This is a genomic window from Teredinibacter sp. KSP-S5-2 (assembly GCF_032773895.1).
Lineage (GTDB): Bacteria > Pseudomonadota > Gammaproteobacteria > Pseudomonadales > Cellvibrionaceae.
This window is the reverse complement of sequence record NZ_CP120416.1, coordinates 4,410,759-4,641,444: the sequence shown is the minus strand read 5'-3', so window position 1 is coordinate 4,641,444 and position 230,686 is coordinate 4,410,759. Positions and strand designations below refer to the sequence as shown.

212 protein-coding genes and 1 tRNA gene (1 of these 213 running past the window's edge) are annotated in these 230,686 nt (G+C 44.3%); 108 read left to right on the top strand and 105 right to left on the bottom strand.

Features of this window, described 5'->3' with window-relative positions; all coding sequences use genetic code 11:
• Positions 1–235: 235 nt before the first annotated feature.
• Positions 236–853, bottom strand: a complete 618-nt coding sequence (locus tag P5V12_RS19845) for a YceI family protein (RefSeq protein WP_316954817.1) — start codon at positions 851–853, stop codon at positions 236–238.
• A gap of 277 nt (positions 854–1,130) precedes the next feature.
• Between P5V12_RS19845 and P5V12_RS19840 the strand changes: the two genes are divergently transcribed.
• A complete protein-coding gene (locus P5V12_RS19840; protein WP_316954816.1) occupies positions 1,131–1,496 on the top strand; it encodes a hemerythrin family protein in 366 nt (121 codons plus the stop codon).
• A gap of 26 nt (positions 1,497–1,522) precedes the next feature.
• Here P5V12_RS19840 and P5V12_RS19835 read toward each other — a convergent pair whose 3' ends face one another.
• The 5 genes from P5V12_RS19835 to P5V12_RS19815 are packed head-to-tail and all read right to left on the bottom strand — an operon-like array spanning position 1,523 to position 5,669.
• On the bottom strand, positions 1,523–2,191 hold the full coding sequence (locus P5V12_RS19835; protein ID WP_316954815.1) for an SCO family protein: 669 nt from the start codon (positions 2,189–2,191) through the stop codon (positions 1,523–1,525).
• A gap of 10 nt (positions 2,192–2,201) precedes the next feature.
• Complete coding sequence (gene cyoE / locus P5V12_RS19830; protein ID WP_316954814.1) at positions 2,202–3,101, bottom strand: heme o synthase; 900 nt, start codon at positions 3,099–3,101, stop codon at positions 2,202–2,204.
• 29 nt (positions 3,102–3,130) lie between these two features.
• Positions 3,131–4,300, bottom strand: a complete 1,170-nt coding sequence (locus tag P5V12_RS19825; RefSeq protein ID WP_316954813.1) for a COX15/CtaA family protein — start codon at positions 4,298–4,300, stop codon at positions 3,131–3,133.
• A gap of 1 nt (position 4,301) precedes the next feature.
• Positions 4,302–4,907, bottom strand: coding sequence for a hypothetical protein (locus tag P5V12_RS19820; protein WP_316954812.1), 606 nt, complete (start codon positions 4,905–4,907; stop codon positions 4,302–4,304).
• Positions 4,908–4,934: 27 nt separating this feature from the next.
• Positions 4,935–5,669, bottom strand: coding sequence for an SURF1 family protein (locus tag P5V12_RS19815; RefSeq protein ID WP_316954811.1), 735 nt, complete (start codon positions 5,667–5,669; stop codon positions 4,935–4,937).
• Between the two features lie 33 nt (positions 5,670–5,702).
• Between P5V12_RS19815 and P5V12_RS19810 the strand changes: the two genes are divergently transcribed.
• Positions 5,703–5,957 carry a DUF2909 domain-containing protein gene (locus tag P5V12_RS19810; protein WP_316954810.1) on the top strand — a complete coding sequence of 85 codons (255 nt, stop codon included), beginning with the start codon at positions 5,703–5,705 and terminating at the stop codon, positions 5,955–5,957.
• A 179-nt stretch (positions 5,958–6,136) separates the two neighbouring features.
• On the opposite strand, the gene P5V12_RS19805 is transcribed toward P5V12_RS19810, so the two are convergent.
• The 4 genes from P5V12_RS19805 to coxB are packed head-to-tail and all read right to left on the bottom strand — an operon-like array spanning position 6,137 to position 10,504.
• Positions 6,137–7,060, bottom strand: a complete 924-nt coding sequence (locus tag P5V12_RS19805; protein WP_316954809.1) for a cytochrome c oxidase subunit 3 — start codon at positions 7,058–7,060, stop codon at positions 6,137–6,139.
• A 22-nt stretch (positions 7,061–7,082) separates the two neighbouring features.
• Positions 7,083–7,745 (bottom strand): cytochrome c oxidase assembly protein, encoded by a 663-nt coding sequence (locus P5V12_RS19800; RefSeq protein WP_316954808.1) that lies wholly within the window; start codon positions 7,743–7,745, stop codon positions 7,083–7,085.
• Between the two features lie 40 nt (positions 7,746–7,785).
• The gene (gene ctaD, locus P5V12_RS19795; RefSeq protein ID WP_316954807.1) at positions 7,786–9,354 is read right to left on the bottom strand and encodes a cytochrome c oxidase subunit I; all 1,569 of its coding nucleotides are present in this window, start codon (positions 9,352–9,354) and stop codon (positions 7,786–7,788) included.
• A gap of 13 nt (positions 9,355–9,367) precedes the next feature.
• Positions 9,368–10,504 (bottom strand): cytochrome c oxidase subunit II, encoded by a 1,137-nt coding sequence (gene coxB / locus P5V12_RS19790; RefSeq protein WP_316954806.1) that lies wholly within the window; start codon positions 10,502–10,504, stop codon positions 9,368–9,370.
• A gap of 497 nt (positions 10,505–11,001) precedes the next feature.
• Between coxB and P5V12_RS19785 the strand changes: the two genes are divergently transcribed.
• The 6 genes from P5V12_RS19785 to P5V12_RS19760 all read left to right on the top strand — a co-directional run bounded on the left by P5V12_RS19785 (position 11,002) and on the right by P5V12_RS19760 (position 17,326).
• Positions 11,002–11,472, top strand: a complete 471-nt coding sequence (locus tag P5V12_RS19785) for a Dps family protein (RefSeq protein WP_316954805.1) — start codon at positions 11,002–11,004, stop codon at positions 11,470–11,472.
• A gap of 212 nt (positions 11,473–11,684) precedes the next feature.
• Positions 11,685–11,894: a DUF2061 domain-containing protein gene (locus P5V12_RS19780; protein ID WP_316954804.1), complete on the top strand. Its 210-nt coding sequence runs from the start codon at positions 11,685–11,687 to the stop codon at positions 11,892–11,894.
• The gene (locus P5V12_RS19775; RefSeq protein WP_316954803.1) at positions 11,887–12,579 is read left to right on the top strand and encodes a 2,3-bisphosphoglycerate-dependent phosphoglycerate mutase; all 693 of its coding nucleotides are present in this window, start codon (positions 11,887–11,889) and stop codon (positions 12,577–12,579) included. The genes P5V12_RS19780 and P5V12_RS19775 overlap by 8 nt, the downstream gene beginning before the upstream one ends.
• A gap of 127 nt (positions 12,580–12,706) precedes the next feature.
• The gene (locus P5V12_RS19770) at positions 12,707–14,041 is read left to right on the top strand and encodes an MATE family efflux transporter (RefSeq protein WP_316954802.1); all 1,335 of its coding nucleotides are present in this window, start codon (positions 12,707–12,709) and stop codon (positions 14,039–14,041) included.
• A 302-nt stretch (positions 14,042–14,343) separates the two neighbouring features.
• On the top strand, positions 14,344–15,003 hold the full coding sequence (locus tag P5V12_RS19765; RefSeq protein WP_316954801.1) for a hypothetical protein: 660 nt from the start codon (positions 14,344–14,346) through the stop codon (positions 15,001–15,003).
• Positions 15,004–15,232: 229 nt separating this feature from the next.
• Entirely contained in the window at positions 15,233–17,326 is a 2,094-nt protein-coding gene (locus P5V12_RS19760; protein WP_316954800.1) for a M4 family metallopeptidase, read from the top strand.
• Positions 17,327–17,388: 62 nt separating this feature from the next.
• Here the strand turns inward: P5V12_RS19760 and nhaA are convergent, their stop codons facing one another.
• From nhaA to P5V12_RS19730, 6 genes are all read right to left on the bottom strand, one after another.
• Positions 17,389–18,576 carry a Na+/H+ antiporter NhaA gene (nhaA, locus tag P5V12_RS19755; RefSeq protein WP_410483305.1) on the bottom strand — a complete coding sequence of 396 codons (1,188 nt, stop codon included), beginning with the start codon at positions 18,574–18,576 and terminating at the stop codon, positions 17,389–17,391.
• A 158-nt stretch (positions 18,577–18,734) separates the two neighbouring features.
• Positions 18,735–19,175: a YtoQ family protein gene (locus P5V12_RS19750; RefSeq protein WP_316954799.1), complete on the bottom strand. Its 441-nt coding sequence runs from the start codon at positions 19,173–19,175 to the stop codon at positions 18,735–18,737.
• A gap of 133 nt (positions 19,176–19,308) precedes the next feature.
• Positions 19,309–19,845 carry a hypothetical protein gene (locus tag P5V12_RS19745; RefSeq protein ID WP_316954798.1) on the bottom strand — a complete coding sequence of 179 codons (537 nt, stop codon included), beginning with the start codon at positions 19,843–19,845 and terminating at the stop codon, positions 19,309–19,311.
• A 107-nt stretch (positions 19,846–19,952) separates the two neighbouring features.
• A complete protein-coding gene (locus P5V12_RS19740; RefSeq protein WP_316954797.1) occupies positions 19,953–20,444 on the bottom strand; it encodes a hypothetical protein in 492 nt (163 codons plus the stop codon).
• Positions 20,445–20,454: 10 nt separating this feature from the next.
• The gene (locus P5V12_RS19735) at positions 20,455–20,685 is read right to left on the bottom strand and encodes a YheV family putative zinc ribbon protein (protein WP_316954796.1); all 231 of its coding nucleotides are present in this window, start codon (positions 20,683–20,685) and stop codon (positions 20,455–20,457) included.
• Between the two features lie 3 nt (positions 20,686–20,688).
• Entirely contained in the window at positions 20,689–22,749 is a 2,061-nt protein-coding gene (locus P5V12_RS19730) for a M3 family metallopeptidase (protein WP_316954795.1), read from the bottom strand.
• Between the two features lie 70 nt (positions 22,750–22,819).
• On the opposite strand from P5V12_RS19730, the gene P5V12_RS19725 reads away from it, so the two are divergent.
• Positions 22,820–23,365: a gamma carbonic anhydrase family protein gene (locus P5V12_RS19725; RefSeq protein WP_316954794.1), complete on the top strand. Its 546-nt coding sequence runs from the start codon at positions 22,820–22,822 to the stop codon at positions 23,363–23,365.
• 71 nt (positions 23,366–23,436) lie between these two features.
• Here the strand turns inward: P5V12_RS19725 and P5V12_RS19720 are convergent, their stop codons facing one another.
• Positions 23,437–24,312 carry a transglutaminase-like domain-containing protein gene (locus P5V12_RS19720; protein WP_316954793.1) on the bottom strand — a complete coding sequence of 292 codons (876 nt, stop codon included), beginning with the start codon at positions 24,310–24,312 and terminating at the stop codon, positions 23,437–23,439.
• A gap of 125 nt (positions 24,313–24,437) precedes the next feature.
• Positions 24,438–25,355, bottom strand: coding sequence for a redoxin family protein (locus P5V12_RS19715; protein ID WP_316954792.1), 918 nt, complete (start codon positions 25,353–25,355; stop codon positions 24,438–24,440).
• Positions 25,356–25,436: 81 nt separating this feature from the next.
• On the opposite strand from P5V12_RS19715, the gene P5V12_RS19710 reads away from it, so the two are divergent.
• Positions 25,437–26,294, top strand: coding sequence for an AraC family transcriptional regulator (locus P5V12_RS19710; protein WP_316954791.1), 858 nt, complete (start codon positions 25,437–25,439; stop codon positions 26,292–26,294).
• Between the two features lie 13 nt (positions 26,295–26,307).
• On the opposite strand, the gene P5V12_RS19705 is transcribed toward P5V12_RS19710, so the two are convergent.
• The 7 genes from P5V12_RS19705 to P5V12_RS19675 all read right to left on the bottom strand — a co-directional run bounded on the left by P5V12_RS19705 (position 26,308) and on the right by P5V12_RS19675 (position 32,243).
• Positions 26,308–26,856: a hypothetical protein gene (locus tag P5V12_RS19705; protein ID WP_316954790.1), complete on the bottom strand. Its 549-nt coding sequence runs from the start codon at positions 26,854–26,856 to the stop codon at positions 26,308–26,310.
• A complete protein-coding gene (locus P5V12_RS19700; RefSeq protein WP_316954789.1) occupies positions 26,853–27,218 on the bottom strand; it encodes a L,D-transpeptidase family protein in 366 nt (121 codons plus the stop codon). Before P5V12_RS19700 ends, P5V12_RS19705 begins: the two co-directional genes overlap by 4 nt.
• 86 nt (positions 27,219–27,304) lie before the next feature.
• Entirely contained in the window at positions 27,305–28,135 is an 831-nt protein-coding gene (gene aroE, locus P5V12_RS19695; protein ID WP_316954788.1) for a shikimate dehydrogenase, read from the bottom strand.
• On the bottom strand, positions 28,135–29,043 hold the full coding sequence (gene hemF, locus P5V12_RS19690) for an oxygen-dependent coproporphyrinogen oxidase (protein ID WP_316954787.1): 909 nt from the start codon (positions 29,041–29,043) through the stop codon (positions 28,135–28,137). The genes aroE and hemF overlap by 1 nt, the downstream gene beginning before the upstream one ends.
• Before the next feature lie 21 nt (positions 29,044–29,064).
• Entirely contained in the window at positions 29,065–29,628 is a 564-nt protein-coding gene (locus P5V12_RS19685; protein WP_316954786.1) for an L-threonylcarbamoyladenylate synthase, read from the bottom strand.
• A 252-nt stretch (positions 29,629–29,880) separates the two neighbouring features.
• Positions 29,881–31,065, bottom strand: a complete 1,185-nt coding sequence (dprA, locus tag P5V12_RS19680) for a DNA-processing protein DprA (protein ID WP_316954785.1) — start codon at positions 31,063–31,065, stop codon at positions 29,881–29,883.
• A 152-nt stretch (positions 31,066–31,217) separates the two neighbouring features.
• Positions 31,218–32,243 (bottom strand): LysM peptidoglycan-binding domain-containing protein, encoded by a 1,026-nt coding sequence (locus tag P5V12_RS19675; RefSeq protein WP_316954784.1) that lies wholly within the window; start codon positions 32,241–32,243, stop codon positions 31,218–31,220.
• A gap of 199 nt (positions 32,244–32,442) precedes the next feature.
• Between P5V12_RS19675 and def the strand changes: the two genes are divergently transcribed.
• From def to P5V12_RS19650, 5 genes are read left to right on the top strand one after another with little or no spacing between them, the layout of a single operon-like run.
• Positions 32,443–32,952, top strand: coding sequence for a peptide deformylase (gene def / locus P5V12_RS19670; RefSeq protein ID WP_316954783.1), 510 nt, complete (start codon positions 32,443–32,445; stop codon positions 32,950–32,952).
• Between the two features lie 24 nt (positions 32,953–32,976).
• Entirely contained in the window at positions 32,977–33,945 is a 969-nt protein-coding gene (gene fmt / locus P5V12_RS19665; protein ID WP_316954782.1) for a methionyl-tRNA formyltransferase, read from the top strand.
• Between the two features lie 3 nt (positions 33,946–33,948).
• Positions 33,949–35,286 carry a 16S rRNA (cytosine(967)-C(5))-methyltransferase RsmB gene (gene rsmB / locus P5V12_RS19660; protein WP_316954781.1) on the top strand — a complete coding sequence of 446 codons (1,338 nt, stop codon included), beginning with the start codon at positions 33,949–33,951 and terminating at the stop codon, positions 35,284–35,286.
• 40 nt (positions 35,287–35,326) lie between these two features.
• The gene (gene trkA / locus P5V12_RS19655) at positions 35,327–36,799 is read left to right on the top strand and encodes a Trk system potassium transporter TrkA (protein WP_316954780.1); all 1,473 of its coding nucleotides are present in this window, start codon (positions 35,327–35,329) and stop codon (positions 36,797–36,799) included.
• Positions 36,800–36,832: 33 nt separating this feature from the next.
• Positions 36,833–38,281 carry a TrkH family potassium uptake protein gene (locus P5V12_RS19650; RefSeq protein WP_316954779.1) on the top strand — a complete coding sequence of 483 codons (1,449 nt, stop codon included), beginning with the start codon at positions 36,833–36,835 and terminating at the stop codon, positions 38,279–38,281.
• A 12-nt stretch (positions 38,282–38,293) separates the two neighbouring features.
• On the opposite strand, the gene P5V12_RS19645 is transcribed toward P5V12_RS19650, so the two are convergent.
• The 3 genes from P5V12_RS19645 to P5V12_RS19635 all read right to left on the bottom strand — a co-directional run bounded on the left by P5V12_RS19645 (position 38,294) and on the right by P5V12_RS19635 (position 42,303).
• Positions 38,294–39,796 carry a hypothetical protein gene (locus tag P5V12_RS19645; RefSeq protein WP_316954778.1) on the bottom strand — a complete coding sequence of 501 codons (1,503 nt, stop codon included), beginning with the start codon at positions 39,794–39,796 and terminating at the stop codon, positions 38,294–38,296.
• On the bottom strand, positions 39,783–41,243 hold the full coding sequence (locus P5V12_RS19640; RefSeq protein WP_316954777.1) for a rhomboid family intramembrane serine protease: 1,461 nt from the start codon (positions 41,241–41,243) through the stop codon (positions 39,783–39,785). Before P5V12_RS19640 ends, P5V12_RS19645 begins: the two co-directional genes overlap by 14 nt.
• Before the next feature lie 172 nt (positions 41,244–41,415).
• Positions 41,416–42,303 (bottom strand): lysophospholipid acyltransferase family protein, encoded by an 888-nt coding sequence (locus tag P5V12_RS19635; RefSeq protein ID WP_316954776.1) that lies wholly within the window; start codon positions 42,301–42,303, stop codon positions 41,416–41,418.
• A 222-nt stretch (positions 42,304–42,525) separates the two neighbouring features.
• On the opposite strand from P5V12_RS19635, the gene glyQ reads away from it, so the two are divergent.
• Genes glyQ through P5V12_RS19610 form a run of 5 tightly spaced genes read left to right on the top strand, consistent with a single transcriptional unit; the run spans position 42,526 to position 47,296 of the window.
• Positions 42,526–43,491, top strand: coding sequence for a glycine--tRNA ligase subunit alpha (gene glyQ, locus P5V12_RS19630; RefSeq protein ID WP_316954775.1), 966 nt, complete (start codon positions 42,526–42,528; stop codon positions 43,489–43,491).
• Complete coding sequence (glyS, locus tag P5V12_RS19625) at positions 43,491–45,566, top strand: glycine--tRNA ligase subunit beta (RefSeq protein ID WP_316954774.1); 2,076 nt, start codon at positions 43,491–43,493, stop codon at positions 45,564–45,566. The genes glyQ and glyS overlap by 1 nt, the downstream gene beginning before the upstream one ends.
• Before the next feature lie 3 nt (positions 45,567–45,569).
• Positions 45,570–46,133, top strand: a complete 564-nt coding sequence (gene gmhB, locus P5V12_RS19620; protein ID WP_316954773.1) for a D-glycero-beta-D-manno-heptose 1,7-bisphosphate 7-phosphatase — start codon at positions 45,570–45,572, stop codon at positions 46,131–46,133.
• 13 nt (positions 46,134–46,146) lie between these two features.
• Positions 46,147–46,878, top strand: a complete 732-nt coding sequence (locus P5V12_RS19615; protein WP_316954772.1) for a lysophospholipid acyltransferase family protein — start codon at positions 46,147–46,149, stop codon at positions 46,876–46,878.
• 4 nt (positions 46,879–46,882) lie between these two features.
• A complete protein-coding gene (locus P5V12_RS19610) occupies positions 46,883–47,296 on the top strand; it encodes a DUF6524 family protein (RefSeq protein WP_316954771.1) in 414 nt (137 codons plus the stop codon).
• On the opposite strand, the gene P5V12_RS19605 is transcribed toward P5V12_RS19610, so the two are convergent.
• The 4 genes from P5V12_RS19605 to P5V12_RS19590 all read right to left on the bottom strand — a co-directional run bounded on the left by P5V12_RS19605 (position 47,293) and on the right by P5V12_RS19590 (position 51,477).
• Positions 47,293–49,221 carry an acetoacetate--CoA ligase gene (locus P5V12_RS19605; protein ID WP_316954770.1) on the bottom strand — a complete coding sequence of 643 codons (1,929 nt, stop codon included), beginning with the start codon at positions 49,219–49,221 and terminating at the stop codon, positions 47,293–47,295. The two genes, P5V12_RS19610 and P5V12_RS19605, sit on opposite strands and share 4 nt — an antisense overlap.
• A 580-nt stretch (positions 49,222–49,801) precedes the next feature.
• The gene (locus tag P5V12_RS19600; protein WP_316954769.1) at positions 49,802–50,125 is read right to left on the bottom strand and encodes a hypothetical protein; all 324 of its coding nucleotides are present in this window, start codon (positions 50,123–50,125) and stop codon (positions 49,802–49,804) included.
• A 113-nt stretch (positions 50,126–50,238) separates the two neighbouring features.
• Positions 50,239–50,628 (bottom strand): hypothetical protein, encoded by a 390-nt coding sequence (locus P5V12_RS19595; protein WP_316954768.1) that lies wholly within the window; start codon positions 50,626–50,628, stop codon positions 50,239–50,241.
• A gap of 300 nt (positions 50,629–50,928) precedes the next feature.
• The gene (locus P5V12_RS19590; RefSeq protein ID WP_316954767.1) at positions 50,929–51,477 is read right to left on the bottom strand and encodes a hypothetical protein; all 549 of its coding nucleotides are present in this window, start codon (positions 51,475–51,477) and stop codon (positions 50,929–50,931) included.
• A gap of 365 nt (positions 51,478–51,842) precedes the next feature.
• Here P5V12_RS19590 and P5V12_RS19585 point away from each other — a divergent pair, with 365 nt between their 5' ends.
• Positions 51,843–52,889, top strand: a complete 1,047-nt coding sequence (locus P5V12_RS19585; protein WP_316954766.1) for an IS110 family transposase — start codon at positions 51,843–51,845, stop codon at positions 52,887–52,889.
• 464 nt (positions 52,890–53,353) lie between these two features.
• On the opposite strand, the gene P5V12_RS19580 is transcribed toward P5V12_RS19585, so the two are convergent.
• From P5V12_RS19580 to P5V12_RS19570, 3 genes are all read right to left on the bottom strand, one after another.
• On the bottom strand, positions 53,354–53,764 hold the full coding sequence (locus P5V12_RS19580; RefSeq protein WP_316954765.1) for a hypothetical protein: 411 nt from the start codon (positions 53,762–53,764) through the stop codon (positions 53,354–53,356).
• Positions 53,765–54,051: 287 nt separating this feature from the next.
• A complete protein-coding gene (locus P5V12_RS19575; protein ID WP_316954764.1) occupies positions 54,052–54,582 on the bottom strand; it encodes a hypothetical protein in 531 nt (176 codons plus the stop codon).
• 107 nt (positions 54,583–54,689) lie between these two features.
• Complete coding sequence (locus P5V12_RS19570) at positions 54,690–54,989, bottom strand: hypothetical protein (RefSeq protein WP_316954763.1); 300 nt, start codon at positions 54,987–54,989, stop codon at positions 54,690–54,692.
• Between the two features lie 562 nt (positions 54,990–55,551).
• Between P5V12_RS19570 and P5V12_RS19565 the strand changes: the two genes are divergently transcribed.
• Positions 55,552–56,154, top strand: coding sequence for a phage integrase N-terminal SAM-like domain-containing protein (locus P5V12_RS19565; RefSeq protein WP_316954762.1), 603 nt, complete (start codon positions 55,552–55,554; stop codon positions 56,152–56,154).
• A 79-nt stretch (positions 56,155–56,233) separates the two neighbouring features.
• Here the strand turns inward: P5V12_RS19565 and P5V12_RS19560 are convergent, their stop codons facing one another.
• From P5V12_RS19560 to dnaA, 13 genes are all read right to left on the bottom strand, one after another.
• Entirely contained in the window at positions 56,234–56,470 is a 237-nt protein-coding gene (locus tag P5V12_RS19560) for a hypothetical protein (RefSeq protein WP_316954761.1), read from the bottom strand.
• Positions 56,471–56,501: 31 nt separating this feature from the next.
• Positions 56,502–57,035 (bottom strand): hypothetical protein, encoded by a 534-nt coding sequence (locus P5V12_RS19555; protein ID WP_316954760.1) that lies wholly within the window; start codon positions 57,033–57,035, stop codon positions 56,502–56,504.
• Positions 57,036–57,050: 15 nt separating this feature from the next.
• A complete protein-coding gene (locus P5V12_RS19550; RefSeq protein WP_316954759.1) occupies positions 57,051–57,890 on the bottom strand; it encodes a zinc-dependent peptidase in 840 nt (279 codons plus the stop codon).
• Entirely contained in the window at positions 57,887–58,456 is a 570-nt protein-coding gene (locus P5V12_RS19545) for a rhomboid family intramembrane serine protease (protein WP_316954758.1), read from the bottom strand. Before P5V12_RS19545 ends, P5V12_RS19550 begins: the two co-directional genes overlap by 4 nt.
• Before the next feature lie 9 nt (positions 58,457–58,465).
• Positions 58,466–63,757 (bottom strand): DNA repair ATPase, encoded by a 5,292-nt coding sequence (locus tag P5V12_RS19540; protein WP_316954757.1) that lies wholly within the window; start codon positions 63,755–63,757, stop codon positions 58,466–58,468.
• A gap of 69 nt (positions 63,758–63,826) precedes the next feature.
• Positions 63,827–65,791: a hypothetical protein gene (locus P5V12_RS19535; protein ID WP_316954756.1), complete on the bottom strand. Its 1,965-nt coding sequence runs from the start codon at positions 65,789–65,791 to the stop codon at positions 63,827–63,829.
• Positions 65,792–65,828: 37 nt separating this feature from the next.
• Positions 65,829–66,518: a DUF1449 domain-containing protein gene (locus P5V12_RS19530; protein WP_316954755.1), complete on the bottom strand. Its 690-nt coding sequence runs from the start codon at positions 66,516–66,518 to the stop codon at positions 65,829–65,831.
• Positions 66,519–66,577: 59 nt separating this feature from the next.
• Complete coding sequence (locus P5V12_RS19525) at positions 66,578–67,261, bottom strand: PspA/IM30 family protein (protein ID WP_316954754.1); 684 nt, start codon at positions 67,259–67,261, stop codon at positions 66,578–66,580.
• Between the two features lie 14 nt (positions 67,262–67,275).
• Positions 67,276–67,737, bottom strand: a complete 462-nt coding sequence (locus P5V12_RS19520; RefSeq protein ID WP_316954753.1) for a YjfI family protein — start codon at positions 67,735–67,737, stop codon at positions 67,276–67,278.
• 531 nt (positions 67,738–68,268) lie between these two features.
• Positions 68,269–70,695, bottom strand: a complete 2,427-nt coding sequence (gene gyrB, locus P5V12_RS19515) for a DNA topoisomerase (ATP-hydrolyzing) subunit B (RefSeq protein ID WP_316954752.1) — start codon at positions 70,693–70,695, stop codon at positions 68,269–68,271.
• A gap of 54 nt (positions 70,696–70,749) precedes the next feature.
• A complete protein-coding gene (gene recF, locus P5V12_RS19510) occupies positions 70,750–71,883 on the bottom strand; it encodes a DNA replication/repair protein RecF (protein ID WP_316954751.1) in 1,134 nt (377 codons plus the stop codon).
• Positions 71,884–71,940: 57 nt separating this feature from the next.
• Entirely contained in the window at positions 71,941–73,044 is a 1,104-nt protein-coding gene (gene dnaN / locus P5V12_RS19505; RefSeq protein ID WP_316954750.1) for a DNA polymerase III subunit beta, read from the bottom strand.
• A 52-nt stretch (positions 73,045–73,096) separates the two neighbouring features.
• Positions 73,097–74,707 (bottom strand): chromosomal replication initiator protein DnaA, encoded by a 1,611-nt coding sequence (gene dnaA, locus P5V12_RS19500; RefSeq protein WP_410483304.1) that lies wholly within the window; start codon positions 74,705–74,707, stop codon positions 73,097–73,099.
• 569 nt (positions 74,708–75,276) lie between these two features.
• Here dnaA and rpmH point away from each other — a divergent pair.
• From rpmH to P5V12_RS19450, 10 genes are all read left to right on the top strand, one after another.
• Positions 75,277–75,411: a 50S ribosomal protein L34 gene (gene rpmH, locus P5V12_RS19495; RefSeq protein ID WP_316954749.1), complete on the top strand. Its 135-nt coding sequence runs from the start codon at positions 75,277–75,279 to the stop codon at positions 75,409–75,411.
• A 26-nt stretch (positions 75,412–75,437) separates the two neighbouring features.
• The gene (gene rnpA, locus P5V12_RS19490; RefSeq protein WP_316954748.1) at positions 75,438–75,902 is read left to right on the top strand and encodes a ribonuclease P protein component; all 465 of its coding nucleotides are present in this window, start codon (positions 75,438–75,440) and stop codon (positions 75,900–75,902) included.
• Positions 75,848–76,135: a membrane protein insertion efficiency factor YidD gene (gene yidD, locus P5V12_RS19485; RefSeq protein ID WP_316954747.1), complete on the top strand. Its 288-nt coding sequence runs from the start codon at positions 75,848–75,850 to the stop codon at positions 76,133–76,135. Before rnpA ends, yidD begins: the two co-directional genes overlap by 55 nt.
• Positions 76,136–76,158: 23 nt before the next feature.
• Complete coding sequence (gene yidC / locus P5V12_RS19480; RefSeq protein WP_316954746.1) at positions 76,159–77,847, top strand: membrane protein insertase YidC; 1,689 nt, start codon at positions 76,159–76,161, stop codon at positions 77,845–77,847.
• The gene (gene mnmE, locus P5V12_RS19475; RefSeq protein WP_316954745.1) at positions 77,840–79,213 is read left to right on the top strand and encodes a tRNA uridine-5-carboxymethylaminomethyl(34) synthesis GTPase MnmE; all 1,374 of its coding nucleotides are present in this window, start codon (positions 77,840–77,842) and stop codon (positions 79,211–79,213) included. The genes yidC and mnmE overlap by 8 nt, the downstream gene beginning before the upstream one ends.
• Before the next feature lie 667 nt (positions 79,214–79,880).
• Entirely contained in the window at positions 79,881–81,800 is a 1,920-nt protein-coding gene (gene mnmG, locus P5V12_RS19470; RefSeq protein WP_316954744.1) for a tRNA uridine-5-carboxymethylaminomethyl(34) synthesis enzyme MnmG, read from the top strand.
• Between the two features lie 65 nt (positions 81,801–81,865).
• Positions 81,866–82,468, top strand: a complete 603-nt coding sequence (gene rsmG, locus P5V12_RS19465) for a 16S rRNA (guanine(527)-N(7))-methyltransferase RsmG (RefSeq protein WP_316957455.1) — start codon at positions 81,866–81,868, stop codon at positions 82,466–82,468.
• A gap of 23 nt (positions 82,469–82,491) precedes the next feature.
• Positions 82,492–83,286 carry a ParA family protein gene (locus tag P5V12_RS19460; RefSeq protein WP_316954743.1) on the top strand — a complete coding sequence of 265 codons (795 nt, stop codon included), beginning with the start codon at positions 82,492–82,494 and terminating at the stop codon, positions 83,284–83,286.
• Positions 83,287–83,362: 76 nt separating this feature from the next.
• Positions 83,363–84,286: a ParB/RepB/Spo0J family partition protein gene (locus P5V12_RS19455; protein WP_316954742.1), complete on the top strand. Its 924-nt coding sequence runs from the start codon at positions 83,363–83,365 to the stop codon at positions 84,284–84,286.
• 23 nt (positions 84,287–84,309) lie between these two features.
• Complete coding sequence (locus P5V12_RS19450) at positions 84,310–85,332, top strand: hypothetical protein (protein ID WP_316954741.1); 1,023 nt, start codon at positions 84,310–84,312, stop codon at positions 85,330–85,332.
• Positions 85,333–85,360: 28 nt separating this feature from the next.
• On the opposite strand, the gene P5V12_RS19445 is transcribed toward P5V12_RS19450, so the two are convergent.
• On the bottom strand, positions 85,361–86,410 hold the full coding sequence (locus P5V12_RS19445) for an AraC family transcriptional regulator (RefSeq protein ID WP_316954740.1): 1,050 nt from the start codon (positions 86,408–86,410) through the stop codon (positions 85,361–85,363).
• Positions 86,410–87,372 (bottom strand): GGDEF domain-containing protein, encoded by a 963-nt coding sequence (locus P5V12_RS19440; RefSeq protein ID WP_316954739.1) that lies wholly within the window; start codon positions 87,370–87,372, stop codon positions 86,410–86,412. The genes P5V12_RS19445 and P5V12_RS19440 overlap by 1 nt, the downstream gene beginning before the upstream one ends.
• A gap of 309 nt (positions 87,373–87,681) precedes the next feature.
• Here P5V12_RS19440 and P5V12_RS19435 point away from each other — a divergent pair, with 309 nt between their 5' ends.
• The 19 genes from P5V12_RS19435 (at position 87,682) to P5V12_RS19345 (ending at position 111,396) form a co-directional block, all read left to right on the top strand.
• On the top strand, positions 87,682–90,537 hold the full coding sequence (locus P5V12_RS19435) for a TonB-dependent receptor (protein ID WP_316954738.1): 2,856 nt from the start codon (positions 87,682–87,684) through the stop codon (positions 90,535–90,537).
• 26 nt (positions 90,538–90,563) lie between these two features.
• Complete coding sequence (locus P5V12_RS19430) at positions 90,564–92,504, top strand: phytase (RefSeq protein WP_316954737.1); 1,941 nt, start codon at positions 90,564–90,566, stop codon at positions 92,502–92,504.
• Between the two features lie 414 nt (positions 92,505–92,918).
• Positions 92,919–93,302, top strand: a complete 384-nt coding sequence (locus P5V12_RS19425; RefSeq protein WP_316954736.1) for an ATP synthase subunit I — start codon at positions 92,919–92,921, stop codon at positions 93,300–93,302.
• A 41-nt stretch (positions 93,303–93,343) separates the two neighbouring features.
• Positions 93,344–94,270 (top strand): F0F1 ATP synthase subunit A, encoded by a 927-nt coding sequence (gene atpB, locus P5V12_RS19420; RefSeq protein WP_316954735.1) that lies wholly within the window; start codon positions 93,344–93,346, stop codon positions 94,268–94,270.
• A gap of 45 nt (positions 94,271–94,315) precedes the next feature.
• On the top strand, positions 94,316–94,555 hold the full coding sequence (gene atpE, locus P5V12_RS19415; protein ID WP_316954734.1) for a F0F1 ATP synthase subunit C: 240 nt from the start codon (positions 94,316–94,318) through the stop codon (positions 94,553–94,555).
• 46 nt (positions 94,556–94,601) lie between these two features.
• On the top strand, positions 94,602–95,072 hold the full coding sequence (locus P5V12_RS19410; protein ID WP_316954733.1) for a F0F1 ATP synthase subunit B: 471 nt from the start codon (positions 94,602–94,604) through the stop codon (positions 95,070–95,072).
• Between the two features lie 11 nt (positions 95,073–95,083).
• Positions 95,084–95,620: a F0F1 ATP synthase subunit delta gene (locus P5V12_RS19405; RefSeq protein ID WP_316954732.1), complete on the top strand. Its 537-nt coding sequence runs from the start codon at positions 95,084–95,086 to the stop codon at positions 95,618–95,620.
• Positions 95,621–95,766: 146 nt separating this feature from the next.
• Positions 95,767–97,311, top strand: coding sequence for a F0F1 ATP synthase subunit alpha (atpA, locus tag P5V12_RS19400; protein ID WP_316954731.1), 1,545 nt, complete (start codon positions 95,767–95,769; stop codon positions 97,309–97,311).
• Positions 97,312–97,380: 69 nt separating this feature from the next.
• The gene (gene atpG / locus P5V12_RS19395) at positions 97,381–98,244 is read left to right on the top strand and encodes a F0F1 ATP synthase subunit gamma (protein ID WP_316954730.1); all 864 of its coding nucleotides are present in this window, start codon (positions 97,381–97,383) and stop codon (positions 98,242–98,244) included.
• Positions 98,245–98,307: 63 nt separating this feature from the next.
• Entirely contained in the window at positions 98,308–99,720 is a 1,413-nt protein-coding gene (gene atpD / locus P5V12_RS19390) for a F0F1 ATP synthase subunit beta (protein WP_316954729.1), read from the top strand.
• 60 nt (positions 99,721–99,780) lie between these two features.
• A complete protein-coding gene (locus P5V12_RS19385) occupies positions 99,781–100,203 on the top strand; it encodes a F0F1 ATP synthase subunit epsilon (protein ID WP_316954728.1) in 423 nt (140 codons plus the stop codon).
• Between the two features lie 148 nt (positions 100,204–100,351).
• Positions 100,352–101,710, top strand: coding sequence for a bifunctional UDP-N-acetylglucosamine diphosphorylase/glucosamine-1-phosphate N-acetyltransferase GlmU (gene glmU / locus P5V12_RS19380; protein WP_316954727.1), 1,359 nt, complete (start codon positions 100,352–100,354; stop codon positions 101,708–101,710).
• Between the two features lie 226 nt (positions 101,711–101,936).
• Entirely contained in the window at positions 101,937–103,184 is a 1,248-nt protein-coding gene (locus P5V12_RS19375) for an HD-GYP domain-containing protein (RefSeq protein ID WP_316954726.1), read from the top strand.
• Positions 103,185–103,189: 5 nt separating this feature from the next.
• Entirely contained in the window at positions 103,190–104,620 is a 1,431-nt protein-coding gene (locus P5V12_RS19370) for an ATP-binding protein (protein WP_316954725.1), read from the top strand.
• A 9-nt stretch (positions 104,621–104,629) separates the two neighbouring features.
• Positions 104,630–105,391, top strand: coding sequence for a TlyA family RNA methyltransferase (locus P5V12_RS19365; RefSeq protein ID WP_316954724.1), 762 nt, complete (start codon positions 104,630–104,632; stop codon positions 105,389–105,391).
• Between the two features lie 105 nt (positions 105,392–105,496).
• Positions 105,497–107,239, top strand: a complete 1,743-nt coding sequence (locus P5V12_RS19360) for a hypothetical protein (RefSeq protein ID WP_316954723.1) — start codon at positions 105,497–105,499, stop codon at positions 107,237–107,239.
• Between the two features lie 20 nt (positions 107,240–107,259).
• Entirely contained in the window at positions 107,260–107,790 is a 531-nt protein-coding gene (locus tag P5V12_RS19355) for a hypothetical protein (protein ID WP_316954722.1), read from the top strand.
• 81 nt (positions 107,791–107,871) lie between these two features.
• Positions 107,872–110,052 (top strand): DNA helicase II, encoded by a 2,181-nt coding sequence (gene uvrD / locus P5V12_RS19350; RefSeq protein WP_316954721.1) that lies wholly within the window; start codon positions 107,872–107,874, stop codon positions 110,050–110,052.
• A gap of 315 nt (positions 110,053–110,367) precedes the next feature.
• Positions 110,368–111,396 carry a sugar-transfer associated ATP-grasp domain-containing protein gene (locus tag P5V12_RS19345; RefSeq protein WP_316954720.1) on the top strand — a complete coding sequence of 343 codons (1,029 nt, stop codon included), beginning with the start codon at positions 110,368–110,370 and terminating at the stop codon, positions 111,394–111,396.
• Here the strand turns inward: P5V12_RS19345 and P5V12_RS19340 are convergent, their stop codons facing one another.
• The 5 genes from P5V12_RS19340 to P5V12_RS19320 all read right to left on the bottom strand — a co-directional run bounded on the left by P5V12_RS19340 (position 111,397) and on the right by P5V12_RS19320 (position 116,246).
• Positions 111,397–111,906: a porin family protein gene (locus P5V12_RS19340; RefSeq protein WP_316954719.1), complete on the bottom strand. Its 510-nt coding sequence runs from the start codon at positions 111,904–111,906 to the stop codon at positions 111,397–111,399.
• Between the two features lie 9 nt (positions 111,907–111,915).
• Positions 111,916–112,839, bottom strand: a complete 924-nt coding sequence (locus P5V12_RS19335; protein WP_316954718.1) for a sulfotransferase domain-containing protein — start codon at positions 112,837–112,839, stop codon at positions 111,916–111,918.
• A complete protein-coding gene (locus tag P5V12_RS19330) occupies positions 112,839–113,744 on the bottom strand; it encodes a hypothetical protein (protein WP_316954717.1) in 906 nt (301 codons plus the stop codon). Before P5V12_RS19330 ends, P5V12_RS19335 begins: the two co-directional genes overlap by 1 nt.
• A gap of 232 nt (positions 113,745–113,976) precedes the next feature.
• Positions 113,977–114,150: a hypothetical protein gene (locus tag P5V12_RS19325; RefSeq protein WP_316954716.1), complete on the bottom strand. Its 174-nt coding sequence runs from the start codon at positions 114,148–114,150 to the stop codon at positions 113,977–113,979.
• A gap of 191 nt (positions 114,151–114,341) precedes the next feature.
• Positions 114,342–116,246, bottom strand: a complete 1,905-nt coding sequence (locus P5V12_RS19320) for an asparagine synthase-related protein (RefSeq protein WP_316954715.1) — start codon at positions 116,244–116,246, stop codon at positions 114,342–114,344.
• A gap of 122 nt (positions 116,247–116,368) precedes the next feature.
• On the opposite strand from P5V12_RS19320, the gene P5V12_RS19315 reads away from it, so the two are divergent.
• The 5 genes from P5V12_RS19315 (at position 116,369) to P5V12_RS19300 (ending at position 119,954) form a co-directional block, all read left to right on the top strand.
• Positions 116,369–116,650 carry a lasso peptide biosynthesis PqqD family chaperone gene (locus P5V12_RS19315; protein WP_316954714.1) on the top strand — a complete coding sequence of 94 codons (282 nt, stop codon included), beginning with the start codon at positions 116,369–116,371 and terminating at the stop codon, positions 116,648–116,650.
• Between the two features lie 68 nt (positions 116,651–116,718).
• Positions 116,719–117,174 carry a lasso peptide biosynthesis B2 protein gene (locus P5V12_RS21820; RefSeq protein ID WP_410483303.1) on the top strand — a complete coding sequence of 152 codons (456 nt, stop codon included), beginning with the start codon at positions 116,719–116,721 and terminating at the stop codon, positions 117,172–117,174.
• The gene (locus P5V12_RS19310) at positions 117,066–118,931 is read left to right on the top strand and encodes an ABC transporter ATP-binding protein (protein WP_316954713.1); all 1,866 of its coding nucleotides are present in this window, start codon (positions 117,066–117,068) and stop codon (positions 118,929–118,931) included. The genes P5V12_RS21820 and P5V12_RS19310 overlap by 109 nt, the downstream gene beginning before the upstream one ends.
• Entirely contained in the window at positions 118,870–119,505 is a 636-nt protein-coding gene (locus P5V12_RS19305) for an aspartyl/asparaginyl beta-hydroxylase domain-containing protein (protein ID WP_316954712.1), read from the top strand. Before P5V12_RS19310 ends, P5V12_RS19305 begins: the two co-directional genes overlap by 62 nt.
• A 146-nt stretch (positions 119,506–119,651) precedes the next feature.
• Positions 119,652–119,954 carry a DUF6916 family protein gene (locus P5V12_RS19300; RefSeq protein WP_316954711.1) on the top strand — a complete coding sequence of 101 codons (303 nt, stop codon included), beginning with the start codon at positions 119,652–119,654 and terminating at the stop codon, positions 119,952–119,954.
• An 8-nt stretch (positions 119,955–119,962) separates the two neighbouring features.
• Here the strand turns inward: P5V12_RS19300 and P5V12_RS19295 are convergent, their stop codons facing one another.
• Entirely contained in the window at positions 119,963–120,457 is a 495-nt protein-coding gene (locus P5V12_RS19295) for a GNAT family N-acetyltransferase (protein WP_316954710.1), read from the bottom strand.
• A gap of 73 nt (positions 120,458–120,530) precedes the next feature.
• On the opposite strand from P5V12_RS19295, the gene P5V12_RS19290 reads away from it, so the two are divergent.
• From P5V12_RS19290 to P5V12_RS19280, 3 genes are read left to right on the top strand one after another with little or no spacing between them, the layout of a single operon-like run.
• A complete protein-coding gene (locus P5V12_RS19290) occupies positions 120,531–121,067 on the top strand; it encodes a phage tail protein (protein WP_316954709.1) in 537 nt (178 codons plus the stop codon).
• A gap of 18 nt (positions 121,068–121,085) precedes the next feature.
• The gene (locus P5V12_RS19285) at positions 121,086–121,619 is read left to right on the top strand and encodes a phage tail protein (RefSeq protein ID WP_316954708.1); all 534 of its coding nucleotides are present in this window, start codon (positions 121,086–121,088) and stop codon (positions 121,617–121,619) included.
• Positions 121,620–121,630: 11 nt separating this feature from the next.
• Positions 121,631–122,170 (top strand): phage tail protein, encoded by a 540-nt coding sequence (locus P5V12_RS19280; RefSeq protein ID WP_316954707.1) that lies wholly within the window; start codon positions 121,631–121,633, stop codon positions 122,168–122,170.
• Here the strand turns inward: P5V12_RS19280 and P5V12_RS19275 are convergent.
• The 3 genes from P5V12_RS19275 to P5V12_RS19265 all read right to left on the bottom strand — a co-directional run bounded on the left by P5V12_RS19275 (position 122,167) and on the right by P5V12_RS19265 (position 125,658).
• Positions 122,167–123,156 (bottom strand): hypothetical protein, encoded by a 990-nt coding sequence (locus P5V12_RS19275; RefSeq protein ID WP_316954706.1) that lies wholly within the window; start codon positions 123,154–123,156, stop codon positions 122,167–122,169. The two genes, P5V12_RS19280 and P5V12_RS19275, sit on opposite strands and share 4 nt — an antisense overlap.
• Entirely contained in the window at positions 123,156–124,316 is a 1,161-nt protein-coding gene (locus tag P5V12_RS19270; protein ID WP_316954705.1) for a nucleotidyltransferase family protein, read from the bottom strand. The genes P5V12_RS19275 and P5V12_RS19270 overlap by 1 nt, the downstream gene beginning before the upstream one ends.
• Before the next feature lie 196 nt (positions 124,317–124,512).
• Positions 124,513–125,658 carry a poly-beta-1,6-N-acetyl-D-glucosamine N-deacetylase PgaB gene (locus P5V12_RS19265; RefSeq protein WP_316954704.1) on the bottom strand — a complete coding sequence of 382 codons (1,146 nt, stop codon included), beginning with the start codon at positions 125,656–125,658 and terminating at the stop codon, positions 124,513–124,515.
• 178 nt (positions 125,659–125,836) lie between these two features.
• On the opposite strand from P5V12_RS19265, the gene P5V12_RS19260 reads away from it, so the two are divergent.
• Positions 125,837–126,976: a TRAP transporter substrate-binding protein gene (locus tag P5V12_RS19260; RefSeq protein ID WP_316954703.1), complete on the top strand. Its 1,140-nt coding sequence runs from the start codon at positions 125,837–125,839 to the stop codon at positions 126,974–126,976.
• Positions 126,977–127,146: 170 nt separating this feature from the next.
• Positions 127,147–127,791, top strand: a complete 645-nt coding sequence (locus P5V12_RS19255) for a hypothetical protein (RefSeq protein WP_316954702.1) — start codon at positions 127,147–127,149, stop codon at positions 127,789–127,791.
• A gap of 10 nt (positions 127,792–127,801) precedes the next feature.
• Here the strand turns inward: P5V12_RS19255 and P5V12_RS19250 are convergent, their stop codons facing one another.
• From P5V12_RS19250 to P5V12_RS19240, 3 genes are read right to left on the bottom strand one after another with little or no spacing between them, the layout of a single operon-like run.
• Entirely contained in the window at positions 127,802–128,206 is a 405-nt protein-coding gene (locus P5V12_RS19250) for an acyl-CoA thioesterase (protein WP_316954701.1), read from the bottom strand.
• A 16-nt stretch (positions 128,207–128,222) separates the two neighbouring features.
• Complete coding sequence (locus tag P5V12_RS19245; protein ID WP_316954700.1) at positions 128,223–129,593, bottom strand: TRAP transporter large permease subunit; 1,371 nt, start codon at positions 129,591–129,593, stop codon at positions 128,223–128,225.
• A complete protein-coding gene (locus P5V12_RS19240; protein ID WP_316954699.1) occupies positions 129,590–130,171 on the bottom strand; it encodes a TRAP transporter small permease subunit in 582 nt (193 codons plus the stop codon). Before P5V12_RS19240 ends, P5V12_RS19245 begins: the two co-directional genes overlap by 4 nt.
• A 278-nt stretch (positions 130,172–130,449) precedes the next feature.
• On the opposite strand from P5V12_RS19240, the gene P5V12_RS19235 reads away from it, so the two are divergent.
• From P5V12_RS19235 to P5V12_RS19210, 6 genes are all read left to right on the top strand, one after another.
• Positions 130,450–131,490, top strand: coding sequence for a substrate-binding domain-containing protein (locus P5V12_RS19235; protein WP_316954698.1), 1,041 nt, complete (start codon positions 130,450–130,452; stop codon positions 131,488–131,490).
• A gap of 99 nt (positions 131,491–131,589) precedes the next feature.
• Positions 131,590–132,975, top strand: coding sequence for a phosphate ABC transporter permease subunit PstC (pstC, locus tag P5V12_RS19230; protein WP_316954697.1), 1,386 nt, complete (start codon positions 131,590–131,592; stop codon positions 132,973–132,975).
• Positions 132,968–134,281, top strand: coding sequence for a phosphate ABC transporter permease PstA (gene pstA, locus P5V12_RS19225; RefSeq protein WP_316954696.1), 1,314 nt, complete (start codon positions 132,968–132,970; stop codon positions 134,279–134,281). The genes pstC and pstA overlap by 8 nt, the downstream gene beginning before the upstream one ends.
• A 27-nt stretch (positions 134,282–134,308) precedes the next feature.
• On the top strand, positions 134,309–135,169 hold the full coding sequence (pstB, locus tag P5V12_RS19220) for a phosphate ABC transporter ATP-binding protein PstB (protein ID WP_316954695.1): 861 nt from the start codon (positions 134,309–134,311) through the stop codon (positions 135,167–135,169).
• A gap of 23 nt (positions 135,170–135,192) precedes the next feature.
• Positions 135,193–135,939 carry a phosphate signaling complex protein PhoU gene (gene phoU / locus P5V12_RS19215; RefSeq protein ID WP_316957454.1) on the top strand — a complete coding sequence of 249 codons (747 nt, stop codon included), beginning with the start codon at positions 135,193–135,195 and terminating at the stop codon, positions 135,937–135,939.
• A 111-nt stretch (positions 135,940–136,050) separates the two neighbouring features.
• Entirely contained in the window at positions 136,051–136,272 is a 222-nt protein-coding gene (locus P5V12_RS19210; RefSeq protein WP_316954694.1) for a hypothetical protein, read from the top strand.
• 81 nt (positions 136,273–136,353) lie between these two features.
• On the opposite strand, the gene P5V12_RS19205 is transcribed toward P5V12_RS19210, so the two are convergent.
• Positions 136,354–137,634, bottom strand: coding sequence for a M48 family metalloprotease (locus P5V12_RS19205; RefSeq protein WP_316954693.1), 1,281 nt, complete (start codon positions 137,632–137,634; stop codon positions 136,354–136,356).
• A gap of 70 nt (positions 137,635–137,704) precedes the next feature.
• On the opposite strand from P5V12_RS19205, the gene P5V12_RS19200 reads away from it, so the two are divergent.
• The 7 genes from P5V12_RS19200 to P5V12_RS19175 all read left to right on the top strand — a co-directional run bounded on the left by P5V12_RS19200 (position 137,705) and on the right by P5V12_RS19175 (position 142,570).
• Positions 137,705–138,187, top strand: a complete 483-nt coding sequence (locus tag P5V12_RS19200; protein WP_316954692.1) for a DUF4265 domain-containing protein — start codon at positions 137,705–137,707, stop codon at positions 138,185–138,187.
• 7 nt (positions 138,188–138,194) lie between these two features.
• Positions 138,195–138,452 (top strand): YkgJ family cysteine cluster protein, encoded by a 258-nt coding sequence (locus P5V12_RS21815; RefSeq protein ID WP_410483302.1) that lies wholly within the window; start codon positions 138,195–138,197, stop codon positions 138,450–138,452.
• Between the two features lie 70 nt (positions 138,453–138,522).
• Positions 138,523–139,695 (top strand): permease, encoded by a 1,173-nt coding sequence (locus P5V12_RS19195; RefSeq protein WP_316954691.1) that lies wholly within the window; start codon positions 138,523–138,525, stop codon positions 139,693–139,695.
• 30 nt (positions 139,696–139,725) lie between these two features.
• Positions 139,726–140,454: a GDSL-type esterase/lipase family protein gene (locus tag P5V12_RS19190; RefSeq protein ID WP_316954690.1), complete on the top strand. Its 729-nt coding sequence runs from the start codon at positions 139,726–139,728 to the stop codon at positions 140,452–140,454.
• Between the two features lie 17 nt (positions 140,455–140,471).
• Entirely contained in the window at positions 140,472–141,554 is a 1,083-nt protein-coding gene (locus tag P5V12_RS19185) for an acyltransferase (RefSeq protein ID WP_316954689.1), read from the top strand.
• A gap of 229 nt (positions 141,555–141,783) precedes the next feature.
• Positions 141,784–142,317 (top strand): hypothetical protein, encoded by a 534-nt coding sequence (locus P5V12_RS19180; protein WP_316954688.1) that lies wholly within the window; start codon positions 141,784–141,786, stop codon positions 142,315–142,317.
• A gap of 13 nt (positions 142,318–142,330) precedes the next feature.
• Positions 142,331–142,570: a hypothetical protein gene (locus P5V12_RS19175; protein ID WP_316954687.1), complete on the top strand. Its 240-nt coding sequence runs from the start codon at positions 142,331–142,333 to the stop codon at positions 142,568–142,570.
• A 13-nt stretch (positions 142,571–142,583) separates the two neighbouring features.
• Here the strand turns inward: P5V12_RS19175 and P5V12_RS19170 are convergent, their stop codons facing one another.
• Complete coding sequence (locus tag P5V12_RS19170; RefSeq protein ID WP_316954686.1) at positions 142,584–143,171, bottom strand: DUF3501 family protein; 588 nt, start codon at positions 143,169–143,171, stop codon at positions 142,584–142,586.
• Between the two features lie 859 nt (positions 143,172–144,030).
• On the opposite strand from P5V12_RS19170, the gene P5V12_RS19165 reads away from it, so the two are divergent.
• Positions 144,031–145,203, top strand: coding sequence for an NAD(P)/FAD-dependent oxidoreductase (locus P5V12_RS19165; protein ID WP_316957453.1), 1,173 nt, complete (start codon positions 144,031–144,033; stop codon positions 145,201–145,203).
• On the opposite strand, the gene P5V12_RS19160 is transcribed toward P5V12_RS19165, so the two are convergent.
• Genes P5V12_RS19160 through P5V12_RS19150 form a run of 3 tightly spaced genes read right to left on the bottom strand, consistent with a single transcriptional unit; the run spans position 145,200 to position 147,189 of the window.
• Positions 145,200–146,021, bottom strand: a complete 822-nt coding sequence (locus P5V12_RS19160; protein ID WP_316954685.1) for a glycosyltransferase family 2 protein — start codon at positions 146,019–146,021, stop codon at positions 145,200–145,202. The genes P5V12_RS19165 and P5V12_RS19160 overlap by 4 nt on opposite strands.
• Positions 146,022–146,050: 29 nt before the next feature.
• Positions 146,051–146,875: a patatin-like phospholipase family protein gene (locus tag P5V12_RS19155; RefSeq protein ID WP_316954684.1), complete on the bottom strand. Its 825-nt coding sequence runs from the start codon at positions 146,873–146,875 to the stop codon at positions 146,051–146,053.
• The gene (locus tag P5V12_RS19150) at positions 146,872–147,189 is read right to left on the bottom strand and encodes a hypothetical protein (protein WP_316954683.1); all 318 of its coding nucleotides are present in this window, start codon (positions 147,187–147,189) and stop codon (positions 146,872–146,874) included. Before P5V12_RS19150 ends, P5V12_RS19155 begins: the two co-directional genes overlap by 4 nt.
• Positions 147,190–147,265: 76 nt before the next feature.
• On the opposite strand from P5V12_RS19150, the gene P5V12_RS19145 reads away from it, so the two are divergent.
• Together P5V12_RS19145 and P5V12_RS19140 are read left to right on the top strand one after the other, a co-directional pair.
• Positions 147,266–148,402 carry a class I SAM-dependent RNA methyltransferase gene (locus P5V12_RS19145; RefSeq protein ID WP_316954682.1) on the top strand — a complete coding sequence of 379 codons (1,137 nt, stop codon included), beginning with the start codon at positions 147,266–147,268 and terminating at the stop codon, positions 148,400–148,402.
• 150 nt (positions 148,403–148,552) lie between these two features.
• Positions 148,553–148,876 carry a hypothetical protein gene (locus P5V12_RS19140; protein WP_316954681.1) on the top strand — a complete coding sequence of 108 codons (324 nt, stop codon included), beginning with the start codon at positions 148,553–148,555 and terminating at the stop codon, positions 148,874–148,876.
• An 18-nt stretch (positions 148,877–148,894) separates the two neighbouring features.
• Here the strand turns inward: P5V12_RS19140 and P5V12_RS19135 are convergent, their stop codons facing one another.
• Positions 148,895–151,261 carry a TonB-dependent receptor gene (locus P5V12_RS19135; RefSeq protein WP_316954680.1) on the bottom strand — a complete coding sequence of 789 codons (2,367 nt, stop codon included), beginning with the start codon at positions 151,259–151,261 and terminating at the stop codon, positions 148,895–148,897.
• 312 nt (positions 151,262–151,573) lie between these two features.
• On the opposite strand from P5V12_RS19135, the gene P5V12_RS19130 reads away from it, so the two are divergent.
• A complete protein-coding gene (locus P5V12_RS19130) occupies positions 151,574–152,809 on the top strand; it encodes a retropepsin-like aspartic protease (protein WP_316954679.1) in 1,236 nt (411 codons plus the stop codon).
• Here P5V12_RS19130 and P5V12_RS19125 read toward each other — a convergent pair.
• On the bottom strand, positions 152,786–154,531 hold the full coding sequence (locus tag P5V12_RS19125) for a serine/threonine-protein kinase (RefSeq protein ID WP_316954678.1): 1,746 nt from the start codon (positions 154,529–154,531) through the stop codon (positions 152,786–152,788). The genes P5V12_RS19130 and P5V12_RS19125 overlap by 24 nt on opposite strands.
• Before the next feature lie 167 nt (positions 154,532–154,698).
• Between P5V12_RS19125 and P5V12_RS19120 the strand changes: the two genes are divergently transcribed.
• Positions 154,699–155,196 carry a SixA phosphatase family protein gene (locus P5V12_RS19120; RefSeq protein ID WP_316954677.1) on the top strand — a complete coding sequence of 166 codons (498 nt, stop codon included), beginning with the start codon at positions 154,699–154,701 and terminating at the stop codon, positions 155,194–155,196.
• A 22-nt stretch (positions 155,197–155,218) separates the two neighbouring features.
• Here P5V12_RS19120 and hemH read toward each other — a convergent pair whose 3' ends face one another.
• Both hemH and P5V12_RS19110 read right to left on the bottom strand, forming a co-directional pair.
• Complete coding sequence (gene hemH / locus P5V12_RS19115) at positions 155,219–156,319, bottom strand: ferrochelatase (protein ID WP_316954676.1); 1,101 nt, start codon at positions 156,317–156,319, stop codon at positions 155,219–155,221.
• A 141-nt stretch (positions 156,320–156,460) separates the two neighbouring features.
• A complete protein-coding gene (locus P5V12_RS19110) occupies positions 156,461–156,670 on the bottom strand; it encodes a hypothetical protein (protein ID WP_316954675.1) in 210 nt (69 codons plus the stop codon).
• Between the two features lie 410 nt (positions 156,671–157,080).
• On the opposite strand from P5V12_RS19110, the gene P5V12_RS19105 reads away from it, so the two are divergent.
• The 6 genes from P5V12_RS19105 (at position 157,081) to P5V12_RS19080 (ending at position 164,219) form a co-directional block, all read left to right on the top strand.
• Positions 157,081–157,470: a fibronectin type III domain-containing protein gene (locus tag P5V12_RS19105; protein ID WP_316954674.1), complete on the top strand. Its 390-nt coding sequence runs from the start codon at positions 157,081–157,083 to the stop codon at positions 157,468–157,470.
• A gap of 292 nt (positions 157,471–157,762) precedes the next feature.
• Positions 157,763–159,181, top strand: a complete 1,419-nt coding sequence (locus tag P5V12_RS19100; protein ID WP_316954673.1) for a hypothetical protein — start codon at positions 157,763–157,765, stop codon at positions 159,179–159,181.
• Positions 159,182–159,236: 55 nt separating this feature from the next.
• A complete protein-coding gene (locus tag P5V12_RS19095) occupies positions 159,237–160,358 on the top strand; it encodes a GNAT family N-acetyltransferase (RefSeq protein WP_316954672.1) in 1,122 nt (373 codons plus the stop codon).
• A 4-nt stretch (positions 160,359–160,362) separates the two neighbouring features.
• On the top strand, positions 160,363–161,385 hold the full coding sequence (locus P5V12_RS19090) for a polysaccharide deacetylase family protein (RefSeq protein ID WP_316954671.1): 1,023 nt from the start codon (positions 160,363–160,365) through the stop codon (positions 161,383–161,385).
• Positions 161,386–161,409: 24 nt separating this feature from the next.
• Positions 161,410–162,690: an O-antigen ligase family protein gene (locus P5V12_RS19085; protein ID WP_316954670.1), complete on the top strand. Its 1,281-nt coding sequence runs from the start codon at positions 161,410–161,412 to the stop codon at positions 162,688–162,690.
• Positions 162,691–162,692: 2 nt separating this feature from the next.
• Positions 162,693–164,219 (top strand): oligosaccharide flippase family protein, encoded by a 1,527-nt coding sequence (locus P5V12_RS19080; RefSeq protein WP_316954669.1) that lies wholly within the window; start codon positions 162,693–162,695, stop codon positions 164,217–164,219.
• A gap of 109 nt (positions 164,220–164,328) precedes the next feature.
• Here the strand turns inward: P5V12_RS19080 and P5V12_RS19075 are convergent, their stop codons facing one another.
• The 5 genes from P5V12_RS19075 to P5V12_RS19055 are packed head-to-tail and all read right to left on the bottom strand — an operon-like array spanning position 164,329 to position 169,819.
• Positions 164,329–165,495, bottom strand: coding sequence for a hypothetical protein (locus P5V12_RS19075; protein WP_316954668.1), 1,167 nt, complete (start codon positions 165,493–165,495; stop codon positions 164,329–164,331).
• 22 nt (positions 165,496–165,517) lie between these two features.
• The gene (locus tag P5V12_RS19070; RefSeq protein ID WP_316954667.1) at positions 165,518–166,684 is read right to left on the bottom strand and encodes a glycosyltransferase family 2 protein; all 1,167 of its coding nucleotides are present in this window, start codon (positions 166,682–166,684) and stop codon (positions 165,518–165,520) included.
• Entirely contained in the window at positions 166,677–167,327 is a 651-nt protein-coding gene (locus P5V12_RS19065; RefSeq protein WP_316954666.1) for a polysaccharide deacetylase family protein, read from the bottom strand. Before P5V12_RS19065 ends, P5V12_RS19070 begins: the two co-directional genes overlap by 8 nt.
• A gap of 12 nt (positions 167,328–167,339) precedes the next feature.
• Complete coding sequence (locus tag P5V12_RS19060) at positions 167,340–168,473, bottom strand: glycosyltransferase (RefSeq protein WP_316954665.1); 1,134 nt, start codon at positions 168,471–168,473, stop codon at positions 167,340–167,342.
• Positions 168,473–169,819, bottom strand: coding sequence for a hypothetical protein (locus P5V12_RS19055; protein ID WP_316954664.1), 1,347 nt, complete (start codon positions 169,817–169,819; stop codon positions 168,473–168,475). Before P5V12_RS19055 ends, P5V12_RS19060 begins: the two co-directional genes overlap by 1 nt.
• Before the next feature lie 500 nt (positions 169,820–170,319).
• Here P5V12_RS19055 and P5V12_RS19050 point away from each other — a divergent pair, with 500 nt between their 5' ends.
• The gene (locus P5V12_RS19050; protein WP_316954663.1) at positions 170,320–173,874 is read left to right on the top strand and encodes a VCBS repeat-containing protein; all 3,555 of its coding nucleotides are present in this window, start codon (positions 170,320–170,322) and stop codon (positions 173,872–173,874) included.
• Between the two features lie 213 nt (positions 173,875–174,087).
• Entirely contained in the window at positions 174,088–174,921 is an 834-nt protein-coding gene (locus tag P5V12_RS19045; protein WP_316954662.1) for a glycosyltransferase family A protein, read from the top strand.
• A gap of 3 nt (positions 174,922–174,924) precedes the next feature.
• On the opposite strand, the gene P5V12_RS19040 is transcribed toward P5V12_RS19045, so the two are convergent.
• From P5V12_RS19040 to P5V12_RS19025, 4 genes are all read right to left on the bottom strand, one after another.
• A complete protein-coding gene (locus P5V12_RS19040; protein ID WP_316954661.1) occupies positions 174,925–175,446 on the bottom strand; it encodes a hypothetical protein in 522 nt (173 codons plus the stop codon).
• Complete coding sequence (locus tag P5V12_RS19035; protein ID WP_316954660.1) at positions 175,439–176,623, bottom strand: glycosyltransferase family 4 protein; 1,185 nt, start codon at positions 176,621–176,623, stop codon at positions 175,439–175,441. The genes P5V12_RS19040 and P5V12_RS19035 overlap by 8 nt, the downstream gene beginning before the upstream one ends.
• A 124-nt stretch (positions 176,624–176,747) precedes the next feature.
• Positions 176,748–177,848 (bottom strand): glycosyltransferase family 4 protein, encoded by a 1,101-nt coding sequence (locus tag P5V12_RS19030; RefSeq protein ID WP_316954659.1) that lies wholly within the window; start codon positions 177,846–177,848, stop codon positions 176,748–176,750.
• 16 nt (positions 177,849–177,864) lie between these two features.
• Positions 177,865–178,905, bottom strand: coding sequence for a glycosyltransferase family 2 protein (locus P5V12_RS19025; protein ID WP_316954658.1), 1,041 nt, complete (start codon positions 178,903–178,905; stop codon positions 177,865–177,867).
• Between the two features lie 143 nt (positions 178,906–179,048).
• Here P5V12_RS19025 and P5V12_RS19020 point away from each other — a divergent pair, with 143 nt between their 5' ends.
• Positions 179,049–180,122, top strand: a complete 1,074-nt coding sequence (locus tag P5V12_RS19020) for a glycosyltransferase family 4 protein (RefSeq protein ID WP_316954657.1) — start codon at positions 179,049–179,051, stop codon at positions 180,120–180,122.
• Here the strand turns inward: P5V12_RS19020 and P5V12_RS19015 are convergent.
• The 5 genes from P5V12_RS19015 to P5V12_RS18995 form a co-directional block, all read right to left on the bottom strand.
• Positions 180,119–181,621 carry an exosortase/archaeosortase family protein gene (locus P5V12_RS19015; protein ID WP_316954656.1) on the bottom strand — a complete coding sequence of 501 codons (1,503 nt, stop codon included), beginning with the start codon at positions 181,619–181,621 and terminating at the stop codon, positions 180,119–180,121. The genes P5V12_RS19020 and P5V12_RS19015 overlap by 4 nt on opposite strands.
• A gap of 49 nt (positions 181,622–181,670) precedes the next feature.
• Positions 181,671–183,197: an XrtA system polysaccharide chain length determinant gene (locus P5V12_RS19010; protein WP_316954655.1), complete on the bottom strand. Its 1,527-nt coding sequence runs from the start codon at positions 183,195–183,197 to the stop codon at positions 181,671–181,673.
• Positions 183,198–183,200: 3 nt separating this feature from the next.
• Positions 183,201–183,827 (bottom strand): XrtA/PEP-CTERM system exopolysaccharide export protein, encoded by a 627-nt coding sequence (locus P5V12_RS19005; protein ID WP_316954654.1) that lies wholly within the window; start codon positions 183,825–183,827, stop codon positions 183,201–183,203.
• A 55-nt stretch (positions 183,828–183,882) separates the two neighbouring features.
• Entirely contained in the window at positions 183,883–185,304 is a 1,422-nt protein-coding gene (locus tag P5V12_RS19000) for a TIGR03013 family XrtA/PEP-CTERM system glycosyltransferase (RefSeq protein WP_316954653.1), read from the bottom strand.
• Between the two features lie 402 nt (positions 185,305–185,706).
• Positions 185,707–186,294 carry a helix-turn-helix domain-containing protein gene (locus tag P5V12_RS18995; RefSeq protein WP_316954652.1) on the bottom strand — a complete coding sequence of 196 codons (588 nt, stop codon included), beginning with the start codon at positions 186,292–186,294 and terminating at the stop codon, positions 185,707–185,709.
• Positions 186,295–186,496: 202 nt separating this feature from the next.
• On the opposite strand from P5V12_RS18995, the gene P5V12_RS18990 reads away from it, so the two are divergent.
• The 5 genes from P5V12_RS18990 (at position 186,497) to P5V12_RS18970 (ending at position 193,904) form a co-directional block, all read left to right on the top strand.
• On the top strand, positions 186,497–187,879 hold the full coding sequence (locus tag P5V12_RS18990; RefSeq protein WP_316954651.1) for a TolC family protein: 1,383 nt from the start codon (positions 186,497–186,499) through the stop codon (positions 187,877–187,879).
• Complete coding sequence (locus tag P5V12_RS18985; protein WP_316954650.1) at positions 187,866–189,053, top strand: efflux RND transporter periplasmic adaptor subunit; 1,188 nt, start codon at positions 187,866–187,868, stop codon at positions 189,051–189,053. The genes P5V12_RS18990 and P5V12_RS18985 overlap by 14 nt, the downstream gene beginning before the upstream one ends.
• A 2-nt stretch (positions 189,054–189,055) precedes the next feature.
• Positions 189,056–192,187 (top strand): efflux RND transporter permease subunit, encoded by a 3,132-nt coding sequence (locus P5V12_RS18980; RefSeq protein WP_316954649.1) that lies wholly within the window; start codon positions 189,056–189,058, stop codon positions 192,185–192,187.
• A 62-nt stretch (positions 192,188–192,249) separates the two neighbouring features.
• Entirely contained in the window at positions 192,250–193,056 is an 807-nt protein-coding gene (locus P5V12_RS18975; protein ID WP_316954648.1) for a hypothetical protein, read from the top strand.
• 14 nt (positions 193,057–193,070) lie between these two features.
• Complete coding sequence (locus tag P5V12_RS18970) at positions 193,071–193,904, top strand: MipA/OmpV family protein (RefSeq protein WP_316954647.1); 834 nt, start codon at positions 193,071–193,073, stop codon at positions 193,902–193,904.
• Positions 193,905–194,000: 96 nt separating this feature from the next.
• On the opposite strand, the gene P5V12_RS18965 is transcribed toward P5V12_RS18970, so the two are convergent.
• The 3 genes from P5V12_RS18965 to P5V12_RS18955 all read right to left on the bottom strand — a co-directional run bounded on the left by P5V12_RS18965 (position 194,001) and on the right by P5V12_RS18955 (position 197,365).
• A complete protein-coding gene (locus tag P5V12_RS18965; RefSeq protein WP_316954646.1) occupies positions 194,001–194,822 on the bottom strand; it encodes a hypothetical protein in 822 nt (273 codons plus the stop codon).
• Between the two features lie 19 nt (positions 194,823–194,841).
• Positions 194,842–195,333: a hypothetical protein gene (locus tag P5V12_RS18960; RefSeq protein WP_316954645.1), complete on the bottom strand. Its 492-nt coding sequence runs from the start codon at positions 195,331–195,333 to the stop codon at positions 194,842–194,844.
• Positions 195,334–195,529: 196 nt separating this feature from the next.
• Positions 195,530–197,365, bottom strand: coding sequence for a 5'-nucleotidase C-terminal domain-containing protein (locus tag P5V12_RS18955; protein ID WP_316954644.1), 1,836 nt, complete (start codon positions 197,363–197,365; stop codon positions 195,530–195,532).
• 205 nt (positions 197,366–197,570) lie between these two features.
• Here P5V12_RS18955 and P5V12_RS18950 point away from each other — a divergent pair, with 205 nt between their 5' ends.
• The 5 genes from P5V12_RS18950 (at position 197,571) to P5V12_RS18930 (ending at position 202,394) form a co-directional block, all read left to right on the top strand.
• On the top strand, positions 197,571–198,125 hold the full coding sequence (locus P5V12_RS18950) for a hypothetical protein (RefSeq protein ID WP_316954643.1): 555 nt from the start codon (positions 197,571–197,573) through the stop codon (positions 198,123–198,125).
• 161 nt (positions 198,126–198,286) lie between these two features.
• Entirely contained in the window at positions 198,287–200,371 is a 2,085-nt protein-coding gene (locus tag P5V12_RS18945; protein WP_316954642.1) for a PKD domain-containing protein, read from the top strand.
• A gap of 196 nt (positions 200,372–200,567) precedes the next feature.
• Positions 200,568–200,834, top strand: coding sequence for a hypothetical protein (locus P5V12_RS18940; protein WP_316954641.1), 267 nt, complete (start codon positions 200,568–200,570; stop codon positions 200,832–200,834).
• Between the two features lie 182 nt (positions 200,835–201,016).
• Positions 201,017–202,054, top strand: coding sequence for a hypothetical protein (locus tag P5V12_RS18935; RefSeq protein ID WP_316954640.1), 1,038 nt, complete (start codon positions 201,017–201,019; stop codon positions 202,052–202,054).
• A gap of 142 nt (positions 202,055–202,196) precedes the next feature.
• Entirely contained in the window at positions 202,197–202,394 is a 198-nt protein-coding gene (locus tag P5V12_RS18930) for a hypothetical protein (RefSeq protein ID WP_316954639.1), read from the top strand.
• A gap of 218 nt (positions 202,395–202,612) precedes the next feature.
• On the opposite strand, the gene P5V12_RS18925 is transcribed toward P5V12_RS18930, so the two are convergent.
• The gene (locus tag P5V12_RS18925) at positions 202,613–202,741 is read right to left on the bottom strand and encodes a hypothetical protein (RefSeq protein ID WP_316954638.1); all 129 of its coding nucleotides are present in this window, start codon (positions 202,739–202,741) and stop codon (positions 202,613–202,615) included.
• Between the two features lie 312 nt (positions 202,742–203,053).
• Between P5V12_RS18925 and P5V12_RS18920 the strand changes: the two genes are divergently transcribed.
• Complete coding sequence (locus P5V12_RS18920; RefSeq protein ID WP_316954637.1) at positions 203,054–205,294, top strand: cellulose-binding domain-containing protein; 2,241 nt, start codon at positions 203,054–203,056, stop codon at positions 205,292–205,294.
• A 445-nt stretch (positions 205,295–205,739) separates the two neighbouring features.
• Here P5V12_RS18920 and P5V12_RS18915 read toward each other — a convergent pair whose 3' ends face one another.
• Together P5V12_RS18915 and P5V12_RS18910 are read right to left on the bottom strand one after the other, a co-directional pair.
• Positions 205,740–206,843: a glycoside hydrolase family 5 protein gene (locus P5V12_RS18915; protein WP_316954636.1), complete on the bottom strand. Its 1,104-nt coding sequence runs from the start codon at positions 206,841–206,843 to the stop codon at positions 205,740–205,742.
• A 538-nt stretch (positions 206,844–207,381) separates the two neighbouring features.
• Positions 207,382–207,458, bottom strand: a tRNA-Arg gene (locus P5V12_RS18910).
• Positions 207,459–207,981: 523 nt separating this feature from the next.
• On the opposite strand from P5V12_RS18910, the gene P5V12_RS18905 reads away from it, so the two are divergent.
• Positions 207,982–208,392 carry a c-type cytochrome gene (locus P5V12_RS18905; protein ID WP_410483347.1) on the top strand — a complete coding sequence of 137 codons (411 nt, stop codon included), beginning with the start codon at positions 207,982–207,984 and terminating at the stop codon, positions 208,390–208,392.
• 69 nt (positions 208,393–208,461) lie between these two features.
• On the opposite strand, the gene leuA is transcribed toward P5V12_RS18905, so the two are convergent.
• Complete coding sequence (gene leuA / locus P5V12_RS18900; RefSeq protein ID WP_316954634.1) at positions 208,462–210,168, bottom strand: 2-isopropylmalate synthase; 1,707 nt, start codon at positions 210,166–210,168, stop codon at positions 208,462–208,464.
• A 200-nt stretch (positions 210,169–210,368) separates the two neighbouring features.
• On the opposite strand from leuA, the gene P5V12_RS18895 reads away from it, so the two are divergent.
• Positions 210,369–210,833: an Lrp/AsnC family transcriptional regulator gene (locus tag P5V12_RS18895; RefSeq protein ID WP_316954633.1), complete on the top strand. Its 465-nt coding sequence runs from the start codon at positions 210,369–210,371 to the stop codon at positions 210,831–210,833.
• Between the two features lie 38 nt (positions 210,834–210,871).
• Here the strand turns inward: P5V12_RS18895 and rep are convergent, their stop codons facing one another.
• Together rep and P5V12_RS18885 are read right to left on the bottom strand one after the other, a co-directional pair.
• Entirely contained in the window at positions 210,872–212,890 is a 2,019-nt protein-coding gene (gene rep, locus P5V12_RS18890; protein ID WP_316954632.1) for a DNA helicase Rep, read from the bottom strand.
• A gap of 167 nt (positions 212,891–213,057) precedes the next feature.
• The gene (locus tag P5V12_RS18885) at positions 213,058–214,581 is read right to left on the bottom strand and encodes a YifB family Mg chelatase-like AAA ATPase (protein WP_316954631.1); all 1,524 of its coding nucleotides are present in this window, start codon (positions 214,579–214,581) and stop codon (positions 213,058–213,060) included.
• Positions 214,582–214,866: 285 nt separating this feature from the next.
• Here P5V12_RS18885 and P5V12_RS18880 point away from each other — a divergent pair, with 285 nt between their 5' ends.
• A complete protein-coding gene (locus tag P5V12_RS18880; RefSeq protein ID WP_316954630.1) occupies positions 214,867–215,850 on the top strand; it encodes an ABC transporter substrate-binding protein in 984 nt (327 codons plus the stop codon).
• Positions 215,851–215,915: 65 nt separating this feature from the next.
• Here the strand turns inward: P5V12_RS18880 and P5V12_RS18875 are convergent, their stop codons facing one another.
• A complete protein-coding gene (locus tag P5V12_RS18875; RefSeq protein WP_316954629.1) occupies positions 215,916–216,161 on the bottom strand; it encodes an accessory factor UbiK family protein in 246 nt (81 codons plus the stop codon).
• Positions 216,162–216,421: 260 nt separating this feature from the next.
• Between P5V12_RS18875 and P5V12_RS18870 the strand changes: the two genes are divergently transcribed.
• The 4 genes from P5V12_RS18870 to P5V12_RS18855 all read left to right on the top strand — a co-directional run bounded on the left by P5V12_RS18870 (position 216,422) and on the right by P5V12_RS18855 (position 219,260).
• Positions 216,422–217,060: a TorF family putative porin gene (locus P5V12_RS18870; RefSeq protein WP_316954628.1), complete on the top strand. Its 639-nt coding sequence runs from the start codon at positions 216,422–216,424 to the stop codon at positions 217,058–217,060.
• 32 nt (positions 217,061–217,092) lie between these two features.
• A complete protein-coding gene (locus tag P5V12_RS18865) occupies positions 217,093–217,431 on the top strand; it encodes a P-II family nitrogen regulator (protein ID WP_316954627.1) in 339 nt (112 codons plus the stop codon).
• 33 nt (positions 217,432–217,464) lie between these two features.
• The gene (locus P5V12_RS18860; protein WP_316954626.1) at positions 217,465–218,700 is read left to right on the top strand and encodes an ammonium transporter; all 1,236 of its coding nucleotides are present in this window, start codon (positions 217,465–217,467) and stop codon (positions 218,698–218,700) included.
• Positions 218,701–218,921: 221 nt separating this feature from the next.
• Entirely contained in the window at positions 218,922–219,260 is a 339-nt protein-coding gene (locus P5V12_RS18855) for a P-II family nitrogen regulator (protein ID WP_316954625.1), read from the top strand.
• Positions 219,261–219,416: 156 nt separating this feature from the next.
• Here the strand turns inward: P5V12_RS18855 and P5V12_RS18850 are convergent, their stop codons facing one another.
• Positions 219,417–220,076: a DUF523 domain-containing protein gene (locus P5V12_RS18850; RefSeq protein ID WP_316954624.1), complete on the bottom strand. Its 660-nt coding sequence runs from the start codon at positions 220,074–220,076 to the stop codon at positions 219,417–219,419.
• A gap of 458 nt (positions 220,077–220,534) precedes the next feature.
• On the opposite strand from P5V12_RS18850, the gene P5V12_RS18845 reads away from it, so the two are divergent.
• The gene (locus P5V12_RS18845) at positions 220,535–220,777 is read left to right on the top strand and encodes a hypothetical protein (protein WP_316954623.1); all 243 of its coding nucleotides are present in this window, start codon (positions 220,535–220,537) and stop codon (positions 220,775–220,777) included.
• Positions 220,778–220,800: 23 nt separating this feature from the next.
• Here P5V12_RS18845 and P5V12_RS18840 read toward each other — a convergent pair whose 3' ends face one another.
• The 9 genes from P5V12_RS18840 to rsmD all read right to left on the bottom strand — a co-directional run bounded on the left by P5V12_RS18840 (position 220,801) and on the right by rsmD (position 229,914).
• Positions 220,801–221,340: a hypothetical protein gene (locus P5V12_RS18840; protein ID WP_316954622.1), complete on the bottom strand. Its 540-nt coding sequence runs from the start codon at positions 221,338–221,340 to the stop codon at positions 220,801–220,803.
• 2 nt (positions 221,341–221,342) lie between these two features.
• Complete coding sequence (gene xerC, locus P5V12_RS18835; protein ID WP_316957452.1) at positions 221,343–222,233, bottom strand: tyrosine recombinase XerC; 891 nt, start codon at positions 222,231–222,233, stop codon at positions 221,343–221,345.
• Between the two features lie 53 nt (positions 222,234–222,286).
• Positions 222,287–222,973 (bottom strand): DUF484 family protein, encoded by a 687-nt coding sequence (locus tag P5V12_RS18830; RefSeq protein WP_316954621.1) that lies wholly within the window; start codon positions 222,971–222,973, stop codon positions 222,287–222,289.
• The gene (gene dapF, locus P5V12_RS18825; protein ID WP_316954620.1) at positions 222,970–223,800 is read right to left on the bottom strand and encodes a diaminopimelate epimerase; all 831 of its coding nucleotides are present in this window, start codon (positions 223,798–223,800) and stop codon (positions 222,970–222,972) included. The genes P5V12_RS18830 and dapF overlap by 4 nt, the downstream gene beginning before the upstream one ends.
• Positions 223,801–223,938: 138 nt before the next feature.
• Complete coding sequence (gene lysA, locus P5V12_RS18820; protein ID WP_316954619.1) at positions 223,939–225,183, bottom strand: diaminopimelate decarboxylase; 1,245 nt, start codon at positions 225,181–225,183, stop codon at positions 223,939–223,941.
• 27 nt (positions 225,184–225,210) lie between these two features.
• A complete protein-coding gene (gene lptM, locus P5V12_RS21810; RefSeq protein WP_410483301.1) occupies positions 225,211–225,357 on the bottom strand; it encodes an LPS translocon maturation chaperone LptM in 147 nt (48 codons plus the stop codon).
• Between the two features lie 96 nt (positions 225,358–225,453).
• Positions 225,454–228,354, bottom strand: a complete 2,901-nt coding sequence (locus P5V12_RS18815; RefSeq protein WP_316954618.1) for a class I adenylate cyclase — start codon at positions 228,352–228,354, stop codon at positions 225,454–225,456.
• A 375-nt stretch (positions 228,355–228,729) separates the two neighbouring features.
• A complete protein-coding gene (gene coaD / locus P5V12_RS18810; RefSeq protein WP_316957451.1) occupies positions 228,730–229,221 on the bottom strand; it encodes a pantetheine-phosphate adenylyltransferase in 492 nt (163 codons plus the stop codon).
• A gap of 84 nt (positions 229,222–229,305) precedes the next feature.
• Positions 229,306–229,914 (bottom strand): 16S rRNA (guanine(966)-N(2))-methyltransferase RsmD, encoded by a 609-nt coding sequence (gene rsmD, locus P5V12_RS18805; RefSeq protein WP_316957450.1) that lies wholly within the window; start codon positions 229,912–229,914, stop codon positions 229,306–229,308.
• A gap of 117 nt (positions 229,915–230,031) precedes the next feature.
• Between rsmD and ftsY the strand changes: the two genes are divergently transcribed.
• Positions 230,032–230,686, top strand: partial view of a signal recognition particle-docking protein FtsY gene (gene ftsY, locus P5V12_RS18800; protein WP_316954617.1) — the 5' portion only. The gene runs 362 nt beyond the window's last position; 655 of the gene's 1,017 nt are visible here — the first part of the coding sequence; its start codon is at positions 230,032–230,034; its stop codon lies beyond the right edge, outside the window.

Below are 230,686 nucleotides of genomic sequence, written 5' to 3'. Positions count from 1 at the left end.
AGTATTAAAAAGATGAGTCATGCGATCCGCTCAAAGGAATAACAATAGTTACTATTTAGATTAGTAATTTTTTAGTCTTAATTGCCGTCACATCAGAAGCCACACATAAAAGATGCGTTTTATGACAACACTATTACAATCGTTATCCTAAAAGCCGCAGCACATCTAGATAGCGAGGGAGGTAACCAGGGCAAATTGCCCTGGTGAAATATTTTTAGAATCGCCTAGCAGGGTTTTATTTGGTTGGAGATTTAAGCTTTTTATCAACCTTGTTAAACACAAAGTGGCCTGTCACCGGAACAGAGTAGTTGATGTTATCCAAGCCTGCGATTTTTCTGAGACGCTCGATACCCGTATCCATCTGAAAGTCGCCGGCTTTTATAATGATTGGTTTGTGTAGGGAAACACCCAACGTTTTTTCATCCACTTTATACACCAGCATACTGGCTTTTTGTGTCTGGGAAATGCCATGCATATCAATTGTCAGGTCAACATCAAACGGCGCTGTGCGGATCACACCCGCTTTCATATCATCCGCGCTGAAGTAATCCACTTTACCACTAATGGTGATAAAAGGATAAAGTCCTGATTCAAACAGTAAGCTTGCCATACGCTCATCCCTGATCTGGATCCCGGTGTTGACGGAGCGAGTATCCAAAGTAATGTTGAAGCTCCCGTCAGAAAGTAGCTCACCTTTCAAGTCACGAATGTCATGTACTTCGGCGATATTTTGGTTTTTGGTAGAGATAAAATGCAAACTCGTTCCTGCATCCGACAACACCCAATCTGCGGAAGCCTGACTCCCAACAATGATGGACCACAGTAGCAAGGCAATTGTTATTGAACACTTCATTGCATCCTCCTCTATTACATTTAATATTCTTTTGAGTTATTAAGCAGACCTCTATTAATATAAAAATCTGCCTTGAAAGGGGCTTGAGTACTAATAGTAGATCTAATACGCAATTTTACTCAGTTTTTCACATGCTGGCGCGGGACAGCGCCATAAAACACGTTAACAAGTATTCATACCCTCTTTATGGGAGTAGTATTAACTGTAACGAGCTAATTCGCCTCTTTAGTTCTGTCGCCTATAATTGTATGTATTAGACAATAAATTTATTCCATATATGAAAAAGACCAGCGAGCTCATATGGCAAGATCATCAGCATCAAATGTTGTTTGAGCTTATTGATCAGATCAATAATAGTGCTGATGAAGCTGATGTTTTCGAACGTCTCGTGGCCTATGCTGAACATCATTTCGCGCTGGAAGAGGCCTACATGGAAAAACTTAATTACCCCCACAAAGCGCAACACATAAAGGCACACAACCGATTCCGTGAAGAGCTTTCTGAAATGGTTGCCAACCAGGCCTTCCTTGACGATAGTTTAAGGAAGTCCCTTTCTACTTTTCTTTCCGAATGGCTCAAACGCCATGTGTTTGGTATTGATAAGGACTTCGAACAGTTCGTTTTACAATCAAAATCCAAGTAATCAATTGAGCACATCTCGCCGCCCAATTAATCGAATGTTTTTACCATTGACGTATACGTGAGTTTCAATTTGGCTAACTCATGAGGCGCTTTAAAGAAACCGTGGTAATCACCATAGGGATTAAATAAGACAATATTACTGCTGTGATCAACGGTGTAATCATCGCCTTGTACTACTTTTTTGAACGCGATATTTGTATCTCTGGTGAACTTCATGATTTCCATAAAGTCACCGGTCACACCAACAAAATCCGGGTTAAAAAAGGACACATATTCTTTTAGTTTCTCTGGCGTATCGCGAGCTGGATCCAGGCTTATAAGGATAACCTGAGTTTGCTTCGCCACATCACTATCAAGCTTTTTATAGACCTGATTCAATTTGGCCATTGTCGTGGGACATATATCCGGGCAATGCGTAAAACCAAAAAACACGATACTCCATTTACCCTTCAAGTTTTCTTTGGTAAATGGTTGGTTGTTTTGATCGAGTAACTGAAAGTCTCGAACAATTCTTGGTTTTTCAAATTGTATAGCGCCGTTTAAGCGAAGCTCCGTATCAGACAGCACGCGTGGTGACAGCATTTTATGTAGGAAACCCGCCAGTAATACACTAACAATAGCGAGTAAAATAAAGACCGTTTTTAGAATCCCTTTCTTTTGTTGAGCATTTGCTTGTGAATTAATAAAGGCGGCCAAAATAATTCCTCTAGGCGACGTTAATGGGCAGAAGATAATGGTCAAACAGCATAATTGCAAAAAGTGCCATCAGGTAAATTATGGAGTACTTAAACGCGTCCATGCCTGCATTCGCTTTTTTGCCGAACATTAACACCAGAACGTAATACAAGTATCCAATACCCAAGACAACCGCACCCAATAAGTACAACCAATTCAACATATGCGTAGCAAAAGGCAGTAGGGTTATTGCGATCAACATAAATGTATAAAGCACAATATGCAATTTGGTATAGCTTTCTCCATGGGTCACCGGCAACATTGGAATTTCTGCATTGGCATATTCTTTCTGTCTATGAACAGCCAGCGCCCAGAAATGCGGCGGTGTCCAGGCAAAGATAATTAACACCAGTAGAAGCGCATGCCCGTGGATTTCACCGGTAACAGCAACCCAACCGAGTAGCGGCGGCGCAGCACCAGCCAAACCACCGATCACAATGTTTTGGGGTGTCGCGCGCTTTAAATACAGTGTGTAAATAAACGCATAACCAATTAGTGAGGCTAGCGTTAGCCATGCGGTAAGCGGGTTAACCCAGACCATAAGAATGGTCATGCCTAATAAGCCCAACACAAATGCAAAAATAATCGCGTTGGCAGGAGTCACTCGCCCCTTGGCTACAGGCCGGTTAAATGTTCTTGCCATTTTGGTATCGACATGTCGATCCACAAGGTGGTTTACAGCTGCAGCGGAACCTGCACATAACGCAATGCCCACATTTCCCCACAAAAGAATATCTAGCGGCACAACACCCGGCACAGCGAGCAGCATTCCAATTAAGGATGTTAAGAGCATTAACGCAACCACACTGGGTTTTGTCATTTCCAGGTAGTCTCGCCAGTTTGTGTTTTCGATTACGCTCACATCAGACATAGTAATCACTCAAAATCAGTTGTAGATGGTTATGTTGTTTTTACGGAATGAATTCTGTGATTCACCGTAACCAAGATAATTAGCAGTAATGCCCCGCCAGCGTTGTGAAGTACTGCAACAGAAAGCGGCAAAGAAAATAGGATATTGCTCAAGCCCAGGGCGATTTGAATAATCAAGGCGCAAGCCAGGATGATTCCCCATTTTTTGACAATTCCCGCGCTATTTGACAGAAGTTTAAACGCGAGTAGGCCAACAAAAAACGTAACCAGCAATGCGCCTAATCGGTGGGAGAAATGGATAGCTGTGCGCGCGTCATTGTCTAATAATCCACCCAGATAATTTGGCCCGACACTCTGCAGAAAGTTAAAGCCCTGCTTAAAATCGGAGTCCGGTATAATCTGGTTTTGACAAAGCGGTAAATCCGGGCAGGCCAACGCCGCGTAGTTTGAACTTGTCCAACCACCCAAAGCAATTTGCACAACCACAACCACCATTGCAATTAACGCCAGTCGTTTTATATTGAGCAAATCCACAACGCTGCCCGCATCTAACTGCCAATGCCATCCGATAGATCGATTTAACATTAACCACAGAAGACTCAATGTTGCAAAGCCGCCGAGCAAATGCGCCGTAACCACTTGGGGCCATAGCTTAAGTGTTACAGTCCACATACCGAACAAGCCTTGTAACACCACCAACCCGGCCAGAAATCCTGCAAGCTTGATAGGTACTTCGGAGCGACCGTTCACCAGTGCACAACGAACAATGTTGGCAAAATAGAAACCAATAACAACCAACATAATGACATCCAGCGAGTGACCGACAAATGCTCGCGCTATGGTGCCCGCAATGATTACGGCAAGGAAAACTGCAATCGAAACCGGCCTGTCCTGACTTTGCTTACGCAAGGCAACGAAGAATAATGCAAAAACAATTAAACCAAGTGATGAAGCAAAAATGCGATGTATTTGTTCCGGCCAGGTTTTATCGGTTTCTACTGGAGTTTCTTCAAAGCGTAGATTCGCCTGTTCAATTTCATGGGCTTCGTTCGGCACCCAAAGATGACCATAGCAAGTAGGCCAATCTGGACAGCCTAAGCCAGCATGAGCCAAACGAGTAAAAGCGCCGAGTACGACAACCACAGAGGCAACAAATACTGCCAGAATAGATAATTTAATCAGTGTTGAATTATTGTTCATGTTATTGATAATCAATCGAATGCTTTAATGCGCGTTTAATATCTTTTAACAAATCATTTCCATGTTGTTTGTTGGTATACGCCATCATGGCAAAACTTTGTTGATCAACCAGAAAGTAATAGTGCTCTTGCTGCATATCCAGTGCTAAGCCAGATTGTTTTACCCAATCGTTCCAGATTTGTTTATCAACCGTAAAGGTTTTTAATTTTGGGTGTTCAGATTGAATACTAGCCAAATAAGCTTCGCCTTCAATACCGTTTAAATTCGCCGCAATTCTTTCTAACCTCAGGCCTTTTTCGCCCAAACGAATATGTACCTGACGGGTTGTATAGAGATTCTTTTGACACTGTTCTGTACATTGTGCTGGAACAGGCAGTAAGAGTCGCCACTTTTTATTTTGATTAAGTTCGTTAGAGAACTCGGTATCAACAATTTCTTCCAATGGAATTGCCTTAGGCAAGAGTAACCCTTTATTCACCGTATGATCCGGCACACCAATACCGGTAAAAAACATAAAATAGGCTGCCGCAATCGGCAATACAGAAACCACGATAATGGCAACAAGCGTTAGTTTCGCTTTTTTGTTTTTAACTTGGTCGCTACTCATTTCAGCTTTCTCAATTACAACATTATTTTATTTTCGACGCCCAAGAAGGCTCGAAATATTACTATTGGCAAATAGCCATAAAATACATAAAGCAACCGCCATGGCAAACCATTGCACCGCATAACCGTAATGTTTCGCCGGCGAGGTATTCACGGTTATCCAATTTACCGCTAATGCTGAGGCATTATCCTCATCGACCAGCAATATCCGATTTTCCAGATTCGAATGCAGTTGTTTAGACATTAACTCGGTATCCACTTCCAAAACTTTCTTTGGCCATGTTTGAGTCAAGTCTGTCACTTCATCAACCAGTGTCAGGTCACTTGGAATAGACCACTGTCCTGAAATACTCAGTATTCCGCTGGGCGTGGTAAATTCAGGCAACTGTTCTCTATATTGCCCAGCAGGTAACCACCCCCGATTCACTAAAATCCAATTGTCGCTATCTTTAATGCGAAAGGGCATAACCACATCAAAGCCTAATTTTCCGTTTAGATGTTTCCCTTCGATCAGCCAGTATCGGCTCGCATCAAATTCACCCGTCGTTCGAATCCGTCGGTATTTGTTTTGTTCATCCATCCCCAAACGCCACTCAATTGCAGGTAGCGCTTGCTGTTCAGCCCAAACTTCGAGTAATGTTTCTTTTTCTTCAGCTCGACTGAGCTGCCAAAAACCCAAACGAATGAGAATGGGTAACATGCAAATGGCAAATACTGTGATTTTCCAATTAAACACAAACTGAAATGTTTGTTTGCTAGTCACATTCATAATCAAGCATTGTAAAGGGCATCCAACATGTGGATAAAAATCACCATCGTGGTACTGTTTATCGGCTTACTCGTTAGCTTAAGTAGTGGTCTGGTATACCTAATGAAAGACATTGGTATTCCAGAATCAAAACGAACGCTTTATGCGTTAGGCGCCCGAATTACCATCGCTACACTTCTGCTTGGTTTTATCGGTTTTCATATCTATTCCGGCAATCTTAAGAACACAGCCCCGTGGGATCAAACTCGTCCTGCAGCGAATTCATCTACTACCAACAACTAACAAAACCTATTTTCTAAAACACAAAAGGGCAAGAGGTTAGCGGCCCCTTGCCCAGCATTTGTAACACCTTTTATCTTTTTTACTATTCAAGCCCACCCGTTCGCGGGGCGGTATTACCGATCCCTTCTCTGAGTTGCGAATATTCGATCCCTTACGCAACTCAGATATCGGCAATACGATTAACCAAGAATGTAGACAAAGATAAATAGTCCAACCCATACCACATCAACAAAGTGCCAGTACCAACTGGAAGCTTCAAAACCGAAGCAATCATCGTGTTTGAAATGGCCTTTCAATACCGAGCGCAACCATTGTACCAATAACATGAAGGTACCCATTGTTACGTGCAAACCGTGAAACCCGGTCAACAGGAAGAAGGTTGTTCCGTAAATACCAGACTCAAGTGTCAAACCTAACTCGTGATAAGCATGTATATACTCATAAGCTTGAACAACAAGGAAGATCATACCCAATGCTACGGTTAAGCCTAACCATAGATTGAAAGCAGATTTTTTGTCATTTTTAAGCGCAACGTGAGCCATATGCACAGTCACTGACGACGTCATTAGGATGACGGTATTCCAGAACGGCAACCAACTACCCCAATTTCCGATACCAGGGTTACTCATGTTTTGCTCTGGGCCTAGAACATTAGCATTAGCGCCATTGACAGCCATGTCAGGTGTTGTCATTACTGGCCAGCTACCTTCGAACCCTTTCCATAGAAGTTCATTGGTTGGACCTTCAGATAACCAGGGAAGCGCGAAGTGGCGGATGTAAAACAATGCACCGAAAAACGCTGCAAAGAACATAACTTCGGAGAAAATAAACCAGCCCATGCCCCAAACGTAAGAGCGTTTTAACTGAGCGCTATTTAAGCCACGAATGTTTTCATCGATGGCAGCACCGAACCATTTGAATAAAATAAGACAAAAGAACGCGAGGCCGAGGAAAAAAATCGTCATGCCGCTGCCATCTTTGTCGTGAGTCATTTCGTTCAGCCACGAGCCCAAACCAAAGACCGTAAGAAATAAACCTAAAGAAGCAAAAAGCGGAAATTTGCTTTGCTCCGGTACGTAATAGGTTTCGTGTTGTTGTTCCATTAGTTGCTACCCCGCCTTATTCTTAAATTTGTACTGTTAGTGCGGTTAATTTGTCAGTGAGTTCTTCTTCATCAGAAAGGGGGTCTGATTCTTCTGCTCGACCCTCTTTTCTTTCAAGTTCCAGTTTTTTTGATGCTACGTAATCGGGAGATTCTTTGGTGACGTCAAACAAGGTATAGCTCAAGGTAATCACATTCACGCCCTTGGGCAGTTCCTGATCAACAATAAATCGCAACCCCAACTTTGCCTCTTCCCCCGGCCCCAGTGCCTGCCGGTTAAAACAAAAACACTCTGTCTTATGGAAGTAATCCGTCGCATTGCTGGGAACCAGACTAGGTACAGCCTGACCAACCATAATTTGTCCGGTCGGGTTCTGCGCGATGAAGTTAGTTGTCACCGCTTCGCCTGGATGCGCCTTTACGGAAAATACCTCGGGTTTAAAGCCCCAAGGCATGTTTTCGTTGTTGGTTCCAACAAACTGAACGGTAACGTATCTATTGGTATCGACTTTGACTTCGACCGCCTCGTATTTCCCTTTTGTTTTACCGTTTAAACCGGCGATATCACAAAAGAGGTTGTACAGAGGCGGCATGACCCACATGGCAAAAACAAACATCGCAATAACCAACCCCAACATCTTTAATGAGGTTAAAAGAACCGCTTTGTTTTCCTGTGAGCTAGCCATTTCGAAACTCCGCCCTCTACGTGCTCAAAATGCGCCGGATTTAACCGTGCGCATCTTCGTCTTTAATAACTGGAGGTGTGCTGAAGGTGTGGTATGGCGCTGGTGATGGTACCGTCCACTCCAAACCATGGGACCCTTCCCAGACGCGATCTGTCGCTTGTTTACCACTTACGATGGTGCGAATAACGATATACAGGAACAGTACCTGTGCCGCACCAAACAGGAAGGCACCCACAGATGAAATCATGTTCCAGTCTGCCCATAGCGGATTGTAGTCAGGAATACGACGAGGCATGCCCGCCAAGCCCGAGAAGTGCATGGGGAAGAAGGTGATATTCAAACCTGCAAACGCCAACCAGAAGTGGGTTTTTGCCAGTGTTTCGTCGTACATCTTGCCTGACCACTTGGGCAGCCAGTAGTACACGGCAGCTGTAATCGAGAAGATAGCACCCGGCACCAATACATAGTGGAAGTGAGCCACTACGAAATAGGTATCGTGGTATTGGAAATCCGCTGGCGCGATAGAAAGCATCAAACCAGAGAACCCACCAATTGTGAACAAAATAACGAAGGCGATGGAAAACATCATCGGCGCTTCAAATGTCATTGAGCCTTTGAACATGGTAGTTACCCAGTTAAAGACTTTTACACCAGTCGGTACAGCAATCAACATGGTTGCATACATGAACACCAGCTCGCCAAACAACGGCATGCCAACAGTGAACATGTGGTGAGCCCATACAATGAAGCTGAGGAATGCAATTGATGCTGTCGCGTATACCATTGAGGAGTAACCAAACAACGGCTTACGTGCGAAGGTTGGGATGATTGCACTGACCACACCAAACGCTGGCAGGATCATGATGTATACCTCAGGGTGACCAAAGAACCAGAACACGTGCTGGAACAATACCGGGTCACCACCACCCGCCGCGTCAAAGAAGCTGGTACCAAAGTGGATATCCATCAACATCATGGTTACTACACCCGCAAGTACAGGCATTACAGCAATCAACAGGTAAGCAGTAATCAACCATGTCCAGACAAACAGTGGCATTTTCATCAAAGTCATACCAGGAGCACGCATGTTCAGTATGGTTGCAACAATGTTAATTGCACCCATGATCGAACTGGCACCCATGATGTGAACCGCAAAGATGAAGAAAGTTACTGATGGTGGAGCATAAGTGGTAGATAGAGGAGCGTAGAATGTCCACCCGAAGTTAGGTGCACCGCCTTCCATGAATAGCGTTGAAGCCATCATGGCGAAAGCAAATGGAAGAATCCAGAAGCTCCAGTTGTTCATCCGCGGTAGCGCCATATCCGGAGCCCCAATCATCATTGGAATCATCCAGTTTGCCAGACCAACAAAGGCCGGCATCACCGCACCAAACACCATCACCAGGCCGTGCATGGTGGTCATTTGGTTGAAGAAGTTAGGCTCAACAATTTGCAATCCGGGCTGGAATAGTTCCGCACGGATCACAAGAGCAAAAACACCGCCAAGAAAAAACATGGCGAAACTAAACCATAGGTACATGCTACCTATGTCTTTGTGGTTGGTTGTGTATAACCAACGACCTATTCCTTTCGCAGGACCATGTGCCATAGTTACGACCCCCCTATTGGCCTTGCTTGGCGTTAACAATATCAATAGGCTGAACCAAGTCACCCATGTTATTGCCGAACGCGTTACGTTGGTAAGTGATTACTGCGGCTGCTTCAACTGGTGTTAACTGCTCGGCAAAGGCTTGCATCGCTGTTCCAGCAACACCTTTCAACACCACATTCAAATGGCCGGCAAGTTCACCCGTAGCGACTTTGCTGCCATTCATTGCCGGACCAACACCACCTTCACCATTTGCACCATGACACGCCGCACACTTGGCCGCATAGACTGATTCGCCTTCGGCAATCAGCTGATCAAAGGTAAGGGTTTGTTTGGCTGCCTCAGCAATTTCCAACGCTTTTTGTCTTTTTTCACCAATCCAACTATCGAATTCGGCTTGGGAGACAACGTGGACTTCAATAGGCATATATCCGTGATCTTTACCGCACAGTTCCGCACATTGACCGCGATAAACACCAGGTTCATCAACCTTGGTCCAGGCGGCATTAACGTAACCGGGAATCGCATCGCGCTTAACGGCAAGTTTGGGTACCCACCAGCTGTGGATAACATCAGCAGCGGTTACCAAAAAACGTACTTTTACGCCGGCAGGAATGACTAGAGGCTCGTCCACTTCCAATAGGTAGTTTTGGGACTTGTCGCCTTTAGCATAGATTTGATCTTTTGAATTCTTCGCCAAGTTCGAGAAGAAACTGACTTCTTGACCAAGATATTCGTATTTCCACTTCCACTGATAACCCGTGACAAGAACCTCTAGTTCTGCGTCTTCATGGTCATATATCTGTTTTAGTGTACTGGTAGCTGGTATAGCCATAGCGACCAGAATAATGACTGGAACAATTGTCCAGGCAAATTCGAGCGTTAAACTTTCGTGGAAGTTACTCGCTTGGGCACCGCGAGATTTCCTATGCATAAACATGCTGTAAAACATTGCGCCGAACACCAACACGCCGATTACACAACAGATAATCAGAATCAGCATATGCAGGTCATAAACGTTTTTACTTACAGATGTTACGCCCTCGGTCATATTTAGCTGCCACTCGTTACTTCCGGCAAACGACGGCAACGCCATCATCATCCCAGTAACAAACAGCAGAGCGAGCGACCGCTTGGAAGTACTTAACATCGCCCCGTCTCCGTTAGTTAGCCTATTTCTATTTTTATACTTCTTAAATCACGAGCTGTGGTATCGCGCATAAGCACATACCAAATACAACTGTGGGCCCTTTATCTGGTCGGGAAAACCAGTGTGTACAGAAAGCACACAAAAAGGGTGCGACAATTTGTCGCCGGCGGGTATTATAGGCGGGTTTTTGGAGAAAGTAAGTGTTTTTAAGCCATGCAGGGATCAAAATTAAGCCACATATAGCAAATCAATTCTTTTATTTAGATCAAAATACCCTTCAATTCACTACAAAAAATGAGGTTTTTCGCCTAATTCATCACCTGTTTGATGGTTTTTGTAGCGCCAGTTTTTTTTCGCTCTCCAATTAAGCTCATCTGAATTCTCTCTCATGCAGCCTAAGCTATTGAAAATATAAATAAAAACTAAGAGAAATTTACACATCAGTTTCTTACACTATGCCCGTCCAACCAACTCATCATTAGTAAAAAGGGCATAACATGACCAGCATTGATATAGGTATTAATGAACAGGATCGCTTAAGTATTGCCGAGGGACTAAAAAAGCTTCTAGCAGACTCCTACACACTCTATCTGCAAACACATAACTTCCACTGGAATGTCACTGGACCACAGTTTCGTGAAATGCACTTGATGTTTGAAGAGCATTACACCGAGTTAGCCGTAGCGGTGGACGATATCGCCGAGCGTATTCGCACTTTGGATGTACCAGCACCAGGCACCTATAAGGCGTTTGCCAAGTTAACGTCGATTAAAGAGATTGAAGGCGTGCCCAGCGCAGAGGAAATGGTGGACTACCTCACTCAAGGACACGAGCAAGTGGTTAAAACCGCTCGTGAAGTATTGAAGCTTGCACAGGATGCGAACGATGAATCAACTTCGGCGCTGGTTTCAGACAGAATGCGCATCCACGAAAAGACAGCCTGGATGCTCAGAGCAACTCGCAAATAGCATACCTTCATAAGCCCACGAAAGTGGGCTTTCTCTTATCTCTTCCTCCCGCCTCCAACCTTCGTACACCTTTAATCGATTTAAGTTTCGATACATCTCTTATTGATCGATTTGATTGATTGTAATCATTGATTTAATGACATTTATTTGAGAATGATTCTCATTATAATATAATTCAAAGAGACAGCTAATCAATCACAGGAGTACATAACATGGTTAAAACACTTTCATTTGCGTCACTGCATTTCAGTATCGCGTTTATCGTGACCTGGGTACTCACTGGCGATGTTCTAGTCGGCGGTCTGGTTGCTCTAGTCGAGCCAGCAATTAACAGCGTTGCATACTTCTTTCACGAAAAAGCCTGGAACTCCGCCAAAAAATCACAAACCAGTACAGACTTTGGGAGACTACAAAATGCCTAATGACATCATTATGATTCGTCACGCGCAAAGCACCTGGAACGCACAATCCAAGTTCACAGGCTGGGCCGATCCACCATTAACTACTCTCGGCGAAAGCGAAGCCGAAAGAGCCGCAGCCACTCTGGGAAGAGCGGGATACGTTTTTGACGTTGTATATACCTCAGTCCTGCAGCGAGCGCAGAAAACGGCCGATATTATTCTCGACGAACTTCAGCTAAACGATATACCCGTTCATTCTGACTGGCGACTAAACGAGAGACATTACGGTGGTTTGCAGGGGCTTGATAAGGTAGCAATGGCGAAAGATGTTGGCGAGAAACAGGTTCTTCGCTGGCGTAGAGGTTTTCTGGACATGCCACCAGCGCTCGAAGCAGAAGACGAACGCCACCCCCGCTTTGATGCTCGATATCAACACATTCCTTCGGAGAAACTACCATCCAGAGAAAATCTTCTGGACACGCAAAATCGCGCCAAGAGTTTCTGGCAAGACCGAATACCCTCGCATCTTGCGGCTGGGGATAAAGTACTTATCTCCTCTCACGGCAACACTCTGAGAGCACTGATAATGTTCTTAAGCGGAATGAGTGAAAAGGAAGTAGAGACATTCGAAATACCAACAGGTGTTCCCATCGTTTATCGCTTTGATAAAAACGGGCAGCCGGAGAGCTGGCACTATTTGGATTAACACTCATACGCTAGCACGCATCAATCGAAAGCCATTCATAAGCGGCTGGCTACATGACAAGGCTTAACTTTTATCTGCTGTTGGCGATCGATATACTTGCCCTCCCTCGCCAATAATAATGCATCACATGGCCCTAACTAATCTGAGCAACCTGCCCCATCGACAGGCATATAACCTGGCGTGGCCAATGATCGTCAGCAATCTTTCTATTCCCCTGCTTGGCTTGGTAGATACCGCAATGTTGGGCCATCTGGATAATCCACAGTTTCTCGGTGCAGTTGCTGTAGGCACGAATATCCTGGCCTTTGTTTATTGGGTTTTTTCTTTTCTACGCATGGGAACAACCAGCATTATCGGGCGGGCGCTCGGTGCCGGAAATACCCAGTTAATCAGTGATCAAGCCACCAATTACGGCCTTTTCGCGATGACCATTGGCCTGCTTCTGGTTTTATTTCAGGGCGTGGTTTTACCACTTGGGGTATGGTTGGTTGTCAAGGATTCCGCTATCTCGGAGATTGCTCTCAGTTATTGCCAAATACGCATTATTGGGGCTCCTGCGGTGATGCTCACCTATGTAATCGTGGGCTTGTTTATTGGCTTGCACAATACCAAAGTCCCGTTGCTCATCACTGTCACCGCCAACGTTACCAATATTGTGTTGGACTACCTGTTTATTGTGGTTTTAGGCAAAGCCGCGGTTGGAGCCGCAATCGCAACAGTGGTGGCAGAGTACCTCGGGCTATTGATTGCCGTGACTCTCTGCCTACGTCATTTTAGGGTATTGAATCTGCCCAAACCCCGTTTTGAGGGCATCTTCGCTTTCCAGCGCTGGAAAGACCTTATTGCCTATAACCGAGACCTGTTTATTCGTACCAGCGCTTTGCTATTCGCATTTAACTTTTTCACAGCACAGGGCGCAGCACAGGGGGCCGATGTTCTGGCGGCCAACGCGGTACTGATGCAACTGATGCTGTTCGTCGCTTTCGGCCTGGATGGCTATGCTCACGCCGCCGAAGCCATGGCAGCAAAAGCACTGGGTCAACAGAACCTTGAGGCATTTTTTCGTGCTTGCTGGGCAACCCTACTATCAGCGAGCGTTATTGCTTTTGGTTATACAGCATTTTTTATTTTTAGTAGAAACTGGCTTATTGCGCTACTTACCGATATTCCTAGCGTCACCGTACTCGCAAAAACCTATTACCTTTGGATTATTCTCATTCCATTAGCCAGTGTCTGGTGCTATTTGTTGGATGGCATTTTTATTGGTGCAGGTAAAACAGGCACAATGCGCAATTGGATGTTAATCGCAGTATTCGGAGTATTCTTACCTTTATGGGCGGTATTTGGACAAGACTCGAATCACGGCCTCTGGTTGAGTTTCGTCATGTTCAATTTTTTTCGGGGAGCCTCCCTCGCTGTTTCATTTTTATTGATGACAAAACATAACAAATGGTATGCCTGAAAACAGGAAAACCCATAACTTATGCACTATATTTATAGAAGCCAGCTATTTGATAACCATTGTATTAGAGCTTTTATTTTTTTGCGTGCACATACTATAAAGAATAACTTATTTAGTTTTTTGTATTCTATCGCCTTGTAATTACAGCAAAATTGTATAATTTGTTGTCCAGGGCCCTGCAGAAGTATCGAACATAAGGGCTAACATCCAGAAATCGATAATATTCCTGCAGGTAAGGTAATAAGCCTATGCACATGTTGGCATATGTAAATTGCCTTTGAACTATGACTGAGAAACGAATCTTGCACATCCGAGACTCTATAGCGATTGCTCGACAGAGGGAAAACGAGACCAACGCACTACAGAATTTTCTCAAAGCTCGAATCGATGCTTTGCATCACCTTATATCCTTACCTGAAGAAAATGCCTCTCAGGCGCTGCTTAACTTCGTAACCAGTTATATAGAACACGTTCCAGACTTTGTTGAAGCTTTGGAAGATATCACCAAGTCAGCAGGTATTTACCAATACACACAGCACTTTATACATATTGCTGAAGATTATTTTATTCAGCCACCTGAACTGGTAACTCACCACTCAGGGATGCACGCATTAATCGATGAGGCCTATCTGGCTCACAGGTTAATGGAAGAAGTGAATGATCGGATTATGATGGCTTGCGGTGTTCCACTTTCCCCCATGGACATGACGCTTTCTAATATCGTCGTTCACGACTTGCTCGGCGATGACTTCGCAAACCAGTTGGACTTAGCTGTGCACTATTCCATTGAAGCACTTTTTCAAACGGACGACTTTTTAAAAGACACCGCTTTCCAAAAGTATGTCACTCAACATAAAAGCCAGGGTTGGAGGTATGAACTGGATAAGTGGCCGTGTCTTGCTGGTGATTCACTGATTACACTTAATTTAACCAGTACCATAGCATCAGAGTCTTACCATTAAATCTGTAGTAAAACGATATAAGACTCTGCCGGGCCCTCTTGTCACATTCCGTTAATAAATAACTTTTCTTCTCATTTTTTGTGTCAGTACAAAAATCCTCAAATCATCCGTTGAGGTATTTCATTATTAACCCGTTAAATTAATGCAGTCTGCTCATGCTCTGGGATCCTCATCATCAAAAAAGGAAATGAGAAAGCTGCACAATTATTCAAACCTAAGGGGAAAAATAATGATAATACCGAATAGGCTCCAAAAACTGAGCGCAGTGATACCTCTCATTGTATTTTCTGCCGCAGCAAACTCGGCCGACCTTGTAGATTTACGTAATGACTACACACTTCTTCAGCGAGCCCAACAAGCCATTCAAGGCCCAACGGTCAGAAGCGTAACCAGTAATATCAGCCAGGCTATTGGATTAAGTAACGATGAAAACCTGGTACTGGAACGATCCCGCTTTGATGCAGATACAGGACTTACTCACCAAAGATATATTCAAACCTATAAAACAATTCCCGTTTGGGGAACACGTGTTATTACAACACAAGGCTCAAACCGATCGATATCTCAATTACATGGCAATGCCGTACTCGGTGTTGATGCGGAAGTTCAGGATACACAACCCGCTTTTTCGGCCGACACGGTATTAAATGATGTAAAGAAAAATCATACCCAAAAAATTGACCCTCAGGGTGCCTGGGAATTTCATTCCGAATCCAGCGACTTGGTGATTTATGTCGACGATCAAGACACATCACACCTTGCATATGCGGTTTCATTTTTTGCTGATGTAAACGGCGGTGGTCATCCTACACGTCCAACGTACATCATTGATGCAAAGAGTGGAGACACGCTCTTTACTTTCGAAGGTCTCGCCCATGTTAAACAAGGCACAGGCCCAGGAGGTAATCAAAAAATCGGCCGTTATTATTACGGAACGGATTACGACAAGCTTGATGTTACCGTGAGTGGCAGCACCTATATCATGGAAAACACCAATGTTAAAACTGTTAACTTAAACCACGGCACAACGGGTACCCAGGCCTATTCTTTTCAGGGGCCGGAAAATACGGTAAAGGAAATTAACGGCGCCTATTCACCACTGAACGATGCACACTATTTTGGTGGTGTTGTTTTCGATATGTATCAAAATTGGTACAACACGCGTCCACTGTCATTCAAGCTCACCATGCGTGTGCATTACAGCAGCAATTATGACAACGCGTTTTGGAACGGACGTGAAATGACGTTTGGTGATGGCGGTTCGTTATTTTATCCACTTACCAGCCTCGATGTTTCTTCTCACGAAGTCAGCCATGGTTTTACCGAACAAAACGCCGGATTAATTTATGAAAACCAATCCGGTGGTATTAACGAATCTTTTTCCGATATGGCTGGCGAAGCTGCAGAATTCTATATGCGTGGCACTAATGATTGGTTAGTCGGATATGAGTTGCGTAAATCTGGCACCGCTCTGCGTTATTTTGAAGATCCAACCCGAGACGGCAGTTCCATTGGTCATGTCAGCAATTACTATCCAGGCATGGATGTTCACCACAGTAGCGGCGTATTTAATAAAGCCTTCTATCACTTGGCGACTACTCCCGGTTGGGATACACGCAAAGCTTTTGAAATTTTTGTCAAAGCCAATCAAAGCTATTGGGGGCCAAGCACCAACTATCAACAGGGTGCTCAAGGCGCTCGCGACGCTGCACAAAGCCTCGGCTATAATCTGGACGATGTGGCAGCGGCATTTGCCAAAGTAGGTATCACCGTTGCTGGCGGCGGTAGCAGTAGCTCATCCAGTTCGAGCAGTAGCAGCTCCTCCTCATCGTCATCCAGCTCGTCTTCCAGTTCTGGCGGTGGACAATGTACAGCACCACAATATTCAGCCGGTACGGCATATTCCGTTGGACAACAAGTCTCAAACCAAAACAACCAGTATCGCTGTGATGTTTCTGGCTGGTGTTCGTCATCTTCTGCGTGGGCCTATGAACCCGGTGTTGGCCTCTATTGGAACACCGCGTGGACACAAACCGGTAGTTGCTCCGGCTCTTCTACCTCGTCGTCCAGTTCGAGCGGTTCGTCGTCGACCTCATCAAGTTCTTCATCGTCATCCAGCTCCAGTAGTTCATCAAGTTCCAGCTCTAGCGGAGGAAATATTTGTACTAGCCCAACATGGAATGCGGCTGATGTGTACTTAAATGGTGACAAGGTGAGCCTGAATAATGTCGAGTATCAAGCGCAATGGTGGAATCAGGGTGCCAACCCTGAACAAAATTCAGGACCTTGGCAGGTATGGGAAGTAATCGGTTCTTGCATGTAAGATAAGATTAGCCAAAAAAAAGCCCAGTTTTTACTGGGCTTTTTTATCGTGAAAATAAAACGTTAACTTTCTGCTTTTTTACGCAAAGCGAATTTAAGTACCATAGTACCGAAAATACCGGAAACCAATGACCCTAGAACAATCCCCAAACGCTCGTCAAATAATCTATCCACACCCGATTCTTCAAACGCAAGTGAACCAATAAACAAGCTCATAGTGAAACCAATACCGCAGAGTATGGAAACACCGTATAAGGACATCCAGTTTGTTTGTTTCGGCAGTTTCGCCCAACCCATTTTGATACCGAACCAACAAAACGCAAAGACACCAAATTGTTTACCAAGAAACAGTCCCAAAACAATGCCGAGTGTTACGTCGTGTGTAAGCTGATCAATACCAACCGTTGAGAAGTTAATTCCCGAGTTACAAAAAGCAAAAACCGGAAGAATAAAAAAGGATACTGTTGAATGCAGATCATGTTCCAAGCGTCTAACGGGTGACACTGTCGGGTCATCTTCCGAACGCATCGGAATAAACATTGCCAAAAGCACACCGGTTAAGGTTGCATGCACGCCAGACTTCAACATAGCGATCCACATAATTATACCCAGTACCGCGTACAAACCTTTTTCACATACGCATCGACGGTTAAGAATAAAAAGTATCGCCGTACACACAGCGACAATAATTAACGCTGTGATGGAAATTTTACTGGTATAAAACAATGCGATGATAACAATCGCGCCAACATCATCAAAGATAGCCAGGGAAGTCAAAAACACCTTCAAACTCAATGGCACTCTGCTACCTAATAAAGCCAAAACGCCCAAGGCAAAAGCGATATCCGTCGCTGCTGGAATCGCCCAGCCACTCACAGATGACGGGTTGTTATAGTTGAATGCAACGTATATAAGCGCAGGAATCGCCATACCACCCAAGGCTCCCAGGCCAGGGAGAATGATATTGCGTTTATCCTTTAACTCACCTTCCAGAAACTCTCGCTTCAGCTCCAGCCCTACATGAAGGAAAAATACCGCCATCAAACCGTCGTTCACCCACAACAGTAATGGCTTGGCAATATCCAAAGCACCAACCCGCACTTGAACGGGAATATCAATAAGCAGCGTGTAATACACTTTAAGGGGGCTGTTTGCCGCGATAACCGCAACCACCGCGGCTATCATCAACAGGATCCCCGGAGCGGATTCCTTTTTAAAGAAACGATCAATAGCACTCATTTTGTGCGTCATATAAGTACAGCCTCAATCTCAGTCGATCAATTTTAATAGTCAGGATTTGATATCCGGATCAAACAAACTGCGGTGCATTGTATAACAAATGTCCGCGAGAATAAGGTCATTCGAACCGAGATTTAGGACGATAATCTGTCCCGGGTCATAGCAAAAGGCTACTTCTGTACCACATAGCGTAATATTTCTACAACTTGTTGCGGTGTTTGGGCCCACGCCATTGCAGCACCATCCACTTCTTTCAGAGGATGAACGATATCGTCATTATGCAAGGTGATGAAAGGCTTTGCCAAAGCGGCACAATAACCCGCATCAAATGCGGCATTCCACTGCTTATACTTATCACCAAAGCGGATAACCGCTAAATCGCAACGCTCAATAAGACTCTTAGTTCGAATCCCATTCACCTTGGCAGACTTATGATCGCGCCAAAAACTATTTGCTTCTTCGCCAAGTACATCACCCGCCGCATCACTCGCCTCGTGATTGGTTACTGCAGAAGTAAAATGAATAGGCAAGGATAACTGCTGACAACCCGCAATAATCTGTTCTCGCCAATCCGTGTGAATTTCTCCGGATAAATATACTTCCCATTCCACAGGGCACCTCCTCATTGGTAAACGGTTTTTCCCGCTTTTCCCGTCATTCCATAAAAATAATTGTAGTCATACAAAAAAAGCGACGGCACTGATTGCACATCGCTTTTCATAATAACACTATGAGTGTGAGAAATTAAAAACGGAACCGGGCAATAATACGTGTCTCGGTACCCGTTTGGGATGAGTCTTGAGTCGTTTCGTTTTCGTTGTTGTCGGTTTCTGTCGATTGATAATACCATTCGGCCTCACCGCCAACAGAAAACTTTTCCGTTAAAAAGTATTCAAAACCAAGAGTCGGTGCAATACGATATCCAGACGTATCGTATTTAACCGAAGACGATTCCAACTCTCTGGAGATATAACTCAAGCGCGCGCCGTAGTATCCACTCACATTACTCACAACAGACGCCCGCCCGAATAAACCCACTCCCAATTCATAATTGGTAGATTCGATTTTATCATTCGCTACAAATTCAGTGTTGTAGTCGGTTTCAGTTTCTGAATACCCGTAACGGAATAAAGGCTCAATGCGAAAGTGTTTACCTGCATCAATAGGCACATAGATTGTCACATCATCACTTGTAGCAGACATACCAACGCCGGCACCGGCAAAAGCGGTAGATGACAAACATACAGCAGAAAAAGCGATGGCTTTTAATGTGTTTTTCATAAAATTTCCTTTTCACTATACATGGAGTTACTGATTAAAAATCGCTCGAATGTGATTTCGATTTTTAATCGCCAATTTTGTCTCAGCAAAATTGGCGGCCGAGTATATTAAAAAGAAAGTTGTGGGTCAGTAAGAATGCGCACACTTGCGCCATGATTCTTGGGTTTACCAGGATTTCTGGCATCCCAATCTACCAAACCCTGTCTTGCGCCGTTTTGACTCCATTTAAGTAAGTGCGAACGCGGCGGCTCCTGCAGCTCACCCTCGTCTAAAAAAATCTCTCTTAGCGATAACAATGCAAATACTCGACGTTGAATATGCGCCGTATTTGGATTTGTATCAGCGATAGGATCACCAGTAATTCCCGTTAATAATCGCGCATAGATGTAATACTCTGCTGCGGCAAAATCAAAATTCGTCGGGTCGTTAATTCGTCTATGAGCGTAAATTTTACAAAATAAACTCGCGACCTTTTGCGTTATAGTTGCTCCGCTTTCTTCAATGATCGAACTATCAATAAAACGGGTTACGTCATAGTCATTGATTAACTGTTCAGTTCGAACAACTTCGTTTTCTTCTTCCTTTTCGTTTTCATTCATAACATCAAATTCATTCTTGGGGAGGAAAATTCAAAACTTGTACTTCAGCTTGTTTTTCCTCTTCTGTTTTATTCACTCTGGTTTCTAGTTCTCTAGGTTGTTGTTGGATATGCATCACATCCTTAAAACCACATGCCACACATTCACGGACGTTTTTATCACTCTCCATGTAGAGCACTAATTTATCCATCTCCCCACAGGAAGGGCACACCGCGCCCGCAATAAATCGTTTTTTACTCATAACTTAACTCACTATACCACCGTGACGAAGTAATGGCTCAACACTGGGTTTTCTACCTCGGAAATTAATAAACAGTTCCATCGCATCCCGCGAACCGCCCTGTTGCAAAATTTCCTGTAAAAATTTATTACCCGTCGCATTGTCGAAAATGCCGTTTGCTTCAAATAGTGAAAATGCATCGGCAGATAACACTTCCGCCCATTTATAACTGTAGTAACCCGCCGCGTAACCTCCGGCAAAAATATGGCTAAAACTATTTTGAAACCGGTTGTATGAAGGGGGAGTTAACACCGAGACCTGTTGACGAACATCATTCAGCACCTGCTGTACGCCTTGATACCCTTCGGTATCAAATTCCATATGCAGTCGAAAATCAAACAATGCAAATTCCAATTGCCTCATTAAAAACATAGCAGAGTGAAAGTTCTTAGCCGCCAGAAGGCTATTCAATTTTTCTTCAGGTAATGGCTCTCCAGTTTCGTAATGACCAGAAAGAAACTCCAGCACTTCTTTTTCCCAACACCAGTTTTCTAAAAACTGGCTGGGTAGTTCCACTGCATCCCAGGCGACTCCGTTAATTCCACTTACCGCTGCAACATCTATTTCGGATAACATGTGGTGTAAACCATGACCAAACTCATGGAAGAGCGTCACCACATCATCATGTTTTAACAATGCAGGCTTACCATCAATTGCAGGGCTAAAATTGCAAACTAAAAACGCAACAGGATGTTGAACACCATTCCCAGTATTTCTTCGAACCCGGCAATCGGCCATCCATGCACCACCTCGCTTTTTCTCTCGTGCGAATAAGTCCAGATAAAAGCTTGCCACTTTCTTCCCTTCTTTTTTGATATCGAAAAAGTGAACATCCTGATGCCAGGTTTCCACTTCACTGTTTTCAACGATATCAATAGCAAATAGTTTCTTGGCTACGGTAAATAACCCCGAGAGCACTTTCTCCACAGGAAAGTATGGGCGTAACTCCTCCTGAGAAATATTGTAGCGAGATTCTTTTAATCGCTCGGCGTAGAATGCAAGATCCCAGGCTTCGAGATTGTCGAGTTGATAAGTATCTCGTGCAAACTCTTTTAGTTCAGCTATTTCTTTTTCCGCAACTGGTTTTCCTTTATTCGCCAAGTCAGTGAGAAAATCAATTACTTCGCTGGTTGTCTCTGCCATTTTTGGTGCAATGGATTTTTCAGCAAAGTTTTTAAAGCCGAGCAATTCTGCTAACTCTTTACGTAGCTCCAATATCTTGTCAATGATCTGGTCGTTATTCCATTTGTCTCGCCCCTCTTCCGCGAATGGGCCAAGGTTGGAAGCACGAGTACAAAACGCCTGGTACATCGTCTTGCGCAGTTCTCTGGATTTGGCCTGAGTGAGTACCGCGTGATAAACCGGTACATCCAATGTCAATACATAACCGGATATTTGCTTGCTCTCTGCACGCTGCTTAGCCGCCTGGATATCCATGTCGGATAAACCATCAAGCTCGCTCACATCTTCTGCAACATAGAACCAACCATGCGTCGCATCCAACACGTTGTTCGCAAACTGCGTCATCAGTTTGGACAGCTCACTGCGTATTTCTCCGTAGCGTTCTTTTTCTTTGCCTTCTAACGCCACACCGGCCAATTTAAAATCACGAACGGCGTTTTCGATGGTTTTTTTCTGTGGTTGTGAAAGTGCATTAAACCCTGCCGATTCCTTTAACTGAACATACGCTTGGTATAGCGTTTTGTTTTGCCCCATCTTGGTATTGTAAGCGGTAAGAAGTTGCTCCGCTTCTTCGTAGGCTGTCCGTAAGTCATCAGAATTCATCACCGCATTAAGCAGGCTTACCGGCGACCAGGCCTTCTCTAAGTTATCGTCCCACTCTTCGATGGGGCTCACCAGATTTTCCCAAGTTACCTGGCCATCATTGAGATCATTCAACAACTGCTCCAGGTTTTTTTCCGATTGTTCAATTAATGTTTTTATCGCCGGAACGATATGCTCAGTTTTTATGCGGGAGAATTCCGGTAAGCTGGCACCAGCCAGAAGAGGATTGGTCGAATTCATAGAACTTCTCTGCAACCTTTTAGTCAGTATTTGGGTATTATTACTACTTGGTGTAGTTATGGAGGCAAAAATGTCAGAAAGCAAGGCTATCCGAGCCTATAAAGGGGTTCAGCCACAACTTGGTGACCGAGTATACATAGATGAAGCCGGCGTCGTCATTGGCGATGTGGTACTCGGCGACGATGTATCCGTTTGGCCTTGCGCCGTCATCCGTGGTGATATGCATAAAATTCGAGTGGGCGCTAGAACCAGCGTGCAGGATAACGCCGTGCTGCACATTACCCACGCCAGCAACTATAACCCCGATGGTTATCCACTACATATTGGTGAAGATGTCACTATTGGCCACGGCGCATGTTTACATGGTTGCACTATAGGTAATCGAGTCCTGGTCGGTATTGGCTCGACCGTATTAGACGGCGCGATCGTTGAAGACGAGGTTGTTATCGGTGCAGGAACTCTGGTTCCACCGGGTAAAACCCTGGAAAGCGGCTTTTTGTATGTCGGTAGCCCCTGCAAAAAAGCTCGACCATTAAAGCCCGAGGAAAAAACGTTTTTCACTTATTCAGCACAAAACTACGTGAAATTAAAAAATGAATACCTGGCTGATGATTGATCAGCCAATTCAAACTCTTGAGCAAGCCTGAGTTTGAATATACAGATCAGAACACTAAGAAGGGATTTCTCTTATATTTCAATACCAGGAAAATGCGTTTTAAAATATGCGCTGATATCCGCAAAATGCTGATCTGGAGTCGATACTAATTCAGCAAGTTGGTTTAATTCATTGACGTCCTCATCCTCCACCGGCTTGTCTTTTCCACCCTGTATTTCTTCAGTGTCCCACGGCAAAATCTCCAGTTTATTTAGACAAAACAAATCTCGGAGCATATTGTCACGAACGAACCAATCACCGTTTAACTCTTTTTCATAGGTACCATAATGCTTTGGGTTTTCACCTTTGATGTAACAATTTAACCACGCCTCACCCCCCGATATAAAATCTTTACTTTCCACATCCAGAGGGTTGTATTTCAAACGATTGAGCAGAAATCGAAATATAAAATTTAGTCGGTGTTTATTGCAGATAATTTGATACATCCATGTGTCGACTTTCACCCACCGTTGTTCCTCTTCTTGCCAATACTCGCATAGCCAATGGTCAAATTTTTTCTTTTTACTAAAGAATGTGGCGAATCCGGACCGAACTCGTGCGGGCACGCCGTGATATCTAAGAAACGCACAGAGTAATAATGATGTGTCCCGACAGTTACCCAGGATTTTTTCTTGATCTACCCTTTCCTGTTGAAGATCACTGGTGTTCAGTTTGTGAAAGTTAGCCAGTTTTTCATGAATACTGCGCAGGCTAAGGTCACTTTCCCTGGAAGGATTGAGCTTGGTAATTCTCATATTGTGCCAAAAGTCTATCAGCACAATATTATTGACCAGGTCGCACAGAGCTTCGATTCCGTTAACTGGTTTAGTGTCCTGCTGAAATAAAGTTAACTCCGTATTGGGACCAGGAAGAGAATAAAATTGATATAAGCTTTGAGCTAAAGCCATTATGACACCCAGTAGATAATAAGAACGCTATTTGGCGGATAGATTCTACTGATGGTAAGTCAGATGGAGGGTTGAAACCATACTCAAAAAACGCAAATCGGTGTTTCAACCCGCTACAAAAACGGTTATTTCAACGCCGCCTGAACCATTTTTTCTACCTGTTTTTTATCGGCAAACTGTGTGACTCTCAACTTCTCAATTCCATCGTCCAATACGATCAATGTCGGTGCCACTTTAATTTTGTAATGCTGAAATAGCGTGTTTTCAGTGTCCATTTTCATTGGCGCTGCAATAGTATATTTCTTTTGGTAAGCGTCGATATCTTCTTGTTTAGTCCAAATTCGATTGATCAGGATTTGCCAATTTTCGTTTTGTGTTTTTGCGTACAACGAATTCACCATTTCTTGGCCATCGACACAGTTTTTGGATACTTCTGGCCGGGTTTCCTGAAGGTACCAGTCACACCATGCCATTGTAAAAAACAACACACGTTTTCCCTGCTCCTGGATAACTTCTGGTTTTGTGGTTTTTTTTGCCACCGAACCTTCTGCAGCATCAATGTCTTTTTTGGCAAGCAATGCAATTTTTTTGTCTAACGCTTCCGATGCCTCAAAACCTTTATGCACTACAGTACCATCGCGATTTATCAACACGTGAAAAGGCGTAAACACAGCATCAAACGCCGTCGTAAATGCACTATTGTGATCTTTCACTACTGGCATCGACAACTGATATTGCTTGATTATTTCCTGTACAGCCTGGAGATCATCATTAATGTCCAGATTGATACTAAGGAAATCGATTTTGTCGTGATACTGTTTGTACGCTTCAACATAATGGGGCATTTGTTTAATGCACTCCTGGCACCAGGTTGCCCAGAGCTTTATGTAAAGCGGTTTCTCTGTCTTATAATCTTTCAGGTTAATCCGCTCATTGTTCAAGGTCTTTAGCGGCACATCCAGTTTTTCTGCATAAACCTGATTAACCAAGCAGATAACTAAGGTCATTAATACCAAACGGTTTAATAACTTTTTAAGTCTCATCTAGAATTCTCCTTCGCCAAGGTATTGTTAGAATAGTGAACTATGCAAAACAATTGTTTTTATGTATTGTAAAAAATCGACATGAAGCGTAACCCACTGAGTACAGCCCAGCCAGAAATCCTGCCCGTTAACGACTTCGGGCTTAAACTGTATCTGCCATTACCATCACTGTCACAATCCATTCAACATATTTGGTATTGTGGAGGAACATCCTCCAATACAGGGTTTACTCAGTATCTGACGCCCAACGGTGGTCTGGGCATCATCATCAATATCGGCTCTCCAATATGGGTTGATAACGAACAACTGAAACAAGGCGTCTATTTTGATAGCACTTTTGTTCAATCACAAAAAATCCAACTCCCGTCAAACTGCAAAGTTTTTGGTATTCGATTTTTCCCTGGTGAATTCAAACGATGCTTTCCACTGCCAGTATGCGAACTCAGGAAGGGGTTGGTCGATACATCTTCTATCTACCCCGACACGGAACAGTTGTTGACTGAACTAACACTAGCATCGTGTCGGATAAAACAAATAGTATTGATTGAAAACTGGCTGTATTCGCTTATTTGCCGGTTCAACTATTCAGATGTTGCCCTTCGCCCCTTGCTATCAAAACTTAGGGCAAACTATTCCGGCAAAATTTCCAAACTCATTGATTCGCATACAGGGTTAAGCCAACGCTCACTGGAAAGGCGTTTTAAGAGCAGTTTAGGGATGTCTATTAAGGAGTATTTGGATATCCAACGCTTTAACACCGCGTTGAAAACAATTCGGCAAAAGCCTGAGGATCTCAGCCAAGTGGCACTGTCCGCTGGCTACTATGATCAGTCGCATTTTTCGCGCCAGTTTAAACGTGTGATGAACATTACACCTGGCCAGTATCTACAGCGTTTTCTCAAATCCCGATCAGGGAATCTGCGTGATGAGAACCCGTGATGGTTAATCCGAATCAGGCAGGATTAAACTGACTTAAACAGGCCTTGGCATGTTTTCCGAGCTGAATTTTTATATTTTCTGATTTTTGTTTCAGGAAAGGCTGTTTATCATCCATATGCTGGCCTTCGAAGCCAAAATACGCATTTAATCGTTCACACACGGGCGAGATCAAATAAGGCTGATCCGCCAACGTACTCAGAAAATCGCCTTCTTGTTTCTGAAAGACCGTCATCAGGTCTGCTGCCAGATATTCCTGAAAGATTGCCGCACGTTTATGCTGAGCATAGTAGGCAAAGAAAAACAGTACCTTTATTTGCTTGTCCGTTAGTTCGCTCTTATCTTTTTCCAGCTCTATGTTTTCTATGTAAAACCTTTCCAGGGCTTTAAAATGCTGAAGTTCATCAAACATTTCATTTCCCTTTGGATCTTTATAGACATACCGTGACCGGTTGATGTCCAGTAGAGAGGAAAGGAGTAAATCTTCGCCTGAGACAGGAGGCCGATCAGCTTGCGTTGAACAAGCAACAAGGAGCAGAGGTAAAACGAGGGCAGCTATTTTCACGACTTATCCGTAATAGTTACTTTTACATTGCGGCCATCTTTCGGGGTGATGGCATTGTAGATTTCAATAATTTTGGTTTCCTCAATCACGACACAGCCGTCTGACCATTTTTCATAGGGCGGTTTACCCATGTGAATGAAGATACCGGAAAAACCAACTACATTGGGGATAAACACGGCCTCTCTTGGTTTTCCGGCGGAATTCTTTTTGCGTGCCATTGTGGTCGCAGAACAACCGGTATAGACGCCCGCAGGAATTTTTTTACTGAGGTTCCAATAACACTTGGTTTGCACGCTTTTGTTCGGACCAGTAAATGTTAACGTGCCCTGGCTGATTCCTCGCTCTACCGTAATTTCGTACACATTGTATTCCTTTTGATTACATCTTTTAGATAGTTACCTTAACCGCATTCGACGACATCTACCGTAGAATCACGCACACTTCTTGGCTAAATTTGCCTTAGTTGATTGATAACGGGCTGCACATCTGGCCGACAGTGACGCCAAATATAAAACGATTCTGCAGCTTGTCCAACTAGCATTCCCAGTCCATCTGCGATCTCATCAGCACCATGTTGCTTCGCCCATTGTAAAAACGGGGTCGGCTCATTGCCATACATCATGTCGTAAGCCTTGGCGTTATTGGCCAAAACCTCAGCGGGAATCGGCGGTAAATCCCCGGATAGACTGGCCGATGTACCGTTAATAACGAGATCAAATTGCAGGCCATCAAGTTCATCGTAGCCACAGCCACGAATATGCCCGTAAGGTTTAAACTCCTCTTCCAATACTCGCGCTTTTTCAGCTGTCCTGTTGGCCACAGTAACACTCATTGGATGTTGCTCCAGCACCGGTAGAAGCACACCGCGAACGGCACCCCCCGCCCCCAGAATCAGTACCCGCTGCGCCTGAATCGGCCATCCCATTCGGTCCACAATGTCTGACACCATACCAATGCCATCGGTGTTATCCCCCAGAATGGTGCCATCATCTTGTAGCGCCAGTGTATTCACTGCCCCCGCTGTTTTTGCCCGTTCGGTCAGCACCTGTGCAAATTGGTAAGCATCGTGTTTAAAAGGCACGGTGATATTTAAGCCCTTTCCCCCGGATGCAAAAAAGTCGTTTGCTGCCTGATTAAAACCGTCAATATCGACTACTTGCTTGTCATAGGAGAGTTGCTGCTGTGTTTGTTCGGCAAAGAGAGAATGGATAACCGGCGACTTGGAATGAGCAATGGGATTACCAAAAACACAATAACGGTCTTTCGTTTGTTCGGTCATTACACCCACTCCTTTGTAATCAAGTACTTATCGTATAGGTCAGCTTCTTTCGACCCCGGCTCGGGATGCCAGTCATATTCCCAACGGACCAAGGGTGGTAGAGACATCAAAATGGATTCCGTTCTTCCTCCGGTCTGCAAACCAAACAGGGTTCCCCGGTCGTACACCAGATTAAATTCCACATATCGACCTCGCCGGTACAGTTGAAACTGCTTTTCTTGTTCGGTGTATGGTGTGTTTTTACGCTTTTCGACAATGGGAATATAGGCCTTGGTATAGCTGTCTCCCACCGCCTGCATAAAGGCGAAACTCTGTTCAAACCCCATATGATTTAAGTCGTCGAAAAAGAGCCCACCAACACCACGGGGTTCACCTCTGTGCTTGAGGTAAAAGTAGTCATCACACCACTTTTTGTACTTTGGGTAAATCTCTTGCCCGAAAGGCTCACAGGCCGTTTTCGCAGTCTGGTGCCAATGCTGGCAATCTTCCTCAAACCCATAGTAAGGCGTCAGATCATAGCCGCCACCAAACCACCATACAGGGGCTTCGCCTTCTTTCTCGGCGATAAAGAAACGGACATTAGCGTGACTGGTTGGCACAAAAGGGTTATGCGGATGAATGACCAACGACACCCCCATTGCTTCAAAGCTTCGGCCAGCCAGCTCCGGTCTGTGGGCAGTTGCAGAAACAGGCAAGGCTTCTCCCATAACGTGAGAAAAGTTGACGCCACCTTTTTCAATCACCGCGCCCTCGGTCATAACCCGGGAAGCACCGCCACCGCCTTCTGCTCGTTGCCAAGTATCCTCAACAAACTGCTGTTTACCATCCACCAAACTCAGTTCGTCGCATATGCGTGTTTGCAGTTGTTGGAGATATTGCTTAACCGCCTGTTTATCAGGTGCTGACATGAGATAAGCCTTTTTGTGTTGTTATGCGCGGATTATACGTCCGGTGAGTAAGTCCTTAATCACCGATGGAGATGCATTCTTGCCCACATTGCCCGGACTAAAATACAGGTTTTCTTTACCGAAGTATCGTCTTGCTGCCATTTGTGATCGGGCTGGCGGCAACCCTTGGGGGTTAGCTGACGTCGACACGATAGGCCCATCAACTAATTTACACAAAGATTGAATTATTGGGTGAGTACTTACTCTCACCGCAACACTATCAAATTGGCCTGAAACAAAATCCGGTACGCGATTTTTATGGGGAATCAACCAGGTAATATGGCCGGGCCAGGACTGTTCAAGTTGGGCACGTTGTTCGGAGTTTATGCCGTCCAAAAGAAATGACAGCTGTTCAATCTCACCAGCAACGAGAATCAAACCTTTATCGACATGCCGCTGCTTAAGCCGAAGAATTTTTTCGACTGCATGTTGATTAAAAGGATCACACCCCAAACCCCACACAGCTTCAGTAGGATATGCTATTACATCACCACGAAGTATTCGCAGCGCACATTGTTGAATACGAGGGTGCCAGCGCCAATCCATATCGTTTCTATATATGCTTTTAATCAGTTTACTTGAGGAAGTGTTTTTTTGGCTAATATCGCGTCAAAGCTTCTTAACACCGAAATTACCCGCTTTGGTGCGTTATCTTATCTGTTATATCGAAAATTTGCGCCGCCAGATTGCTAGGTTTTTGCTAGATGATGGAAAGAAGAGGGAGCAATCAGATTCAATAGCCCTGACCAAATAACCTCTGGTGAAATATGTAACCAGTTCAAAAACAAGGGCTTAGACCTACCCTTGCTTACCATTTTTAATCATCGAGTTGATAAACCCCTGCGACTGTTCAAGCCGCGTATAGCCCGCTCCAGTATTTACCACAAAGCCTTTCAACTCCATAGTGAGCAGCGCTGACATCACATCGCCCACGGACAAACCTGTTCTCTCTACCAATGTATCGATAGAGGTGGTTTCGTAGCCTAAATGCTGAAGTACGACATCTTCTGACTCATTAGTGACGAGCTGCCCGACAATATCGGAGTCCACCGAGTCACTCATCCGTCCAGTTTGCTCCCAGCTCATGGACAAAAACCCCTTTAACTCGCTGGTCACATCCATTGCTGTTTCTACCAGTTTTGCCCCTTCTTTAATCAGCTGATGACAACCCCGACTAAGCGGATTATGAACAGAACCGGGCAAGGCAAACACTTCTCGATCCTGTTGTACCGCATACCTGGCCGTAATCAGCGAACCGCTTTTCACCGCAGCTTCAATCACTAAAGTGCCATAGCTCAAACCGCTGATCACCCGATTTCGTTGAGGAAAGTTCTGAGGAAGAGCCTCAGTACCCAATGGGAATTCACTGATAACCGCCCCACCGTTTTCAATGATGCGCTGCACAAGCTCCCGGTTTCTGGCAGGGTAGATTTTATCCACACCAGTTCCCAGTACAGCAATTGTTCGACCATTGACGCTAACTGCACCAGTGTGAGCGGCAGTATCAATACCCAGCGCCAAACCGCTGGTAATGGTAAAACCATGTTTTGCCAGCTCGGCTGCAAACTCAAAAGCGCTACTCTGCCCACCCGGAGTGGGGTTGCGGGTGCCAACGACTGCAATCTGGGGGAAGGAAAGGCAACTGGGATCACCCAGAACATACAATAATGGAGGTGGTTTTTTTGTTTCCCGCAATAACTCAGGGTAATGCTCACTGCTGGAGTCTATGAGTTTTGCGTTGAGCTTATCCGCCCATTCAAGATCCGCTTCGATCTGCTTAAAAGTACTCGAAGCCTTACCTAGCCGCTGAAATTCCTCAACCGCATCAACTGCTTCCTGCGGGATAAGCACTTCCAGTTTGTCTCGTGAAAGCTCAAAAAAAGCACTCAAGCCAGGGACATGATCAAGTACCTTCCAGTAGGTTGCTGTGCCAACAGACGGTAGCCTGCTGAAGAAGAGTTGTAATTCGAGAGGGGATAGCATTGTGTCGTCCTTGAACATCATACTGTTAGTGATATGAACATCAGTATTTGAGTATCTATCGATGCATTGGAAAAGTCGAGTGAATAATTGAAAGGCAGCCCCAGGCTTACCTTACCCACATCCATGTGGCCTTCATTCCCAGCAGGCAAGCCCTACGGGTTTTGAATCAAGTCACCTACTTTTAAGCCTTGCTTAGCTTCAAGAACCAAACCAAAGCTTACTTTTTCAAAGGTTTTAAACACCATCATTAAACCCGCACGCTCATCTGGGAGTTTAACGGTATCACCGGAAACGCGGTCACGGATTTTGCCACCACGCTTGTACACAGCCAAAACGTTACCAGGCACCATCCCCTCACGCTCACCACGGTTTATGACCACGACGTCCATTTTACCCACTTGGCTTACACCACCTTCTACCGCAAGGATCACACCTTTAATGTCTTCAGCGGGAGGAGATGGATAAAAAGTAGAATCGATTGGACGCTCTTCCTGACGTAACAAGCGGTCGCCTATACGAATTTCTTCAGTTGTTCGCGTGATATCCAGTGTGCCGATTTCGCCTTCAACGGAAACCAGAGTACCTGTACCAATATCAAACGCCTGCACCCCCAAAAACTCTTTGGTCTCTGGGTCTATGTATTTGTCACCACCACGGTAAACGCCATACACCGTGTAGGTTTCCTCGAAAGTCCCTCTGGCATAGGCCTGATCGCCGGCACCCACAACCAGGTGCTCATCGGCTCCGGATAGAATATACGGTGCTCTTTCCAAATCACGTTTGCCAACTACCCGACTTTTGGATAAAAAGCTGTTGATCTTATCAAGTGGAATCGTCTCGATAGCTTCTTCGGCAGTAAGCTCACGCACCTGCGGGCTCAGCTTATAGGTTCTGCCACCATCGGCACGGGTCAGGGTCAATCGGGGTTGCCCTTCAAGATAGATAAGACGAATAACGTCTCCAGGGTAGATAAGGTGAGGGTTTTCTATCTGAGTGTTCACATGCCAGATTTCTGGCCACATCCACGGGTTTTGAAGGAATCTTCCGGAAATATCCCAAAGTGTATCTCCTTTGATCACCGTATAGTTATCTGGAACATCACTTTTTAGTTGTGGCTCACTAGCCAACACTATGGATGAAAGGGTGAAAGCAACAATGCCTGTTAGGAGATTTTTCATTGCTTGGGTCCTGTTCAGTTCGGCCTAGCGACCTATAACCGTTATAATAGCTTAGAAACCAGTTGCTGGCGGCCTGTAACTCGCCTAAGAGATTTAGTATAACTGCTGTATGATCATAATGTTAGCAGCGATACTTAGCTAGTTACTATAAGTTTGTCCCACAATCGAGATAAATTAGTCACATTATTAGATTTCCCCCATGGCCATACTCAAGATACTTGAATTTCCCGACCCCAGGTTACGTAATGTCGCGCAACCTGTTACTGAAGTTGACGATTCCATTCGCCAGCTGATTGATGACATGTTTGAAACCATGTACGACGCCCCCGGCGTCGGACTGGCCGCCACACAAGTGAATGTTCATAAACGTGTGGTGGTCATTGATACCAGCGAGGATAAATCCGAGCCCCTGGTATTCATCAACCCCAAAATAGAAATTTTGGACGAAACCCTGTTCGATTATGAAGAAGGTTGTTTGTCCGTGCCAGGATTCTACGAAGAGGTTACTCGTCCAAGGCATGTGCGGGTCACTGCTCTCAACCGCAACGGAGAGACTTTCACAATCGAACCAGAAGGGCTTCTGGCCGTGTGCATTCAGCACGAGGCCGATCACCTGGACGGAAAGCTTTTTGTGGATTACCTGTCCAACATGAAGCGTTCACGTATTCGCAAAAAGCTGGAAAAACAGCATAAATTAGCGGAAAAATAATCTAACTTCGGTAAAAACCATTTAATGAGCCACACACAACCTCTCAATATTGTTTTTGCGGGTACACCAGATTTTGCAGCTAAGCACCTCGAAGCCTTGCTGCAATCACCGCATAATATTCTCGCCGTATACACACAACCGGATCGCCCTGCTGGTCGGGGAAAAAAACTCACACCCAGCCCGGTTAAGCAGCTGGCAGAGGAACACAGCATTCCGGTTTTCCAGCCAGAATCTCTGAAAACCGAAGAAGCGCAGGCAGAATTAAAGCAACTTAACCCGGATTTGATGATTGTCGTGGCCTATGGACTGCTTCTACCTCAAGCCGTGTTAGACACCCCCAAATTTGGCTGCTTCAATGTTCACGGCTCGCTGCTTCCAAAATGGCGGGGCGCCGCCCCAATCCAAAGAGCCGTTCAATACGGAGACACAAAAACCGGTGTCACCATCATGCAAATGGACATAGGCCTGGATACCGGTGACATGCTATTAAAAGCCGAGTGCGATATTTCTCCAACTGACACCAGTGGGGACTTATACCAGCGCCTCGCAGAGTTGGGGCCTCAAGCCCTACTCACTTGCCTTGAACAGTTATCTCAAGGAAAAGTCATTGGAGAAAAACAGTCCGATGAATATGAGAACACCGAATTCCAATACGCCCGAAAAATAGAAAAATCCGAAGCAGAGATTGATTGGTCTCTGCCCGCACCCGAAATTGAACGGAAGATCCGCGCCTTTAACCCCTTTCCAGTTTGTTACACCACTTTGGGTGGCGAGCGTTTGCGAATTCAAAGGGCGGCGCTGATTGCAGATACAACTGGCAAATCCGACCCAGGTAAAGTTGCGATTCGTGAGGGCAGCATTGAGGTGCAATGCGGTAGTGGCAGCGTTCGACTCCTGGAACTGCAACTTCCCGGCAAAAAATCGATGGAAGTTGAGCAATTTCTTAATGGCTTCTCGTCGCTGTTACAACAACATTCTCATTTGGGGCAATAGCGGTTGAGTAACCACAAATCTGTGAATGTTCGAGCAATAGCGGCAAAAACACTGGCACCAGTATTGCGACAAAGTGCCTCTCTTAGCAGCACGTTCGAAACTAATCGCACCAAAATTGCGGAAAATGAACGCAGTTTATTTCAGGAGCTATGCTTCGGAACACTGCGTAACTACTATCTTCTCGACTCACAACTCAGCCAACTGCTTGGCAAACCGTTACGCAACAAAGATGCTGACGTAAAAGCGTTATTGCTTATAGGTCTACATCAGTTGCTCAACATGCGGGTGCCTGACCATGCAGTTATTTCTGAGACCGTTAACGCCAGCACAAAGCTCAAAAAAACCTGGGCCAAGGCGCTGGTCAACGGCGTCCTTCGGCAGGCCACACGTACCCACGAGCCAGAAGAACAGGTAGAGCAGCAACAAGAAAATCTTGAAGCGATCTACAATCATCCGGCGTGGCTAATTGGCAAGCTTAAAAAGAGCTGGCCGGATCATTGGCAACAAATATTGGAAGCCAACAATCAGCAACCCCCTATCCATATACGAATAAATTTGCGGGAAACTACACGAGAGTCTTACCTGGAAGCACTTTCATCACGTGATGTAAGCTACTCGGAAAGTAAGTATTCGCATACTTGTATACGTATAGATAGCAAGCAAGACATAAAATCACTTCCCGGTTACGACCAGGGCTTCTTCAGCGTTCAAAACGAGGCAGCCCAACTCAGTGCTCCACTACTCCAACTCCAGCCACAAAACAGAGTACTGGATGCCTGTTGCGCACCGGGCGGAAAGTCCACCCATATTCTGGAACACTGCTCGGAAATAAGTGAATTGGTTTCTATTGATTTGGAAGAAGCGCGATTAAGCAGGGTAAAAGAGAACATCAGCCGCTTACAACTTGGGGATCTTAATCACCAATTAATTTGTGCTAACGCACTGGATCTCGATTCGTGGTGGGATAAAGTACCTTTTGACCGAGTGTTATTAGACGCACCCTGCTCTGCTACCGGCGTTATCCGCCGGCATCCGGATATAAAACTGCTGCGCCGGCCTGACGATCTTGATAAGCTTGCCGAGCTACAATTTTCCTTGATAGAAGCAATGTGGGGGGTGTTAAAACCCGGGGGAATTTTACTGTATGCAACATGTTCCATACTCCCACAGGAAAACGAAAAACTCATCGAGCGTTTTTTAACACAAACGACAAACGCTAAAGAGCTAGCTTTCGACGATAATCAAGCATGGGGAATAAAACGACCTTATGGCCGACAGTTATTTCCCAAAAACCAAGGATATGACGGTTTTTATTACGCGCGCATACAGAAAGACGAGTAATACGATTAAATAAACCGGCTGAAAAGCAAAGTTACGATTAATGAAAATTATAATCTTAGGTGCAGGTCGGGTTGGTGGCACTTTAGCAGCCCACCTTTCCAGTGAAGCAAACGATATCACCGTGGTAGACACACGGGAACTTCAGCTCCGCGAGCTGCGTGACAGGTTCGACCTGGGCGTGGTTTCTGGCCACGCATCCAACCCGGAGATTCTGGTAAAAGCAGGAATCGAAGATGCAGACATGCTGATTGCTGTAACAGGTAACGATGAAATCAATATGGTTGCCTGCCAGATCGCTCACAGCTTATTCCGCACCCCCACCAAAATCGCTCGAATTCGTTCCCAGTCTTACGCAACTTGCGAGGGACTGTTCCGTCGTGACGCCATTCCGGTTGACCTGATTATCAGTCCGGAAAAACTGGTGTCCGATTACCTATACCGCTTGGTACAACAACCCGGCGCGCTGCAAGTACTCGATTTTGCAGGAGGTTTGGTACAGCTGGTTGCCGTTAAGGCCTATTACGGCGGGCCGCTAGTGGGCCAACAGCTGCGTTATATTCGTAAGCATATCCCCAAGGTGGAGACACGAGTCGCCGCAATTTACCGACGCAATCGCGCGATTGTGCCCACTGGCTCGACTGCGATTGAAGCCGACGATGAGGTGTTCTTCCTGGCCGCCAAGGAAGATATTCGCGCAGTTGTAAAAGAGCTGCGCCGCTTAGACCGCCCTTATAAGCGCATTATTATCGCAGGTGGTGGCAATATTGGCTTTCAGCTCGCCAAAAGTCTGGAAAAAGATTATTCCGTTAAAGTCATTGAGCTAAACAGTGAACGCTCAGACTTTTTATCTGAGCATCTGGATCATGTGACCGTGCTTAACGGCAGCGCCTCGGATCAGGACTTACTGGCGGAAGAAAATATTGAAGATACTGATGTATTCCTCGCGGTAACCAACTCCGACGAGGCCAATATTATGTCCTCGCTGCTGGCCAAACGGATGGGTGCACATAAAGTGCTGACGTTAATCAGTAATCCAGCCTATGTCGATTTAGTGCAAGGCGGCGAGATTGATATCGCGATCTCTCCGCAGCAGGCCACAATCGGCAGCCTGTTAACCCATGTAAGGCGTGGTGATATAGTGAATGTTCACTCACTTCGCCGGGGTGCGGCCGAAGCCATTGAAGTTATTGCACACGGCGATGAAAAAACCTCGAAGGTAGTGGGTCGGGCCATTGAGGATATCGACCTGCCCGAAGGTGCAACCATTGGCGCAATTGTCCGTGAAGTTCAGGAAGCACCTGAAAGTCTCACCAACGAAATCCTGCGTTCACCTGAATTGGCGATGGGAATTCGTAACAGCGCTCCAACTCGCGAAGCACCAAAACGCGAAGTTATTATTGCTCACGACGATATCGTTATTGAATCCGGTGACCATGTGATTCTATTCGTAATTAACAAGAAGTTTATTTCTGATATCGAGCGCCTGTTCCAGGTAGGCTTTACTTTCTTCTAACCGAGCTCAGAAAACGCAGGGCGCCAGTTCACTATGCATTTCGCTGTTATCTTTAAAGTTCTCGGAATTCTGCTAACACTTTTTAGCCTGACCCTGGCTCCACCCATTCTGGTTTCCCTTTGGTATGACGATGGCGCGGTGGACAGTTTTGTTATCGCCTTTGCTATCACCTTTGTTACCGGCATGCTGGCTTGGCTGCCGGTATATAAAATTAAGCAGGAACTTCGTACTCGGGACGGCTTTCTAGTCACGTCTCTTTTTTGGACGGTGCTCGCACTCTTCGGTTCGCTGCCGTTATTACTTGCTGAAGCCACTCAACTGTCCGTGGTTGATGCGATGTTTGAATCTCTTTCAGGGTTAACCACAACCGGAGCAACCGTACTCACGGGGCTCGACTATCTTCCCCGTTCAATTTTATTTTATCGTCAGCAACTCCAGTGGCTTGGCGGCATCGGGATTATCGTTATCGCAGTAGCCGTTCTCCCAATGCTGGGCATTGGTGGTATGCAGTTATATCGCGCCGAAACACCCGGCCCGGTGAAAGACAGCAAGCTCACACCGAGGATTACCGAAACGGCAAAAGCCTTGTTTTTCATTTACCTCAGCCTAACCATAGCCTGCGCCTTCGGATACTGGCTGACCGGGATGACTCCTTTCGACGCGATAACCCATTCTTTTTCCACCGTGGCGATTGGCGGCTTCTCGACCCACGATGCCAGCATGGGCTTCTTTAACGACTCTCGCACCTATCTGGTGTGCATGTTTTTTATGGTGTTATCCGGCGTAAACTTTGCGCTGCACTTTTTTGCCTGGCGGGACAAAGGCATAACCCATTACCTCAAAGACCCGGAATTTAAATTCTATGTTTCAATGATTGGCATAGGCCTGGTTATTTGTGTCGGCTATTTATTGACAACAAATATCTACCCGGTAGAAGAGGCATTAATTAAAGGTAGCTTCGAATTAATTTCGATCCTGACCACAACCGGCTTTGCAGTAACTGACTTTTCTATCTGGCCTAGCTTTTTACCTTTCTTGATCTTTATGTTTGCCTTTATGGGGGGCTGTGCTGGATCGACTGGTGGCGGTATCAAGATGATTCGCGTACTGCTTATGATTAAACAAGGGATGCGCGAAATTTATCGCCTTATTCACCCCAATGCGATTATTCCCATCAAGATTGGTACCAAATCAGTTTCAGATCGGATTGTTGAAGCGGTGTGGGGGTTTTTTGCCGTATACGTGGTGTCGTATTTGACAATGTGCGTCGTGTTATTGGCCACAGGCCTGGATTTCGTGACGGCGTTTACTGCCATCGGTGCCTGTATCAATAACCTCGGCCCGGGCTTAGGTGAAGTATCCACCCATTATGGCAACATCAACTCAACCGCCAAATGGGTGTTATGTTTCGCTATGTTACTTGGCCGGTTAGAAGTGTTTACATTGTTGGTTTTGTTTACTCCGGCCTTCTGGCGTAAATAGTACTCTCTAAATTTATTCCTCGTCTTTCGGCACCAAGCCAAAGCCACTGAGTGATGCCCCTTTATTACTGTCGTTGGACAAGCTGTTACGCAGGTTTTCGAACGACGAATCGATAACCTTTTTAGTCTTCACCGTTTTCTGGCGCTTACGTTCTTCCTCTTCCTGTTGTTTTTTCCGCTTAAGCTTGGTGGCAAACTGCTGGCACTCTTTTGCTTTGTCCTGCATTCTCGGTTGTTTAGCCAAAATATCCGCTAACAGCTGATAGGCATCAGCCAAGTATTCATAATCGGGAAATTCTTTATGCAGTCCATTTAATTGAGCGATGGCGATTTTATCTTCCCCACGTTGAAAAAACACCTTGGCTAAAGTCACTCTCAGACTCGGTGAGCTAGGCAGGTAATTTGGAATGACTTGTGCTATTCGCTTATATGCAATACCCAGTTTTTCTGGCATAGGGCCGTTGGCGATGGCTCGAAGGTAAAACGTTGAATACCTGGTTAAGGTTTTTTTATTGCCACTTTTAACCAGTAGTTCAAAAAAATCATCCTGATAAGATTGGTTATTGGGAAATTTGTTAATCAACTCTTCAAATTTTTTGAATGCCTGATCAAGCATCCCTTCTTTTATGTAGACACTAATATTTGCCGCAATGTTTTCGTGTTCACCTCTATTGGCGTTCCCCTGATTATCAGACTCTCTCGCAGAAAAGCCCAGGTGCTTTTGGTTTTCGAAAATCATATAGCCCATCATATGAAAGGCCACCACCCAGTAATAATTCGCTGCGCAGGATTGCAGGATTCTGGCTGAGACAGGTTCCACCATAGAGAACAGTTGTGAAATAACTTCCAATGACCCCATCATAATCATTAAGAAACCCAGCAATAAGCCGTAAGGTAAACCTATCGCGGTAATCATGGAGTAGGTTTTCACTGGGTTTAATGCTTCAAGCAGATTTTCTTCAATCGCCAGAGAAATGGTCATAGCTGGCAAAGACACAAACAACAGAAATGCAATTATCCCACCGATAAAACTACCCAAAAAGCTGATAGCAAACAAAGCCGCGACGGTGACAAGAATAATCAATACCACCAGTTGCAGCAGTAATAACCGCCCACCTTCCAAAGAATCTATTAATTGTGGTGGGGTAAAATCTCCGCGGGAAGTTCGCTCCAGACAGTCAAAAGAGTACTTAACCAGAGCCGCACTGATAATAAACGACACAATGACAGCGATTAATCCAGGCAAGAAACTGATAATGCCAGTCAGTATGCCGGTAATAATAATTAAAGAACCAGTTTGTATATTAAAAGGGTAACGAAATGTCTCTTCCAAACGACGCCAGAAGGGTACCGCGTAATTCATTGCCCCCAGGCTCTCCATCTCCTTACCGCAGATAAAGCATTTTGGATCACTATAGACATTGCCGGTATCCACACAGGCATCACATGCATTAATTTTGCATTTATGGCAAAAAAACGTTGCGGGTGTCAGAGGATGATATTTACAGCTGTCCATTATTTCCTCCGATTAATTGTTCCGCAATCTGATTAAAATGAAGCTGTTTATTGTGGTTATTTTGCTCGCCATAAATCAAAGCGAGTTTTTTGGCAAGCACGCCAAGTTGAGTATGAGTTTTATTGTCACGATAAATTTTGCTGAATATCCCTTCCGCTAACTCAAGCATATTATGACTCACCATATTGAGCGCAATGTTCATTGCGTGATCATCATCCAACTCTTCACGTACATCTGCGTATTCTCGCCACAACAATGACAACTTGTGCAGTTGTTCCTCGGTATAACGTTTATTACTGAACAACTCAATAAGGCTTTGAGTCAGTTGCTCACTACCGGTTAACTTACACAAGGTATATTTTAAGAATTGCAGATCAAAGGTATTTTTTTCTTCTTCAAGATACTGATTAAGTAAACCCAACGCCGTACTGAAACTGTAACTATCGATTGCGCTGTATATCTTTGCCAGTTTCTCTTTTGCCGGGTCGATGGTGGTGTCTTGCTCGACATACTCCTGATTCAACGCCGTTGATAAAGGTTGGAGCTTCAAAGTAATCGCTATTGCTGCCGCCCCGGCAATAAACCCGCCAGTGTGGGCCATAAAAGCAACATTCGAATCTGGGTAGGCAAAATAGTTAAATAACTCCATGCCAATGTATACAGGCAAAATAAGCAGCGCCGGTGCTTTAAAATAACCAACAAAAGCAAATATCCAATAAAAGAATTCAATTTTCTTTAATCTAAAAACGGCCAGATACATGGCCATCACACCGGATATTGCACCGGAGGCGCCAATAAGAGGGACAGTGCTTTGCAAATCAACCAGACAATGGGAGAGGCCGCCAACAATACCGGACAGTAAATAGAAACCCGTAAATTTAAGTGAACCAATTGCCGCTTCGACAGCAAAGCCGCAGACAACAAGGAAAAACATATTGCCGACCAGATGCATTAAGTCGCCATGCAAAAACTGGTGACTAACTAAATCAAAAACACCGATTTCCTTTGGAATTAAACCATGGGCAATGGAGCTGACCTGCTTCATCTTATTGTGGATTGCCCGCCGCTCGATGCTCCATTCCCGCGCTTTGAATTCATTCATTTTGGCAAGCAGGAAAAACCGTTCCGAGTGGTCACGCAGGTATTCGTAAAACTCAAAATCCATTAGCATGGAGACACTCAAAGCCTCAACTTCATCGTCTTCATACATGAATTGGGAGTCTTCCAGAGTATCCATTTGATCAGAGGCTTTTAGATACTCTTGATATAGGGTCCATTCATGCTGGAAGAACTCAAAACGCTGATAATCAACCAGGGCTTCAGTGATTTTCTTTTGATCATCCATTTGGTAGGAAAAGAAAAAGAAAATGTTCAACAACACAATGGTAAACAGGGCGATTGGGGCATGCTTCCAATCAAAGGATTTTTCAGTAGGAATTATTATCATTTCACGGCATCCAGAGTCACAAGCCCACCTGACAGTGCAACCCACAGCCTGAGCGAAAAAGGCCACCTTGGCAAGTGCACAGGGCGTATATTGACTATGGGCCAGTCATTGGATTTTAGAAAATAAGACCGCAGCAGATTTTGAATTAAATCACGCTTCTTGTTCGTATCGCTTAATCCCAATACAAACAGGGTTCATTAAAGTCTTTTCGCGCTTTAAAACGTTTGTATTCCCACTGGTACTGCTCAGGTTTTAGTTGAACACAACGCTCAACGGCTTGGTTTAACGCCGCCACACTGGTTTGCTGGTCGTCGCTGTAAATTTCTTCGGGAACCGCAACATAGTGGATTTCGAACCCAGCCTTACAGCGAATGGCCACGCAACTGATCACATTGCAAGGCACCTTGGACAACAGCCCATGTACCAATGTCATGGTGCCTGCCCTCACACCAAAAAACGGTGCAAAAACCCAACCCATATCGGGGACCTGATCGGGCAGAATGCCGACAATCTCCTTTTTCTTCAGCGCCTTCACCAAACCGGCAACCCCTTTTATGGTTGCAGGTAAGAAGATTCCACCCTGCTTCTCTCTGGCATCCAGTACAAACTCTTCAAGGTAGGTGTGTTTCGGCGGCATATACAGGGCGGTCAGCTGGCCAAGCTGCGAAACTTTTTGCCCGATCACTTCCCAGTTGCCCAGGTGGGGGCCAAGAAAAATGAGTCCTTTATCCTCACTCAAAGCCTTTTCGATCAGCTCCTGCCCGTATACAGCAACGATCTTGCTTTCCAGCCATTGCGGGCTGCGGCGATACACCACAAGGGATTCAAAAAACACCTTACTACTTTCCCTCAACGACACCTTTGCCATCTTTACCCGCTCTTCCTCGCTCATATCCGGATAACACAGCTCCAGGTTACGTAGGGTCACCTTGCAATTACGATCCTGACTTAACCACATAATACGACCAACCAAACTGCCTATCGCCCTCGCAACAGATAACGGAAGCAAGCCAAGTGATTTAAGAAGGATAAGAACGAGCCTGGATTTGATTGTTTTCATGGAATGCCGTTGGTGACGGGTAAGAAAAGCAGAAAAGTACGCTGAATAAGGGCCTATTTTGCCAAATTTAGTGCATAACTCAAAGGATTCCTGGAAATTCATGTTGCTCTCAGTCAGCGTAAAGCCTTTTTGTCACGATCTGGCCTTGGTACATAGGAAGCGCAACCGCTATAATTGCGGGCTTCTTATTCATATAAAAACTAATCCTAGAGAGACAGAACTGTGTCGAACCCCGATGTTTCAACATTTCAGGGCCTGATTCTTGCGCTGCAGGAATACTGGGCAGAAAAAGGCTGCGTTATTCTCCAACCACTCGACCTTGAAGTGGGCGCAGGCACCTTCCACCCAGCGACTTTTTTACGGGCTATCGGTCCAGAAACCTGGAATAGCGCCTATGTCCAGCCTTGTCGCCGTCCTACCGATGGTCGTTATGGCGAAAACCCCAACCGTTTGCAGCACTACTATCAGTTCCAGGTTGTGCTTAAGCCTTCTCCATCCAACATACAAGATCTGTATCTTGGCTCTCTAGAGTACTTGGGTATCGATACCGGTATCCACGATATCCGTTTTGTAGAAGACAACTGGGAATCCCCCACCCTTGGTGCATGGGGCTTGGGCTGGGAAGTCTGGCTGAACGGTATGGAAGTGACCCAGTTTACCTATTTCCAACAGGTTGGCGGCCTTGAATGCTATCCGGTGACCGGTGAGATCACCTACGGCCTGGAACGTATCGCCATGTACCTGCAAAACAAAAGCTCAATTTACGATTTGGTTTGGACCCATGCGCCAGACGGCTCGATCGTGACCTATGGCGATGTGTTCCATCAAAACGAAGTCGAAATGTCCGACTTCAACTTTAATCACGCCAATGTTGAGTTTCTATTCCACACCTTTGATGTGTGTGAATCCGAATGCAACGCTCTGATCGAGAAAGGCTTGCCACTACCAGCATACGAAATGGTGATGAAAGCTTCCCATGCGTTCAACCTGCTCGATGCCAGACAAGCGATATCCGTTACCGAGAGACAACGCTTTATTTTACGTGTTCGAACTCTGGCACGTAGCGTAGCTCAAGCCTATTTCAATGCGCGCTTGAAGTTGGGCTTCCCACTCGCACCGGAAAAACTGCGAGAGGAAGTAACAAAGAAAGCCCAAGAAGAAAACGCCGCTGAAAAAGGAGCGCAGTAATGTCCAAAGATCTGCTTATAGAAATTGGTACAGAAGAGCTACCACCGACCTCGCTTAAAGCCCTTTCGGAAGCGTTTACCAGCGGTATAGAAAACGGCCTGACCACAGCTAAACTACAATTCGGCGAAGTAAAAAGCTTCGCGACACCACGCAGGTTAGCGGTATTAATTAAAGGTCTCGATGAAAAAACACCGGTCGAAGAAGTGGCTGTCTGGGGGCCACCCGCTAACATCGCTTTTGACGATGCCGGTAAACCCACCAAAGCTGCTGAAGCATTTGCCAAAAAGAGTGGCATCGATGTATCCGCTCTTGTTGCTAAAAGCGATGGCAAAGTTGATAAACTGTTTTTTGCCAAATCCGCAGGCGGAGAGAAAACCGAATCATTGATTGGCGATATTATTCGAACCTCATTGGATAATTTGCCTATTAAAAAGCGCATGCGCTGGGGTGCATCGCGATCGGAGTTTGTTCGACCTGTACACTGGTCACTTATTTTGTTTGGCGACACCGTATTAAACGAAAACATTCTCGATACACAGTCTTCAAATAAAACTTTCGGCCATCGTTTTCACTTTAATCAGCAAATCGAAGTATCCACGCCGGACGAATACGAATCCTTATTGAAAGATACCGGCAAAGTAATCGCTGACTTTTCTGAGCGACAAAATGTCATCGTCGAACAAGTTAAACAGTGTGCGGAGTCACTAGAAGGCGAAGCAGTAATTAGTGAAGACCTGTTGGATGAAGTGACTGCGCTGGTTGAGTGGCCAGTTCCTCTTGCTGGTAACTTCGATGAAGAGTTTTTGCAGGTACCCGCCGAAGCGTTGATTTCTTCCATGAAAGAACATCAAAAGTATTTTCATGTTGTCGATGCCAATGGCAAGTTGCTACCCAATTTTATTACCGTTGCTAATCTCGATAGCGCAGACGCGCGTGAAGTGATTGAAGGTAACGAACGAGTGATTCGCCCTCGCCTTGCCGATGCAGCGTTTTTCTTTGAAACCGATAAGAAAACCAATTTAGTTGCCCAGCGCGAACGTCTTAAAAATGTTGTCTTTCAGGCACAACTGGGAACCATTTTTGATAAAACAGAACGAATCAAAAAACTCGCATTGTTTATCGCTGAAAAAATCGCCGAAGCCAACTCAGATAAAGTTGCCCGCGCAGCTGAGTTGTGTAAATCCGACTTGGTCAGCAGCATGGTTTATGAATTTCCAGACATGCAAGGCATTGCCGGTTATCACTACGCGCTAAATGACGGCGAAGATGCCGAAGTTGCCCAGGCAATTGTTGAGCAATACATGCCTAAGTTTGCCGGGGACGATCTACCCGAAACGACGACCGGTGCCATTATTGCACTGGCAGATCGCCTGGATACCATCACCGGCATATTTGGTATCGGTCAGATCCCAACAGGTTCGAAAGACCCATTTGCGTTACGACGCGCTTCCCTTGGTGCTTTACGTATTCTGGTGGAAAAAGGTTACGCCCTGGATCTTGAGGAATTAATTACTCAAGCAGCCACTCACTTCACCGGTTTGGATAAAGCGCAAACCGTAGTGAATGATGTACTCAACTACATGTTGGAACGCTTCCGCGCATGGTACGAAGAAGATTACCCTGCTGAAGTATTCCAGGCAGTCCATGCGAAGCAGCTTTCTGTGCCTGTCGATATTAACAAGCGCGTTCATGCGGTTGCCGAGTTTAAACAACTCAAAGAAGCACCCGCTTTGGCCGCAGCGAATAAGCGTGTATCTAATATCCTGAATAAACAGGACCAGGAAATTGCTCAACACGTGGATGAGGCACTTTTACAGGAAGATGCCGAGAAACAACTGGCCTCCGAATTAAAGCGTTTGCAGGATGAAGTCAGCCCGATATTTGCTGCCGGGGATTACACCAAAGCACTTTCAGCTTTGGCAGCGCTCCAGCAACCTGTAGATAATTTCTTCGACAATGTAATGGTTATGGCAGACGATGAATCGCTTAAGAATAATCGTTTAGCGTTACTCGGCCAACTTCGTGCGTTGTTCCTCGAAGTCGCAGACATTTCTTATCTGGATGTAAAAAAATAGGGAATGGACAAGCAGTGGCTACTACTGGATCGGGATGGTGTAATAAATCACGATTCCGATGCATATATTAAATCTCCTGAGGAATGGGTGCCTGTTCCCGGGAGTATAGAAGCCATCGCCCAGTTAACCCGACAGGGTTATAAAGTTGCCGTCATTACCAACCAGTCAGGTTTGGCCAGAGGATATTTTTCTCTCGCAACCTTATCTGCAATGCACAACAAGATGTGCCGGCTGGTTGAGGAATGCGGCGGACAAATAGAGGCAATTTATTTTTGCCCCCATGGGCCAGACGACAACTGTAGCTGTCGTAAACCCAGAACCGGCCTGATCGACCAATTAGAACAAGATAAACAGATTAATGTTGCCGGCTGCTATCTGGTTGGTGACTCATTAAAAGATCTACAACTAGCACTTGCCAAAAACTGTCAACCAATCCTGGTTCGATCAGGGAAAGGAGAAAAAACGGAGCAGGCGTTACCCAACGCAATAGCGCAGGATCCAAGATTGCAGGCAGTGAAAATATTTGATCGGTTATCCGATTTTGCTTATTACCTAATTAACGACTAACTGGGTGCCACTAGTGCTTTATTTTCGTTCTTCTATTTTTGCCGTTATCTATTTTTGCACCACCGTGACATACGGGACTATCTCGGTGTTTACCTGGCTTCTACCGGCAAAAGCCCGCCATCGTATTATTGTCAGTTGGACACACTTTATTGTTTTCCTGGTGAAAGTTATTTGCGGCGTCCGTTATCAGATTCACGGAATGGAAAATATTCTTCGAACAAAAACCCAACCGGCCGTGGTGTTATCAAAACACCAAAGTACCTGGGAAACCTTATTCCTGCAGGGTTCGTTTTGGCCGGCTTCCACAATATTAAAAAAAGAGCTGCTTGATATTCCTTTCTTTGGCTGGGGTTTACGTGCTCTCTACCCCATTGCGATTGATCGCAGCGACCCGAAAAATGCATTAAGACAAGTCAAATCGGAAGGCACCAAACGGATTGCCGAAGGCTTTAACGTCATTATTTTTCCTGAAGGCACACGGATGAAGCTTAAAGAAAAAGGAAAATACGCACGAAGTGGTGCTGATATCGCCTGTACAGCAGGTTGCGATGTTATTCCCGTGGCTATGAACTCCGGTATTTGCTGGCCGGCGGAAGAAAAGTTTCGAAAGTATCCCGGCGTTATCCAAGTGATCGTCGGCGAACCGATTTCTACGGAAGGTAAGAACAGTAAACAGGTAACCGCCGAGGCTGAAGCCTGGATAGAAGATCAGATGGCGCGTTTACCACAAGAAATTGGAGAATAAATAGATGAAGCAGTTTGATTGGCAACGTTTTGGTATTCGCTTTCTTTTTGCCCTGGTTTTAGTCATGGCAACGTTTAACCCCAGCGGTTACTCCTATTTTCATTGGTTGACCCAAAGCTTACCCAAACTCACGCCCTGGTTAGCCCTGGCAGCGATTACGCTTACAATCGGCTGGGCAATTTATATTCGCGCAACATTTCGCTCCCTCGGAATGATCGGGCTTGGACTTATCGGCGCATTGTTTGCGACTATCATTTGGATCTTTTATGATTTAGGCTTGCTTAAACCGCAAAATGTGTCTGCATTAGTATGGATAATGGAAGTACTGCTCGCCCTAAAACTGGCCATAGGTATGTCCTGGTCTCATATACGCCGTCGACTTTCTGGGCAAATCGACGTCGATGATGTGGACAATTAAGAGACCATATCGTGGTACTCCTGCAAGCATTGTGGATTGGCTACAGCATTTTGATTGTTGATAGCCTGTCCATTAATAATCCTGCTCACCACCATTTCCATTTTCTTTCCCGAACTTGTGTAGGGAATATCCTGCACAGCCACTATTTTTTTCGGCACATGCCGGGGTGAGGTGTTGTCCTTTATCTCTTGCTTGATTTCCGCAAGTTGATTTTCGCCTAACACGCCGTTGTCTTTCATTTTGACAAATAGCCAGATATCAATATCACCCGCTTTTTGTTTGCCAATGCATACTGCGTCGTCAATATAATTCAACTTCTCAAGTTGCCGATAAATATCCGCTGTACCAATACGAACCCCGCCAGGGTTTAATGTCGCATCGCTTCGTCCCAGAAAAATGGCACCACCATGCTCGGTGGTTTGAATGTAGTCCCCGTGGTACCAAACATTATCGATATAGGAAAAATAGGTGTCTTTTAATTTCTCGCCATCAGGATCATTCAAAAACCGGATAGGACGGGAAGGAAAACTATGCCGACAAATTAATTCGCCTTCTTCAACTTCATCGCCGTTATTGTCCACACACACAACTTCCATACCCAGGCCCGCACTCTGAAGTTCACCAGAATAGACCGGTAGCATGGGGTTGCCGAGGAAGAAACATCCTTGAATATCTGTGCCACCGGAGATGCTCGATAATTGAATATCTGACTTAATGCTGTTGTAGACAAAATCAAACTGCTCCGGTAACAGCGGTGATCCGGTGGATAAAATAGTTTGCAGACTACTGAAGTCAATATTCGATAAGGAGGTATTACTGGTTTGTAGCGTTTTTAAAAACCTGGGTGAGGTACCGAAGATGGATACCTCTTCATTTTCTATATTTTTCAAAAACGCCGTTGTGTTCGGGTAGGCCGGTGCACCTTCATACAAAACTATTGTTCCACCAAAAAATAACCCGGAAACCATCCAGTTCCACATCATCCAACCACAGGTTGTGTAGAAAAATAGCGTTTTGTTTTCGCCAAAATCGCTGTGTAAGCCCAATTCTTTAATATGTTGCAGTAAGGTTCCGCCAACGGAATGCACAATACACTTTGGCTTACCGGTCGTACCGGATGAATACATGATGTATAGCGGGTCAGAGAAATTACGCGCTACATATTTTGGCTGAGTAGTTTTGTTTTTTACAACATCATTCCAACTAACGGCATTGGCGATGCCTTTAACATCAATACTTTTACCTGGAGATAAATAGTCCACGAGTACAACGTTTTTTAATGTGGGGAGCCGTTTTACAATCTGTTGTATTTTTTCCAGCTGATCAATCTGTTTACCGTTATATTCATATTTAACCACAGCAATGAGCACACTGGGTGCCGTTTGTTCAAACCGGTCTACCACGGCATCGACACCAAAATCACAACTTGTTGATGTGAACACACCACCAATCGCGGTAGTCGCCAACATGGAAACGACGGTTTCCAAAGTATTTGGCATATAACAGGCAACCACTTCTTCTGGCTGAATAAAGCCTGTCAGATGCTCACTCACACAACCAACAAGCTCTCGCAAATCACCGTAAGTTACTTTGCGATTCGCACCGCTTTCAGTTATCGATGTTAAGGCAACATTGTCTGTAGCACCTTTTGCTAACAAGTTTTCAGCAAAGTTGAGTTTGGTATTTGGGAACCAGCCATAGGTTTCGAATCCGGCGTCGGTATTTACCGGTTCAAGAATTCCGGAATGCGCCACGTGAAAAAACTCAAACAGACTGCGCCAAAATGCATTGGGCTTGTTAATGGAAAAACTGTATAGATGTGGGTAATCCAATTCGGCAAGCGGCGATACATGATCATTAACAAAATGCATGAACCGATACATTTGGGAAGCGTGAATACGTTCTTTCGAAGGTTGCCAGAGCATGATCAACTCCTTAGAGGGCAAAGCTTGATAAGTGCTTTCAACCCTGGATTTTCATGATGCTGTTATGCAGCATAGACGCTTTTTCCAGCCTCGACAACAGGGGGTAAGCAGTTGTCGATATGATGCAAAGCCACGATAGGTGACTGAGTCATATTGAGTATGGGTGACCAAGTGCAGTTTTGCGAGAGTGGTTCAAGCCTTTAGTAGGCATAAAATTATCGTTTTTACGCCCGGGAAATATAAGGCTATATGTTTTGCTTATAACCACACAGCGGGGAAGAAGGCGGAGTAAATACGTACCAATTGGTGATACTAATAAATATAAAAAGCGTTTTTCTTAATTACCTTAAATACTATTGAATAACGATAAACGGTAGAGAACCCTCCTACCGTTTATCAGATGTATTGGCTCAGACTTTATCTGACTCTTTTTGTATCAGGTTCGAACATAATCTGACAGTCGGCAAAGTGCCAAGCGGACTCTTGGCCGAACTCGGAATCGAAGAATCGGATATTCAGAAGCGGATATTGGAGGCTCGGCAATCTCAGTCTATTTCAAACACCACAGCCACTTGTTAGTTTACTCTTCTGTATCAGCAGGAGTTTTTGCAATAGTCCATTTATCACCGATGTTATTTCTCCAAGCATGGTAGCCAGGATCAATCTTAGCAACCTCAAATACTGTTAGATCTATTTTCGCAATTTCTTCTAGGCCAACTAGCTTTACATCCGCAATTGTATATTCAATGTTACTCAAAAATTGCCAACTACCATCTTCTAGGTCGTGATACACAATTTGAATAGGAGCTTTATCTTCTATGATCTGCCGAATTGTAAATACAGCACAATTTTTTGGCTGATCGAATGGCCACCCAACTTCCTTTTTCTTAAATATGCCGAACATTTCTCGATTCTGTAACTGGAAACTAACGACTCAATATGGGGCGGCGAAAAGCGCAGCTTTTTGGCGTCCCAGCAGCCGCAGGCTGCGACATAATTGACTTGTTAACACGCGACTTACGTATAGAACACATAAGCCAACAAGCCTGATATAAATGGGATGTAATATAAGGCTACAAACCCAAAAAATAAAACTACTCCCTCTAGTCCCCTAGTTTTAACCAAGTAATATGGCAAAACAATAGGCCAAACGAAGTATAAAAACGCACCAAACTCAAATGGTGCTGAGAATTCTTTTTGCTTAGGCTCTTTAGTAGCCCATACAGCAACCAATAAGGCAAAGATGAACATCCATAGTGCGTCAGTTTGTGGGGATACATCCATCTCCTGAAGGCCAAATTTCACTTGTAAAATTGAGAATAAAAGAGAAATCAAGCCAATCGTTGCCAACGCAAAATTATCTATTCGTTTCATATCAATTGTGAGTGTTAACGGGTCGGTGCTCAATGTCACCCCGCAGGGGTGAACTTTTGGAGCAGATTGATAGGCGGACGCGCTCGCCTATTCATGCCAACCACTTCATAATTTAAAATTAATTCCTACTCAATTTATAGCACTGCGCGGACAACCATCTGCGACAAAAACTTGAGCACCGACCCGATACATGGCCGAGGTCGCGCAGCGAGCGAGGCCGTGTATCGCCTTGCTCACCGGCACATACTGCGGAGAGCGTTTTTGTGTAAAATTGGAGCGCAGCGACAGACACAAAAACGAGCGTAGCAGTATGTGTCCGCGTGCAGCAATTTGTTACATGTTTTTCTGTTTAAAACCAAGACTACCATCCCACATGTCTGGATCTTCGTAATCTTCGATTATTAAACGATATTTTTCTGCATATTGAATTACTCGGAGCATCCCATTCTTTGAATCAAAATTAACCGCAGCACTGCCCAATACCAGATTAAAATCTCCTTCTTTTCTCCAATACCCGTCACCATTATCTATACCCAACCTTGCGAGTAAAGAATCACTAAGATTAATAGTAGCTATACCATCGGGCTTAAGAACCAATTTAGAGCTACCACAATTCCACTCGCCAACTAAGGCAGACTCTTTAAAAAATGGATTCATATTAATATTTTCTGAATATCTAATACTTGCATAGGCATACCCGACGGCAACGACTAGCAAGCACCCGGCAATATATATCTTTGACCCGCGTAAACGCCTTGACCATAGAGTACTAACAATATTTTTTAATGCCCATACAACAACGCTTAACCAAAGCAATGAAAATAACAAGTACCCAAATGGTATGGCTGTATGAAACTGTATTATTGAAATAAATTCATCCATAGCTGACTACATGTAACGGGTCGGTGCTCAATGTCACCCCGCAGGGGTGAACTTTTGGAGCAGATTGATAGGCGGACGCGCTCGCCTATTCTCGCCAACCACTTCTTAGTTTAAAATTAATTCTCTCTCAATTAATCGCGCTGCGCGGACAACTGTCTGCGACAAAAAATTGAGCACCGACCCGATACATGGCCGAGGTCGCGCAGCGAGCGAGGCCGTGTATCGCTTTTGTCACCCGCACTATGGCCAAAGTGTCGGGTGGACAAACTTGATACTTATTGATGACCTCCTCCTAAAGATACCAACGGGGGTACCTTCTAAACTTAAATCGCCAAAAGTAAGTTCTCAAAGAAGGAGACCATCACATGAGATTTTATACCAAATCCCACCAATATTACTGTGGAATCGATTTGCATACCAAAACCATGTATGTCTGTATTCTTGATTCCGATGCTAACATATTGATTCATAAGAACATACCAACTCATGGCAAGACATTTCTTAAGCTTCTCTCCCCTTACAGAAACGATATCGTTGTCGGTGTTGAGTGTATGTTTTCCTGGTATTGGTTAGCTGATTTATGTGCCAAAGAAGGCATTGAGTTTATTCTGGGGCACGCTCTGTATATGCGCTGCATACACGGTGGTAAAACCAAGAACGACAAAAAGGATTCTGAGAAAATCGCCCGTATTATGCGTGGAGGTGACTTCCCGCTCGCCTATGCCTATCCAGCCGAACTTCGTCCTATTCGGGACTTGATGCGCCGACGTGCGCATTTGGTACGGATTAAGAGTGAAATTCAAAGTCATATCTCCATCACCAATTACCAGTACAACTTAACGCCCTTTGAGAAGAATATTGTTCACAAAGGCAACCGTGAAGGCATCGCCGATCATTTTCAAAACCCATCGGTTCGACTTAATGTGGAAACGGATATCGCCGTTATGGATCATATTCATGATCAAATTAACCGACTGGAAAACTACATTATTAAACATGCAAAACACTATGATGGAAGAATGCTGTATCGGTTAAAAACCGTACCTGGCATTGGTGATGTGTTAGCCCTCACCATTATGTATGAAGTGCTTTCTATTGACCGATTCCCAACGGTACAAACCTTTTGTTCTTACTCTCGGTTAGTCAAGTGCAGCAAAGAGTCAGCGGGTAAAAAACTAGGCACCTCGGGTTCGAGAATAGGTAATGGCCACTTAAAATGGGCCTTTTCAGAAGCGGCGGCATTATTTATTCGAGGCAACGATCCTGCGAAAAAGTATTTGGACAAATTAACGAAGAAATTTGGCAAGGGAAAAGCGCTTTCTATTCTCGCACATAAACTTGGACGTGCCGTTTACTTTATGATGAAACGAAACGATGTGTTTGATATGAACTATTTCTTTCGAACAGCATAGGTTTTGAGTAGCGTGTCTGAGCTTGTGTGTATAACTGGTGGTGTAGTGCTTAAAAATCCAGAGGCAAAATCATCTGTTTAAGCCTTGAGCTTGTTGTTTGCCTGATTGATATAAGCCAACCCCTTCTGCCTTGATTAGACAGGACACGCTACTCTCCTGACAATGAATTTGACTGCCCCTTATCTGAGCAAGTGTATAACTGGATGCCTATGCAAGCCCGATTTTTTGAACCGCCAGATTAAGGGTAACCAATATGTTTCTAGTAGCGCTTTGGCAAAGCCAAAGCACGCCTAAGAAAACTTAGGCGCGGACTCTCAATAGGTGTTTGGTACAGTCATCAATCCAAATGGGAAATGATTGTCAGTGGTCGAATTATTTTTATTAACTCTTGCTATGTGGGCGAGCGTTTTGGGTTCCTATTGATCTTTGACAGGTTCGGTCATATAGGTGTTATGTGCCTAGTTTTAATAATAAGGAATACGAGAAACTGGCATTGCAAGTGGATAACTTTCCAGCCTTAGCAAAGCACCACAATCATTTATTTGACTAATGTAGTCAGCCTTATTGAACACAATTTTTCTACAAGAAACCCTATCAAATTCCCAAATAATTTCATTGTCTAGGTGAGTTACATTTATGAAGTCCCAACCGCCATCTTCGGGGATACCGCAATAACAGGTAAAGATTAGATATTTACCCGAATCAACTGCAGACTTCTTCAGCTCATCCCAAACAACCACACCACCTTCGAAATCTTCTATCTCACAGAATGAAGCTCCATCTAAAAAGATTTCGATAAAAGTACAGGATGAAAATTCAATCCCCTCATGCATCACAGTGCCGACAACTTCTTTTGGAAAGATTGCAATATCCATCAGATTAACCACACATAACGGGTCGGTGCTCAATGTCACCCCGCAGGAGTGAACTTTTGGAGCAGATTGATAGGCGGACGCGCTCGCTTATTCTCGCCAACCACTTCTTAGTTTAAAATTAATTCTCTCTCAATTAATGGCACTGCGCGAACAATTATCTGCGACAAAAAATTGAGCAGCGAGCGAGGCCGTGTATCGCCTAGCTAAGGGGCGTTTTTATAGTTGATTGTTTTGTGCTATTAAAGCACAAAACAAGCGACGTAAAAAACGTCCATTTGAGCTATTTGTTATAGCTCATGACTATGTAAAGAAACAATATTATTTTGATATGGTGAATCGATAGTAAACCTTAAGATATTTTCAGATTTTATTATCTTACCAAGTCTTGATAATGTTTTCATTGGTCCATACGTAAGAATTTTGAGCCAATATTCATCAACTTCATCTAAGCTACAAATATCAAAGCTATCTTCGCCATGTTCATGATAGATAGACAAATGTTTATATTTTGAAAATGCCTCTAATACTACTTTCTCAAACTCTATGGATTCGAATTCAAATACGGGTCGTTTTCCGAATTTTTCTACCAGTAATTTTATAGACTCATGCTCTCTATTCCCCCAAAGCACTTCATTAATTTGATCAATTTCAAAAACAGTAGTGCCATCGTATAACCCGTCATCAGTCCACAAAATAAAGACAACATAATTTTCATTTACGTCTATTACTTCACCTGTGATATCGTCATCTCCACAATCTCTACGAAGAGTAATTAGTTCTTTTTTGAGTTTAAATTTTCGTAATTCGTTTAATAACATATCTAATTCTTTTGAAGGCTATAACGCTTGTATTGGCGGCAGTTTTGTAGCGAGGAACGAGCGAAAAACTGTCCAAGCCACGCAGTGGCTGGTGCAACATACACTTGTTATGCATTGGCACCCTGCTTGTATAGACAATAAACCACTAGTATTAACCCGATGCTATTAAACGCTGAAGCAATATTTACCAAGCTGTATATACCAATAATTGTGCTACTAAAATGGGCTGGCCAATATAGCTCTGATACCATTACTCCTGCTACCCCTATGACACCAGTTAAGCCTATTAGAACCAAACCTACAATCGCCACTGCACGATTCCGAATATTAGCTTTAAACAGAATGAATACGGATACAAAAGCTATAAGCAACGCCTGCCAATTAACAATTAATATTTGCTTGATCATTTCCATATTCAACATAGTGCATAACGGGTCGGTGCTCAATGTCGCCCCGCAGGGGTGAACTTTTGGAGCAGATTGATAGGCGGACGCGCTCGCCTATTCTCGCCAACCACTTCTTAGTTTAAAATTAATTCTTTTTCAATTAATCGCACTGCGCGGACAACTATCTGCGACAAAAAATTGAGCACCGACCCGATACATGGCCGAGGTCGCGCAGCGAGCGAGGCCGTGTATCAGTATGTTATACGGAATTCCGTATATACCCGGATAAGAACGATTCTCACCCATAAAATTTCTTATTTAAATTCAATGTGTTAACAAGCTGAAAGCTAGGTTGAGGAAGGCTATTGGCCGGAGAAAAGCTGCCTGAGTACATAACAGACCTTTCCGGGTCTTCTATGCACTCAATGAGGAGACAGTTTTTCCTTGGTTTTCAACAACTTACTTTCTAACGCCTGGAAAAACACAGAATTCATTTTCGTTTCTCATTAGACCCCATTCTTGAAAAAATGTCTATTTTTCAATATAACTGTATATATATACATATCAATGGATTGAAACGATTATGAAACCCTCTCCCTTTCTTGAGCTTATTCGAACTGAACTACGTACCCGCCATTACAGTTTGAAAACCGAAAAAACGTATCTTTACTGGGTTCGATTTTTTATTCATTTCCACAACAAGAAGCATCCTAAAGATATGGGGAATGCAGAAATTGAACGGTTTTTTAACTATTTAGCCGCCACTCAAAACCAAGCCCTATGTGCCCTCGTGTTCATGTATCGGCATGTTATAAACCAGGAGATTGAAGGATTAAATTATGGGTATGCGAAACGCCCAAGAAATTTACCCACGGTGTTATCTCACTCGGAAGTCAATGGAGTCCTTTCTTGCTTATCAGGTAAGTATTGGCTTATTACTGCGATCCTTTATGGTTGCGGACTAAGAGTGAATGAGGCGCTGAGACTCAGAATTAAAGACATCGACTTTGACAATAAATCACTTTTTGTTTTTCGGGGAAAAGGACAGAAAGACAGATACACATTGCTTCCGACATCTCTGATCGATCCAATTCAAAAACAGATAGAAAAAGTGAAATCCATTCACGCTATTGATCTATCCGAGGGATTTGGCCTTTCTTCGGTGCCTTTGGCTTTGTGTCGATAGCCGTCTGTCAGATTGAGTTGGAGCTACTACATATCAAATTATCGGAGCCAGATTTCCCCCCAACCAGTACATAATTTGGTTAGAGCTTTAAGTCTGTTCGTAACTGATTGACCCTGTCCAGTAAATCACCTTGAAGTTCATCTTCGTTCAACCGACCAATAATGTTTCTCAATATGCGTTTTTCATTCTCGTCTACCACACCGTCCTTTAATGCGATATCGACAATTTGGTTCAGTTCATCAACGCAAAGCTCGCCGTCAGCAAAGCAATTAATCGAGTGAAAGGACATTTCTAGATAATCTCTATTTTCGCTCACTGTGTTGTTCCTTTTTGACTTATTAAAACAATTACTGCACTTTAGTAATTAGGTATTGAATAATCTCGCCTCTATCCGGTTGCTTTTCCATCCACTCTTTGAAGTTGCATATCTTTTCAAAAGCTTCTGTACCCAGCTTTTCCTCATAGTGGCTATTTAAGCTTTTCTCCTGTTGTTTAAGTCGAATATTTCTTTGCCAAGCGTCAGTAAAAATACTGGGTAGCTTATTTTGTACATCAAGGGATTTAAGCAATTGCCACTCGCCTTTATCTAACCAGGCTTCATCACAACCGGTACATAGTTCTATTTTATTTCCTGATTCAGCACTTATCTTGAACTTTGTCATCATGCGCTGGCATTTTGGACAGAGCTTTGCCTGGGTGTTGTCTTCTACCATTGTGGTGGTTGAAGGCTCTGACTCAACATTCAAGTTGTTGTCATTCCAGTATCGATAATTCATTAGGGGCAGCAATGCACCTTCACATTTTGCACAACGACAAGCGATTAGCCCAACTTCCAATTCACTGGGTTCAAGCTGGTAACCTTTACACTGTGGACAATCCATACTGACTCCTTACTTTTACTCTTTTGGTAAACAACAACGTTTATATTTTTTCCCACTTCCGCACGGACAGGGGCTGTTCTTTCTAACTCGGACATCTTCAGCAATGGCCATAACATCCTGCTTATAGAATTCAGTTAAAGCTGCAAAAAGCTTCGGGTGTTTTTCCTGAAGCATTCTCGGCCTTTCAAAGAAATATTCTGAAGCAACAGCCAGAAATTCCGCTCTATTGGTTGCGCCGTAATCCCGGATATTGCTTTTGTTGGAGTCAATTTCTTCAATCTTTTTCTCAACCAGATCAAACCATGGAATCGAAAACTGAAATTCCTTCAGTCGCTCAGGAAAGCCATCACAATCACCATCGGCCATATCGACCAAGTGCACAAATTCATGAATACCAACATTTTGTTTATCACGGCTGTTTTCAAATCCTTCATATAGATGAGGACGACTCAATGCCATTTTCCCCGTAAATGGACCCGTACCCACCATACCGGAAATATTAGAGTCAGGCTTACCACACTCAAATTGATCATTAAATGAGGAGGGTAAAAGGTACACGGCTTTAAGATTAAAGTAGTGCCAATTAGGAAACCCCCAAACGGGGATAATTGCACTTGCTGCGACCAGCAATGCATCCTCTTCTGTCACTTCAAACTGCCCTGCTTCAATCGCCGTAGTTTCCAAGAACAACAGTACACGTTGGTGAAATAGCGCTTTATCCTGCGCATTCAGTACTCGATAAAATGCAACTTTTTTCTGCAGAATATCGCTCCAGCGTTGCTGCCATACAACATCACTGGCCTTAGGCTTTGGGGGAAAAAATTTCCCCAGAATTTTTTTTATAACACTTATCACCGCAGTGCCCTTTTAAAACGAGGAGATTTAGCGGCCATTGCCGCAAAAAGAATACCTGCCACACAACCAAACAAATGGGCTTCGTAAGAAACCCCTGGTCGGGTTGGCAAAATGCCGTAAATCATTCCACCGTAAAGAAAGACAACAAATACAGCAATACAAAGATTTTTGAAGCTTCGATCAAACCAGGCTGTCATTATCGATAAGCTCCATAAACCAAAAATCCAGCCGCTTGCTCCTATATGAATGGCGGGCCTTCCAAACAGCCAAACCAAAACACCCGCTACCACAATGATGAAAAAACTGGCTATCACAAAATAACGTACGGGACGCAATAGACATATTGCGCTGAAGATACTCAGACCTATTATGTTGTTTATCAGATGGCCATAGCTTTGATGAATAAAAGGCGACGTAAATATGTGATACCAGGTTCCCCAGTGACGAGGAAGAATACCAAAATACTGCAGCTGCCCTTCGAGCATTACATTGGCAATATGCACACCAACCAAAACACACACCAGGCCAATAATTATTTTAATACGTAACCAAAAAGACCCCACCATCACTAAAAACTAGCTTGCAGAGCCCTTATCCGTTTTACCAATCACCTGTGCTTCCAGAGTTCGTAATTGGCGGGAGATATCTTTCATTTTTTCGTGTGTTCTTAAATCAATCTCCAGTTTTTTATCCATACTGCGTACCAATGGAAAAATACTGTGCTCAATAGTTTCTGCTAAAACCGTGAGGATTTTGTCGATTCCAGGAACAGGTTCGTTCACCACTTTAATAGAAGGTTTGGACTTCTGCAGAACTTCGGAGAGTCTGTCGATCATTACCATCAACGCAGCGGCAGTTTTATCACCTTCTTTCGAGGGCGAGGCTGCAGCATGTGCGGCTATATCCGACAGGGACTGAACACCACTAACGAGGTCGGCCAATTGCGCAACGACTTTGCCACCCGTATCTGCATCGTCTCCACCCATTGCCTTGTTGCGCAGGAAGTCTTTTTTAATCTGGTCCCATCTAGCCTTCTGCTCTTCGCTCATATTGCCTCTGAGTTCAGCCAGTTTAAGCAGGTTGTCTTCCGCACCAGTTGTTAACAGCTGTGCCTCACCAACGTAGTGGTCGGCAATCATCTGCATTAGCTCCTGCTCATTCATGACTGCCGAGATTTTTTCCGTCATTTTATTCATGTTACGGTAACTACCCTGTAACTTGAACGGAGGCTCAGTTCGGTATTTATCGTTTTGTGCAGCCGAAGCAATATACTGTTGATTTATTTTTAGGATTACATCCTGCACAACAAACATTTTCTTCAGGATTTCAGTAATTTCATTTATTTCCGCACCACTGTAGGCATAACTTAAATCCGTGGTCGCAATGTTTGCCCCTTTGGCCATATCAATTAACTTATAGACATCCGACATTTCCCGGACTGCCAATGGCGCAAGTACGGGGTTGGAGGTAAGCGCATTTTCAATGTAACTCAGCGCAAACTGTTCATCCATACCACCGAGAATATCACCGAGATTATAGATGTCCGCCCGGTTGGCTAACATATCGGGAATTTTGAACGCCTCTCCTGATTCGGTGTAAGGGTTACCGGCCATGACGACACAGAACTTACGCCCACGCATGTCGTAGGTTTTAGTCTTGCCTTTCCATACACCCTCAATTCGACGAGTACCATCACATAGGGAAATAAATTTCTGTAAGAATTCCGGGTGAGTATGCTGGATATCATCCAGATACAACATAACATTGTTACCCATTTCCAGAGCCAGGTTTAACTTATCCAACTCTTGCCTGGCGGTTGCATTAGGAGCCTGCTCGGGATCAAGGGACAGCACATCATGACCCAAAGATGGGCAATTAATTTTCATAAAAATTAATCCCAACCGATTGGCAACATACTCCATTAATGTCGTTTTACCGTAGCCGGGCGGAGAAATCATCATCAACAAGCCCATGAGATCTGTACGCTTGTTCTCACCGATGGTTCCCATTTGTTTCGCGAGGTTGTCACCAATAAGGGGAAGATAAGATTCGTTAATCAAACGGTTCCGAACAAAGGAACTGAGCGGACGAGGTTTAAACTCCTCCAGACGTAATGCTTCACGATTGTTACTGATCGCTTCCTGGCGCAGCTTTAAATAGCGGTGGTATGCAGGCACCACTTCAAAACGGTGATTCTCCATACGTAGCAAATAGGAATCCAGAGAAAAACGTAATTGACGATTTTCAATAGTCGGGTGATCCCCTAAAAGGCCGTCAATAGTTAACTCAAGGTCAACTTCAGTAAAGCGCCTTTCCAGACGTTCATCCGCATTGATAAGAGCAACTGCTTCAGGAATGTAGCGAGCCAGGTTCCCTAAGTTTTTCTTTTCCGTCAAAGCCTGCAACCATGCAACTGATAAATTCCAACGCTCTGCTGGCCAGCCAACCATTTTTTCCAATGCCATTTGGTAGCGACGCCAACTACCGTCATCCATCGAGCGCTTAAGCTCTTCAACAAGTTGCGTAGCATATTTGCTACCAATGAACTCAATACGTTCACGACTAAGCTCTGCAACGAGGTAATCAGCAGCACGACGAATATCCAGTTCCGTCACCGGTATTGGATGTTGCTGAATAAAGTCGGTAAGTGCATGCCTGACCTCATCAGCGAGTAATTCTACGGCTTCTGTGCTGGAGAAAAATGATTGCATCTGTGCTGCAGATTGCGCTCGTTCGGGCCAGGTGGTAAATGACAATGACGCGCGCTCAGCTTGTTGCGGTTTGTTTTTCGCCAAGCTTTTTATGTTCGCCCAGAATATCTGCGCAAGACCGCGACTTAACGGATCAAACCGAAGTAGATCCGCTCGATCTATCGCGGGTAGTAATTCATTTAATAATAAAACGGCATCGTGATCGTGGACGCCTTTTTCATAACCCTCTTTGTATCGAGGAGCCGCAAATTCCTTTACCAGTTTGCTCAGTATTGCTTCATCTAATAGCCCCTGATTCAAAGCATCAATGGAAAGTCCATCACGCTGCTTTTCTGCGGACTCAATGATTAAAGAGGCAAGGTATTCAGCTCGGTACACTTTGGGCGTTTCTGATTCCAGAGATATATCCCAGTATTCGCGTGTGCTTTGCAACTCGTCATCTTTAATCGGTTCATAAAAAGTTGTCCCTGTTAAATGGAGATTCAATTCGCCATCACGGGGAATAATAGTCAGATCCAATTCCTGAGTGTTTACCGAGAATTTATGTCGAGGACCCAATTTAATTACATTGCCGCCCTGTTCAAAAATATCGGTTTTATCTCTTAAAGAACGTAGAGCCTGTTCCTTAATGCCTTTAAAGCGTGATTCAATATCATCCGCTTTCACTGCACTATCCAAACTGCGCAATTGTTCGACCAGTTCTTTGATTTTCAGTACCAACGCGTCCGAGGCAAAATAGGTATTGAGTTGATCTGCGGCGGTAAATTTTAGCGAACGCTTTTCAATACTGGCCAATATGCGAGAAGCAGCATCACTTAAAGACTGTGCCTTGCGTTGACGCTCATCCAATAGTTGTTGTTTATGGCTTTCAAAAGACTCATAGACTTCCTCGCGCTTCTCCATAATGTCAGCGAGGAATTGATCGAAATCGCTAAACTGACTTTCCAGTTCTTCGAGTTGAACTAAAAGGCGCGAGAGCTGTTCGTCACACTTCTCTGGTGTCGACGCCAAGCCCAGGGCGTTGGTAATACTTTGGGAAAATAACTTAAACTGCGCACCGAATTGCGCTTTCGCTTCTTCCGAGCCCAGATTTTTTTGCTTGTGCTTGGCGTTCGCTTTACTCTGGTTAAGTTTGGAATACACCAATGAGATCGCGTCAATAATACGCGTTCTAACCGTCGCATCATCAACTTGAAGCGTTCCCATTAATTCAGAGAGTAGATCCAGGCCAAAGGCTGTTTGCTCAATTGATTCGATTAAAGGCTGCAAGGTTGCGTTAGTCGTTGCCTCTTCAACTTCTTTATTTAAAACCTCGATTTTTTCGAGATAGGGATCTAACGCTTTTTCATCCGACAGGAAATCAACTGTTTTCCGGGATAGAGACTCCTCAACATCCTGTAGTTGTTTCTCTAATTCCTCGACACGAGATAAATCGATGTATCGGTAATCTTTTATGGTTGTTAGATGTCCTCGTTGACGCCGTAGCCTGCCCAAGGCTTCAACATATTCTTCGGCAGTTTGCCAATTATCCGGGCGCACCGATTGAATTAGGGATTCCTGTTCCCGTTCGGCATCCAGCATTGTTTTTGCCGATTGCTGGCGAATACTTTCTACTTTTTCAAATTCATCAATAACCAGTTCAGAAGTTGCGGCTACTTCCTTTATTAATGAGGCAATCTCTTTAGTGTCCGTATCCCCTATCCAGTAGTGATCATCAAATATTTTTTTGGCGGCCTTGCTGAGTTCTTCATAAAGACGCAATGAAACCGACTGATTACTGATCATCCGACAGATACTGTATAAATCAGACACACCACGCACTAGTTCTGCGTTACCAATTTTTCCATAAAACGTCTGACTGGCTGGCGCTTTACTGGCAAATTCTGCACTTTGATAAGGTGTTTGCCAAACCTGCATCGGGTGCACACGCGTGGGTTCAGCTTCCGCAGAAAAAATGACTAGTTGACCATTTTCAGCCAGGGCATAACCGTTACCGTATATTGGATTTTGAAGTTTTTTCTCGATGATGTTGTAGGCGAACAAACCAACCACACCTTCAACTGGTTCATAGAAAACATAGAGAACATCTTCTCCGTTTGGAGAGCGGATAGAACGTTTAAACATCAGGCCGGCGGCATCGTCGTCAAACTTTTTATACTCACCGGTTTGTAAGTAGTACCCGCCGGGGAAAACCAAACCATGATCTTCCGGTAATTGGACACAGGACTGACCAATTGCATCGACTCTCAGCACATCTTGCGTCAATGTGTTAAAAATAAGGTAACGGTATTGCTCTTCTCTATAGGGGCGAATGCGTAACAAAATTAAATCACCAATCGCGGCATAAGCAATGTGTGCATCATCCAGAGATTGGGTTTTGTCTTCTACCGGCTCCCGATAGATACCGAGACCATCCTCCGTGTTATTTTCGACCTTAACGGTAAGGTCCCCACCAATAGTTTCAACAAATACCGTATCGAGAATATTGACGTGAGCATGGCGCCCATTTACGGTATTTTCACGCGTTGTTTCAATCCATTCAAAATCATACTTTGGCGGAAGTTGAATATCGCGTTCGCCGCGATTATCTATATATTTAAGCTGTTTTCCATCAGCAGAAACGGACCAACGAAATACCCGTATATCTTCTGGTCGCTCACCAATTTGAAAAGCGGCCAGTAGCTTTCCGTCTTTAATTGTAAGCTGGGTTAATTTGGTGTGCTTGTAGTAGCGATACAGTTCTTCAAAATCGTTAACAAAACCGCTTTGTGACAGGAATGTGCCGCTGATAGGTACCTGAACAATGTCAAAACTTCCGTCCTGCTCTTGTAAATTAAACAGAGCAAAAACATCTTCAACTCTTGTTTCCTTTTTAAGGCCCAGAAAAACGTTGTAGCCAAAAAGCAAGTAATCACTAACCTGAACAATATCTCTTGCAATACAATTGTTTTCTGTTCGTACTCGTACCCTGGCTTTCACTTCCATGTCAGCGCTGCCAAACTCGCCTAAGCGCGCCGCATTTAGCTCATTGGCTTTGTTGGAAAGTGTTTGTCCCTGAGTTTCTAATCGCTTTCGAATAATCTCATAGGCACCACCTTCGGCAACGGCGCTATCCACCGCATCCGAAGCTTTACCGGTTTCATCCCGCTGTTCCATATCACTACCCTACGCAAAAATCACATATAAGAAGCGGGGCCTATGGCCCCTTTTTTTATTTGCTCGCACTTACGCTTTGTCTTCTTCTTTATCCGTAGCGGATAGGTTTGGGATGATAGGTTTTCCGGAAATAACGCGATCAATAAGGGCGGATATGGTTGAGCTCTTATCTGCCAGGCCATCCACGGCTTTACCAATAGAGAGAGATTTAGCAAAGTTATTGAAGAAGTGATCTTCACCACCCACAATATCAATCTTCGCTTTCTGTAATGCTACTGCAAGTACTTCAGCATTTTCTCTGGCAATATCTTTACCCGCATCGATGGAAGCCAACGCTTCTTTCAGTGCCGTTTCAAGACCCATACGATATTCTTCATGCGCTCGAGCATCTGCACTCATGCTGTTCATGGCATTAAACTTATCAACCAGGCCGTCTGCCTCGGCTTTAAAGTGCTCACGTGTAACATCGGCATTGGCCATACCAATTTCTTTTGCAGCTTTCGCTTCCGAATCACCTTTCGCAGCAATCACTTCGGCTTCAGCCTTACCTGTACCCAGGTGAGCATCGGCTTCGGCTTGACCTTTCGCTCTAATCACATTCGCTTCCGCAATACCTTCTTTTTCAAGTGCATCTGCTCTGGCTTCTTGGACTTTCGCATCCGCTAAACCAGGTGCTGCACGTTCGGCTTGAATACCTTCCGCAAGTTTTTTCTTCGCATCTGCTTCTTTGGCTGCCGCTTCCAGGTTAGCCTGGGCAAGCGTAGTGATTTCCACAGCCTTATGTTTAGCTGACAGCTCTTCCGCTTCTGCGGCTTTTACTTGCTTAACTTTCTCTTCGTCAGCCTCGGCTTCTGCAGCAAGAACTTGTGTCTGCTTAGCCCGGTCCGCTTCGGACACTTCTCTTACTTCTTTAATACGCTCTTCTTCTATCGCAACTGTTTTGTCAACGGCAACACGTTCGCGGATAACATTGGCAATTTCTTTTCTCTCAATCTCAACCGCTTTTTCTGCTTCAATTCGTTGTAACTCAACTTCACGCTCTCTGGCAACGATCTCCAGGTCTCTCGCGCGTGTTACTTTTTCCACTTCAATAACAACGGCTCTCTGACGATTTTGCTCAGCAACTTCAATTTCGCGCTTCTGGTTTTCTGTTTGAACAGCTAAGTCCTGATCTGCTTGAATCGTTGCCGTTTCAGCTTTAAGTCGCTCTTCCTCTTGTACTTTTTTAGTTTCGGCTTCTTCCCTAGCCCGAATTGTCGCGATTTCTCTTTCTTGCTTTGCTTCGGCATCTGCTTGTTGTCTTTCAAGCTCCAACATTGCTTCTACCGTTTCAACATTTTTCTTTTTAATCGCCAGCTCTTCATCTCTTTCCAGAATATTGGTGCGAACATTCTGTTCCGCTGTTAACTCAGTAATTTTCTTAATACCTTCAGCATCGAGGATATTACTTGGATCCAGGGAAGCTTTTGGCGTTTGTTCCAGGTAGTCAATCGCCACATCTTCCAACACGTAGCCATTTAGGTCTTCACCAATAACTCGAATAATCTTCTCACGAAACTCCAAACGATCTTCAAACAGCTTAACAAACTCAATTTGTTTACCCACCGTTTTCAATGCTTCCGAAAACTTTGCGTTAAAAAGTTCATTTACTGCGCCTTTATCTGAGGCTCTATCTGCGCCTATCGATTTGGCGACTTTTAACACATCTTCAGCTGTCTCATTCACACGCAGATAAAATGCAACGGTAATGTCAGCGCGCATGTTGTCGGCACAAATCAAACCATCTTTTCCTCTTCGGTCAACCTCCAGGGTAATCAAAGAGATCTTCATTAGTTCCTTTTTATAGATAATGGGATAGACCAAAGCCCCAGTGAAATGTACTTTGGGCCTTGGGGACATATCATTAACAATTAAAGCCGTCCCTTGCTCAACCTTGACATAGAACGCTTTAAATAATGCAGCAAATCCCATAAGAATGATAAAAACAATACCAATGCCAATTGCAACTGGCATAAGAACCGATAGATCAGCCATAGCTGTTTACCCCATATCCTAATTAAATTTAATTTTGCTATTTGTTTCCTAAAAACTCTTTTTCCGAGATAACTCGAAAGGTATTTTTGTCTTTCAGATGTTCCAGTAAAACCACTCGATCACCTTTGACAAATTCTTCGCCCCCGGTTGTTCGTACCTTCAAAATCAAACCAGCTCCACCATCTTCCAAGGTCGCTTCGCCAAACTCCGAGTCTACTTTCGAAGTTCTAACAATTGCGGTTTGTCCAAGTACATGTTTCACAGTTTGTTGCTGGGCTTTTTTAAACAAGGGACGTAGAGGTTTAATCAATACGGCTGTAATCATTACGGCCACATATAAACTAAACAATAAAACCGGGATTCCTGCCAGAAAACGCAAGGCTCCTTCAGGTACAAACCCAAGTAAAAAGTGGACAATATAGTAGGAGAATATCCAACCAAGCAGTGAGATAAAAGATATGATAACTGTTACAGGAACTCCCTGAAGGCCAAAGCGTAACATAAGCCCGGCTAAAACATCCGGGTTGGAAAAACCTTCGCCTTCGATTTCAAGACCATCAGCCTCAGGAAGGTCGAAATCGAGAATATCGATATCAATAAAACCCAATACAGCTATCAGCCAATAGAGAACTGTGATGGCGAGAAAGAACGTAAAAATTACGGTAGGGAAGGATGAGATATTCTGATAAAACGGATCCATATCCTCCATAAAAAAGATCGCAAACATACCCCACCCTCCATATTGCTGATTTTTATATGTTGTTAATTAACATCTGTTAACAGCATTTATTTTTTCTTCAACCTATCAAGTATATCGTCGGCACTTTTTCCGCTGGATGCAATTCCAGCTTTTTCAAGTTTCGATTGAAGTGATGTTTCTGACGTCTCTTCTGCTATTTCTTTTGCTGCAGACATTTGTGCAGATTTTAATGCTTGTCTTTCCTTGATACGTTCCAGCGAATCCATCGCTGTTCGCATTTTGGATTGCGATCCACTATGACGCTCCGCCACCGCAGCTTGGGCACGTTGCACATTTTCTGTCGCTTTAACGGTATCAACCTGTTGTTTAATGCGCTTCAGGTTTTGTTCTGCTTGCTTTATAGCTTGTCGAAGAGATGCCACACTCTGTTCAAAGCCTTTTGCGGCCTCCTGTTCCTGAGTATGTTGGTTTTCAAGATCTGCGATTTTTTCCGCGACTTCTCTTGCTAACCCTTCATCCCCCTTATCCAGTGCTTTAATCGCATAGCCTTCATGTTCTTTTATTTGCAGTTCCAATTGCGCACATTTTTCTTCCGCCACTTTTTGCCGAGCTAATATTTCCGCCAGGCTATCTTTTGATTGATTCAACTCTTCCGATGATTCCCGGATTTCTTGATCAAGGATTCTTAGGGCTTGGCTATCAACAATTGCCTCACCAGCTTCGTTTACCCCACCGCGTAACGCGGTCATCATTTTTGACCAAATATTCATTTGTCTACTCCTGCTTAGCTCGCTTCAACGGAAATGTTCAGAAACTCGCCATAAGCTTCCGTCGCCTGAATAACATTACTTGCCAACACTTCAATTTCAAATACTACGTTTTGTATTAGCGAGGTCGAACTCAGCGCCCCAAACATCTGATAGTAGTCACCGTTTGAGCCCATCTGATCAAGGCAAATTGTGGAGAGGGGGAAGTATTTGTGTGTTCTCAAAATCGCTTCATTAAACCCTGCAACATCTTTTACCTCCGACACAGACCAAAGAACGGATTCAGCAATAATCTGGTCACCCGAAACGGTCAGGAAAATAGGCAGGTCGCCGTATTCTTTCATTGTGATATGTATCGCTGGCTCGACACCATCTATTAGTTCAATCGCAGCCAAACCACTGGCAAACAACTCAGTTTCCTTTAGAGAGTCATACAAACTACTTGTATTCCAGCTGCTCTCTTTTTTGCTGTTACTCATGCTTATCTCTCCTTTTGAAGCGACGGTGTCGCCTCGAAGCCTTAAATGCTTTTCATATTCAGCGAGCCGTCCAGAATTTTCTGGAAGGATCCAGACTTCCTTTTTCACTAACCCTTGTTCTCGAAGTCTTTTCCGATACTCTCGTTGGTAATGTGCTGAGGATTTTGCTTTCATAGGGCAAATATAGTTTATTACATGTAATACCGTCAATAAAATTACATGTAGTAGTTTTTATGATTGATATTAAAAAAAGAGATACAATTCGTCACCCAACCAAAATAGGATTTTGATTTCAGACTAAGTAAGTAATCACACACCCTACAAACACTTTTGCTCGGCAATTGTGGACTCGCGGTTAGCAATTCTAACGAGTATATCCGAGTATTAAGCGATGGGATAGCAAGCCTGCGGAAGACGTACTTTACTTACAGTTCGACAGTTTGAATTTTAAAGAAAGGAGAGAAGAGTAGTAAAAAGCCAGAAAACCTCTGCCCTGATAATAAGCGGACAGAGGTTTAATATTGGTCTTAATTAGACATCCAGGTTAGCAACAGCGAGAGCATTGGTTTCGATAAATTCACGACGCGGTTCCACCTGATCCCCCATTAAGCAGGTAAATATCTGGTCGGCACCAATCGCATCTTCTACCGTTACTTTCAACATACGACGGGTTTCTGGATCCATAGTCGTCTCCCAAAGCTGTTCGGGGTTCATTTCACCCAACCCTTTGTAACGTTGTATGTTGTATCCTTTTTTGGACTCGGCCATGATCCAGTTGAGAGCTTCTGCAAAGTTAGAAACCTTGTGCTTCCTCTCACCTTTAGCAACATAAGCAGTTTCATCTAGCAAACCATCAAGCTGCTCACCCAAGCCACGCATTTTTTTGTAGTCTTCCGACTCGAAGAAATCCTCATTCAAGCGCACTCTAGATGAAACACCGTGTGCAACCATATTCACTCTGGGTAAAAAGCTGTGGCGTTCCCGATTTTCGGACACTTCCACTTCATATTTATGGGTCTTTGATGACTCGTTTATCAGTACCAATCGCTCTTTTAGTAACTCAGCCCAGGCTTTAACACTCGCCTCGTCCTTAAGTTGCTCAGACGTCAATGTAGGTAAGTAGATCAATTCATTTAGAACGCTTTCAGGGTAGATTCTTGAAAGTCTCTCAATGACAGAGTTCACCTTGCGGTAGTCTTTGACCAGTATTTCAAGCTGCGTACCAGGTAGTGCGGGCGCATCTTCTGACACATGTAATTCTGTCGTTTCTACCGCAGAGTTAGTCAGGAACTCAGTTAATGCTTCGTCATCTTTGAGGTATTGCTCTTGTTTACCTTTGGACACTTTATATAAAGGCGGCTGAGCAATAAAGATATGGCCGCGTTCAATCAGCTCTCGCATTTGACGGAAGAAGAATGTAAGCAGCAATGTACGAATATGCGAACCATCTACGTCCGCATCCGTCATGATAATAATGGAATGATAACGTAGTTTATCTGGATTGAACTCTTGGGCACCAATTCCACAACCCAATGCTGTAATAAGCGTTCCCACCTCGGCACTGGATAACATCTTGTCGAAACGCGCTTTTTCTACGTTTAAGATTTTACCTTTCAACGGAAGAATGGCTTGTGTCTTTCTAGCTCTTCCCTGTTTTGCAGAGCCGCCTGCAGAGTCACCCTCCACAAGGTATATTTCTGATAATGCTGGGTCTTTTTCCTGACAATCTGCCAACTTACCCGGTAGACCAGCGATATCCAACGCACCCTTACGGCGAGTCATTTCCCGAGCTTTACGTGCCGCCTCTCTCGCTTTCGCCGCTTCTATCATTTTGCCAACAACCATTTTGGCTTCAGCGGGATTTTCCAATAGGTAATCAGTGAATGAGCGCCCCATTTCCTGCTCAACAGCAGTTTTAACCTCAGATGATACCAACTTATCCTTGGTTTGAGATGAGAACTTAGGATCTGGAACCTTAACCGAAATAATCGCAGTCAAGCCTTCTCGGGCATCATCACCCGTGGTATTCACCTTTTCTTTTTTTCCTAAACCTTCACTCTCGATATAGTTATTGAGGCCTCGAGTTAACGCGCTTCTAAAGCCGGCAAGGTGCGTTCCTCCATCCCGTTGTGGAATATTATTGGTATAGCAAAAGATGTTTTCCTGGAAACTATCATTCCATTGCAACGCTACTTCTACACCCACGCCATCTTCTTCACGCTGAGTGGAGAAGTGCATTACTTTATTGATTGGGTTTTTGTTTTGATTCAGGTATTCAACAAACGCTTTAAGCCCACCTTCATATTCGTAGGCTTCTTCTTTCGCGGTACGCTCATCAACCAGTACGATGCGAACACCAGAGTTAAGGAATGACAATTCTCTAAGCCGCTTGGCGAGAATATCGTAATGGAATTCAATATTATTAAACGTTGCCGGAGAAGGAATGAAATGTACCGCTGTACCTGTCACATCCGTCTCACCAATAATTTCTAGGGGCTTTTCAGGCACGCCGTGATGATAAACCTGCTCATAAACATTTCCACCCCGGCGAATCGTTAGCTTTAGGGTTTCTGAAAGAGCATTTACCACCGACACCCCTACACCATGCAGACCACCGGAAACCTTATAGGTGTTGTCGTCAAACTTACCTCCAGCATGTAGTACAGTCATAATCACTTCAGCAGCTGAGACGCCTTCTTCGTGCATTTCAGTTGGGATACCACGACCATTATCAGAGACGGTAACAGATTCGTCAGGATGAATAACCACTCTGATTTCGTCGCAGTGGCCAGCAAGAGCCTCATCAATAGAGTTATCTACGATCTCAAATACCATATGGTGCAAGCCAGTACCGTCATCTGTATCACCGATGTACATGCCTGGTCGCTTTCGAACTGCGTCCAACCCCTTCAAAACTTTAATACTGGAAGAATCGTAATTATTTTCTTGATCTGTCATTGGTTTGCTCTTACCTAATAGTACTGACTCAATTCCGCCTGGCTCTACCCTTCATCAAACAGAAGTTATCGCTTGAGGCTCTTCAGTTATAGTTCCATGTTTCACGTGAAACACTTTACCTTGCCTCTCTAACCACGAGCCGGCAAGAAGTTGCTTTTTCTCAATCCCGGTAATAAACACTTGGGAATTCATTTCCCTAATCCAATCCTGAATCAGGTTTCGATTAGATCCATCCAGCTCAGCCGGTAGATCGTCCAATAGAAAAACTGGTGACCTTAAGGTAGCGTCTTTAAAAACCCGGGCCAATGTCATAAACAATGCAGTTATGATGACCTTCTGCTGGCCCCGCGATAGATAGTCAATCGCGTTTGCGTTCCCCAACATCACCTTAAACTGCGCCTTATGAGGGCCGATATTTGTATACCCCAGCTTTTTGTCGCGCTCAAATGAGTCGGCTAGTAACGAGGTTAAGGTACTGGCGTCATCCCAACCGTGATCATAAACAAGCTGAATATCAGAAACATTAGAAAACCCAGCACCAACTCTTGAAGCAGCTCTACTGAGAATCGCGGCAAAAGCTACCTCAACTCCCCGTAAACAATCCGCTCTAAGCTCCCTTATTTGTTCGGATAACCGTGTTAACTCCTGGTCCCAGGGCTCCAAATTCTGGTAGGTAATTTTACCAGATCGGAGCAAACTATTCCTTTGCTTAAGGCATTTTGTATAGTCTTTCCAACACTGCCCAAACCGATGTTTCACGTGAAACACCAACCAATCGAAGTATTGACGACGTATTTTGGGGGATCCTTCCAGCAATTCAAAAGAGTGAGTATTTAGCACAAGTATTGGTAACAACGAAGCCAACTCTGCAGAACTGGATACCGCTCTACCTGAAGCGCGGGTTCTACTTTCCCCTCTCTGAGCTCGCTCTATCCCCACTCCGGTTTTCTGGTCCTGCTCGACAACATCGGTATAAAGAACAAACCTGTCACAATTGCGACCGACCAACTGCCGATATTTACGTGTACGGAAAGAACGACCGTGAGCGAGGTAGCTAATGGATTCCAAAAGACTTGTCTTCCCAGACCCGTTTTCGCCGTATATAAAGTTAACGTCGGGACTGGGAGATATGTCGGCGCTGAGGATATTTCGAAACTGAGTAATACTAAGCCTTGATATATAGGGCACTGCGTATCAACTCGTTATTAACAATGAAGTAGTAGAGATAGAAGAATACCAATGAAACTACAGTCTCATTGGCATTACTACATAAGCTGAATCCGAATTTTCAGGTTCTTCTAACAGAACACTGCTATTGGAATCGGAAAGCGTTAATTGAATTTTTTCGGAAGATAAAACGTTGGCGACATCCTGTAGATAACTCACGTTAAAACCAACTTCCAACGAATCGCCAGTGTAATCCACAGCTACCTGATCCTCCGCCTCCTCCTGCTCCGGGTTGTTAGCAATAATAGTAAGCTGCCCGGTTTCCAAATTAAGCCTCACACCACGATACTTTTCATTGGACAAGATTGCAGTACGAGCAAACGCCTGCTTTAGTTCAGCCCTGTCGCCTATAACGATCTTATCCCCGCCCTTAGGAAGCACACGCTCATAATCCGGAAATTTCCCATCAACAAGCTTTGATGTGAATGTGAATTCAGAAGTGACCGCGCGGATATGCGTTGAACCAAAAACCAATTCCACAGTGTCTTCCGAGTCATTCAACAACCTCGAAAGCTCAATAACACCTTTACGAGGCAATATTGCCTGCTGGGTATCTTTAACATCCACAGTGACTGACCTAGTGCACATTGCCAAGCGGTGTCCATCGGTTGCTACAACACGCAGAGCATCAGGCCGAACCTCCCACAACATACCGTTCAAATAATAACGAACATCCTGTTGGGCCATAGAAAAGCTAGTTCGATCAATTAAGCGCTTAACCTCTTTTTGTGGACAACTAAACACCATGTCCTGTGCACCCTGCTCAACCGCAGGAAACTCGCTGGCAGCAAGAGTAGAAAGGGTAAAGCGACTACGACCTGATTTGATCGTAACCTTTTGATCTTTAAGGGAAAAGTCGATATTGGATCCATCGGGCAAAGATCTGACAATATCCACAAACTTTTTAGCAGGGACCGTAATTTCTCCAGCAGTGTAATCTCCATCAAGCGGAATACGACCAACAATTTCCACTTCTAGATCGGTACCCGTGAGAGATAATTGATTCCCCTCTAAAACAACCAATACGTTTGAAAGTACAGGTAACGTTTGTCGGCGTTCAACCACACCCGCTACCAATTGCAATGGTTTAATGATTGCTTCTCTAGAAACAGAAAATTTCATTGTGTTTTCTCTTAAGATCCAAATTTAAAAGACAAGCGCGATAGTTAAAAACTTACGTTGTTAGCGTTCTTAGCAAGTTTTTTACATCTTCTCTTATATCCGCGTCCGATTCCAAAAGTTCTTTTATTTTTCGGCAAGCGTGGAGAACTGTCGTATGATCCCTTCCCCCAAAAACATCACCTATTTCAGGCAAACTGTGATGTGTTAAATCCTTTGCCAGATACATAGCAACCTGACGTGGCCTGGCAACTGAACGACTTCTTCGCTTGGAATGCAGATCGGAAACCTTGATTTTATAATACTCTGCGACAACGCGCTGTATATTATCGATACTTACCAGACGATCTTGCAGGGCAAGTAGATCTTTTAGCGATTCTCTCACTAATTCGACAGTAATGGAGCGGCCGGTAAATTGCGCGTTGGCAATTACACGCTTTAATGCACCTTCAAGCTCTCGCACATTCGAACGAATTCTTTGGGCAATAAAAAAAGCGGCATCGTTTGGTAAGACAACATCCACCTCTTCCGCTTTCTTTTTTATAATTGCTACACGCGTTTCCAATTCCGGTGGTTCAATAGCTACGGTCAGACCCCAACCAAAACGAGATTTTAATCTCTCCTCCAGGCCATCAATTTCCTTAGGGTAACGATCACACGTCAGGATAATTTGTTGACCACCTTCCAGTAGCGCATTAAAGGTATGGAAAAACTCCTCCTGGGAACGCTCTTTACCAGCGAAAAACTGAATATCATCAATTAATAACGCATCTACGGAACGGTAAAAACGTTTAAAGTCGTTGATTGCGTTAAGTTGCAACGCCTTAACCATATCGGCAACAAAACGTTCCGAATGCAAATACACTACTTTGGCTCCGGGTTTGCGTTTAACCAGCTCATTCCCGACAGCATGCATAAGGTGGGTTTTCCCCAAACCCACGCCACCGTATATAAATAGAGGGTTGTACGATCCGCCCGGGTTATCAGCCACCTGCGTTGCCGCAGCCAAACCAAGCTGGTTTGACTTACCAACAACAAAGTTTTCAAAAATAAAATTTCGGTTTAAGTTGTGCTTATGTTGAGGGCCGCTTTCGGTTTCAACTTTTACAGTACGAGGTTCTTTGCGATTAAAGAGCCCCATAGGCGGTTGATTTTTAAAGTCTTCCCCATTATCAGATAACACAGCACCATCAATAAAGACGCCACCCGCTTCAAAATCATCTTCAGTCTTCTTTCGTTTTTTTAACACAGGTCTTTCTGTACTAATACCGCAGAAAGCAGGCTCATCAGTTGAAAATTGAGTATCCACCGGATCCTGAATCTGTTGCTGTGGCTCTGCAGGGAAAGGGTTCGTCTCTACTAGTGAATTGGCAATAGGCCTGGCCAGAAAATGATTACCAGAAGTAGTGTTCTGTCGATTAGCCACCATTAACTCGACCGTGCGATGCTCTTCCATGGATTGCTGGTCAACAATTTCCTGAATTCTCGATAAGTATTTATCGTTTACCCAATCCAAAACAAACCGATTCGGCGCAGCAAGGCGCAACACAGTTTCGCTAGAGTTATCGACTCTTAGCGGGCGTATCCAGGTATTAAACTGCTGGGCAGGCAGCTCTGATTGCAAATAGGAAACACAGGTTTCCCAGGTGGATTCAGGCAATTCCATTCACTCCAAAAAAAGCAAAATTAGCGCGGCGTTTTTAAGTGTAGAACAGGCACAAACGGAGAGAACATAAAAAAACTTAATATGTTGTTTTATGCGCCATCATTCTTAAAAGTTTAGTAGCAAAACCAAAATGGCCGGCCAGTTTACTCCCAAAACAAAATCTTATCCACAGGAATGTTCAATAAAATTTTGTTATATGCCTTGCAATATCTGGGCTATAGCCCTACGGCACCGACAAATATTAACTATTTGCGCCGTTTTTATGAATAAAACATTTGAATAGAAATATATTACCAAACCAAGTCTTTTTGTGGATAACCCTGTTAATAAGCTATTAGGAAATTGTTTAATACAAGTTAACTTCAGACATATCGAACAAAAACTCCACAAAAGACGAGATCATCCTTGCTTCCCGTTCGGATTCACCGTTGATTTTCTTAAGGAATATCTATAGAATCGCGCGTCCTTCGTACTCTTCACGGCGCTAAGTAGTACGCCCTTTTATTAAGGTGCTCTATTTATAGAGGAATGCGCTCGTTTAACTGGCAACAAATTGCAGGAATTTGGAAATGAAAAGAACATTTCAACCAAGCAACCTAAAACGCAAGCGTGTTCACGGTTTCCGTGCTCGTATGGCAACTAAAAACGGTCGTAAGGTACTTGCTCGTCGTCGCGCTAAAGGTCGCGTACGTCTTTCCGCTTAATACCTTATATAGCTTGAGCCGCTGGAGTGTCCGGCAAGGATTTTCAACCTAAAACCCAAGAATCAGACTCGATCATCGAGACTGGCTCTCAGTTGAAAGCACCTACTCCCATCAGCGGCTTTAAGTTTCCCAAAGCGTCACGTCTACTCAACGCTTCAGATTTCTCCCCCGTATTCGATAATCCACCTTTTCGTGGGTCGGATCGCTATTGCCTGATTCTTGCGAAACCTAATAACAGAGGCTATGCCCGGTTAGGGTTAGTGGTCGCAAAGAAAAACCTACGCTTGGCGGTTGATCGAAATCGCTTTAAACGGATAGTTCGCGAATCATTCCGTTTGAAACACCAACAACTCCCCCCAATAGATGCTATAGTGCTCGCCCGTCGGGGAGCAGACCAAATACCTAACCTCAAACTCCATAAGATGCTCGATAAGCTATGGAAACGTGTTGCCAAACAAGCCGCAGAGAACAAAAAGAGCGAACGAAGTTAACTGCTTTGCCGTTTTTGCTTGTTATCCGCTTTTATCGTTTTTGGCTCAGCCCTTGGCTAGGAAACCAGTGTCGCTTTGAACCCACTTGCTCTCGTTACGCTGAACAAGCAATACAGCAACGTGGCGTCATTATAGGTCTTACATTAAGCATCATTCGAATTCTGAAATGTAACCCCTGGCATAAGGGCGGCTACGATCCTGTACCCATGCCCAAAAACAAACAACAATCATAGATGATAAACGGTTATCGCTAACAATGAACTTGATACGTAACATACTGATTGGTGCAATTGTCGTTACCTGCTTTCTCCTGTTCATTCGCTGGAATGAATTTCAAGAAAGACAAAACGCCGCACTCACGTCAAATCAGGACACACTTTCTTCACAACAAGAAACGACTAGCGCACCTGAAACACCAGACTTCAGCGACCCAGTTGATACCCGCACTTCAGATGCTTCGGATATACCAAGCGAACCGGGTTCCGATGAACAAGCTCCCGTCGTTGAACAAGTCCAACCACAATTGGTTCGGGTCACGACAGACACCCTGGAAGTTCTTATTGATACCAAGGGCGGCGACATTGTTAAAGTGGCCCTACTTCAACACTATGCAAAACTTAATGAAGCGGATAACCCTTTCATTCTTCTTAATAGTAATGAAAGCACTGTTTATGTTGCTCAGTCAGGTTTGATAGGCCCAAATGGTACAGATGGAAGGGACGGCCGCCCTCTTTTCTCCGTTGCAGCAAAAGAATATGCACTCGCGGAATCGAAAGATTCATTAATGGTTGACCTTACTTTAGATCAGGGTGATGTAACGCTGACCAAGCGGTTTACCTTTAATAAAGGCTCATATTTGATTGATGTGGACTACCTCATCGACAACCGAAGTGATAAAAACTGGTCTGCTGCTCTTTACGGCCAGATCAAACGCGATGGCCACACCTTCAAAACCTCGTCCATGGGGATGAAGCCATATTTGGGGGCGGCCACTACCACACCCGAAACCCATTACGAAAAGCACAAATTTAAAGATCTCGAAGAAAACCCGGTTAAGTTTGAACATACAGGTGGTTGGGTCGCGATGGTTCAGCACTACTTTATCAGTGCCTGGATTCCAGATGCAGAAACAACAAACCACTACAACTTGAGAAAAGCACGCGGTAAAGATATTTACCTGCTTGGTTTTACTTCAGAAAGAACAACAGTGGCTCCAAACAGCCAGGGTGTGATTAAGTCATCCTTCTATGCTGGTCCCAAAACAATTAAAACCCTGGAAGAAATATCCCCTTACCTCGATCTCACCATCGACTTCAGCTGGTTGTGGTTCATTGCTAAACCGCTGTTCCACTTGTTGGATATTATTCATGGCTTAGTTGGAAACTGGGGTATTGCGATCATCATTCTAACCATGATGATTAAGTTACTGTTTTTCTACCCTTCAGCAGTGAGCTATCGCTCAATGGCGAAGATGAGAAAAATTGCACCGCAAATGCAGGAGTTAAAAGAAAGATACGGTGAAGACAAACAAAAAATGTCCACCGAACTTATGAAACTGTATAAAAAAGAAGGTGCTAACCCGGTCAGTGGATGTCTACCAATGATACTTCCTATGCCCGTGTTCATTGCGCTTTATTGGGTACTGATGGAAAGTGTGGAACTGCGCCACGCACCATTTATGCTTTGGATTCATGACCTAAGTGTGAAAGACCCTTACTATGTCTTACCGCTGATCATGGGCGCATCCATGTTCTTTATGCAGAAACTTAACCCTCCACCACCCGACCCCATGCAGGCAAAAATGATGCAGCTTATGCCATTATTTTTCACATTCCTGTTTATGATGTTCCCTGCTGGTCTGGTTCTATACTGGGTTGTGAATAACCTGCTATCTATGACCCAGCAGTACATAATTACCAAAAAAATAGAACAAGGTGATGGCTAACCCTAACAGCTCAGATACTATTGCCGCCGTTGCGACCGCCCCTGGTCGCGGCGGCGTTGGTATTATTCGTGTATCAGGCGGCAACGCCCTCATAATCGCAGAAGAAATACTGGGCTTTACCCCCGAACCGCGTTACGCACATTACTCGCCTTTTTTTGATAGCCAAAATGAGCCTATCGATCAAGGGATTGCAATTTTTTTCCCAAACCCCCACTCCTTTACCGGTGAAGACGTATTTGAACTTCAAGGCCATGGCGGTCCGGTAATTCTTGATTTACTACTACAAAGAATTGTCGCCCTTGGTGCACGACTTGCCAGACCAGGAGAGTTTTCTGAGCGCGCTTTTCTTAACGACAAACTCGACCTGACCCAGGCAGAAGCGATTGCCGATTTAATTAACGCCAGTTCGGAACAAGCGGCCAAACAGGCCCTGAATTCTTTGAAAGGCGAGTTCTCCGCAAAAATAGATCAACTTCAACAACAGTTGATTGAGTTGCGAATGTATGTAGAGTCCGCCATCGATTTTCCGGAAGAAGAAATTGATTTCCTAAGTGACGGAGTCGTATCCGGGCGTCTTGCTAATGCTATCCAACAACTTGATGCCACCTTACACCAGGCACAGCAAGGTGTATTAATGCGTGAAGGCATGAAGGTCGTGATTGCCGGACGCCCAAACGCTGGTAAGTCCAGTTTGCTAAATGCCTTGGCAGAAAAAGATATTGCGATAGTGACCGATATCGCAGGTACAACAAGAGATGTCCTGCGCGAACACATCCATATCGATGGCATGCCTCTGCACATAGTAGATACAGCTGGTTTAAGAGACAGCCCCGATCACGTCGAGCAGATAGGAATAGAAAGGGCTTGGCAGGAGATTTCAGAAGCTGATCGCATCCTGTTAATGATTGACAGCACCGACCCCGATCAAACAGATGTAAAAGCCCACTGGCCGGAATTCTTTTCCAATTCAGACTCAGGCCTTAAACAGAAATTAACCGTAATATTCAATAAAGTCGACCAAACTCAGCCTCGCTTTGACGACATTGAACAACGGCTACAACACATAGAAATCTCAGCCAAAACCGGCACCGGGTTAGACCAACTCAAACAACACTTAAAACAAGTCATGGGGTTTGAGGGAACAACAGAGGGTGGTTTCAGTGCCCGTCGACGTCATATAGACGCATTACAACAAGCCAAAGAATTTCTTTTAGCTGGTGAACAGCAACTGCAAGCCTTCGCAGCAGGGGAATTACTCGCCGAAGACCTTCGCATGGCACAAGAATGCCTGTCAGTTATCACTGGTACCTATACCGCAGATGATCTACTCGGAGAAATATTTTCCAGTTTCTGCATTGGTAAATAGTGCCTAAATTCCATTTCATTTTTTTATTGATACTCCCTTCGAAAAACTTATCCACATATATTCACAGCTTTTTCAGATTAAAACCCAAGCTAATTCCGCATCTGTCTAACAGTTTTTCCCCTGAGAACAAAAAAGCATCAAAAACAAAAAGGTTTAAAACAGCATAACTACATTTTCTCAACAGCTTTGCCACAGAGTTTACAAATAGCATTAGTGATAATGAAAAAGGTGTGAGTAGGACCTGTAAACTAAGTGAAATATCTTGGTCACAAAGGGTGTGCTGTTTTAGTCTGTTTTTTGATCATAATTTCCGATGGGGATAACCCGCCTTTTTTTACACAACCTAAAACAAGGTTATCATCGGTAAATATCACTGTGTTTACATAAGTTATCATTCTTGTAACCTATTGATTTAAATAAGTTTAATTACCTTATTCACAGGAAAACGCGCCCCTAATATTTACATTAAACATAATCCCTCTATATAACATTCACACACATATATACTTTTCTTATATATTTTTTAAGTACATCAACCATCAATAAACTTGGTAAACTACCCGGCTCACGAGAGAGTATTTATTTAAATACAGTTCTTTTTTTGACCAACTCTCACTATAATGGCCGCCCTTAATTTCATCCTCCTAGCGAGCACGCATTTTTCTCTATGATTTACCCTACTCGGTTTGATGTCATTGTTATCGGTGGTGGACACGCTGGTACGGAAGCCTGTCTGGCTGCCGCACGTATGGGCTGTAAAACACTCCTTCTGACCCACAATATCGAAACCCTTGGACAAATGAGTTGTAATCCAGCCATAGGCGGTATTGGCAAAAGCCATCTGGTAAAAGAAATAGATGCTTTGGGAGGCGCAATGGCGACCGCCACAGATAAAGGCGGTATTCAATTTCGTGTTTTAAATAGCCGTAAAGGGCCTGCAGTTAGAGCCACTCGAGCACAAGCCGACCGGGTGTTATACAAAGCAGCTGTTCGCGGTATATTGGAAAATCAGGAAAATCTGGTTATTTTTCAGCAGGCCGCTGATGACCTGATTGTCGAAGGTGGCAAAGTTGAAGGCGTAATCAGCCAAATGGGGGTTAAATTTTTTGCCCCGGCTGTGGTACTAACAACTGGGACTTTCCTCGGTGGCAGAATTCATATCGGGCTGGAAAATCATGCAGGGGGAAGAGCTGGTGACCCGCCTTCGATAGCATTGGCTGACCGTTTACGTGAGTTACCGTTGAGAGTGGATCGGTTGAAAACCGGTACGCCACCTCGTATTGATGCTCGCTCAGTATGTTTCGATGAGCTGCAGGAACAATGGGGAGAAACCCCGACTCCGGTTATGTCCTTTTTAGGTAGTGTAGCCGATCACCCGCGCCAGACCTGTTGTTGGATTACGCATACCAACACGCAAACCCACGATATTATTCGAACCGGTTTTGATCGTTCTCCAATGTTTACTGGTGTTATCGAAGGCGTTGGACCAAGATACTGCCCTTCCATCGAAGATAAAATCAATCGTTTTGCCGATAAGGAAAGCCATCAGATTTTTATCGAGCCCGAAGGATTGACCACCCATGAGCTATATCCGAACGGGATCTCCACCAGTTTGCCGTTTGATATTCAGTTACAGTTTGTCCGTTCTATCAAAGGCTTCGAAAATGCGCATATCTCACGACCAGGATACGCCATCGAGTATGACTTTTTTGACCCTCGGGACCTTCAGTACAGCTTGGAAACCAAAGTCATAGAGGGCTTATTCTTTGCTGGCCAGATTAATGGGACAACCGGGTACGAAGAGGCTGGTGCACAAGGTTTGCTGGCGGGTACTAACGCCGCGCTGAAAGTCAAAGAGAAAGACCCCTGGTGCCCGGAAAGAGATCAAGCCTACATCGGGGTATTGGTTGATGACTTGATCACTAACGGCACGAAAGAACCTTATCGAATGTTTACCAGTCGTGCGGAATACCGTTTATTGCTGCGGGAAGACAACGCAGATACACGGTTAACGGAAAAAGGTCGTGAACTAGGTTTAGTTGATGATGTGCGTTGGCAGGCTTTCTGTAAAAAACGCGAAGCTGTTGAGCTGGAAACACAGCGCATGAAATCCACCTGGATCCAGGCCAATAGCGAACAAGCCAAACAACTCGAGCCTAAATTGAGCGCCCCGTTGGCTCGGGAATACTCGATGATGGACTTGCTCAAGCGGCCCGAACTTGGGTATGAAGACATTGCTTCGTTGAAAGGCGAAGTAGTTTCAGACCCACAAGTGGCAGAACAAGTAGAGATTGCAGCCAAATATTCCGGGTACATTGACCGACAATCCGAAGAGATCGCTCGATTACGTCAGCATGAACAAACCGCGATACCCGAAAGCTTTGACTATGCTTCGGTCGAAGGGTTATCAAACGAGCTAAAACAGAAGTTAAGTGAAGCTCGACCTAGCACATTAGCCAGGGCTTCGCGCATTCCCGGAGTAACACCTGCAGCGATTTCTCTGATATTGATCTACCTTAAGAAGCGCGGTTTACTGAAAAACGTTTCATTAACGCAAAATTCAACCGAGTCGGTAGTTATTAACTAGTGGGTGAGATAAGTTCTATACAATACGACCAGCTGGTTCGTGCTTTGACCCGAGGGGCTGAAGCGATGGGCGTTGAGCTAACGGATGCAGCTCAAGTCAAATTGGTGGACTATCTTTCCTTGTTTGCAAAGTGGAATAAGGCTTACAACCTTTCAGCCATCCGTGACCCGGAACAGATGCTGACAAAACATCTGTTGGACAGTTTGAGTATTGTTAACATTCTGGCCAAACTGCCCGGAAACCGCTATATCGATGTAGGCACCGGTGGTGGACTGCCGGGAATTCCCTTGTCGATCGTGTTTCCCGATAAGCATTTCACGTTGCTGGATTCGGCGGGGAAAAAAATGCGTTTCTTGTTTCAGGTTAAACAAGCACTGCAACTTGAGAATGTTCAAGTCGAAAACCGTCGAGTAGAATCGTTTAACCCTGAAACAGGCTACGATGGCGTACTAAGTCGGGCATTCGCCAGTCTCAGCGATATGGTGGAAGCTACGCATCATCTGCTCAACTCCGAAGGCCGTTTTATGGCTATGAAAGGTGTGTTCCCGACAGACGAGTTGAGCGTATTGGCGAAACACTATATCGTCGAAACCTGCCACTCTCTCGATGTTCCCGGTTTAGAGGGCGAGCGACACATGGTCTTGATTCGGCAGGAAAAAATCCAATAAAACTTATTGTTATGGGCAACGCTGTGGGAAAAATATACGCAATCGCAAATCAAAAAGGGGGAGTGGGCAAAACCACAACTTGTGTGAATCTTGCCGCGTCTTTTGCTGCTACCAAGAAAAAGGTCTTGCTTGTGGATCTGGACCCTCAGGGGAATGCGACCATGGGCAGTGGTATTGACAAAAACGACTGCGAATACAGCATATATGACGTTCTGCTCGGATTAACCCGAATTGAAAACGCCCTGGAAAAATCGCCTGAAGGTCACTTTGCTGTCTTGCCCGCAAATGGGGATCTCACCGCAGCCGAAGTGGAATTGCTGTCAATTGACAACAAAGAACACCGTTTGGCTGGCGTGCTAAAAACAGTAAGAGAACAGTTTGATTATATATTGATCGACTGCCCGCCATCGCTGAATATGCTGACTGTGAATGCGCTCACGGCTTGTGATGGTGTCATTATTCCTATGCAATGTGAGTACTATGCGTTGGAAGGTCTATCGGCGCTTGTTAACACAATTAACACCATTCAAAGCGTGCTCAACCCTAATCTGAAGATTGAAGGCCTGCTTCGTACTATGTACGATCCGCGCAATACTCTGACAGGTGAAGTGTCAGCACAGCTGGCTGAGTACTTTGGTGATCGTGTTTATCGAACCTGCGTGCCACGTAATGTGCGTTTGGCGGAAGCGCCCAGCTTTGGCCAACCGGTTATCACTTACGATCGCCAATCGAAAGGCGCGTTGGCCTACATTGCCCTGGCCGGTGAAATCATTCGTCGGAATGAAGCCGCAATGCAAGAACTGGCAACAGCCAGCTAATTGAGTCGTACCTGCTGGTTCCAGGTACTATCCTTTAAAGTCATAATTTCACAGTTTTCCTCTTATAGGATTCAAAATGGTAAAAAGAAAAGGGCTCGGTCGAGGGTTGGATGCACTATTGACCGGAGCAAACAAAGGATCTGACCCGGTTGATGCGATCAAAGCGGCCACTGAAGTCGCAGCTGACGCTTCGGTACTTGAAGACAGCGTGCTAAAAGATATTCCAGTTGAATACATGCAACGGGGTAAATACCAGCCCCGCCGGGACATGGACCAGGAAGCGCTGGAAGAGTTGGCAGAATCCATCAAAAGCCAGGGCGTGATGCAACCTATAGTGGTACGCCCCATTGGCAAAGAAGATGGTCATACCAAATACGAAATTATTGCTGGTGAGCGTCGTTGGCGTGCAACCCAGCTAGCTGGAATTGCCAAAATACCCGCGGTTATTCGGGATGTACCTGACGAAACCGCAATCGCAATGGCGCTTATTGAAAATATCCAACGGGAAGATTTGAATCCCATGGAAGAGGCCGTTGCGCTTAAGCGATTGCAAGATGAATTTGAACTGACCCAACAACAGGTTGCCGATGCGGTTGGCAAATCCCGCACTGCGGTCACCAACCTACTCCGCTTATTAAATTTGGGCGACGAAATCAAAACCATGTTGGAACATGGTGATCTGGAAATGGGGCATGCACGTTGCTTACTCACATTAGAACCAGAACATCAACGCAGTGTTGCCAGACAAATCGTGGCAAAAGGCCTATCTGTTCGGCAGGCAGAAGCTTTAGCCCGGTCGGCACATAATGCAGAACAGGGTAAAGAGAAACCTTCAGTGACTTCAGATTTGAAGCACCTTGAAGAAGGTCTTGGTGAACATGTTGGTGTGCCGGTAATTGTTCAACATACCGCAAAAGGTAAAGGAAAGTTGGTGCTTAAATACAATAGTCTGGATGAGTTGGATGGGATACTGAATCATCTAGGGTATCAACAAGACTAAGTTTAATTATTGAAGAGATATTCATGTCTAGGGTTGTACTGTCGTTAATTCTTTTTTTTATATCACTACATGCATTGTCATTTGACGAATTTTTTAGCCAAAAAGATAAAGATAAAGGCGTAACTTTAAACCTATACATAGATACAACCGAAAATACCATTTTTGTAATGCCCAGAGTACCACCGGCGTACTGGATCGGAACGCCGTCGTTAAAAGAAATAAAAAAAAGATCATATACTAAGGTAAACCAGCATTATCTAGAAAAAACTAAAAATATAGATTTTCCTGCGTTGTTTTCTCAATCTGTGACTCGTGTTGTAGATAAAGCCGATTGGATTACAGTGAATAATAAATGGGAAAGGTCAGAGGAAACACCGGAAGTAAGAGAATTTAAGAATAAAAGGTTTAAAGGAGTAAGTCACCTTAACCTTAGAGCTAGATTTTTTATGACTAGGGATCACAATCTTCTCTATGTTGTTTGGGCTGGTGAGTACTTTCCAAATCCTAAGTCAACCAAAACCAAAAGTTTTTTTATCTCCTATCAATCTCCCCAAAGAATTATTTATAACAAAAAAATATCGGAGGAAGAAAAAACTCTGGAGATAGGTAATCTTGAAAAAGAGTACTATGAGTTAGTAAAAAAAAATCCTGAAAAAGAATACAAACTAAAACCTGAATACCAGAAAAAAATAAAAAAAATAAAAAGTATGGAGTATATGGAAGTTGAGAAAACATCCGTCAGGTTTGAATGGACAGAAGAAAATATTGAAAAATATATAAATGAAGGGATGCAAACTGTAGAAGAACAGTTCCACAGGATGTTAAACGTAGAGTTAACTAAAAAGGAATTTAAAAATAAAAATAAAATGATGAATATCACCTATGCGAATACTTATGCATTGAGAAGACATAAATATGCTAAAGCTGAAAATATTGGTGATTACTCTGTTATTGTAAATCATTTAAATGGGTATATGATATTTCCAGAGAATGAACTTCCTAAAATGGATTTTTATCAATACGGTCCTTTGGTTATATATTATTAGTCAAATAGAATGGAATAAGGACTTGCTACTATTGATTTCTATAATCGCCAGGAACCTTACCGGTCCAGCGCTTAAACGATCGCCGAAAGTTTGCTGAATCGTGAAAACCGAAGAAGTTAGCGAGCTGTTCATTATTTAACTTTTCGTGTTGAATTAAATAAATGGCTCGACTTCTTCTCACGTCATCAATCAGTCTCTGAAAATTCACCCCGTGCTTCTTTAGCTTGCGTTTAAACGTTGAGGTACTTAAGCCAAATGTCGAAGCTGTATTCTCCAAGTCCAACGGCGTCTTAATATTCTCTTCAATACACTCTGTCACCAGACGGACAAAGCTTTCACTTTTTAATCTTTTTTCGCTGCGCAAAAATTCTGATATTGCTTGAGAATAGATAACACTGGATGAATTTGGCCAGCTTTCATTTAGATAAGGGCCTTCCACCAAAAACATCGTTTTAGGTTTTGAAAAGTACAATTTGTGAGACAAATGAACTTCATACTCTTCGATGTATCCTGGCTGTTCATAATCAAACTCAAAGCGCCATGGGAAGCTTCGCCCAGCAAGCCATCGAATCACGGATTTACATGCTGTCATAAAAGCTTCGATTAAAAACTTGCGATGAGGGCTTGCGCCAAAAGCGTCCTGAAACTCAAGCCCAACATATCCCTCGATTTTCACAGGTTTTAGTTTCAGATAAGGGCACAATTCATAATAAAAGTTATCGAAGAGGTCAAAAAAATCTTCCAGATTAGAGCAATGCATGATTGCATTGGATAAAGAAGACAAATTGCCTGGATAGATTGTATGACCAAAAATAAAACTTAGATCCTTTACCGCAAAGTGCTTTTTTGCGTTACCAATAATACAGTCGAATTGGTCTGGAGAAGTTAATAGCGAACCCTGAGCAATGTCTTCGTAAAAAATACCAGTACTGCGGAGTGTTTTATTCGGGTCTACACCTTTTCTTTCCAGCAGATCAACAAGTAGAGCGGGATACCAATGTGCAGGAATAAAACGGCTGTCGTTTTCCAGCCATTTTCCTTGCGCCGCCATCTGCCAATTATTGTCCGTTGAACTCATTACTTGTCGCCGCCTGAAGAGCTCAATGTTTTTACTTTTGTTAACTCATCTTTGGCTCTTTGTAGAATCTGCTCGGGAGAATCCCCGTCTCCAGAAACAACGCTAAAACAGGCTTGTAGAAATAATCGATCACCCCTTTTTGTCTTATAGGCAAAACTGGTGACAGCCTGATCTAACTCTCCTGCTATTTGCCTGCTTGCCTGTTCGTCTCGGTTGGGTAGTAAAACGGCAAAGCGATCTCCTGCATAACGGCAAATTAAATCGTCCGGGCCGAGGTTTAAAATCAATAGTTCACATAGTGAATGCAATAAGTTATCACCCTCTTCATCACCGTATTCTCGATTGATTAGATAGAAATCGTTAATATCCAAAAGAATTAAGGAGAAAGGTTGATTACTTTGCAAAGCTTTTTCATGTTCGCGCTGCAATTGGCTTTTTAGGTAATTGATGTCGGATATCTGAGTAAGGTGGTCAACTAAGGTATGCTCCCGAAACAGACGCTCCCGGTTTTTGAGCTGTTGGTTTATTACTAATTGTTCTTTTCGCCAGAGGTAGAGAGCGATTGTGATCAGCGCCATTCCTATTGATAAACCAAACTCCAAATAGATATGCCAGAAAGATCCCTCTCGTGGGTGAAACCCCTCATCCATTGCATCCTGAAAGAGCGCAATAAACAAAGCAAGTAAACCGCCGATTAAAAAATTTGTCACCCTCCCTGCTGGCCGGCTGGAAAAAATTATCAGAATCCAGGCCAGAACCATTAAACTGGCACCGCCTTCCGAAATAACATCCAGCCAATCAATCAAGTGTAATTGTTTACTGTCACCAAGCCCTATGTTTAAAAGGGCAACCAAAATGATGGATAAAACCAGACAAGTAAGCCAACGCAGATGAGATTGAACTACATTGTGTATAAAACCATTCATAAGAAGCAACGCATATAAGTGGGAAATTTCTGCCATTATCAATGATAATAGCGCCTTTCAACCGAGGGGGTTGAATTAGCTCAACCCCATTTTATAAATCCATGAGTTTTTAAAAGTATTCAGATATAAATCGATCTTAAACTGACAAATTGATATATAAATTAATCATTGTTACACCTTAAATAAAGTCATTTGAGGTCAGAGAGAATGCTTTTTAAGCAAAATAGGGCCCTAGATCGAAATTACTGTCGTCTTGGTTAACAAATTGGTCATATCCGAACTCTATTTTTCAAATCCAATTTGAATAATCTAAAAAACAGTAATCAGGTTTTAGAGGTTTTACGTATGGCTAAATTTGGACGCGAACTCAAGGTAAAAAAACATTTTTGTTTTTTGGGTATGTGTTTTTTACCTGGTCTTGCTGGGGCTGATGGCCTACTTCAGGGCACAGTGGTATCCAGCGAATCGCCCGATACGGGAATAGCTGGTGTGGTTATTCGTATCAATGAATTAAGTCAACAAGTTCGCAGTCAGGAAAATGGTCATTTCTCCTTTAAAAACTTACCTGAAGGTATTTATACCGTTAATGTCAGCTACGGTGGCAGTCACGCTATTACCCAAACGGTACATATTCAAAGCGGGGAAAACACGCTCGGTCAGATATTACTGAAAACTGATGTGGAAAATATTGAAACCACCCGAGTCATAGGCCATGCCGCCAGTTACAACAAGGCTTTGAATAAGGAACGATCGGCAGATTCCATTATGAGTATTCTCAGTGCGGACGCTATTGGTCAGTACCCCGATGCCAATACATCCGATGCACTGCGGCGACTACCCGGACTTTCTGTGGAAAATGATCAGGGTGAAGGAAGGTTTGTGCGTGTGCGAGGTATGGGCCCCTCTTACAATGCTGTAAGTATAAATGGCGTACGTGTACCCTCCCCTCAAAGTGGAACACGGGCGGTTGCGTTGGATGTTATTCCTGCTGATTTATTAGAATCTCTGGAAGTCAGTAAATCGCTTACACCGGATATGGATGCGGATTCGCTAGGTGGATCGATAAATTTAAACTCCCTATCCGCGTTTGATCGAAATGGCCTGTTTTGGAAAACAACCGCTGAAGTTAATTATGACGATCACTCAGAGAACACCAGTCCAAAGCTTTCCCTTACCGGATCAAATATCTACAACGTTAATAGTGACAAGGACAACTTCGGGGTTGCGGGCTCGGTTAGTTGGTTTAAACGGGAGTTTGGTTCAGATAATGTCGAAACTGGTGGTTCCTGGAATAAGGATTCTTTAACCAGCTTTGAGTTGAGGGATTACGAAATTCGTCGCGAACGGTTTGGTTTGACACTGAACTTTGACTACAAACCCAGCGATTCAACTAATTTGTTTATACGTACACTTTATAGTGAGTATACGGATAACGAAAAAAGGAACAGAATTGAATATGACTTTACACAGGGTAAATACAATGACGAAGAAGGTGTATGGCAAGGGCAAGATGGATTAGAACCACAGCAACCATTAGGAAATACACCTGAGACTGCGTTGGAAATCACCCGAGATTTAAAAGACAGGGAAGAAACTCAAAAAATCACTTCGATAAGCTTTGGTGGCGATACTCAGTTTAATCAATGGAAATTTGACTACAATATTGCCTTGAGCAAAGCGAGTGAAAAAACACCCTATCACATTTCTGATGCGCAATTTGAATATGCGTTAACGACGGAAAGTGATGGAGCAAGTGAGATAAGTGATATTTACTATACCGCTGGAGATGTTATTTATATTTATGGCCTGACAAACACATCGGCCACAGATATGTCCAATTTTGAATTAGATAAAATTGAGTTAGAAAAACAATCCACTGACGACGCTGAAAATAGTATAAAGCTTGATGCAACCAAGAACTTTCCTATCTCCGATAACCAGGCATCGGTTAAATTCGGATTTAAATACTCGGATCGGGAAAAGAATAACAATCAAACCCTTTGGGCGTTCGAAGATCCTTCGCGTACATTAGATCAGTTTGTTGGAAAAAAGGTTACCCATCAATATGCGGATATGGGAAGAGAAATCAGTTCGTCAGCCATCTGGCAATTGGAATCGGAGTTAACGCGATCCATCAACGATGATCCGAATGACTCCATTGACCAATATATTCTTCAGGAAGACTCCAATATTGACGATTATTCCATCGAAGAAGATGTTCTTGCCGGATATGTAATGGGTACACTCGACACCAACAAGTTGAGACTATTAGCGGGTATTCGTTATGAACAAACAGACTTTAACGCTCGCGGAAAATCCTATGATGAGGTAAATGGCGATCAAGCCATAAGCGAACGACGTTTTGCAAAAAATAACAATGAGATGTTGCCATCCATTCACCTTCGTTACTCATTGAGTAAAAACACCCAAATGCGGATGGCCTGGAGTAATTCGTTAGTTAGACCTGAATTTGATCAGGTGCGTCCAGGATTCTCCCGTAATGATGATAATGAAGCCGAATTTGGTAACCCTGAATTAAAACCATTGCAATCATCAAATATTGATTTTGGAATAGAGCATTATGTTGGTTATGCCAGCGCATTTTCGGCATTCGTTTTTTATAAAGATATTAAGAACTTCACCTACCAGGTTGATCAGGGGGGAGAAAATGGCATCTATCCACAATATGAAGAAGCTATTACCTATAAAAATGGTGAATCCGCTGACCTGATTGGTATGGAGCTTTCTATTTCAAAATCATTCAGCGAGCTACCTAAACCATGGAATGGGTTTTTGGTCACCAGCAATATAACCTATACCGATACGGAAGCGGAAATTTCAAACAATAATGTTTACTCTAGGACGATTTCTCTGCCCCATCAATCTGATTTGGTTGCCAATCTGGCATTAGGCTATGAAACCAGTAAATTCAGTATCCGTCTGGCTACGAATTATAAGTCTAAATACCTAACGGAAATCAATGATATGGAAAACCATGCCGAAGATATCTACGTTGACGGTCACCTATCTATGGATTTATTAGCGCGGTATTACTTTACGGAAAATTTCCAGGTTTTCTTTCAGGGAGTCAATTTAAATGATGAGCCCTACTATGCCTATCAAGGAGAAAAGAGATTCAATGCGCAGTTTGAAGAGTATGGGACAAATTACCGTCTTGGTGTAAGTATATCCAGGTTTTAAAGGTGTGCCGGATTGTGAAATTTTATATGACAGCTTTAAAAAAAATATCCGTTTTCTTTGGTGCGTTAATTATTAGTATTTACCTTTTCGGTTGCGCCAAGCAAGATAAAAGCCTGAGTCAGCCTGAAGTTCTGAATCTGACCCTGTTAGGTGAGCAACACAATATCAATACCGTTCAAGAGTTCACAGTTAACAATAAAAATTATTTTATCGCCAGTAGCGAACAATACGGACTGTTACTTTTAAATAACCAGGGAAATCTACTGGCTAATCTTAAAGGTAAATATGAAATTATTGAGTTAGTTAATATTACAGACTTTGGTAATTATGCTGTAACTCTTGACACAGAGTTGAACACCATAAAATTCATTGATGTCGAAGTGGAGCCTGCGAAACTGACATCAGCCAATAAAATACAACCACCCAAGTTCATAATCGATGGGTTTTGTACACATGTTGACCAACAAAGAAACCTGTTTTTATTTTTGCTTGATGGTTACGGTGGCGGTGAGAACCGATGGGTTTTCGATACCAAGAGAAAAAATTTCACTGACCTTCATGTTAAGCAACTTAACCTCCCACCCAAAACGGATGTATGTGTTACCGACACGCTTTCCGATACGCTTTACCTAATGGAAGAAAATCTGGGAGTTTGGGCGTATCCGGCGAATTCGGAAAGTGTGCTCGAAAGAACCCTGGTCGACATCAATACGGAAAAAGGAAAACTTGTTGGCGAGTTAGCTTCTATCGCGATTGCCAAAGAAAACCTTTTTGTTTTAAGCGGTGAAACAAATTTGATAACGATGTACAGAAAAGTCAATCAACAGTGGGCGTTTTGGCATCGTTATCAAATTCCACAGGAAATATCGGCAAGCAGAATTTCAGTAAATGAACAGCTCGATTATTTGCACATATCTATTGTGGACAAAAAAGGAAGAATTTTTCACGGGAAAATTCAATCCCCTAGTGGTAAAACAACCGAGCATGCATCTAAAGAATTTGGTCATGTTACTGCACTGGTTGAAACTTCCGCTTTTTCTCAATGGGGAGATACAGCAGATGATCCCGCGATATGGATAAATTTAAAAGACGCCGAAAAAAGTCTAATTTTAGGGACAAATAAAAAACAAGGATTATATGTATACGACTTCCAAGGCAACGAAATTCAGTCGTTACCAATTGGAGATCTGAATAACGTGGATCTACGCCAGCAAGTTATAACATCTGACGGCGTGTTGGACATCGTTGCTGCGAGTAATCGGTCAAATAATCACATATCACTTTTTTCTATCGACCCATCAACCAGAAAAGTCTATTGGTTAGCTGACGCGGCAACAACGCTAAATCAGGTTTATGGCATCTGTATGTATAAAGATAAACGAGATAAGGCGTATGTGTATATTAATGATAAAGACGGGCGTTATGAACAATACGCGTTAGACATAAAAGATGGACAGATTGAAAGTCAGTTAGTGAGAAGTTTTGCCTTAAATAGCCAACCGGAAGGTTGTGCTGTTGATGATCTAACGGGAACGCTGTTTTTGGGGGAAGAAGATAAAGGTTTATGGTACATGGATGCGAATTTTGAACAAGCCGCAATTCCAGTGTTGATTGAGCCGGTAGGAAGTATTCTGGTTAATGATATTGAGGGCGTTGATGTTATTCACAGCGACTACGGTAACTATGTTGTTGTCTCGAGCCAGGGTGATAACAGCTATGCCTTGTTTAATATTGAGAAACCTTTTATTTACCGAGGGTCATTTAAGATTACCCCTAATGGAAGTAAGGTAATTGATGGTGTTGCTGAAACTGATGGTTTAGCTGCATCGGGGTGGGATTTTGGTGGTGAATTCCATCAAGGGGTGATAGTGGTGCAGGATGGTTACAACCTTATGCCCCAAGAACCACAAAACTTTAAATATGTTAGTTGGCAGAGTATTGCAGAAGAGTTACATCTAAACGACTAAAAAATAGTCAGTCAGATATAAGGGATTAGATGAGTGCTCCAGAATAGGTCATTTATTTGATACAAAAATGGGCGCTTGAACTACCATCCCTTACTCCCTATAATCTCTGCCGCTTGAATGCCGGTAAAATGACCGACCTCAAGGCAAGTTGTGAAAAAAGTGAGTAACAACTGGCACAGAATTTGGCAGGGGTGTTAAAAAACACTCACTAAAATACAAAATAAGCCGAATTTTGACGATATCTGCTGAGAAGTTAGAAGGTTTTTACGCTTCTGCTCTATAGATATAGAACAGGTGATAAAAAAAAGCTTAGCCAGCCCTTAGGGGGGTTGTGGTGTTTTGTACGTATTTGTGTAGTCAAATACTGGGTGGCTTTTTGCTACCCAAAAGAATAGCAAAGTTTAGTTAAGCGCTATGGTTAAAGCACCAATAAGCACCACTCTGATTTTTCAGCTAGGGCTGACTGTTCCAGTGTCGACACTGGTTTACTGGTTTGACCCTGTTCAGGGGTACTCCTTTCTTTTGGGGGCTCTGATATATCTCGTGCCCAATCTCTATTTCACTAACTATGCCTTTCGTTACTCAGGAGCCAAAGCTGCTCGTTGGGTAGCCGGGTCATTTTCCTTGGGCGAATCCGGCAAACTTGCTTTAGCAGCGGTAGGGTTCGCAGCAGTACTGAAGTATGTTCAGCCTCTCGACGCAAAATTGCTGTTCGCGGGGTTTATTTGTTTGGTTGTCCTGCAATGGTTTATTGCTATGAGAATAAGCCGGCAGTTAGATGAAACTAACAAAGAATAAAAAACGTATACGTTGAATTTAATAGGTAGAGTAGGTAAACAATGGCTTCGAACGAAGGCTTAACTCCAAGTGGTTATATCCAGCACCATCTACAAAACTTAACCTATGGTCGCCTACCTGCAGGGTATGAGCGCCACGACGGCAGTGTCCTGGAAAATGCGACCTGGACTATGGCTCACAGTGTCGAAGAAGCCAAAGATATGGGCTTTAATGCTGTTCACTTGGATACCATTGGTTGGAGTATTTTTCTTGGGGTGCTATTTATTTTTGTTTTTGGCCGTGTAGCCAAAAAAGCCACAACAGACACCCCTCGTGGTTTGCAAAGCTTCGTTGAGCTTGTGTTTGAAGGTGTTAACGGTATCGTTAAAGAAATCTTCCACTTTAAAAGCCGCTTTGTTGGCCCGTTAGCACTTACCGTTTTTGTTTGGATCTTTTTAATGAACCTGATGGATCTGATCCCAGTTGATTGGCTTCCGTGGGTATCGCAAAAGATCTCCGGCGATCCACATTTCTTCTTTAAAGTCGTACCGACAACAGACCCAAATGCCACTATGGGTATGGGGATATCTGTATTCTTCATGATGATTTTCTTTAGTTGTCGTGAAAAAGGCGTTTGGGGCTTCATTAAAGAACTCACTTGTCACCCTTTCTTTGCTCCCAAAGAAAAGTGGTACCTCAATATTCTGTTAATCCCGGTTAATACCGTACTTGAAACTATCTCACTACTTGCCAAGCCAGTTTCATTAGGTTTGCGTTTGTTCGGCAATATGTATGCAGGTGAGGTTATCTTCATCCTTATTGCCATCATGTTTGGTGCTGGTTTGTTGATCGGTTTGTTAGGTGGGGTTTTACAGTGGGCCTGGGCGGTATTCCATATCTTGGTAATTCTTGTTCAAGCCTTTGTCTTTATGGTGTTAACCATCGTGTACATGGGAATGGCGTTTGATTCTCATGACGAAGAACATTAATCCTTTTTAGTTTTTTATAGTTTCTACTTTCATCAGGAGTAAAAAATGGAACAGGCAATTGTATATTGTGCAGCAGCATTTCTTATCGGTATCGCAGCACTTGGTACTGCACTAGGTTTCGCAGCTTTGGGTGGCAAGCTTCTTGAGTCTTCTGCTCGTCAACCAGAACAAGCACCAGCGTTACAGGGCAAAATGTTCATCATGGCTGGTCTATTGGACGCGGTTCCAATGATCGGTGTTGGTATTGGCATGTACTTGATCTTCGCGGTAGCGCCAGGTCTATAAACACCACTCGAAACTCATTGAAATAAATACCTAGTGAGGTGTTGGTGTGAATATTAATTTAACACTTATTGGTCAGTCCCTGACCTTTTTGGTGTTCATCGCATTTTGCATGAAGTATGTATGGCCCGCCCTGCTTGGCATCATGCAAGAGCGTGAAGAGCGTATTGCTGCAGGTCTTGAAGCTGCAAACCGTGCGGACAAAGACCTGAAGCTTGCTCAAAAACGTTCAAATGAACAACTTCATGAAGCAAAAGTGCAAGCAGCAACAATTGTTGAACAAGCGAATAAGCGTGCGGCACAGATTGTCGATGAAGCAAAAGAAGCTGCTCACCAGGAAGCTGACCGTATAAAAGCTCAAGCGCAAGCTGAAGTTGAAAGACAGGTTAGCCAGGCTCGTGAAGAGTTGCGCGGTAAAGTCTCTGTTCTTGCCTTGGCGGGTGCAGAAAAAATTCTTGGTGCTTCAGTTGATGCTAAAGCCCATGAAGCCATGCTAGAAAAACTCGCAGCGGAACTGTAAGAGAGGGCCAAATGGCAGAACTGATTACTCTTGCACGACCTTATGCTAAAGCTGCATTTGAATATGCCCGGAATGCAAAGGAACTGGATGGTTGGCACAAAGCCCTATCCCTGGCGTCTCTTGTAGCTCTAGATAAACAAGTTATAACTATGCTTCAGTCACCAAATTTAACGACCGTGGATAAGGGCGATAAGTTTGTTGAGATTTGTGGCGAAGATATTAGTGACAAACAAGCAAACTTTATTCATCTGCTAGCAGAAAATGATCGTTTACTTCTTTTGCCACAAATAACAGAGCTATATGCGCTTTATAAAGCGGAACAGGAAAAAACTGTCGATGTAGAAGTCTACACAGCCTATGCAATATCAAGTTCTTTAGAGCAGAAGCTGGCGGATACGTTGAAAGAAAAACTGGACCGGGACGTGTCTCTTATCACTAAAGTCGACAAAGACTTGATTGGTGGCGCATTAATTCGCGCTGGGGATACCGTTCTCGATGGCTCGGTGCGGGGTCGTTTGGCAAAACTTGCTGAAGCGATGAACGCCTAAAAAATTTTTGAGCTCGTGCAGGTGCGTTTAAGTCTCTGAGTAAAGAAGCTTAATTTTAATGCACGCTCGATGCTTTCAGTGTTTGCCGTACATCGTATAGCACGCGCATTTGTACAGAACTCGATTAAAAGCTAAGGAATTACAGTATGCAACAGCTGAATCCTTCTGAAATTAGTGAAGTTATTAAGCAGCGAATCGAAAGCCTTTCGGTATCGACTGAAGCCCAAAATGAAGGCACAGTCGTTTCTGTTACCGACGGTGTTATTCGCATCCATGGTCTTGCCGACGTAATGTACGGTGAGATGATTGAATTTGAAGGTGGTATCTTTGGTATGGCGCTTAACCTTGAGCGCGATTCTGTTGGTGCCATTATCTTGGGCGACTACCAAACAGTAGCGGAAGGTCAGACCTGTAAATGTACTGGCCGCATCCTGGAAGTACCAGTTGGTACTGAACTGCTTGGTCGTGTAGTCGATGGGTTGGGTAACCCAATCGATGGTGCTGGCCCTATTGGAACAAAAGAAACCGATGCAATTGAGAAAATTGCGCCGGGCGTAATTGCGCGTAAATCGGTTGACCAACCAGTGCAAATTGGTTTGAAAGCGGTTGATACCATGGTACCAATCGGTCGTGGTCAGCGTGAGTTGATTATTGGTGACCGCCAGACTGGTAAAACAGCTGTTGCAGTTGATGCCATCATCAACCAAAAAGGCACAGGCATTAAGTGTGTTTACGTTGCAGTAGGCCAGAAGGCATCTTCTGTTGCTTCTGTTGTACGTAAGCTTGAAGAGCATGGCGCGATGGAACACACCATTGTTGTTGCTGCTACCGCTTCTGACCCAGCTTCTATGCAATTCCTTGCTCCATTTGCGGGCTGTACCATGGGCGAATACTTCCGTGACCGTGGTGAAGACGCGCTAATTATTTATGATGACTTGACCAAGCAAGCTTGGGCTTACCGTCAAATATCTCTTCTACTTCGTCGTCCACCAGGTCGTGAAGCGTATCCTGGTGATGTTTTCTACTTGCACTCGCGTCTGCTAGAGCGTGCTTCCCGTGTAAGTGAAACTTATGTTGAGAACTTCACTAACGGTAAAGTGAAAGGTCAAACCGGTTCTTTGACTGCATTGCCTATCATTGAAACGCAAGCTGGTGACGTATCTGCGTTCGTACCTACCAACGTAATTTCGATCACTGACGGTCAGATCTTCCTTGAAACTGACCTGTTCAACGCGGGTATTCGTCCTGCGATGAACGCCGGTATTTCGGTATCCCGTGTTGGTGGTGCTGCTCAGACCAAGATCATCAAGAAGCTTTCTGGTGGTATTCGTACCGCATTGGCTCAGTACCGTGAATTGGCGGCGTTCTCTCAGTTCGCTTCTGATCTGGATGATGCGACCAAAGCCCAGTTGGATCACGGTGAGCGTGTTACTGAATTGATGAAACAAAAACAATACAGCCCTCTAAGCGTTGCAGAGATGGCGGTTGTTGTTTATGCCGCTGACAAGGGTTACCTGAAAGATGTTGAAGTTGCAAAAATCGGCGACTTTGAAAGTGCCCTACTTTCTTACATGAACACTTCAAAAGCAGAGTTGATGGCGGAAATTAACAGCACTGGTAACTATAACGACGACATCGAAGCTGGTATTAAAGAAGGCTTGGATCAGTTTAAAGCCACTCAAACTTGGTAAGAGTTTGTAAGCGCCCGCGTTTTTGTTTAACAAAAACGCGGAAAGTCATTTTTAATTTAGAAAAAAGTTATGGCTAGCGGAAAAGAGATACGTACCAAAATCGGTAGCATCAAAAATACGCAAAAAATTACCAGCGCAATGGAAATGGTTGCGGCGAGTAAAATGCGTAAAGCTCAGGACCGTATGGAAACGGGCAAGCCTTATGCTAAGCGTATACGTGCTGTTGTTGGCCACTTGGCGGCTGGTAATCCGGAATACAAACACGTCTACCTAAATGAACGCAATGTAAAACGAGTCGGTTACATTGTGGTATCCACAGATCGTGGATTGTGTGGCGGTTTAAATATCAACCTCTTTAAAACAGTAATCCAACACTCTAAAGAGTGGGCAGATAAAGGCGTTGATGTCGATTTGTGCATGGTCGGTGCCAAGGGTGCTTCATTTTTCAGTAGTGTGGGCGGGAACATCGTCGCCAGCGTTCGTGACATGGGAGAACAACCTTCCATATCCGACTTGATTGGTAGCGTAAAAGTCATGTTGGATAGTTTTGTCGAAGGTCGGTTGGATAAGGTTTTCTTGGTGGGAAATGAATTTGTTAACACCATGACCCAGAAACCAACTGTTCGTCAGTTACTACCGCTAAAGGCTGATGATGACCAGATGCTGCATAAGCACTCATGGGATTACATCTATGAGCCTAACCCAAACTCCTTGTTGGATGGTTTGATGGTTCGTTATATCGAATCTCAAATACATCAGGCGGTTCTGGAAAACGGTGCTTGTGAACAAGCTGCACGAATGATTGCAATGAAGAACGCAACAGAAAATGCCGGCGAACTCATTGGTGAATTGCAGCTGGCATACAACAAAGCCCGCCAAGCCGCGATTACACAAGAGCTATCGGAAATTGTGGGTGGTGCTGCGGCTGTTTAATCAGACGCAACAACGCCAGAAAGAATATTAATTTTTACATATTGAGTATACGAGGAAGCGAAAATGAGTAGCGGACGTATCGTACAAATCATCGGTGCGGTAATCGACGTGGAATTCCCACGTGATTCTGTGCCTAAAGTCTACGACGCATTGAAGGTAACGGAAAGAAACCTGACTTTGGAAGTTCAACAACAGCTAGGTGATGGTGTTGTTCGTGCGATTGCTATGGGTGCTTCTGAAGGCGTAAGCCGCGGTATGACCGTAGAAAATACGGGTTCACCTGTTTCGGTACCTGTGGGTGAAGCAACGCTTGGTCGCATTATGGATGTATTGGGTAACCCAATTGATGAGTGTGGCGAAATTGGTGAACAAGAGCGTATGCCTATTCACCGTAAAGCGCCTGCTTATGATGAGTTGTCTTCTGCAACAGAACTACTTGAGACTGGTATTAAGGTTGTTGACTTGGTTTGTCCATTCGCTAAGGGTGGTAAAGTTGGTCTGTTCGGTGGTGCGGGTGTTGGTAAAACCGTAAACATGATGGAATTGATTAACAACATCGCACTTGAGCACAGTGGTCTTTCTGTATTCGCCGGTGTAGGTGAACGTACTCGTGAAGGTAACGACTTCTACCACGAAATGCAGGAATCTGGCGTTGTAAACGTAGATGAGTTTACTAAGTCTAAAGTGGCCATGGTTTACGGTCAGATGAACGAACCACCTGGAAACCGTTTGCGTGTTGCGTTGACCGGTTTGACTATGGCGGAGAAATTCCGTGATGAAGGTAAAGATGTACTTTTGTTCATCGACAATATCTACCGTTACACGCTTGCGGGTACCGAAGTATCTGCACTTTTAGGTCGTATGCCATCTGCGGTAGGTTACCAACCTACTCTAGCCGAAGAAATGGGCGTACTTCAGGAGCGTATTACTTCCACTAAGACTGGTTCGATTACTTCTATCCAAGCGGTATACGTGCCTGCGGATGACTTGACTGACCCGTCTCCAGCAACCACGTTTGCTCACTTGGATGCAACTGTCGTACTGAGCCGTGATATTGCTGCGAAAGGTATCTACCCTGCGATCGATCCATTGGACTCTACTTCCCGTCAGCTTGACCCGCTTATTATCGGTCAAGAGCACTATGAAGTTGCCCGTGGTGTGCAATCTGTTCTTCAGCGCTATAAAGAGTTGAAAGACATTATTGCTATCTTGGGTATGGACGAGCTTTCTGAAGAAGATAAGCAAGTAGTTGGTCGTGCACGTAAGATCGAACGTTTCTTATCTCAGCCGTTCCACGTAGCAGAAGTATTTACTGGTTCTCCAGGTAAGTATGTGTCTCTTAAAGATACCATCTCCGGCTTTAAAGGCTTGTTGGCTGGTGAATATGATCACCTTCCAGAGCAGGCTTTCTACATGGTTGGTGGTATTGACGAAGCTGTAGAAAAAGCTGCGAAAATCGCAGAAAAAGCAGCTTAATTGGTCAAAGTAGCGGAGAATGAGCCGGTTTCCGGCTCTTTAGACTAAAAGGTATTGAATATGGCTTTAACAGTCCATTGTGACATCGTAAGTGCCGAAGAAGAGATCTACTCCGGCCTGGTCGAGATACTTGTTGCTACGGGTTCTGAAGGTGAGTTGGGTATTACCTATGGCCATGCGCCTTTGTTAACCGGACTCCAACCTGGGCCGGTTCGTATAAAAAAGCAAAACGGTGAGGAAGAAATCTACTACATCTCTGGTGGGTTTCTAGAGGTGCAGCCGCACGTTGTTACTGTTCTTGCAGATACCGCTCTTCGTGCAGATGATATGGATGAAGCGAAAGCTAAGGAAGCAAAAGCCAGAGCCGAACAAGCATTAGCAAATCAGGGTGATAACATCGACTACTCAAAAGCGGCAGCTCAGTTAGCAGAAGCGGCGGCTCAGTTGAGAACCCTGCAAGCGATTCGTAGAAAGGTTCGCTAACAGATGATAAGGCGGGATAAACATGAACACTTCGTTGATTCCGTGGGTAATCTGTAAATAGAACAATAACAAAAAGGTGGCTTATGCCGCCTTTTTGCATTTTAGATAGACTAAAAATTTGTTGGACACTTTTAAGGAGAAATACTAAGTGCTCGATATCGTTATTCTTGCTGCCGGTAAAGGCACGCGCATGCGTTCCAATAAACCCAAGGTATTGCACCCTATTGCGGGCAAACCTTTTGTGTCTCACGTGATCGATCGATCAAGGGAAATCAACGCAGATAATATCAACGTTGTAGTCGGCTTCGGTGCTGAGCAGGTCTATGAAGAGCTGGATGGCCAGGGTCTCAATTTCGTGGAACAGATAGAGCAGTTGGGTACGGGGCATGCCGTTCAGCAAGCTCTACCGTTTATCCGCGAAGAAGCCGCTGTACTGATTCTATATGGTGATGTTCCCCTGATTGAATCCGATACACTTCGTCAGTTGTTGAGCGTGGTATCTGAAACCTCAATGGGGCTGTTGACTGTGACTCTGGCGAACCCATTGGGTTATGGGCGAATTGTTCGTAACCGCATTGGGTCGATCGAAGCCATTGTGGAGCAGAAAGATGCTTCCAAAGAGCAACTTGAGATTAACGAAATCAACACCGGGGTCATGGCGCTTAAAGGCAAGCACCTAATCAAATGGTTGCCTCAGTTATCGAATAACAATGCTCAGGGCGAATACTACCTGACCGACATTATTGAAATGGCGGTTGCTGACGGGATAGAAGTACGTGCCGCCCACCCTCACCATGAAGCAGAGGTGATGGGGGTCAACAATCGTAAGCAGCAGGCTGAACTTGAACGTATTTACCAGGCTCGTATCGCCGAAAAAATGATGGCGGATGGTGTTTCCATTATCGACCCAAGGCGTTTTGATTTACGCGGTTCGCTAACTACGGGCCACGACTGTTTAATCGACATCAACTGTGTTTTTGAAGGTGTCGTGATACTTGGCAATAACGTTACCATAGGCCCAAATTGTGTGATCCGGGATTCTGTTATTGCTTCTAATACCATTATTAAAGCTAACAGTATTATCGAGGGCTCGAAAGTATCAGATGGTTGTGTTGTTGGACCATTTGCGCGGCTAAGGCCTGGGACAGAACTGCTTGAGAACGTCAACGTGGGCAACTTCGTTGAAACCAAAAACTCAACTATTGGTAAAAATACCAAAGCTAACCATTTGTCCTACATTGGTGACAGTAAAGTTGGCGAAGGTGTTAACTTTGGTGCGGGATGCATTACCTGTAACTATGATGGCGCAGAAAAACACCAAACAAATATCGGTGACGATGTGTTTATCGGTTCCAACTCTGCATTGGTTGCGCCCATAACGATTGCGACAGGTGCGACGATTGGTGCAGGCTCCGTCATCACTAAAGGCGTTGAGCAAGGCCAGTTGGCAATAAACCGAGCTCGACAAGAAAACCATGACAACTGGGATCGCCCAAGAAAAAAATAGGCTTCCGTTTGGCAACATGGAAAAGCCTTTAGGTTTTTCTGTGTTGCTTCTTGGAATACCTAAGTACGAACTCTCATCTACGTTTGCCTCTCCTTAGCAAAAATTCTGTTTCTTTAGATCAAACTTTCATTATCTGACGCCAGAGCGTGACTTTTTGGGGTCTATACTGAATGAGGTCACCACAGCATCTCTATGTGGCAGTGATAATTGTTTGTATGAGACGAGAATGAAATCTAACCAATCCGTAATCAAGATTGCGATAGAGCAGCTGGCTATAGGCATGTACATCACAGACATGGATATACCGTGGATCGATAGCCCATTCGTGCGTCATAACCGTTTAATAAAGTCAGAAAAAGATATTCAGAAGTTACGTGAAGCCGGTGTTAAGTATCTGCTAATTGATATTAAAAAAGGGAATAAACCGAGCGATAATCCCGATTCAACTTCCCAACCAGAGGAGAATAAGAAAACACTAGACAAGCCAGAAGAAGATCAAGATTTATCTTCGCCTTCTTCGATGAATCAGGAACTTAAAGTTGCATTAAGTATTCGTAACAAGGTCAGGCATGTCATTACTGATATACATAACCAGATTAGTAACAACACCCCCGTTCCGCTCGATGATATTACCCCGTTAGTTGACGTAACAATTGAGAGTTTAAGCCGTAACAACCAAGCTCTTATGAGTTTGGTCCATCTAACACGCACAGCTGAAAAAATTGCCGATCATTGCTTTAGTACATTTTGCCTGGTTTTGAATATTGCAATGGAAAGAAAGCTGGATAAGGAACAGACAGAAATATTAGGGTTGGCCGCCCTGCTCCACGATGCTGGTTGGGCACGTTTACCCATCAACCTAATGGGTAAACGTCAAACCTATACGCAAACAGAAAAAAAATTATTAGCTGCACACCCTCAGATTGGTCTAAATATTGTTTCGGAAAAAAGTATATCGGAAACATGTGCAAGAATTATTCGTGAGCACCATGAACGCCTTGATGGAAGCGGTTACCCAAAAGGCCTAACTGCGGATCAACTACACCCCTTAACGATGTATCTCGCTGTTGCTGATCACTATGATGAATGTGTTCATCAGCTGCAAGACAGGCCAGGTATGTTGCCAAATAATGCGCTAAGAGAACTGTATATTCAGGCTGAAAAAGGTATTTTTGACGTTGATGCTGTTGCCGCCATGATTTCGATGCTTGGTATCTATCCGGTGACGACGGCAGTAAAATTAAATACCGGAGAAAGCGGCGTGGTGTATGAAGTAAACAGTAAATCACAGTTGCTTCCTACGATTATTATCTATTACGACAATAAAAAACGCGTTTTGCAAAAACCCCTAAAAATAAATTTGAGTCAACAAACCGATGAGGATACTAAAAGAACCATAGAATCCATTTTAGATCCGAACAGTGCTATAGACGATCCAGAAAGAAAGTTCCATTCAGAATATGACTTGGTGTAGATTAGGTGAGTACTAAAGATCTAGGCAGTTCCTTAAAAGAGTGGGCAAAAATTTGGCCGGACGGAATTATTGCAGTTGATCATCAACATAAAATTGTTGACGTATCGGAAACCGGTTTGAATCTATTGCAGGCAGGAAAAAATGACCTGCTAGAAAAAAGTCTCCACCATGTACTTTGTGTAAATATTCGAAATCTCCAGCATTCTGAAGAAGATTGCCCTTTCAACGGTGCGGGTAACTATAGCAACACGGATGTGATATCGGCGGTTTGGAACAAAATGAATGGTGAATACATCGGTGTGGATTATCGTATTATTCATTTTCCTGAAGATCCGACGATAAAATACATCCTGACTTTTATTGATAATCGGGATCTGGATTATAACCGAGCCGAACTCGATAAGTTTGCCGCCTATATTAACAATAGCCCCAACCCCATCGCGGAATTTGATCGGGAAGGATATTTAATATTTAGTAACGAAGCAATGCAGGAACACCTGGTCAGTTTTGGATTTTCAGATGAAGGGCAAGCCCGAATTCTTCCTGTGGATTTTCAACAAATCTGCCGTCAATGTGTTGAGCAAAAGAAAACAATATCATCGGTTGAAGTCAATGTATTGGGCCGTTGGTTTTCCTGGTATTTTCAACCGGTTGTTATTCAAGACGAAATAACTATTCTTGGCTACGCTATCAATATTTCAGAACAAAAGAGGGCGCAAGAGGAAGCGCGTCTGGCAAGGGAAAGATCGCGTAGAGATTTTTACGCAAAAATGATGCATGAACTCAGAACGCCTTTAAATGCGATTGTTGGATTTGCCGATGTGCTTTTGTGGCGAGCGAGCAAAAATTTATCAGAAAAAGATCTACGGTTGCTGAAAACCATCAAAAACTCCGGGCTGCAATTAAATGACCAGATTTCCGATACCCTGGACATATCGAAAATAGAAGCCGGAAAAATGACTGTGGAGTTAGAGCAATTTGACTTACAGGAACTGCTATCTGAAATCGATGAGCAAATGCGTACCCTTGCGGCCAACAAGGGGCTTATCTACGAGTTTATATGCCCGGGGAATTTGGATATTGTCACCGACAAACGCAAGCTTAGACAGATATTGCTTAACCTTATCTCCAACGGAGTAAAATATACCCAAGAAGGTAATGTGACGTGTATTGTTGAGCCAATAATTGAAAAACGCTCTATTGAATTTCGAATTGAAGATACGGGTATAGGTATTGCAGAAGATCAATTGAGTGGTTTGTTCCAATCCTACCAAAGAATAAAAGATGAAAAAAACAAAGGCATACTTGGTACAGGGTTAGGTTTGGCACTGGTGGAAGAACTGGTACGGCTATTGAGAGGTACTATCCACGTGGAAAGCGTGTATGGAGAAGGTAGCCAGTTTATTGTTACACTCCCCAGCAAACCACTCGAATAAAGATGTTGTATGAAATCCGTTAGACTGGACGCCCTTCTTGTAAACAAAGCCCTCTGCCATTCCCGAACCCATGCTCAGGCCCTAATTTCCGAAGGAAAAGTAGAAGTTAAGATAGCCGGTGATTGGGAAATCTGCAGCAAAGCATCAAAGAAAATCGCAGAAGACGCCGAACTTAAAGTAAGTGCCAGCGATACTCAAAAATATGTATCGAGAGCTGGCCTAAAACTCGAAGCTGCATTAAGAAAAGCTGATATCAGCCTTGATGGTATGTGTGCTCTGGATGTGGGTCAGTCTACCGGCGGGTTTACAGACTGTTTACTGCAGCATGGAATATCAAAAGTAGTGGGAGTCGATGTGGGTCATAGTCAATTGGTTAGAGCTCTGGCATCGGATCCCAGAGTATTTTGCTATGAGAATATTAATGCGCGCGAACTCGATTTTACCCATATACGTGATGCGGGAATCAGGGAGTTTGACCTTATTGTGATGGACGTTTCCTTCATATCACAAACCCTTATTCTGCCGCGATTGATCCAGTTTATGAAATCGGGCGGACACCTAATCAGCTTGGTGAAGCCCCAATTTGAAGTTGGGCCAGAGGGAATCGGTAAAGGGGGAATGGTGAAACATAGCGATCTCTACCAAATTGTTGAAGAAAAAATCAGAGAAGCGGTAACCTCTCTGGGCTTGACGGTGTCAAATTACTTCGAGAGTGTGATTAAAGGTGGCGATGGAAATACGGAATTTTTTATCGTTTGTCGTAGCTCATGACAGTTTTGTTTTCTCAAGTTTGTGCTGAGCAGCCACACGGAGGTTGTTGATTTCACCTATGATTAAGTGATTGGCCCCAAAATATGTGACCGGAGTTATTTTGTAATGCAGCTATCCAAGTACATTGGCGTTATTGTCGCACTGATTTGTTTAGGCACCGTTGGTTGCGGTGGTGGTGGATCCGGTGGTAGTGGGCCTATTACCTCTTCCAGCAGCTCAAGTTCCTCAACAAGCTCTAATTCGTCCTCTTCATCAAGTTCCTCCAGTTCATCGTCATCGACTTCGGGCTCAGCTGGTACCAGTAGTTCTAGCTCCAGCTCTTCGTCAAGTTCCAGTAGCTCGTCCGGGTCTGGTGGAATAACGTTATCTGGTACGGTTACCTACGATAGGGTTATGCCTAGTGAGATTGGTTATGGGCTAGATCATGATAATGAGGTTCGAACGCCTCTTAAATGGATCACGGTTGAGCTACTTAACGCCTCGTCGCAAGTTGTGATGTCTACATCGACAGATGACCTTGGTCAGTACCAGTTTAATGTTACGCCAAACACCAGTTACCGAGTGAGAGTGTTGGCAGAAATGAAGAGGACAGGGACTGCATCTTGGGATTTCTCTGTAACGGATAATACGAGCGGCAATGCAGTCTATGCTATGCAGGGCAGTTTGCTGAGTTCTGGAACAACCGATTCTATTCGTGATTTGAATGCGCCAACGGGTTGGGGTAGCTCAAGTTATACGGGAACTCGGGTTGCTGCACCTTTTGCCATTCTCGATTCCGTTCAGGAAGCCTTGGTGTTTTTGCTCAATGCGGATAACTCAATTCAGCTTATCCGTTCTGAATTGCGCTGGAGTGTTAATAATAACGAAAGCACTATTGGTACGTCCTACTATGACAGTGGTGAAAACAATATGTATATATTGGGTGGGGCTAATTCCGATACCGATGAATTTGATCGAAGTGTTATTCAGCATGAGTTTTTCCACTATTTAGAAGACACCATCTCCCGATCCGACAGCATTGGTGGATCGCACAGCGGGGGTGAAAAACTGGATTTTCGTTTGGCCTTTAGTGAAGGAATCGCCAATGCGTTTACAGGAATAGTGTCTGGAACCGGCACCTATCGAGATACGAGTGGTCTGGGAGATGCGAGTGGTTTTGAACTTAATTTTGAGAGCAACAGTTATAGCAATAAAGGTTGGTTTAGCGAACGAACTGTTGAACGCTTAATATATGACCTGTATGACGATACGGCTGAGATTGGCGATTCTGTTGAGCTGGGTTTTTCTCCGATTTATCAGGCCATCACTGCTTCAGATTACAAAAATAATGATGCTCAAATTAGTATATTTCCATTTCTTAATCAGTTAAAAACGTTAACCTCCAGTTCTGTTGATGGTCAGATCAATATCCTCGCAAGTAATCACGGTGTCAATGGTTCGGGTAACTATGGTGCAGGAGAAACCGTCAATGGTGGCAATTCATACAACCTGCCAGTGTATGAGACTTTGACATATGGCAATACGGTCAATGTATGTTCAAGTAACGTCGACGGAGAGAGCAATAAGCTATCTAACAGGCGCTTTATTTCGGTAACCATTTCCAGTGGCGGCAATTACACAGTAACGGCAGCGAAAACGGGTGTATCCGGAGTAAATTCCAACCCTGATATGTTTATCTACAGTAAGGGAACACTGATCGCTACATTTGTTTCAAATGACTCTGACATTGAAACCGGTGTTGGTACCCTCCAGGTGGGGAACTACGTTATCGAGCTTTTTGAACGAGAAAATGTTGATGATGATAGTGGGACAGGTGGATATATTTGCCACAATGTTACCGTTAACTAATTTATTTTTAGGATAGAGATATGACCCTTCTTCTAAAAAAAGAAAAGCTTGTCCTGGTATTGTCGTCCGCTTGCTTGCTGTTATGCAGTTGTTCCAAGCAATCCCCCGGGACGGTTGATGCAGTTAACGAACAGCATGAAGTGCATTCTGAGAAATATGTAAAGCCAGGTGCGAATGTCGTCATTCGGACAGTCTCTCCCATTCGCCTGCCGGCTTATTCCGCAGAAAAAATTGTGCTAAGTATCGCAACAGGGTTGAAAGCCGGTGTACTCAAAGCTGAATTGATTAAGGCCGAAGGGCTTAACCCTGAAGTAACGAGCTGGGTATATGAAATTGGTAAGGGTGACCTATCTATCACTATTCCTGTTACCACTGAAGAAGACGGGTATTACTCTATAGCTTTGAGTTTCGAGACGGAACATGAAGGCGAGAGGCTTTTGAGGGTATCAGGTGTCGATGTCATTGTTGGTAACCCGCCAGAGCAAGTTAAAAAAACCAATACGCCTGAAGGTGGTATACAAATAATGGATGCGGAAGAAAAAGTCCACTAAACATAACATCTGTATAAATATACATAAAAAAGGGCTCTAAGGGCCCTTTTTTCTTATCCGTCTCTGGTACAATTCCCGCCCATGGACGTAAACGAACTTATCAATGACTTAAACGATGCGCAGCGGCAGGCCGTTTGTGCGCCCCCCACAAATCAACTGGTACTTGCTGGCGCTGGTAGTGGTAAAACCCGCGTACTTGTTCACCGTATTGCCTGGTTGGTACAAGTGGAAGGTGTGTCACCTCATGAAATTCTGGCGGTAACGTTTACCAATAAGGCTGCTCGGGAAATGCGAGAACGCTTGTCTTCCTTGCTGCAGGCTGCTCCGGGCGGTTCCATGTTGCGAGGTATGTGGGTGGGAACATTCCATGGCCTTGCCCATCGGTTACTTAAATCTCATTGGCATGAAGCGGGATTACCGGAAAACTTCCAAATTCTCGATAGTGATGATCAGCTCCGTGTAGTAAAACGGGTTTATCAAGCATTGAACCTGGATGATAGCCGCTGGCCATTTAAGCAATCCCAGTGGTTTATTAACGGTCAGAAAGATGAAGGGGTACGGGCACAGCACATTACCGAAGGTCATGACCCCTATTTAACCACCATGAAGATGGTATATGCCGCCTACGAAGAAGCCTGTGAACGTGGTGGTATGGTGGATTTTGCCGAGTTACTGTTACGTTCCCACGAGTTGTGGCTGAAAGATGCCAACCTACTCAAGCATTATCAAAACCGTTTTAAATACATATTAGTGGACGAGTTTCAGGACACCAATGCCGTACAGTATGCCTGGTTGCGAGTTTTGGCGGGCCAAACCAGCAAAGTGATTGCTGTGGGGGATGATGACCAGTCCATTTATGGTTGGCGCGGTGCGCGAATCGAAAATATTCAAAAGTTTGAAAAAGACTTCGAGCAAGTAGAAATCACTCGCTTGGAACAGAACTATCGTTCCACAGGAACAATTTTAAAAGCCGCCAATGCGGTGATCGAGAATAATGCTGATCGGATGGGTAAATCCCTATGGACCTCTGATGCTGACGGAGAGCCCATTGATTTGTACGCTGCTTTTAACGAGCAGGATGAAGCGCGTTATATTGTTGATCGTGTTCGGACTTGGGTAAACCAAGGTAATAACTACAGCGATGCAGCCATATTGTACCGTTCCAATGCCCAGTCCCGGGTACTGGAAGAAGCGTTCTTACGCGATGGGATGCCTTACCGGATATATGGCGGCCAACGTTTCTATGAACGTATGGAAATTCGCAATGCTCTGGCATACCTGAGGTTGTTGGGTAATCGACACGATGATGCGGCTTTTGAGCGGGTTTTTAATACGCCCACCCGTGGTATCGGCAGCAAAACTCAGGATGACATCCGCATGATGGCTCGGGAACAAGGTTGCTCTATGTTTCAGGCCACCGTTGGTGCAGTCAATCACGGGGTATTTACAGCGCGAGCGACTAACGCGCTTAAAGGATTTTTGGTTTTACTGGATGAACTTCAGGAAGCCACTACCGGTATGGCTTTGGCGGATATTGCAGAACACGTTATTCGCAACAGTGGTTTGTTGGATTTCCATCAAAAAGAAAAAGGTGAACGAGGCCAGGCTCGTGTGGAAAACTTGCAGGAATTGGTAAACGCCTGTCGAGCCTTTGAAGCAGAAGAAAGTGACCTGACGCCATTGCAGGAGTTCCTGGACAGCGCAGCGCTGGACGCTGGTGATGCGCAAGCCGATGACTTTGAAGATGCGGTGCAAATGATGACCCTGCATTCGGCTAAAGGCTTGGAGTTTCCGTTAGTATTTTTAGCCGGGATGGAAGAAGGTTTGTTTCCGCACAAAATGTCCGCCGAAGAACCTGGTCGGCTGGAAGAAGAGCGTCGACTGGCGTATGTAGGAATCACCCGGGGCATGGAAAAACTGGTGATGACCTATGCAGAATGTCGACGCCTGCATGGCACAGACACCTTTAATGCGCTGTCTCGGTTTGTGCGGGAAATTCCAGACCAATATATTCAGGAAGTGAGAATCAAGTCGGCCATATCCCGTCCTGTTTCCTATGCGCAGAAGGTCAATACTGCGGAGATAACTCAAGATTACCCAGGATTGGGGCTTGGCCAGCAGGTGTTTCACCAAGTATTTGGCGAAGGCACAATTTTGCAATTTGAAGGTCAGGGTAATGGCGCGCGGGTTCAGGTTAAATTTAATACCGAGGGAATTAAATGGCTGGTACTGCAATACGCAAAACTGGAGCCATTAAGCTAAGCTGTGTAGATTAGATTGGTTCTCCTCGAAGTGTTGGGTAGAGAACCAATCTAATCAATAAAAATAATTTGCTTCAAACGCCGGTAAAAAACCATGCTCAGTGATGTATGGCGACGTAGACTCAAACAGTATTGCTTACCCAAGCACCCTTGCGCCGTTCTCAGCTGGCGCTATCTGTTCTCCGATCATAAAAGTATCCAACTCCACAAACGTGTGTTATTTCACCGCTTAAAAAAATCGCCTCAAATCATTTGGCTACCTGTCGCCGTTCTCAGCTTTTTCTGCTGGTATATGTTTAATAGTTGGTGGCAGTGCATGACTTGTTGGTTGCGAAATAGAAAGCAAATCCAAGATGAATATCACATTACATACTTGAAGCAATTTCTTGGAGTGTTAAAACATGCTTTGCTTCACTCGGTACCGCCGCGTTTCTATTATCGATATCAACTGTATTTGAATAATAAACACCAATGGCCGGACTTTATTTATACCCATGAATTACCCGCTTGGCACCAGGCTTTCTCCCAACAATTTAGTGCGGAGAGTCGAGCATTTTTAACGGATAAAAAGTTTTTTGCTGAAAAGCTTCAACTTGCTGATTTGCCTTCCGTGCCACAGGTCGAAAAGACATTTATCGACGGAAAGCCGAATGAGAGTATATTGTTTCAGAAGAAATCGCTTTTTTTTAAACCTATAAATGGAAGTCGAAAGCAAAACTGCTTTGTTTTGAATTACATAAAAAACGGAGACAAGTACCGGTTAGAACAACCAAATACCCAAACACTCACTAGTGCTGATTGCATACAGAGTTTTATTCAAGGTCAACTTAGTAAGCGAAGCTATTTAATCCAGCATTTATTGAAAAATAGTGCTTGGTTTACATCTTTGGGTGTAGATACAGACCTTATCGTTATTCGACTCATTACGGGTAGAACTAAGGGAGATGTATACCCTCTCTGTGCAGTTTTAGAGCTCCCTACGGGTAAGAACAACAGTCGAATCATTCCTATGTATATTAACGCCAATACTGGGAAAATAGACAAAATTAAACGGCTACCGATCAAGGATAGCACCATCAAAAACCTTTTAAACCTGCTGAACGAAAAACGCTTACCCGACTGGGAAAGTATAAAAGCATTTACCAAAGCAGCTCACAATATCTGTCCAGATGTCAGGACAGTTGGTTGGGATCTAGCTATCAGTGATCAGGGCATCGTGTTATTAGAAGGCAATTTCAATTGGGGAGTGGAAGTCCATCAGTTAAACTCAACCAAGCTGATGGACTATTTTTTAACAGCTTTCGAAAACAACAAGCTGACACTAAAAGAAATAGATATACCCTAACTATGGTCCAGAAAGTTCTATGCCATCTTCCTTTATATAGCGCATATACTCAGCATTAATCCCCCAGCGTTTGGTTACAAAAATATCCACACCCAAACCGAAGGAAGTGTCCGACTTTTCCAGTGCCATAGAAAAGTCGCCGTTGTTAAAGTCAAACTTACTTTCCGTGTAACCAATAACCGCATACGGTGAAATATGGTTAGTGACCGGGATACGACCCAACAAATAACCGCCATAAAATGTATCCAGACTAATATCTACACTTGCTTCGTCAGTTTCAAAACTTTCATCTTGCAATGAGGTGCCTATTCGCCATTCCATGGATACATACAGATCAATAGTTGCGCCAAACCTGCCGTAAACAGAGTTAAATGTTATATCGTCTTTAAATCCTGTCTCTTCATACTTTGCAGCGAAAATACTGCCATTTGCATAGGAGTGAACATCGTAGCTACCGGAGTAACTATTAGTTGATGCTATAAAAAGAACAGCAACAATAATTCTACACATAGGTGTTCCCTACTCCATTATTAGTGCTTCTGTGTCGGTGCCTGTACTGACTGACATAGTCTTGTCGTCCAGATAACCAAGCTTTTTCATTGTTTGACCTTGGGTATCCACGATTTTTGCTACTTGTTGCGGAGATAATGTAGATTGCCACTCACCAACCAGACCTTTCCTGAAAAATCGTTGAGATGCTGCGGGGCGTTCGATAAACCCGAATTCGTCTTCTTGAGATTGCAATAGCTTAAGCGAACAGTTCTGGATAGCTGATCGTAGCTCCTGATGGGTTGTGGTAATACCGAGAAAGGATGCTAATCTGGCAAAATGCGTTTCTGGGTCATCGACAAGATCTTCGTACTTTAAAATTAATATATTGGCTATGTTGGCATGCAACCAGCTATTAACGTGGCCGGACCAGTCCAATAGTTTCTGCCTAAATTGAGGGAAAAACTTACTAGTTGTGTCACAAAAGCAAAAATTTGGGTCAATAATATTGTCAATTGCCTTATCTAGCGAACAATTTAAGTGGTGAGAAAAAGAAATCGCGACATCCAGTGGGTTTCTGACAATGTAAACTACGCCTTTAGCTGCTTCCATAGGAAACAACGGAATACCAGTTTTAACATATGTATATGCATCGTGTACTTTATGGTATTTCTCTTCTGATTCGATCGAAGTATGCTCGGATAACCACTGATAGCATTTTGGCCGCAGTAGATCGATCTCGTCGTGACTTAACTCGTTAATATCGAAATCCAAAGCCTGCTCTACCCACTCTCTAGCACTGGCTATGGTTCCAGCATCAATCTGATTGATATCAATAGGTTTATCCGACCCATAAATAAGGTTCGTAAGAAATAAACGAACCCAAGTGTTACCCGACTTTGGGTAAGAAACAAGCCAATAGAATTCTGTACTATGTCTTTGTGTATTTTGCATCAAGCGACACATTTTTCTTGCTCAAGATCTTTTTCGATTATGTTGACTAATGCATCGACACAAAATTTTTGCTTGGGACGAGTGATTCTTTTTAACTCTACTTTATTCGCCAGTTCTGAACAAATTTTCAAGTGTTGGGGTTTCAAACCCAAACCTTCGAGATGACCGTAGCGGTATGTCTGTGCTTTTAACGGCATGAACTTATCCATACCTCGAATGGTTTCGAGGTCAACTGTATCTTTGTTATGTGTTTTGAGTATATATATTCTTTTAACCGGTAAAGGTGTATCACAAAAGCCGTCGGTGTTTAACGGTAGCGCAAATTTTTCTACATGGTAGCGAATGCGTGTAAGCGCTTGAGTGTCGATATCAAATTTATTCGCAGTATCTTGCCAAATTTTTATTTGTGGATAAGTCGGTTGAACTTTAAAACTATCATCTAATACCGCCAGGTCGTCGGATAATATCTGGTAACCCCTTTTATAAAAGGCTGTTGCCAGTGTGGACTTGCCATTTCCAGAGTTACCGGCAAACACTATACACTCGTTGCCAACCCGAATGGCATTACCATGAAGTATTAACCGATTACGTTGATGCATAATGGCGCCCATACAGGTACCTAATACATACAAACGGATACTCTGCATGTCAGCATTTTCTTCTGGCATGATGTGGACAGTATTCCCATTGAAGACATAAAACCAAGCGATTCCCGGTACGTGAAACCATAACTCGTTCGGAGCAGTTTGACTGAAGGGTTTAACTACCACTGGAGTGAGTAAACCTGAATAACTAACCGCTGCTAGTCGAATCACAATATCAGCTTTTGCTTGATAACACATAGCTAACGGTGGAAGTTCGATGTCGCTTTCGATATATAGTCCAAAAGCAGTATAGATTCTCATTGCATCACCATTTTAAGCAAAAACATTGGTGTGTTGTATGATAATTTTTATTTTAATATCACCAAGATATATATTGAAACTTGACAACGATTAGATAATGATCAACTAGACTTGGTTAACAGTTGGTATAAAACGATCAAAAACGATGTCGGAAACCAAAGAACTAGTCATGTACATTATTATTGTCTTCAGCCCTTTTAATCCGAAATTGGTCATATTGAACTAATTATATTCAAGACGGCCCTGAGTCTGTTGTTACTTCTGCTGTGGTGTTATAAGTTTTACCTTCTGCTCTTTCCATGCCAAGCGTTGTAAGCTTTGGCGTATTCCACAGTTGCTTCGTTTTATTTTTGTTATCGTCTAAATTCGCCAGATTAGGTGAAATATTTTCCGAATCTGTAATCATATAAAGCTCCTTGGCCAATAATCACATTTTTACCATATTAGGTTATAGATGCTACATTTCATATAATCAAGTTCGTTAGTAAAAATATTTCAACTTACAACAAATTAACCTCAAAGATATCTAAATCCTCGATAGCTTTGAATGAGCTATTACGTGTCATAGATTCCAATAAGTAAAAAAATAAGATTGTTCTAATCAAGTTGTTTCCTTACGCTGGAGAAATAGAATTTCTCTGTATTTATGAGGTAATCCAAAGCTCGAACATAAAATGGGTTTAATGAGTCAAGGCATTTTTGTATTTTGCTTATGTTACATAGACTTTTAGCCAGTTCACTTTGTTGCAGCCTATCCGATAACTCATGCTTGTATCTAAACAAATTCCTCTCTCTGTACGTTTTAGGATAAATCGCATCAGATTTTATGCGCCATCTAATTTTTTCGGTTGTGTAATTATTCAAAATATAGCGTATTGGATACCGTTCAATGGCGTTGTGTATCTTTATTCGGGCGGGCAAGCTGTGACAAAATTCAACAAGATCAATATCAAGCATGGGGAATCGGTATTCTAATCGACTCATTCGTCCATATAACTCTGACTGAGTAAGGATATTCGTTAACCCGAGCTCATAAATTTCATATTGTTCTTTATCTTGCACGGTAGTTTTAAAGGAGTCGCTTCTCTTACGCTGTGCTCTTTGAGCATATATGTATGACCACTTACTATGCAAAAAATGATTTTCAACTCTAACATCTTTTTGAAGCAATGCTGTTAAAGTTGAACAAGACGCCAAAATACGCTTTGGTATTAGGCCTTTGATAAGTACTCGAACTAATGCTAATGTCGGATTGGAATACCTACCTCGTTCATATTGTGTTGTCAGCAGTTGAAGAAGCTGAAATAATTTCATGTTGCGTAACAGATCGTAGGCATATTGATCGCCGTAACTGGTAACGCAATGATCTCCTCCCCACCCGGAAAGCAAAACACGAATACCCTGTTGTCCAGCTAAATGAGAACGGATAAATCGTCCTCCAACAAAAGGAAAGACACCACCTAGATGTCTAAATAGAGTGTTGTTACCTTTGTTTATATATGCATATCGATTGAAAGCCTGTTCTTGTTGCCATATAGGGATAAGGTTGTTATGCATATCAATCATGTCGAGAATATCGCGATATGTTCGTGACCATTCTCCTTGCTGGTCTGAAACAGGATGAATGCAATCAAAGGAAAATGTATATAGCGGTTGTGATTTAAGCAGTTTAGCTGCATAGCCTGTAACGGCATTTGAATCTAACCCCTCACTCAATTCTGTACCGATAGGAAATTGGGAGTCTAAACGACGTGAAACAGCTTGCGAGAACAGCTCTTTGAATTTGTTCAACAACGCTTCGTCACTCAGATCCTGCCAATCGTTCTTGGGTGTTAATCGCCAGTAGCGGCGAACAATCAATCCGTTCTTTTTGCTGTATTCTAGAATATGCGCTGGTGGAAGCTGTTTGATATGTTTGTTGGGTGATTCGAAATGCTGGGGAGACATCGACCAAATATGAGATAACACCTCTTCCTGATCAGGAGGAATATTTTCACACCATTCGGAAGTATAAAAAGCCCGATGTTCATTGGTAAGCATAAGACCATCAGGGTTTTCTGAGTAAAATAAGGTCTTAACTCCAAAATGATCTCTAGCGCAAAAAACTGAGTCTTCTAGCTCATTCAAAATGATAAAAACAAAGTCACCCTTGAGATGTTGAACACATTCATTACCCCACGCGTAATAGGCGTGAAGAATTATTTGGCTATCGGTGAATACGTGTGATTTTTTATCGAGGGACAACATCTCCATCAATACCGCTCGGTTATCTAAGCGGGCATTGGCTGTGATGGCCAGCTTTTTTTCGCGCCAATAATACGCACCATCGTGGGTGGAATCCCTGGTGTTGAGCAATAAGCCCTTCCCCAATCCTGCATCGTTCGTCTCGCTAAACCAGTAACTGGTGTTATCTGGCTGCCAATAATCTGAGGCTTGACGCATCTGTTTAACAGTGAGTTCAACACGCTGTTTGTTGGAGAAAACTGCATAAATAGCGCTCATGTTCCCTTGTGCCTTGCCTCTTTATGGTTGTATTCCAAAACGGGTAAGCATTCAAATTTGCGTTTGACACATAAATGAACTATTAACTTACACACCCATAATAATTATTTAGGAATATGGTTATGTCGGTAACACTGTCCAGTATAGCCCAGAGAAATTCAGAAATCGTCGAAGCAAACATTGATGGTGAAACTGTGATGATGAGCATCGAAAACGGGAACTATTATGGTTTGAATACCATTGGCAGTAAAATATGGGAGCATATTGATACCCCGCTCAGTGTAGCGGAGTTATGTGATCGATTAACTGAAGAATACGATGTGTCTTTGAGCCAATGCCAATCAGAAGTGATTGCATTTCTCAACTCGTTGAATGAACAAAGCATTATTATGGTAACTGACTAATCGATTTTATAGTTGATCCGTTAGTAGACGTTGTGGGAAAAAAAGGGCGCCAAATAGTTAAACGCTTCATGGCATTGCCGTGGCAAGAAAAATGTTGGTTGCTATTCGCTTTCCCTGCTAGCGGCGTTGTTCGTTTAATGATTGTGTCCCTCCCGTTCAATATCTACTCCCGCTTTCTCGGCCATTATTACCGAAATTTTTTACTCTCATCGCTCGTATCGCAAGAGCAACTGCGGTTGGCCTGGCGAATTGGGCGTATTATTGAGTCGGTATGTAAATACACACCTTGGAAATCTAAGTGTTTTGTCCAAGCGGTGTTGGCGCGTATATTATTGGGGATGTATAACATACCCTACGTTTTACATATGGGGACTCGTCTTACAGGTATGCCTGATCAACCGATGAAGGCACATGTTTGGGTGAAAGTTGGTCCCTGGATTATTGTGGGCCGAGAGGGACACCGAGCGTATCCTGTCGTGGCGACTTTTTTATCCCCTCCTACAACAAGCAGCACGCCATGCTGAACAGCAGCAGCTTTAATACCCTGAAGCGGGCTTTTGCTAATTTCTACCGCTTTGCACCCGCAAAGCAAAATGCAATTTTGTGCTTAATGATTTTGCAGAATTTGAGTGCTGGGATCGGTTTGCTTTTTATCATTCCGCTACTTCATCTAATTGGCATTCAGCTGGGCAGTGCGGGCGACGTTGGTCTTTCTGATTCGATTAGAAGGTTCGTACGCGACGAGGGAATAGAACTCTCCTTATGGCAGGTGTTAGTCGTCTATATTCTTCTAATCAGTAGTATTGCTACTATTCGATACCTACTTACTGTGAATACGGTAAGTTTGCAACAATCCTACATTAAATATTTACGTCTTCGTCTATATCAACAGCTCGTGAACAGTCACTGGCAGTTTCTCGTGTCCTGTAAAATGTCCGATTTCATTCATGGTCTAACTGGGCAGATTCAGACATTGGGTCATACATCTAATCTTATGTTTTCGCTCATTAGTCAATTGGTGACGGGGGTGAGCATCGTGGTATTTGCTCTGGCATTGTCTTGGCAAATGAGCATGCTCGCCTTGGCATTTTCGCTGGTATTGGTGGGAGTATTGCTTCCTCTCAATCGATTGATTTTTCAGTCTGGACATAAAGAATTGATGGGATTCAAGGCGATATTTCAAATGCTGTCTGAACAACTTATGAACATTAAAATAATAAAGAGTTTTGGCCGAGAAGCGTATTTCTCGGAACAGTTGAGCACCGTCAGTTCACAATTGGAGGATCAACGTCTACACGTTACCAAAATACATGCGCTGTCACAGTGGAGTTATTTGGTGTTGTCCGTGGTGATACTTAGCGTTTTTTTCTACACCTCCTTTAACCTTATTGAAGTGCCGCTCTCTTCTATTCTTTTGATACTTATCGTTTTTTCTCGATTTATGCCTTTGCTCTCGGCGATGCAAAAAAACGTCCAACAGTTGTTACATAGTGTCCCCGCCATCGAAGATGTGTATCGGATAGAAAAAGCGTTAAGAGCGGTCCAAGAAGAGGCGAAACAAGAAGAAGCGAGCTTATATTTTGAGCGATGTCTTAAACTATCCAGTGTCTCCTATACTCATCCAGGAAAAAATAAACCGACGATCGATAACTTTTCCGTCACTGTAGAGAAAAACCAAACGCTGGCGTTGATGGGCGAATCCGGCGTAGGTAAATCTACTTTGGCAGATATACTAGCCGGACTGTTGATGCCATCGAGCGGATATCTGTACTGCGACGATCAGCCTATCACCACTATTAACCAGAGTTTATGGCGTAACAATGTCGCGTATGTCACGCAAGATACATTTCTTTTTCACGATAGTCTTCGGACGAACTTGTCGTGGGTTGTGCCTGAGGTAACCGATGAAGAAATTTGGCAAGTACTAAAAATAACGGCGTTAGATCAATTTGTTGCTGCATTACCTCTTGGTCTGGACACCATTATCGGAGATAGAGGCATAACCATATCGGGTGGAGAGAGGCAACGCCTAGCATTGGCAAGGGCGTTATTGACTAAACCGCAGTTGTTAATATTGGATGAGGCAACAAGCGCTTTAGACGAGATGAATGAAAAAAAAATACAGCAAGCGTTAGATCATATTCACGGTAGGCTTACCATCGTGATTATCGCACATAATAAAGCGACGCTCGCTCACGCAGATCAACGGGTGATTTTGTATGAAAACGGATATCGAATCGAACAGAGGTCCTGTAAGTTGTTACCTGGGGAACGTGTTTAATGAACATGCGTTAAATCAGATCCTTAATACGCTTGCTACATTGAATGATTGGTTGCCCCATGTTAACACGCGAGCCTATGCTGGAGAATGGGATGTCTACCCATTACGTTGTCTAACCTGTCATGTTGACTCCCATCCAATTCTACAAGCGTTCAGTCACGAAGGGGAGGAAGCCGCCAATGCGTCTGCCTGGAAAAATCTGCCCGCTCTTCAACTATTTCCTCTGATTCAACACTGGTTGGATACAGTCGATTTCCCCGTTCGTTCCGTGCGATTTATGCGCCTTAGATCAGGTGCAGAAATATTACCGCATCGAGACAGAGGTGTTGGATTGTTTTACGGTGAAATACGTTTACATATTCCTATAGCGACTTCCACTGAAGTCGCATTTTTTGTTGAAGGACAATCTGTGCCAATGCAATCCGGCGAGTTGTGGTATATCGACGCCGATCGTGAACACTATGTGAAGAATATGGGCAAAAACGACAGAATTCATCTTCTCATTGATGGCAATGCCAATATTGCTTTACAAGAGAAAATCTGCACAAGAAAACACATAAAACTTCCTTTATAGTATTTCTTATTAGAAAAAATACTGTATTAAATTGCGTCCATCAGATGAGACGAATGCCAATCTCATTTACCTGCCTTCTGTTTTACTTTTTATAAGCTAGTCTGGTTATTAATACGTTTGATCAAAGTTATAACAAAGGCATTTAAATGGATTCCTACAACTTTCGTAATTTAACATCCATTATTGGTGAAAAGATCACGGTTACAGACAAACAAGGTAACCAAGTGCAGCTTACTCTTTCAAGTGTTACTAAAAATAAAATTGATGGTGAACAATGGGAAGCGTTCACCGCGTCTTATATCGGATCCGATGGATTTCACATTCCGCAAGGCACCTATTCGTTTAAGCATGAATTGTTTGGTGAGAAACAACTTTTTTTGGTACCCAATAGCCAGACGAGTTATGAAACCGTTGTGACTCGAGAAAGAGCCAACTTAGCGGAAGCCTGAAATATTGTTTAACCTGATGGTTGCCACTCCATAAGAATATATATTTCATTGGTTTGGCTTTTATCGGTAAAGCCTAATCGTTCATAGAGTTTTTTGGCTGGATTATTCCGCTCTACGTGAATCGTAACGGGTTTATGAAGTTCGGTGGCCTCGGCGAAAATGCGATTGAATAAATAGCTACCAATACCGTTATTTCGAAACTTAGGCATGATCGCTATATCGACAACGCGAACTTCATTTGGCCAGTAATCAACGAAAAAGCGACCAATTGCCTGGTTATCAAGTTCGATAATATTAAAAAAATCGGTATTGTAGTTTTGAATATAGTGTTGGTATTGAGCCGCAAACTGTTGTGCAATAAATGCGACTTTTTCCGCTTCGCTAAAATTAGTGAGTGCAAGTTCGTCTTCTCTAATTGATGCGTAAAGATCTCGCATAAATATGATGTCGCTGTGAGTGTGTAAGCGTAGCGAAATTCTGTCGGACAAAATACGATCATTCACAGTTAGGAATCCTTTTTTTAACGTGTAGTTTGAATCTCAATGGTTGTTATGTAAAGAAAATAAGGAGATAAAAATGGCAGAACCCTTTATTAGTGAAATGCGAATGTGGGGATTTAACTGGGCACCGGTTGGTTGGGCAAAATGCGACGGTCAATCATTGCTTATTAACGATAATCAAGCTCTTTATGCGTTATTGGGCATAACTTATGGAGGAAATGGCACGACAGATTTTAATTTGCCTGATATGCGAGGTAGAACACCGGTGAGTGTTGGGCAAATACAAGGCGACTTCGTAGATTTTGGATCTAAAGGTGGCGTGGAAAGTGTTCAGTTAACGATGGATGAGATGGGAGCGCATACCCATGAAGTACGCTGTTCAACAAGCGATGCAAATAGCAAAACATTTGCGAGCAATCACTTGGCAACTGCTTTAAATGCTACCGCCCAAGTACCTACTCCGTTTTATGGTCCGACAAATAACAGTTTAGTAGGATTGAATCCAAATAGTGTTTCGTCAAACGGTGGTGGTGGACACCATAATAATGTGCAGCCATCCACGGTGGTGAATTTTTGTATCGCCTTAACCGGCATTTTCCCGCCACGAAACTAGTTTAAAGGAGGAATAAATATGAGCGATCCTTACTTAGGAGAAATTAGAATGTTTGGCGGTAACTTTGCGCCCAGGAATTGGGCCTTATGTATCGGCACGCTACTACCTATCGTGAACAACAGTGCTTTATATTCCTTATTGGGAACGGCGTATGGCGGTGACGGGCGTAATGACTTTGCTCTTCCGGATATGCGTGGCAGGATTCCAGTCCATCAAGGTATGGGCCCTGGACTAACACCGAGAATTATGGGGCAACGTTTTGGCGAGCAGTCTGTAGTATTGACCTTGAATGACATCCCAAATCACAGTCATTCACTTCAAGTTAACGCGCAAGAGGCATCTACCCCCTATCCTTCGGGAGCAGTGCTAGCATCACAAATAGATGGTGATATGCCTTACACTGGAGAACCGGACGATCCTACCAAAAAACAAACGTTGAATACCGACACCATTGCATACAGCGGTGGGAGCCAAACGCATTACAATCTTATGCCCTATCAGTGTGTCAGTTTTATTATCTGTACATTGGGCACGTACCCGAATAGGAACTAGGAGGAAAGATAATGGCAGATCCATTTATTGGAGAAATATGCATGTTCGCTTGTCAGTTTGCGCCCAGAAATTGGGCGATGTGCGACGGCTCATATATATCTATTAGTCAGAATCCGACGCTTTTTTCGGTGATCGGGAATATCTATGGTGGTAATGGCCATACGGAGATGAGGCTGCCGGATTTGCAAGGTCGAGCGCCTATGCATTGGGGAACTGGTCCAGGATTGAATCCACATTTCATAGGGGAAAAATCGGGTTTAATTGCTTATCAACTGGATGTCAATGAAATTCCCAGTCATGATCATGTGATGATGGGTGTCAGAGTATCAGGGACGTCTGGAACGCCTCAAGCAAATTTATATATGGGGGTAGACCGAGGATCAGAGGCAGAAAACATCAACTTCATTTCCGACGATGCAACCCCGAATGCGTCGATGGATGATGATGCATTAAATCTGGCTGGAAAAAGTGTACCACACGAAAATAGACAACCTTATGCTGCTGTGAATTTCTGCATTGCATTTGATGGTTATTATCCTCCAAGAAACTAGGAGCTCGTATAGGGTGTCACTGATGAGGTCGAGTTGTTCAGCGATGCCTTATTTTTTTGTTGTAAGCCCTTATCGAATTTTCTCAGCTTCGATACCATAATCCATAGATAAGTCGAAATAAATCCGACAATAAGTACCAATAATAGCCTAAGTTTGGGAAACCTAAGCGTTGGCTCCTCCGGTGCATAAGCTGGAATGAGTACCTTAAACGATGGGTTAAATTCTGGATCGTTAAACGCTAATCCATGTTGATAAGCGGTTAAATTGGCATTTAAAAAACGTCGTATGCTATGAGGCTGGCTTTTTTCTAATAGCAAATTAGTTTGTCTAATCTGTTTTTCTAATGTATCTCTCTTTTGGTTTGCAATATATATGTTTGCATAGTTAATTATCTCGTTAGTAATTTTTTCACCAATTTCAGCAGATTTCCACCTCGACGAGATATATATTAATCCGGTTTTCGCTTCGATCTTTACTCTGAACTTATTTTTCAATATTTTAACTGCGAGAAATGTTCTTGGTTCTCGATTACTTACTTTTCTTTGATCTTCTTCGAAATAGGTTCGGATAATACCTACGATTCCGCGTTTTCGAGATTTCCAAGTCTCTTTTTCATTGTCCCACCTTTTGGGAAATAGCAGCGGTTTTACTTCATGGCTATCGATGTAGCTTTCGAAAAAACTTCTTGATTTTAGTGTTGCCAAGCGTTCAGCTTGAGTTGTTCTGTTGTTGGACAACATAAGTCGCTGTTGCATTCGAATCATGCGTCTGACTGGACGATCCAGTCCTTTCAAATTCTTTCCTTTGATTGACGAAAAGCTTTCGATATTGGATAAAGTTATGGTGGCGTTCACCTGATAGCTTGGACTACGATTTATAAAAACTATTATTAATAAGGTTAATATAGTTGGGATGCATAATAGGTAGAGATAGTCGTTACTATTTAACTTTAGGGACGGTTTTTCCTGGTGCGTTTTATCCTCCATTATCTCCCCTTTCCGAGCTTATAGTAGTACAACAAAGTAAAGGGTCTGATAAAAACGTATAAAGCTGAAGGGCAGTTTGGTAGAGTTGTCAAATCAATATGAGTAGGCTTGAGCCTTTGAGTTAGTACTTTAAATATATTACTGCTTTTTCGGGGGGTAAGGACTTCAAAGTAAAATAGAATAAGCTTAAACAAAATGGTATTTTGTTTAGCAGGATTTTCCATATAGTAGAGGCAGAGTTTACTGTTTATTTTTGATAGCCAACTAGATTGATATTGCTGTTTTAGCCTGGTTGGAACCTCTAAACGATATATAATTGCAGCCAAATAATAGCCGTTTATAAAGTCTCGACTTACATCCAAACGATGACTCTTAGCCAGGATAGAATCGATATTTCCTTCAATAAATGTTTTGTGTTTAGTAATAAATAGCGCTATATCGCATACCCACTTAAGTCTGTGAAATAATGTATGGGAACCATGCCAACAGTAATAAAATAATTGAATTATTATTTTCTCTTCATCGCTAAACGAGGCTAAAAAGCGTTGACTTGCACAATTAGAAAAGTCAGTTTTGTATCCACATACTCGCGTATGTACTTCTATGGTGATCCCATTGGGTGCGATATACGTTCTGTCTTTATGGAAATCCAATAAATCTTTTTGTTTTTTATTTGAGAGATAATCGTAATGTGGACATTTGTACCCATTATCTTGCAATAACTCATGGGCTATGTCTCGTTTATCCTCAGAGATTAGCACATCCAGATCCCTTGATTGCCTTAGGGTAATATCTCCATATAGTTCTCTGGCCAACGGAATTCCTTTAAATTCTTTTACCGGTATACCGTGCTCACGAAAAAGCTTTTTAATCTCACCCAGAGCTTTAAATTGCTTCAAACAGGTTTGCTTGTGGCGCTCAAACCTCTCTGCGAGTTCTTTGGCATAATCAATGTCAAACAGCGGAATATTGAACCGTTGACAGTTTTTAAACACGCACGGCCAGGTTCTATGGTGATCAATAAGTTGCTTTATTTTTTCGACATCGACTCTTTGAATGAGCGCGACCACCTGGTTAAGTTGCTCTTTCTCCAGTCTTGGAAGGCTTAATAAAGCCACAAGTTTTAACTCTGTGCTGATTTTTGGCGCTTCATTAAACATTTGTATGGTTATTCTTATTACCCCAATGCATATTAAGGTTAGCACAAGATATTGGTGGCGATTGAAAGCGGCTTTTTTGACACGAATTATGATTAAAGAGGGTGTGTTGTGAGTGGAGAAGATGACACTACAGCTGGCTATTTAAGTTTTAACTCGTGATAAGAAAAAGTAATCATTCACGACCCGGTAACGAAGGCTACCGGGTTAAGGTTTTGATGTAGTTCTTTTGCTGTTGCGTCAGTGTTTCCCACGGCCAGAAGACAACTCCGGCTGAGGGGGCTTTACTGGCCTCCCGAATGTAGGATTGAAATTCCTTTTCCGTTATTTCGCCTGAATCATACATTTCGCTCACTTGAAAGGCGGGTATGACTTCACATTGATTTGAACACTGTTGTTTCATGTCGATGACCAGATCGTGCATCCAACGGGCAGGCTTAAGCATCATTTCGGCATAGGCCATAGGGGAAACATAATCCACGTACGGAGCCAGTTCTTTAATGCTCTGTCCGGTAATGCGTTGAACGGCGTTATTGTGTTCACCTGCCAACCACGGGACGGCGTGAATATTAATTTTGATATCGGGCTTAACCTGTTTAACCGCTGTTACCAAGTCTTTTACCATTGAGGTAATGGTTTGGACTTTAAAATTTACCCATTCATCTTGTTTGTTGTCGTGAATCCAGCTGGCCAATTGTGTTGGTGTGGTTAATGCCTTTGGCTTTTCCATGTTGAGATATTGGAAAAAGAGCTGCATACAGGTGTCACAGAAACAGCTGTCGATAAGGGGGTCATTATGCCCATCGTAGCCTTCATGCCCTTTAACATGGCTGAGTTCCCAAAAGGCGAAGTAACGAATAAAGTCGATGCTTAAGCCGTAAGGCTGCCAGGCTTTGACCTGTTTCACGGCCCTCTCTATGCTTTGTTGTTTGTAATCGGCATTGTTTGGGCAAGCCATTGCCAGCCAATTACCTTCTTTGGAGTTGTCTTGTGCGTATTGGCCGGTTTCGGTAATGGCAAACCAATCGGGAGTTTGAGACAAGTCGTTGTGGTTACTGAAAAAGGTTTGGTGTATCAGCCAGGGTTTGATATTTGTTTTCGCTAATTGTTTCCTGAACTCCGGGAGCTGATAGATATGGTCCAGAGCAAAGATTTGTTGAATGCCCAACTGTTGCCAGTCATTTACAGTTTTCTGAGTTTGTTTTTCATTCAGGCCATCCAGTGCCAGCAACTTGGCTGCGTATATCGGCTTGCCGGGGCTGTATGTCGCAGCAAACGCAAGGGACATTAATGTAAGTAGTGTAATAAATACCCAAAGAGCCTGGGATCCGATATGCTTATTCATTATTATCTCTACTGGTAAAGAGTGCGTGTCAGCAGGTTTGAATCAACCTGTATAATAGTTCAACAAATCGCAATATCTCTGTACCAATCAATCAGTCACAAGTGCATTTGTATCCAATATACTGCATTGTTGTACAAAATCCGCATTTTGCAATCGAATAAAAATAAGGCTAAAGCTTATGCAAGCGCGATATACCCCTGTTTGGATGCCCGTGGTTATTGTCATTTTGTTGCTGACCGTCACAGCGCTGTTTGCAACTTTGGTGTCCCGCTCTGCTGTTGAACAGCATGGTGTTTTTTCTCAACAATCGGTTGATCAATCGACACAACAGAAAGTGTATCAATGGAAGATGGTGACGACCTGGCCGAAGAAATTTCCAGGTTTGGGGCTGGCTCCAGAAAATTTTGCCGAGAAGTTGAACAAAATGAGCAATGGCCGCCTGCAAATTACGGTGCATGGTGCCAATGAAATTGTGCCGGCGTTGGGTGTGTTTGATGCGGTTTCGTCTGGCAGTGTCGAAATGGGCCACAGCGCGGCGTATTACTGGAAGGGCAAGATTCCGGCAGCACCTTTTTTCACGGCTGTACCTTTCGGTATGAATGCTCAGGAGTTTAATGGCTGGTTGCACTACGGTGGTGGTTTGGAACTCTGGAGAGAAACCTACGAACCCTATAATTTGATTCCATTTGCCGCGGGCAACACGGGTGTGCAAATGGGTGGTTGGTTCAATAAGGAAATTAATTCGCTGGACGATATTAAAGGGTTAAAAATGCGCATCCCCGGTCTGGGGGGAGAAGTATTTACCCGTGCAGGGGGTACCGCAGTAAATATTCCTGGGGGTGAGTTATATACTTCATTGCAATCTGGTGTGATTGATGCCACTGAATGGGTTGGCCCATACAATGACCTGGCGTTTGGTTTTCACCAGATTGCCCAATACTACTATTACCCTGGCTGGCATGAACCGGGCCCGACCTTGGAAATTATCGTCAATAAGGATGCCTATAATTCTCTACCGGAGGATTTACAGGTAATGATTGAGGTTGCGGCAAGAATGGTTAACCAGGATATGCTGGACGAGTACACTGCGCGCAATAACTCGGCTCTGGTCGAACTTGTGGAAAAACATGGGGTGGATGTTCGACCATTTCCCGATGATGTTTTAACAGCATTCAAGCAGGCCAGTGTCGAGGTATACGAGGAATTGGCGGATAAAGATCCACACTTTGCCAAAGTATATCGCTCTTATATGGGCTTCCTGAAAGGAGCAAATGAGTACCTCGAAATTAGCGAAAAAGCGTATTTGAATAAGCGTTAACTTCCCCTAATGATAACGTCATCATAATTGGTGGCGTTATTCGCTTCTTTATTGATCCATTTTGTTACAAGGTTGCATAATTTGCTTTTTGATGACTGGCAGAATGCGCATCGTAAAATAATGCTGATTTAAGCACGGTGGTTACAAATTAAAATAAAGGAGAGTTTGGGGTGAAGAAGGTTCTTTTGGTTTTGATGTTGGCGGGCAGCCTTTGTTCATGTGGCACAACATTTTTTAGTTTTGATGATTCGGCTAAGCACAAAACTGTTTTAGCAAAGAAAACTCAAGACCAAAACCTGCCCGAACCAGATGAGACACAAGCTCAGATCGTATTTCTTCGCCCTTCGGATAAAGTCGGATCCGCCAAATACCCCTACTCCGTCATTTATAACGTTAGCAGTGCTCAGGATGAGGCGATTGCGGTAGCCGAACCCAACTCGAAAACATATGCCTTTTTTGAGCCTGGCCGACATTTATTGCTCAGTACCGATGGAGTTTCCAGTCATATTCTGGAAGCATTTTTGCTCGCGGGTGAACGGTATTACGTAGTGGTACGGCCAATGTATCAACAAGGTTATCAACTTCGACCTGTCTCACATGCCTCATACGGTGAGTTTACGCAGACTAACCCGAAGTTCTCTTCCTGGCTGAATAAAACTTCATTGGTTGAACCCGCTTCAGGTTTAGTGCCCTGGCAAAAAAAATATCGTAGAGCCCTAGAGCGTCAAAAGCAGCGTGCGACAGAGGTTTGGCAAGCGCACACCGCAAACACCCGAGCGCAATTAACGCTGTTAGAGGAGTATGCTGAGAAATAACCGTAGGTAATTATCGTTCGTGTGGCACCGGTCGGGTTCGGCCGTTATTGTCGATGGCGACGTAGATAAATTCCCCTTCGGTGACTTTTTGCTGGATGTATTCATCCGGGTGTTTGGTCCAGACTTCGATCATGACTTTTATGGATGACCGCCCTACTTCCAATATTTCACAGTAACAGCTGACCGTGCAGCCAACAGGTACGGGGCGTAAAAATGCCATATTCCCCACCGCCACCGTGGTCACCCGGCCTTTGGCCACTTCCCGCGCGCTGATCGCGCCAGCCAAATCCATCTGGGACATTAGCCATCCACCAAAGATATCGCCGTTAGCGTTGGTATCTTTAGGCATGGTCAGGGTTTGTAGAGCTAAGTCTCCTACAGGTTGTGGTTCCTCATCGATATCGATGTCTGACATAGGTTTTTATATTCCATCACTGATTGATAACAGAAGGTAACCAGGTTGCCATTTCCGGCCAAACAGCCAGGGCAACCAACATACATAGTTGTAAAATAATAAAGGGAATCACGCCGCGATAAATCGCACTGGTGGGAACGCTTTCCGGGGCGACACCACGCAAATAAAACAGTGCGAAGCCGAACGGCGGGGTTAAAAATGATGTCTGCAAATTCAGCGCAATCATAATTCCTAACCATACGGGGTCGACCCCTGAAGCCAAGAGTACCGGGCCAATCATGGGCACGACAACAAATGTGATTTCTATAAAATCCAGTATGAACCCTAATAGGAAAATCACCACCATTACCACCAGAACAGCGGTAAATGTGCCGCCGGGTAATGAATTAAAAAATTCACTAATCAGGTGTTCGCCACCAAAGCCCCTGAAAACCAGCGAGAAAAGTGAGGCACCCAATAAAATCGCAAATACCATTGCGGTAACTTTGGTGGTGGATTGCACCACATCTTTGAGCATGGACAGGTTCAACTGCCCTTTGATCAAGGCAAGTAACGCTGCCGCGAGGGCACCTACCCCAGCCGCCTCTGTTGGTGTAGCCATGCCGGTGATAATGGAGCCGAGCACAAGCAAAATTAACGCAATGGGCGGCAGTATACTGAGTAATAATTTGAATTTAGTGACGGTTTGGCCGTTGTTCACATTGGCCGGCGCTTTCTCTGGAGAAATTTTTCCGATCACCAGAAGATAGACAAAGTACAGCAGGACAAGACCTATGCCGGGAATGATGGCCCCCATAAATAGATCGCCAACAGATACGGGCGCTGCGTCGTAAATACCGAGGCTCAATTGGGCTTCCTGATAAGCGCTGGACAGGATATCGCCGAGTAAAACCAGGGCGATGGAGGGGGGAATAATCTGACCCAGAGTGCCTGTCGCGCATATGGTGCCGGTTGCCAGCGGTGTGTCATAACCGCGCTTTAACATGGTTGGCAACGACATGAGCCCCATGGTGACCACCGTGGCACCAACAATACCGGTACTGGCGGCCATCAACATGCCGACTAGTACCACGGCCAGACCTAGTCCGGCAGGAAATCGGCTTAGTGCCTGCCCCATGTTTTCCAATAGTTCTTCGGCTATTTTGGAGCGCTCAAGTATGACGCCCATTAAGACAAAAAGCGGTACCGCGATCAACGTGGTATTGGTCATCGTGCCAAACACACGGTCGGGGTAAGCCATAAGTAGTTTGGCATTAAAGATGTCGAACACAATGCCAATACCGGCGAATAAAAGCGAACTTCCGGCCAGGGTGAAGGCCACGGGAAAGCCCAGCATTAATGCCAGGCACACGAATAAGAACATCCAAAGAGGCATAAGCTCAATCATGCTTTGCCTCCGGTTTCGTCGGCTTGGGTGTATGTCAGCATCAGGGTCTTATGAATCAAATCGCTGATTGAGTGGAGGGCTATTAAGGCTCCGGCAATGGGGATCAGAGTTTTCAGCAAATACACTGCAGGAATACCGCCGGGATCTGCCGAGACTTCCCCGTCAGCCCAGGATCTCATCACCATGTCCCAACTGATGACGCTGATAAATACTGCGAATGGCAATTGAAACAGGATGGTACCGAATACATCGATCCAGGTTTGCTTTATCCGTGAAGCTTTTCTATACCAGATGTCGACCCGGACATGCCCGTTTTCTTTGGCGGTATAGGCTAGGCAAAGCAAAAACAGGGTGGCATGCATATAGGTGACGGACTCCTGTAATGCAATCGAGCCAATACCGTAAGCGCGTAAACACACTACGATACCTACGGTAATTGCCATAAGTACGCAAAGCCAGGATAGCGTTTGGCCAATTTTGGTGTTTACTGAATCTATAAGCCGGGCCAGTTTGAGTAACCAGGCTGCGATAACCGGGGTGCTGCTGGAAGTATCCGGGGTATTGAAGTGGATGGTCATAGTCTTTTTTTATTATTCGATTTGGCGAGAGCCTTAGCTCAGTACGGGGAGTATAACCATATGCTTACTCCCTGCCTAACAAAGCCGGGTTTTTCCCAAATTTTGTCTGTATGGTTAATCACAGGCGAATAATGGCGCCTTTTGGTTAAAAAACGCCAAAATGGATAAAAATTATCTACTGAAATAAAACTGTTACAAAAAATTCATATTATGGCGGGCCGAGTAAAAGTCAGTCAGCGGTATCGGCTTAGCTTGAGGTTTACTTTAAGGAGTTGCCTGTGATTAAAACACTTCAAAGCGCGCTATTGTTGGCAATATTGTTTATGTCACAAGCGGCCTATTCAGGCCGGGAACAGATTTTGATAGTCGGGTCATCGACGGTCTACCCCTTTTCCAAAGTGGTGGCAGAGCGTTTTGGCCGGACGACGTCCTTTAAAACGCCCACAGTCGAGCAGCTCGGAACGGGCGGTGGTTTGGACGCATTTTGTAAGGGGATTGGTGTTGGTTACCCGGATATCGCTAATGCCTCGCGACGAATAAAACAGGTTGAAGTGGATAAGTGCCGACGTCATGGGGTAACGGAAATCCTCGAAGTAAAGGTTGGTTACGATGGCATAGTCATCGCTAACTCTATTGTGGCTCCAGAGTTTGAAATTACGCGGCAAGAGATTTTTCTGGCGTTGGCGAAACAGATTCCTCAAGGAGAGCTCGCAGATGCGTTGATCGATAACCCCTATAAAACCTGGAATGAGATTAACCCAAAGCTTCCCAAGCAGGAAATTAGGGTATACGGGCCACCTCCTTCCTCGGGAACCCGTGATGCTTTTTCGGAGTTGGTGATGGAGGCCGGGTGTCAGAAATACCCGTGGGTCAAAGCATTAAAGGCGAGTAATAAATCTCGCTACAAGGCCATCTGCCATGCCATTCGTGAGGACGGCGTATACATCGATTCCGGCGAACAGGACAACGTTGTGGTTAATAAACTGGTTCGTTCGCCAGAGTCCCTGGGTATTTTTGGTTACAGCTATCTGGAACAAAACCTGGATAAGGTGCAGCCAGCAAAGATTGAGCAGACTTTGCCATCAATGGATGCGATTATCAGCGGCCGATATTCGGTGTCTCGCCCGTTATATATGTATGTAAAAAAGGCGCACGTGAATGTGATTCCGGGTATCGAAGAATACTTGCGGGAATTTACCAGTGAGCGAGCCTGGGGAGAGCAGGGTTATCTTGTGGATAAGGGAATGATTCCTCTGCCCAAGGCGATTCGCCAAAATGTAAAGAAAACGGTGAAAAATCTGGTGCCTCTGAGCTTGTAAAAGGCGCCGCCAATTTTTAATTGTCAGCCCGGTGGATGTTCAGCATATGCCGGGTTTTATCATTGTGTCAGGGTGAATGAACGAAATTAGTGTGACGGAATGAATACGTTATTATTTGTTGTCATCATTCTATGTATGACCAGCTTTGCTTACGTTATGGGGCAAAACCGGTCATTACATGGCGCTTTATCTTTGGGGGGAGTGCATCACCTGAACTCCTTACCCTTCTACCATGGTGTATTGACCGCACTCTGGTGTGCCTTGCCTTCCTTAACGGTTTTGGTTTTGTGGAAATTCTTTGATGGCGACATAGTGCGAGCCATCATTTTGCGAGAATTGCCAGCGGAAATCTCCAGCCTGCCCAAGGACGAACTCGGTTTGGTGATGAACCAAATTGAAAATATTGCTCATGGTGGCTTCCCGGGGAAAACCCCCTGGTATTTATTGGATGCTGCTGACCGCTTCAGCCAGCTTCAGGCGATCAGCTGGTGGGCCATGGTGGCGTTTATTTCCAGTTTGATGGCCATCATTATGGTGATCAGTTGGGCGCGGATTCACCACGAATTTGAGGCGCGCAGAAAGGTCGAGAATTCATTTAAGCTGGCGTTGCTCGCGTGTTCCCTAGTGGCGATATTTACTACCGTGGGTATCGTGCTGTCGGTATTGTTTGAGTCACTGCGGTTTTTTCACGAAGTGCCGTTGTTTGATTTTCTGTTTGGTTTGCAGTGGAGCCCTCAAATTGCCATACGCGAGGGACAAGTTGCAGCATCCGGCAGCTTTGGTGCGGTTCCCTTGTTTACCGGCACTTTGTTGGTTGCAGGTATCGCCATGTTTGTTGCGGTCCCGGCTGGGCTTATGTCTGCATTTTATTTGTCGGAATACGCCAGTCGTAAAACGCGCAATATTGTTAAACCTGCATTGGAAATTCTCGCGGGTATTCCCACCGTCGTTTACGGCTTTTTTGCCGCCTTAACGGTCGCTCCCTTTATTAAAAATCTCGGTGAAAGCCTGGGGTTAACCGTTGCTTCCGAAAGTGCGCTGGCCGCAGGCCTGGTGATGGGCATTATGATTATCCCGTTTATTTCTTCTCTGGCGGATGATGTGATTAACGCGGTGCCTATTTCCCTGAAAGAAGGTGCACTTGGTTTGGGCGCGACGCCTTCGGAAACGATTAAAACCGTTATCATTCCTGCAGCGTTGCCCGGTATTGTTGGCGGCGTTTTGTTAGCAGTGAGCCGGGCTATCGGTGAAACCATGATTGTGGTGATGGCGGCGGGATTATCGGCCAACCTTACGGCAAACCCCTTGGAAGCAGTCACAACCATCACGGTTCAGATAGTCACACTATTGGTTGGCGATCAGGAATTTGATAGCCCGAAAACGCTGGCTGCGTTTGCACTTGGGTTGATGCTGTTTATTTCCACGTTAATTCTGAATATCTATGCGCTTCGAGTCGTTAAAAAACATAGGGAGCGTTATGAATAGTCATCAGAAAAATATTAAACCGCAAAGCGTGGATAATATTTCGGAGCAAATTCAAAAAAATTTAAAGCGGCGTTATCGCTCGGAAAAGATTTTTAAATCCATCGGTTTGCTCTCTGTGCTCTTTAGTATGTTGGCTCTGGGGGTGCTTTTCAGTGAAATATTTGGTCGTGGTTTTAGTTCTTTTCGTCAAACATACATTGAACTTGATATTCAGTTTGACCGCGAAGCCATGTACCTCTACGACATGGAAGACCTGGACCAATTGAACTCAGCTGATTACGGTATTGTGGTCAAGCAGGCGTTATTGAGCAATTTCCCTGCCGTGCAGCAGGATGAAGACCAGCGAGAACTTGCTCGTTTGCTCAGTATTGGAGTGGCCTATCAGGTTAAATCGGAGTTGGAGAAAAATCCTCAACTACTAGGTGGCAACGAGACACTTTGGGTTCTGGCCGACGACGATGTGGATACCTATATAAAATCCTTTGGTGCAACAGGGAGCAAAGGGTTTTCAACCCGTTTGTCCGAGCAGCAAAAACAATGGATTGCACAACTGCAAGACAACAATCAAATTAAACAGCGCTTTAACACCAGTTTTTTCAGCAACGGCGATTCCAGCGAACCGGAAATTGCGGGTATCTACGGTGCAATAGTCGGCAGTATGCTGACTCTTCTAGTCACCTTCTGTTTGTCATTTCCTATTGGTGTTGCGGCGGCAGTTTATCTGGAAGAGTACGCGCCGCAAAACAAGTGGACTGAGTTTATCGAGGTGAATATCAATAATCTCGCTGCCGTACCCTCCATTATTTTTGGGCTATTGGGGCTGGCGATTTTTATTGGCATATTAGGTGTTCCTCGCTCGGTGCCGCTAGTGGGTGGGCTGGTTCTGACCTTAATGACCTTACCCACCATTATTATTTCCAGTCGGGCGTCCATCAAAGCGGTTCCGCCATCGATTAAAGAGGCGGCTTACGGTGTGGGTGCTTCGAAAATGCAGGTTATTTTGAATCATGTCTTACCTGCTGCCATGCCGGGAATGTTAACCGGGGCCATTATTGGTATGGCCCAGGCGTTGGGTGAAACCGCGCCGCTACTGATGATTGGTATGGTGGCGTTTATAGTCGATATTCCCTCAGGTATTACTGATCCGGCTACAGTACTGCCTGTGCAAATTTATTTATGGGCAGATAGCCCGGAAAAAGCATTTGTTGAATTAACGTCGGCTGCCATCATGGTGCTTCTGGCATTTTTGGTGTTTATGAATGCGCTGGCGGTATGGTTACGAAAACGGCTGGAAAAACGTTGGTAAACGATTGTCGTTTTAATGAGATAAGTTATGACAGTAGAAACTCCTGAGCAAACTACCCATAGACCTGGCAGTGGAGAAAATTCCACCCTTCCTGATGCTGATCAGGCGGTAGGTAAAGCGTTGCTCAACGACGATATTAAATTCAAAGTACGTAAGTTGAGCGTTACCTACGATGGTAAGGCGGCAATTAATAACGCCAGCATTGATATCGGCAACAAAGAAATTATTTCGATGATTGGCCCTTCCGGTTGCGGTAAAACCACATTCTTACGTTGTTTGAATCGAATGAACGACATTATCGAAGGCTGCGAAGTATCCGGTCAGGTTCAATTGGACGGTGAAGAAATTTATCACCCGAAAATGGATGTGGTGACCTTGCGTGCTCGGGTGGGCATGGTTTTTCAAAAACCCAATCCGTTTCCAAAATCCATCTACGAAAACGTTGCCTATGGGCCACGTATTCACGGTTTGGCTATCCGCCGTTCGGAAATGGACGAAATTGTTGAAACATCACTGCGTCGGGCAGGATTATGGGAAGAAGTGCAAAATATATTACACAAACCCGGTACCAGTTTGTCTGGTGGGCAACAGCAACGTTTGTGTATTGCCCGAGCCATTGCCATTCAGCCGGAAGTGATTTTGATGGATGAACCCTGCTCGGCACTGGACCCGATTGCCACGGCCAAAATCGAAGAACTCATGTTTGAGTTGGGGAAAAACTACACTATCGTAATTGTCACCCACTCGATGCAACAGGCTGCTAGAGTATCTGATAGGACAGCGTACTTTCACATGGGAAGAATTATTGAAGTGAACGACACGCAAAAAGTATTTACCAACCCCGAACATATGCTGACAGAAGCCTATATTACTGGTCGTTTGGGGTAAGGTATTTTTAGAGTATGAAAACAATGAACGCGACTCATCTGAATCAACATATATCGCAGCAATTTAATGCCGACCTCGAAACTCTTCGCTCAGATTTTCTGGAGATGGGCGGCATGGTGGAAAATCAGGTCGTTAATGCGGTAAAGGCGATTGAAACGGTGGATGTGGATCTGGCCGATGAAGTGTGTGGATTGGAGCAGGAAATTGATCAGTGGGAAATTAATCTGGATCATGAGTGCACGTTGATCCTGGCTCGACGGCAACCGGCAGCATCTGATTTACGTCTGGTCATGATGGTTTCCAAAGCCACTCGGGATTTAGAACGTATTGGTGACGAGGCCAATAAAATTGCCAAAATGGCGCTGGCACTCAGCGAAGAAGGTGAAGCCCCGCGCGGTTATGTTGAGCTTCGTCATATCGGCGCGAATGTTGCGCAGATGATTAATCTGGCTCTGGATGCGTTTGCCCGTTTTGATGTGAAGGCAGCAATACGGGTGGTCCGGGAAGATAAAGATGTGGATCGGGAATACAAATCGGCAATGCGTGAACTGATCACCTTTATGATGGAAGACCCCCGCTCAATCAGTCGGGTGATGAATGTTACTTGGGCGCTACGCTCTTTGGAGCGCATTGGTGATCACGCCCGGAATATTGCTGAACAGGTGATTTATCTTGTTTATGGCACAGATGTTCGTCACCTGCCCATCAAAGAAATTGAAAAACAAATCGAAGAACGTGAGCAGAGCATGCGAGCCCCTCTACCCAGGTAGCGTGTTTTTTATACGTTTTTGGTGTTTTTCCAAGAAACGAAACGATCTTTTAAGAATAAGCTAAACTCATACATAGCCATTTAAAATAATTAAACACACCATTGAGGCGCTATGAGTTTATCCACTCGATTCACTTATTTATGTTTACTCTTGTCTAGCCTGATACTTCTTGGCTGTGAAGGTGGTATTCGGGGAATGAGTAATCAGGAATTGGCTGCAAAAAGAGAGGCTTGTATTCAAGGCAATCCCACCTCTCCCGGTAAAGTAACCGCGTGCGAAAACATAAGAAAAGAGTGCGAACGTCGACGAAAAGAAGGCAATTTTGCTTGTTAATTGAAGTAATACTGGCGTGATGAGAAAAAGAGAGTGACGCGGATCGCGCCACTCAATATGTCCTGCAAAAATTCCGAATAGCTATTGTGCTGTTGTAGCTGGTTGTAGTTGAGCAAGCTGTTGCTTGGCTGCCTGGCCGATTTGTCCCTGATCTTGAGCGGCAAACTGAAAATAACCGATAGCCTTGTCTCGATTCCCTGCAGCTAATTCCAGTTCACCCAAATGAAACGCCGCTATTGGGGTGGGTAGCAATTGAGTACTTTTTTCCAAATTGCTTTTGGCGTTAGTACTGCTCTTTTGTTCAAGTTGAGATAATCCCAAACCTAGGTAGCCCAGGAAATACTCCGGGTTAAGCGCCACAGCTTTGGAAAAGTTTTTGGCTGAGTTATCAAACTGCTTCTGCGCCATATAGACCTGGCCGCGGGTAATGTGGAACAAGGCTTCGTTACCCTGCATTTTTATCGCTTGATGAGTCAGGGCCAACGCGCTGTTGATATTGTTGTCTGCCAGTGCTTTGCGGGCTTTTTGGTTGAGGTCGTACGCGGCGCGGTCCTTTCTGATTTGTTTTATGGCCGCTTGGTAAAGCTCTTTGTTGCGCACACCTTTACCGAGTGATTGGGCTTTTTGTCGGTTTTTGTCTACCCGTTCCTGTGATGGTGGGTGGCTGGCGAATAGATCTGACATCCAGTTACTTTGCTGGCCTTTAGAGAGTTCAACAAATTTTTCCTGCAACTCCACTGCGGCTTGAGGGTCATAGCCTGCCTTAACCATGTAGTTAATGCCGTAAAAATCCGAGTCGAGTTCTTGTTGGCGTCCATAACGAGCTTGATATAAGCCTGCGCCCAAACCTGCACCCATTGAAATTAATTGCCCATACTCAGAGTTTTGTGAGGCCATTCCTGCGGCACTGACACCGATCCCGAGTAATGTTGCCTGGGTCATTTGCGTTGCACCGTGCTTGGCGGCGGCGTGAACAATCTCGTGACTGAGTACGGCTGCCAGCTGGGCTTCGTCTTCCAGCATCCACAGGAGTCCTCGGTTAACGGCAATTTTTCCGCCAGGTAACGCCCATGCGTTGGGAACATCGTTATTTAACACAACGAACTCATAGGGTAAGTTGGGTCTATCGCTGACTTTAGCCAGTTTTTGCCCTATTTGATTCACGTACAGGGTTAAATCCGGATCGACGATATACCGACCGCCTTGTTGTTGTTGATAGGGGCCGTAATTTTTCTTGCCGATCTCCACTTCCTGCGCGGGAGAAATCAACGAAAACTGCGATTCTCCAGTTACCGGGTTTTCGGCACAGCCTGCGAGAAATACGATAGAGAGAAAGGTGAGTAAACCAAAAGTGCGGATCATGAATGTCTCCTTTAATGAAGCCGACTATGAACTATAATGCGGAGCTTAGCTGGAAGGGGCCCCTTTTTATATGAGTAATTATCAGTTTATTGAATTATACGCTGGCTTACGGCCAGATGGTCAGCCCGTGGTTGAGCGGCTACAGGTAGAAATATTAGATGATGATAGCTGCAAGTTAATTAAATCGCCCAGTTTTGTCCAGGGTGTGGCTAAAGGTGACAACGTAAAGCTCAACCAGGACGAGCGTACATTTGAACTCATTAAACGTTCTGGCAATCTGAGTATCCGTGTATTTGCCAAGCAGGATATTGGTGCGATTGAAGCCGATGTTACACCCCGCCTGGAAAAACTGGGGGGAAGTCTGGATTTCGAAAACGAGCGGTTACTTGTCTACAGTATTCATGTGAGTTGCGGTTTTAAAGAGATTGAAGCGATACTGAATGATCATATCGGTGAAGAGACGGAAAGTGCCTGGTTTTACGGTAATGTCTACGATCCTGCCGACGGTGTAACGCCATTAAACTGGTGGCAAGAGATTCTTAAACCCCAGTAACTGCTATATGGAATGCCGACCAAATTGCGGCGCATGCTGTATTGTGCCGTCGATTAACAACCCGATTCCGGGTATGCCCAATGGAAAGCCTGCGGGTACCGTTTGTGTCAATTTAAATTTGGAGACAATGAACTGCCGGATATGGGGTCAAAGCCAATATCCGAAAGTTTGCCAGCAGTTTCGACCAGAAAAGTTTTTTTGTGGCGACACACGTGAAGAAGCCATTGAGCTGCTTACCTGGTATGAAGAGCAAACCCGGAATTAACATTGTAAAAAAGTAACGGTATAAACAATGTGGGTTTTGACTACAGCAATCTGTGTATATAGGTGTCAAAGTGTCTGAAAAGTGTTGCGGTAATCAAACCGATATCAAGAAAGAGGCAGCCTCTTCCTGTTGCGACTCGAAACCAACGGAAACTGTTCAACAGAAAAACTCTTGTTGTGGGTCTGCTGCATCAGAGAGCAAGATGGAAGTGTCGTGTTGCGATACTGACTCAAAAAAGTTTGACTATTTATTGTGGTGTTCAGCAGGCTTCGTTATCTTTTTTTACGCAGTACACCTTATTAATCCAAGTTTACCTCTGGCCTACGCCGATAAAATACACGGACTGGGCCACGCTTCATTTGACTTGGTCAATACTATGGCCTGGGGTGCGTTGTTCGGTATCTTGATGGTTGCGTTACTGTCGCGATTACCTCGAGAGATTGTTATTTCCGCTTTAGGCACCAATCGGGGTTGGCAAGGTTTGTTGAGAGCAACTGGCGCTGGAGTGCTGTTGGATTTGTGCAGCCACGGTATTTTGATGGTAGGGGCAAAATTATATGAACGCGGGGTTTCCACCGGCCAGGTGATGGCATTCCTTATTGCCAGCCCGTGGAATTCATTTTCCCTGACACTTATATTAATTGCCTTGATCGGTTTAACCTGGACGTTGTTGTTCATTGTGCTCTCGATTGCGATCGCACTAGTAACCGGGTTTATATTCGACGTGCTGGTTGAGAAAAATGTGCTGCCTCGAAACCCTAATAGGTGTGACCTTCCAGAAGATTATCAGCTTGTTCCTGCGATAAAAAATGAGTTGGCGTCCATCAGAATCACCCCGAAATCCATCCTTGTATTCATTACTGACGGCATTAAAGAATCCCGCACGGTTCTACGTTGGTTATTTTTCGGTATTGTTTTGGCGTCCCTTATTCGTGTCTTTGTGCCTGAGGATATTTTTGGCACCTATTTTGGCCCGAGTATTCTCGGCTTAGGTGTGACGTTAGTCGCGGCCACCATATTAGAAGTGTGTTCTGAAGGGTCGACGCCAATTGCCGCGGATATTTTTAACCGTGCCGGTGCCCCCGGAAACAGTTTCGCGTTTTTGATGACCGGAGTATCTACGGATTACACGGAGATCATGGTATTAAAAGAGACAACGCGATCCTGGAAACTGGCGTTATTTCTTCCTCTGGTTACGCTGCCTCAGGTCATTATGATTGCGTTAATCATTAATGCATTGTAATCATGAATAAATACGTTTTGTAAGGTGTATATGGCTAGTTCATACAGCAGTAAAACTCGTGTTTTAATCATATGTATTGCTATCTATGTGGGGATTCTGCACGCAATACTGGCATTGTTAATAGTGCGCCCCTATTATGCAGACCTATTTGCCGGAAAGCTTGGTTTGGCTGTGTATGATCAGAACAGGTTCTACCAAAATATGGTCACCTTTCATCAGCGGGTAAGTGGCAACATCCCAAAGGGTGCGGTGCTTTTCATCGGTGATTCAATTATTCAGGGATTGGCTGTTAATGCTGTTGCTGGTAACGCGGTTAACCTGGGTATTGGTGGTGATACCAGCGCAGGTGTTATTCGCAGAATTGAAGACTATCGCTATTTGGAAAGTGCATCTGTCATTGTTATTGCGATTGGTGTAAACGACCTTGCGGGGGCCAGCAGTAACCAGGCGATCGTGGCAAATATCGAAACAATATTGCAACGGTTACCGTCCAAGGTGAAAGTGGTGTTAAGCGCTATCCTCCCCGTGGATGAACAGGCTTCATCAGGGCTTTTAGGCTACAACCAACGTATTGGCGAAATTAACAATGCTCTGAATATGTTAGCCAAAAAGCATGGTGCGGTATTTATCGATGCAGGGGCTGATATGAAGGATGCTAATGGCAACCTAAAACGTATCTTGCATATCGGTGATGGTTTGCATTTAAACCCCACGGGTTATCAACCTTTTATTCACGCGTTACAAATAGCGATTAAGTAGCGGTTTGGGAGAGTACAGTGTCAAATAGAATTGACTTTTTGGATGGTATGCGTGGCTTGGCCATTTTGATGGTGATTGGCTACCATGCCTTTTCGCGCTGGCCAGCGTTGGTTCCATATGGTGATAGCTACCAGCATGTGGCCATCTTTAAAATGGGATGGTTGGGTGTTGAGTTATTCTTCCTAATTTCCGGTTTTGTGATTTTAATGACACTGGAAAAATGTGATGGCATAAAGACCTTTGTCTACCGCAGGTGGTTAAGATTATTTCCTGGTATGCTTATTTGCTCGCTGCTGGTGTTTGCTTCGCAAGGGTTCTTTCTGGAGCGCCCTGCTGGTCAGGTTGATGCGATCCATCTCATTCCTGGCTTAACGTTCATGGAACCGGATATTCTCGGTAAGATATTTGGCCATTCCTTTGAGTCCCTTGAGGGTGCTTATTGGTCACTGTATGTTGAGTTTAAATTTTATATTTTTGCCGCTATTGTCTATTTCGTTGCTGGCAGAAATATTCTTGTTCTAAGCTTGCTTGCGGTCTACGTCATGAGTGTGGTTTCCGAGCAGCTTGTTGGTTACTCACAGTTCCTCCCTCTTGTTTTAGCCCATAAAATTTCTGTTGTAATGACATTTGAATATTTTGGCTGGTTTGCAGCTGGGGCGTGTTTCTACATTTATTTCAAAGAAAGGCAAAACAGCTGGTTTATATATGGCTGTGTAATTTCGGCGGTTTCTTCTATTTTTGTTCGACACTTTACGGCATACGATATTGTTGGTGCATGGATTATTTCAGCGATCTTTGCTCTTTCTTTGGTAAGCCGTTTGGCGCAAAGGGTGTTAGTCGCTCGGGTGTTCCTGTTTTTTGGTTTTATCAGTTACCCGCTTTACCTAATCCACGAAAACGCGATGATAGCGATGATTATCAAGTTGGGTAAGTTGGATGCTGGCTACAACGGGCTACTCTATCCAATCTTGCCGGTTCTGGTTTTGTGCGCTGTGGCTTACGTTATTGCGAAATACGGAGAGCGTAATATTAAGCTTTTGCTTGTTAGTTCGATTGCAAAATGTAAGTTAGTCGTCCTGAAACAAGATAAAGCAGTATAGCCAAATGCAATAAATGAGAGCTTGGTGGTTAGGTATCGGTTATAGATGCGCTAACTGCCCTGCTCGAGCAAGCCTCCTATCTCTAGCTTAGATGGCATAGCCGCATACTCCCCTACCCACGATTTCAATTTTTACGCTTAAAAACGCAAATAACGGTCGCATTATAATTTATTGTGTCGTCTAATATTGCTTTTAGGTGTGTCATTTTGGAGAAATGCCAGAGGGAATTATGAATCGATCATGTCCGAATTGTCTCCTGCCTTTGCATCGAGCAGGCCTGAAATGGGGAGGCGTTTATTACGATAAGCCACAGGTCTGTCCTCACTGCGGGGTGGTGCTTATTGTTAACCGACATAGGAATGAGAATTATATCTTTCCTCCATTGCTGGGTTTGAGTGTCGTTTTTAATCTTACTTTTTTGCTAAACCTGCATGAAAATCAATACGTTATGTGCTTTCTGGGCATCGTTTTGCCTGTTTTGTTTGGTCTGGCGGTCTTCAAATATCTTTCTATCCCCGGTGATTGGTTACGCTATCAAATGATCAAGAGTGTTCCAACGGAAGTGGATGTACCGATTTTTGACGGACTCCTGGCAACCCAATTTGATGATCTGGATCTTGGCAACCGCCATCTGGAAAGTGATAAATTCTGGGGCTTCTGGAAAAACAAAGATCAACAAAACAACCAAATCTCCATGCTGATCGCATCAGGTACTAACCTTAAAGAGCAGGAATCAGAGTGGGGTTTCTGGAAAATGAATTAATTGGGAGGCGGTCATGGCCGAAAGCAAAGATTATCTAGAAATGACGTTTAAATCCATCAATTGCTTTGCAGATGATGGCAAGCTTGATGCGGAAGAATTAGGCAAGATTTTTGATATCGCCATGCGTGACGGTGAACTGGATGCAAATGAACGGCGGGTGTTGAACAACATAATTAACCGGGTCAGACCGGAAGAGTTAGATGGCCCGCTGTTGGAAAAAATGGACGAGATAAAAAACCAGTTCTGGGAATAATTTGCATTAAATTTTAATTTATCGACGCCAAATCCGTTACTAATTCAGTAACGATGTGTTTGCCGATAGAGGTTTTATCCACCCAGTAGCCTGGGTGGTCTACTCCCATAAATAATGGGCTTCCATGTTGTAGTTTGGTAATCATATCTTTTGTAAGATCGAACTGAAGATAACGAAGGGTCGCTGGCTTGTCATCGAGTCGTGCTTGTACTTTGCTCAGACGGATTTCTGCTCTCAAAGGTGCGCAGCCATCCACGGTTAACCAAATTTTGCCTTCAATATCATCCAAAAAACTGTGACTGATTTGGGTGCGAGAAAAAGTTGTGCTGACCGTGCACTTCCAATTATTTCCGTTGGGAATTAGCGGGTTATATAAATCCAGCTCATGCTGTAGCTGCTGCTTGTCAATAATCCTTTCAGACCGGATAAGTTCCTGAATTCTATAGCGAACCGTTACCTCATCTTCAAAAGTAACGGTTACACAGTCGCCTAATACAATTTGCCTGTTTTTTTTGTGAGCACCAACCTGCTGTTGAAATTGATGTCGCTTTGCAGAGTAAATTTCAATGCTCCACAAATCTGAAGGATACAACTTATGCATACAATCGCTCCTTGGTATGACAACCAGCTTCTACCTATCTGCCATAAACATAAAGGACGATCTGTCTTGATTTATATTTCAGTGCTTAAGAGTATTAAAAAACTGGTAAATACAGGTACTTCACTCTTCTAGTATTTTTATTTTTTGTAAGTATTACGAAAAAAGCATCTCTTGTAGATTAATATAGTGACAAAAAAAAGATTTTGAAGAACAAAGTACTATTTAATGTTTATCTCTTTAGACTATAAAGATATATTCATCAAAGCAAGCAATATATTGGTGCATATTTTTAGTTTGAGACAAAAAAATAATAATATATCCAGTCGTTTTAATATTGCGCAAACATACGTCAGTTATATTTCAGTTTCTCTTAATTAAATGCTTGCCCGTTTTCTATACCCGGATTGATGCTTTTCGAGCCTCTTAATCTGTAATAAAACTGTCATATTGATTGTGTTTAACGTTTAAACCAGCCAGGAAAACAATAAGACTTATTCACAATATGTATGGGGTTAAAGCTGATCGAAATAGCGCCACAATTGAAAGCCTGATTGTGTAGCGGCGATTCGTGTTGACATGTCCGGGGTTCGAGTTTGAGTCCTTAGTTAAGATAGACCTAAGGGTCAATCAATTGGTCATCTAATGATCGCATTCCTGTTGAGTCTACGTCTCCCATTAATGAAAAGCATCGGTGTTTTGACATAAAGGAAAAGCTTGTAGCGAATATGCGCTGATTTCGGAGAAAGTTGCGTGCTGAATGATAACAACGTATCTTTTGCGGGTTTTTTAGTGCCTGGGGGAAAAGTGTGCAGCGTGTGCCCTGAGGTAGGTAATGATCCAGCATAGGTAACTTGATGTGATGAAATACGATGTGGTGATTCTGGGTGGTGGTGCAGCTGGGTTAATGTGCGCCGCAACAGCGGGACACCGGGGGCGAAAAGTTGCTGTATTGGACCATGCAAATAAAGTGGGGAAGAAAATTCTCATGTCCGGTGGCGGGCGCTGTAATTTTACCAACTACTATATTGAGCCGGAAAATTTTATTTCTCAAAATCCCCATTTTTGTAAATCTGCCTTAAGCCGTTACACGCAATATGACTTTATCAGTTTGGTTGATAAGTATCACCTGGCGTACTACGAAAAAACCAAAGGCCAGCTCTTCTGTGAGAACAAAGCGCAGGATATATTAAATATTCTCCTGGCGGAATGTGACAAAGCGGGTGTGGATATTGTCACTCAGTGTTCGATTGAAAAAATTAAAAAGAATAAAAATTTCAAATGTGTAACCTCAATCGGCGATATTAAATCTGAATCTCTGGTTGTCGCCACAGGTGGTCTATCTATTCCCACTATGGGGGCAACGGCGTTTGGTTTTGATATCGCCAAACAATTTGGTTTAAATATTATTCCTTACCAGGCATCCCTGGTTCCTTTTACGCTTACCGGGAATAGTTTGGAAATCGCAAAACAACTTTCGGGTTTGTCTTTAGATGTCACTATTCAATGTAAACATCAGTCTTTTAAAGATGCTCTGTTATTTACTCATCGAGGGCTGAGTGGTCCCGCAGTATTGCAAATTACTAACTACTGGGATCTCGGTGAACAAGTCACGATAGATTTTCTACCTGACATTGATTTGAATGAATATTTCAATTCCTGGCGGGAGCAACAAAGTAAAAGTGAGCTGCGAAATCTTTTGGGTGAGTTTGTGCCTAAACGATTCAGTCAAATATGGTTGGAACAAATAGGATTAAATAAACCGTTTCACCAATTGACTCAGGAGGAGATGTCAAACATCGTTACGCACTTTAAGTCTTGGCAATTCAAACCTTCTGGCACGGAAGGGTATCGAACAGCGGAAGTGACTCGCGGAGGTGTCGATACAAATGATATATCCTCAAAAACATTTGCAGCTAACACCGTTGACGGTTTGTACTTTATTGGTGAAGTGTTGGACGTGACTGGTTGGTTAGGTGGATATAATTTCCAATGGGCTTGGTCAAGTGGTTATTGTGCCGGCCAGTATGTCTAACCGCCCAACCGCTTTCTATGGGTGACCTGGTATAGTTTTGCTATTACAGAAAGGATTTTTGCTGTTAACCAGGGAGCTTTACCGCTGGCTGTAACCAATGTCTGGTAGAAAAAGCGCGATCGGATTTCTGGGTGGTGTTTATATAGTAAGTGGTGTTTCCTCAGCAAAGCAAAATTGCCTTTTAGTATTGGCTTCCATTGGGATGATATATTTCCCTGGTTCATGCGTCTGACTTTTACCAAAGCCTGTGCAATAAAACCAATTTGATAACCCGCGTTGACAACACGAAGAATCAGATCGTGATCTTCCGTACAACCGAATTGCTCATCATATAAACCAACTTCACAGATCACCTCTTTTTTTATGAGTGTTGCTGGTGGGCAAACGTGACTGCTTGCCAGCATATCTTGTAGCGTAATCCGGTGGGGTTTATCGATAAATGTTTTAAGGTCTTTTTCCCCGTCAAACGTTATTATCCCGGTGTGACAGGCAATTACGTTTGGGTTTTCGCTAAGAAACTGCATCTGTTTTTCCAGTTTCTCCGGTAACCATAAATCGTCGGCATCCAAAAATGCAATCCACTCGCAGTTGGCGTGGGCTATGCCGGTATTTCTGGCGGCGGCTACGCCTTTATTATGTGAATGTGTAATAACGGATATTTGTGAAAATGAGGATAAAAACTTTGTGGATTTCTCGGAGCATTCGTCATCGATGACGAGAATTTCCTGAGCGGGATAGGTTTGGTCGACGACAGATTTTAACGCCTCTTCAAAAAACGAGTAGGCTTGGTAGAAAGGGATAATAACGCTAATACGCATAGGCTAGCCTGTATATTTAGCGGGAGTGATCAACTAATTTGCTCCCGTACAGATTGCTCAGACATGGTTAATATTTTTCCAATTTTTCTGAAGTCAAACAGCTCCACTCCGGTTGTATCAGGCTCAATTAAATGTGTAACCGGATAAGCCTCTAATTGCAGACGTGTAGACTGCCTCAACATAATATTTACCGAACCTGACAGCGACTGTATCGGGTTTGGATCGCGTTTTTGATGAAGGGATATGACGTCTGAGGCAAATGTTACATCCGCTTTATTAAAAATCTGTTTTACCGGTAGATTGTTTACTACCCCTCCGTCGACCAAAAGGCGATCATTGACTTCGACCGGTGCAAACACGCCGGGAACCGCCATACTGGCTTTAACGGCGGTTAAGAGTTCGCCTTGGCTAAGCTCCACCTCGTGGCCAGTGTAAAAGTCCGTTGCCACCGCAACAAACGGGGTAGCCAGGTCGGAAAAATGGCAGTCTTTTAGTTCATAGAACAGATGCTCAAATAAACCGTCAGCAGTAAAAAAACCACCACGTGATTTTTCAAAAGTGAAGACTTTGGCCCACTTCAGCAGGTGTTTGCGCCTTTTGAATACACTTTTAACTTTTTCACCCTTCTGCAGAATATGGCTTCTTACCTTATCTTCAATTTCCTGGCCAGATAAGCCCCGGGCATAGAGCGCCCCGATAATGGCACCCATGCTGGTACCGGATATCAAACTGGGGCGGAGTCCGTGTCGATCAAACTCTTTTAACAGGGCAATGTGGGCCAGTCCTTTTACACCGCCGCCGCTCAGTGCGAGGGCGAAGTTTTTTTTTGATTGCGCGAGTTCAGTCAGAATCATGATGGTTCTTGCGTGTTCTCCTGGCATTCACCGGGTGTATAGCCAATGACTTTCTCATCTGCACATGCGGTACAAGCGTTACCTGCGGTGAAATATTCGTAAGAATTGCAGGGCGTAGTGACACAGCGAATACCGGTATCCTTCTGCGCGCATACTGGTCGGTAGTCACGTGTGCAGAATTGCGGCCTTTCTTCCGGGCAGGGGGTTATCTGTGGTTGGGCCTCAACAACAGGGGGTGGGGAATCTTTGCTGGCTGAACAACTCATCATCAGCAGTGAACTGAATACAACACATATGATGGAGTGTGTTTTCATGAATCACCTTATTTCTGGTTAGTGTGGCAAGTAACGATGATAAACTGCGCCTGAGTGAGTGTATAGCGGTATTGTCATGGCAAAAGTGGGTTTGATATTTGAGGCGGTTATTCGCGATATTGCGAGTGATGGACGGGGTATTGCGCCGCATGAATCGGGTGCAGTGGTGTTTGTTCCCGGTGTCTGGACGGGAGAAACCTGTCGGATAAAGATTGTTGGCAAAAAAGGAAGGGCATTTATTGGCCAACTGGTGGAAGTGATTATGCCGAGCCTTGCACGGTGTGAACCGCCTTGCGCTCATCATGGTTTTACTAAACATGAGTGTGGCGGTTGCCCTTGGATGTTTGTTGACTATCAACAACAACTCGTGGCCAAGCAAAAACGAGTCACAGATTACTTTGAACGCCTGGGTGCGGAAGATAAAGTACAACCCATATGGGCGGCAGAGCCACTGGGGTACCGTAACCGGGCGCAGTTTAAAACTGATGGTGTGGAGTTGGGCTTTGTTGCCGAAGGAACAAACCAGATCGCTGCAATTCAGGATTGCCTGATTCTGTCGCCTGCCAATCGAAAAACCCTGGAGCAATTAATTCGTAAATTGCCGAACCCTAATTGGGTGCCGGCCAAAAGGGAAAAATGGCTAACACTGGATATTGATGAAAACACCGATTTTGAAAATGTCAGTGTCAACAAACGGCTACCCTTCCAACAGGGTAACTCCAGGCAGAATATTCGAATGCGTGAATGGTTGACCGAAAAAGCCGATACCAGTGGTTGTAATACCATATTGGAGTTATTCTGCGGTTCAGGTAATTTTACCGAGGTGATTGCAAACGCCGATCGGCATATACTCGCGGTGGAAGGCGATCAACAGGCAATTCAAACATTGAGTGAAAAAAAACTACCCAATGTAAAAAGCCTGGTTGCCAATCTGTTTGACGAAAAGGTCTTTGAAAAAATATACAACCTGCGTAATGATTTTGACACCCTGATACTTGATCCCCCAAGAGATGGATTGAAAAGTAAAAATAAATTGTTGCGTAAGAAGAATAAGATGGAGAATATTTTTTATATATCCTGTGATCTCGCAACTCTGGTGCGAGATATTCAATTTTTCCAAGATAACAAATATAAAATTATCGAGGTTCAACCTTTGGATCAGTTTCCCCACACTCCACATATAGAAACGTTGGTGCATTTACGGCTTAAATAGAATGTGTGATGCTTGATCATAATATCGTTGTCTAGGGCTGGTGTTGATAATGCATTTTTATAAGACAACCATTATCTTAACAACCAATTTTTTCACTAAAACAATAACCTGAGCTCCAGGTGTCAATTTACTAACAATAAAAGGTTCATAATGAAGTACTTGATTTGTCTAACCCTAATCTTTATATCCTCGACTACATTCGCTGCAGATAGTGCTGAGATGGAATCCACATCCGATGGAATGTCTGTTGGGCAATGGGTTGTTTTGGGGGCTACTGCCGCTGTTATTGCAGGTACTTACGCCGCAGAACATCAGACCTATGCCGAAGATGTGCGTGCTGCGGCTGCGGTGGTGGGTTTAGCATCGTTTATTACGGTGACCTTGATTGACGAACATCGCAAGAGTAAACGAAAAACATTGAAGCTGGGCTTGCAGAACGCCCAGCCGGCATTGTTGTTTAGTGCTACCTTTTAGCCGTGTTCTGGTAAAGCTTTAGAAGTGATAAGCCACCTGGAACTCAATGGTTCTGGGTGGTTCAATAAATTGATAGTAGGTTTTGCTAAACCCAATTGACGCAAGAGGAACATCATTGCCCCAGTTTGAGGTTTTTTCGTTGCTCAGGTTTTTGCCAATAAGTGAGAATGCCCAAGCCGCAAAGGTGAGTCGGGAATACGCATTATATTTGGTGTAGCTCTCTTGTTTTAAAAACGCATCCTGATCATTGGCAATATTGAAGTCATCGGTATAGACCGCCTCGATACCAAGCCTGAAATCCGAATTGTTGGCTACAAATGTCTGGTAATCCAATCGCATATTTGCCGCCCAGTGGGGAGCATATTGCAATGGTTTACCGGAAAGATCCTGTTTACACCCTGCCCTAGAGCCGGACGGATTGTTTACGCTGTCTGCTTGCCAAGCCAAAACCTGATCTTCATTACAGGCCGCATTTGGAAACATCTTATATTCTGCTTCAAGATACGCGATGGCTGAACTTAAGGTAAACGCCTGAGTTAAGGCAATTTCGATATCAAGCTCTACACCCTGTGTTTCAGACTTTGCTGCATTACCAACAATAAAGCAGCAGTTGCCGTCAAAAGTGGATGCCTGAATATCTTTATATTCGCTATAAAACCAGGCTACATTAAATCTGACTCGGTTATCTGCCAATACAGACTTGGAACCAAGCTCGACGGCGTGTACCGTTTCATCTTCGAATTCTGCAGACTCCTCCAGGCCGAGCGCATTGTCCTCGTCGAAGCCGCCGGCTTTAAATCCGTTGGATAGTTTCAGATACATCATATGCTGATTGGATGGAATAAACTGCAGGTTCAGATGTCCGGTCCAGTGTTCCTCAGTACGCTCTTTTTGGTAGCTGTATTCATTTGCAAGTGCGAGGCTGAATGGTGGAGTACGGAGTGGTGATATCGGATTGAAACTGCTTAGTGCAAAAGCGCGTTCAGGGTCGGTCACTGTTTCGCCTGGTGCCGCAACAATAGATGATTTGCTGATTTCTTTGTGTTCTTTCGAGTAGCGCACACCTAATTCTGTTTGGATTTTATCTGCTGGTCGCCAGGTAAGTGAGGCAAATGCAGAATAGGAGTGGGAGTCCTGATCAAAATGGGTAACGTTATCTGCGTCCATCACGCCGGGGGCCAGCCCGGTTAGCGCAACGAGCCGGCTTTCGACGAGCGGAATCGACGACAACATAAATTTCGTGGTTTGATGGCTATCAAGCTTACCTTGCTGAAAATAAGCGCCTGCGAAGTAATCCACTGATCGGCTAAGGCTGCCATTTAATAAAAACTCCTGGCTTAACTGCCGGTGGTCTTCATGGCGTTCACGGTCGAGAAATGGGATGGGGCCGTAGTCCGCATCCATTATGTGTTCGGCATCATAGCCTTGATAGGCGGTAATAGATCGAAGTGTGCCGTTTGGTAGATTAATAACTGACGTAAGCTGCAAATTCTGAGTTTGGGTTAGATCCTCTTGGGGACGGTTTGGTAAATCCCGTGAGGCCTTCTTGTAATCGAAATCAGCTGTAAAATTCGGATCGCCGTAGAGTTGATAGATCGCTGTGGCTTCCGGGTTAGCGAGGCTAATCATATCGTTACGCCCGATGACCTTATATCGTCCCACTTCCCCCTTCAAGGTAAACTCGATATCTTCAGTTGCGCTCCAGGCCAGACTGAGCCGCCCAATACCCTCTTCCTGTTGTGGTCCGTCCTCGCCATTTGGAGCGGTATTTTCTACATAGCCTTGATCTTCATAGAACAGCGCCGCGGCTCGTACTCGAAGGCTTGATGATATGGGGGTGTTTACCACCGTGGTAATTTGTTTGCCGTTAATTTCGCTGGTGTACGAACTATTTACATAGCCTTCGGTAATAGCAGTAGGTTGTGCTGTACTGATGTTGATCGCGCCGGCAATCGTATTTTTACCAAACAGAGTGGATTGAGGCCCTTTTAGAATCTCCACCCGTTCAATATCCAAAAAGGCGCTACGTGTGCTACGCCCTCTGCCGTAGTAAACATTATCGATAAAGGTCCCAACTGACTGCTCAAATCCGAAATTAATACCTGAGCCAATACCTCGAATAAACAACTGAGTTCCGCCGGCATCATTCAACATTTGAATATTGGGAATACTTGCCGCGGCCTCTTCCAGATTATGCAGGTTAAGCTGGGAAATATAATCGTTTGATAATATGGAAACGGAAATAGGAATGCTTTGTAGTGCTTCTTCCTGGCGAGTCGACGTGACGACGACTTCTTCCAGTACGGGCTTGAGCGGTGCTTGGGCCAGAACGCAGGTGGAGCCAAGTGCGAAGTATGTGGTTAGGGTGAGTCTACTCAAGCGCATAGGGCGTTTCCCGAATTCTAGGTACCTCAACTGGGTCACGAAACAGTTTGCATGGATTATTGTAGATAACCTGATGATGGTAAGAGAGGTTTAATTGCTTATTAGAAACCACTTTGTGGGCCATTATAACCTTAATCTGTTAAATTCCTAGGGCAAGGTAATAAACTTCTTCGATCGATAAATTAAAACCGGAAATTGCCATGATGTGAGAACGCTAATTACCCTGGCGACAAGTTAAGTATATGTTGCATCGGCTGAATTTTCGAAGAATTGGGCTGTCGGAAAATATCATTTCTATATGAGTGAGAGTTAATGAAGCAGGTTTTCTTGATTATGTTGGGCGTTATGGTTGGATGGCTAGCCAATGAATTCACTTCTCAATCAACAGAAGATGTGAATCCCACCAGCTTGGAGCAACAATGGCCTCAGAAACAGGAAAGCCGATCTATTGAGCAGAGTGCCCAGAATAGTGTTTGCTCTTGCCCCAAAGAATCCGATATTGTCAATACACCCAACGAAGCTAATAAGCCACATTCTGCAGAATCCCTCAACGAGCTGCTACTGGCCCGACGTTTCAACGATGCGGTTCGTATGTATGCAACCAGCGTAAATACCGGAGCCGGGGATTCAACTCAGAAAAAGACAGTGATTTTGAATTACCTCGATAATTTGTTTGAGAAAGCGGACTACGAACCTTTTATTGAGTTGACCGACGTATTTCTGGCCGACTTTTATAGTGATATTGATGTTTTGCTTAAACTGGCGAGATTTAATCAAAAACTAGAGTATTACACAGAAGCGGTTGACCAGTTTCAACTGGCCTTATCTTATGCATATCGAACTAACGATATAACAAAAATAAATAATAATTATGAATCGTTTTTCCAGGAAGTGGATGAACACCTCACCTCGGGAGGTCGTTGGAGCGAATTAATTAATTTATATTTATATGCGGCCGTTGCCGGGAGGCAAAATACTGCGGACAAATTTCGTTTGGCGGAAGTGTATTTGATGGCGGGTGAGTATATTCATGGCCGTGCATTACTCATGGAGTTGAGTTCGGATATTGATTTGGGGGACAAAGCCAAGGATTTGATTAGCAAATTGGATGGTCAGAACGGTGTCGATCAGCCTGCAAATAATCGAAGCGTTAATCGTCAGTCTGAGCGGGTTGCTTTAACGAGACGAGGTAGTCATTATCTTGTACCACTTGGGTTGGAATCCCAAACATTGAATCTGGTGTTGGATACCGGCGCATCATTAACAACAATCACCCGCCAAAAGTTTGATCAAATTTCCCATGGATTGAATGTGCGATTGGTGGACACACGTCTCTTTAACACCGCCAATGGCATTACCCGTGGCAATGTATATTTAGTTGATCAACTGCAACTTGGTCCTTTTTATTTGAGTAATATTGAAATTGCGATTATGGACTTTGATATGGGCGGACAGGCAGATGGACTTCTCGGTATGAATACTCTGCGTAATTTCCAGTTTGAAATTGATCAGGACAGTAATGAATTAGTCCTGCAACTGAGAAACTAGCCTAATAAATGACTCGGTTATTTTCTGTATCAGCTCTGGGTATTGTACGTAAAAATAGGTGGCAAAAACCGAAGTGGCTATAAGCGATAACCAGAGTATATATCGAGGGTGATTTTTGGATGTGGGTTGTCGTTCGTCTATTTCCTCAGGAGTGTTAAGAGAATCAAAAGCTATCGCATTTTTATCCAAAACCAGTGTTTGTTCGTCATCCAAAAAGGGTTCGAGTTCTTCATTTATATCGTGAAATGAGCGAAATCGTTTTTGTGGGTCAAGAGAGAGCATTTTTTTAATAACACTTTGAATGCCCTCGGGCAAGTTAGTAAAGGTTTCATCAGGAGTAAACCGCAGGTGTTTTCGTTGCGGCAATTTTGCAGTTAGTAATTGGTGAAAAATAACCCCGGCCGAGTATATGTCCGCACTTACTGATGCGTCCTCATTGTCAATCGAATACCAATTTTGTTCTTGTGAGCATTGTTCATAATGGCGAATAAAACCAAAATCACTGACTTTGATTACGCCATTGTCTTGAAAAAGAATATTTGATGGGCGGAGATTGCCATGTACCAATCCATTGTCATGTGTATAAGCCAGCGCAGAGCATACATCCGTTGCAATAGATAAAAATTTATTTAGTGCAAATGGTCGAGTTAACCGTTCTGCCAAAGTGCCGCCGGTGCAGTATTCCATAACGAGAATAAAAACACGGTCATTTTTGGATGTACCATAGATATCGATTATATTTCGGTGTCGTATCTGACTAAGTTTTTTTGCCTGTTCATAGCCTTTTTCTGCCAGCGGGGCTTTTTTTATAACGATGGCTTTTTTCGTTGTTTTTTCTGAAAATAGATAAACGCTACTATGCAGGTCTTCCTTAATAATATCTAGAAGTTGAAATTGTTTTTTAACTCCGGAATGAGCGCGCTTGCGTTGTTCTTCATTTAAGTGTTTTCCTTTCAGTTCGGTGAGTAAACAATGCTTGATTTCATCAACATTGTCAGGCCTGTCTTTTGGTGCTTTGGCAAGGCAACGAAGTATCAACTCAGTTAATGTCGGGCTTAATGAAGAATTAAGGTACCTAGGATTGACAGGGTTCTGACCGGGTAACTGGCCAGTGTAAAATTGGTACATCACAACACCAAGCGAGTAGATATCACTTTTATGTGTTGCGTTTGCTGCTGATTCCAGCATTTCGGGAGCAAGATATGAGTTAGTGCCCATGATCATATTATCTTCGTTGGGAATACCCTGACCAAAATCGCGATAGAGTTGTGCAATACCAAAATCGAGAATGCGAACTGTGCCTTCACCGTCAAGTAAAATGTTGGAAGGTTTGATATCCCGGTGGACAATCCCATTCTTATGGGCATAAGAAAGCGCTTTGGCCACTTGAGCGAATAAATCCAGCGAGGCGTTCATTTGAACATTGCCTTTACGCATCACAACATCAAGGTCAACACCTTTGACATAATTCATTACAAAATAGGGTTGACCGTTTTTGGTGATACCCTGGTCAATGACGTTAATAATATTTGGATGATCAAGCTTGGCGATAATGAACGATTCGCGTTCAAACAGCGTTCGAATTTCCTGATGCTTTACCAGTTTCTTCTGTAAAACTTTAATTGCAACAGGGCGTTGTAAAGAGAGTTGTTGGCCTTTATAGATAGTGGCCATACCTCCGTGCCCGATTTGTTCGTCGACTTGGTATCCGGTGAAGTTCATGAATACGCTCTGCTGGTATGGATGATGCCGTGAAGTTGTTTATTTTTTTACTACCAAGTAAGTAAAGCTTAGCCTAGAAAGCTGATATTAGTGCTAAGCTTGAGCAATGGTTCCGCCTGAGAGGTGACAAGGCCGGGAAACTTAGTCCAACCTCGACGGAGTGAACGATGAAATATCTTCATTTAATTCGGCATGCAAAATCCAGCTGGCGAGATCCTGGTGTCCCTGATGTTAATCGGCCTCTAAATAAACGGGGTCGAGCGTCGTGTGCACTAATGGCGGAAAAAATCGCGCAAAGTGGTTGTGCTTTTAACCATGTGTACTGTAGTCCCGCGGTAAGGGCACAATCCACTATTGAGCGGATTCTTACAGAGCTTGCGATCGGCAGTGATGTTTTCCGAATTGACGACCAGCTCTATACCTTTGATCATATGGATTTAGTGTATTGGCTTCGCGAGCTGGAAGATGAAGCATCAAGTATTGTTATCGTTGGTCACAACCCCGCGTTTACAGAGTTACATAACTACCTCGCAGAAGCAGAGATAGAAAACATACCGACATGTGGATATGTGCAGTTAATATTGGATATTGAGAATTGGCGCGATATCCGCGCCAATTCCGGAAAGCAAAGTGTGTTTATCTATCCCAAGATGTTCACTGAGTAAACCCTGTTACTCTGGGGGATGTTCACTGGTTTTTCTGATTAAACGGACATTGTTTAACCCGTGTTAGCTGAGCATTGAGTTCTTCAGATGAGTTTATGGATATATCCCAGCCTGAGAGATGTTTTCCGACGAGGTTTTTTAACATCTCGATATGGTCGTGGTCGTCGTTTAAAGCCGGGATATAGTGGAAGGTTTCGCCTCCAGCCTGCATAAAATAAGCTTTGTTCTCTTCTCCAATTTCTTCCAGTGTCTCCAGGCAGTCAGATGAAAAACCGGGGCAAACGACTTGTACATGTTTTGTACCGTCTTTTGCCAGTTGTTTCAGGGTTTCATCGGTATAGGGTTGAACCCAAGGCTCTTTACCAAAACGGGATTGGAAGCTAATAAGGTAATCGTCTTGCTGCAGATTGAGTGCTTCGGCTACCAGACGCGCAGTTTTCATGCATTGGCAAGGGTAAGGGTCGCCATTATGAAAATACCGCAATGGTATGCCGTGGTAGGAAAAGACCAGTTTGTCGGGTTTGCCGTGAAGCTGCCAGAAACTTGCAATCTTTGCGCTTAGCGCCTGAATATAGGGCGGAAAGTCATGATAGTTTTGCACAAAGCGCAGTTCGGGAAGCCAGCGACGAGTTTTAAAATCCTCCGCTATCGCATCGAATGTTGAGGCTGTCGCGCTTGCGGCATATTGTGGATAAAGTGGCAGAACGACAATTCTGTCGCAATTGTCATGTTGTAGTTTTTCTAATGCGGAGCCGATAGATGGATTGCCGTAACGCATTGCCCACTCAACGCAGATGTTCTCACCGTATTCCTTATGCAGTGATTCTGCCAAGAGGTGCGCTTGTTTTTGGGTGTAGATCGCAAGTGGTGAGCCCTGCTCTGTCCAGACCTGTCGGTAGGCCTCGGCGGATTTAGCCGGTCGGGTGTTTAGGATGATACCGTTTAAGATAAACCACCAAATGGCTTTGGGAACCTCAATCACGCGCGGGTCGGAAAGGAACTGTTTTAAATAGGTTCTTAAGGCTTGCTTGGTCGGCGCGTCTGGAGAGCCAAGGTTGGTAATCAGTACGCCAATGCGTTTGGGCGTGTCGTGCCTGTAGGTTGTAATACCCCGATATTTCACTTGAATGGTTACCTGCTTAGTTGAGTCATGCCCAATACTACGAGTGGGGGGCTCAGATGGATTCTGTGATACGGGTGATAGAGTACAAAATTCGGGGAAATAAAAAAGCCTAAAGTTTTCCGCTTTAGGCTTTTTTTGAGATTATTCTTCGGAAGCGGCTTCTTCTTGAGAATCTTCTACCGGTGCTGGCTCAGCAGGTTTAGGCTCTGGCTTTTTCAAAAGACCTTCTTTTTGAAGGATTTCAACTTTAGCTTCACCGTTTATCCATTTTGCGTTTGAACCGCGAACAGCATGGCGTTTGTCTTTACGCTCAAAGATGCTGTACTCGGCAGTTTTTTTAACAAGTTTCATATGCCTTTCCTATTTCTATTAAAGGGTTTGTAGATGGCCGCGGATTCTATGAGGATTCAGGTGAAATTACCAGAGCCGATTCACGCTCATTGAACGATTACCTAAGGCAGTTCTTTATTCTGCTCGCCCATTCGAGAAATGCATTTTAGTCGAACATGACGAGGGCGGATGAAAACGTGTCGTTTGTTGGGTTACGCGGACAGACTCTTTTGTAGTCAAATCTTCCCCATTTTCTACCGAAGCAGCACAGTTACACCAGTGTGAATAGTCCTGGAAAAATTAAAGCGACAATTTGTGCAAAAGGCGCAAACTGGTTCACGAGTTTACAAAGTGTCACTGAATGAAGGTTGCCCTTTTGGGCCCGGAACCAAAGAATAGCTTCTTGAATAATTATTTTTAGTCATATCAATATGTTGTCAAGAGAACTTAAAGCATTGCGCCGAGTTATGACGTGTAGCCCTATTGCTGCCGTGCTGACGTCCTGCGGAGGTGATGGAAGCGGGTTGATTGCCGCTAAACCTGAGGCAGATTACGAAGTAAATGTTTCATGGGAGGCTCCGACAACTCGAGAGAATGGCGACAACCTGCCTTACAACGAGATTCAGAGTTACGAATTACAGTATTGGCAGAAAGATTCTGACACGGCAACATCCATTACTATCCATGACCGCACGATACTCGATTTTGATGTCGCAGGCCTCTATCCAAGTGCTTACTACTTCCGTGTAGCAGCAATTGATAACAACAATCAAAAAAGTGAGTATTCACAAACTTGGTATATTGACCTTTCGCAACATTAGTTGGGCCAATATTTCCAGAAAGTCTCCCATCTAATGACCCAGTCGATTAAGATATCTGCCTTTGATTTAAAGGTGGGTCTGATCCCTCTTGTTGACGGAAAAATCTACATATAGGATTATCTGCGCCAACAGAAGAATTATTCTTTGAGTGAACAGCTAAACACCAAAACTACCAGGGAATGCGGTTTCACCTGCGTAATCCACAAAGTCGTTATACATTCAGTCTAAGCTTTGGGCTCACAGCTGTGCTTAAGGTGTACTGAATAACCAACTAGGAGTGAAAACGATAATCGTGTCGATCTCAAAACCCGCCCACTTGGGGAGTGGCATCTTAATTCTTTCTTCCTTGGTTATCTCGACTGGGGCTCATGCGCAAGTGCCTGTCGGTCAGGGCAATCCCACCGAAACAGATGCATCTATAGGGTTTTCCCTGGAATGGCTGGATAATGCAAATGTTAATCAGCCCGAATCAGTTGATGAGCTGCAACGAACAGTAAATTTCGGCTTTATTCATTCATATGACAGTAATTGGCTGGCGTTTTCCACCGATGCCCTTTTCAACTATGTGGATTACGAAAATGACACATTAGAGGATAACTCTGATGTGACGGGTAATTTGAATCTTGACTTGTTTTTGATGCCAAAGCGTCTCACGTGGTTAACGTCGTATAACCGGGAAGAAGCCATTACCACGCCTTTACTTGCTGAGAATGACGATACGAACATAAGTCGGGGAATCTTTGAGACGGGACCTGAGCTGTTTTTGGGGCTTGGGGAAACGAATGTCGTATTAAGTGCTTCCTATGTGCAGGTGGATTCAGATCAAAACGAGCCCAGGCAACTTGTTGATGGTGAGGACGAGCCTTTAACACCCCAGACTGATGGAACCAGTAAACGTTACAACTATTCTGCTTTTTTCCGACGCAGCATATCCCCCCTGACCCAGGTTTTTCTTGGGGGAACCTATTCCGATGTGTATGAAGTTGGGACGTTTGATACAGGTGTGGATCGGGATTTGACATTCGATAGCGAAAACTTCCAGATTGGTGTAACCCGAATTCTTAAATACGGTGAAGCCTCCTTTTCCTATGGGATCAATAGTATTGAGCGTGCAAGTGGCTCCAAAACCGAAGGTACTTTCCTGGGGGCTAATGCTTTTATTATTACCCCTGAGGGTAACTTTACCTTTGCTGCCACTAAGGCGCTGACCGACTCTTCGTTGGGGTTAAGTATCAGCACGGGTTTTACTGGTAACCTGAGCAACGGTGACACCAACTTCACTTCTTCCGATGTGGTGGAGCGCGAGCGTCTGGAAGTTCAGTTTGACCGCGATATTTTTGATGGCAATGGTAGTTTTAATATGGGCATCTCCTTCGACCGTGAAGATTTTGAAACAGATCTACGCGATAGTGATCGAACGGGAGCGGATATAGGGATTGAGTATGCCTTATCGGAAGTCTGGTCCACGGATCTCGACTTAAGTTATCAGAAGACAGAATTTATTGATCAAGTGGAGTTCGGTATTGATCATACCTACGAAGTCACGCTTGGCACGAGTTATGAATTTTCCTCCAACCTGGTCGGAGATATTGCTGTTTCTTACGCAAAACGTAAAAACGATGATGAAATTGCTGTGGGCGATGCTCCTGTCCAGCAGCGGGATTATGATCAAACGACGATTTCCTTGTCGGTTAGATACCGGCTCTTTTAAGTGTTTAGGGTGAAACTCGGTTTACTGTAAGCTAGAAACCAGAGAGCGGTATACGATGGATAGCGAAAAATATAGGCTAACAGTACTTTCTAATAAAGCCGAGTTTCTGGAAATCGCTGGTCAATGGCAGGACTTGGTTCAGCGTTGTAGTTCGGCCTCCCTATTTACTTCGTGGGCTTGGTTATGCCACTGGCTGCAATATTATCATCAGGAAAGTCATCGACTACATGTTCTGCTTTGCTATCAAGATAATAAACTGATCGCTGCTTTTCCCGCTTATTATCAGCGCCTTGGTTTGTTTTCCGTCCTACAACCAATAGGGTATGGTGAGGATGAAGAGGCCGAGGTTGCCAGCGAGTACCCCGATATTCTTATTGACGATTCGGTGTCTTTTGAAGAAATGAAGCCACTGTTTTATGCCGAACTAAAGCAGTGGATGTCAGGAATGCGCTATATTTATCTAAAGAATATGGTGAAAGGTAGCGCTTTGTTCCAGATTGTTGATCAGGCACAGGAACACAATTGTATCGACAGCCGCTTACTTGGATATCGCTACTGCATAAAACTACCGACGGATGTTGATAGTTTTTTTGATCAGCTCATCTCAAAAAACTTTCGCTATCAGCTTCGACGGGCTTTCAAAAAAGTCAAAAGTAGCGAAGAGATTACGATTCAAATTGCGGGTTCGGCCGAGGACTTCCAGCATTTTTACCAGGATCTAAAACAACTGCACGAGGATAGGTGGCAAAAGGATGGTAAAGAGGGAGCATTTACGCAAGATATTTTTAATCGGTTTCACATGGCACTCATTACGAGTAGCCATAATGAGAAAGAAGCTCAGCCGTTTATACTGAAAATCACGGAAAACGATACTCCACGGGCAGCAATATACGGGTATGTATTTAAAGATACCTTCTATTTTTATCAATCTGGGGTGTATATGGAGTCAAAAGGATTGCCTTATGGTGTTGCTGCCCATGCTTTAGCCATTGAGTATTGTATTCAGCAGGGTTTGCAATATTATGATTTTATGAAAGGTGGATTGACTTCTTACAAAGAAAAATACGATGCCCATAAGACGGAAATGTTCGATGTATTTTGTTTTGCTAATCAGTTGCAAAAAAACGCAAGCAAAGTAGAAAGGAAAATCATCGACCGAATAAAAAGGATAATATAGGGCGATGTCTAAAAGAGAATTATTGTGCAAAGTTATTTCGCTCTTCGGCCTTGATAAGCTAGGTGCCTTTGCCAACCAGTTTAATCCATCTCTGAAGATACTGGCGTATCACCGTATTTTGGATGTTGATCTAAAAACCTACCCTTATGATACTGAATTAATCAGCGCAAATTCTGCGCAATTTGAACGGCAGGTCGCATACCTGACAAAGCATTTCAACGTAAAAACCTTACGTGACGCGGTTCTAAACCCTATATCAGACAATGGTAAAGAAACTATTGTCATTACATTTGACGACGGATTTGATGACCTCTACTTTAAGGCTTTTCCAATTCTCAAAAAATACAATGTCAGCGCCACTATGTTTATTTCCAGCGGATACATTAATACCGAGGATTATTTGTGGACCGATAAGTTGGCTTTTCATTTAAAGTCGAATCTGGATAGGCGTCTAACTCTCATACCTTACTTCGAAAATGTTCCCATCGGCGATGAAACTGGTTCTTGCACCAAATTGCTCGGACGGATTCTGCGTATTCTGAAGCAGGTTCCGAACAATGAACGGGAAATCCTATATCACCGTGTATGCGATCAATTACCTATCAATACCCATTCTGATACAAAAAATAAGATGTTGACCTGGGAGATGGTGAAAGAAATGTCCGATTACGGTATTGAGTTCGGCTCTCATACGGTTACGCATCCGATACTGACACGATTGGAAGGTGATCAGTTAAAACATGAGCTGGAAGAATCGAAAAGAACTATTGAAGCCCATACTCATGTAGAATGCTGTTCAATTGCCTACCCTGTGGGTGGTATCGAGTCATTCGACACTCGCGTTAAAAAAATGTCGGAGTTAATGGGTTACACAATCGGTTGTTCTTATGTGTCTGGTGTGAACCCAATTGCCAACATGGAGCGTTTGGGTCTAAAACGGCTTCATGTTGAGCACTACACCAGCTTTGATCAATTTAAGGCTCAAATAGCGTTTGCCGAATTGTGCGCCTATCAAACCCCCCACTAATCACTGACGTTTTGGGATAAACTCGTGGCATTTGTAAGCTTACTGTTTTACTTACTTTTCGTATTAGTTCGTCCACAAGAATTCTGGCCGCCATTGCAGGGGTTGCCTGTTGTGATGGTGGCTTTGCTGGTTGCCGCCATATCGATGATGGCGCAAAAAGACCGAAGATTTGATGCGCCCCAGATTAAGATATTGTTTGGTCTGGTGTTGGTCATTTTCCTTTCTGCAGTGTGGAACAGGTGGCTAGGTGGTGGTATCACCAATGCACAAAAGTTTCTGACCACGGCTGTGTTACCGATGATTATTGTATCCAACGGTATTAACTCCACCACAAAGCAGCGAATTGCCATGATTTTTATGGTGATAGCGGCCTGCATCATGGTGCATCAGGGCATGAGCCAGAAAGCGTCCGAAAACGGATTTGGTTGGGCGGGGGTTCAATTGTCGCAGGGCACGCGTATCACCTATCTAGGAATTATTAACGATCCTAACGATTTGGGTATGTATCTGGTGATGACACTGCCCATTGCCATGTATTTATATAAATCGACGAAAAATATTTTCAAGTATGCATTCCTCGGCGCGGCGATGATGATTACCTGGGGGGTGTATCTAACCAACTCGCGGGGTGCATTACTGGGGACAATGAGCCTGTTGGCGTTTTGGGGTGTGCTGAAGTTTGGTGTAAAAAAATCCATGATTGCGGCTGTTCCTGCTCTGCCTGCGGCATTAATAGTTATGTCGATGTTCAGAGCGATTGATGCCGATGAAGAATCCGCAGAGGGTCGGTTGGAGGCTTGGTATGATGGTTTCCAAATGTTAAAGGGCAGCCCCCTATTTGGCGTTGGTTACGGCCAATTTACGGATCACCATTATTTAACGGCGCACAACTCATTTGTACTGGTGTTTTCTGAGTTGGGCCTTCTTGGCTACTTTTTGTGGTTTGCTTTCTTATTTATAACAGTGCTGCTTTTGTTAACAATTTGGCACGATAAAGTAGGTCGTCATGTAAAATGTGATCGTAGTGAAACCAATGTCATGATTGCGAAATGTTTTACTTTTTCAATGCTTGGCTATGTTGTGACCGCTTTCTTCCTTAGTCGCTCTTACACCCCGATTTTGTATCTGTTTGCCGGTTTGGCAATCGGAACATATTACAGAGCCACAGAGGCGCCAAAAAAGGAATTTGGTCGTTTAATAAAAACAGAAGCACATACGTTGTTTGGGCACTATAAAATGTACATAGCAACCAGCTGCATGGGTAGCTTAGTGTTGATCTATTTGGCTACAAGGATACTTCTATAAACATGGCTCACTCCACCATACGGAATACATTCTATTCCTCGATAAATATATACCTTGAGTATTTTTTGGGGCTGATTATCTCGATCTTGATTGCGAGAACCTTGGGGCCGGAGCTTTATGGTGTATACAGCTATCTAATCTGGTTGGCAGCTCTGCTGGTAGTTCTTGCTAATGCTGGAATTAATACGGGTGCGATCAAATTTTTCTCCGAGATACGCGCGACAAAACAGGCGAATTTATTTACAGCCCTATACGGGTATTTCCGGCGGGTGCAGCTGACAAAAGTTATTATTGTCATTTCTGTTACATGTTTGATTCTACTTGTTCATCCTGAGTGGATCGTGGATAAGGAGCATGCCCAGCTGGCTTTTGTGGTTGCCTTTGCGGTGGTACTAAAAAGCTACCATATGTTCCGCGTGGGAGTTTACAAAGGCTTTGAGCGTTTTGATTATCTTGCCTACACGGTAATGGTGGTCTCCCCCGCTAATTTGGCGTTGGTACTCGTCGCGTATTTTGTTGGATCAAGCCTGGCAACTTTTATTTACATCTATTTTATTGTCTGTGTGTTGTATTGGTTAATATCCTATATCTATGCCTATCGTATTCACCAGGATGAGTTCACCCAGGTAAAGCAGGGTAAATATAATGACCTCCCGCTAAAACGAATTAATCACCATTTAAAGGTGGTCAGTATTAACTCGGTACTGGGGTTTATTGTGGTGGGCCAGTCCGAACTGTTTTTTCTTAAGCACTTTGCTGACAACGAATCCATTGCATTTTTTAACATCGGATACGTCCTGGCAGGTGCTGCAATGATGTTGGTTCCGGGTGTATACAGCTCAGTTTTGTTACCGATTATTGCTCGTTCGGTGGCTGACCCCAAGGGAACCCCTGGGATAGCGGTGAAACAGTCAACGCGTTATATCTATATCCTTTCCATATTGGTGTCGTTTCCTTTGGCAGTGTTTGCGGAAGATGTCGTTGCCCTTCTCTATGGTGAGGGCTACGCTCATGCAGCGTGGGTGTTTAGAGTTTTTATTCTGGTTGCTATATTTAAGAACTTCCGTGAATCCATCAATGCCTACTTAATGAGTTCCGATCGCCAATCTTTTTTGTTGAAGATTACACTGTGGGGCCTGGGTGCAAGCTTGTTAATGGACTTCTTCCTGATTAAATTCTTCGGATTGCTTGGTGCGATAGTGGCCAATTGTATTGTGAACGTGGGGATTACCTTGTTCCTGATGTTTTATACCTACAATAAATTGAATGCATGGCCGAGCTGGAGCAAAATTACCAAGGTAACTGTGATTGGTGGGTTCAGTGCAGCAGCATCCTACATACTTGCCAACACGATTGATTTGCCGTTTATGTTTGTTTTAGGCGGCTTTGTTTACGTTGCGCTCTTTGTGCCGTTAATTATTGTTACTAACTGCTTTGAAGCGAATGATTATGCTGTTATGAGGAATCTGACACGTAAAGTAGGGTTTCTCTCTGATTATTTTGATCGTAAATATAAGGCGTGTGCGTAAAAGTTCAAACTGCTAAAGCTTTCTGAGGAATGCCCTGGAGATAAAGCCGTACAAGTTAGCGAAATGGAGAAATAGGGTTCCCTTAAAGGAACCCTGAAAGATAAATAGATTAAACCGTCTGCTTGTATTCTGGTTTGGTTAATATGTAATCTCTGTAAGCGTTGGGGTTGCCCTTTTCTCCTGCTTCAGCTGCTTTGATAATGTTATACATCTCGCGAGCGCTAACATAGTGCAGAGCGTATTTTTCCCCATCGTTATATTTCTCTTCCAGATAGCTATACATATCGTCTACCGGTTTACCCAGCAACGTATCCATATCCCCGTCTTGCGTTCCATGCGTGTGAATTTTAATAAATATCCACTCAGGTTTACCTTTAACATGAATGTGTTGATCTACCCACAGGTCAACCCGGTCTTTCGTCGGTGGGAAACTGGCGCGAATATCGGAATTTTCAATAGTTGGCATCACGCCCAGTTTTCTCTTTTTCCAGTTTAATGCCAGAGGCCCCTGGATAATCATCAAATCCCCTGACGCTTCTTTACCTACTTCCACGTCAACTCCGGTATTGTGACTCTTGGGTTTAGTTGGATTGTCGGTAGCGTAATATATGGAATTTACTTTCTTAGTTTGTGTATCGCTGGGTGCCGATGGAAGTGTTAAGTCTGCGTAACATCCGGTTTCTTTTAAAATGACTATTTCATCATTCACACCGCACCATCGGCCATCGGCGCGTGAGTTGTCCAGACACCAGTTGCCATGAATAAACGAATACTCGTGTTTTTGTGTGTGCTTGTTTACTGGTACCGCATCATGCTTGGTTTTTAAGGTGTCGATAAAACGCAAAAGCGTTTTTCGCAGATTGTCACTGGTATCGTTATCGTGGTGAAGATGTATTTCGATTTCCCCATACCCATCCGCACACAGGTTGGTGATCTTTTTAAGGTGTTCTTCTCGATATTCTTCTTCGGGATAAAAGAAACCATGTGTTGGTGGTAGGCCATCACTGTCTTTATGTTTGTCTGCGAGAATGGGATAGTCTTTCATCCAGCGGTCAACACGCTGACGTTCAATTTCAACACTGTTTGGTTTGCCCCACTGCGGTTCGTAGTGATCGACAAATGCAAACATGATGTGAACGGTATCATTAACTTTCGGTTTAACGATATATCGGCGATAGATATAGCTGGAAATCCAGGTGTGCATGTTTTTTTTGCGTAAAATTACGTAAAAAACTATCAGCCCAGCAATAAGAATAAAAAGTAAAAATAGTGCCATGATTATCAATCCAAAATCGTTTTTATCTTGCGGTGCGTGTCCAGGCACCACCACTTGAACCAGAAAAATATTGTACGAAGCCCACCCAGAGAGCGTAATTCATATCGAGCCAAAAAATCATCAAGCGCAATAACTTGCTGTTTGATACGTCCAGCGAGCCTTTTTTCCAACCGAGAAATAAGGCGTACACAAATACCTGACACATAAAGGTGAATACGTAAAATGGTATTTGTAATAAAAAAGCGTTGCTAATAAACGCAAGAATTAAGCAGTGCGGAACCAGCCAACGAAATACTTTATGGGATAAATAACTGAAGCCCAATAGAATATTACTGTTGAATAGAAAGTTTGGATAACGAAACAAAGTTTGGTAATTGCCGCGACCGATCCGTGTGCGTCGCTTAAATTCGTCCGCAATGGTGTCAGGTATATATTCTTTGGCAACGGCTTCAGCGTCGTAATCAACAATTTTTCCCTGTGCGGCTAAACGATTGACGATAACGAAATCGTCGATAATCGAATCACTGGATATTGGAATGTAGTCTTCTCGGCGTATGGCATAGATCGCGCCGTTGGCACCGAGAAGGCAGCCTATTTTGGCTTCGTTCACTTTTAACCAGTTTTCGTACTTCCAGTACAGATTATCTTCGTTTTCCACGCCGTCGGGTTTTAACAGTTTCAATTGGCCGCAAACCGCATCTGCCTGTTGTGTGCCGGTAAAGTGTCGGGCAAGTTTTTTGAGAGCATCCGCTTCAAAATAGGTATTGGCGTCACTGAAAACGAGTATGCTTTCTTCGGAAGCTTCTACGAGGTCGTTAAGTACTGAAGGTTTACCACGGTTTTCTTCAAATAAATGAGCCTTTAAGCGAGGGTCTTCAATATTACGTAAAATATTATTGGTATTATCGGAACTGCCATCGGATCCAACATACAAATGGATCTTGTCTTGAGGGTAATCACAGGCAAAAATATTTTCCACCCGAGCTTGAATATCCTTTTCTTCATTAAAGGCAGCGATAATTATCCCGACGGAGGGTAATTCATCTTCGTCAATCGTTGTTTCATTCTGTGGTATACGGTTTTTATTAAACACTTTAACCAGAATATACAAAACCATCGGATAGATGGCATAGGTGTAAACCACCAAAAAAAGCGATAACCAAAAAATACAATGAATAATGCTATTCACTTTTTCCTCCAATAAGTCCGGCAACCGTGTGAAATACGTAACCTTGTTGTTGCCACTGTGGCAATAAATACTCTAATAAATCCACGGCAAGTTGGTTGTCGTCGTGAAACAATAGTATTTCCCCATTGCTGACAGGGCGTGTATCAAATATTTTCTTTTGCTCTTCAAAAGGCTTGTGCTGATAATCTTTTGAATCGTATGACCAGTGAACCAAGCGCCATTTATCTGCCAACAGTTTGGTTAGGAGGGGAAAACTGAGTAACCCTTGAGGTGCGCGAAAGGCTTTAATGTTATCGGGGTCGATATTCTCAATCTCCCGCTGGCAGGCATTTGCTTCGTTTAACTGTGAGGCCAGGGATTGTTTAACAAAAGCGCTGTGCGTATTTGAGTGATTAGCAATTAAATGTCCTTTCTCAACTAAGGATTGGGCTATCTGAGGATGTTTGGCAATATTTCGGCCAATACAAAAAAAAGAACCTTGTGCTGAATAGCGTTGTAAAAGGTCTGCGATCTTCAATGTAAAGTCCGGATTGGGGCCGTCATCAAAAGTAAGATACAGTACCCTTTCTTTTGACTTACCCTTGGTGGTAATTACGCGGTTTGGCAAAAAACGCGCAATCTTATAGCTGCCAAAATTCAGCATATAGTTTAATCCTTAGTTGATTGCCTTATCGATTGCGGCATTGACGTTAGCGATATTTTCTTCCCAAGTGAAGCGTTGTGCTCCTTCCGCGACTGCTTTGCGATTCCAGTTAGATTCCAGGCCTGTTCTGATCGCGGATATTAACGCTTGAGTGTCGTGAAGAGGAACAAGTAAACCTTCTCCTTCACATAATATTTCAGGAATTCCACCAACAGCTGTTGCAATGGATGGAAGGCCACAGGCTTTTGCTTCAAGCACCACATTAGGCACACCTTCATTAAAGCTGGGTAGCAATAATAGATGGGCTTTATTCATCCAGCTTCGAATCTCTTCCTGTGGCATTGGAGGTAGAAAGTGAGTTAATTCTTTTGCTTTGGGATTCTCGGCTAATATTTTTTCGATGTGTACCTTATCGGTTCCTTGACCGATAAAACAGAGTTCGGCGTCTATACCTTGATTAATTATTTCACCGAATGCTTCGGCGCAGGCAAGTACACCTTTTGTTCGTTTTAGGTTGCCGACATACAGTAACAGCGGCTTTGTATTGGTGTTAACAGATTCGTCGTTAAAAAATAAATTTTTGTTTACGCCATTGTAGTTAACAACGATTTTTTCTTTTGCGACACCTGCCTCTACCATCTTGTCGCATAAGGCTTGGCTGACGGAAAGAATGGTTGACGCTTGATTGCAGGCTTTGACAATTTGCTTTCCCCGTCCCGGCAAGTCTATAAAGTCATTAATGTCTGTGCCATGGACTTTTAGAATAAACGGTAGCTTGAATATCCTGGCCAGCTTTGCAACAGCAACGCCCTCGGGAAAAGCCCAGCTCACGAATATCAGGTCTGGATCAAAGCGTTTTATTACTTTTTTAACCGGAAACAAAAGAGAGAGAAGCATCCAGTACGAATAGAATGCTCTACCTATTTTGGGAGTAAAAAAATAGGGGACATAGTGTTTGTTGCTTTCCTTGTTACTTTTTACTTCGCTTTTGTGTTTAAACCACTCCGTGAAGGCAACGGGAATAATGTACTCAACCTGGTGTTCCTGTTCCAGGCGCTCAAATTGTTGCCGATTAAATGAACCCCTATGCGGTTCCCAGGGAAGTGGAAATAAATTCCCTATCGCTAATATTTTTTTTGTTTTCATTACTGTGTTAGCTCGCTGATAGTTACTCGGAACTTACCCAGCTTTGTAAGTGGGATATCATCAACGGCGTTGAACTTTACGTGTAGTTCTCCCCCGGTAACCCGATTCACCTCGGCGAGGACATACTCAAGATCATGTTGACTGAAGAGTTCGTTAGGAATATAGGAAATCTCAATTTCCTGAAGAACCTTTTGTTTGACTTGGAACTTTGCAATACCCGCAACATCTTTAAGCATATGCGGGAAAAATTCTCCCGGAATGATTTTTCCAGACTCGGTGCGAATCAAATCCAGCTTTCGTCCCTCGACTTTATCCAGAACTCTAAAAGGTAAGCCACAGCTACAGGACTGATCAGAGATTTGTCCCTGGTCACCATTCTTATATCGAATAAACGGAAAATCGTAGTTATGTAAATCTGTAATGACAATATCGCCCAAAACATTCTTGACGTTTTTGCCTGTGTCGTCAGTGATCTCAACTACTAGGTGGTCGTCGTTAATATGCAGATGCTTTTCTGCTGAGCACTCTGCTGCAATAAGCATGAATTCTCTACAGCCATAAGTATTGTATACATCACAGCCGAAAGCCCGTTCTATGCTTTCTCTTTGGAACTCATGGAGAGGTTCAGCCCCTGTCAGAATTTTGTTTGGCTTATGTAAGGCAATACTATGTTTGTTCGCGTGTTCTGCCAATATGTGTAGGGGTGACACATAAGAAACAATGGTTTCAGGTTTATATTGGTTTATTTGGGCGATGTAATCCCCAATATTTTCTTCGGAAAGATAAAAACTATTTAGCATCTTGCGACGAAATAGCCCGTTGTAAATAGTATCTTTTATTCGCGTTAGCTTGCTGATTTCGCCAAGATGGTCACCCCAAAGATACAGCGAACGCGTTCCAAGAGTCTGGCCGGAAAAACCATAGCCTCGCCACATGTTGGCTTGACGGCGATCATAACTTTCCAGGCTGTGTTGAAATTTAAATGGTGACCCGGTTGATCCCCCCGTGGTTTTGGTAATCGGGTTTTTCTGGTTTAAGGCTTTAAAACGGTCAAAGTTATCTTTAATATCCTGCTTGCCTAAAGTGGGTAACTTTTCCAGGTCACTGATTTCACGCAAGTCTTCGGGCTTAAAACCCAACTGGTTCCATGTGTCCCGATAATAGGGCACATTGTGATAAGCATGATGAACTAAGGATTGTAACTTCTGCAGTTGGATTTTCTGTATTTCATCGGCGCGCTTTTGTAGGTTGCGGTTGTATTCCTTTAAGTACGCATGAATGGGTCTGCGTTTATATAAACCCTCATAGAGGGTAAGTGCTACAAAAGCGGATATCTGGGTTAGCATTCAGTCTCCCGTTTGAATTGCTACACACACTCATCAAGCCCAGGCTTCAGCGGATGAAAATTCGCATAAATCCACATAGCTAAATCGCATATCTGATAGGTCTAGTTGGTCTTGAGTGGTATCGATGTAAAGGCGTTAATGTAAGCTAGAATTATTAACGGAATTGTATCTCATTAATGTCATCTATTGTTGGTTGTTGCTGGAGTCTATTCATAAATTTGCAACATTGGTGTGGGATTTATTTCTTGGCTTCAGAAAAAAGTACTAGTTAACTGGTGCGCTGAGACAGCCATCAAAGAATTCTTAATCGGCGGTACTATACCATGTATTGGCACTATATTTAGAGTGCAGGCAACGGCTTTGGCTCGTGCCAAAAAGGTCGCAGATTGGCTGGAAGCCAAGCGCTTTTGTTGCCAATTTTCGAAGTAAACATAGTTCTCAAGTGGCAGTGTGTTTTTCTGGGAACTTATCCAATCAGTTTTAACGGTGGTGAGGCGGTAATGGATCTTTCAATTAAGCGGTTTGTATGTCAGTTTGCCGCGATTTCAGGCCTATTCGGTGCAGCAAATGTCTTCTCTTTAGATACCACGATTACGCTCCAGGCAGATTCTGCAATTACGCCCAAGGTATCCGAAGTTGTGACTTTTGGCCTTCCTTTGGCGGAAGGTGAAGTGGTTGATCTGAGCGAAATTAAAGTCACTCAGGGAGCAACGGAGTTACCGATTTCTGTGCAGGCGGGTATGCGCTGGCACTGGAGCGATAACTCTTATCGTTCAGTAACGATTCAACTGCAAAATGTTGATATGACGGGCGGTAACATTGTCCTACGAATAACAGATGAAGGGCGAAGTACAACGGATCTGACACCTGTTCCTCACACCAATGGCTGGATTGCAGCGGGTGCCGATAAGGCGAATATGCTTTACCCCCGAATTCTTGCGTTACATGATCCTTTCTATCTGGATGATACCGGCATTATCGCGCCCTATAACGCGGCACCGGAAACACCGGATTCATTTGAATTATTCCAGCAAGCTCAGGTAAATAACTGGTCAGGGGGCTTGGATTACAATGCTTCCAGTGGTGCTAACTGGCTGTTCGACCGCTCTACCGCCTATTTCAAGTTGTATATGACAACGGGTGAGGCCAAATACTTAAAAGAAGCGATATTAAGTAAGCAGTTTTATTTCACTCACGTTCGTGACGATGGTTCAACTCCTGCGCCAGCAGGCGGAGAAGGTTGTTGGACCTACGGTGTGGCCTGTGCGGACGGAAAATATATTGCGCCTCAACAAGCAAAATTAGCTTGGGCTTTAGCCGGAGACAACAGCCAATGGGATGAGCAACTGATTATTAATATGGCGTTGCAGAGTGACCTTGGCTGGAACCAATATGCGACACGTGACCCTTTTGATTCCCAGAATGAAGGCTTCACCGAACGTGGTGCAGGTATGGCTGGTTTGGCGGAAATTGTTGCTTATGAGATGACGGGCAATCAGACCATGCTCGATCATCTCAATGAGCGAATTGCATCATTAAAGGATATGCAGCAAACGGAAAAGCCTTGGGATCTGACTAACGGCTGGGTGCCCAAAAGTGGAGGTTTTACCCACAACATTGATGTGCATGAAGGTAACTGTAATGAATCCAGCTGCCCATTAAATGATTCTACCTCACGTGGTTTTTCCGCCTGGATGAGTGAAAACATCGTGGATTTTCTTTGGCAGTCTTACTGGGTAACTAAAAACGAAGATATTCCGGAAATGCTGCGTCTAATTGCTCACGCGGTGGATGATTATGGGTTTACCTCGGCCTACTCCGGCGGTGATCATGTAACCAAACCTGAGTTTTCGGGGCAAAACCCCAGGACTCAGGGTTGTAATACAATGAAAGAGGACACCGATCTGCTTTATATGGCCAGTGCTTTTGCGCCGGTTGCATCTCGAACCAGTGGTGATTGGTGGCCCTGGTATTCCGATAACCACAATATCGAAACCGTCCTTGTATTGGGAACTGGGTATTACTTCGAAACCGACGAAGTGAAAAAAATGAAACTTCGTGCCCGTATCGAGAAGCTGATTCAAGGTTGGGGACATACAGGTTGTGCAGGCGTTTTTAGTGGAGTTTACCGTCTTTTTAACTGGCAGCATCGATCTAATTCAGTGAGAACATGGCAGTGGATCGACGAAACTATTCCTGCACCTGTTGGTGGCACATCCAGTTCATCTTCCAGCAGCAGTAGTTCTACATCAAGCAGTACATCTTCTGGTGCTGGCGGTACAGGCGGTGACACCAGTTCGTCATCCTCCTCAAGTAGTGGTGGCACAACGGTTGATAACCCACCTTCTGCTCCGGGCATAATGGCTGTTGTTGTGAAGTCTTCTCCAACTTCCAGCTCGTCAAGCAGTACTTCATCAAGCTCTTCCGGGACAACGTCAAGCAGTTCTTCAACGTCCAGTTCAAGTTCCTCCAGTTCGACCAGTTCATCCTCGTCCGGTGGGGTAACAGGTGTAACCGGTGTGAGTTTTGCTGCGGTAACGAAAACGGCTTTCGATAACTCACCTGAAATGACTCGTGCATTCTGGGCGGGTATGCCAGATGTAAATGGGGATGGCTGTTTGGATATTTATATCGGTTCCCATTCTGATGACGACGATTCCAACATGTTGATTCAAAATAATGTTGGCGGTAAGTGCCAAGGTACATTTACCTATTTCGCGGACAATGATAATTACTCACAGGCGAGCCCGGTAACGCCAAGAATTACTTCTCGCTACACCTGGGGTAACTGGTATGGCCATCCGCAGGGCTTCTGGTCGTTCTACGGTAATGATGTAGATGGTTCTGCCAGCGGACGTTATGTCATTGATCCCAGTTTCACTACTGTAGGTGGTCAGCCTCAATATCAACGAAAATCAACGGCGTGTTTTGGTGAACGACCAAAATGTATTATTGCGGATATTGATGGTGATAACGCATTCGAAATGGTCAGTCGTCTATTCTCTGCGCCATACAATACCGGTTATGTGGTTGATTTGATTACAGGGGAAACCAAATATCCTTCTCCAGTCAAAAATAATACTTTCACTGATGGTTTACTGGTATTTGATGTCGACAATGACGGAGCGCCAGAAATTGTTCATGTATTAGAAGGTGGCTACTGGAAGTTTAATAAAACCAGTAAGGCATTGGAGTGGATGGCGGACACTATTCCTACTGGTCAGACGAAAACAACAGACACCAGCAGTATGGTGTTCGATTATGACGCCGATGGTGATGCGGACTTCCTGTTTATTGTTGGTATGTATGACGTAAACGGCACAGCAACACCTTGGATGTACCGAAACAACGGTGATGGAACCTTTACCGATGTTACCTCAACGGCCTTTAAAGATATTACCTTGTCCAATACGGCTTACTTCACTACTTATTCGAATTCCGTCGTTGCTGATATTAACCTGGATGGCTATCCCGATGTGGTGTTTGGTGGTCAGGGCTTTAATGAAGCCGTGACGTTACTGATGAATAATGGTGATGGTTCCTTTACGGAGGATGTTTCTATCGATTTCACACCCAAGAACTTCGGTTGGGATGCACGTAAGCCCTGGCTAGGTGTTGGCGACTATGACAATGATGGCAGAATTGACATTGTGCACAACGGTAATGGTCCGGACTTCCAGGAAACTGCATCCACATTGATGGAGGGGCAGTTATTCCACAATGTCACTGACAACGGCAATCACTGGTTAAGAGTGCGTGTGAGAGGTAACGGTGCCAACACCGATGGATTACATAGTCGTGTTACTTTGTTTGTACCCGGTACTTCGAACGTGATCACTTCTTATCAAGTCGGCGTGTTCACTGGTGGCTATCAGAATCTGATTACTCATGCTGGCCTAGGGGATAATACCCGTGTGGATTTACAGGTTGACCTTCCTCATGGAGGCAGCAGCTGTCGTCATCCCAATATTGCTGTCGACAGAGACGTTGTTGTGCTGTCAACTTGTCAATTGGTTGACTACCAACCGGGTTCTGCTATCCCCCTATCTCAGTAAGCCTCATCGATCGGACAGAGCGCAAGTCGCGTTCTGTCCGATATCTCCTTCCCCGTTGTTTACTTCCATTTAATGAAAAATATGGATGGTTTAAACAGGAAAAATCGTCTATTTGTTCCTGAGTGATTAAAAAAAACAGTATCTGTGCGTATACTGCGTGGATCAGGATTGCATCACGCATGTGTCTATACCAACATAAACATGGACTTGGCTATGTCTGACTATCAAATAAGTGTCGTTATTCCCTTCTTTAATGCGTATGACTTTTTCGCCGAAACACTTACTTCGGTACAGGCACAAACCTACCCACCAAAAGAAATTATTGTTGTGAATGACGGCTGCGGTCAAAAAGCAAAAGACTTTTTAGATCAATTTGATGGTATTACTGCGATACATCTGGAAGAGAATTCTGGTCCAGCAAAGGCAAGAAATACGGGTATTCAAGCCGCCAATGGTGATTGGATTGCCTTTCTTGATGCAGACGATATATGGAATGAAAATAAACTGGCGCAACAAGTGTATTTCCTAACTGAGCACCCGGAGTTTTGCGCTTGCCACACGGGCATTCACACCTTTAATCAGGATGGCATTATTGCCACTTTTCTTAATAAACCGTTTGATATCCAGATCTCCGATTTGTTGGCTTCAAGCCATGTCACACCGCCTTCGCTCATGATTAAAAAGAGTGCGTTATTGGATGTAGGCTTATTCGATGAACATATAAAATGCTCAGAAGATTACGAACTCTCCATTCGTTTGGTCAGTCGCGGTTATAAAATTGGCTTTCTTGGGGAGGCGTTGGTTAAGGTGAGGAGAATGAATCATGGAAACATCTCCTCAAATGCAAAGAGAATTCTTATCGGGCGTTTAGAATTGTTGAAAAAACACCGAAAAACTTTCAGGAAGAATAAAGGTTATACCGCTTACTACTTATATAAAACCTTTAGTATCATCAGCGGTAAAACTTCAGGCATTAAATCGCGGATATTGCACGGTATCGCGCTGTTCATAAAGAAACTTTTTGTTAGAAGTTTCGCTCCAGAATAGTGTCTAACCGTTAGCCTTTTTCCTTAAACTTTTAGCCGGAACGCCGCCTACGGAATCATTTTGCGCAACATCTTTAACTACCACCGCATTTGCCCCAATTTTGCTGTTGTCGCCAACGGTAACGCCGCCTATGACTTTGGCCCCAGCCCCGATAAAGATGTTGTTGCCAAGTTTGGGTGATTTTCCTTTCTCATCGCCAATCACCACGCCACTTTCAACCACAATATTACTTCCGCCCCGCACTTTTGAATTAATAACGACTCCTGTCGGATGCATTAAAACAAAGCCTGGCTCAAAGTCTGCTTTAATACCAATCACGCAGTGATTCAACAATTTATTTAAGTACTGAATGATCATCGCCAATGGAATGAGTATTTTGTACCCGGCAAAAAAACGCATAAGGCGATATAAAAAGTTTGCGCCTGTGCCATCAGAAAGCATAATTTTAATGGTGTTTGGTGATGCGCCGTCAGCGACAAATATGGCCTTTTTATAGGCCATATCTGCCATAAAGGGTTTAATCATTTGTGGCTCCCGGTACTAAACTAAGTACGTCCTGCGCGTTATGTGTCCATTGGCGATTTTCGATAATGTATTTCCGTGCTTGCTTGCCTACTCGCTCTGTTTCTTCTGGCTGATTGGATAAATCCAAAACCAGTTGAACGGCGGCTTGCTTGTCTTTGGGCTCAAACAACCAGCCTGTTTGGTTGTGTTCGACAACCTCTCGGACCGGGCCAAAACCGGGTGAAACCAGTGCGACCTCCATTGCCATCATCTCAAGCAGCTTCATCGGTGAACCATAGTGGTTTGAGTCTGGCAATATGCCGTAATCCATTGCGGAAATAAGATCGCCAACTTCTTTGTGTGGAACCCGGCCAGTTAGAATAACCTGATCCTGTAAATTATTTTCCGTGACAATATTTTGTATTTCAGGGAAAACTGCACCATCGCCAACAAGTAACAATACAAGGTTTGGGTACTGTTTAAGTTTTGGTGCAACCTCTTCCATAAACCATTGAATACCATGCCAGTAAACGAATGCACCAACGTAACCGCAAACGACTTTATCCTGCACGTTGTATTGCTTTCTTACTCTTTCCCGTGCCTCTGCATCTGGCGTGAATTGGCTAATATCTGCCGAGTTCGGACAGATTTTTGCCGGCGCAATATTGCCATAATTTTCTTTAGCAATATCGTGGAAATAGTTGGATATAAATACCAAGCCAGTGGCGTTGCGGAAAATCCAGGCTTCGACCTTCTTTGCAAAAGAGACAAAAGTCAGTGGTCGAACACGCTCAACCAGTGCGGAATCATTCACTTCAAGAACAATTGGAATGCCGCGTTTTTTAGCAAACCAAACCCCGATAAACATAAAAAGAGAATATCGTTCATAAATTAAATCGGGTTGAACTGCATTGGTTAGCTTTTTTAAGCGATGTCCGCCAACCATGTTGTACGCCAGTTCGAAGAACTCAAAAACAAACTCTGGCATGTGTTTGGTTTGTGATGCCAGCCACCCTAACAGGCTTTTTTTCTGTTTAGGTTGAGGTGTTGATGGTGTGACTGGTTTTTCGGGATCTGCGCCGGGAAATGATAATAAGTGCACTTCGTGTCCCATGCTTCTCAGCGCATTGACAATGCCCATGATGTGGACGCCTTCAGCGCCAGCTCCCCGAGTTCTGTGGTGGTACAGAATTTTCATATGTGTATCTACTCAAAACAGCGATTAAACACGGTGAAAACATTGAAGTATGCGAACAAACAGCGAAAACTGAATGAAGCAAAGATGCTTTAACCGTGAGGCGGTTGCTTCACGCTCTATACGTTTAAGATGTGATCAGGCGGTTAAAAATAGTGCAGTACTTCTCAACCATCTGGTCTATTGTAAAGTGTTCAGTGATGCGTCGGTAGGCATTTGCCCCCATTTGTTCTGCGATATTTTTATCCGACAGTAAATTGGAAAGTGCCTCGGCGATTGCCTGTTCATCAGCGGGCGGCACTAACAGCCCTGTCTCTCCAGATATAATAATATCCTTTATTCCACCGACTTTTGTTGCGACTGTTGGAACACGACATGCGCCGGCTTCAACAAAAACCAAACCAAAGCCTTCTTCGATAGAGGGTTGAAGAAATGCGTTCGAAGCTGCGATCCAATCCAAAGGTGATTTAACCTCTCCCAACAAGGTCACATAAGACTGCATTCCCAGAGATTCAATCAGTTGTGTTAAGCGTTCGATATCTCTTTGGGGTCCATCACCACCAATGTATAAATGCGTATTTGGATATTTTTCAATTAATAACGACAAGGCTCTGATGGAATAATCATGGCCTTTAATTTTCCCTAGGTGCCCCATAGAAACGAGAATGTTGTCTTCTTCATTCAGGTTGAGAGACTTCCTGGCTTCGCTACGGGTTAGGCAGTGTGGTTTGCCATTGAGTTTAATGCCACCGTGAATCAGTGTGATTTTGTCTGACGGGATTCCCAGGTTTTTGTGCATTAATTGTAATCGATCATTAGAAATGGCAACGCAATGGGAGAGTAGCTTGGCTATGAGTTTAAGCTTTAGGTTGGGTTTAAAATAATCCAGGTTTGATCGATGATATGTACCGACGATGGGGATTGGTGTGCCCAGGCGTGCCATGCCGCAATGAACAAACGAAGCTTCACAATGGGCATGAATCAGCTGAATGTCGTTTTCCTGTAAGAGGTGTTTGATCGCATTGCGTGTTTGCCAAAATGGCCCAGAGCGCGAAATTACTTTGGTTGACTTGAGAATCGGAAACTTGTTTTTTGTCCAGTCGGGAACGTCAGTAAAGGACATCAGGGAAACCTGATGGCCTCGTTCAACCAAGCCTTCTGCCAGGTCGCTGACTCTTTTGGTTCTACCCCCGCGATTAAAAGACTGGGCAGCCAACAATATTTTCATTCAGTTTATACTCGGCTTATATAAATTCCGCTTTACTAATCTGATCTGGAAATTTGTTCCCCAAGCGGTTGTAGAGCGATTCCGATTTCTGCTCAGCGTCAGGCATGGGATCCCAAATCGGGAACAGCCTCCGTCTAACAGCGCCGATTAATCGATCAATTTTATTTGCTACAGGTATTGGGATGTACATCCATCTTAGTATAAGAAAGATCCGGCGTCTTAATGCCCAATTGTAAATTGCGGGTTCTGAGTAAAAGGCGTAGCCCCAGCGCTTCTTGAAAAGATCACTCGATTGTTTGGTGATCCGGCCGTTCCAGCGGCGATTAAAGAACTCCAGATCAGACAGGGAGGCCCGAGTGCCTAAGTTGTCGAAAATAATAATCGACTTTGGCTGGGTAATGATCGGACGCCCTTTATTAATCAACTGCATGCCGATATCAAGGTGCTCCCGAATGGTCATTTGGGGAATCTCGATGTCTTTTAGATCCTTGGTGTTGAACAGTACCCCATGTAACTCAAAGGCTTCCGATGGCGTGATTTCTTTGGGCAGCTTTGCGGGGTCAGCCCGTCGAAAAGTCTTATGCTCAATCAAATAGGGTGTATTATCCACACTTACTACATGGATTTTTGTGGTAAATAGATGATTACGTAGGTTTGAGCCTTCGTCTACGCCGGATGTTTCGAGTGTGACTGGGGAAACAATGGCCGCATCATGTTCTTTTGCGGCTTCTAACAAAGGTTCCAGCCAGTTTTCTGTTACATGGGAGTCGTTATCAATAAGTGCTGTGTAGGGGGTGTTAATTTCGCCGCGAATGGTGCGCAGGGCTTCAGTAGGGATGACTTTGCCGAGTTTTACTATTTGCGCATTGGGCTGGCTTGATAGATATTGCCCAATTTCCAGTATTTGCTTTCGAGGATAACCAAGATCAAGCACAATCAGGTCAAATTTATTGGGGTCGGTGTGTTGGTAAAGGCGTTTTATGTTGGTAAGTGCACCGGTGTAACGATCACGTGGTGTAACAACAACAGTTACCTCCTTGGCATTGTAATTATTCATGCTCACCTCTCTGTTATACTTGGCTTTCCTTGTGGCGGTGATTATAGACAGGATATACCTGATGCAGAACCACCATACGTAAAAATTAGAAAGAATCTTAACTAATTCACTAAATTCTAGGTAGATATGGAGAAGAACTACGAATGACCCCGGTTTCTGTCGTACATATGGTTTCCAGTCTTGAAGTTGGCGGGGCCGAGCGTTTTGCAATTGATTTATCTGTTCTGCAACTTAGTCAAAAGAGCGATGCAAAAATATTAAGCTTTGGTCACGATGAGGAGCCTCTGGTTCAGGCTGCACGAGCAGAGGGAGTAACGGTTGATACCGCTGCTGATACATTGCCAGCACTTTTTCATCAGCTTAAGAAATACAAGAAACCCGGTGTAGTGACCGTTTTCCACATACATAGCCCTGCTATTGTTCGAAGATTGGTGACACTTATTCCCCTCCTGTCTTTATTTGGTATCCGCTTTATCTATACGCGTCATGGTTGTCGTTCATTAGATGATCGCGTGTGGAAATTAATCCATGTGTTTGTTCGGCCATTCATTGATGCGGTAACGTTTGTTTCCATTGAAGGTCTGGAAATATTTCATAAAGTGCAAGGTTGGAATCGACGTAAGCTTCACTGGATCCAGAATGGTGTTGTCATCACCCAAAGCAAAGAGCAAGACGATGAATCACGACCAGTATGTCTTGCCATGGTTGGCCGAATGGTGGAATTAAAAGCTCAGATCCACCTGTTACAGGCGGCAAAAATACTACTTCGAGATGGTGTGCAAAACTTTGAACTCCATTTTTTTGGAGATGGGCCAGAGCGGGCAAACCTGGAAGCATTTACACAAGACAATGATCTGGCTGACATAGTGACGTTTCATGGCATGGTGATGGATCGCTCATTGATGAAAGAGCATATGAACGTGTTGGTGATGTGTTCTGAAACCGAAGGTCTTTCTCTGGCAATTATGGAGGCCATGGCCAGTGGTGTGCCTGTGATCTCCACCGATGTGGGAGACAGTGGCAAATTGGTGTTAGCGGGTAAAACCGGTGATCTGTATGATTTCGGTGATATCGAACGTCTGGTTGTGTTGTTGAAACTTTATCTGACTAATCGTGAACTGATTGCTGTTCGAGGAGATTCCGCCAAACAGCATATGCAGGATAATTACTCTCTGGATAAAACAAATCAACAATATATGGCGTTGTATCTGGGTTAGCTACCCAGATAAGCCCGATCGAGCTGATCGATATAGCGCTCAAGTTCCTCATCTGTTATTTGGCATTCTTCCTGGCCTGAAGAGCTAATAATAAATATCCTGGATAATTCATTTTTGGCAATTCGGTTGATGAGTTGTAACAGCTTGCCGTTCAGTGTGGTTGTTGCGACGTGATTACCGACCTGATACCAATAATAAATCGTCGTTGTTGGTTGTGCCGAGCTTTGCAGTTGGGCTTTAATGACCGGGTGAGATTGATGTTGGGTTTGATGTTGCTCAATCGATTTCACTTCCCAAAAATCTTTGTCCCAAATTGAATTGACGCTACTGATCATCTCCTTATTTTGAGATTGTGAGTAAAAACTGAATACGCCGATTTTACGGGAATCACATGCGCCCAAATCCGTAATTATTTGCACATCATCGTGATCCTGGACAACAAATATTCCCGTTGTTTTAGGATTAAGTTTCCCCCAACCGGGGAAAAAATCTTTTAAATCCTTTCCTGCAACGTAGGGTTTTTGTTGGCTGAACCTGGGGCTATAGACAGCACCAATGCTTGCGTAGATCGCGATGGGAATGCAGGACCAAAAAATTACCTTGCCCCAGTTGGAAATGGCGAAAGGCTTTAATATTTCGTGTTGGAAATGATGGTGGGTTGGTATCAGTCTATCAAAGAAAAGCCAGGGCGCAAGAACGATGGCAAAGACTACCCAGCCCATGCCATCGTGATCAGCCATTAATGGATGGTCAATTCCTTCGTAATAACCGTAAAGAACCAGAATAAGAACGCGAATCCAATTGGCCAAAATTGAAAGTGATGCAGCGATGGCAATGCTGATTAATGTCGAGCGTAAGTTTCGGTGATTGATGGCAGAAGCAATCAAAGCAATCGATATTGCGCTGGTAAAGTATTTAATACCAGAGCAGCCACCTGCAACGTGAATGGTTCCTGACGGAACTTCGATGTAATTTTTGTAAATGTATGTTGTCAGGTCTAACCAGGAAACAACATTTGAGACAAAAAAGACCGTAAAGCCCTGTAATATCGGTTGGATAATAAACCAGGCCGGCATCGCCATAAGCATGACAAAGGCGGCGATACGCAGTTTTTTTGCAACCTTATTACCAAATACTGCACCACACAGGCAAAACCAGATAATTACAATGGAGGGAAGAGAAAGCAGCTTAATGAATGCCAGCTTGCCAATGGTAAATGTCAGTATGGACAACAGAGCAGCAAGTAAATACCAATGATTTCTGGTTGAGGAATAATCTGAACGTTGCAAATTAATAATGACCAGCAGAATGGCTGCTGCCATCAATAAATACCCTTGCGAAATATTTCCCGCTGTCAGCCAATGTTTATGTAGTTCATTTGCCTCTTCCGGGTGGAAGAGTATGGTGATAAACAGGACAACAAAAAACAGGGCAATAACCGGTAATGCGGTTATCAATTTATTTTTATAGTACTTGGTGACCGCTGGGATATTACTCATAAGGTTATAGACTCAAGGGGATTAACCCTTGAGTGTTTACATCTCCTGACTACGCATTACCGGCAAGCTTGGAGATTGCTATGCCTATATAAAACGCAGTAAATCCTCCAACTAAAAGAAAGAGCAGCAAAATATCTCTGTTTTGCCACCAGTGATTAATCGGCCTGTGTAAGTGGGGCACTTCAGCTAAAACCGAAATGCCGCCCATACCATCGAACATCGAAGACATTCGTACACGTGGGTCGACCATGATATAGACAAACAACGCACCGATAACAAAAGAGAAACCAACAAGTGGTGCGGCAATATAGAAATATAAAAATCGTAAGCCCGATGGTGATAGCGGGTAATCAGCAGGTTCCTGAATACGGAAAGTAATGCCTTGCCCTTCTGCACTTAACGTCATAGATAAGCGGGCTTTTTCTTTACTGGCCAGCATATCTTCATAGATGTCGCGAGTCACATTATAGTCACGGGTAAGTTCAGCTAGTTCTGCCTGGCGTTCGGCGATGCGCTTTCGACGTTCGAATTCTTGTTTTAACAGTTTTTCGGTCGCTTTTAAGCGTTTTTGTTTGGTTTGCAGGCCAACTTCCGCGTCAGCAAGTTTTAGCTTTTGCTCAGCAAAAAAAGGATTTACTGCCATGCCAGAATTGTCTGAGCCCTTACTTTCGTGATTTTCTTTTTCTGACTCTGCGGCCATCATGGCATCAGTCATATCCTGTAGCTGAAGCTTAAGATCCACCACATCCGGGTGATCTTCTTTAAGCGTTAGCATGCGCATATCGAGTTCTGCCTGAAGATCACTGATTAACTCTTTATATAGATCGGCTTTACGTGCCTTGGCCGAAAACTCGGATTCTTCGCTGAGCTGTCGCTTGATGACTTCGATCCTGGACTTGTCTTCATCAATACTCAATTTAAGCGTTTCGATGTCCTGGCGTAAGTCAGAAATACGGCCATCTACGTCCTGATCGCGACCATCAAAGTTGCTGGTGTTAAATTCTTTGAGCTTGTTTTCTGCATCAATCAATTGCTGTTTATACTGCGAAACCTGCGCATCGATAAAAGTGTAGGCTTCCTGACTTTTTTGCTGCTGCGAAGACGACGAATCACGGATGAATATCTCGGTCAGTTTGCTGAGCAGCTGATAAGTATCATGGGCGGACATGTCTGAGTAAGTGATTTTGATGTAGCTCGAGCCCAAGCCTTTTACTATGAGGTTAGAGCGTACTCGTTCGACGATACGCTCTACTTCAGCAGGCGACAAATTTTCCGTTTTCGGCCAGGTTGCCCGAATTGCCTGTTGAAGAATACGTGGAGAGTAAATTACATCACGTACAACGCGAGTTTGATCTTCCACTTTGGAAACCGCGGCAGACTTATCCAAAAGCGGGCGGATAATATTCTGGTGGTCGGCATAGATGGTGGTTGAACTGGAGAACTTGGTTGGCCAGGAATAACCGATAAGCACCACCAGTGAAGTGATGACTATAAAACCGAGCACAGCGGCGAACCTAAGGCGCAACAACTCGCGCCAAAGGATCTTTAAATAGTTGAGAAGATCTTGTAATTCCATAAATTAAAAAGCTCTTTCTGGAATAGTAATAATATCTTGTGGGTACAAAGCATAGTTGGTTGAAAGATCACCTTTTTGCAGGATGTCTTTCACTCGAACATTGAACACCTTAATACCATCTTTGGTTTGACGGAACAGTTTGCCACTGTTTGCTGAAGCAAATGGGGTCAAACCACCTGCATCAAGTACAACATCCAGTACTGTCACACCTTTACGATATGGAATTGACTGAGGATGAGCAACGGCACCAGTAATGCGAACACGGTGCAAATAGTCGGCACTGGTTGGGTTAGAGACAATAACGGTAACTTGTGGGTTACGAATGAACTTCTTCAACTCTGCAGTTACGCTGTCAGCAAGCTGGGTGGCACTGTAGCCAGACGCTTGCATATCACCGATCAACGGAATAGAGATCTTGCCGTCGGGACGTACGATAGCATTGGTGGAAAGCTCTGGGTTTTTCCAAACATTTACCTGCAGGCCATCACTCACGCCAATTTTGTACTCGGAAATAATGCCAATACTGGTTTCAGGTGGCATATCTTTGGCGACTTTAACGTTGCTTCCGCAGCTTGTGATAAACAGCAGGCCAGCCAGTAGCGTGGTGATTTTGAACAAAAGTGGTTTCATAGGTGGTTCCCCCGGCAGAAGAAGTGTAAACAATAATCCTTTATGTACATGCTGTTTAGTGTACGCCTTTACCCAGCAATACAACCTCTACAGTTTGAATAAGAATGAGTAAGTCCATAAAGAAACTGTGATTTTTGGTGTAATACAAATCGTAGCGCAGCTTGTTTTCTGTGTCTTCAACAGACGCGCCATACGGATACTTTAACTGAGCCCACCCCATAAGCCCAGGCTTAACGCGGTGTCGAACATCATAATAGGGGATCTGATCTTTTAGTTCGTTGACAAACTGGGGACGCTCCGGGCGTGGGCCGACAAAGCTCATGTCGCCGCGCAAAACATTCAATAACTGGGGAAGTTCGTCCAGGCGAGTGTTACGGATAAAGGCACCAACCTTGGTTACGCGTGCATCGTTCTTTTGCGCCCAGACAGCTTTACCGCCTTTTTCCGCGTTCTGGGTCATAGAGCGAAGCTTATATATAGTGAACTCTTTACCGTTCAACCCAACACGTACCTGCTTGTAGAACATCGGGCGACCGGTTTCCAGCACTACAGCTAAGCCAGCGAGAATCATAAAAGGTGATGCAATAAGCACCAACAGCAGGCTGACCGCGAGGTCAAATAGTCGCTTGGACCAATCGCGTAGATGTGAGTATTGGAATCCATCAGAGAACAGCATCCAGCCTGGTTGCACCAGTTCGATTTCAATCATAGACAGCTCCCGCTCAAAGAAGGTTGGAGCATCGATAACCTGGACGCCTTCCATCTTACAATCGAGAAACTCTTCGACGGGCATATGTCCGCCCATACTGCGTCGACGTTCATCTGGTGCGACAATAATTTCGCTAATGTGCTGCTGATGACAGAAAGTGACCCAGTCCTCAGGTTCTTCCAGAGCAAGGTCTTTCAGGTCTTCGTGTGGTTCAGCATCAGTTTGACTGGGTACGCAACCGACCACAGTTAGCGCCAAAGAGTCCGCCAGTTTAGTGGATTGCTTAACGATTCGATTTGCCAGTTTGCCACTGCCATAGACCAGAACCCGACGATTGAATCGATCTAGGTCGACAATGGAGGTAAATATGGTGCGTAACACCAGTACGCCTGCGATAGACCCCATAACCGCCCAGAAAAGCACCGAGCCACCCAAGTGGGTTTTGGGCAATACAAAGAAAAGGATGTGCATTGCGGTAATGCCAAGTAAACAATAACCCACAACTGCTCGTAAGGCTCTGTTGACTATGCCTTCATTGCGCATCGCCCCGTATGATCCCATTGCCAGGGTACAACATGCCATACAGCATGCGAATATGAGAGCCCGGGATGACGCGGAATAGGGAACGTAAAGCAAATCGTTGTAGCCAGAATCCCCGGTTTGAACCGCCAGATTCACACCCAGAGCGTAAAACAGGGCAAATTCGGCAATGCCTAAAAAGAGGAACGGAAGGTTGACGTAATGCTTTAGGAGGCGGATGTGAGACACGTTTTAACTAAGCCCTCTTCTTAATGCGAATATAGTCAGTCTAACTGGCGAATATTGCATATAGATAATGTGTGTGGTTCGAATTCCTTGAGGTCAGTAAAGCCCTGCGATGGTGGCTATGCGCACTCTTTAGAGGCGGGCTTTTCTCGAAAGGCGAATTTTGATGGAAAACGCTTCGCTATGCAAAGCCTGATTTGATTTAAGATCCTGAAAAATAACGTTTTTTGCCGATAATTACGTTTGATCGTGTAGTTTAGGTTTTGCTTATGTAAAAATTTGTGAAATGTGTTGATTTTTGCGCCATGCGCTGACCAAGGAATGTTAAGCGCTGGGAGTTGGCTGCGCGTCGCCTTTAGGCGATGGAGAGCAGTTCTCAATGGTTCATGTTTACTAACGTATGCCTTATTCGTCGATAAGCAGATCGAGGTATTGTGAGAACTGTTTATTGGCTTTGCGAACGGAATATCCCTTGTGAAACACACATTTGGTTGCTGCATACTCCATGAACGATATGATGGATAAGGCGGCGACGTCTGGGGGAACAGACAAACGAATACGTTTTTCTCCCTCGGCATCTTTCAGGTACCCCGCTAATACCTCTTCTGTCTCATGCAGGGCAATTAACTCCATTACCTGATTGTTGAGCAAGGCCTCCGAAAGTATATCGGTATAGATAAGCAGTTCGGCCCGGTTGGACAGTTGCTTGATCACTTCCTTGGCAATACCGGCCAAGACCTTTTTTATCTGTTTAGCGCCTTTCAGTAATTCAAGGGCTTGCTGATATTCGTCGTTGTCTCGCCGGATAAATGCTTGAACCAGCACCTCACGATTTTTGAAATAACGATAAATATTGCCCAGGCTCATATCAGCTTCTGCGGCAATATCACGCATTGTTGTTGCTCGCAGCCCCTGTCTCAAAAAACACTTCTTGGCAGACGCCAATATCCTTTCCGCCTGTTCGGTTGCGTATTCCTGACTTTTATTTTTCATGACTGTCCTTTGACTGTTACGACGATGTGATTATTTGTTATCAAAAGCGTAAAAGTCAACAATAAATGAACAAATGTTCACTTAAATCATGTTGACTCATCTGGAGTCAGGGCGAAAAATAATGAACAACTGTTCACTATGTTGTGATTGGTAAATGTATCACGCAAGCCTTGTATTCATATTGCTCTCAGAAGGTGACTACTTGAATAAAAAAATTAGCATTCTCTTTTTAACCGTTAGTATCGTCGGATGTGCGAACTCGAATCACATCAGTGATGTGAATAATGAGATTATGGAAAAAAGTGAACAGCGAATAAATCAGACGGTGCTATTCGGCGGTGCCTCTTTGGATACATATTTGCCAGAGGATTTAGGTTTATATATTACTGAAGTGCTCGAGAATAACGCGAGCATAAATGCTCTTGTTGCTTCGGTAGAAAGTGCCGAAATGTTACACCGTGTGCAACGAGCTCAGCTTGTTCCTCAGGCAAATTTAAACCTGGATTACATACGAGAAAAGTCACCCGTAGATAATGAAGTCGCTAACCAGGCGCAGCTAGGCGTAAATACTCGTTGGGCTCTAGACCTATGGGGAAAAATACGTAATGAAAAGAGAGCAGCGAAATTATCTGTAGAGCAAAAACAGAACGAACTAAACTGGGCAAAACGTCTGCTCATTGCAAAAGCTATTAGCTACTGGAGCGATTATATATCCGCATCCAGACGCCATGTTGTTGCAGAAGAGCAGCTGAAAATATATCAAGATTTAGCAGTAAGTGCCAAAGAGGAATATGTTCATGGTCTGATTGGTTACCAGGAGTTTATAGAGCAACAAAATACTGAGCGTTATGCGCAAAATACCTGGGACCAAATTGGTGTTGAAAAACAGCGTACCCTGTTTGCGTTGAATACTCTTAGAGGCAAGCATCCCAAAACACCGATTGATATTGAACTTGATATCAACGAATTTCCTTTTGTTCCCTTACCTGAATCTATTCAAGCCTTTCAGCTTGCCGACCGACCTGATATTCGTTCCGCCTACATACAAATTGCAGTACTCGATGAGCAAACCAAAGCGGCTAACAAAGCTTTGCTGCCGGATTTGTCGATCACAGGGTCAGCAGACCGTTCGGCAAACAGCTTCAGCAAAATATTTGATGAATCCATGATGTGGCGACTAATCGGGAGTGCCGTTCAACCGGTTTTCCGTGGTGGTGAATTGCGCGCGGAAGCAAACAGAATTTCGAAAGATGCCGAATCGGCGTTTTGGGAGTATCAGAATGTAGTAGCGAACGCGATTGAGGAAGTGGAAGTCAACCTGATTCAAGAATCAGAAATACGCCGTTATATCGAAAGACAAGAAAAAATAATTATTAAAATTCAGGAAATCCAAGCACAACAAGTTGAAGCCTATCGTAACGGTGATGGTTCCATCAAAGAATTCCTGCTGTCGCGGACATCCACTCTCGACGCCAAGAGCCAATTGATTCAACGGCACTCAGAATATGTAAATAACCGCGTTGCCCTGGCATTGGCTATTGGGCAACCTCTGGAATTATTAGGTGTAACCAATGACAAAAAATAAAAAATGGATCTGGATTTCCATTGCGGGCTTTGTCGCAACACTTGCGCTGTTGTCTGTTTTAGAAGACTCGCCCGATGTTGAAACCAAAAATTCGGAAAAACCAAAACCTACAGTGTCCTTCGTTACTGTGTCGCCCAGAGTTAATACTGGCAGTATTGACAGTTATGCTGAAATCCAGCCCCGTTGGCAAACATCGGTACTGGCTTATGTCAATGGCGAAGTATTAACGGTTGAAAGCGATATTACGATTGGCAGCTTTGTTCAAAAAGGCCAACAGCTTGCGAGCATTGACCCGCAAGCTTACAAAACCCAGCTGGTCGAAGCTGAATATTTACTCGCCGATTCGCGTATTCAATATTTGCAAGAAAAAAACCGGACTGAGCAGGCCATAAAAAGCTGGAAAAGATCGGGAATCAACACCACTCCTTCCGATTTGGTGTTAAACAAACCGCAGCTACACCGTGCGGAAAAAGCGCTCAAGTCTGCTGAAGAAAAGCTGGCTTTGGCAAAAAGAGAGCTGGAATACACGCACATTAGCGCCCCCTTTTCCGGTTACATTACGCAGCGTCATGTCAGTCTCGGTCAAATGGTTGAAGCGAGCTCGCCATTATTTGACCTGATTAGTGAGGGCAAGAACGAAATACACCTGTCGCTTACAGAGCAACAATGGAAGCGTTTAAATAAAGACTGGAAAACTCAAAAAGCAAAACTGCACTCAGAAAATGGAGAGCTAATCGGCACGGCAACGATACGTGAAGGCGGCGCGTTCCTAAACCCCGAAACCCGATTGTATTCGCTTGCTCTTCAAGTGAACGACGATTCCGATACTCCTGTGCGCTCCGGTTCCTTCGTAAAAGTAAAATTACCGGCGACTGCCGTTGAACAAAGCTTACGTATTCCAGAAGGCAGTATCGGACGGGATGGCTATGCCTGGTTTATTAACCGGCAGAACATATTGCAACGTTACGCCGTGGATATTTTATTTTACGACGATGCCTGGGCTGTTATCTCAACGCCGCATATAGCCAAACCACTTCAAGAAAACGATGAATGGCGGGTGGTCGTAACACCACTGGCTTATTTTTTACCCGGTCTCCAAGTCAATCCGACAGAGGTGTCACTAGAAAGTATCACCGGTGAAAAACATAATTCAGTACTAGCGGGCGGGCAATAATTATGGAATACCTTACTCGTTGGTTTATTCACAATCCTGTTGCCGCCAATTTAACAATGGCGTTAATTATTATCGCAGGGATTTTTACCGCTTACTCAATCCGAATAGAAGGTTTCCCAAAACTTCCAGCCGACACTATCGTTATTGACACGTCTTTTCCTGAGGCTTATGCCGTACAGGTAGACGAACATATTACGCAAAAAATCGAAAACGCCCTCGAAGGGCTTCAAGGGGTTAAGGAAATCCGTTCTATCTCAATGGATGGGTTGTCATCAGTATCCGTCCGCAAAGATGACGGATACGACTTACAAAGATTGTTGGACGATTTGCGGGTACGAATGGACAGTATTGGCACGCTACCGAGAGAAGCAGAAAAGCCCGTTATTTATCGTAATGAATTTGATTTTCCTGCGTTATACATTCAATTGTGGGGGGAAACAGATGCAACCACGTTACAGCGATTATCCAGAAGTCTAAGGGAAAAACTGTTAGCACTCCCCGAGGTATCAAGGCTCAATCTTTGGGGGTTGTACAACCCTGAAATAAGAATTGAAATCACGCCCGAAACGCTACAGAAATACAATATATCAATCCAGGACCTTGTAGAAAAAATTCAAGCCTCTTCCCTGTTGTTTCAAGCGGGCACCTTAAAAACACGGGACGGAAATATTTTGCTACGTGCCGACAGTCAGGCGTACTTTTTAAGAGATTTCGAAAACATTGCCATTTTAACTGACAAAGATGGAGCAAAAATTCGTTTAAAGGATATTGCAACGGTAGTGGATGACTATGAGGAAGATGACATCATTGTTCGCTTTAATGGCGAGTCATCCGTCGGAATGGAAGTATTGATTGGCCGAAAAGAAAATCTTTTGGAAATTGCAAGCGCGGTAAAAGCATCGACGGCGGAATTTGAGCAACAGCTTCCTGAAGGTGTGCAATTAAGCGTCTGGGGGGATTCCAGCGATTATATCTCCGAACGACTTGGTTTATTGCAAAGTAATGCTATTCAAGGCTTGTTTCTGGTACTGATTATTCTTGCGTTATTTCTCAAGGTGAGGTTGGCATTTTGGGTTGCTATGGGTATCCCAATCTCCATTGCCGGTGCGTTTACTGTCATGGGCACAAGTTGGGTAGATTACTCGCTAAATGATGTGACAACCTTCGGCCTTATTATTGCACTGGGCATTTTAGTGGACGATGCTGTGGTTGTTGGCGAAAGCATCTATCAGCAAAGAAAGATTCATACGGATGGTTTAATCGCCGCAGAAAAAGGGGTTCACCGTGTGGCGGCAGCAACTGTTTTCGGTGTCCTTACCACAGTTGCCGCCTTCTTACCGATGATGTTCATTGATAACGCCTTGGGTAAAGTCATGGCGAACTTTGCCGGCGTGGTTATTTTTACCCTGCTGTTTTCTCTATTCGAAAGTAAATTTATTCTTCCCGCGCACCTTGCTTATATGGAAGAGCGTGAGGATAACGCCAAGAATGTGTTATTAAAGTATTGGCGAATGCTACAGGCATCTACGCAGAATTTTCTGGATAAATTCATCCATCGTATTTATCAACCGCTATTAACCGTTTGCCTAAAGCATAAATACGCAGTGTGTATTCTGTTCATTTCCATTGCCACTTTGGGTATGGGGTTAATGGTTAAAGGGAAAATCAAAACAGTATTTTTTCCCGACATTCCCGGGCAGATTATTGTGGTCAATCTGGAAATGGACAGTCGTGCGCCCTATCGGTTGATACTCGATCATGCTGAAAAACTGGAGAGTATGGCCGAAGAGGTAAACCAGTATTTTCAGTCGAATGCAGTACATAAGCCGATTAAGCATCTTCTTATGGTAGTAAACGGACCACAAAGTATTCAGGCATATGCTGAGCTAACCCCTTCTATTGAACGGAAAAAACTGAGCATTACCACTCTGGATGTATTGAATAATTGGAAGGAACGTGTCGGAGACCTGGAAGGCGCGACAGAGTTATCTTTTAGTGGTACCGAAGAGACGGCTGGCGGATTCGAACTTCGATTATTAACCAAGCACCCGGAAATACTGGATCAAGCCAGCAAAAAAATTGTGCAATCACTGGAAGAAATGAGCGGTATTAGCAGCATTCGAGACTCGTTAAAGGCAGGTCGACCGGAAGTTCGTTTGCAGCTTAAACCTGAAGCTAAACACCTGGGTTTTACTGAAGAAAGCCTGGCGATGCAAATTGGCTATCGATACGGGGGAGCAGAAGCCCAGCGTATACAGCGGGAAACCAATGAGATTCGAGTGATTGTAAAAAATGCGAAAGAAGCACGAAACACACTTGAAGATATTCTAAATGCAAAAGTCAAAAATGATCGACAGCAATGGATTCCCTTGAGCAGTGTTGCCAGCTTCGAATCTTACTATTCCACGGATCACGTCGGTCGCCACAATGGCAAACAAGTCAGTCGAATCCAGGCTTATGTTGATAAATCAATCGTGGCGCCCGTGGATATCAAGCAAAGCCTGGAGCAAACGGTAATTCCAGAGTTGAAGCAACTCTATCCAGACCTGGAAATAAAATTCGGTGGAGAGCTGGAACAAGAAGGTGAGCTCCAGTCGGGGTTGGTACGGGCGTTTGTTTTCACTTGCATTTTGATCTACGCACTGCTTGCTATTCCCCTGAAATCCTATTGGCAACCGATCATTATTGTTTCAGTTGTGCCATTTGGTTTTGTGGGGGCGGCAATTGGTCATTTAATTATGGGCTTGCCGTTTAGCCTGCTTTCTTTCTTTGGCATGTTGGCGCTTATGGGAATTGTGGTGAATGATTCGCTGGTGTTGATCACACGATTTAATCAGGAAAAAGCGGAAGGCCATGAGCTGCATGCGGCAATTATCAACACTGGTGTAGGGCGGTTTAAAGCCATTTTCCTGACTACGATCACAACCATTGCGGGTCTTATTCCATTGATGAGCGAAACCTCAGAGCAAGCGCAGTACCTAATACCCGCGGCAGTGTCTTTGGCATTTGGTGAATTATTTGCCACGGGTATAACGCTTATCCTGATTCCTCTACTCATTGCCATAAGTGAGGAGTTGGGTGCGGTTGTACTTGGTCAGTTCAATAAGAATCGTGGTATCACCTCCAACAATTAATATCAAAATATATAACGTTATTTCTGTCGGTCAAATTACCAATCGAAAAAGGAAACTTATTCATGAAAAAACAAATTTTCGCGTTATTTGGCCTGCTGAATGTTGTGTGTGTTGCATTTGCCGAAGAGGGTAATCGTCACAAATTTAGTTACGACGTGTTCTCCAACGGAAAGGATATTGGAGACGTTCGAGTGTATATGGAAGATATACAAAATGGAGGTTTTCATATAATTGAACAAACTGAAATACAAACGGATGGGCTGTGGAAAAAAAGCTCAATTAGCTCAATGAAAACTGAACAGTTTTCTAGAGATGGAGATTTTATCCATTCCGACAGCAAAGTGTTTGATGGTCGTTCAGCTCATTGGTTGTGGGTCGACGCCAAAAACCAAAATACCGATGTGTTTTACGCTGAAGTAAACAAACTATCAGAGGATGAACTCACTGGTTTGGGTAATGTTTTTTCTTCGGTGTCACTGTCTGCCAGTCAACTGATGTTGCAATCTCAGTCCTTATTTAAAAAACGCATTATCAACTTTCAGGGGACGCGTTACCCGCAAAAAAGCTTTGACACGACACTGGCAAATTTCCCTCGCTATTCCTCCGGACAGCAAGGTGATACGTTGCGTGTCATACGAATTTTGGATACAGAAAATTTAGCAATTAATACTTATAACATTGAAATGGTCGGTTTAAAAAAGCTCGTCGTTCACTCTAAAAAAATTGACTGTGAAGTTTATGTTTTACAGTCAGATGAAAAAGAGGTGCTGGAATTATGGATAGCCAGGAACGAAAAGGATATGCCTCACTTTGTGCAAATAAAGGGGCAGGAAAAAGGCGATGCTTATCAAATAATTCTTAAACCTTAAGTTGGAGTCCGATCATGAAGTTACCCTTTTATCCCACTATGGCCTCGGCTGTTATATGCGTGGGCTTGTGTTCGTCAAATGTATACTCAGAAAAACTGAAAAATGATCATTTACGGATCGCTACGGTGAGTAAAAATGCAGAGGAAATTGAATTCGCCAGTTTTCAGTTGGGTCTGCAGATACTGTCCGCACCGGAATACAGCGGTGCAGATGAAAATGAAACTGTCGTCATACCGAGTATACAGGCCTTTCTGGCTTTGAGCGAAAACGTCGCCGTATTTATGGAGGATGCAGTATTTGGAATTAATCTTGCGCTAGGTGAAAAATTTAATATCGGCACACTAGCTAGTTACCGTTTCGGTCGGGATTCTTCGGATAGTGATGTGCTGAAAGGTATGGCCGATATTGATGGCGCTACTGAATTGGGAGCGTATATATCCTACCAGTTGGTTGATGGTTTGAGTGTGGACTTGGCGAGTTTGTATGATGTATCCGATGTGCACAAAGGTTCAACGTCGGATATCACAATTAACTTGATCTACCCCTTTCAGGATTCTGGCCTAACGCTGGGTGGTTCCGTGGGCGCAAGTTATGGCAGTAAAGAATTTAATACGACGTACTATGGTGTTAAAGCAAATGAAGTTACATCAAACCGTGCTGAAACAAGTATCGATAAAGGCATATATGCATATAACGGTACATTGACATTAACTTATCAATTCACACCTCATCTCCAGCTTGAAGGAGCAGTGTATGTCATTGAGCTTGTTGATGATGTCGCGGATAGCCCAATTGTTGAAGAAACAACACAAGTTATCCCCGCTATGCGATTAAGTTACAAATTTTAGGTGTTGGCTAACATGCTCAAATTATAAATAAAGTGAGCATGTTAGTTATTTGCCAATTGCTTGTTAACCCCTAAGCTGCAATAAAGCTTCGCAACATTACTTGAGGGTATAAAACGTTTGCCCTGCAAGATGTTGATAAAAGGTAAACTGCCCACCTGGTTCGCTCGAACCCTTGGTCCGCCAACCGTATAACCCTTTTGGTGATGGGTCGACAAACCCTTTAAGTGCATCTTTTGCCGCTGCGGCTTTGGCATTGGCAATAAATGTAGCGTAACTCTCCCTATTGGGGTGACTGTAATTATTGGCAATAGTGGTGAAGCCATTCAGATTAATATTGATAGATGGATCAAGGGTTGGGTACTTTTCGAACCCATGAAATTGATTCTTGGCGATCACAATATCTTTTAGCACAAAACCGGATTTGCTTGGTTGCTTCCTTGCACCAAATATATTGGGTGTCGCGTGGGCGAGTCGATTCTCTATTACTTTTCTCATCCACAGCATGGATTTTTTTGAATCGGCTTCTTTGTAATTAACGCTATCGCCGGGGTTAACGCTTTCAGCGAGAAACAATCGAGTTAACATGCCTTCATCGGTATTGATATCCGGTAAGGCCACCAATGTTTTTTGGAAGACTTTTATTTCAACTGATGCAACGACCTTATTGTCATGCTTGGCTTCAAGCTTAACCGTACCAGCAGAAACACCGTTTAATTCGACAACCCAAATACCCTTGGGGCCATCAAACGGTGAAGACTTAAGTGAGGCCGTAGCGCCATTAGCGCTGGTGGTTAAGGTGATGTCATTTGCGACACGAGCTTTTACGCCTACCAGATGCAAACGTTGGCTATCGCCAACGGGCAGGTCTAATTTGGCGAGCGGTTGTGAGTGTTGATTTACGCGAGTAAAACTTGCCATTGCTTTTCTGCTTTCCTTATTACGGTGTATTAATTTTTATCAGATCTCCTAGAACAACAGTGTCATAAATTCGTTGTTGCATCCAGGGTTGAGTGACTAAGTAGCTGCTGCCACCAACTTCTTTTTCAGTCGCGACCACATCCTTATCCACATCTAATAACTGGCCCCCACTCGGGTAGCGCATACCAAGCCAGCTTTCTTCTGTTGTGCCGCCGGGCGTTAAGATCCAAAGTTTGCGACCTTCAAGCCAGTACATATAAGTGAGCTGTTCAGCGGCGACATACTTCGCGACAAAGAAGTGGTGCGTGCCTTTTTGCTCCGGGGCGCGTTCTTGGGCAATGGCGATAAGGGTGGATTTGAAATGAGAAAAACCAGGGTGGTCTTTTATTGAGCTGAGTTGTGGGGTTGGTGTCGCAGGCTGTGTTGCGCAGGCCGCTTGAGTAAGTGTCCAGAAAATAATCAACACAAAAAGACGTAACCCGCTTCGTGCTTTTACATTATGAGTGCTCACTGGCTACTCCTCTCCTTGAATATGGAATAAAGCTACGGCTATCTTAACCGAATATCAATAAAAAAGAGTGGTGTTGTGCAAAGTTTGCGTGGAGGAATGGGATGTTGCGTAAGCGAAGGCCGGGTTATTGCTGGTATGTCGGAGGTAGGTATAAGCACATCCATGTGCTTGTTTTGGTTCAGATAATCTTGACGAATTAATTCGCCAAGTCAGTCACCGACTTAATGCAGTATTCATCCCAATTTAATGCTGGGAGTTCTTGTGCCGGTAATGTTTCGCGGAAGTATTCAAGAAGTGGTACAACATACGCAACATCGGATTCTTCATAAGCCTCCGGCCTTTCTTCACGTACAACGCCAAAGGTTAAGTAACCGTCTTTACCCAAACCAGTAAAGGAATTAGTGGCAACGGTATAGGTTGCTTGTAAATCGATCGCTTGCCATTCGCCTGTGGTTTTGTCTTTCACTTCCACATTGCTGATACCCGTTCCCTCTGGGGCATTAAGTGCTACGTCATAACGTAAATGTGATGAATAAGGGAAAGCGCCGGTTGAGCCGGAAATACCTTGTGCATAATCCAGGGCTTCATTAAGCACTTGAACGATTTCTGCACCGGTTAAGTCCAGTGTAATGACCGTATTGGAAAACGGCAGAATCACATAGGCGTCTGCAACCGTAAATGGCCCCTGTGGAAATTCCGCTCGAACACCGCCAGCGTTTTGAATAGCGACATCTGCTTTGGGTAAGTACTGTAAAAATGCATCGGCTACCACTTGCGCTGCGTAGCTACCGCTGGGTTCAGCTCCGTTGACAAACGGTGTGGGAATGCGTGTAAACGGCATAGTGCTGGAAACCGTTCCCAGCTCGGAAAGTTTAAACGCCTCCATCTGTTGCTTGTAAGGCGCGATAATATTTTCCACCTGTGCATCTGTTTCAATGGTGCGAATGGTTTTTAATGTTTCAATCGTATTATCGATTGCCTGGGTTTGTGAGGTGGATGCATCAATCCATTTACTTTCGGCATCCAACACTTGGTAATTATTACCAACCAGCAATTCAAGGTTACCTTTCACCTGCGTTGCGTAACCTTCCGCATCAAATTCGATATTTAAGCGACCTAAACCTTTGGCGTATTCCCAGGCTTGGGCGATATACACAGTGCGTCCTTCCGGGTTGGCGACCAATGTTGGGTAAGCACCATCGACGTGCACGCCCATATCGCTGATTTCGCCCGTGGAATCCAACACATTGTGTGTGTCACCACCGATAATCGCATCGATATCGTTTACCTTGCTGGCAAGTTGTTGGTCGAAATCATAACCAAGGTGACTCAATACAATTATTTTATTAATACCTTGTTGTTTAACGTCCGCAATATGTTCCTTCACTGATTCGATCTCATCGGAGAAATTCACATCATCGGATACCAGAGAGGATTCGCGAGTTTTTTCGACTTTGAGCACACCAATGACTGCAACTTTTTCGCCATCAATTTCTTTAATAATATACGGCTTAATGTCCTTACCATATAACGGGCTGGCTTCAGTTGGATGAATATTGCCGGCAATAATCGGAAATTCGGCCATATCAATTAATTCCGCCAGACGTGCGTCACCTTCATCAAATTCATGATTGCCGATTTCGTACGCGTCTAACCCTAAGTAATTAAACACTTTGAAATCCGGTTCGCCCTTAAACAAACTGAAATATAAGGTGCCGTTAAGTTCGCCACTATTCAATACCAATGTATTGTCGTTGCGATACTCTTGAATTGCGCTGGCAATACGAGAGAATCCACCCAGATCAACGCGAACGGATTCCGCTCCGGCAACTTGTGCATCGTAATCCAATTTTAATTGGTAGCTTTGACCTTCCAGATAAGAATGGTGGTCGTTTGTATGCAAAATTGTCAGGCTGATGGGCTTGGCCGTCGGCTCTTCAGTGTGTGTTGTATTGTTGTTATCGTCTCCGCCGCAGCTGCAGAGCAATACAGTCATAAGAGGCAAAACCAGATAGGGTGAGGTAAATCGCATTGATTGGCTCCAATCTCAAATAAAAAATACTGGGAATATCTGTGGTGGAGAATAAGGTTCGTCTGTGACCGGATTATTTAATTAATGCAGGTATTTATCGCTTCGCCATGTGTTTGTGGAAATGTTGCGCGAAGTGTCTATTCATGAAAATGACATAATTGCACTTAATAAAGTGGCTTGAGAATGGAAAATGTTTTGATTGTATATGACTGATATGTATGTACTATTTCATCTATTCAATGTTTTGAAGATTAGACAAATTTTTGTTATGAATAAATCAGCGTTTTACCTGCTTATTATTTTTATTTTCGCTGGGTGTGCCAAATCGCCTTATCCAAAATATGATTACTTCTACGATTGGTTTAAAGACAACTATGAAGTATTGAATGCGCTTTACCCTTATATTGTAGAAGATAGGGAGGGGTTTAAAATATGGACGCTTGAGCCCCTTCGCTATAAAGCAAAAGAGGGTGATGATTATATAAAAGTAATTCCCAAACACATTGCGATATACGAAAAATTGATTCAGCCCGGCCCCAACGTCTTTATCAAAAAGAACGGAAGCCGAGTTGTGGTTTCCTTGGGAGTTGGGGTGGAAGGCCTTGGGAATCATTTTTTTATGTCTGCGGTAAGGGGAGACAAAAACAACGCTCAAAAGTGTACTTTGGAATTACTAAGGACTTTAAATGGCCGTTGTTACATGGAGTTCTATAAAGAATGGCATTTGGAATACTATGGCATGAAACATATTTATGAATAGGCTCCCAAGTAGGCGCGTATTTAAGCCGAGAAAGCAAGCCTAAATAAGTTTTACTCTTGAGGTTCTTTCTCTGCTGATCGTCCATAGGGGTATCTGTGAACCCAGAACCCCTCTAGCCCGGTATTTCTTCGGGTGTAACAAGAATAAAAATGGAGATTAGCGTGAAGAAAATAATCCTACCTATCATGATGCTTGCATGTGTCGGTTCGGCACATGGGAGCAGTGTAGCCTCATCAGTAAATACCGAATCTCAGGTACTCGCCAGGCAAGCAACAGTATCCGCAGAGTGGCAGGCGACACAACAGGTGTTGTCCCTGGAAAATCCGGTGGTGGAAATTGTTGAACCGGGCTCTGCTTATATCAAAGTCCACTTCGCATCATTACAACTGCCTGATGGTATGGCGGTAGAGCTAACCGGTGCTTCCAATACCGGCATGGTGGCAGGTAGCCACGAAACCTATCACTATGGGCCGGGCTTAAACACCGGCAAAACAATGGATAGTAACCGGGATGATAACGGTGTAACGCGTTTTTCCGCGCTCTCTATGAGCAGTGATACATTGCGCCTTCGCCTAATCGGTAAGCCCAAGCTGCCTGGTATGGAGCCGTTAGTTGTTATTGATGGGTTTATGCGAGGCTACAGCGAAGAGGAAGTGGAGTTTCTGAATCAGGACCGTGCTATATGCGGGCAAAAGGATTATTCCTTTGTTGGCTGTTATAAAACTTCCCATCCAACCGAGTATGCCCATGCGCAACCTATTGCGCGGTTTAATACGCATAACGGCGAAAACTGTACCGCCTGGAAAGTGGGGCCGGGAAACACCTTTATGACCAATAACCACTGCGTACGTAATCAAACCCAAGCAGATGCGTCTGAAGTGGTGTTTGATTATGAATATGAAGACTGTGCCGGTACGCAGAAAAAAACGCCGATTAAGCTGGCGGTGGGCAACATTCTCAAAACTGACGACTGGTTAGATTACACCTTATTTGAAGTGAATAATTACCAGCAAATGGCGCATTTGGGATACTTGGGTTTGGATGTGCGTCAACCCGTTAAAGGCGAACGAATTTACTTCCCCCACCACCCTCTTGGCCAATACAAAATGTTTTCCATTTATTCGGACAGTGATGCTTCTGGCTACTGTGAAATTTTGTTGCCGACGGTCGATGGCACCGGACCTGATAGCGATACCGGATATTATTGCGATACCGAAGGCGGAACATCCGGCTCGCCGGTCTTTGCGGCGTCAAGCCATAAAGTTGTGGCCTTGCATCACTGGGGCGGTTGTTACTTTGATCAAAATCAGGGGGCAAAAATAGAACGCATATGGCCTGGCATTCAGGGGTTCTTTAATGGCATTCCAGATGATGGTGTCAGTGGCGGTGGATCGAATAAATCTCCGATTGCAGAGTTTTCTGCGCAGTGCACAAACTTAAGCTGTCGGTTTGACGCCTCAGCTTCCTATGATCCCGATGGAAGCATCTCAGCATACAACTGGAACTTTGGTAATGGTGCAAGTGCATCGGGTAAAACCGTGGACTATAGCTACCTTGCGGCAGGTTCGTACACCATTAGCTTAAATGTCATTGATAACCAGGGCGCAGCGGGAAGAAAAAATCTCACACTCGAAGTGACCGATGGTTCAAGTTCTTCGTCCAGTTCTTCCAGTAGCTCGTCTTCCAGTTCCAGTTCGAGCAGCAGTTCATCCAGCTCTTCAAGTAGTTCGTCGAGTTCATCCGGTGGACAAGGGAACTGCACTGGGGTTGCATCATGGCAATCTGGAAAAACCTATACCTCCGGGCAGCAAGCCGTGCAGGCCAACACCTTGTACGAAGCTAACTGGTGGACCACATCGGAACCGGCAAATAACTCTGGTCCCTGGCAGGCGTGGAATAATTTAGGTGCGTGTGGCAGCAGTTCGTCCAGCTCCTCTAGCTCCAGCAGTTCTTCGTCATCCAGTTCAAGTAGCAGCTCAAGCTCGTCCAGTAGCAGCTCGACGTCATCCAGTTCTTCAAGCAGTTCGTCCAGTAGTTCTTCTTCAAGCTCATCAAGTTCGGGCGGTGGATGCAGCTCTCCGCAGTATCAGGACGGTGCGAATTATGGTTCGGGTGATGTGGTGCAGAATAACGGGAGTGAATACCGCTGCAGTGTAGGCGGTTGGTGTTCTACTGGTGGCCCTTATGCGCCCGGTACCGGTTGGGCATGGCAGCAGGCATGGCAACTTGTGGGCGCGTGTAACTAATTAAAATGATGTTTGCCTAAACCTCAAATAATAATGCAGCTCAGTTTTACTGGGCTGCTTTACTCTTCCGGCATAAACTCAGCAAATACTTATCCGATCCATATTGTGCAAAACTAAACGGCGTTTTATGGTGACTGGCGTAAAAAATATGGGCTAACCTAAAAAGATACCCAGTTTTAAATAAAGTAATACTTAAATGACTAGTAGACTATACAAAACGGCATGTTTAATTCTGATTGCAAGCCTTTTTGCATTTCCGGCTATTGCAAACGACCTTCCTGTTAAAAAAAGCAAAAGTGGAATATGTCATCCGCCAGGTGGCACCTACTATGCGCGGACTAAAAATTACACCCCATTATTCGACAATGGAAGCCTGTATAAAAAGTGGGGGACGTTACCCGAAGCGGTAAGTCGTTTTGCTAATAGTGAACCTCCTTTTATTAAACATGAGAATTTGAATTAAATAAGCGGAAATTGCACTCGAACGCAAAGCCCGCCTTCTTTTCTATTGTGAAAGCTGATCATTCCTTCATCTAACCTAACTTTTTCACCGCATAGATTCGAACCAATTTTATTGTTCTCGGGTTTAGTGGTATTGTCTGTTTTGTCCTTATATCGGCCGTTCTAATCGTCAAGAGATTCAGTATGAAAGTGGATATACCTGTGCAGTCAGAAATCAACCTGCGGAAATCTATTGTTTGCTTGGTTCAAACTCTATTATTTTGTTCGGTTGCTGTCGGATTTTCTTTGCCTGTTTTTGCTGAAAAATGTGAGTATAAAAAAACTAAGTCGATGATGATTGCTGATGGTCTTTATCCAACAGCTGTAATTGGTTCAGTGTTTGGGGATTGTGCTGACCCTACAATGAGCTTGATCGTAAAATACAATAGCCATATGTCTAAAGAAGAGATTTATAAAGTCAGTGCTCATCCAAAAACGTTTTTTGGATTCTCTCTCCGACGAGCTACACCTAAACAGCTATATGGAATGATTGACAATTTGTTGAAAGTATTTGTCAGGCCCAAAAAAGTTACTGATTTAAAAGGGAAAAGTAATTGCAAGCTGAAAGTATCTGATAGTTATATTGACACCCTTATAAAAAAGGATCAGTGGGCTCATCCAATAAGTTATGACAATTCTTCGTACAATTATATTGCATATGTTTCAGAGTTGGATCGGTACGTAGAAATTGCAACTTGTGAAGTAGAGAGAACTATAGATGATGACAAAAAAGGAGTTGCTGCTGATCCTGCTGGAAAACAACACTTTCTTTCGGAAAGTATGAAAAAATGGGAAAATCATGAAGATTGTGATAAAGAAGTTGCCAAATATGACTTCGAGAGCATAAGTAAGAAATTTGAAAATGCTTCATTTGAAAAATATTCCGAACAGTATAGAAATCAAAAGTGCAACATATTACCTGGTGTGTTGTTTACAACAAGTATGAGTAAGTCTGATGTGTGCATATTGCAAAGCTACCTTTGCGACAAAATTAAGGGGTATGAAGCGCCAATACTATATTGTGTTGCGGAGAGTAAAAAGGAGTGTTTTGAAAAAGAAAAATGGCAATTGACAAATCCTGCTTTCGATTCTTTCCGGGGAATACGATTCCGAGCAGCCTTTACTAAGGAAGTAAAAGAAAACGATAAGTTTAAAACTAAAACATGTATCTACTGGAATTAGAGCAAATAATTTTGGTTAGAAGGTATTCAAGAGCGGAGAGATATACGTCCGAATAGTTTATATTTTTATTCCGGCTCAGTAGAGACTGTTAGGTTTGGAAAACAGCTTTTCGTTATGTTTTGTATATTAGAAGGAGTTGTAAGTGCTTACTTGGATAATACTGCTGGTTTTTGGCGTGCCGCTAGTGGCATTCATCATGCAGTCAATGAGAATCAACCGTAATTGCCAAGATCGCTTGCAAGAGATAAGTGAGCGTCTTGCACAAAAAAGACAAGACGCTATTGACGCTAAGGTGGCTGAAATTAAGTCTAAACGGGATAAGAGTATTCGAAGAGATTAACTCGACACTTCCGATTGTTTCTCTCTTTGGGTTGCTTGGCAAATTGATTGAACTCCCGATCAGATGGTTCGACGCTATTATTTTTAAAATATTTCTACATCAGAAAATTAGCTGGACGCCCATTGCCCGTTTAGCCCAGGAAAATCCAACCGATATTTCTGATTTAGATTTTCTGTTTGTCCTTCTTAAGCTTAGCCTTAGCTTCCAGCGTTGCTTGTTCAGCGATCGTCATCGCGTTTAGGTACTCTATGTATCTGAATTTTATTAGGACTGATTAGTCTGCCGCTGGGGTCATCATCCACATTCTCTTTTGATGCTTTCTTGAGGTGCTTAAGCTCCTCTCTCATGTTCTCTAACTCCTTGTGGATTCCCTCCTGACCTTCTCTGGTTTTCATAGTTTCTGATAGATGTTGTTCAAAACCCTGGGGGTAGCCGGGGGAAGGGTTTAGGGGTGGGCACTGAACCCTTTGTCGGTGACTCTATTTGGCCTCCAAGTGGCCATGTTTTTCCTGATATTTGTGTCAAATCACACACTTTTTGTATACCAATAAAAAAAGCAGTAATATATAAGAGATTTCGAATATACAGACGAAAAGCAGTAGTATATAAGGGATTTCAAATATACCAATAATAAAATCAATAATTCAGGAACTTCAATCATGTCAAAAATACAATTGATGTACACGTTATTACTTGGGTTAGTAACTGTACAAAGTGTTCAGGCAGAGAACACGACTTTCACCAGTTCTCACTTCTCCGGCTCGGGCAATTGTGCTTCGTGTCACGACAATCTCACGGATACCAGTGGTGAGGATGTCTCCATCGTGCGAGATTGGGGCGCATCGATGATGGCGAATTCTGCTAAAGACCCGTTCTGGCGGGCGAAGGTTGCTACTGAGCTTGAGCGCAACGCAAATCTTGCCCCGGTGATCAACGACAAATGCTCCAAGTGTCACGCTCCTATGGCTAATTACGAGATTACCAAGATTCAGGGCGGTGAGATAACTCTGCTTGGGGCCAACGGTGTTCTGGATAAAAACCATTCGATGCACGATGCAGCTATGAATGGGGTAAGCTGCACCCTCTGTCACCAAGTGACCGACAATGCCTCTCTGGGTACCTTGGAAGGTTTCTCTGGCAACTACACCATCAACGATACTAAGACCATCTACGGCCAGTTCGCCGATATTGTTCCCCAGCCGATGATCAATAATACGGGTTACACCCCGACTTACAGCGCGCATACATCCAGTTCCGAGCTTTGCGCAACTTGTCACAATCTCAAAACCCCCTATGTGGACGCTGATGGTAACCTGATGACCACCACTGCCGATAGCGAGTTCCCTGAGCAGATGCCCTATACCGAATGGGAGAACTCAAACTTCGCTGATACGGGCAGCACACCAGCCAGTTGTCAGAGCTGTCATATGCCTAAGACGACGTCAAAGGTCTCTAACCGCCCTGGCTGGCTGGCAGCCAAAGAGGGATTCGCCAAACACCATTTGGTCGGTGCCAACACCGTAATGCTCACCATGTTGCGTGACAACGCCACGAGTCTGGATGTGATCAGTCAAGGGATGGATACCAGCATTACTCGTGCACGGGCTATGTTGCAAAGTGCGGTGAGTACCGAAATCGTATCCGCTAGTGTGACGGGTGGGGTATTGGAAGCTCAGGTCAAACTGACAAACCTCTCAGGCCACAAAGCGCCTACATCCTACCCTTCTCGCCGCATGTGGTTGCACTTCACCGTGACCGATAGCAATGGCAGCATAGTGTTTGAGTCTGGCGCGATGAACTCCGATGGTTCAATCGTAGGCGCAGACAATGATGCTGACCAGTCGGCGATAGAGCCCCACTACGATCTGATCAGCGCTGCCAATCAAGTGCAGATCTATGAGACCATCATGGGTGATTCGGATGGTAGGCCCACCTACACTCTGTTGCGTGCAGCTCAATACCTGAAGGACAACCGATTGACGCCACAGGGTTTCGATAAAGCCCAGGTACCAAAGGATGTCGCCGTGTTTGGTGCCGCCAATAGTGACGGAAACTTCAATCTAGGGGTTGACGAAGTCACCTATCGCATCCCGGTCACAGCTCCTGGAAACTTGACCGTAAGTGTCGAACTCAACTATCAGCCTCTGGCTCATGGCTTCATCAAAGACCTCTATCGCAATGAGCGTCTGCCAGAAGTCTCGAACTTCAAGAGCATGTACGATGCCCAGGCGCTCAAGCACGAGTTGATCAGCAGGGCTGAAACCACCGTGACGAACAATGGTGGGGGGGCAAGCAGTTCGTCCAGCAGCTCCAGTTCATCATCCAGCTCAAGCAGTTCTTCCAGCTCTAGTAGCAGCTCAAGCACTTCCAGCAGTTCTTCTTCTGGCGGCATCAGCTGTCCAATATATGTTGATGGTGCAACCTACAACAACGGTGACGTTGTCACTAATGGTGGCCAAAACTACGTATGTAAGCAAGCAGGCTGGTGTTCTTCTGGTGGCGCATACGCACCAGGAACAGGTTGGGCGTGGACTTACGCATGGGATCTTGCCGCGGCAGATGCTTGTGCAACATCTTCCTCCAGCTCATCATCAAGCTCTTCTTCCAGCAGCTCTAGCTCAAGCAGCAGTTCTTCATCGTCAAGTTCTTCATCCAGCAGCAGTTCCAGTTCGAGCAGCAGCTCTTCTTCTGGTGGAACGGGTGACTGTGCCGCGCAAGGTATTGATACAACAACTGTAAATGCCTACCCGAATTGGACTCAAAGTGACTGGGCAGGTAATCCAAGCCACGCAACTGGTGGCGACCTGATGTCTGATAATGGCGCGGTTTACCGAGCTAACTGGTGGACACAATCTGTTCCAGGTAGCGATGGTTCATGGACGTTTGTTTGTACTATCTAAGTGGTGAATTCACTATTTTAAAAAGGGGCCTCTGGCCCCTTCTTAAGTTTGGGCTCCGTTGAAAGGAGCTTAAAAATTATAAACACAAACAGTCTGCACAGAACTCAATTGAGAAAGAATGATGGGTTCGATTTTCGACCACCCCCGCCTGCTAAGCCACATCCTATTCTTGGTATATGTACACTCGCTTTTTGTTTAGCCGCATGATTCTACTTTTAATTCCTGCTCTGAACAGAATCAAGATGGAGAGGACAATAAGTGTTGTGGTGAAAAAGCAGTAAGCACCTTGCGAGTGATAGAGCGTAGACTTAGGTTTAAAAAAGCTCAAGGAAGTGGAGCGAGTGGAGAGCGCTTACACCACCTCGGACGTATAACATAAAAAGTCGCGGATTGGACGGTATTAAACTCTGCTAAAAGACGTGCTTGTCGAGACCGCCCCTTTATATTAATTTCTGTTTTTCATTTTTTCGCGTACCCATAACCCGGCTTCTTTCAGGTTATCGGTAGTCCATGGGCCATCCTTTACGCAGGTATTTTCTTTCCAAACGGCTCCTGTTCGGTGGTTGTCCGAGAAGTTCCAATTCGTCCAACTTATCTTTTTCTCGTCGAGTATATCGAGATAAGCTTGGGTGCTAACAAAATTGTTGTCGCCGTCGCCCGTATAAGCTTGTGAGCCCCACTCGGTAACAAAAATAGGGAGTCTATCTGCTGCCCAGATTAGATTGTCTCTATACGCCTGACCGTGAGAGGCTGCGTAAAAGTGGAATGTGTACATGATGTTATCGTAGGGTAGCGGGTCATCAACTATATCTTGGGCGGTTCTGCCATCAGAAACTCCTAACGATGCCCAGCCATGTGTGCCAATCAATATTATTGCGTCGTTATCAATCGCTTGGATAACAGGAATAATTTCTACGCCGTAGCTACGTATATCGGCCCAGGAAACATTGTTGGGTTCGTTTGCTACGTCATAAATAATATTAGTGTGGTCTTTATATGTATTTGCAATTTCAGTAAAAAAAGTAACTGCGTTATTTAAATTCGCGTTAGGATCTCCCGGGGAGAGCTGATGCCAATCTACAAGTGCGTAGAGCCCACGGTCGGTCGCTTCGTCAATTAAGGTTTTAACTTGAGTGGTAAAGCCTATTGGGTCGGATTCATACCCGCCTTCTTGAACATACAGGGAAATACGTAATATATCTGCTTCCCAGTCGTAAGCAAGTGCGTCCAACGAGGCTTCAGTTAAACAGTTATTCCATCCGTACCATTGTAAACCGTGGGTACTCATGCCTCTTAGTTGGATAGGGTTGTTTGCGCTGTCACAAATTACCCTGTTACAAACAGAAAGCTTTCCATAACGTTCAACTGGTGTGGTGGCCATACCTGACGAACTGTTTGAAGAGGAAGAACTGCTACTTGAGGAGCTGGAACTGCTTGAAGTTGATGACGAGCTAGAACCAGGATTTTCGTTTGAAGTTTTCGTAGAGCCTCCGCCGCAACTACTTAGAAGTGCTGCGGTAAAAATGGCAAATAAAATATGCAGTTTCATAGCGTTCTTTCTGCTTTTTACTGTGAAAATTAGAGCTTAGTGGATTGCTGTTGATTGGTGTGGTGCCATGCAACTGAGAAGCTATATTATTCGTGCAAAAAATAACCCCGGAGAGGTAGGAACCTAGTCGGGGCTTGAGAAGGATTGCCTTACTAATGAAACTCGACGAGTTTTACTTGGGCACACCAACCACGATATTACTACGCATTATTCGGCTGTTGAAATTCAAGAGTTGATTGACGCAAGTAATAAAATTCTGGATGTAAACGGAAATACGCCTACCCTGACGTTACTGAAATTAAAGGCGTCATAAAGGGTGGACACAAATTGGACACAAGGGGTGAATTTCTTTTGATGAGTGTGTGCAAAAATCGGGAAGGTAAAGTTGGTATGCGTTGGCTTATTGGGTTTATTTGGTTAGCGCTTTCAAGCTGAATAAACGGGTTAATCCCACTGTTTATCAGGCTTGCAGGCCATTTCCATTTTCTGATTTTTAGATACAAAAAAACCCCGTTTTCGCAAACGAGGTTTTCTTATATGGCGCACCCGGAGAGATTCGAACTCCCGACCAAGTGGTTCGAAGCCACCTACTCTATCCAGCTGAGCTACGGGTGCATGTTAAAGCGGTGTATCTAAATTCTGTTTGTTTGTCAGGTTAGCAGTGCTTTGCACTGCACCTACTCCCTTCGCTGTGCGAAGGTCCGTCCAATAATCGTAGATTATTGTCGTTCGGTTGCGCACGAAGCAATGCTTCGTTTCCGCTTACCTCACCCAGCTGAGCTACGGGTGTATGTTAAAGCTGTATATCTAAATTCTATTTGTTTGTCAGGTTAGCAGTGCTTTGCACTGCACCTACTCCCTTCGCTGTGCGAAGGTCCGTCCAATAATCCTAGATTATTGTCGTTCGGTTGCGCACGAAGCGGTGCTTCGTTTCCGCTTACCTCACCCAGCTGAGCTGCGGCTGATTTCGCTGTTTGTTTTGTGAGCGATTAGGCTTTGCAGCGGTTTACGCTCGACAGCGAGGGCGGGAATAATACCGCTGATTTTGTTATACGTCTATGTCCCACGGACATTTGTTCCAGCTTCGGCTATAATCCGGCCGGTTTAAAATAATGACTATCGACTTGTATTAGGGTGAATTGCTATGAAATATATTTTATCAGGGGTGGCAAGCCTGTTACTTGCAGCTTCGGTATTGGTAACAGCTGAAACTGTTGAAGATCGTGTTAAGCCTGTGGGCGACCTTTGTATGGAAGGTGAAGATTGTGCGGCGGCGCCAGCGGGCGATGCGGCGGGTGCAGGTGGTGCACGTTCTGGCGAAGATATTTACAAATCAAAGTGTACAACGTGTCATGCAACAGGTGCGGCGAATGCGCCTAAATTAGGTGATGTTGCTGCCTGGGCACCACGTATTGCTAAAGGCGTAGATGTTTTGTATGTATCTGCTATCAGCGGCTTCAACGGCATGCCAGCAAAAGGTTTGTGTTTCGACTGTTCCGATGATGACCTAAAGGCAACGGTTGACTATATGATCAACAATTCCAAGTAAGAGGAATTGCCTGAAAAAAAACCGCCGTTATGGCGGTTTTTTTATGTCTGCTGTTTATGTTCGTGCTGTTCAGGCCTCAGCTGTTGCTTTGTGTGATTCAACCTTTTCCTGGCTTGTTTGAAATCGATTAATGCCATTTACAAGTGCTTTTATGGCGGAATGAATAATATTGGCGTCCTTGCCTACACCAAAGGTTGCTGAGCTGCCATTAATTTTTACATCCACATAGGTTACCGCGGTTGCGTCCGAGCCTTCTCCGATGCCGTGTTCGTGATAGTCCACAAGCTCTACGTTATAAGAGGTAAACGCGTTGATGGCGTTGACGGTAGCGTCGATTGGCCCGTTGCCTGTGCCGTGGAGGCTAATGATTTCTTGCTTCTGGTTATCGTATATTTCAATGCTGACTTCCATCTGTTCACTGTGTTTTTGCAGGTAGCTGCAACTGGTGAATTCAAAGGGGGTGACTGCATCGAAGTATTCTTGTCCAAACAGTTTCGCCACTTCGTGGCCAGTGACTTCCTTACCCGTGGCATCGCTTACGGCTTGTACGATTCGGCTGAACTCGATTTGCAGGCGGCGCGGCAGTTCCAGTCCGGTTTCGGCTTGTAGCAGGTAGCTCACCCCCCCTTTACCCGATTGCGCATTGACTCTCACTACTGCATCGTAACTGCGGTTCAGGTCTGCCGGGTCGATGGGGAGGTAAGGTACTTCCCAGATTGCGCCCGCTTGTTGTTGGGCGAAGCCTTTTTTGATGGCGTCCTGGTGGGAGCCGGAAAAGGCGGTGTACACCAGTTCGCCCACATAGGGGTGGCGCGGGTGAACTGGAATCTGGTTGCACTCTTCTACCAGTCTTCGTACTTGGTCAATATTGGAAAAATCGAGGTTTGGGTGGACGCCCTGTGAGTAAAGGTTCAGGGCCAGGGTTACCAGGTCCACATTACCGGTGCGTTCACCGTTACCGAACAGGCAACCTTCTACCCGGTCAGCGCCGGCCATTACTGCCAGTTCCGCCGCCGCTACGGCGGTGCCTCGGTCGTTGTGAGGGTGGACGCTGATGATCACCGAATCCCGCTTATTGATGTTTCTGTGCATCCACTCCACCTGGTCGGCAAAGGTGTTCGGTGTGCTCATTTCCACGGTGGCGGGCAGGTTGATAATCATTTTGTGTTCGGGGGTGGGTTGCCATACATCAATCACCGCGTCACACACTTCCTTGGCAAACTCCACTTCGGTACTGGAGAAGGTTTCCGGTGAATACTGGTAGACCCACTCGGTTTCGGGGTGTTGAGCGGTCAGTTCTTTGCTCCATTGGGTGGCTTGCACGGCAATGGCTTTTGCGCCGGCCTTATCGGTGTTGTAGACAATTCGGCGAAACTCGGGAGCCAGCGGGTTGTATACATGCAGAATGGCCCGTTTGGCACCCTGCAGGCTATCAATGGTTTTTTCAATTAGCTCTTTGCGTGCCTGGGTTAGTACTTCGATGGTGACATCTTCCGGGATATGGCCATGCTCGATGAGCTGGCGAACAAACTGGAAATCGATGTCGGAGGCAGAAGGGAAGCCTACTTCGATTTCCTTGAAGCCCATCGCCACCAGTGCTTTAAAGAAGCGCATTTTGGTTTCGATGGACATCGGATTGATCAGTGCCTGGTTGCCGTCACGCAGGTCCGTACTCATCCATATGGGAGGTTGGGTAATGGTTCTACTCGGCCATTGGCGATCCGTAAGTTGGATGCCTTGAAAAGGGCGGTATTTTTCTGCGGGGTTGGCAAGCATGTTCGGCTCCAGTATTCCTGTTGTGCCCGAACGTTACCTGTTTAGCGACGAGGGGCATGGTGTGCTTCAATTGCTGACCAGTATAAAGAGAAGTAGCCGCTATAAAATTGCGAAAATACTTCAAAATAAATTAAATGAGCAATATTATTGCTGAAAGCTTAATTTTTATGGCATAAATCTATTTATATGGAGTAGCGGATATGGATTTGGATAAATACGACAAGCAGATCCTTCAGGTTTTACAGGAAAACGGGCGGGTCAGTAATCAGGAATTGGCGGACAGTATCAGTCTTTCTCCTTCCCCGTGTTTGCGCCGGGTGCGGGCGCTGGAGGAAGCCGGGTTGATTGATGGTTATGTCGCCTTGCTTAATGCCAAAAAGCTGGGGCTGACGTTGATGTCCTTTATTCATATCAGCATGGACAAACACTCACCAGACAGGTTTGAAACCTTTGAGAAAAAAGTCAGCCAGTTTGCCGAGGTATTGGAATGCCATCTGATTACCGGTCAGGCGGCGGATTATCTACTGAAGGTGATTGTGAAAGATATGGATGCCTATCAGCAGTTCCTGCTGAACAAGCTGACCACCATTGAAGGGGTGAGCGGTGTGCATTCTTCGTTTGTACTGAAGTCGCCCATGAGCAGAACTGCTTTGCCTGTCGGTTAGTTTGTTGTGTGTAAGTATGTACTCACTGCGAGGGAGATTTAGTCAAACAGGTTCATCAGGGTTGCCATGGTTTCCTGCCCTTTTTTCTCATTTTCTATTGGGCAGGCTTTAGCAAAGCCTTCGGCTTCGATGTCTTCTTCTGGAAGTTCATCCAAAAACCGGCTGGGGGTGGTTTCGGACTTCTCGCCAAACTGCTTGCGTGTACCCGCCAGGGTCATGGTCAGTGTTTTCTTGGCTCGGGTGATGCCAACGTATGTGAGCCGTCGTTCCTCTTCGATATTGTTTTCTTCAATACTGTTGCGGTGCGGGAGCAGTTCTTCTTCCATGCCCATTAAATATACATGTGGAAACTCCAGTCCTTTGGAGGCGTGCAAGGTCATGAGCTGTACCCTGTCCGTCAGGTCTTCTTCTTCCTGACGTTCAAGTAAGTCCATCAACACCAGTTTGGCGATGGCCTTGTTGAGTTTCTCCTCGTTTTCCATGTTTTCATCTTCGTCCTTGTCGATGGTGGATTTAATCGATTCGACCAGAAACCACACATTCTCCATACGTTTTTCGGCGACTTTGGCGGAACTGGTATTTTGGTAGAGCCAGCTTTCGTAGTCGATGTCGCCAATCATTTCGCGAATGGCTTCGACCGGGTTGTTGTTGTGGCAGTTATTTCTGACACGACTGATCCATCCGGCGAATTCGCGAATTTTCTCTAACCCTTTTTTGGGGATGACAGCCTGCAACCCTACCTCTTCACAGGCGTGTAATAAGCCGATTTCCCGTTCCGTCGAATAGCGACCCAGTGCTTCCAGGGTGCCGGTACCGATTTGCCGCCGGGGGGTGTTGACCACGCGAAGGAAGGCGTTGTCGTCGTCCGGGTTTACCAGCAAGCGCAGGTAACCCATGATGTCTTTAATTTCCGCACGGGAGAAAAAGCTGGTGCCGCCGCTGATGTTGTAGGGGATCTGGTGATGCTGAAGTTTCAGCTCGATTAAGCGGGCTTGATGATTACCGCGGTAAAGCACGGCAAAATCGCGGAATTTGGCTTGTCGACGCAGCTTTTGCGTCAATATTTCAGTGGCGACCCGTTCGGCTTCACTTTCTTCATTGCTGCAGCGAATCAATCGAAGTGGCTCGCCCATACCCAGGTCACTCCACAGGGTTTTGTCGAACTCATGGGGGTTGTTGGCGATCAGGGTATTGGCCACTTTTAATATGCGAGCGGTTGAGCGGTAGTTTTGCTCAAGCTTAATCACATGCAGGTTGGGGAAATCCTGTTTGAGTAAAGCCAGGTTTTCTGGCCGCGCGCCGCGCCAGGCATAGATAGATTGGTCATCGTCTCCGACGACAGTTAAGGCGCTTTTTTCACCGACCAGCATTCGCACCAGTTGGTATTGAGAGGAGTTGGTGTCTTGGTATTCGTCCACCAGCAAATAGCGCACTCTCTGCTGCCAACGGTTAAGTACTTCTTCGTTGTTTGCGAGCAGCATCGCGGGCAGGCGAATCAGGTCATCGAAGTCGACGGCATTGTATGCCTGGAGGGCTTTGTTATAACGCTCAAAGATGAGGGCCATGGTTTGCTCACCCTGGCTCTGGGCAGATTCCAATGCTTGCGTGGGCTCGATCAGCCCGCTTTTCCAGTTGGAGATCTGGTTCTGTACGCTGTCTAGTAAGTCGCCGTCCAGATCGGCGTCCTTGAGCATGATTTCTTTAATCAGAGTGCGGGCGTCTTCGGAGTCAAACAGAGTGAAGTTGGATTTGTAGCCCAGCTGCCTGTGTTCCCGGCGCAAGATGTTCAGCCCGAGGTTATGAAAGGTCGAGACAATCAAGCCGTGAGAAGCTTTGCCTTTAACCAGTTTGCCAACCCGCTCTTTCATTTCTCGTGCGGCTTTATTGGTGAAGGTTACGGCTGCGATGTGTCTGGCCGAATAGCCACACTCCTCGATCAGGTAGGCGATTTTGCGGGTGATTACACTGGTTTTGCCACTGCCAGCGCCGGCCAGAACCAGACAGGGGCCGTCAATGTATTTCACAGCTTCTTGTTGGCGGGCATTTAGGGTAGTCACAAATATCTCTTGGCCTTGCGAACGGCTGGGCATTTTAACAGAGCGAATTGATTTTCGATGCCTTAAAAAAAAAACTTTTTTTATTGTGCGACCTATTCGGCAGGAGTGCCGCCTACTGGCTTATGCTTGCAAGTTATAGATAGCGGTTTAATTTTCGATTATGCAATTTACCCAGAGGTGAGACGGTTTGTGCTTCTCCGGTCGAGGTTACGATAACCAAACGCTTCGGCAATGTGTTGGTGATGAATATTATCGCTCAGGTTAAGGTCTGCAATTGTTCGGGCCACTTTTAATATTCGGTCGTAAGCTCTTGCCGATAGCCCGAGAGAGTCGATCGCTTGAATTAAAAAGTTTTTATCGGATGAAGTTAATTGGCAAAAATCATTCAGTTCTTTGCCGGTGAGATTTTTATTGGTTTTCCCCTGGCGAGAAATTTGTCGTTCTCTTGCTGTTATTACTCGCTTTTGTATCGATTCACTTGCTTCCCCTTGCTCGGCATTTTGCAGTTCTTCAACCGATAAACTATTAACTTGAATATGCATGTCGATGCGGTCCAGTAATGGCCCGGAAATTTTATCTTTATATCGATGGGTTTGTGCCGGAGTACAACGGCATTTATCGGAGCCATCGCCGAAAAAACCACAAGGACACGGATTCATGGCGGCGACAAGTTGAAAATTACTGGGATATTCTATTTGTGCATTGGCTCGTGATATATGTATTTTCCCGTACTCTAAAGGCTCGCGTAAAACCTCAAGCACTTTGCGAGAAAATTCAGGTAGCTCATCCAAAAATAAAACACCGTGATGGGCAAGTGATATTTCTCCTGGTTTGGGATGGCTGCCGCCGCCAACCAGCGCTGCAGCGGAAGCTGTATGATGAGGCCGACGGAATGGACGAGTTAGCCAATTGTCATTATTTCTTTTAATCGTTACAACGGATTGAATTGCGGCAACTTCAATTGCTTCGTCTTCATTTAACGGCGGCAAAATACTCGGTAACCGACTGGCTAACATGGATTTCCCTGTGCCGGGTGGACCAAAAAAAAGAATGTTATGTTCACCCGCTGCGGCTATTTCGAGTGCACGCTTTGCTTGTTGTTGACCTTTAATATCAGAAATATTTAGCATTGCAGGTTCAGAATAATTCTGTGTCTGTTTTTCAGGTTTCGATAATTCGATTCTCTGATGTAAAAACGCGCTGACTTGTAATAGGTTTTTTGCAGTCAGTATTTTTCCCTGTCGATACAAGGCCGCCTCTGTACTATTCGCGGTCGGTAAAATCAACGTGCGATTTTCTTTTGTGCTTTGAATTGCTGCCGAAATACACGCATTAACGGGGCGCAAATCGCCGGAAAGTGCAAGCTCACCAATAAATTCAAATTGATCCAGTTGTGTATCGGGAATTTGTTCCGAAGCGGCAAGTATGCCCAGAGCAATAGCTAAATCGTAGCGCCCTCCTTCTTTCGGTAAATCCGCGGGGGCCAAGTTAACGGTTATTTTTCGTTGTGGAAATTCCAGGTGACTATTCAGAATGGCACTGCGAACCCGGTCTTTGCTTTCCTTTACTGCAGCTTCCGGTAAACCAACAATGGTAAAACCCGGCAAGCCATTAGATAAATGGACTTCGACAATGACCTGAGGGGCAGATATACCCAATTGGGCGCGAGTATGAATAACAGCCAGAGGCATGGGGGACGTCCTTGAAAATATATGTTCCTTTTTTTAAGTCTAATCGGTCAAACGGCGCATTGCTGTAGGAAATACACCTTGGAGTATGTATGAGAAAGCACCACTTATAAATTTGATTTTTGTCTATGTTTTATAAGAAAGGTCGTTAATTAACTGTATAACAAGGGCTTCTATTTTCTCTTTTAGGTAAATAGTGAAGCAGGGTTTGATGGTAAGGGTGTTTTGTTATCATAAATCTGTGGTTCTATACTTTACGCGATGAGCGTTTGTTTGAAAGGAGGTGTGGTGAGTCGAACGAAACGATTTGGCATGGCGTTTATATTGTTGTTTATTTCCGAGCTATCTGTTGGTGGTGCCACCGTTCTGGTTGTTGATAGCTATCATGCGCAATTCCCGTGGGTGATGAGTTACCGCGAAGGGCTTGAAGAAGTGTTAGCGGGTCGGTATACCCTGCAATATTTCGAAATGGACACAAAACGGTTGCCAAGGTCTCAGTATCAAGAGCGTGCAGACCGCGCATGGGAGGTCTACCTACAGACCAAGCCCGCTTTGGTGATCCTTGCGGATGATAATGCGCTTGAATATCTGGGGCCGGAGTTTTCTGACGTTGACACGCCGGTGGTCTATATGGGAATAAATCGTAATCCGCGAGATTACGTTTCCTATGGTGCGAAGAATATTACCGGGGTATTGGAACGGCCTTTGATGAAGCGTTCTATTGCGAGTATTAAAGCCTTACTTCCCGAAACGCAGAATGTCTTGGTGCTTTTTGATTCAGGTCCGACCTCCCAATCCTTGCTGACTGAAATGTTTGAAGGACAACGTCGGCACCGTATTCACGGTGTTAATGTGGATATTCGTTCAATTGATGATTGGGATACTTGGCAAAAAACAATTTTGATGTCGAGCCCGCATTATGATGCCCTGGTAGTGGGGCTGTATCAGGCGATTGTCGACGGGAATAATATACATATACCTGCGGAAACCGTGATCAATTGGACTTCGCAGCATACGCCTATCCCTCCTTTTGGTTTTTGGGATTTCTCCGTAGGTGAAAAAAAATGCATCGGCGGTCTGGTACTGTATGGCAAAGAACAGGGTAAAGCTGCTGGTACAATGGCGTTGAAAATTTTAAAAGGTACTTCCCCAAGGAAACTGTCCCCCCGGACAGCCCCTCATGGTCACTACCTCTATAGCGAAAAGCAGTTGAACAAATATGCCATTCATCTACCTAGGAAGATCGCTTTAAAGGCGGAGCTTATCGAGTAATTAATAGACGCTTGAGAAATTAGGTCTTTTAGAGTAAATCGATGATGCAATAAAGAGAGTAAATACTAGCCTTCTTGTTTTTCAATCTGTGCAAGCTTGTTTTCGAGCATTTCCAGTTTTGCTCGGGTACGCTCCAGGATAGCCTTTTGGGTATCGAATTCTTCACGTGTTACCAAATTCATCTTTTTTAATTGGGCTTCAAGTAACGCTCGAAATTTTGAATTTGCCTCAGCAGATATCGCCTGAGCGGGGCTTTTTGAAAAAATGTCGCGTGCTTCATTAAGTAGGGTTTTGGTTACTTCATTAATCATTGGAATACTCTCATTCTTTTCTACACTCTATTTTAATTGTTTTCTCCAAACAATGCGCCTCATAGTGGTGCGGTATGGCATATCTTGCGCGCAAATGGTGCGGATATCGATATCCCCATTATTTTAATTCTCAAAATATAACCGTGTAAATTCTCTAAGGTCATGAAAAATATAGTTTTTTTTGTGTTGGCCTGGATGATGCTATAGAGCTGCATCGAATCACTAATTAATTAAATAAAAGAACAATCAAGGTGGGTCCAATGAAAAAGTCAGCCATTGCAATGGGTGTAGCAGGACTGTTATCCGGTGTTGCTCAGGCAGAAGTCACCGGCAATATCGGCGTGGTGTCGGATTATTACTTCCGTGGTGTCAACCTCGGCGATGCAGGTGTTTATGCCGGGTTAGATTTTGCAAAAAACGGTTTCTTCGCCGGTACTTGGTGGATTGATGACGGTACCGAAGGCAACGACGGTATGGAAGCCGATTTCTATGGCGGTTACGGCATGGAATATGAACAAGGCTTTTCCTGGAGTATTGGCTATTCACGATACACCTACACCTACACCAATGACTATGAGCATGAAGTTGGTTTAAACCTTTCCTACGGAGACTTCAGCCTGGATTTGGTCACAGGTGAAGATGACGATGATGGTGCTGATGCCGCGTCTTACGATGCGTTGATATTTAGCTACAGCTACAAATTCCTTGGTTTTACTGCCGGTGCGTTCAGGCCGGAAGACTCTGCCGATGATTATGAGTGGGCAGAGATATCGGTGAGTGGTGAACTCATCGAAGGTATCGATGCGACTTTCTCCATAGGTGCAGCCAGTTTTGATAATCGAGACACCGATGGTTACATGGTGTTGGATATCAGTAAGAGCTTTGAACTTTTTAAATAATTTTCATCGGTCACTGCAAGGACATTGCGCGCATGAAATTAGTTACCGCAATCATCAAGCCGTTTAAGTTGGAGTCTGTTCGAGAGTCTTTAGCTGAGATGGGTATTCAAGGTGTAACAGTAACCGAAGCGCGAGGCTTTGGTCGGCAAAACGGGCATACCGAATTGTATCGGGGAGCGGAATACATTGTGGATTTCCTCCCGAAAACCAAAGTGGAAGTTGTGGTGATGGATGAACAGCAAGAGGCTGTGATGGATGCGATCCACAAAGCAGCATACAGCGGAAAAATCGGCGACGGAAAAATTTTTATTCGTTCCGTAGAACAGGTTATTCGTATTCGCACCGGTGAAACGGGCGAAGCGGCTTTATAAATTTTTAATAGGTATAAATACTCGGAGATTCCGATGGAGAATTCAATTTTTCAACTTCAATACGCATTAGACACGTTTTACTTTTTGGTGTGTGGTGCACTGGTAATGTGGATGGCAGCCGGCTTTGCCATGTTAGAGTCCGGTTTGGTTCGCGCAAAAAACACAACGGAAATTCTAACCAAGAACGTTGCGCTTTATGCGGTGGCTTGCACTATGTACTTAATCTGCGGTTATTCCATTATGTATGGCGGGGATGATTTCACCCTGGCCTTGAGTGGCATTAGCGGAAACGGTGTTGATGCGGGAAAAGCGTATGCACCTTCTGCGGACTTTTTCTTTCAGGTGGTATTTGTTGCAACTGCTATGTCCATTGTGTCTGGTGCGGTTGCTGAACGAATGAAGCTATGGGCATTCCTGGCTTTTGCCGTGGTCATGTGCGGACTCATCTATCCTATGGAAGGTCGATGGACCTGGGGTACCCAGCCCGTGTTTGGCATGTATACCCTGGGTAAACTTGGGTGGAGCGATTTTGCAGGCTCGGGTATTGTGCACTTGGCGGGTGCCTCCGCTGCACTTTCCGGTGTGCTTTTCCTTGGTGCCCGTAAGGGTAAATACGGCCCTAACGGTCAGGTGAATGCCATTCCTGGTGCAAACTTGCCACTTGCTACGCTAGGTACATTCATTCTTTGGATGGGGTGGTTTGGCTTCAATGGTGGTTCGGTTTTAGCTACTGCCAGTGTAGAAAGCGCGAACTCGGTTGCGGTGGTATTTATGAATACTAACGCAGCCGCAGCGGGAGGCTTAATTGCGGCATTGCTATTGGCACGTTTTATTTTCGGTAAAGCCGATTTAACTATGGCCCTTAACGGTGCGTTGGCTGGTCTGGTTGCGATTACTGCTGAGCCTTCAACTCCTACGCCTTTGCAGGCCACATTATTTGGTGGTTTGGGTGGCTTATTGGTTGTATTTAGCATTATCGGTTTGGATAAGCTGAAGATCGATGACCCTGTGGGTGCGATTTCCGTGCACGGCGCGGTTGGTCTACTTGGTCTGTTATTGGTGCCGGTCACTAATCCTGGAAATTCCAGTTTCTCTGGCCAGTTGATTGGTGCGTTGACTATCTTTGTCTGGGTGTTTGGTGTTAGTTCGGTGTTCTGGTTCTTGCTGAAGAAAACCTTCGGTATTCGGGTCAGCGAAGAAGAGGAATTTGATGGGGTAGACCTGACCGAATGCGGGATGGAAGCCTATCCAGAATTCACCAGCAAGTAATGTATTAGTAGAAATATAGAAATGACAATACAGGCGACATATCGCAGCAACAAAGCCCCGGTGGTGTCGTCTGTACAAGGTTTAATCTGCATCAACCTGGTTAGGTAAAACTTTGAGTTTAGCGTGAGTTCAGTGTAAATTTGTTTATGAACTGAATATAACCATTAAACATCACTGGTGTGCTAAACGGTTGGGTGCATTAGTCAAATAAGGGTTCATCTATGAAATTAATTACAGCCATTATTAAACCTTTCAAGCTCGATGATGTTCGCAATGCGCTTTCAGATATCGGTGTACAAGGTATGACAGTGACAGAAGTGAAAGGGTTTGGTCGTCAGAAAGGTCATACTGAGCTTTATCGTGGCGCGGAGTATGTGATCGACTTTTTGCCTAAAGTGAAGCTAGAGCTTGTTCTTGGTGAAGATTTGGTTGATCAAGCTGTTGAAGCCATTACCAAAGCGGCACAAACAGGTAAGATCGGTGATGGTAAAATTTTCATCACGCCATGCGAAGAAGTCATCCGAATTCGTACCGGTGAAACTGGCGCCGACGCGGTTTAATTGTCAGTGTGTTAGAAAAAAGCCTCGCTGTTTTCGGCGAGGCTTTTTTTTGTTTGTAATTTGTCCTTCCGCGCCTCCTTCAAGAGGGTCTGATTGGCTATCGAACGCCCTAATGTAAATGATGCTACTCCCTCACGCGCTGTTTTGTCTCTGTTGCTAGCCTCTTAGGTCAGGCCAAAATATGTATTTATTAAAAAGTTCGTTATGTAAATCGCGGGCGTAATCGTTACTGCTGTGGTTGGTGAGTTTATCAATCAGTGTGAGTAATCTGGATTGATAATTCTGAGTAATCAACTTGGCCTTTAAGTAGCTTTCCAAATAGGTTGCCAGAAGAAAGTCTCTGACTGCTCCACCATCGTTAAACCAGGATTCTTCAAAAACAATACTGGTGGAAAAAGCATCCATTAATGCCTGACTGAAAATACCGTTACTTAATACCCGTTTCCCATCTCCCAGTTGATGGGGGGTGGAACCGACCCCGCAACTTGGGGAGCGGCTTTTTAGAATAGCTGCATCGTAGACTTGGCACTGGTGAAAATGAGTTGAAAAGTGCACTAGCTGATCCGTTACATCAAGTGAAGGAATATCACGACCAACAGCTCGAATTCTATCCCCTTTTTTTACTAGGTGTACTGGTGGTCTGGGTGTGCTCAAACCGGATTCAACTTCTGGGCAGACTTTTTGAATCTCAACCCAGTCGCTTAACTCGTTTAACCAGGAGCCTTGTTGTTTGTGCTGGCCGTCGTAGCGAACCTTTTCACCAAGTAAGCAAGCACTGACTACAACGACGGGTTTGATTTTACGAATGGAGTCCAACGTATTCCCCTTGGGGCAACTTGCGTTATATGAAGACTGTCCGGTTGAAAGTATAAAAATACTAACCATCGACAGAGGTGAGTAGTTTAGCCAGTGGAATATGATATGAGCAATGCAAAGCCGCGTTTTTTGCGCAAAGCTGATAAGATGAGAGCTACATTTTTTTATTGCCTTACCATGAACGTATCTCACTTAGCGCACTTGTATTTTTATGGCAAAAATTTTCCGGCAGGATAGTTAATCATGTAGATATTCACAAATTTTGCGATGAAGTTTGCGAGAAATTTTACTAATAACCCACAGGAGGGAATTATTAATATAAATAGAACAAAAAAAACTAAACAAATATAAAATAAAATGATGATTCTAAAATGGACCTGGTCTATAAATTATCGGAAATCTTTCAACCCATTTTTATTGAGTTTTTATTACATATTCAAGTTAGGGCTGAGTAAAAAATGAACGAAACAGACGATTACGATGATGACAATTCTGTAGAAGATGAAATGGATATGGATACTATATCTGCTATCGATGATCCGGGGTCGCAATTATCTGCAAAGGAACGAGAACGGCAAAAGTTGCAGGAGCAAATTGATGCTTTTCTAGCGTCCGGAGGACAGATTCAGCAGATTGATTCCAATGTGATTGCCGATCCACCCAAGAAGCCGGAATCGAATTATGGTGGTCAGCCAATTTAAATGGGTTGACCTTGAATTTTTGCTTAGGTTGAACTACCGGTTTTTCTAAGTTGCCATAGCTTAATAAGCCAATAGGCAGGGTAGCCGAGAAAAATTGCCAGAGTAATAAAGTACACCAGAATAATTAACCAGGCATAACGTCGAGCTGACTCAAATGTGCTACTGTTTTTTAGTAGCTCACCGTCTTTTGTATATATTTCTTTTCCTAGCCAATGGTCTTCCCTGCATGGCAGTGCCTGAATTTTTACAACGTCCGATTTTTCCGGGCGCGTTGCGTAGTTTGGTTGTGTTCCAGAATACGGATCATTGAAAAATATGTAGGTAAAGTCGGGTGCGGTAGAACCCTCAAGTTTTAACCAGTAGTAACCCTTTGAATCTTTTCGTTCAGTGACTTTTCCTTGAATGGTTATCGCTTCTATGTTGCAACTAAATAATAATTTGTTGGCAGAAAAGTATAGGTTTTGACTGTAAATTCCAAACAGAAACAGTGGTGTGAAAATAACCAGAAATAAAGCGTATAACTTCTTCTGAATAGAATTGGGCAGGTCACTAGCCTTTTTCATAGTCAGGATTTCTTGTTTGCTCTTGGATGGGCCTGATCATATACCTTGGCCAGATGTTGAAAATCCAGATGGGTATAGATTTGAGTGGTTGAAATATTTTCGTGGCCAAGTAACTCCTGTACCGCCCGTAAGTCGCCGCTGGATTCCAGTAAATGACTGGCGAAAGAATGTCGAAGCATATGCGGATGCAAGTGTTGCCCTACCTGGGATGCGCCAATTTTTTTAAAACGTTCCTGAATATTACGTACGCTGATTCGTATTCCTCGTTGCGAAATAAACACCGCTTGCTCATCTTGATCTTTGAGTTGTGTCTTGCGTTGTCCTAACCAGTCTTGCAATGCGCGTAGGGCATAACTGCCAATAGGTAATTGACGGGTTTTGTTGCCTTTACCTATAACTCTGAGTGTGGCTGCTTTTAGATCCAGATCATGGAGGTTAAGCCCCGCCAATTCGGATAAGCGCAGCCCGGAGGAATAGGTGATTTCGAGCATGGCTTTATCCCGACAGCTTAAAAAGTCGCTACCATCAATGTTAAGCAACTGACTGACCTGATCGGCATCCATGGTTTTCGGTAATTTTTTGTCTGCTTTCGGTGCTTGAATACCTTCCGTTGGGTTCGTTGTTACCCATCTCTGTTTTTTACAAAAGCGGAAAAACATTTTAATGCTCGACAGCCAGCGCTGAATACTTTTTGTCGCGAGTCCCTGTTGACGTAATTTTCCAATCAACAATCGTAAATGGATTACCTGAATATCCTGCACTTGGTTCAACTGTTCGGACACGCCATACTGCTGAAGTTTGATCAGGTCTCGTACATAATTATCGTGGGTGTGCTTGGAAAGCTGGCGTTCCGTGGCCAAGTATGTCGAAAACATGTCGATTTCTTTTTGCAGAAAAAGATTCGACATCTGCCAGCTCCTGTTGTCTATCTAGGTCGAGGTTTATCTCACAGATACTTGGGTAACAACCGGTTTAACACTTCAGCAATGTATGAGAGAAACAGTGTCCCCATTCCCGAGTTGTAGTATTTGGGGTCTTGATTGCCAATGGCAAGCAAGCCAATAGGTGTGCCGTGAATTAATACCGCAAGTGCAGCAGAGCCGATGTTTGGTGAGTCGTTGTCGAACAAATACTGTATTTCGCGGATATCCAGACCACCACTTACCGCCCTGGGTGATTTCAAGCGTTTGCCAACATGTTCGCGTGCGTTAAATACACTGTCCTGTCGAGCTGCACCGCAATCCAGTTGTTTGGAGCTAAATAGCACCAGGCGGGTGTAATGAATACCAAATTCTTTATCGAAGCTGTAATAGAGTGCATCGACCAGATCGCCAAGTTCATTACATTCCAGTAGAGCGAGTACCAGCCGTTTGGTTTTATCGAACAGGCGATCGTTGTCTCGTGCATTATCCAGCAGGTTACTTAACCGCTGTCGCATTTCCATATTGCGCTCGCGAAGTATGGAAACCTGACGTTCAACCAGTGAAACGGCTCCACCAGAAGCGTGGGGTAAGCGCAGCTCACTAAGCAAATCTGGGTGTGATTCAAAAAAGTTCAAATGAGATCGAAGGTAGAACGAAATGTCTTCTTCCCGAATTGGCGTTTTTGTATCCGTCAGATTGCTATCACTCATATTTTTATTTGCCCATGAAATACAAAGGTGGCAGGTCCGGTCATCATAACAGGCTTGCCCTCTCCTTCCCATTCTATGCGCAAATCTCCTCCGGGTAGATGTACGGTGACATCGTTATCCAGTTGACCGGTTACCTGACCGGATACAACTGCTGCACATGCGCCCGTGCCGCAGGCCAGCGTCTCGCCGACTCCACGTTCAAAAACACGTAGACGGATTTCGCCGCGATTGACAATTTGCATAAACCCCGCGTTGACGCGCTCTGGAAAATCTTTATGCTTTTCCACATGAGGACCAACTTTATGCACTGGGAAACGTTTTACGTCACGTACTACCGTGACCGCATGTGGGTTACCCATGGACACTGCACCAATGGTCAGAGCCTGTTTTTTTAATTGTAGGGAATATTGAGCGTCACGCGAATCCCGTTTAAAAGGAATGTCTGCCGGTTCTAACCTGGGGATGCCCATGTTGACCGTCACGGTATCATCGGCGTGAACCATTAGTGTCATATTGCCACCAGCAGTTTCAACACGGATTTCGCGTTTGTGGGTTAAGCCCCGGTCGCGAACAAATAACGCAAAGCAGCGAGCACCATTGCCGCAGTTCTCAACTTCGCTGCCGTCTTCATTGAATATGCGATATCGAAAATCCGCTTCGCGTGTTTGAGGGGGCTCGACAATCAATACTTGATCGCAGCCAATACCAAAGTGACGATCAGCGAGCTTGCGTGCCCGTTCTGGTGTAATAGTGATTTTCTGGCTGACGGCATCGATCATGACAAAGTCATTACCCAAGCCGTGCATTTTGGTAAAGCGAAGTCTCACAGTGAATCCTTAGAGGACGCGGGAACACTGTGCCGCTTACTTGAGCGGCGTTGTATTACTTATTGGCGTCCTATACAAAAATGACAGTTGGGTGAATAGTACCACTGTTTCTCTCTGTCGTGAGCTATCCGTTAACAGTTAGCCAGGTAAGTATTCGCCTTGAATCAAATCATCGAAAACTTCTCGTTGGCGAATAACGTGATGTTGTTTACCGTCGACAAGTATTTCTGCCGCTCTGCCTCGGCTGTTGTAGTTGGATGACATGACAAAACCGTAGGCACCGCTGGACATTAACGCCAATCGGTCGCCCTGCTGAACCGCGAGCTCACGGTTTTTGGCCAGAAAATCGCCGGTTTCGCAGACGGGGCCAACGATATCCCAGTTTTCTGTTTTCGCTTCAGATTGAGTAAGCGGTTTTATTTCTTGCCAGGCGCTGTACAACGATGGACGAATATTGTCATTCATCGCTGCATCCACTATGGCAAAGTTTTTGTGTTCAGTCGGCTTTAAATAAAGCACTTCGGTCAACATTACGCCGGCGTTGGCGGCAATGGAGCGCCCCGGTTCAAACACAAGGTGTAGGTTACGACCAGCGATTTTGTCTTTAACGGCGTTAACGTATTCGGCAATGGATGGCGGCACTTCATCTTTGTAGGTGACCCCAATACCGCCGCCTAAATCCAGGTGCTCAATCGTAATGCCGCTTTCTGCAAGCTCATCAATTAATGCAAGCAGTCGATCCAATGTGTCGTAGAAAGGTGTAACGTCTGTGAGCTGTGAGCCGATGTGGCAATCTACCCCTACGACATTCAAATTGGGTAATTGTGCTGCCCGACGGTATACCTCTGGTGCCTGGGTAATATCCACACCAAACTTGTTTTCTTTTAAGCCGGTGGAAATATAAGGGTGTGTATTGGCATCCACATCAGGGTTAACACGGATGGAGATGCGTGCAGTTTTACCAAGCTCGCCTGCGACTTTGGACAAAACATCCAGTTCAGCATCGGATTCGACATTAAAACAGTCGATACCCGCTTCCAGGGCGAAACGCATTTCGGTAACAGTTTTGCCCACACCGGAAAAAATCACTTTCCCTGGATCGCCACCCGCTTTTAATACGCGTTGCAATTCGCCTTGGGAAACGATATCAAAGCCGGCCCCCAACTTGGCCAGAACCTGTAACACCGCGATATTGGAGTTGGCTTTTACCGCATAACAGATTTTCCCAGGGTGGTCGCCAAGCGCTTGTGCATAGTCGTTGAAATGTCTTTCAAAGGCTGCCCGGCTGTATACATACAACGGTGTGCCATAGGTGTTTGCCAGCTCATTTAATGAGCATTGTTCGGCATGAAGTTCATTATTGATATAGGTAAAGTCTTGCATGGGTTTTATTCACTGATAACCGCTGGACTATTCGTCTGCGGGTTGGGAGTCACTGGGAAGTTGTTGTTCTTGCTGCACCGGTTCGGCAGGTAGGCGCAACGGCCCCTTTTGGCCACAGCTCGAAAGTGAGCAGGCCAATAGTGTTATTACTATATATATGGCAATACGAGACACGTTGATATATCTAACTCAGGCTGGTTGAGGCGAAGAATTATACCTGCTGCTGCGTTCTTTTTCGATGGGGCTGGAAAATCTAACAGGAGCTTAGCTTTAAGCCCTAAGTAAAATCCCGATCGCTTGATTTAAGCGTGCTTCCAATAGGTGTTTGGTGCTGAGGTAGTGAGTGATTTGAAGTTCATTTTGTTCACTATACTCATCCGCAACTAGGCTGAGGTCCAGATCAGTTATGTAAATCGGGTAATGCTTTTTATCCCGTCGTCGGGACAAGATAAATTGCGCAACCACGAGATAGAGTTGATCGCCAAATGATAGTGCCGAGAACTCCTGATCATCGCAATGGAAATCGAAGTGCACCCTATCGTCGTTGTCTTTAAAAGCGATGGCTTTGACTTCAAACATGGCCACTTGATGAATTTCTGACGAGACTTTTTTGGCCACTGCATTAAAGCTTTGATCCAGGCTTTTTTCCAACTCATAAAAATGAATCGGATAAATACCGAAATCCGCCATCAGGTTTTCATTCATTTGTGTTTGTCGGGTAATCACAGAGCGCAAAAAACGGTGTAACGGTTTTAATGGGCTGTAGTTTCTCTGGCCCCGCCAGACGGTGTGATTAATGGAGCCTTTTTCATCGACAACATACAGCTCTGTGCCAATATCAAAACGCCGAAAATAAACGTTAATGGCTTCCGGGCGGCTGGTTTTTGCAATAGCCTTAATCGGATGGCGTTTTAGCGCGTTGCTGTCTACCACAACCGGGCTGTATCGCTGCTGATCTTTGCCTAGATTCTCAAGTAATCTTGTTTCGGAAGTATGTGATTCGATCAGTAATTTATGACTTTGGAACTGCAGGCTATAGAATCGTCCACCCATTTCAAATAAATAACGTGTTGATGGCGGGTAAGCGCCGCTGTAATAGCACTGGGATATTTCTTTAAACCAGTTGCCGACTCGATGACTGATTATATTGGCGTGTGTACTGCCAATGCATACTACCGACAACTTTGGTGGGCGATGATGGGTGCCAGGTAAGCACAATTGCAGATAATCTTTTAACGCATCGAGCAACGCGGTATCACGATCGAAACGGCGCGTATAAATTTCGTCCCAGCTGTTTCGGGTCACTATATCGACCGAAACCACCAGATTTTCTTCGAAACCGCTGTAGCGCAACGCGTCCATATTGTTGCTTAAACGTTGGATACCCTGTTCATCTAAATGCGGTGCCGGTGATTTACCAACGTTAAGCAGAATCAGTACGTGGGTGGGAGTGGTAACTTTCTTGAAATCTTTGTGGCTTCGTGGTGCCAGAGGTAAAGGCATCCAGTTTTGATAGGTCGATATAAGTTTGCGTAATTCAAACTCAGATAACGAAGGAGCCTGTTGAACTTCAATACGAGTGTCGTAGGTGATGACGCCATTGAAGTAACACCAGAGCACTAATTCGCTCAGGCTCGCGGAGGATTTAATGGCGGTTCCGCCTGGGTGAATATCTTCGGCATCCTGGGAAAAAGCCGTCCAGACTTTGCTGTCTGAGTTTTCGTCGTACACTTCCGACAGACCGACCACATCTTCGGATAAGTCTTTTGATATTCCGGGGTTAACCCATTCTATTTTTCCCGGTTTTCTTTCAAACGCCGCTTGGAGTTTTCGACCCAGTATGGTGATTTCTTCTGCGGAAATTGCTCTGGCTGCGCCGGTGGCAGCAGCAAACTCCAGAAGAATCCGGTAGCAATGGTTAAGTTCACCAACCAGCATGCTGCGTTCGGATGTCACATCGGAGGCTTTCCAATGGTTGCGTTTATCCATCATAGAAATTTGCGATGCGCCCCAGCTCCACTCGGCCACCAGCCTCTCTAGTAGTTGTCGTTGCCAGGATTTTCGAACATTACGAGGTGGCTTGCTTAAGGGTTTGTTCGCTTTAAAGTAGAAACACCTGCGAGCCAATTCGAGTCGTTTTGCCTGCTTATCCCGCTTGAGATATTTTTCTATACGGCGGTAAATCATTAAGTAGCTGTCCAGCTCATCAATATTGATATCCCCCTTGTACACTTTTTTCTTGTAGCTCATTGATAGGGGTTCAATTTTGGGATGGTCCTGAACGTAGGCCTCAAGCAGCAATAGCTTTAATACAGATTTGTAGGGTGATTCGATGGCTTTGTAGAGTTGCCATATGCCTGCGCCGACGAACTCTCCGTCTGGAATAGAAGCAACGCCACCAAAATCCAATACTAAGTCTGAACGCAGAAAGCGTTTATGGAGAAGTTCCTCTGCGTGCTCAGTGTAGTTGTGCTCCGCCTCTGGCGGAACAAACCACCACAGCGGCATGCGGCCGCCGAGGTAAATAGCTGTGCGATAAAATTCGTCGAGCAATAAAAGTCGTTGTGCTGAGCCGCTGGATTCTTCATTTAAGGCGGAAATATTTCCTTGCTTGAAAGAGTCGCACTCCATTAAAAAAATGTGCATCTCCAGGCGCATTCCATCAGCCCAATCACAAATCTTGGTGCACTTTTCTTCCAGTTCCTTCAGTGCGGTTTTGGACAAACCCGGGCGATGGCAAAGCCAAATATCTAGATCACTCTTTTCGCTTTGGGCTATGGTGCCGACGCTGCCCATGATATAGATACCATGGATGTCGTCTTCTTTTTCTGGCTCGTAGGTAAGCGTAAAACTACGTGCGATGGTTTTACCTAGGCGAAGGTCGTTTTTGTCGGGCTTATAGTTCGAAAGGCGAGCCGGTGTCTGGCGGGATACATAGCCAGGTAGCATTGGGTGGTTGCAGTGAAATAACAGTGGCAATACATCGATGATTCGTTGCTGGCGTTCGCTTAATGCTTCTCGCATGCGTTGCAGGCGGCCCAGGTTTATCTGCATAAACCGCTTGAGCAATACATTCAAGTTATGTCGGTCGAAGCTATTTTCCAGTGCAATAGGCTGCTGGGCTTCGCGTGTTGCCGCCGGTTTATTCAATGCGTTTGCCGAAAATTTCACTCTGTAATTCCTGGTGAAGATCTCTCTAGGGTTATCGTCCGCTGAGCATTAACCTGTAGAGAAAAGCCGCTGGCTTATAGGGAGGAATTACGTTTACTAAAAGGGGCGTGTCACCTATTTCCTTAAAACGTGTGACTCAGTTCGTAATATATGAATATTAGCAGGCACAGGTCGGCTATGGAGTTATAAAGAGCGCCAACGAATATGATATTTAGTTTGGTTTTTTGGCGTTTTGATGATCTTTTTGCAAAGCAATAAGGTAGGGTTATTAAAAGCAGTTTTTAATGCCCGTCAGTGTTGAAAACCAAGTGCTGAATGTTGGAAAAATTATTTCTGATGGGCTGGCTGAATACCAGAGGTAAAGCCGGGCTAGATTTAATCCCGGCCTAATGATTGGTATTTGTTTTTTAATGCTTCTTCAACCATTTTAGGTACAAACTTACTTACGTCACCGCCTAATGAAGCAATTTCCCGAACCAGTGAAGAGGAAATATAAGAAAGGTGTTCTGCGGGCGTCAAAAACAGGCTTTCCATTGATGGGGCAAGAGCTCGATTCATATTGGCCAGCTGGAATTCGTATTCGAAGTCAGAAACAGCTCGAAGGCCCCGAACAACACCATAAGCGCCCTTTTCCTCGACTAGATCTTTCAGTAGGCAGTCGAAGCCGCAAACTTCAATATTGTTGTATTTGCTAAGTACCTGCCTTGCCAGCTCAACACGCTCGGCAAGAGTGAATAACGGGTGTTTTTTGGTACTCGCCGCAACGGCAACAATCACATGGTCAAACAGGTGGCTTGCCCGAGCAACCAAGTCGATGTGTCCATTGGTGATAGGGTCAAATGTGCCTGGATAAACAACGCGTTTTATGGTGCTCTGTTTGTTCATGGTTATTGTTTTCGTTTTGGTATTGTGTGTCGGGGCCGGCGATTTTAGCCTGCCTGCCAGATAATGTCAGTCCCTATCTCCGAAGTGGCACAAGATACAACGTACATCCCCGTTTATTTTTTCACGATGCGGTGCCCATTCGTGGGGAAGTTCAAGTATGTGATTTTTTGGTGCTTCCAGATAAATCATACTGTCTTCCGCCAGCCAGTTGTTTTGTTGTAGTAAATCGATGGCGTTCTGCCATAGGTCAGCAGCAAAGGGCGGATCGATAAACACAATATCGAACTTCTCTGTCGCCGGTCTGGATAGCCAGCCGAGCGCATCCGTGTTGGCCAGCGACGCTGTCAGTGATTCTACATCCAGCGTATGAAGGTTAGATGCTAATTGCCCGGCCACTTTGGCGCTGCGTTCAATAAATTGTGTGTGTCTGGCTCCTCGGGATAGTGCCTCCAGGCCCAGAGCGCCGGTGCCGGCAAATAAATCGAGGCAGTTGGCACCCGGAAGCCAGGGAGCAATCCAGTTGAATAAGGTCTCCCGCATACGGTCACCGGTGGGCCTGAGCCCTTCGTGTTCCAGCACCGGTAACTTTCGGCTGCGCCAAGTGCCGCCGATGATGCGTATCTGAGATGAGGATTTTACTTGGGAAGTTTTTGGGTTTGTTCGCTTTTTAGGCACTTTAAAGTCTGCTCTTGGGCTTATGGGCAGATTGCTTGATTCCACCCCTCCTATTACACCAATTCAGTGGTAGGATTACGCGCAAATAAAACATGTTGGTATTGAACGAGATTCATAATGTTTTTTAAACGTAAAAAAAGCAAGGCCGATCAGGACAAACCTCAGGAAGCTGCCGCAGTAGAATCGACAGAGGAAAGTAAGCCTGAAGGTCTTTTTGCCCGCATTAAGCGCGGCTTGGCTCGAACCAGTAGCCAGTTTTCTGAACAACTGGGTAGTCTTCTTTTAGGCAAAAAAGAAATCGATGACGAGCTATTGGAGGAAATCGAAACGCTGTTGTTAACCGCTGATGTGGGAATGGACGCAACGACAGAAATTATCGAAGACCTGACTCAGCGCGTGGAGCGTAAGCAGTTGGCGGATTCAGATGCATTGTTTGATGCGTTGAAGAATTCTCTGACGGGAATGCTGGATAACGTAGAGGCGCCGCTGGAGATCAACGCAGATCATCAACCCTTTGTCATTCTGGTTGTTGGGGTGAATGGTGTGGGTAAGACCACCACCATCGGTAAGTTAGCTCGCCGTTTTCAGGATGAGGGAAAGAGTGTCATGCTGGCTGCCGGGGATACTTTCCGGGCGGCTGCGGTTGAACAACTGCAAGTTTGGGGAGAGCGCAATAACGTGCCTGTGGTGGCACAGCATACAGGTGCGGACAGTGCCTCGGTGATATTCGATGCGGTGCAGTCCGCAAAGTCACGTAATGTCGATGTTGTTA

Bases quoted from the DNA above. Each gene is read 5' to 3' on its own strand.
- P5V12_RS19845 (WP_316954817.1), bottom strand. From the start codon at position 853: ATGAAGTGTTCAATAACAATTGCCTTGCTACTGTGGTCCATCATTGTT.
- P5V12_RS19840 (WP_316954816.1), top strand. From the start codon at position 1,131: ATGAAAAAGACCAGCGAGCTCATATGGCAAGATCATCAGCATCAAATG.
- cyoE (WP_316954814.1), bottom strand. From the start codon at position 3,101: ATGTCTGATGTGAGCGTAATCGAAAACACAAACTGGCGAGACTACCTG.
- P5V12_RS19825 (WP_316954813.1), bottom strand. From the start codon at position 4,300: ATGAACAATAATTCAACACTGATTAAATTATCTATTCTGGCAGTATTT.
- P5V12_RS19820 (WP_316954812.1), bottom strand. From the start codon at position 4,907: ATGAGTAGCGACCAAGTTAAAAACAAAAAAGCGAAACTAACGCTTGTT.
- P5V12_RS19810 (WP_316954810.1), top strand. From the start codon at position 5,703: ATGTGGATAAAAATCACCATCGTGGTACTGTTTATCGGCTTACTCGTT.
- P5V12_RS19805 (WP_316954809.1), bottom strand. From the start codon at position 7,060: ATGGAACAACAACACGAAACCTATTACGTACCGGAGCAAAGCAAATTT.
- P5V12_RS19800 (WP_316954808.1), bottom strand. From the start codon at position 7,745: ATGGCTAGCTCACAGGAAAACAAAGCGGTTCTTTTAACCTCATTAAAG.
- ctaD (WP_316954807.1), bottom strand. From the start codon at position 9,354: ATGGCACATGGTCCTGCGAAAGGAATAGGTCGTTGGTTATACACAACC.
- coxB (WP_316954806.1), bottom strand. From the start codon at position 10,504: ATGTTAAGTACTTCCAAGCGGTCGCTCGCTCTGCTGTTTGTTACTGGG.
- P5V12_RS19785 (WP_316954805.1), top strand. From the start codon at position 11,002: ATGACCAGCATTGATATAGGTATTAATGAACAGGATCGCTTAAGTATT.
- P5V12_RS19780 (WP_316954804.1), top strand. From the start codon at position 11,685: ATGGTTAAAACACTTTCATTTGCGTCACTGCATTTCAGTATCGCGTTT.
- P5V12_RS19775 (WP_316954803.1), top strand. From the start codon at position 11,887: ATGCCTAATGACATCATTATGATTCGTCACGCGCAAAGCACCTGGAAC.
- P5V12_RS19770 (WP_316954802.1), top strand. From the start codon at position 12,707: ATGGCCCTAACTAATCTGAGCAACCTGCCCCATCGACAGGCATATAAC.
- P5V12_RS19760 (WP_316954800.1), top strand. From the start codon at position 15,233: ATGATAATACCGAATAGGCTCCAAAAACTGAGCGCAGTGATACCTCTC.
- nhaA (WP_410483305.1), bottom strand. From the start codon at position 18,576: ATGACGCACAAAATGAGTGCTATTGATCGTTTCTTTAAAAAGGAATCC.
- P5V12_RS19745 (WP_316954798.1), bottom strand. From the start codon at position 19,845: ATGAAAAACACATTAAAAGCCATCGCTTTTTCTGCTGTATGTTTGTCA.
- P5V12_RS19740 (WP_316954797.1), bottom strand. From the start codon at position 20,444: ATGAATGAAAACGAAAAGGAAGAAGAAAACGAAGTTGTTCGAACTGAA.
- P5V12_RS19735 (WP_316954796.1), bottom strand. From the start codon at position 20,685: ATGAGTAAAAAACGATTTATTGCGGGCGCGGTGTGCCCTTCCTGTGGG.
- P5V12_RS19730 (WP_316954795.1), bottom strand. From the start codon at position 22,749: ATGAATTCGACCAATCCTCTTCTGGCTGGTGCCAGCTTACCGGAATTC.
- P5V12_RS19725 (WP_316954794.1), top strand. From the start codon at position 22,820: ATGTCAGAAAGCAAGGCTATCCGAGCCTATAAAGGGGTTCAGCCACAA.
- P5V12_RS19720 (WP_316954793.1), bottom strand. From the start codon at position 24,312: ATGGCTTTAGCTCAAAGCTTATATCAATTTTATTCTCTTCCTGGTCCC.
- P5V12_RS19715 (WP_316954792.1), bottom strand. From the start codon at position 25,355: ATGAGACTTAAAAAGTTATTAAACCGTTTGGTATTAATGACCTTAGTT.
- P5V12_RS19710 (WP_316954791.1), top strand. From the start codon at position 25,437: ATGAAGCGTAACCCACTGAGTACAGCCCAGCCAGAAATCCTGCCCGTT.
- aroE (WP_316954788.1), bottom strand. From the start codon at position 28,135: ATGACCGAACAAACGAAAGACCGTTATTGTGTTTTTGGTAATCCCATT.
- hemF (WP_316954787.1), bottom strand. From the start codon at position 29,043: ATGTCAGCACCTGATAAACAGGCGGTTAAGCAATATCTCCAACAACTG.
- P5V12_RS19685 (WP_316954786.1), bottom strand. From the start codon at position 29,628: ATGGATTGGCGCTGGCACCCTCGTATTCAACAATGTGCGCTGCGAATA.
- dprA (WP_316954785.1), bottom strand. From the start codon at position 31,065: ATGCTATCCCCTCTCGAATTACAACTCTTCTTCAGCAGGCTACCGTCT.
- P5V12_RS19675 (WP_316954784.1), bottom strand. From the start codon at position 32,243: ATGAAAAATCTCCTAACAGGCATTGTTGCTTTCACCCTTTCATCCATA.
- def (WP_316954783.1), top strand. From the start codon at position 32,443: ATGGCCATACTCAAGATACTTGAATTTCCCGACCCCAGGTTACGTAAT.
- fmt (WP_316954782.1), top strand. From the start codon at position 32,977: ATGAGCCACACACAACCTCTCAATATTGTTTTTGCGGGTACACCAGAT.
- trkA (WP_316954780.1), top strand. From the start codon at position 35,327: ATGAAAATTATAATCTTAGGTGCAGGTCGGGTTGGTGGCACTTTAGCA.
- P5V12_RS19650 (WP_316954779.1), top strand. From the start codon at position 36,833: ATGCATTTCGCTGTTATCTTTAAAGTTCTCGGAATTCTGCTAACACTT.
- P5V12_RS19645 (WP_316954778.1), bottom strand. From the start codon at position 39,796: ATGGACAGCTGTAAATATCATCCTCTGACACCCGCAACGTTTTTTTGC.
- P5V12_RS19640 (WP_316954777.1), bottom strand. From the start codon at position 41,243: ATGATAATAATTCCTACTGAAAAATCCTTTGATTGGAAGCATGCCCCA.
- P5V12_RS19635 (WP_316954776.1), bottom strand. From the start codon at position 42,303: ATGAAAACAATCAAATCCAGGCTCGTTCTTATCCTTCTTAAATCACTT.
- glyS (WP_316954774.1), top strand. From the start codon at position 43,491: ATGTCCAAAGATCTGCTTATAGAAATTGGTACAGAAGAGCTACCACCG.
- gmhB (WP_316954773.1), top strand. From the start codon at position 45,570: ATGGACAAGCAGTGGCTACTACTGGATCGGGATGGTGTAATAAATCAC.
- P5V12_RS19610 (WP_316954771.1), top strand. From the start codon at position 46,883: ATGAAGCAGTTTGATTGGCAACGTTTTGGTATTCGCTTTCTTTTTGCC.
- P5V12_RS19605 (WP_316954770.1), bottom strand. From the start codon at position 49,221: ATGCTCTGGCAACCTTCGAAAGAACGTATTCACGCTTCCCAAATGTAT.
- P5V12_RS19600 (WP_316954769.1), bottom strand. From the start codon at position 50,125: ATGTTCGGCATATTTAAGAAAAAGGAAGTTGGGTGGCCATTCGATCAG.
- P5V12_RS19590 (WP_316954767.1), bottom strand. From the start codon at position 51,477: ATGGATGAATTTATTTCAATAATACAGTTTCATACAGCCATACCATTT.
- P5V12_RS19585 (WP_316954766.1), top strand. From the start codon at position 51,843: ATGAGATTTTATACCAAATCCCACCAATATTACTGTGGAATCGATTTG.
- P5V12_RS19580 (WP_316954765.1), bottom strand. From the start codon at position 53,764: ATGGATATTGCAATCTTTCCAAAAGAAGTTGTCGGCACTGTGATGCAT.
- P5V12_RS19575 (WP_316954764.1), bottom strand. From the start codon at position 54,582: ATGTTATTAAACGAATTACGAAAATTTAAACTCAAAAAAGAACTAATT.
- P5V12_RS19570 (WP_316954763.1), bottom strand. From the start codon at position 54,989: ATGATCAAGCAAATATTAATTGTTAATTGGCAGGCGTTGCTTATAGCT.
- P5V12_RS19565 (WP_316954762.1), top strand. From the start codon at position 55,552: ATGAAACCCTCTCCCTTTCTTGAGCTTATTCGAACTGAACTACGTACC.
- P5V12_RS19555 (WP_316954760.1), bottom strand. From the start codon at position 57,035: ATGGATTGTCCACAGTGTAAAGGTTACCAGCTTGAACCCAGTGAATTG.
- P5V12_RS19545 (WP_316954758.1), bottom strand. From the start codon at position 58,456: ATGGTGGGGTCTTTTTGGTTACGTATTAAAATAATTATTGGCCTGGTG.
- P5V12_RS19540 (WP_316954757.1), bottom strand. From the start codon at position 63,757: ATGGAACAGCGGGATGAAACCGGTAAAGCTTCGGATGCGGTGGATAGC.
- P5V12_RS19535 (WP_316954756.1), bottom strand. From the start codon at position 65,791: ATGGCTGATCTATCGGTTCTTATGCCAGTTGCAATTGGCATTGGTATT.
- P5V12_RS19530 (WP_316954755.1), bottom strand. From the start codon at position 66,518: ATGTTTGCGATCTTTTTTATGGAGGATATGGATCCGTTTTATCAGAAT.
- P5V12_RS19525 (WP_316954754.1), bottom strand. From the start codon at position 67,261: ATGAATATTTGGTCAAAAATGATGACCGCGTTACGCGGTGGGGTAAAC.
- P5V12_RS19520 (WP_316954753.1), bottom strand. From the start codon at position 67,737: ATGAGTAACAGCAAAAAAGAGAGCAGCTGGAATACAAGTAGTTTGTAT.
- gyrB (WP_316954752.1), bottom strand. From the start codon at position 70,695: ATGACAGATCAAGAAAATAATTACGATTCTTCCAGTATTAAAGTTTTG.
- dnaN (WP_316954750.1), bottom strand. From the start codon at position 73,044: ATGAAATTTTCTGTTTCTAGAGAAGCAATCATTAAACCATTGCAATTG.
- dnaA (WP_410483304.1), bottom strand. From the start codon at position 74,707: ATGGAATTGCCTGAATCCACCTGGGAAACCTGTGTTTCCTATTTGCAA.
- rpmH (WP_316954749.1), top strand. From the start codon at position 75,277: ATGAAAAGAACATTTCAACCAAGCAACCTAAAACGCAAGCGTGTTCAC.
- yidD (WP_316954747.1), top strand. From the start codon at position 75,848: ATGGAAACGTGTTGCCAAACAAGCCGCAGAGAACAAAAAGAGCGAACG.
- yidC (WP_316954746.1), top strand. From the start codon at position 76,159: ATGAACTTGATACGTAACATACTGATTGGTGCAATTGTCGTTACCTGC.
- mnmE (WP_316954745.1), top strand. From the start codon at position 77,840: ATGGCTAACCCTAACAGCTCAGATACTATTGCCGCCGTTGCGACCGCC.
- mnmG (WP_316954744.1), top strand. From the start codon at position 79,881: ATGATTTACCCTACTCGGTTTGATGTCATTGTTATCGGTGGTGGACAC.
- rsmG (WP_316957455.1), top strand. From the start codon at position 81,866: ATGGGCGTTGAGCTAACGGATGCAGCTCAAGTCAAATTGGTGGACTAT.
- P5V12_RS19455 (WP_316954742.1), top strand. From the start codon at position 83,363: ATGGTAAAAAGAAAAGGGCTCGGTCGAGGGTTGGATGCACTATTGACC.
- P5V12_RS19450 (WP_316954741.1), top strand. From the start codon at position 84,310: ATGTCTAGGGTTGTACTGTCGTTAATTCTTTTTTTTATATCACTACAT.
- P5V12_RS19445 (WP_316954740.1), bottom strand. From the start codon at position 86,410: ATGAGTTCAACGGACAATAATTGGCAGATGGCGGCGCAAGGAAAATGG.
- P5V12_RS19440 (WP_316954739.1), bottom strand. From the start codon at position 87,372: ATGGCAGAAATTTCCCACTTATATGCGTTGCTTCTTATGAATGGTTTT.
- P5V12_RS19435 (WP_316954738.1), top strand. From the start codon at position 87,682: ATGGCTAAATTTGGACGCGAACTCAAGGTAAAAAAACATTTTTGTTTT.
- P5V12_RS19430 (WP_316954737.1), top strand. From the start codon at position 90,564: ATGACAGCTTTAAAAAAAATATCCGTTTTCTTTGGTGCGTTAATTATT.
- P5V12_RS19425 (WP_316954736.1), top strand. From the start codon at position 92,919: ATGGTTAAAGCACCAATAAGCACCACTCTGATTTTTCAGCTAGGGCTG.
- atpB (WP_316954735.1), top strand. From the start codon at position 93,344: ATGGCTTCGAACGAAGGCTTAACTCCAAGTGGTTATATCCAGCACCAT.
- atpE (WP_316954734.1), top strand. From the start codon at position 94,316: ATGGAACAGGCAATTGTATATTGTGCAGCAGCATTTCTTATCGGTATC.
- P5V12_RS19405 (WP_316954732.1), top strand. From the start codon at position 95,084: ATGGCAGAACTGATTACTCTTGCACGACCTTATGCTAAAGCTGCATTT.
- atpA (WP_316954731.1), top strand. From the start codon at position 95,767: ATGCAACAGCTGAATCCTTCTGAAATTAGTGAAGTTATTAAGCAGCGA.
- atpG (WP_316954730.1), top strand. From the start codon at position 97,381: ATGGCTAGCGGAAAAGAGATACGTACCAAAATCGGTAGCATCAAAAAT.
- atpD (WP_316954729.1), top strand. From the start codon at position 98,308: ATGAGTAGCGGACGTATCGTACAAATCATCGGTGCGGTAATCGACGTG.
- P5V12_RS19385 (WP_316954728.1), top strand. From the start codon at position 99,781: ATGGCTTTAACAGTCCATTGTGACATCGTAAGTGCCGAAGAAGAGATC.
- P5V12_RS19375 (WP_316954726.1), top strand. From the start codon at position 101,937: ATGAAATCTAACCAATCCGTAATCAAGATTGCGATAGAGCAGCTGGCT.
- P5V12_RS19365 (WP_316954724.1), top strand. From the start codon at position 104,630: ATGAAATCCGTTAGACTGGACGCCCTTCTTGTAAACAAAGCCCTCTGC.
- P5V12_RS19360 (WP_316954723.1), top strand. From the start codon at position 105,497: ATGCAGCTATCCAAGTACATTGGCGTTATTGTCGCACTGATTTGTTTA.
- P5V12_RS19355 (WP_316954722.1), top strand. From the start codon at position 107,260: ATGACCCTTCTTCTAAAAAAAGAAAAGCTTGTCCTGGTATTGTCGTCC.
- uvrD (WP_316954721.1), top strand. From the start codon at position 107,872: ATGGACGTAAACGAACTTATCAATGACTTAAACGATGCGCAGCGGCAG.
- P5V12_RS19345 (WP_316954720.1), top strand. From the start codon at position 110,368: ATGACTTGTTGGTTGCGAAATAGAAAGCAAATCCAAGATGAATATCAC.
- P5V12_RS19340 (WP_316954719.1), bottom strand. From the start codon at position 111,906: ATGTGTAGAATTATTGTTGCTGTTCTTTTTATAGCATCAACTAATAGT.
- P5V12_RS19335 (WP_316954718.1), bottom strand. From the start codon at position 112,839: ATGCAAAATACACAAAGACATAGTACAGAATTCTATTGGCTTGTTTCT.
- P5V12_RS19330 (WP_316954717.1), bottom strand. From the start codon at position 113,744: ATGAGAATCTATACTGCTTTTGGACTATATATCGAAAGCGACATCGAA.
- P5V12_RS19325 (WP_316954716.1), bottom strand. From the start codon at position 114,150: ATGATTACAGATTCGGAAAATATTTCACCTAATCTGGCGAATTTAGAC.
- P5V12_RS19320 (WP_316954715.1), bottom strand. From the start codon at position 116,246: ATGAGCGCTATTTATGCAGTTTTCTCCAACAAACAGCGTGTTGAACTC.
- P5V12_RS19315 (WP_316954714.1), top strand. From the start codon at position 116,369: ATGTCGGTAACACTGTCCAGTATAGCCCAGAGAAATTCAGAAATCGTC.
- P5V12_RS21820 (WP_410483303.1), top strand. From the start codon at position 116,719: ATGGCATTGCCGTGGCAAGAAAAATGTTGGTTGCTATTCGCTTTCCCT.
- P5V12_RS19305 (WP_316954712.1), top strand. From the start codon at position 118,870: ATGAAAACGGATATCGAATCGAACAGAGGTCCTGTAAGTTGTTACCTG.
- P5V12_RS19300 (WP_316954711.1), top strand. From the start codon at position 119,652: ATGGATTCCTACAACTTTCGTAATTTAACATCCATTATTGGTGAAAAG.
- P5V12_RS19290 (WP_316954709.1), top strand. From the start codon at position 120,531: ATGGCAGAACCCTTTATTAGTGAAATGCGAATGTGGGGATTTAACTGG.
- P5V12_RS19285 (WP_316954708.1), top strand. From the start codon at position 121,086: ATGAGCGATCCTTACTTAGGAGAAATTAGAATGTTTGGCGGTAACTTT.
- P5V12_RS19280 (WP_316954707.1), top strand. From the start codon at position 121,631: ATGGCAGATCCATTTATTGGAGAAATATGCATGTTCGCTTGTCAGTTT.
- P5V12_RS19275 (WP_316954706.1), bottom strand. From the start codon at position 123,156: ATGGAGGATAAAACGCACCAGGAAAAACCGTCCCTAAAGTTAAATAGT.
- P5V12_RS19270 (WP_316954705.1), bottom strand. From the start codon at position 124,316: ATGTTTAATGAAGCGCCAAAAATCAGCACAGAGTTAAAACTTGTGGCT.
- P5V12_RS19265 (WP_316954704.1), bottom strand. From the start codon at position 125,658: ATGAATAAGCATATCGGATCCCAGGCTCTTTGGGTATTTATTACACTA.
- P5V12_RS19260 (WP_316954703.1), top strand. From the start codon at position 125,837: ATGCAAGCGCGATATACCCCTGTTTGGATGCCCGTGGTTATTGTCATT.
- P5V12_RS19250 (WP_316954701.1), bottom strand. From the start codon at position 128,206: ATGTCAGACATCGATATCGATGAGGAACCACAACCTGTAGGAGACTTA.
- P5V12_RS19245 (WP_316954700.1), bottom strand. From the start codon at position 129,593: ATGATTGAGCTTATGCCTCTTTGGATGTTCTTATTCGTGTGCCTGGCA.
- P5V12_RS19240 (WP_316954699.1), bottom strand. From the start codon at position 130,171: ATGACCATCCACTTCAATACCCCGGATACTTCCAGCAGCACCCCGGTT.
- pstC (WP_316954697.1), top strand. From the start codon at position 131,590: ATGAATACGTTATTATTTGTTGTCATCATTCTATGTATGACCAGCTTT.
- pstA (WP_316954696.1), top strand. From the start codon at position 132,968: ATGAATAGTCATCAGAAAAATATTAAACCGCAAAGCGTGGATAATATT.
- pstB (WP_316954695.1), top strand. From the start codon at position 134,309: ATGACAGTAGAAACTCCTGAGCAAACTACCCATAGACCTGGCAGTGGA.
- phoU (WP_316957454.1), top strand. From the start codon at position 135,193: ATGAACGCGACTCATCTGAATCAACATATATCGCAGCAATTTAATGCC.
- P5V12_RS19210 (WP_316954694.1), top strand. From the start codon at position 136,051: ATGAGTTTATCCACTCGATTCACTTATTTATGTTTACTCTTGTCTAGC.
- P5V12_RS19205 (WP_316954693.1), bottom strand. From the start codon at position 137,634: ATGATCCGCACTTTTGGTTTACTCACCTTTCTCTCTATCGTATTTCTC.
- P5V12_RS19200 (WP_316954692.1), top strand. From the start codon at position 137,705: ATGAGTAATTATCAGTTTATTGAATTATACGCTGGCTTACGGCCAGAT.
- P5V12_RS21815 (WP_410483302.1), top strand. From the start codon at position 138,195: ATGGAATGCCGACCAAATTGCGGCGCATGCTGTATTGTGCCGTCGATT.
- P5V12_RS19190 (WP_316954690.1), top strand. From the start codon at position 139,726: ATGGCTAGTTCATACAGCAGTAAAACTCGTGTTTTAATCATATGTATT.
- P5V12_RS19180 (WP_316954688.1), top strand. From the start codon at position 141,784: ATGAATCGATCATGTCCGAATTGTCTCCTGCCTTTGCATCGAGCAGGC.
- P5V12_RS19175 (WP_316954687.1), top strand. From the start codon at position 142,331: ATGGCCGAAAGCAAAGATTATCTAGAAATGACGTTTAAATCCATCAAT.
- P5V12_RS19170 (WP_316954686.1), bottom strand. From the start codon at position 143,171: ATGCATAAGTTGTATCCTTCAGATTTGTGGAGCATTGAAATTTACTCT.
- P5V12_RS19165 (WP_316957453.1), top strand. From the start codon at position 144,031: ATGAAATACGATGTGGTGATTCTGGGTGGTGGTGCAGCTGGGTTAATG.
- P5V12_RS19160 (WP_316954685.1), bottom strand. From the start codon at position 146,021: ATGCGTATTAGCGTTATTATCCCTTTCTACCAAGCCTACTCGTTTTTT.
- P5V12_RS19155 (WP_316954684.1), bottom strand. From the start codon at position 146,875: ATGATTCTGACTGAACTCGCGCAATCAAAAAAAAACTTCGCCCTCGCA.
- P5V12_RS19150 (WP_316954683.1), bottom strand. From the start codon at position 147,189: ATGAAAACACACTCCATCATATGTGTTGTATTCAGTTCACTGCTGATG.
- P5V12_RS19145 (WP_316954682.1), top strand. From the start codon at position 147,266: ATGGCAAAAGTGGGTTTGATATTTGAGGCGGTTATTCGCGATATTGCG.
- P5V12_RS19140 (WP_316954681.1), top strand. From the start codon at position 148,553: ATGAAGTACTTGATTTGTCTAACCCTAATCTTTATATCCTCGACTACA.
- P5V12_RS19135 (WP_316954680.1), bottom strand. From the start codon at position 151,261: ATGCGCTTGAGTAGACTCACCCTAACCACATACTTCGCACTTGGCTCC.
- P5V12_RS19130 (WP_316954679.1), top strand. From the start codon at position 151,574: ATGAAGCAGGTTTTCTTGATTATGTTGGGCGTTATGGTTGGATGGCTA.
- P5V12_RS19125 (WP_316954678.1), bottom strand. From the start codon at position 154,531: ATGAACTTCACCGGATACCAAGTCGACGAACAAATCGGGCACGGAGGT.
- P5V12_RS19120 (WP_316954677.1), top strand. From the start codon at position 154,699: ATGAAATATCTTCATTTAATTCGGCATGCAAAATCCAGCTGGCGAGAT.
- P5V12_RS19110 (WP_316954675.1), bottom strand. From the start codon at position 156,670: ATGAAACTTGTTAAAAAAACTGCCGAGTACAGCATCTTTGAGCGTAAA.
- P5V12_RS19105 (WP_316954674.1), top strand. From the start codon at position 157,081: ATGTTGTCAAGAGAACTTAAAGCATTGCGCCGAGTTATGACGTGTAGC.
- P5V12_RS19095 (WP_316954672.1), top strand. From the start codon at position 159,237: ATGGATAGCGAAAAATATAGGCTAACAGTACTTTCTAATAAAGCCGAG.
- P5V12_RS19090 (WP_316954671.1), top strand. From the start codon at position 160,363: ATGTCTAAAAGAGAATTATTGTGCAAAGTTATTTCGCTCTTCGGCCTT.
- P5V12_RS19080 (WP_316954669.1), top strand. From the start codon at position 162,693: ATGGCTCACTCCACCATACGGAATACATTCTATTCCTCGATAAATATA.
- P5V12_RS19075 (WP_316954668.1), bottom strand. From the start codon at position 165,495: ATGGCACTATTTTTACTTTTTATTCTTATTGCTGGGCTGATAGTTTTT.
- P5V12_RS19065 (WP_316954666.1), bottom strand. From the start codon at position 167,327: ATGCTGAATTTTGGCAGCTATAAGATTGCGCGTTTTTTGCCAAACCGC.
- P5V12_RS19060 (WP_316954665.1), bottom strand. From the start codon at position 168,473: ATGAAAACAAAAAAAATATTAGCGATAGGGAATTTATTTCCACTTCCC.
- P5V12_RS19055 (WP_316954664.1), bottom strand. From the start codon at position 169,819: ATGCTAACCCAGATATCCGCTTTTGTAGCACTTACCCTCTATGAGGGT.
- P5V12_RS19050 (WP_316954663.1), top strand. From the start codon at position 170,320: ATGGATCTTTCAATTAAGCGGTTTGTATGTCAGTTTGCCGCGATTTCA.
- P5V12_RS19045 (WP_316954662.1), top strand. From the start codon at position 174,088: ATGTCTGACTATCAAATAAGTGTCGTTATTCCCTTCTTTAATGCGTAT.
- P5V12_RS19040 (WP_316954661.1), bottom strand. From the start codon at position 175,446: ATGATTAAACCCTTTATGGCAGATATGGCCTATAAAAAGGCCATATTT.
- P5V12_RS19035 (WP_316954660.1), bottom strand. From the start codon at position 176,623: ATGAAAATTCTGTACCACCACAGAACTCGGGGAGCTGGCGCTGAAGGC.
- P5V12_RS19030 (WP_316954659.1), bottom strand. From the start codon at position 177,848: ATGAAAATATTGTTGGCTGCCCAGTCTTTTAATCGCGGGGGTAGAACC.
- P5V12_RS19025 (WP_316954658.1), bottom strand. From the start codon at position 178,905: ATGAATAATTACAATGCCAAGGAGGTAACTGTTGTTGTTACACCACGT.
- P5V12_RS19020 (WP_316954657.1), top strand. From the start codon at position 179,049: ATGACCCCGGTTTCTGTCGTACATATGGTTTCCAGTCTTGAAGTTGGC.
- P5V12_RS19015 (WP_316954656.1), bottom strand. From the start codon at position 181,621: ATGAGTAATATCCCAGCGGTCACCAAGTACTATAAAAATAAATTGATA.
- P5V12_RS19010 (WP_316954655.1), bottom strand. From the start codon at position 183,197: ATGGAATTACAAGATCTTCTCAACTATTTAAAGATCCTTTGGCGCGAG.
- P5V12_RS19005 (WP_316954654.1), bottom strand. From the start codon at position 183,827: ATGAAACCACTTTTGTTCAAAATCACCACGCTACTGGCTGGCCTGCTG.
- P5V12_RS18995 (WP_316954652.1), bottom strand. From the start codon at position 186,294: ATGAAAAATAAAAGTCAGGAATACGCAACCGAACAGGCGGAAAGGATA.
- P5V12_RS18985 (WP_316954650.1), top strand. From the start codon at position 187,866: ATGACAAAAAATAAAAAATGGATCTGGATTTCCATTGCGGGCTTTGTC.
- P5V12_RS18980 (WP_316954649.1), top strand. From the start codon at position 189,056: ATGGAATACCTTACTCGTTGGTTTATTCACAATCCTGTTGCCGCCAAT.
- P5V12_RS18975 (WP_316954648.1), top strand. From the start codon at position 192,250: ATGAAAAAACAAATTTTCGCGTTATTTGGCCTGCTGAATGTTGTGTGT.
- P5V12_RS18970 (WP_316954647.1), top strand. From the start codon at position 193,071: ATGAAGTTACCCTTTTATCCCACTATGGCCTCGGCTGTTATATGCGTG.
- P5V12_RS18965 (WP_316954646.1), bottom strand. From the start codon at position 194,822: ATGGCAAGTTTTACTCGCGTAAATCAACACTCACAACCGCTCGCCAAA.
- P5V12_RS18955 (WP_316954644.1), bottom strand. From the start codon at position 197,365: ATGCGATTTACCTCACCCTATCTGGTTTTGCCTCTTATGACTGTATTG.
- P5V12_RS18950 (WP_316954643.1), top strand. From the start codon at position 197,571: ATGACTGATATGTATGTACTATTTCATCTATTCAATGTTTTGAAGATT.
- P5V12_RS18940 (WP_316954641.1), top strand. From the start codon at position 200,568: ATGACTAGTAGACTATACAAAACGGCATGTTTAATTCTGATTGCAAGC.
- P5V12_RS18935 (WP_316954640.1), top strand. From the start codon at position 201,017: ATGAAAGTGGATATACCTGTGCAGTCAGAAATCAACCTGCGGAAATCT.
- P5V12_RS18925 (WP_316954638.1), bottom strand. From the start codon at position 202,741: ATGAGAGAGGAGCTTAAGCACCTCAAGAAAGCATCAAAAGAGAATGTG.
- P5V12_RS18920 (WP_316954637.1), top strand. From the start codon at position 203,054: ATGTCAAAAATACAATTGATGTACACGTTATTACTTGGGTTAGTAACT.
- P5V12_RS18915 (WP_316954636.1), bottom strand. From the start codon at position 206,843: ATGAAACTGCATATTTTATTTGCCATTTTTACCGCAGCACTTCTAAGT.
- leuA (WP_316954634.1), bottom strand. From the start codon at position 210,168: ATGCTTGCCAACCCCGCAGAAAAATACCGCCCTTTTCAAGGCATCCAA.
- P5V12_RS18895 (WP_316954633.1), top strand. From the start codon at position 210,369: ATGGATTTGGATAAATACGACAAGCAGATCCTTCAGGTTTTACAGGAA.
- P5V12_RS18885 (WP_316954631.1), bottom strand. From the start codon at position 214,581: ATGCCTCTGGCTGTTATTCATACTCGCGCCCAATTGGGTATATCTGCC.
- P5V12_RS18875 (WP_316954629.1), bottom strand. From the start codon at position 216,161: ATGATTAATGAAGTAACCAAAACCCTACTTAATGAAGCACGCGACATT.
- P5V12_RS18870 (WP_316954628.1), top strand. From the start codon at position 216,422: ATGAAAAAGTCAGCCATTGCAATGGGTGTAGCAGGACTGTTATCCGGT.
- P5V12_RS18865 (WP_316954627.1), top strand. From the start codon at position 217,093: ATGAAATTAGTTACCGCAATCATCAAGCCGTTTAAGTTGGAGTCTGTT.
- P5V12_RS18860 (WP_316954626.1), top strand. From the start codon at position 217,465: ATGGAGAATTCAATTTTTCAACTTCAATACGCATTAGACACGTTTTAC.
- P5V12_RS18855 (WP_316954625.1), top strand. From the start codon at position 218,922: ATGAAATTAATTACAGCCATTATTAAACCTTTCAAGCTCGATGATGTT.
- P5V12_RS18845 (WP_316954623.1), top strand. From the start codon at position 220,535: ATGAACGAAACAGACGATTACGATGATGACAATTCTGTAGAAGATGAA.
- P5V12_RS18840 (WP_316954622.1), bottom strand. From the start codon at position 221,340: ATGAAAAAGGCTAGTGACCTGCCCAATTCTATTCAGAAGAAGTTATAC.
- P5V12_RS18830 (WP_316954621.1), bottom strand. From the start codon at position 222,973: ATGAGTGATAGCAATCTGACGGATACAAAAACGCCAATTCGGGAAGAA.
- lysA (WP_316954619.1), bottom strand. From the start codon at position 225,183: ATGCAAGACTTTACCTATATCAATAATGAACTTCATGCCGAACAATGC.